Source organism: Ideonella flava, from assembly GCF_051857595.1.
Lineage (GTDB): Bacteria > Pseudomonadota > Gammaproteobacteria > Burkholderiales > Burkholderiaceae_C > Ideonella.
Genome location: NZ_JBPZHD010000012.1, coordinates 113700 through 284069, shown reverse-complemented (window position 1 = coordinate 284069; position 170370 = coordinate 113700). Strand labels below are relative to the sequence as shown.

General features: G+C 69.1%; 154 protein-coding genes and 3 pseudogenes (1 of these 157 cut by a window edge). 98 read left to right on the top strand and 59 right to left on the bottom strand.

Translation table 11 applies throughout. The annotated features are described in order from the left end of the window. Positions 1-269 precede the first annotated feature (269 nt). Positions 270-1838, bottom strand: coding sequence for a methyl-accepting chemotaxis protein (locus tag ACS5PM_RS25675; protein ID WP_439390653.1), 1569 nt, complete (start codon positions 1836-1838; stop codon positions 270-272). Positions 1839-2134: 296 nt separating this feature from the next. On the opposite strand from ACS5PM_RS25675, the gene ACS5PM_RS25670 reads away from it, so the two are divergent. Together ACS5PM_RS25670 and ACS5PM_RS25665 are read left to right on the top strand one after the other, a co-directional pair. After that, a complete protein-coding gene (locus ACS5PM_RS25670; protein WP_439390652.1) occupies positions 2135-2581 on the top strand; it encodes a response regulator in 447 nt (148 codons plus the stop codon). A gap of 32 nt (positions 2582-2613) precedes the next feature. Continuing rightward, positions 2614-3810 (top strand): sensor histidine kinase, encoded by a 1197-nt coding sequence (locus ACS5PM_RS25665; RefSeq protein ID WP_439390651.1) that lies wholly within the window; start codon positions 2614-2616, stop codon positions 3808-3810. Between the two features lie 63 nt (positions 3811-3873). Here the strand turns inward: ACS5PM_RS25665 and ACS5PM_RS25660 are convergent, their stop codons facing one another. After that, a complete protein-coding gene (locus ACS5PM_RS25660) occupies positions 3874-4356 on the bottom strand; it encodes a cupin domain-containing protein (protein ID WP_439390650.1) in 483 nt (160 codons plus the stop codon). A 134-nt stretch (positions 4357-4490) separates the two neighbouring features. Here ACS5PM_RS25660 and ACS5PM_RS25655 point away from each other — a divergent pair, with 134 nt between their 5' ends. After that, on the top strand, positions 4491-6410 hold the full coding sequence (locus ACS5PM_RS25655) for a calcium-binding protein (protein WP_439390649.1): 1920 nt from the start codon (positions 4491-4493) through the stop codon (positions 6408-6410). A 6-nt stretch (positions 6411-6416) separates the two neighbouring features. Here ACS5PM_RS25655 and ACS5PM_RS25650 read toward each other — a convergent pair whose 3' ends face one another. After that, positions 6417-6653, bottom strand: coding sequence for a hypothetical protein (locus ACS5PM_RS25650; RefSeq protein ID WP_439390647.1), 237 nt, complete (start codon positions 6651-6653; stop codon positions 6417-6419). Positions 6654-6796: 143 nt separating this feature from the next. On the opposite strand from ACS5PM_RS25650, the gene ACS5PM_RS25645 reads away from it, so the two are divergent. Then, a complete protein-coding gene (locus ACS5PM_RS25645) occupies positions 6797-7252 on the top strand; it encodes a cupin domain-containing protein (RefSeq protein WP_439390646.1) in 456 nt (151 codons plus the stop codon). Positions 7253-7255: 3 nt separating this feature from the next. Here the strand turns inward: ACS5PM_RS25645 and ACS5PM_RS25640 are convergent, their stop codons facing one another. From ACS5PM_RS25640 to ACS5PM_RS25610, 7 genes are all read right to left on the bottom strand, one after another. Next, positions 7256-9109, bottom strand: coding sequence for a S8/S53 family peptidase (locus ACS5PM_RS25640; protein WP_439390645.1), 1854 nt, complete (start codon positions 9107-9109; stop codon positions 7256-7258). Positions 9110-9119: 10 nt separating this feature from the next. After that, positions 9120-10199, bottom strand: coding sequence for a phosphatase PAP2 family protein (locus ACS5PM_RS25635; RefSeq protein ID WP_439390643.1), 1080 nt, complete (start codon positions 10197-10199; stop codon positions 9120-9122). 153 nt (positions 10200-10352) lie between these two features. Beyond that, the gene (locus tag ACS5PM_RS25630) at positions 10353-12149 is read right to left on the bottom strand and encodes an adenylate/guanylate cyclase domain-containing protein (RefSeq protein ID WP_439390642.1); all 1797 of its coding nucleotides are present in this window, start codon (positions 12147-12149) and stop codon (positions 10353-10355) included. Between the two features lie 142 nt (positions 12150-12291). Then, positions 12292-13281, bottom strand: a complete 990-nt coding sequence (locus tag ACS5PM_RS25625; RefSeq protein ID WP_439390641.1) for a tripartite tricarboxylate transporter substrate binding protein — start codon at positions 13279-13281, stop codon at positions 12292-12294. A gap of 59 nt (positions 13282-13340) precedes the next feature. After that, positions 13341-14759, bottom strand: a complete 1419-nt coding sequence (gene pyk / locus ACS5PM_RS25620; protein WP_439390640.1) for a pyruvate kinase — start codon at positions 14757-14759, stop codon at positions 13341-13343. Positions 14760-14761: 2 nt separating this feature from the next. Next, positions 14762-16045, bottom strand: coding sequence for a glycerate kinase type-2 family protein (locus ACS5PM_RS25615; RefSeq protein ID WP_439390639.1), 1284 nt, complete (start codon positions 16043-16045; stop codon positions 14762-14764). A 38-nt stretch (positions 16046-16083) separates the two neighbouring features. Then, a complete protein-coding gene (locus ACS5PM_RS25610) occupies positions 16084-17151 on the bottom strand; it encodes a tartrate dehydrogenase (protein ID WP_439390638.1) in 1068 nt (355 codons plus the stop codon). 110 nt (positions 17152-17261) lie between these two features. On the opposite strand from ACS5PM_RS25610, the gene ACS5PM_RS25605 reads away from it, so the two are divergent. Further along, the gene (locus ACS5PM_RS25605; RefSeq protein WP_439390636.1) at positions 17262-18206 is read left to right on the top strand and encodes a LysR family transcriptional regulator; all 945 of its coding nucleotides are present in this window, start codon (positions 17262-17264) and stop codon (positions 18204-18206) included. Positions 18207-18214: 8 nt separating this feature from the next. Here the strand turns inward: ACS5PM_RS25605 and ACS5PM_RS25600 are convergent, their stop codons facing one another. Further along, positions 18215-21127, bottom strand: coding sequence for an ATP-binding protein (locus tag ACS5PM_RS25600; RefSeq protein WP_439390662.1), 2913 nt, complete (start codon positions 21125-21127; stop codon positions 18215-18217). Positions 21128-22083: 956 nt separating this feature from the next. Beyond that, entirely contained in the window at positions 22084-23517 is a 1434-nt protein-coding gene (locus ACS5PM_RS25595; RefSeq protein WP_439390635.1) for an exo-alpha-sialidase, read from the bottom strand. A gap of 103 nt (positions 23518-23620) precedes the next feature. Between ACS5PM_RS25595 and ACS5PM_RS25590 the strand changes: the two genes are divergently transcribed. Beyond that, a complete protein-coding gene (locus ACS5PM_RS25590) occupies positions 23621-24496 on the top strand; it encodes a DMT family transporter (RefSeq protein WP_439390633.1) in 876 nt (291 codons plus the stop codon). A gap of 9 nt (positions 24497-24505) precedes the next feature. On the opposite strand, the gene ACS5PM_RS25585 is transcribed toward ACS5PM_RS25590, so the two are convergent. From ACS5PM_RS25585 to ACS5PM_RS25575, 3 genes are all read right to left on the bottom strand, one after another. Next, the gene (locus tag ACS5PM_RS25585) at positions 24506-25498 is read right to left on the bottom strand and encodes a sensor domain-containing diguanylate cyclase (protein WP_439390632.1); all 993 of its coding nucleotides are present in this window, start codon (positions 25496-25498) and stop codon (positions 24506-24508) included. Between the two features lie 91 nt (positions 25499-25589). Beyond that, the gene (locus ACS5PM_RS25580) at positions 25590-26192 is read right to left on the bottom strand and encodes a DJ-1/PfpI family protein (RefSeq protein WP_439390631.1); all 603 of its coding nucleotides are present in this window, start codon (positions 26190-26192) and stop codon (positions 25590-25592) included. A gap of 17 nt (positions 26193-26209) precedes the next feature. Next, positions 26210-27007, bottom strand: a complete 798-nt coding sequence (locus ACS5PM_RS25575) for a sulfite exporter TauE/SafE family protein (RefSeq protein WP_439390629.1) — start codon at positions 27005-27007, stop codon at positions 26210-26212. A 68-nt stretch (positions 27008-27075) separates the two neighbouring features. Between ACS5PM_RS25575 and ACS5PM_RS25570 the strand changes: the two genes are divergently transcribed. From ACS5PM_RS25570 to ACS5PM_RS25545, 6 genes are all read left to right on the top strand, one after another. Then, positions 27076-27996: an aldo/keto reductase gene (locus ACS5PM_RS25570; RefSeq protein WP_439390627.1), complete on the top strand. Its 921-nt coding sequence runs from the start codon at positions 27076-27078 to the stop codon at positions 27994-27996. 3 nt (positions 27997-27999) lie between these two features. After that, the gene (locus ACS5PM_RS25565) at positions 28000-28677 is read left to right on the top strand and encodes a hypothetical protein (protein WP_439390626.1); all 678 of its coding nucleotides are present in this window, start codon (positions 28000-28002) and stop codon (positions 28675-28677) included. A gap of 175 nt (positions 28678-28852) precedes the next feature. Continuing rightward, positions 28853-30058, top strand: a complete 1206-nt coding sequence (locus ACS5PM_RS25560; RefSeq protein ID WP_439390624.1) for an efflux RND transporter periplasmic adaptor subunit — start codon at positions 28853-28855, stop codon at positions 30056-30058. A 58-nt stretch (positions 30059-30116) separates the two neighbouring features. After that, positions 30117-30812 (top strand): ABC transporter ATP-binding protein, encoded by a 696-nt coding sequence (locus ACS5PM_RS25555; RefSeq protein WP_439390623.1) that lies wholly within the window; start codon positions 30117-30119, stop codon positions 30810-30812. 11 nt (positions 30813-30823) lie between these two features. Further along, on the top strand, positions 30824-31993 hold the full coding sequence (locus ACS5PM_RS25550) for an ABC transporter permease (protein WP_439390622.1): 1170 nt from the start codon (positions 30824-30826) through the stop codon (positions 31991-31993). Next, positions 31994-33310 (top strand): ABC transporter permease, encoded by a 1317-nt coding sequence (locus ACS5PM_RS25545; protein ID WP_439390620.1) that lies wholly within the window; start codon positions 31994-31996, stop codon positions 33308-33310. A 36-nt stretch (positions 33311-33346) separates the two neighbouring features. Here the strand turns inward: ACS5PM_RS25545 and ACS5PM_RS25540 are convergent, their stop codons facing one another. Continuing rightward, positions 33347-34108 (bottom strand): LamG domain-containing protein, encoded by a 762-nt coding sequence (locus ACS5PM_RS25540; RefSeq protein ID WP_439390619.1) that lies wholly within the window; start codon positions 34106-34108, stop codon positions 33347-33349. A gap of 160 nt (positions 34109-34268) precedes the next feature. On the opposite strand from ACS5PM_RS25540, the gene ACS5PM_RS25535 reads away from it, so the two are divergent. From ACS5PM_RS25535 to ACS5PM_RS25510, 6 genes are all read left to right on the top strand, one after another. Beyond that, entirely contained in the window at positions 34269-34691 is a 423-nt protein-coding gene (locus tag ACS5PM_RS25535; RefSeq protein WP_439390618.1) for a ribbon-helix-helix domain-containing protein, read from the top strand. Between the two features lie 28 nt (positions 34692-34719). Continuing rightward, positions 34720-35772: an extracellular catalytic domain type 1 short-chain-length polyhydroxyalkanoate depolymerase gene (locus tag ACS5PM_RS25530; protein ID WP_439390616.1), complete on the top strand. Its 1053-nt coding sequence runs from the start codon at positions 34720-34722 to the stop codon at positions 35770-35772. 208 nt (positions 35773-35980) lie between these two features. Continuing rightward, entirely contained in the window at positions 35981-37687 is a 1707-nt protein-coding gene (locus tag ACS5PM_RS25525) for an amino acid adenylation domain-containing protein (protein WP_439390615.1), read from the top strand. After that, positions 37684-39048 (top strand): FNR domain-containing protein, encoded by a 1365-nt coding sequence (locus ACS5PM_RS25520; protein WP_439390614.1) that lies wholly within the window; start codon positions 37684-37686, stop codon positions 39046-39048. Before ACS5PM_RS25525 ends, ACS5PM_RS25520 begins: the two co-directional genes overlap by 4 nt. Positions 39049-39114: 66 nt before the next feature. Then, positions 39115-39882 carry an enoyl-CoA hydratase-related protein gene (locus tag ACS5PM_RS25515; RefSeq protein ID WP_439390612.1) on the top strand — a complete coding sequence of 256 codons (768 nt, stop codon included), beginning with the start codon at positions 39115-39117 and terminating at the stop codon, positions 39880-39882. Between the two features lie 155 nt (positions 39883-40037). After that, the gene (locus tag ACS5PM_RS25510; RefSeq protein ID WP_439390611.1) at positions 40038-41771 is read left to right on the top strand and encodes a hypothetical protein; all 1734 of its coding nucleotides are present in this window, start codon (positions 40038-40040) and stop codon (positions 41769-41771) included. A gap of 147 nt (positions 41772-41918) precedes the next feature. Here ACS5PM_RS25510 and ACS5PM_RS25505 read toward each other — a convergent pair whose 3' ends face one another. Both ACS5PM_RS25505 and ACS5PM_RS25500 read right to left on the bottom strand, forming a co-directional pair. After that, positions 41919-43346: a Crp/Fnr family transcriptional regulator gene (locus tag ACS5PM_RS25505; protein WP_439390610.1), complete on the bottom strand. Its 1428-nt coding sequence runs from the start codon at positions 43344-43346 to the stop codon at positions 41919-41921. A 438-nt stretch (positions 43347-43784) separates the two neighbouring features. Next, entirely contained in the window at positions 43785-44684 is a 900-nt protein-coding gene (locus ACS5PM_RS25500; RefSeq protein ID WP_439390608.1) for a LysR substrate-binding domain-containing protein, read from the bottom strand. A 131-nt stretch (positions 44685-44815) separates the two neighbouring features. Here ACS5PM_RS25500 and ACS5PM_RS25495 point away from each other — a divergent pair, with 131 nt between their 5' ends. From ACS5PM_RS25495 to ACS5PM_RS25445, 11 genes and pseudogenes are all read left to right on the top strand, one after another. Then, positions 44816-45784, top strand: a complete 969-nt coding sequence (locus ACS5PM_RS25495; protein ID WP_439390607.1) for a Bug family tripartite tricarboxylate transporter substrate binding protein — start codon at positions 44816-44818, stop codon at positions 45782-45784. A gap of 92 nt (positions 45785-45876) precedes the next feature. Continuing rightward, positions 45877-46575: an RraA family protein gene (locus tag ACS5PM_RS25490; RefSeq protein WP_439390605.1), complete on the top strand. Its 699-nt coding sequence runs from the start codon at positions 45877-45879 to the stop codon at positions 46573-46575. Then, entirely contained in the window at positions 46572-47495 is a 924-nt protein-coding gene (locus ACS5PM_RS25485) for an NAD(P)-dependent oxidoreductase (protein ID WP_439390603.1), read from the top strand. The genes ACS5PM_RS25490 and ACS5PM_RS25485 overlap by 4 nt, the downstream gene beginning before the upstream one ends. A 91-nt stretch (positions 47496-47586) precedes the next feature. Continuing rightward, positions 47587-48555: a Bug family tripartite tricarboxylate transporter substrate binding protein gene (locus ACS5PM_RS25480; protein WP_439390602.1), complete on the top strand. Its 969-nt coding sequence runs from the start codon at positions 47587-47589 to the stop codon at positions 48553-48555. A 21-nt stretch (positions 48556-48576) separates the two neighbouring features. Continuing rightward, positions 48577-49578 carry an SMP-30/gluconolactonase/LRE family protein gene (locus tag ACS5PM_RS25475; RefSeq protein WP_439390601.1) on the top strand — a complete coding sequence of 334 codons (1002 nt, stop codon included), beginning with the start codon at positions 48577-48579 and terminating at the stop codon, positions 49576-49578. Next, positions 49575-51242, top strand: coding sequence for an acetolactate synthase large subunit (locus ACS5PM_RS25470; protein ID WP_439390600.1), 1668 nt, complete (start codon positions 49575-49577; stop codon positions 51240-51242). The genes ACS5PM_RS25475 and ACS5PM_RS25470 overlap by 4 nt, the downstream gene beginning before the upstream one ends. Then, a pseudogene (locus ACS5PM_RS25465) lies at positions 51239-52368 on the top strand (zinc-dependent alcohol dehydrogenase family protein). Before ACS5PM_RS25470 ends, ACS5PM_RS25465 begins: the two are co-directional and overlap by 4 nt. Then, the gene (locus ACS5PM_RS25460) at positions 52365-53192 is read left to right on the top strand and encodes a poly(R)-hydroxyalkanoic acid synthase subunit PhaE (RefSeq protein WP_439390599.1); all 828 of its coding nucleotides are present in this window, start codon (positions 52365-52367) and stop codon (positions 53190-53192) included. Before ACS5PM_RS25465 ends, ACS5PM_RS25460 begins: the two are co-directional and overlap by 4 nt. 11 nt (positions 53193-53203) lie before the next feature. Next, positions 53204-54307 (top strand): class III poly(R)-hydroxyalkanoic acid synthase subunit PhaC, encoded by a 1104-nt coding sequence (gene phaC / locus ACS5PM_RS25455; RefSeq protein WP_439390598.1) that lies wholly within the window; start codon positions 53204-53206, stop codon positions 54305-54307. Between the two features lie 2 nt (positions 54308-54309). Next, positions 54310-55188, top strand: coding sequence for an alpha/beta fold hydrolase (locus ACS5PM_RS25450; protein WP_439390597.1), 879 nt, complete (start codon positions 54310-54312; stop codon positions 55186-55188). Continuing rightward, positions 55188-57140 (top strand): acyl CoA:acetate/3-ketoacid CoA transferase, encoded by a 1953-nt coding sequence (locus tag ACS5PM_RS25445; protein WP_439390661.1) that lies wholly within the window; start codon positions 55188-55190, stop codon positions 57138-57140. The genes ACS5PM_RS25450 and ACS5PM_RS25445 overlap by 1 nt, the downstream gene beginning before the upstream one ends. Positions 57141-57459: 319 nt before the next feature. Here ACS5PM_RS25445 and ACS5PM_RS25440 read toward each other — a convergent pair whose 3' ends face one another. Next, the gene (locus ACS5PM_RS25440; protein WP_439390596.1) at positions 57460-58179 is read right to left on the bottom strand and encodes a CPBP family intramembrane glutamic endopeptidase; all 720 of its coding nucleotides are present in this window, start codon (positions 58177-58179) and stop codon (positions 57460-57462) included. Positions 58180-58432: 253 nt separating this feature from the next. Here ACS5PM_RS25440 and ACS5PM_RS25435 point away from each other — a divergent pair, with 253 nt between their 5' ends. The 3 genes and pseudogenes from ACS5PM_RS25435 (at position 58433) to ACS5PM_RS25425 (ending at position 61213) form a co-directional block, all read left to right on the top strand. Further along, positions 58433-59617 (top strand): choice-of-anchor tandem repeat GloVer-containing protein, encoded by a 1185-nt coding sequence (locus tag ACS5PM_RS25435; protein WP_439390595.1) that lies wholly within the window; start codon positions 58433-58435, stop codon positions 59615-59617. Between the two features lie 218 nt (positions 59618-59835). After that, positions 59836-60005: pseudogene (locus ACS5PM_RS25430) on the top strand (integrase); the annotation flags it as partial. Between the two features lie 224 nt (positions 60006-60229). Further along, positions 60230-61213, top strand: a complete 984-nt coding sequence (locus ACS5PM_RS25425; protein ID WP_439390594.1) for a hypothetical protein — start codon at positions 60230-60232, stop codon at positions 61211-61213. A gap of 211 nt (positions 61214-61424) precedes the next feature. Here ACS5PM_RS25425 and ACS5PM_RS25420 read toward each other — a convergent pair whose 3' ends face one another. Then, positions 61425-61607: a hypothetical protein gene (locus ACS5PM_RS25420; RefSeq protein WP_439390593.1), complete on the bottom strand. Its 183-nt coding sequence runs from the start codon at positions 61605-61607 to the stop codon at positions 61425-61427. A 400-nt stretch (positions 61608-62007) separates the two neighbouring features. Further along, on the bottom strand, positions 62008-62982 hold the full coding sequence (locus tag ACS5PM_RS25415) for a LysR family transcriptional regulator (protein WP_439390592.1): 975 nt from the start codon (positions 62980-62982) through the stop codon (positions 62008-62010). Between the two features lie 70 nt (positions 62983-63052). Here ACS5PM_RS25415 and ACS5PM_RS25410 point away from each other — a divergent pair, with 70 nt between their 5' ends. After that, positions 63053-64021 (top strand): agmatinase, encoded by a 969-nt coding sequence (locus ACS5PM_RS25410; RefSeq protein WP_439390591.1) that lies wholly within the window; start codon positions 63053-63055, stop codon positions 64019-64021. Here the strand turns inward: ACS5PM_RS25410 and ACS5PM_RS25405 are convergent. Continuing rightward, positions 63999-64700: a type 1 glutamine amidotransferase domain-containing protein gene (locus ACS5PM_RS25405; protein ID WP_439390589.1), complete on the bottom strand. Its 702-nt coding sequence runs from the start codon at positions 64698-64700 to the stop codon at positions 63999-64001. The genes ACS5PM_RS25410 and ACS5PM_RS25405 overlap by 23 nt on opposite strands. Positions 64701-64780: 80 nt before the next feature. Further along, positions 64781-65797: a LacI family DNA-binding transcriptional regulator gene (locus ACS5PM_RS25400; protein ID WP_439390588.1), complete on the bottom strand. Its 1017-nt coding sequence runs from the start codon at positions 65795-65797 to the stop codon at positions 64781-64783. 184 nt (positions 65798-65981) lie between these two features. On the opposite strand from ACS5PM_RS25400, the gene ACS5PM_RS25395 reads away from it, so the two are divergent. The 8 genes from ACS5PM_RS25395 to ACS5PM_RS25360 all read left to right on the top strand — a co-directional run bounded on the left by ACS5PM_RS25395 (position 65982) and on the right by ACS5PM_RS25360 (position 75057). Further along, positions 65982-67127 carry an L-talarate/galactarate dehydratase gene (locus ACS5PM_RS25395; protein WP_439390587.1) on the top strand — a complete coding sequence of 382 codons (1146 nt, stop codon included), beginning with the start codon at positions 65982-65984 and terminating at the stop codon, positions 67125-67127. A 47-nt stretch (positions 67128-67174) separates the two neighbouring features. Then, entirely contained in the window at positions 67175-68137 is a 963-nt protein-coding gene (locus tag ACS5PM_RS25390) for a Bug family tripartite tricarboxylate transporter substrate binding protein (protein ID WP_439390586.1), read from the top strand. Positions 68138-68256: 119 nt separating this feature from the next. Next, positions 68257-69846, top strand: a complete 1590-nt coding sequence (gene garD / locus ACS5PM_RS25385; protein ID WP_439390585.1) for a galactarate dehydratase — start codon at positions 68257-68259, stop codon at positions 69844-69846. Positions 69847-69882: 36 nt separating this feature from the next. Then, on the top strand, positions 69883-70851 hold the full coding sequence (locus ACS5PM_RS25380) for a Bug family tripartite tricarboxylate transporter substrate binding protein (RefSeq protein WP_439390584.1): 969 nt from the start codon (positions 69883-69885) through the stop codon (positions 70849-70851). Beyond that, positions 70851-71813 (top strand): 2-hydroxyacid dehydrogenase, encoded by a 963-nt coding sequence (locus tag ACS5PM_RS25375; RefSeq protein ID WP_439390582.1) that lies wholly within the window; start codon positions 70851-70853, stop codon positions 71811-71813. The genes ACS5PM_RS25380 and ACS5PM_RS25375 overlap by 1 nt, the downstream gene beginning before the upstream one ends. Positions 71814-71827: 14 nt before the next feature. Beyond that, the gene (locus ACS5PM_RS25370; protein ID WP_439390580.1) at positions 71828-72616 is read left to right on the top strand and encodes an HpcH/HpaI aldolase family protein; all 789 of its coding nucleotides are present in this window, start codon (positions 71828-71830) and stop codon (positions 72614-72616) included. A gap of 25 nt (positions 72617-72641) precedes the next feature. After that, positions 72642-73529: a 2-hydroxy-3-oxopropionate reductase gene (gene glxR, locus ACS5PM_RS25365; RefSeq protein ID WP_439390579.1), complete on the top strand. Its 888-nt coding sequence runs from the start codon at positions 72642-72644 to the stop codon at positions 73527-73529. Positions 73530-73791: 262 nt separating this feature from the next. Then, complete coding sequence (locus tag ACS5PM_RS25360) at positions 73792-75057, top strand: glycerate kinase type-2 family protein (RefSeq protein WP_439390577.1); 1266 nt, start codon at positions 73792-73794, stop codon at positions 75055-75057. 763 nt (positions 75058-75820) lie between these two features. Here the strand turns inward: ACS5PM_RS25360 and ACS5PM_RS25355 are convergent. After that, a complete protein-coding gene (locus tag ACS5PM_RS25355; RefSeq protein WP_439390576.1) occupies positions 75821-77326 on the bottom strand; it encodes a peptide MFS transporter in 1506 nt (501 codons plus the stop codon). A gap of 96 nt (positions 77327-77422) precedes the next feature. Further along, positions 77423-78271, bottom strand: a complete 849-nt coding sequence (locus ACS5PM_RS25350; protein ID WP_500684349.1) for a dioxygenase family protein — start codon at positions 78269-78271, stop codon at positions 77423-77425. Between the two features lie 93 nt (positions 78272-78364). On the opposite strand from ACS5PM_RS25350, the gene ACS5PM_RS25345 reads away from it, so the two are divergent. Both ACS5PM_RS25345 and ACS5PM_RS25340 read left to right on the top strand, forming a co-directional pair. Next, the gene (locus ACS5PM_RS25345) at positions 78365-80929 is read left to right on the top strand and encodes an ABC transporter permease (RefSeq protein ID WP_439390574.1); all 2565 of its coding nucleotides are present in this window, start codon (positions 78365-78367) and stop codon (positions 80927-80929) included. A gap of 95 nt (positions 80930-81024) precedes the next feature. After that, complete coding sequence (locus tag ACS5PM_RS25340; protein ID WP_439390573.1) at positions 81025-81426, top strand: SRPBCC family protein; 402 nt, start codon at positions 81025-81027, stop codon at positions 81424-81426. 146 nt (positions 81427-81572) lie between these two features. Here ACS5PM_RS25340 and hemP read toward each other — a convergent pair whose 3' ends face one another. The 3 genes from hemP to ACS5PM_RS25325 all read right to left on the bottom strand — a co-directional run bounded on the left by hemP (position 81573) and on the right by ACS5PM_RS25325 (position 82644). After that, entirely contained in the window at positions 81573-81776 is a 204-nt protein-coding gene (gene hemP / locus ACS5PM_RS25335; protein WP_439390572.1) for a hemin uptake protein HemP, read from the bottom strand. A gap of 90 nt (positions 81777-81866) precedes the next feature. Continuing rightward, entirely contained in the window at positions 81867-82205 is a 339-nt protein-coding gene (locus tag ACS5PM_RS25330; protein WP_439390570.1) for a hypothetical protein, read from the bottom strand. Positions 82206-82254: 49 nt separating this feature from the next. Continuing rightward, a complete protein-coding gene (locus tag ACS5PM_RS25325; protein ID WP_439390569.1) occupies positions 82255-82644 on the bottom strand; it encodes a VOC family protein in 390 nt (129 codons plus the stop codon). A gap of 175 nt (positions 82645-82819) precedes the next feature. Here ACS5PM_RS25325 and ACS5PM_RS25320 point away from each other — a divergent pair, with 175 nt between their 5' ends. Both ACS5PM_RS25320 and ACS5PM_RS25315 read left to right on the top strand, forming a co-directional pair. Continuing rightward, positions 82820-83938 (top strand): S41 family peptidase, encoded by a 1119-nt coding sequence (locus ACS5PM_RS25320; protein WP_439390567.1) that lies wholly within the window; start codon positions 82820-82822, stop codon positions 83936-83938. Positions 83939-84100: 162 nt separating this feature from the next. Next, entirely contained in the window at positions 84101-86230 is a 2130-nt protein-coding gene (locus ACS5PM_RS25315) for a beta propeller repeat protein (RefSeq protein ID WP_439390566.1), read from the top strand. Between the two features lie 46 nt (positions 86231-86276). On the opposite strand, the gene ACS5PM_RS25310 is transcribed toward ACS5PM_RS25315, so the two are convergent. From ACS5PM_RS25310 to ACS5PM_RS25265, 10 genes are all read right to left on the bottom strand, one after another. Further along, positions 86277-86816: a chemotaxis protein CheW gene (locus ACS5PM_RS25310; RefSeq protein WP_439390565.1), complete on the bottom strand. Its 540-nt coding sequence runs from the start codon at positions 86814-86816 to the stop codon at positions 86277-86279. A gap of 119 nt (positions 86817-86935) precedes the next feature. Further along, entirely contained in the window at positions 86936-88630 is a 1695-nt protein-coding gene (locus ACS5PM_RS25305; RefSeq protein ID WP_439390563.1) for a methyl-accepting chemotaxis protein, read from the bottom strand. Positions 88631-88757: 127 nt separating this feature from the next. Continuing rightward, entirely contained in the window at positions 88758-90323 is a 1566-nt protein-coding gene (locus tag ACS5PM_RS25300) for a methyl-accepting chemotaxis protein (protein WP_439390561.1), read from the bottom strand. 60 nt (positions 90324-90383) lie between these two features. Beyond that, the gene (locus ACS5PM_RS25295; protein WP_439390560.1) at positions 90384-90836 is read right to left on the bottom strand and encodes a cache domain-containing protein; all 453 of its coding nucleotides are present in this window, start codon (positions 90834-90836) and stop codon (positions 90384-90386) included. A gap of 126 nt (positions 90837-90962) precedes the next feature. Continuing rightward, on the bottom strand, positions 90963-92726 hold the full coding sequence (locus ACS5PM_RS25290) for a methyl-accepting chemotaxis protein (RefSeq protein WP_439390558.1): 1764 nt from the start codon (positions 92724-92726) through the stop codon (positions 90963-90965). 31 nt (positions 92727-92757) lie between these two features. After that, complete coding sequence (locus ACS5PM_RS25285; RefSeq protein WP_439390557.1) at positions 92758-94326, bottom strand: methyl-accepting chemotaxis protein; 1569 nt, start codon at positions 94324-94326, stop codon at positions 92758-92760. Between the two features lie 28 nt (positions 94327-94354). Next, the gene (locus ACS5PM_RS25280; RefSeq protein ID WP_439390556.1) at positions 94355-95671 is read right to left on the bottom strand and encodes a methyl-accepting chemotaxis protein; all 1317 of its coding nucleotides are present in this window, start codon (positions 95669-95671) and stop codon (positions 94355-94357) included. A 32-nt stretch (positions 95672-95703) separates the two neighbouring features. After that, the gene (locus ACS5PM_RS25275; protein WP_439390555.1) at positions 95704-97857 is read right to left on the bottom strand and encodes a chemotaxis protein CheA; all 2154 of its coding nucleotides are present in this window, start codon (positions 97855-97857) and stop codon (positions 95704-95706) included. 58 nt (positions 97858-97915) lie between these two features. Further along, a complete protein-coding gene (locus tag ACS5PM_RS25270) occupies positions 97916-98278 on the bottom strand; it encodes a response regulator (protein WP_439390554.1) in 363 nt (120 codons plus the stop codon). A 63-nt stretch (positions 98279-98341) separates the two neighbouring features. Continuing rightward, a complete protein-coding gene (locus ACS5PM_RS25265; protein ID WP_439390553.1) occupies positions 98342-98806 on the bottom strand; it encodes a hypothetical protein in 465 nt (154 codons plus the stop codon). Positions 98807-98984: 178 nt separating this feature from the next. On the opposite strand from ACS5PM_RS25265, the gene ACS5PM_RS25260 reads away from it, so the two are divergent. From ACS5PM_RS25260 to ACS5PM_RS25230, 7 genes are all read left to right on the top strand, one after another. Further along, positions 98985-100145, top strand: a complete 1161-nt coding sequence (locus ACS5PM_RS25260) for a sensor histidine kinase (RefSeq protein WP_439390552.1) — start codon at positions 98985-98987, stop codon at positions 100143-100145. After that, entirely contained in the window at positions 100145-100783 is a 639-nt protein-coding gene (locus ACS5PM_RS25255; RefSeq protein ID WP_439390551.1) for a response regulator, read from the top strand. The genes ACS5PM_RS25260 and ACS5PM_RS25255 overlap by 1 nt, the downstream gene beginning before the upstream one ends. Before the next feature lie 185 nt (positions 100784-100968). Further along, positions 100969-101544, top strand: coding sequence for a heme NO-binding domain-containing protein (locus ACS5PM_RS25250; RefSeq protein WP_439390550.1), 576 nt, complete (start codon positions 100969-100971; stop codon positions 101542-101544). Next, positions 101541-103184 carry an ATP-binding protein gene (locus ACS5PM_RS25245; protein ID WP_439390549.1) on the top strand — a complete coding sequence of 548 codons (1644 nt, stop codon included), beginning with the start codon at positions 101541-101543 and terminating at the stop codon, positions 103182-103184. Before ACS5PM_RS25250 ends, ACS5PM_RS25245 begins: the two co-directional genes overlap by 4 nt. A gap of 46 nt (positions 103185-103230) precedes the next feature. Continuing rightward, entirely contained in the window at positions 103231-103989 is a 759-nt protein-coding gene (locus ACS5PM_RS25240; protein ID WP_439390548.1) for a class I SAM-dependent methyltransferase, read from the top strand. Between the two features lie 15 nt (positions 103990-104004). Continuing rightward, a complete protein-coding gene (locus tag ACS5PM_RS25235; protein WP_439390547.1) occupies positions 104005-104742 on the top strand; it encodes an iron-containing redox enzyme family protein in 738 nt (245 codons plus the stop codon). Positions 104743-104749: 7 nt separating this feature from the next. Beyond that, a complete protein-coding gene (locus ACS5PM_RS25230; protein ID WP_439390546.1) occupies positions 104750-105586 on the top strand; it encodes a dihydrodipicolinate synthase family protein in 837 nt (278 codons plus the stop codon). Here the strand turns inward: ACS5PM_RS25230 and ACS5PM_RS25225 are convergent. After that, positions 105576-106325 (bottom strand): class I SAM-dependent methyltransferase, encoded by a 750-nt coding sequence (locus tag ACS5PM_RS25225; protein ID WP_439390545.1) that lies wholly within the window; start codon positions 106323-106325, stop codon positions 105576-105578. The genes ACS5PM_RS25230 and ACS5PM_RS25225 overlap by 11 nt on opposite strands. Positions 106326-106490: 165 nt before the next feature. Here ACS5PM_RS25225 and ACS5PM_RS25220 point away from each other — a divergent pair, with 165 nt between their 5' ends. Continuing rightward, complete coding sequence (locus ACS5PM_RS25220; RefSeq protein WP_439390544.1) at positions 106491-108782, top strand: TonB-dependent receptor; 2292 nt, start codon at positions 106491-106493, stop codon at positions 108780-108782. Here ACS5PM_RS25220 and add read toward each other — a convergent pair. Continuing rightward, positions 108779-109846 carry an adenosine deaminase gene (gene add, locus ACS5PM_RS25215; protein ID WP_439390543.1) on the bottom strand — a complete coding sequence of 356 codons (1068 nt, stop codon included), beginning with the start codon at positions 109844-109846 and terminating at the stop codon, positions 108779-108781. The genes ACS5PM_RS25220 and add overlap by 4 nt on opposite strands. Positions 109847-109904: 58 nt before the next feature. On the opposite strand from add, the gene ACS5PM_RS25210 reads away from it, so the two are divergent. Genes ACS5PM_RS25210 through deoA form a run of 9 tightly spaced genes read left to right on the top strand, consistent with a single transcriptional unit; the run spans position 109905 to position 119519 of the window. Next, the gene (locus ACS5PM_RS25210) at positions 109905-110876 is read left to right on the top strand and encodes a BMP family lipoprotein (protein ID WP_439390542.1); all 972 of its coding nucleotides are present in this window, start codon (positions 109905-109907) and stop codon (positions 110874-110876) included. Continuing rightward, entirely contained in the window at positions 110873-112411 is a 1539-nt protein-coding gene (locus tag ACS5PM_RS25205; protein ID WP_439390541.1) for an ABC transporter ATP-binding protein, read from the top strand. The genes ACS5PM_RS25210 and ACS5PM_RS25205 overlap by 4 nt, the downstream gene beginning before the upstream one ends. After that, a complete protein-coding gene (locus tag ACS5PM_RS25200) occupies positions 112408-113514 on the top strand; it encodes an ABC transporter permease (protein WP_439390540.1) in 1107 nt (368 codons plus the stop codon). Before ACS5PM_RS25205 ends, ACS5PM_RS25200 begins: the two co-directional genes overlap by 4 nt. Further along, on the top strand, positions 113507-114448 hold the full coding sequence (locus ACS5PM_RS25195; RefSeq protein WP_439390539.1) for an ABC transporter permease: 942 nt from the start codon (positions 113507-113509) through the stop codon (positions 114446-114448). The genes ACS5PM_RS25200 and ACS5PM_RS25195 overlap by 8 nt, the downstream gene beginning before the upstream one ends. 3 nt (positions 114449-114451) lie before the next feature. Then, a complete protein-coding gene (locus ACS5PM_RS25190) occupies positions 114452-114895 on the top strand; it encodes a cytidine deaminase (RefSeq protein WP_439390538.1) in 444 nt (147 codons plus the stop codon). Continuing rightward, on the top strand, positions 114885-115712 hold the full coding sequence (locus ACS5PM_RS25185; protein ID WP_439390537.1) for a purine-nucleoside phosphorylase: 828 nt from the start codon (positions 114885-114887) through the stop codon (positions 115710-115712). Before ACS5PM_RS25190 ends, ACS5PM_RS25185 begins: the two co-directional genes overlap by 11 nt. A 14-nt stretch (positions 115713-115726) precedes the next feature. After that, positions 115727-116506, top strand: coding sequence for a deoxyribose-phosphate aldolase (gene deoC / locus ACS5PM_RS25180; RefSeq protein ID WP_439390536.1), 780 nt, complete (start codon positions 115727-115729; stop codon positions 116504-116506). A 5-nt stretch (positions 116507-116511) separates the two neighbouring features. Beyond that, on the top strand, positions 116512-118179 hold the full coding sequence (locus tag ACS5PM_RS25175; RefSeq protein WP_439390535.1) for a bifunctional metallophosphatase/5'-nucleotidase: 1668 nt from the start codon (positions 116512-116514) through the stop codon (positions 118177-118179). After that, positions 118176-119519: a thymidine phosphorylase gene (deoA, locus tag ACS5PM_RS25170; RefSeq protein ID WP_439390534.1), complete on the top strand. Its 1344-nt coding sequence runs from the start codon at positions 118176-118178 to the stop codon at positions 119517-119519. Before ACS5PM_RS25175 ends, deoA begins: the two co-directional genes overlap by 4 nt. A 198-nt stretch (positions 119520-119717) precedes the next feature. On the opposite strand, the gene ACS5PM_RS25165 is transcribed toward deoA, so the two are convergent. The 8 genes from ACS5PM_RS25165 to flhD form a co-directional block, all read right to left on the bottom strand. After that, positions 119718-120389 carry a phytanoyl-CoA dioxygenase family protein gene (locus tag ACS5PM_RS25165; RefSeq protein WP_439390532.1) on the bottom strand — a complete coding sequence of 224 codons (672 nt, stop codon included), beginning with the start codon at positions 120387-120389 and terminating at the stop codon, positions 119718-119720. Between the two features lie 12 nt (positions 120390-120401). After that, positions 120402-121049, bottom strand: coding sequence for an energy transducer TonB (locus ACS5PM_RS25160; protein WP_439390531.1), 648 nt, complete (start codon positions 121047-121049; stop codon positions 120402-120404). An 89-nt stretch (positions 121050-121138) separates the two neighbouring features. Beyond that, positions 121139-121771 carry a protein phosphatase CheZ gene (locus tag ACS5PM_RS25155; protein WP_439390530.1) on the bottom strand — a complete coding sequence of 211 codons (633 nt, stop codon included), beginning with the start codon at positions 121769-121771 and terminating at the stop codon, positions 121139-121141. An 18-nt stretch (positions 121772-121789) separates the two neighbouring features. Then, positions 121790-122185 carry a chemotaxis response regulator CheY gene (gene cheY / locus ACS5PM_RS25150; RefSeq protein WP_439390529.1) on the bottom strand — a complete coding sequence of 132 codons (396 nt, stop codon included), beginning with the start codon at positions 122183-122185 and terminating at the stop codon, positions 121790-121792. A gap of 38 nt (positions 122186-122223) precedes the next feature. Continuing rightward, the gene (gene motB / locus ACS5PM_RS25145; protein ID WP_439390528.1) at positions 122224-123150 is read right to left on the bottom strand and encodes a flagellar motor protein MotB; all 927 of its coding nucleotides are present in this window, start codon (positions 123148-123150) and stop codon (positions 122224-122226) included. A gap of 3 nt (positions 123151-123153) precedes the next feature. After that, positions 123154-124011, bottom strand: a complete 858-nt coding sequence (gene motA / locus ACS5PM_RS25140; protein ID WP_439390527.1) for a flagellar motor stator protein MotA — start codon at positions 124009-124011, stop codon at positions 123154-123156. Between the two features lie 340 nt (positions 124012-124351). Further along, a complete protein-coding gene (gene flhC, locus ACS5PM_RS25135) occupies positions 124352-124930 on the bottom strand; it encodes a flagellar transcriptional regulator FlhC (RefSeq protein WP_439390526.1) in 579 nt (192 codons plus the stop codon). A 123-nt stretch (positions 124931-125053) separates the two neighbouring features. After that, positions 125054-125377, bottom strand: a complete 324-nt coding sequence (gene flhD, locus ACS5PM_RS25130) for a flagellar transcriptional regulator FlhD (RefSeq protein WP_324156001.1) — start codon at positions 125375-125377, stop codon at positions 125054-125056. Positions 125378-125719: 342 nt separating this feature from the next. Here flhD and ACS5PM_RS25125 point away from each other — a divergent pair, with 342 nt between their 5' ends. The 4 genes and pseudogenes from ACS5PM_RS25125 to ACS5PM_RS25110 all read left to right on the top strand — a co-directional run bounded on the left by ACS5PM_RS25125 (position 125720) and on the right by ACS5PM_RS25110 (position 130213). After that, positions 125720-127150, top strand: a complete 1431-nt coding sequence (locus ACS5PM_RS25125; RefSeq protein WP_439390524.1) for a class I SAM-dependent methyltransferase — start codon at positions 125720-125722, stop codon at positions 127148-127150. After that, complete coding sequence (locus ACS5PM_RS25120) at positions 127147-128166, top strand: hypothetical protein (protein ID WP_439390523.1); 1020 nt, start codon at positions 127147-127149, stop codon at positions 128164-128166. Before ACS5PM_RS25125 ends, ACS5PM_RS25120 begins: the two co-directional genes overlap by 4 nt. 13 nt (positions 128167-128179) lie before the next feature. Continuing rightward, positions 128180-129283 (top strand): annotated as a pseudogene (locus tag ACS5PM_RS25115) (DegT/DnrJ/EryC1/StrS family aminotransferase); the annotation flags it as partial. 150 nt (positions 129284-129433) lie between these two features. Beyond that, entirely contained in the window at positions 129434-130213 is a 780-nt protein-coding gene (locus tag ACS5PM_RS25110; RefSeq protein WP_439390522.1) for a sulfotransferase, read from the top strand. Between the two features lie 536 nt (positions 130214-130749). On the opposite strand, the gene ACS5PM_RS25105 is transcribed toward ACS5PM_RS25110, so the two are convergent. Next, complete coding sequence (locus tag ACS5PM_RS25105) at positions 130750-131721, bottom strand: Bug family tripartite tricarboxylate transporter substrate binding protein (RefSeq protein WP_439390521.1); 972 nt, start codon at positions 131719-131721, stop codon at positions 130750-130752. Between the two features lie 159 nt (positions 131722-131880). Between ACS5PM_RS25105 and ACS5PM_RS25100 the strand changes: the two genes are divergently transcribed. The 4 genes from ACS5PM_RS25100 (at position 131881) to ACS5PM_RS25085 (ending at position 137121) form a co-directional block, all read left to right on the top strand. Continuing rightward, on the top strand, positions 131881-133470 hold the full coding sequence (locus tag ACS5PM_RS25100) for a DUF3500 domain-containing protein (protein ID WP_439390520.1): 1590 nt from the start codon (positions 131881-131883) through the stop codon (positions 133468-133470). Positions 133471-133570: 100 nt separating this feature from the next. Then, positions 133571-134620, top strand: coding sequence for a HupE/UreJ family protein (locus ACS5PM_RS25095; RefSeq protein WP_439390519.1), 1050 nt, complete (start codon positions 133571-133573; stop codon positions 134618-134620). Positions 134621-134788: 168 nt separating this feature from the next. Then, positions 134789-135112 carry an outer membrane protein assembly factor BamE domain-containing protein gene (gene bamE, locus ACS5PM_RS25090; protein WP_439390518.1) on the top strand — a complete coding sequence of 108 codons (324 nt, stop codon included), beginning with the start codon at positions 134789-134791 and terminating at the stop codon, positions 135110-135112. Positions 135113-135195: 83 nt separating this feature from the next. Continuing rightward, positions 135196-137121, top strand: coding sequence for a GGDEF domain-containing protein (locus ACS5PM_RS25085; protein ID WP_439390517.1), 1926 nt, complete (start codon positions 135196-135198; stop codon positions 137119-137121). 15 nt (positions 137122-137136) lie between these two features. Here the strand turns inward: ACS5PM_RS25085 and ACS5PM_RS25080 are convergent, their stop codons facing one another. Further along, entirely contained in the window at positions 137137-137628 is a 492-nt protein-coding gene (locus ACS5PM_RS25080; RefSeq protein WP_439390516.1) for a septal ring lytic transglycosylase RlpA family protein, read from the bottom strand. A 147-nt stretch (positions 137629-137775) separates the two neighbouring features. Here ACS5PM_RS25080 and ACS5PM_RS25075 point away from each other — a divergent pair, with 147 nt between their 5' ends. Further along, positions 137776-137964 carry a hypothetical protein gene (locus ACS5PM_RS25075; protein WP_439390514.1) on the top strand — a complete coding sequence of 63 codons (189 nt, stop codon included), beginning with the start codon at positions 137776-137778 and terminating at the stop codon, positions 137962-137964. Positions 137965-137973: 9 nt separating this feature from the next. Beyond that, positions 137974-140061: a TSUP family transporter gene (locus ACS5PM_RS25070; protein ID WP_439390513.1), complete on the top strand. Its 2088-nt coding sequence runs from the start codon at positions 137974-137976 to the stop codon at positions 140059-140061. On the opposite strand, the gene ACS5PM_RS25065 is transcribed toward ACS5PM_RS25070, so the two are convergent. From ACS5PM_RS25065 to ACS5PM_RS25055, 3 genes are all read right to left on the bottom strand, one after another. After that, on the bottom strand, positions 140051-140971 hold the full coding sequence (locus tag ACS5PM_RS25065; RefSeq protein ID WP_439390511.1) for a LysR family transcriptional regulator: 921 nt from the start codon (positions 140969-140971) through the stop codon (positions 140051-140053). The genes ACS5PM_RS25070 and ACS5PM_RS25065 overlap by 11 nt on opposite strands. A gap of 980 nt (positions 140972-141951) precedes the next feature. Continuing rightward, positions 141952-142674, bottom strand: coding sequence for a WbqC family protein (locus tag ACS5PM_RS25060; RefSeq protein WP_439390509.1), 723 nt, complete (start codon positions 142672-142674; stop codon positions 141952-141954). A 4-nt stretch (positions 142675-142678) separates the two neighbouring features. Continuing rightward, on the bottom strand, positions 142679-144208 hold the full coding sequence (locus ACS5PM_RS25055) for a methyltransferase domain-containing protein (RefSeq protein ID WP_439390507.1): 1530 nt from the start codon (positions 144206-144208) through the stop codon (positions 142679-142681). A 219-nt stretch (positions 144209-144427) separates the two neighbouring features. Between ACS5PM_RS25055 and ACS5PM_RS25050 the strand changes: the two genes are divergently transcribed. The 3 genes from ACS5PM_RS25050 to ACS5PM_RS25040 are packed head-to-tail and all read left to right on the top strand — an operon-like array spanning position 144428 to position 145411. Beyond that, on the top strand, positions 144428-144766 hold the full coding sequence (locus ACS5PM_RS25050) for a hypothetical protein (RefSeq protein ID WP_439390505.1): 339 nt from the start codon (positions 144428-144430) through the stop codon (positions 144764-144766). Positions 144767-144797: 31 nt separating this feature from the next. Beyond that, entirely contained in the window at positions 144798-145073 is a 276-nt protein-coding gene (locus ACS5PM_RS25045; RefSeq protein ID WP_439390503.1) for a DUF2277 domain-containing protein, read from the top strand. Between the two features lie 38 nt (positions 145074-145111). After that, positions 145112-145411, top strand: a complete 300-nt coding sequence (locus ACS5PM_RS25040; protein ID WP_439390502.1) for a hypothetical protein — start codon at positions 145112-145114, stop codon at positions 145409-145411. On the opposite strand, the gene ACS5PM_RS25035 is transcribed toward ACS5PM_RS25040, so the two are convergent. From ACS5PM_RS25035 to ACS5PM_RS25020, 4 genes are all read right to left on the bottom strand, one after another. Continuing rightward, positions 145408-146043, bottom strand: coding sequence for a hypothetical protein (locus ACS5PM_RS25035; protein WP_439390501.1), 636 nt, complete (start codon positions 146041-146043; stop codon positions 145408-145410). The genes ACS5PM_RS25040 and ACS5PM_RS25035 overlap by 4 nt on opposite strands. 248 nt (positions 146044-146291) lie before the next feature. Continuing rightward, positions 146292-146480, bottom strand: coding sequence for a hypothetical protein (locus ACS5PM_RS25030; RefSeq protein WP_439390499.1), 189 nt, complete (start codon positions 146478-146480; stop codon positions 146292-146294). Between the two features lie 98 nt (positions 146481-146578). Continuing rightward, positions 146579-148477 carry an O-linked N-acetylglucosamine transferase, SPINDLY family protein gene (locus tag ACS5PM_RS25025; protein WP_439390497.1) on the bottom strand — a complete coding sequence of 633 codons (1899 nt, stop codon included), beginning with the start codon at positions 148475-148477 and terminating at the stop codon, positions 146579-146581. A gap of 1 nt (position 148478) precedes the next feature. Next, positions 148479-149561: a glycosyltransferase family 2 protein gene (locus tag ACS5PM_RS25020; protein ID WP_439390496.1), complete on the bottom strand. Its 1083-nt coding sequence runs from the start codon at positions 149559-149561 to the stop codon at positions 148479-148481. 273 nt (positions 149562-149834) lie between these two features. Here ACS5PM_RS25020 and ACS5PM_RS25015 point away from each other — a divergent pair, with 273 nt between their 5' ends. The 8 genes from ACS5PM_RS25015 to ACS5PM_RS24980 all read left to right on the top strand — a co-directional run bounded on the left by ACS5PM_RS25015 (position 149835) and on the right by ACS5PM_RS24980 (position 156808). Then, positions 149835-150680 (top strand): flagellin domain-containing protein, encoded by an 846-nt coding sequence (locus ACS5PM_RS25015; RefSeq protein ID WP_439390495.1) that lies wholly within the window; start codon positions 149835-149837, stop codon positions 150678-150680. A 301-nt stretch (positions 150681-150981) separates the two neighbouring features. Beyond that, positions 150982-151827, top strand: a complete 846-nt coding sequence (locus tag ACS5PM_RS25010; protein ID WP_439390493.1) for a flagellin N-terminal helical domain-containing protein — start codon at positions 150982-150984, stop codon at positions 151825-151827. 187 nt (positions 151828-152014) lie between these two features. Next, positions 152015-152863: a flagellin domain-containing protein gene (locus ACS5PM_RS25005; RefSeq protein WP_439390491.1), complete on the top strand. Its 849-nt coding sequence runs from the start codon at positions 152015-152017 to the stop codon at positions 152861-152863. A 242-nt stretch (positions 152864-153105) separates the two neighbouring features. Further along, on the top strand, positions 153106-154527 hold the full coding sequence (gene fliD, locus ACS5PM_RS25000; protein WP_439390490.1) for a flagellar filament capping protein FliD: 1422 nt from the start codon (positions 153106-153108) through the stop codon (positions 154525-154527). 205 nt (positions 154528-154732) lie between these two features. Continuing rightward, positions 154733-155161: a flagellar export chaperone FliS gene (gene fliS, locus ACS5PM_RS24995; protein WP_439390489.1), complete on the top strand. Its 429-nt coding sequence runs from the start codon at positions 154733-154735 to the stop codon at positions 155159-155161. 52 nt (positions 155162-155213) lie between these two features. Further along, on the top strand, positions 155214-155513 hold the full coding sequence (locus tag ACS5PM_RS24990; protein ID WP_439390488.1) for a flagellar protein FliT: 300 nt from the start codon (positions 155214-155216) through the stop codon (positions 155511-155513). Positions 155514-155533: 20 nt separating this feature from the next. After that, positions 155534-156295 carry a flagellar brake protein gene (locus tag ACS5PM_RS24985; RefSeq protein ID WP_439390487.1) on the top strand — a complete coding sequence of 254 codons (762 nt, stop codon included), beginning with the start codon at positions 155534-155536 and terminating at the stop codon, positions 156293-156295. 60 nt (positions 156296-156355) lie between these two features. Continuing rightward, complete coding sequence (locus tag ACS5PM_RS24980; protein ID WP_439390486.1) at positions 156356-156808, top strand: DUF2846 domain-containing protein; 453 nt, start codon at positions 156356-156358, stop codon at positions 156806-156808. Positions 156809-156892: 84 nt separating this feature from the next. On the opposite strand, the gene ACS5PM_RS24975 is transcribed toward ACS5PM_RS24980, so the two are convergent. Together ACS5PM_RS24975 and fliE are read right to left on the bottom strand one after the other, a co-directional pair. After that, positions 156893-157522 (bottom strand): sulfotransferase, encoded by a 630-nt coding sequence (locus ACS5PM_RS24975; RefSeq protein WP_439390484.1) that lies wholly within the window; start codon positions 157520-157522, stop codon positions 156893-156895. A gap of 135 nt (positions 157523-157657) precedes the next feature. After that, complete coding sequence (gene fliE / locus ACS5PM_RS24970) at positions 157658-157990, bottom strand: flagellar hook-basal body complex protein FliE (RefSeq protein WP_439390482.1); 333 nt, start codon at positions 157988-157990, stop codon at positions 157658-157660. A 185-nt stretch (positions 157991-158175) separates the two neighbouring features. Between fliE and fliF the strand changes: the two genes are divergently transcribed. The 15 genes from fliF to ACS5PM_RS24895 form a co-directional block, all read left to right on the top strand. Further along, positions 158176-159846 (top strand): flagellar basal-body MS-ring/collar protein FliF, encoded by a 1671-nt coding sequence (gene fliF, locus ACS5PM_RS24965; protein ID WP_439390481.1) that lies wholly within the window; start codon positions 158176-158178, stop codon positions 159844-159846. Positions 159847-159865: 19 nt separating this feature from the next. After that, on the top strand, positions 159866-160876 hold the full coding sequence (gene fliG / locus ACS5PM_RS24960; RefSeq protein WP_439390480.1) for a flagellar motor switch protein FliG: 1011 nt from the start codon (positions 159866-159868) through the stop codon (positions 160874-160876). Continuing rightward, positions 160863-161651, top strand: coding sequence for a FliH/SctL family protein (locus tag ACS5PM_RS24955; RefSeq protein ID WP_439390479.1), 789 nt, complete (start codon positions 160863-160865; stop codon positions 161649-161651). Before fliG ends, ACS5PM_RS24955 begins: the two co-directional genes overlap by 14 nt. Further along, complete coding sequence (gene fliI, locus ACS5PM_RS24950; protein ID WP_439390478.1) at positions 161648-163054, top strand: flagellar protein export ATPase FliI; 1407 nt, start codon at positions 161648-161650, stop codon at positions 163052-163054. Before ACS5PM_RS24955 ends, fliI begins: the two co-directional genes overlap by 4 nt. 25 nt (positions 163055-163079) lie before the next feature. After that, the gene (gene fliJ / locus ACS5PM_RS24945; protein ID WP_439390477.1) at positions 163080-163538 is read left to right on the top strand and encodes a flagellar export protein FliJ; all 459 of its coding nucleotides are present in this window, start codon (positions 163080-163082) and stop codon (positions 163536-163538) included. A gap of 40 nt (positions 163539-163578) precedes the next feature. Then, complete coding sequence (locus ACS5PM_RS24940) at positions 163579-164676, top strand: flagellar hook-length control protein FliK (RefSeq protein WP_439390476.1); 1098 nt, start codon at positions 163579-163581, stop codon at positions 164674-164676. Positions 164677-165013: 337 nt separating this feature from the next. Next, a complete protein-coding gene (locus ACS5PM_RS24935; RefSeq protein WP_439390475.1) occupies positions 165014-165640 on the top strand; it encodes a flagellar basal body-associated FliL family protein in 627 nt (208 codons plus the stop codon). A gap of 38 nt (positions 165641-165678) precedes the next feature. Beyond that, a complete protein-coding gene (gene fliM / locus ACS5PM_RS24930) occupies positions 165679-166683 on the top strand; it encodes a flagellar motor switch protein FliM (protein ID WP_439390474.1) in 1005 nt (334 codons plus the stop codon). Between the two features lie 11 nt (positions 166684-166694). Then, positions 166695-167129 carry a flagellar motor switch protein FliN gene (gene fliN / locus ACS5PM_RS24925; RefSeq protein WP_439390473.1) on the top strand — a complete coding sequence of 145 codons (435 nt, stop codon included), beginning with the start codon at positions 166695-166697 and terminating at the stop codon, positions 167127-167129. 40 nt (positions 167130-167169) lie between these two features. Then, positions 167170-167538, top strand: coding sequence for a flagellar biosynthetic protein FliO (gene fliO / locus ACS5PM_RS24920; protein WP_439390472.1), 369 nt, complete (start codon positions 167170-167172; stop codon positions 167536-167538). Positions 167539-167626: 88 nt separating this feature from the next. After that, positions 167627-168358 carry a flagellar type III secretion system pore protein FliP gene (gene fliP / locus ACS5PM_RS24915; RefSeq protein ID WP_439390659.1) on the top strand — a complete coding sequence of 244 codons (732 nt, stop codon included), beginning with the start codon at positions 167627-167629 and terminating at the stop codon, positions 168356-168358. A 92-nt stretch (positions 168359-168450) separates the two neighbouring features. Next, positions 168451-168720: a flagellar biosynthesis protein FliQ gene (gene fliQ / locus ACS5PM_RS24910; RefSeq protein WP_439390471.1), complete on the top strand. Its 270-nt coding sequence runs from the start codon at positions 168451-168453 to the stop codon at positions 168718-168720. Positions 168721-168727: 7 nt separating this feature from the next. Continuing rightward, the gene (gene fliR / locus ACS5PM_RS24905; RefSeq protein ID WP_439390470.1) at positions 168728-169489 is read left to right on the top strand and encodes a flagellar biosynthetic protein FliR; all 762 of its coding nucleotides are present in this window, start codon (positions 168728-168730) and stop codon (positions 169487-169489) included. 104 nt (positions 169490-169593) lie between these two features. After that, positions 169594-170085, top strand: coding sequence for a Cache 3/Cache 2 fusion domain-containing protein (locus ACS5PM_RS24900; RefSeq protein WP_439390468.1), 492 nt, complete (start codon positions 169594-169596; stop codon positions 170083-170085). A gap of 81 nt (positions 170086-170166) precedes the next feature. Beyond that, a protein-coding gene (locus tag ACS5PM_RS24895) for a methyl-accepting chemotaxis protein (RefSeq protein WP_439390467.1) crosses the window boundary here: on the top strand, positions 170167-170370 show its beginning. The gene runs 1392 nt beyond the window's last position; the window shows 204 of its 1596 coding nt (coding positions 1-204); its start codon is at positions 170167-170169; its stop codon lies off the right edge, out of view.

The window sequence follows — 170370 nt, the reverse complement described above, 5'->3', positions numbered from 1 at the left end:
TCGGCTCCCCCGAGCCCCCTCCAGGAGGGTGGCTCCAGCAAGAGCAACGGCACCTCCCAGCCCTCCTCCGGGAGGAGGGCACCAGCAAGACCGACGAGGGGCACCGCCGGCCGCCAGGCCGGCTCGTCCAGACATGCTGGAGCCTCCCTCATGGAGGGAGGCTTGGTGGGAGCCGACGAACTGACGGGAGCCCACTCTCGGGGGGGGCTCGGGGGAGCCGAACGTTCGTCCCGTGCGGCGGGGCCTGAGCGGCTCTGCCGCGCAGGCCCCTACGCGTCGGCGATGCGGAACGCAGCGACGACCTGCGTCAGTCCGCGGGCCTGCTGGCTCAGGCTCTCGGCAGCGGCCGCGCTTTCTTCCACCAGGGCGGCGTTCTGCTGGGTGCCCTGGTCGATCGAGGTGACGGCCTGGTTGACCTGGGTGATGCCGGTGGATTGCTCGATGGTCGAGGCGCTGATCTCGGCGATCAGGTCGTTGACGCGGCGCACCTGCCGCACGATGTCCGCCATCGTCGCGCCGGCCTGTCCGACGAGCTCGCTGCCGGCGTCGACCTTGGCCATCGATTCGCCGATGAGCTGCTTGATCTCGCGCGCGGCGCTCGCGCTGCGCTGGGCCAGGCTGCGCACCTCGCCGGCGACCACCGCGAAGCCACGTCCCTGTTCGCCGGCGCGCGCGGCCTCGACGGCGGCATTGAGCGCCAGGATGTTGGTCTGGAAGGCGATGCCGTCGATCACGGCGATGATGTCGCCAATGCGCTGGCTCGAGGCGCTGATGCCCTGCATCGTGTCCACCACGCGTTGAACGACCTCGCCGCCCTGGCTGGCCACCTCGGCGGCCGCGCTGGCGAGCTGGTTGGCCTGCTGGGCACTTTCCGCGTTGGTGCGAACGGTGCTGGTCATCTCCTGCATGGTCGCGGCCGTCTGCTGCAGGGCGCTGGCCTGTTGCTCGGTGCGGCCCGACAGGTCGGCGTTGCCGGTGGCGATCTGGGCCGACGCGGTGGCGATGCTGTCGGAGCTGGCGCGGACCTGGCCGATCAGGCTGACGAGTTGGCGTCGCATGTGGGCCATGGCGGCCAGCACGCTGCGCTCCGGCGCCGCGTCGGCGCCCTGGATCGGCCCGAGGTCGCCGTCGGCCACGCGCAAGGCGACCTCGTTCAAGGCGGCCGGCTCCGCGCCCAGTGCCGCGAGCAGCCGGCGGGTGATCCACCAGCCCAGGGCGGTGGCCGCCGCGACGGCCGCCAGGCTCAGTCCGATCAGCAACAGGCGCTGGGCGGCGTAGGACGCGGCGCTGTCCTCCACGAGTTCCTTCGTCTGCTTCTGGCTGCGCGCTACGAAATCGCCCGTCGCCGCGCGCAGGGCATCCAGCAGAGGCCGGCACTCCTTGTTCATCTTCGCGATGGCCTCGTCGCGCTGGCCCGCCGTCACCAGGCGGGCGATCCCGGCGGCCACCGGCTCGTAGGCTTTCTCGATGTCCTCGATCCGGGCCATGAGCTCCTGGTCCTTGGGATCGGGCACCACCTCGCGTGCCAGCGATGCCTGCAACGCCCTGAGCGCCGCGTTCAGGTCCTCGGTCGCCCGGTTGATCGCGGCCATTTCCTTCTCGCGTTCGGCGGGATCGGACAGCAGGACGAGGTTGCGCACGGCCAGGGCCCGCTTGTTGGCGGCGGAGCGCACTTCGATGGCCTGGTGTTCCTGGTCTCCGGCCTGGCTGACGATGTACGAGAAGGTCTCGTTGAGCTGTCGCAGGTCATACAGCGACAGCAGGGACACGCCCAGCACCAGGGCGGCCAGGGTGGCGAAGGCCAGCGTCAGTTGCATCCTGACGGTGAGGTTCTGCATGGTGAGTACTCCTGATTCCTGTTGGCTGTGACCTGCCAACCCGGTGCCCGGCATTCCGGCCAGACGTGCAAATTGTCAGTTGACTCAGTTCTGATCAGAATCTAGAATTACTGATCAATAGTCCGGCAATTCACGTGAGGCCATGATCACCATGATCGATTCCCGCCGCCCGGTCCGTCTGAGAGAGCGCCTTGGTTCCCGCCCGGTGTCGGGATTGCCACGTCTGGGCAGCGCAGCGCCACGCCACTACAGTCGGACGGACAACGCCGGCCAGTGGTGTTCTCAGGAAGGTGGCGATGGACGGTTCTTCACCCCGGGCGATCGAAATCCTCATGGTCGAGGACAACCCGGGCGACGTGCGCCTGACCCGCGAGGCGCTCAAGGGCGCCAAGATGTGGGCGCAGGTGCATGTGGTGGAGGATGGCGTGGCGGCGCTCGACTACCTCTACCGCCGGCCGCCCTACGAATCGGCGCTGCGTCCCGACCTGATCCTGCTCGACCTGAACCTGCCCCTGATGGATGGCCGCGAGGTGCTGGCCATCGTCAAGGGCGATCCCACGCTCAAGCTGATCCCGATCGTCGTGCTCACCACCTCGCAAGCCGAGGAGGACGTGTTGCGCGCCTATCACCTCAACGCCAACTGCTACGTGACCAAGCCGGTCGACCTGCACCAGTTCAACCGCATCGTGCAGGCGATCGAGCAGTTCTGGTTGACCGTCGTCACCTTGCCTCCCTCCACGTGAACGCCCCCATGCGGGGCTGAAGGGGCCCCGACATGGACTCACAGCAGACCGTCCTGTTGATCGAGGACGACCCGGCCGACGCGCGGCTGATCCGCGAGATGCTGGCCACCGCTCCGGTCGACGGCCACGCCTACCGGCTCGAATGGATCACCACCCTGAGCGCCGGCATCGAGCGGCTGCAGGCCGGCGGGGTCGACGTGGTGCTGCTGGATCTGGGCCTGCCGGGCAGCTGGGGCATGGACACGGTGCGCGACCTGTTCGCCCGTTCCCCGCGCACGCCCACGCTGATCGTGCTCAGCGGACTGAGCGACGAGGACGTGGCCGTGCAAGCCCTGCAGGCCGGCGCGCAGGATTACCTCATCAAGGGCCAGGTGGACGGCGCAGGGCTGGCGCGGGCCATCCGCTACGCCCGCGGCCGCGCCCAGGCCGACGATGCGCTGCGCGAGGCCGGCCAGCTGCTGGAAGCTGCCCGGTTGAGGGCCGAGCTCGCGAGCCAGGCCAAGAGCCGCTTCCTGGCCACCATCAGCCATGACCTGCGCACCCCGCTGGCCGGCATCCTCGGCTTCGCCCAGCTGCTGCAGGCCGATCCCGGGCTGACCGGGCTGCAGCGGCGCGGCGTGGACACCATCCGCCACAGCGGCGAGCACCTGCTGGCGCTGATCAACGACATCCTCGACCTGGCCAAGATCGAGTCCGGCCGCTTCGAGCTGTGCCCCAACGAGTTCCGCCTGCGCGACTCGGTGGACGTGGTGCTGGACATCATCGGCGTGCGCGCGCAACTCAAGCCCGAGCTGCGCCTGCGCAGCGAGGTCGCGCCCGAGGTGCCGGCCACCATCCTGGCCGACGAGCTGCGCCTGCGCCAGGTGTTGCTGAACCTGCTCGACAACGCAGTGAAGTTCACGGCCCGCGGCGAGGTGGTGCTGCGGGTCTGGGCGCCGTCGCCCGGCCAACTGGCCTTCGAGGTGGCCGACACCGGCGAGTCGCTCAGCGAGGCCCAGATCGGCCGCCTGTTCCGTCCGTTCGAGCAGGTGGGCGATGCCGCCCGGCGCCGTCAGGGGACGGGGCTGGGGCTGGTCATCTGCCGCCAGCTGGTGCGCCTGATGGGAGGCGACATCCAGGCCCGCGCCGAAGCGGGCTCGGGCAACCGCTTCCGCTTCGAGATCGCCTACGGCTGCGCCCGGGCCGAAGCCGACATGCACGGCGCGACCGCCGAGCTGCTCGCCGCGTGAAAGCGCCCACACGCCGCCGCTGCGCGTCGTCCGCCCCGCCAGGAGGGGCGTCCGGCCTGCTGCTCAGGACTTCTCTCGGTCGTAGTAGTCCACCCCGGTCTCGGCGCGGAACATCTCCCGCAGCACCCGGGCGCCTCGGGGGCCGGCCACCACTATCACCTTCTGCGAATCGGGGTACTCGCAGGCCTCGACTTCGACCAGCGTAGACAGCGCCAGGTAACGCATCGTCGTGCGGCCGGTGTTGATGATCTGGTGCGCCACCTCGGGCCCGCCGGGCGGGCAGGCGATCACGTCGTGCGGGCGCAGCGCAAAGCGCTGGTCGCCGAAGCGCAGCTCGCCTTCGCCCTCGAGGATGAAGAACATCTCTTCCTCGCCGTGGTGGCAGTGGAAGGGGCATTGCGCCTTGCCCGGCGGCAGCACGGTCAGGTTGTAGCCCAGCCTCTTCGCGCCGATGTGATCGCTGATCTGGCCGCGGCTGGAGGTGTAGTAGCCGTTCTCCTCGACGTCGTCGAACTCGACCTGGTCGAGATTCATGATGGGCTTCATCGCAGTCTCCTGGCAGGGCTGCCGAGTGTCGCGGCGCGGCCATGCACCCCCGCGGATGAGGGGTAACAGGATGTTGTCGGGAGGCCGCCGATCCGTTCCAATCCCTGCGCCACAACAACACCGGGGAGGAAGGCATGTCAACTCACGCGTCCTGGCGCTGGACCGCCTCGGCCGTCTTGCCGGAAGAGCGGCACCCGTGGGACAACCGGCCTGCACTGCTGGCGTCCCTGCGCGTCGAAGACCTGATCAAGGGCACCCCGGGCGATGACAGTCTCGTGGGCACCGCAGGCGACGACACCCTCAACGGCCGGGAGGGGGCCGACACGATGCTCGGCGGCGCGGGCAACGACTTCTACGTGGTCGACAACGCCGGTGACGTGGTCACCGAGCTGGCGGACGAAGGCATCGATACCGTCAAGTCCAGCGTCAGCTTCACGCTGGGCGCCTACGTCGAGAACCTGCGACTTGCCGGCTCGGCCTCGCTGCAAGGCACCGGCAACGAGCTGGACAACCGCCTGGACGGCAACGCGGGCGACAACCTGCTCGGCGGCCTCGGCGGCAGCGACCGCCTCTACGGCCACGGCGGCAACGACTCGCTCGACGGGGGGCTGGGCGCCGACCTGATGGCCGGCGGCGACGGCGACGACAGCTACTTCGTCGACGACCTGGCCGACGTGGTGAAGGAAAAGGCCGGCGCCGGGCTGGACACCGTCTACAGCAGCGTGGACTGGACCTTGTCCAAGGGCGTCGAGAACCTCGACCTGACCGCCGACCTGGTCGATGTGGACGGCTACGGCAACGCGCTCGACAACCTGATCAGCGACAGCTACAGCGACAACTACATCGATGCCGGTGCCGGCGACGACACGATCCTCGGCGGCCATCACATCAGCTTCGGCTCCGACACGCTCGTCGGCGGCGCGGGCAACGACTCCATCCAGGGCGGCGGCGACCGGGCCAGCGACTTCCTCTACGGCGGGCTGGGCAACGACACGCTGGCCAGCACCACGGCGACGATGTACGGCGACGAGGGCGACGACGTGTTGAACGGAGGCATGGGCTACGGCCACCATGCCTCGGGCAACACCCTCTACGGCGGCACCGGCAACGACACGCTCAGGAGCGGTGGCTACGTCGATGGCGGCGACGGCGATGACGTGTTCGAGACCGAGATCACCTCGGTGGCCATCGGCGGGACGGGCAACGACACCTTCACCGGCAGCGGCGGGCACGGCTACTCCAGCTTCCTCATCGATGCCGGCGAGGGCGACGACTACATCGCCGAGACGGGCTACAACAACTTCACCGTGTCGGCCGGGCAGGGCAGCGACTTCATCTCCGTCTACTCGATCATGGGGATGACGGTCGATGCCGGCTCGGGCGACGACTGGGTCAGCGCCAGCTCCGGGGGCGGCGCCAACTGCAACGTGCAGGGCGGCGAAGGCAACGACACGATCAGCGCCGGGGGCTATCACAACACCGTCTCGGGCGGCGCCGGTGACGACTGGTTGAGTGGCGGGCGGCCGGGGGGCGACGGCACGGTCCAGGGTGACGAGGGCAACGACACGCTGGTGGCGACGGCCGGCTTCGACAGCCTGATCGGCGGCAGCGACGCCGACACCTTCGTGCTCGGCGTGCTGCAGGCGAACTACACGAACTACACCACGGTGTCCGACTTCGGCACCGGCGCCGACCTGATCGGCATCGACCAATCTCTGCTGGCCGTGGGCAACGGCGACCTGGTGATCGACGGCGCCACCGTCATTGCCGGGCCGGGCGGCTTCGACGCCGGCGCCGAGCTGGTGATCGTCTCGCAGGACGTGTCCGGCAATCTCAGCTTTGCCGCCGCGGCGGCGGCCATCGGCAGCGCCAATCAGGCCTACACGACGGGGCAGACGGCGGTGTTCGCGGTGGGCAACGGCAGCGAGACCTGGCTGCTGTACTTCCGCTCCTCGGGCGACGACGCAGCCGTCAGCGCCGGTGAACTCGACGTGCTGGCCCACCTGACGAACGGCGCCGAGCCACAGGTCGACGATTTCTTCTGGGGGCCTTGAAGCGATTCAGGCCCTGCCCGAGCGCCGGCTGCGCGGCTGCAGCTTGTCGAGTTCGGCGAACTGCTGCTTGAGCAGGATCAGAAGGGTGCGGGCGTGTTCGACGGACAGGCTCAGGCTGCTGGCCGAGGCCTGTTCGTCCCGCGCCGGGCGCGGCTGCACCAGCACGTCGACGCCCAGCTCGATGAGCCCCTTGTCGTGCCGGACGGACTTCAGGCGCTGCACTTCGATGTCGTAGGTCTTCACTCGTTTTCTCCGGCCGATGGGGCCCTGGCGATGGCGAATTGTCGGTCGCCCGTCTGGCTCCATCTGAATGCCGGAAAGTGGCTCCTGCAGAGATCCAGTCCAGGCCTATCCTGACGACCTGGACTGCCGCATTGGAGACTCGCATGAACCGGACGAAGCAGAACCTGATTCCCGCCGCCGCGCTGGGAGACGAGGGCCCGTGGATCGCCGAAGGGCCGGGCAAGTGGTCGCGCCCCTTGCGCTTTCTTTCGGACGGCCGGGGCTGGGTGGAACTGATGCGCCTGGACCCCGGCGCGAAGCTGGGCTGGCACCGCCACACGGGGGAAGTGCATGCCTACAACCTGCAGGGCCAGCGCCGCCTGTGCACGGGTGAAACCGTGGGGCCCGGCGACTACGTCCACGAGTCGGCGGGCAACGTCGACTGGTGGGAGGCGACAGGCGACCAGCCGCTCATCATCTACGTCGTCGTCATGGGCGCCGTCGAATACCTGGATGACCGCGGCGGCGTGCTTCGCCGCATCACCACGGCCGATCGCATCGCCGACTGGCGCCGCTGGTGCGAGGCCGGCGGGGTCGATTCCGAGGCCTTGATCGAGTAGGGATCAGTCCGGCCGGATCAGCTTCTCGCCCAGTCGCCGCTTCCGCCTGGCCGGCGGCGTTTCGCGGTTGACCACCCCGTTGACCAAGGCGCGAGCGAACAAGGGGGCGGCGAAGCTGGTGCCCACCATTCGCAGCACCTCGCCGCCCAGTCTTCCACGCATCGAAAGGCCGCGCAGCGCCCGGCTGGCATCGCCGGGCGCGCTGCGCTGGGGAAGGTCGCCGCCATCGGGGCCGTCGGCGCTGTAGGGGCTCGGTTGGTCGGGCGTGACGGCGAACACGCTGCCGACGACCCAGATGCGGTCCTCGTGGCCCTGGGCCGCCGTGGCCAGGCCCGAGGCGGCGCCGTGTCGACTGATCCCGTCGCCGGCACTGCCGTTGTCGTCCTCGTCGTAGCGCAGCCAGGCGTGCGGCTGGTGCCGGCGCCCGGTGTCGATGAAATCGGACTGGCGGCCGCGCGGCAGCGCGCCGGGGTTGCGCTGGTTGCGGCTGATCCAGAACCGGACGGGTTCGAGGAGCGTCACGCCGGGTGGCACCACCAGCTCGATGCGCCAGCGGCCGCTGGGCGCCACGGGCACCCCGCTGTCGAACGACGCCGTCGGGCAGAAGGCCAGCAGCGAGCGAGCCGGCTTGCCGTCCGCGGGCTTTGGAGACACGACGCCGGCGCACGGGCCGTTCCTGCCCATGAGGCCGAAGGCCTCGCCCGGCTTCACCTCCTGAGGAGCTCCACCGGGCGGGGTGACGCGCAGGCTGACGCCGGACTGGCCCGCGGGCCAGCGCACGGTCACATACTGTGGTGACTCGCACGCCGGAGGGATGAACAGCGTGAGGGCGCGGCCCGCCTCGCGCAGACGCGCATGCCGCTGCTCCATGTTGCCGTTGCCGGCGGGCAGCACGATGTGCAGCTCGATCCCCCGCCGACCGGCCGCCTGCACCGCCCGCCGCAACGCGCGCTCGATGATCGAGCTCCCGTCATGGTTGGTGCGGCTGGTGCCGGTGCTGATGTTGACGACGACCCGCTGGCCCGCGACCGCATGGCCGAGGATGAACCGCAGGCCGTCGACGATGTAGCGGGCGAGGGCGGCACTGCTGGCGTCCTGCAGGGCGGTGCGCGGGATGTCCACGAAGACGAGGTCCGCCTGGTCGATCGCCAGCGGGCCGGTCTGATCGGGTCGGTCCCAACGTGGCGGGCGACCGGGCCGGCGCTGCAGTGACCCGCCGTGCAACGAACGGCCGAACAGCTGCCCGACGACGGCGGGACCGTGGCTCTCCCGGAACCTCAGGCTCGAGCAGCCCGCCAGGCCATAGCAGCGGGCTTCGTCCAGCCGGCCGTTCGGCGCGGCCAGTCCCATGAGCGCATTCAGTTCGGCCCGGCCGATCGCCCGGCCGTAGCGAACGCCTTCGGGCCGGAAACCACCGGCGGCGAAGGCCGGGGCGTCATCCTGATCCCACAGGCCGAGGACCCGCGTGCCGCCATTCCCGTCGCGCAGCATCGGCGACGCGAAGGGGCAGCCGCTGTCGATGATGCCGACCAGGACCTTGGACTGGTCGCTCGGGGTGTAGTCGCCCGCCGGGACCGGGTCCGACGGTGCCTGCCGCAAGCGCATGCGCTGCGGCAGCACGGGCATGGCGAGCTCGGCCGCCGTGAAGTCCTGCAGGCTGCCGGGATGGTGGAGTTCGCAATCGAAGCCGTTGTCTCGCTCGACGACGAGCCACAGCTCCGCAGGCCCGGCCGCGGGCAAGCCGCCCACATCTCGGTAGCCGGTGGAGTCGCACCAGATCCACATCGGATCGGCATCGACCTGCCCCGCGTGCCGGCCGAAGGGACCGGGCGTCAAGCTTTCCCATGGCATGACCATGCCGCGCCTCCTAGAACGCCAGCTGCAGCCGCTTCAGCTCCTCGAGGGCGCTTTGCCACAGCACGGTGAGCACCGAGGCGGCGGGCAGGGTGTCGGGAAACTGTTCTCCCTTGTCGAACCCGTAGACCTGGCCGTCCACCTTCAGGTCCTGGTCGGCGTCGCGCGGGTCGAACTCGATCCCGGCCGGACACTTGTCGCCCTTGAACAGGCGGGGCCGCCCGATGAAGTCGGAGCCCTTGGCCGACGTGCCGCGGCAGCAGAACACGAAGTAGCGCCCCAGGGTCGTGCCGAGGAGCCGGCCCGCGACGTTGTCGACCGGGAAGTGCAGGCCGGCGATGACGCGGTTGGTGGAGATGCGCTCGGCCGTCCTGTCGAACTGTTCCTGCAGGCGCTTCTTCTCGTCGCTCGCAGGCAGATCGTTCAGGCCCAGCAAGCCCTCGAGGACCTCCTTGATGACATAGGCCTCCACGCAATGTCCGCTGGGCAGGCTGCCGTGGCCCGGCGTCGTCACGAGGGGCTGCACCTGGGGCGAGTAGTCGGCGGGCCGCCAGCAGGCCAGTTCGTGCTTGAAGCGCATCTCCACGAACATGGCGAGTTGCACGGCGGCGTCCAGCACCTCGCGGGTGTATCGCAGGCGCTCCGTGTGCAGCGGGATGAGCGCCCCCCAGAAGGCATAGGTGTTGCCGATCTGGGTCAGGATCTCGGGGATCCGCTCCTCTCGCAGATCGGCCCAGTCCAGCACCTTCCTGGCCTGCTCCTTGAACAGGGCATCCGGCGGCCGCACCAGGGTGACCAGGTCCTGGCGCGATCCGGCAGGGGTGAGGGTGTGCAGGGTCACCGACAGGGGAGTCTTGCCCACCAAGGCTTGCTCAGGCTCGACGCGGAAGTCGAGATGGCTGATGAGCGTCTGGGCGCACAGGTAGCTGCGAACCCAGGGCTCCCAGCGGTGGACGTGGTCATGCGTGGCGGGATCCTTCCGCTCAGGCAGGTTGCGGCTGCCCATCTCGTCGGGCTGCATGCAGGCCCCGCGATGGCGGTTCATCGCATCGAGGAACAGGGTCGACGCGAAGCCGTCGCCCAGGCCGTTCACGCTGACGCCGGCTCCGCCGCCAGCGCCCCCTCCGGCCCCGCCACCAGCGCCGCCACCAGCGCCGCCACCAGCGCCGCCACCAGCGCCACCCCCGGCGCCACCCCCCAGCATTCCACCCTCCATCGCCATATCGACCCCCCTTGGTCCGGACCGTCAAGTCATGGGCACGCCTGCTTCCTTCAATGCCGATGCATACCGCTGCCGCGGCGTCTCGCCGCCCCGGGGCGTGCGCTCCAGGTAGCGGCTGATGGTGAAGGTCGGCTCGATCTCGAGCACGCGTCGCACCGTCGCGCGGGCGCCGTCGAAATCGCCATGCTCGGCCTGCGCGATGGCCAGCGTGCGCAGGGTGGGCAGGTGATGCCGGTTCGCACGCAGCGATCGCGTGGCGAGTTCGATGGCGCGCTCGAGCCGGCCGGCGGACAGCGCGGCGGTGCTGGCCAGAGCGTCGTAGTAGTGACGCATGGGATCCAGCGGCGACAGGCTCACGGCGTGCTCGCCGCAGGCCATGGCCTCTTCGCCGAGGCCGCGGAAGGACTTCACCGCACAGCGGAAGATCCAGGCCAGCGGGTCACTGGGGTTCACTCGCAGGGCTTCGTCCAGGCGCCGGTCGGCGGTGTCGAGATCGCGCCGCATGTGGCAGTGGACGAAGCCTTCGGCGGCCAGCGCCATCGAGCAGTCGGGCGATTCGTCGAGCGCATGGCGGATGTGGTCGAGCGCCAGGCTGGCTTCGTGGTCCATGTCGCGCACGACACCGCGGGAGACCCGCAGCACGTACCACTTGGCCATCCACGCCCGCGGCTCGGCCGCGCGCGGGAAGCGCTCCATCAGGTGTTCGAGCAGCTCGCCGGCGCGCTCGAAATCGGCTGCCGAGGCGCGGTGCATCAGCATCATCGCGCCCAGCAGCATCGAAAAGCCCTCGAGCGACGGGATGGGCAAGGCGCGCACGCGCCGCATCTCGCCCGCCGACACGGCATCCGCCACCTGCCGGGCCAGCTCGTTCGCGGCAGGTGACTCGGGTTGCAGCATCTCGGCGGCATCGCAGGCATGCTCGCGAACCCACACCACTTCATCGGTGCGCGCATCGGCCAGCTCGGCGCGCAGCCGCAGCCTTTGGCCCTCCAGCGCGAAGGTGCCGCTCAGCACATAGGCGACATGCAGCAGCTGGCCGATCTCGACCACGCTCTTGGCCCGCGCCCGCATGACCGCTGTCGACAGGCGCGAGATGACGCGCAGGCGGCTGTTGGCCGACAGGCGCACGATCACGCTGTCCGCGATCGCATCGCCGAGCGTCGACTCCAGGGCGGAGACCGCGCATCCCGAGAAAGGCACCACCGCGATGCGCGGCAGCAGCGACTCCTCCAGCATGGGCGGCATGCGGGCCGGCTGGACGGCCTCGCCCGCGCGCCTGAGGCGGAAGGCATGCACCGGCTCGCGAAGATGCTTGAGGTGGCATGCCCCCATGTCCTCGATGTCGGCATCCAGCCCCGGCACCAGCCGGTCCGCCACCGCAGCCGAGACCACGATGTCGTCCGGCCGGGCGAGGGTCGTGAGCCGCTGCGCGATGTTGACGTCCTGACCATAGATGTCGAGCTCGTCGCTGACCACCTCGCCCACGTGGACGCCGGTGCGCAGGCGGATCCATGCCTGAGGCGCGTGGCCTGCGTTGACCCGCGCGGTGCAGTCACTCAGGGCCAACGCTGCCGACACGGCACTGTCCACGGCCTCGAACTCGATCAGCATGCCGTCGCCCAGACTCTTGACCAAGCGCCCGCCGTGCGCCGGCAGCAGGTGCTGGCGCACGTCGTTGACCAGGCAGCGCCAGCGCTGAATCACATCGGCCTCATCGGCCTGCATGAGTCGCACGGACTCCACCACGTCTGCCACGACGAGGGCTCGCCGGGTTCGGTGCAACGCCGGCCAGCACGGGTGATCCGCGACAGTGGAGGCCATGGTGGGACGGCTGGGGGTGGGGGTCATCCTCATTGTGAGCGATGTCCGTGCGACGACATCAGCTCAGACGCTCTCGCCAATGCGGTGGCGCCTCCTCTGAACTAGGGGGGCAGCTCCGCGTGCGGTGCCGCGGAGCTGCCCTTCACTCGATCGTCACCTTGGCGTCCTTCACCAGCCGGGCGAACTTTTCGGTCTCGCCGTGGATCTGCGCGGCCATCTGCTCGCTGGTGTTGCCGATCGGCTCGGCGCCGATCTCGTCCATGCGCTTCTTGAAGTCGGGCGACTGGATGACCTTCACCATCTCGGCGTTGAGCCTGGCCACGATGTCCTTGGGCGTGGCCACCGGGGCGAGCACGCCGAACCAGGTGCCGATGTTCAGACCCTTGACGCCGGCCTCCTCCAGCGTCGGCACGTCGGGCAGGGCGGTCGCGCGCTTGCCGGTGGTGACGGCCAGCGCGCGCAGCTTGCCGCTCTTGATGTGCTGCAGCACCGGCGTGACGGTGTCGAACGACATGGTCACCTGGTTGCCCAGCAGGTCGGTCACCAGCGGGCCGCTGCCCTTGTAGGGGATGTGGACGAGGTCGGTGCCGGTGAGGTTCTCGAACTGCGTGCCGATGAGGTGCTGCGCCGTGCCATTGCCGTTGGAGCCGTAGTTCAGCTTGCCGGGCTGGGCCTTGGCCTGGGCGACCAGCTCGGCGACCGTCTTGGCCGGGTTGGCGGCGTTGACGACCAGCACGTTGGGCACCAGGGCGATGGTGGTGACGGGCGCGAAATCCTTCTGGAAGTCGTACGCCAGCTTCTTGTAGACGCTGGACGCGATGGTGTGGTGCACCGCGCCCACCAGCAGCGTGTAGCCGTCGGCCTTGGACTTGGCGACGTAGTCGGCGCCAAGCGTCGCCCCGGCGCCCGGCTTGCTTTCCACGATGACGGGCTGCCCCAGGCTCTGCTGCAGCTTGTCGGCCAGCGCGCGGGCCAGCACGTCGGTCGTGCCGCCGGCGGGGAAAGGCACGATCAGGGTGATCGGCTTGGCGGGCCAGGCCTCGGCGAAGGCCGTGCCAGCGGCGGACATCGCGGCGGCGAGGGCGAGGGCTTGCAGCGCGAGGCGGCGGTTGGCGTGGAATGGGGTGGTCATCGGTGTCTCCTGATGGCGCCGGGGGCGCTTGATGTGGATGGTGGCCATGGCGAATAAGCTCAGCTGAGCTGCGCGATGCGCAGCAGGTTGGTCGAACCGGGGGAGCCGAAGGGCAGGCCGGCGGCGATGACGATGGTCTGGCCGGGCGCCGCGAAGCCGAGATCGCCGGCCGTCTTCAGCGCGATCTCGGTCATCTCCTCGCCGTTCTCGACTTCGCGGCTGACGACCGGGCTCACGCCCCAGACGAGCGTGAGGCGCCGGGCCGTGCCGCGGCTGGGCGTGATGCCGATGATGGGCGCGCGGGGCCGCTCCCGCGCCATGCGCAGGGCCGAGGCGCCCGAGCTCGTGTAGGCGACCATCGCCGCCACGTCCAGCAGGCCGGCGACCGATCGCGCGGCCCAGCCGACGGCATCGGCGATGTTGGCGGCCGGCTGCGTGTGCGAGGCGTCGAGCGCCTCGCGGCAATAAGGGTCGGCCTCGGTGCGGGCGATGATGCGGTCCATCATCGCCACCGACTCGACCGGAAACCTGCCCGAGGCCGATTCGGCGGACAGCATCACCGCGTCGGCGCCGTCATAGATGGCGGTGGCCACGTCCGAGGCCTCGGCGCGCGTCGGCACGGGCGCGCTGATCATCGACTCCAGCATCTGCGTCGCCACGATCACCGGCTTGCCCAGGCGGCGGCAGGCCCGCACGATGCGCTTCTGGATCGCCGGCACCTGCTCGGCGGGCAGCTCCACGCCGAGGTCGCCGCGCGCCACCATCACCGCATCGGTCTCCGCCAGGATCGCGTCCAGGGCGTCGATGGCGGCGGGCTTCTCCAGCTTGGCGACGATGCCGGCGCGGCCTTGCACCAGGGCACGCACTTCGGTGATGTCCTCGGCGCGTTGCACGAAGGACAGGGCCACCCAGTCGACGCCGAGCGACAGCCCGAAGTCGAGGTCGGCCCGGTCCTTGGCCGTCAGCGCCGACAGCGGCAGCACCACGCCGGGCACGTTCACGCCCTTGCGGTCGGACAGCCAGCCGCCGGCCACGACTCGCGTGAGGGCGTGGTCGGGTGCAGCCGTTTCGACCGTTAGGCGAAGCTTGCCGTCGTCGAGCAGGAGGTCGGCGCCGGGCTTCAGCGCCGCGAAGATTTCCGGGTGCGGCAGGGCGACGCGGCTGCCGTCGCCCGGGCGTTCGCGGTCCAGGTCGAGGCGGAAGATTTCGCCTTCGGCCAGCCGGACCTTGCCTTCGGCGAAGGTGCCGATGCGCAGCTTGGGGCCTTGCAAGTCGAGCAAGACGCCGATCGGGCGGCCGAGGCTGGCCTCGATGTCGCGGATGGTGTCCAGGCGCTTGCGGTGGTCCGCATGGGTGCCGTGGCTGAAGTTCAGGCGGAACACGTCGGCGCCGGCGCGCGCCAGGGCCTCGATGGTGGCGCGGTCGGCGCTGGCGGGTCCCAGCGTCGCGACGATCTTGGCGTTGCAGGGCAGGCGCATGGTCAGTCTCCTGGGGCCGCGCCGTCGATGACGATGGCCCGAAAGTCGTTCACGTTGGTCAAGGTGGGCCCGGTCACCAGCGAGTCGCCTAGCGCCTCGAAGAAGCCGTGGCCATCGTTGTCGTCCAGCCGGTCGCGGGCCTTCAGGCCGTGTGCCCAGGCGCGTTCCAGCGTGTCCGGGCCCATGAAGGCGCCGGCGATCTCCTCCTGGCCGTCGACGCCGTCGGTGTCGCCGGCCAGGGCGTGTACGCCGCGCTCGCCGTCGAGCGCGATGGCCAGCGAGAGCAGGAACTCCACGTTGCGCCCGCCGCGGCCTCGGCCACGCAGCGTGACCGTGGTCTCGCCGCCGGACAGCAGCACGCACGGCGCCTCGAAGGGCTGTCCGCGACGCGCCACCTGGCGGGTGATGCCGGCCAGCGTGCGGGCCACGTCGCGCGATTCGCCTTCGATCGCATCGCCCAGGATGTGGGCCGCGTAGCCCGCCTCGCGCGCCACGCGGGCGGCGGCCTCCAGCGCCATCTGCGGCGTGGCGACGAAGTGGGTCTCGATGGCCGGCAGCCGCGGGTCGCCGGGCTTGAGCGTTTCACCTTCTCCCGATTCGAGCAGCTCACGGGCGCGCGGCGGCACCTCGATCGCATGCCGGCGCAGGATGGCCAGGGCGTCGGCGCAGGTGGTGGGATCCGGCACGGTCGGGCCCGAGGCGATGTCGATGGGGTCGTCCCCGGGCACGTCGGACAGCAGCAGGTTCACTACGCGCGCCGGATGGCAGGCGGCGGCCAGGCGTCCGCCCTTGATGGCCGACAAATGCCGGCGCACGCAGTTCATCTCGGTGATGGACGCACCGCTGGCCAGCAGGGCGCGGTTGAGTACCTGCTTGTCGGCCAGCGTCAGGCCGGGCAGGGCCAGCGGCATCAAGGATGAGCCGCCGCCCGAGATCAGGCACAGCACCAGGTCGTCCGGGACCAGGCCTTGCACCCGCTCCAGCATGCGATGCGCCGCCGCTTCGCCCGCCGCATCCGGCACCGGATGGGCGGCCTCGACGATCTCGATGCGCTCGCAGGGCACGGCGTGGCCGTAGCGCGTGACGACCAGGCCGGACACCGGCCCGGGCCAGTGCCGCTCGACGGCCTGGGCCATCGCGGCCGAAGCCTTGCCGGCGCCGATCACCACCAGCCGGCCCTTGGGCGCAGGCGGCAGGAAACGCGGGACACAGGCCGAGGGAGCCGCCGACGCGACAGCCGCGTCGAACAGGGCACGCAGCAGGGAGCGGTGGTCGTGGGCGAGCATGGTGCACCGGGCGGAAGAAGCGAACGAGAAGAAGGAGCTCAGGCCTTCAGGAACTCGCACACCGCGCGGGTGACGTCGGCGGTGGTCGCCTGGCCACCCAGGTCACGCGTATGCAACGACTTGTCGGCCGTCACCTTCTCGATCGCTGCCATCACGCGGCGGGCGGCTTCGGCCTCGCCCAGGTGCTCCAGCAGCATGACCACCGACCAGAAGGTGCCCACCGGGTTGGCGAGGCCCTTGCCCATGATGTCGAAGGCCGAGCCGTGGATGGGCTCGAACATCGAGGGGTAGCGGCGCTCGGGATCGATGTTGCCGGTGGGCGCGATGCCCAGGCTGCCGGCCAGCGCGGCGGCCAGGTCGCTCAGGATGTCGGCATGCAGGTTGGTCGCGACGATGGTGTCCAGCGTGGCGGGCTTGTTCACCATGCGCGCCGTCATCGCGTCGACGAGCTCCTTGTCCCAGCGCACATCCGGGAAGTCGGCCGCCACTTCGCTGGCGATCTGGTCCCACATCACCATGGCGTGGCGCTGCGCGTTGCTCTTGGTGACGACGGTCAGCTGCTTGCGCGGCCTCGATTGCGCCAGCTTGAAGGCGAAGCGCAGGATGCGCTCGACGCCGACGCGGGTCATGATGGACACGTCAGTCGCGGCTTCGATCGGGTGGCCCTGGTGGACACGGCCGCCGACGCCCGAGTATTCGCCCTCGGAGTTCTCGCGCACGATGATCCAGTTCAGGTCATCGGGGCCGCAGCGCTTGAGCGGGCCATCGATGCCGGGCAGGATGCGCGTGGGCCGCACGTTGGCGTACTGGTCGAAGCCCTGGCAGATCTTCAGGCGCAGTCCCCACAGCGTGATGTGGTCGGGGATGTGCGGGTCGCCGGCCGAGCCGAACAGGATCGCGTCCTTGCCCTTCAGCGCCTGCAGGCCGTCCTCCGGCATCATCACGCCATGGCTGCGGTAGTAGTCGCCACCCCAGTCGAAATTCTCGAACTCGAAGCGGAAGGCACCGCCGGATGCGGCCAGGGCCTCCAGCACCTTCTGGCCGGCAGGAACGACTTCCTTGCCGATGCCGTCGCCGGGAATGGTTGCGATCGAGTAGGTCTTCACAGGCTGTCTCCGTCAAATGGGGTGGGCGGTGACGGCACTGTAGGAACTGGACCGCCCTCGTGAGCGGGGCTAGAGTGAAGGCATCGTTAACCTGAAGCTAACGATCCCCCATGGCCTCCAACGCATCTCCCAGCGGCATCCAGCCCGCCGACCTGGGCTTCTTCTCGGCGCTGGCGCGCGCCGGCAGCCTGAGCGCCGCGGGCCGCGAGCTGGGCATCAGCACGGCCGCGGTGAGCAAGCACCTGGCCCTGATGGAGGCCCGCATCGGCGTGGCGCTGGTGAACCGCAGCACGCGCCGCATGAGCCTCACGCCCGAGGGCGAGCTGTACCTGGAGCAGGCACGCCGCATCCTCGCCAGCATCGACGACCTGGAGCAGCAGCTCGGGGTGTCCAAGGGCATGCCGCAGGGCCTGCTGCGGGTCAACGCCACGCTCGGCTTCGGACGCAGTCACATCGCTCCGCTGATCTCGGCCTTCGTGCGCAAGCACCCGGCGGTGGAGGTGCAACTGCAGCTCTCGGTCAACCCGCCCGCGCTGACCGAGGATGCGTTCGACGTCTGCATCCGCTTCGGCGCACCGCCGGATTCGCGCGTGATCGCGAGAAACCTCGCGCCCAACCGGCGGCTGCTGTGCGCCTCGCCGAGCTACCTGGCCAAGCGCGGCGTGCCCAAGACGCCGTCGGATCTCGCCAGGCACAACTGCATCGGCATCCGCCAGGGCGAAGAGGCCTACGGCGTCTGGCGCCTTACCAGCGGCCGCGGCCGCCAGGCCACGAGCCAGGCCGTGAAGGTGCGCGGCAACCTCACCACCAACGACGGAGGCATCGCGGTGAACTGGGCGCTCGACGGCCACGGCATCCTGATGCGAGCGGAGTGGGACATCGAGCGCTACCTCAAGAGCGGCCGCCTGGTGCAGGTGCTGCCGCAGTACTCCACGCCCGACGCCGACGTCTACGCGGTGTTCCCGCAGCGCCACCAGCTCTCGGCGCGCGTGCGGGCCTTCGTGGATTTCCTGGCGAGGTCGTTCGCGCAGCAAGGTCCCGCCAAGGACGCCTGACGGCCGCTTCAGGACCTGCCGCGTGGCGTTCCCCGGCCCAGCAGGGCCAGCAGTTCCTCCAGCGCGGCGGGCTTGACCAGGTGGTGGTCGAAGCCCGCCTGCACGGCCCTCTCCCGGTCGGACGGCTGCCCGTAGCCCGTCAGGGCCACCAGCCGACTGGGGCGCAGCGAGTCGAGCTGCCGCAGCCGCCGCGCGACTTCGTAGCCGTCCATGCCTGGCAGTCCGATGTCGAGCAGGATCAGGTCCGGCACCAGCGCCGGCGCGGCGGCCAGGGCCTCTTCCGCGCCGAACACGGCGTGCACCTCATGCCCCTCCGCTTCGAGCAGCATGCCCAGCGATTGGGCGGCATCGCGGTTGTCGTCGACCACCAGCACCCGCCGGCGCGGGCCGCCGCGCTCCAGCGCAGGAGCGGGCCGCGGTACGGCCTGGTCGGCCAGCGGGAGCCTGACCTCGAAGCAGGATCCGAGCTCGGGCCCGGCACTTGCTGCCGTCACGCTGCCGCCATGCATCTCGACCAGCCGGCGCACGACGGACAGGCCGATGCCGAGGCCGCCCTGGGCGCGGTCCAGCGTGCGGTCGCTCTGCACGAAGAGGTCGAACACGCGCGGCAGCAGCGCCGCCGGGATGCCGGCGCCGTTGTCCGAGACGCGGACGACGCATTGGCTGCCCTCGCGCAGCAGCTGCAGCTCGATTCGTCCGCCCGCGTCGGTGTACTTGGCGGCGTTGGCGAGCAGGTTCACCAGGCACTGCTGCAGGCGGGCGCCGTCACCGATCACCGTCAGGGGCAGGCCCGATTGCACCCGCAGCTCGTGTCGCCGCTCGCGGATCAGCGGCTCGACCGCCTCGACGGCGGCCGACGCGACCGTGGACATGTCCACCGGCCATCGCTCCAGCTCGATCCGGCCGCTCGTGATCCGCGACACGTCCAGCAGGTCGTCGACCATGCGGCCGAGCTGCCGGGCCTGCCGGTCCACGATGTCGATCGCGCAGCGCAGGCGCTCATCGGGCGGGGCGAGCAGGTGCATCAGCTCGACGGCGTTGCGGATCGGCGCCATCGGGTTGCGCAGCTCGTGCGCCAGCATCGCCAGGAACTCGTCCTTGCGGCGATCGAGATCGCGCAGCGCCTGCTCCATCGATTTGCGCTCGGTGACGTCGAACGACAGGCCGCTCAGCCGGATCGGCGTGCCGTCCTCGTCGCACAGCACACGGCCGCGCACCTCGATCCACCGGATGTCGCCGGTGTCCGCGCGGACGATGCGCACCTCGTCGTCGAACGGCCCCCTGGACGCCAGCGCCTGCCGCATCCGCTCGCGGGCGCGCTGCTCGTCCTCGGGATGCAGCACCGTCCTCGCCTGGTCCAGGTCAGACAGGCGCGCGCCGAGCACGGCCGCCGCGTTGTCGGATGTGGTGACCTTGGACGTCACCAGGTCCACGTCCCAGGTGAACATGCTGGCGCCGGCCAGGAACACCCTGAGCTGCTCCTCGCCGATGCGCCGCGCCCTGTCGAGCTCGATCGCCGTGGCGACACGAACGAGCAGCTCGCGCGCCGAGAAGGGCTTGACCAGATAGTCGTCGGCGCCGGCGCGCAGGCCTTCGACCCGCGCTTCGTCGCCGGCCCGGGCCGACAGCAGGATCACGGGCAGCGAGCGTGTGCGCGGGCCGCTGCGCAGCGCCGCCAGCAGGCCGAAGCCGTCTAGCCGCGGCATCATCACGTCGGAAAGCACCAGGGCCGGCTGCGAGCGCTGGATGGTCTCCAGCGCCTGTGCCCCGTCGGCGACCGCGGTGACGCGGAAGTAGGGCTTGAGCAGCCGTTCGAGATACTGCCGCATGTCGGCGTTGTCGTCGGCCACCAGCACGTGCGTGCCCCAGCTGGACCGGTAGCGCTCGCCCAGCAGCGCCGTGCCCGCCGTGGTCTCGCGTGCGGAGGCATCCTCCTCCACCGCGTCGTGCGGCAGCCACCTCATGGCCTCCTGCACGAAGGCCTCGGCCTGCCCGCCCGCGGCGGTGGGCGTGTTGCCCGCCACGATTCGCCGCGCATCGAGATGGGCCGTGCCATAGGGCAGGCGCACCGTGAAGGTCGTGCCCTCGCCGAGCCAGCTGCGAGCGCTCACCGACCCGCCGTGCAGGCGCACCAGCTCTTCGACCAGGGCCAGGCCGATGCCGCTGCCCTCGTGCGTGCGGCCCTCGGTACCCTGGACCCGGTGAAAGCGTTCGAACAGCCGCGGCACCTCGTCCGGCGGCACGCCGACGCCGGTGTCCTGGACCTGCAGCACCGCCGCGTCCCCGCCATCGCGCAGGCGAACCGTCACGGCGCCTTCGAAGGTGAACTTCAGCGCGTTGGACAGCAGGTTGAGCACCACCCGTTCCCATTGGTCGCGGTCCACGAACACCGGCTGCGGCAGGGCGGGACAGTCCACCACGAACTCGAGTCCGGCGCGCTCGGTCGCCGAGCGGAACACGCTGGCCAGATCCGAGGTGATCTGCGCCAGGTCGGTGGCCTGGTAGCGCGACTCGTGGCGGCCGGCCTCGATGCGCGAGAACTCCAGCAGCGTGTTGACCAGCTTGGACAGGCGCAACGCATTGCGCTGGACCATGCCCAGCTGGTCACGCGCCCCCGTAGGCAGGTCCGGCGCGGCCAGCAGGTCCGCGACCGGGCCGAGCATCAGCGCCAGCGGCGTGCGGAACTCGTGGCTGACGTTGGAGAAGAACACCGTCTTGGCCCGGTCCAGCTCGGCAAGCTCCTCGGCGCGGCGGCGTTCGCGCTCGTACGCCTGCGCGTTCGACACCGCGCTGTCGACCTGCCGCGCGACGAGCACGAGGAAGTCCTGGTAGAAGTCGTCGGGCAGGCGGAAGGGGTTCAGGCCCAGCACCAGCAGGCCCTCCAGCCCGGTGTCCCCGGAAGGCGAGATGGGCAGGACCATCGCGCGGCGCGTCGGCGTGGTCCAGCGCCCGCCGGGCCAGGGCAGGGCATCGGGCAGCGCGACGATGCGGGGCTCGCCGGTGCGCAGCACCTCGTCGCCGCCCCAGAGCGCGGGATCGAGTGTCAGCGGCGTGTCGCCGAGGTTGCCCGTGTCGCCGGACGGACGCATCGCTGCCTCGCCGCGGGTGCGCAGGTAGACGAGGCCGAAGGTCAGGTCGCGTCCGCCGGCCTTCATCGATCGAAGGCAGGAGGACAGCGCGTCGGGTACGGTCCGGGCATCGGCCGAGGACGCCGCCATGTCGCGAAGCAGGGCCAGCTGCCGCTCGCCGATCACGCGGCGCGTCTCGTCCGAGTTGGCGCAGATGATCCCTGCCGGGCGTCCATCGTCGCCCGGGATCGGGCTGTAGGAGAAGGTGTAGTAGGTCTCTTCCGGGTACCCGTTGCGCTCCATGATGAGCAGCTGGCTCTCGACGAAGGTTCCGTCGCCGTTCATGGCCGAATCCAGCAGCGGCTGGATGTCGCTCCAGATCTCGCTCCAGACGACCGAGGTGGGCTGCCCCAGCGCCCGCGGATGCTTGCCGCCGATGATGGCGAGGTACGGATCGTTGTAGAGGTAGTGCAGCTCGGCGCCCCACCCGATCCAGATGGGCTGGCGCGAGGTGAGCATGATCCGCACGACCGTCTTCAGGCTGCGCGGCCAGTCGCGAGCCGGGCCCAGCGGGGTCGCCGACCAGTCGCGCGCGCGCATGAGCGCACCGAGCTCGCCGCCCCCGGCCAGGAAACCCAAGTCGGCGCCGGCTTCGTTGCCGGCTCCGAGGTGTGGCTCGGCCGATGGAAGACGACCTTCCCTCGCCAGCCCTGCGTTCGACGACATGGGCAGGCGCGTGGCAATCGACGTACCTGGCCACGCGGCGGCGGGGCCGCCATCGGCCCGGCCGGCTGGACCCTGAGGGTCTGTCAGGGGATCACCAGCTCGCCGGTGCGGACGCGCCGGTCGCCCTGCGCCGAGAGCACCGGGTCCTTCGTGACCGCGAGCGGGTAGCTCTGCGCGGCAGTCACCGGCACCATCGTGGAGAACATGGATTCCCGGAAGGCGCCGTCCTTCTTCGGCCGCGCGACCGCGTACACCGGCACGGCGTTGTCGCCCGAGAAGGAGGTCGAGATGTAGTCGCCCACCATGAGGCCCTGGCTGGTGTTGGCCAGGTCGCTCAGGGCCATGGGGCCGGCGAGGGTCTGCGGGGCGCTCCAGTGCGCGCCGCCATCGATGGAGGACACGAAGCCCACCGACAGCTGGCAGGTGCTCAGGCTGCAGTTGGCGTCCGGATAGAAGTAGTAGGTCAGCGCGAGGCGGGCGGAATCGCCCGAAGTGGTTCGGTCCACCGCGAGGCCCGGGATGAAGTGATCGACTTTGCTGGAGACCGGGTCGATGGGGATGCGCACCGGAGCCGTCCACGTCTTGCCGTCCTTGGACGTGCTCATCACGATGTCGTTGGACGCACAGCCGGCGCGGAACCGGCAGTCCTGCCACACCGTGTAGACCTTGCCGGCGCCGTCGATCTCGGCCGAGGGCAGGGGCTCGGTGCGCAGGTTGCCGGCCACGCCGTGGTCGCTGATGCCGGACACGAGCACCGAGGCCTGCCAGGTCTTGCCGCCGTTGATCGACCGGTAGGAGAGGATCGCATCGGCGAAGGCGCTGAGGGTCGGAACGATGACCTCGCCGGTCGGCTGGACCAGCGGCTGGCCGCCCAGGCCGGTGGCGGCGTCCTTGGTGGTCTTCTCCGGCCCCCAGGTCTTGCCCCCGTCCGAGGAGGTGCTGCTCAGCAGCAGGTCGCCGCTGAAGGCCTCGTCCCAGGTGACGTAGCACTGGCCGTAGTAGGTGCTGGTGGAGGTGTTGTCGCAGGCGACCCAGGTCTTGTCGTAGAAGGCGTTCGTGGTCGAGACGGTGACCGGCGCGCCCCAGCTCAGGCCGCCATCGGTCGAGCGGCTGATCAGCACGGCCAGGCCGGTGCCACCGTTCAACGCGAGCGAGGCGATCAGCCAGGTGTCGTGCCTTTCGTCGTAGGCCACGGCGGGGTCGGAGATGCGCTGGTACGGCCCCGGCGGAACGCTGTTGACCGTCGTCGAAGGCAGGAAGCCGTGGACCCAGCTGGCCCCGCCGTCCTGCGAGGTCGCCCAGCCGATGTCGGATGAGCCCCCGTCGAAGAAGCGCCCGGTCTGGAAGGCCGAGACCACCGTCGAGCCATGAGCGAAGGTGTCCGGCTCGACCTGCGTGGCGTGCTGGCTGTCCGCGTTGGTGAAGGGATCCTTGCTGATCCGCCCCGCGGCGCCGGCCGTGCCGGCGGCTGCCAGCCCGCAAGCGAACAGGATCCACAGGTTCGTCATGGGGCGCATCGCGATCTCCTGGCCGTCGGGTAAGGGATGCGGACACTAGTCCCCAGGGCGCACAGCGTCAACGAAGCGCGGCCGTCAATTTAGGTGGGGCATCATCGGCGTCATGCCGGCGAATCCCGTGGCGTCGCGAGCGCTGCCCCTTGCCTTCGTGCTGTTGTGGTCCACGGGGTTCATAGGCGCGAGGCTCGGATTGCCGCATGCGGGTGCGCTGACCTTTCTCGCCCTGCGCTTCCTGCTGGTGCTCGTGCTGATGCTCGGTCTCGCGCTCGCGGCGCGCGCGCCGTGGCCCGCAGGCTGGCGCGCGTGGGTGCACATCGGCGTGTCGGGCCTGCTGGTGCATGGCGTGTACCTCGGCGGCGTGTTCCTCGCCATCGGCCGCGGCCTGCCGGCGGGCATCACCAGCATCGTCGTCGGACTGCAGCCCCTGCTGACGGCGCTCGCGGTGGGCGCGCTGTTCGGCGAGCGGATAGGGCCGCGCCGGTGGCTGGGACTGGCGATGGGCTTCTCGGGCGTGGCGTTGGTGGTCCTGGGCCGCGGAACGGGCGGCCTGGGCAGCGACTTCGCGCTGGATGCCCTCATCCCGGCCGTGACCGCGCTGCTGGGCATCACGGCCGGCATGCTCTACCAGAAGCGCTGGTGCCCGCGCTTCGACTGGCGCACGGGCGCGGTGGCGCAGTTCCTGCCGACGATGATCGCGACCGGCGCGGCGGCCGCGCTCACCGAGTCGATGCAGGTCGAGTGGACGCCCGAGTTCTGGATCGCCCTGGGCTGGCTGGTGCTGGTGCTCTCGCTGGGCGCGGTGAGCCTGCTCAACCTGCTGATCGCGCGCGGCTCGGCGGTGGACACGGCGAGCCTTTTCTACCTGGTGCCGCCGTGCACCGCGCTGTTCGCGCACCTGCTGTTCGGCGAGACCTTGCCGGCGATGGCGCTCGTGGGCATGGCCTTGGCGGCCTGGGGCGTCTTTCTCGCTCGCCGTTGAGCCCGCGCCTCACGGCTCTTCCGGCTCCGGCTCGCCCGCGGTGGCGCGGCGCTTCTCCTGCTTGCGGCGGTACATCAGCGTGTCGGAATCGTGCAGCCATTCGTCGACGCTGCGATGGATGGCGGGATCGATCTTGACCGTGCCCACCGAGAAGCGGATCGCCTGGTCCGCGGGCAGGCTGGCGTTGCGTTCGTCCACTGCCTCCTGCAGGCGCCGCTGGATGGGCGCCACGGCTTCGGAGCAGTAGGTCATCAGCACCACGAACTCGTCGCCGCCGAGCCGGGCGATCACATCCGAATCCCTGAAGGCGTGCACCAGCACGTTGGCGAAACGGCAGATGAGCTCATCGCCAGCCGCGTGCCCGAAGCGGTCGTTCACCGTCTTCAGGCCGTCCAGGTCGAAGAACGACAGGCAGGCCGTCTGCTTCACGCGCCGGCACATCGCCAGCGCCTGCTGCGCCAGGGCGATGAAGCCGCGGCGGTTCGACAGGCCGGTGAGGTCGTCGGTCGTGGCCAGGCGCAGGGCCGCGAATTCCTGCTCGGTCATCTCGGCGAGGTCGCGCAGCAGCGCGTGATCCTCCGGACTCAGGGTCCGCGGGGTCCGGTCCATCAGGCACAGGGTGCCTATCTTGCTGCCGTCCGGCGCGTGCAGCGGGCAGCCCGCGTAGAAGCGCACATGCGGCTCGCCGGTCACCAGGGGGTTGTCGTGGAAGCGCGCGTCCGCCGCGGCATCGCTCACCTCCATGATCTGGTCGCCGAGGATGGCGTGGCCGCAGAAGGAGACTTCGCGCGGCGTCTCGCTCATCTCCAGGCCCTGGTGCGACTTGAACCACTGGCGGTCCTCGTCGACCAGCGAGATGCTGGCCATGGGCACGTCGAACAGGCGCCGCGCCAGGCGCGTGATGCGCTCGAACCGCTCTTCGCTCGGCGTGTCGAGCAACGCCAGGCCACGCAGCGCGGCCAGGCGGGCCGGCTCGTCGATGGGCAAGGGGGCGGCTTTCATGCTCGGCCGATCGTGGCACTCGCGCCGGCCGGCCGCCAGTGCGGGACGAGGGATTCCCCTTTTGACCCAGGTGGCATGGAACTCGCCGGGCTCAGCCAGGAAGGAACGGGGTGATGTTGCCGATGGCCTGGGCCACGTAGGCGTCCTTCTCGCCCACCGGGGCGACGTAGTGCAGCGCTGCCGCGGCTGCTTCGCGCCCTTGACTTCGGGCGATGACCCACGCGGCCAGGTACGCCGAGGCGAGGCACCCGCCGGCCGTGGCGACATCGCCTCGCGCGAAGAACGGCTGGTTCAGCACCTCCACGCCGGCTTCCTGCACCCAGGGCTTGGTGGTCAGGTCGGTGCAGGCGGGCACGTCGCCCAACAGGCCGAGCCGCGCCAGCACGAGCGTGCCCGAGCATTGCGCGCCGATGAGCTGGCGCCCCGGCTGCAGGGCCACGCGTGCCATGAGCTCGGGGTCGCGGACGATCTCCCGCGTCTTCATGCCGCTGCCCACGATGACCGCATCGGCCGACGAGGCTTCTTCGAGGGTCGACTGGGCCCGCACGGTGACGCCGTTCATCGAGGTGACCTCGGGCGCCGGGCAGCACAGGCTGACGCGCCAGTCCGGCTTCTTCACGCGGTTCAGGATGCCGAGCGCGATGAACGAATCCAGCTCGTTGAAGCCTTCGAAGGTGAGGATGGCGATGTGCATCGAAAGTCCCCGTGGGGTCAGAGATAGGTCCAGAGCATCTTGGTCGCCAGCACGTACAGAAGGGCGGCGAAGATGCGACGCAGCACGGGCACCGGCAGCCGGTGCGCGGCACGTGCGCCCAGCGGCGCGGTGAGCACGCTGCCGGCGACTATGCCCAGCAGCGCCGGCACGTAGACGAAGCCCAGCGACATCGCTGGCAGGTCCGCCACCTGCCAGCCGCTGAACACGTAGCCGGCCGTGCCCACCACGGCCACCGGCATGCCCAGCGCGGCGCCGGTGCCGATGGCGGTGGTCATGGCCACGCCGCAGAAGAGCATGAAGGGCACGGTCATGAACGCCCCGCCGGCCGAGACGAGCCCGCACACCACGCCGATCAGCACGCCGATCGCCAGCAGCGCGCCCGGCCTCGGCAGGGTGCGCCCGGCGGAGGGCTTGCGGCCGAGCAGGATCTGCGTCGCGCCCGCGTACACGACGGCCGCGAAGGCCAGCGCGAGGGCGCGCTGGGGCACCCAGCCCGACAGTGCCGTGGCCAGCAAGGTGCCGACGACCATGCCCGGCCCCATGCGACGCACCAGCGCCCAGTCGACCCCGCCGAGCTGATGGTGCGCGCGCACGCTGGCGGTGGACGTGAACATGATCGAGGCCATGCCGGTGCCCAGCGCCAGGTGCACGGTGTGGCTGGGCGCGAACTGCTGTGCGGTGAACATGGCGGCCAGCATCGGCACCATCGTCATGCCGCCGCCTATGCCCAGCAGGCCGGCGAGAAAGCCGACGAAGGCGCCGGTGGCGACGTAGGCGAGCAGCCAGGCAGTCATCGGGCCAGTATCGCCGCCAATGCCCATCACGCCGAGGTGTGATCGGCCGGCTCGCTAGGCTTGCCGCCATGCCGCACGACCCGATGCCGCGCCGCCGATTCATCGCCGCCCTGGCTGTGGGCACGGCAGCGCCGGAGCTGGCCGGGCAGTCGGTCGAATCACCGGTGACGACTCGCCTCATCCCGACGTCGCGGCAGGCCCTCCCGATCGTGGGCCTGGGCAGCTGGATCACCTTCAATGTCGGCCGCGACGCGCAGCTGCGCGAGGAGTGCACGCGGGTCGTCCAAGCCTTTCTCCAAGGCGGCGGCCGGGTGATCGATTCGTCGCCGATGTATGGCTCGTCGCAGGAGGTCATCGGCCAGGCGCTGCGCACGCTGAACTCGGCCTCGCAGGTGTTCGCCGCCGACAAGGTGTGGACGAGCGAAGGCGCCGAGGGCGCTGCCCAGGCCGAGAACTCGCGCAGGCTCTGGGGCGTGCCGCGGTTTGCCCTGCTGCAGGTCCACAACCTGCTGAACTGGCAGGCCCATCTGCCGATGCTGCTGCGCATGAAGGCCGAGGGCCGCGTCGGGCACGTCGGCATCACGACTTCCGAAGGCCGTCGGCATGAAGAGATGGAGCAGCTGATGCGCACGCAGCCGCTGGACTTCGTTCAGTTCACCTACAACCCGCTCGATCGCGAAGCCGAGCAGCGCCTGCTCCCGCTGGCCGCCGATCGCGGCATCGCGGTGATCGTCAACCGCCCGTTCCGGCAGGGCGAGCTGACTCGGCGACTGCAGCGGCGGCCCTTGCCGGCGTGGGCGGCCGAGGCGGGGGCGAGAAGCTGGGCGCAGCTGCTGCTGAAGTTCATCCTCGGTCATCCGGCGGTGACCTGCGTGATCCCGGCGACGACGCAGGTCGCGCATGTTCGAGAGAACCTCGCCACCGCGCGGGGCCCGCTGCCCGACGAGGCCCTGCGCCGGCGCATCGCGGCGCACCTGCAGGCGTTGTGAGCGATGCCCCAGTGGTGGACGTACGAGCTCGCCGATGCGCAGATCTTTTCCGCGCGGGCCCATGACCGGCTCGTCGAGCGCTGCATGCGCGAGGCCTGGCCGGCGCAGCCGATGCTGCTGGCGCTGGGGTTGTTGGTGCTGGTGCTGCTCTGGAAGAGGCCCGGGCTCGGTGCGCGCGCTGTTGCCATCGCGGCGGCGCTGGCGTGCGCCTCGGTGGCCGCGTGGTGGCTGCCGCAGTGCTATGCCGAACTGCACTGGGCGGCGGGCTGGATGGCCGGCGGCTTCGCGCTGCAGGCGCTGCTGCTGGCCGTCGCCGGTGCATGGCCGGGCGCACTGCGTCGCGTCACGTCCAAGGGCGTCCGCATCTGCGCCCTCGCGCTGTTCGCCTTCGCGCTGCTGGTGATCCCCTGGTTGTCCATCTCCGAGGGCGGCAGACCCTGGCGGGCGGAGGTCATCGGCCTGATGCCTGCACCGGCGATCGCGGCGAGCCTCGCCGTCGTTCCGCTGGCCACGTTTCGCTGGCGGCTGGTGCTGCTGCCACTGCCGCTCGCCGGCACGCTGCTGGAGGCCCTGACGACGGCCTCCACCGGGCGAGGCCAGTGGATGCTGCTGCCGCTCGAGGTGACGGTGCTGGCCGTGATGCTGCTGGCCGGGCGAGGGCGCGGCGAGACGGCGGGCTGACCCCGCGTTCATGGGGATGAAAGGCCGGTGCATCCGGTCTGACCCCTGCTACGATCCGCCCGCTCCGGCATGACCACCCTTGCCGGACTTTGCCCGCGAGAAGGCGCCGACCCGGCCTGGTTCTCGAGGCCTCGTTAGCAGGGAGCCCAACATCGACACCGGACTGCTGAAGGAGTTGCGCATCGACGGTGCGCAGCGCGAGGATCACGACGGCGGGCCGCCGAAATGGCTCTGGGGCCTGCTGGCCGGCCTGGTCGCCCTGGCCCTGCTGGGCGCCGCGGCCTGGTGGACCCTGGCGGGCAACAGGCCCGTCGCCGTGCAGACCGTGACCGTGCGTGCCAACGGCCAGGGCCCTTCCGCCGATGCGGTGCTGCAGGCCACGGGTTATGTGACGGCGCGCCGTTCGGCCACGGTCTCGGCCCAGATCACCGGCACGCTGACCGAGGTGCTGATCGACGAGGGCTTCCGCGTCAAGAAGGGCCAGGTGCTGGCCCGCCTGGAGGACAGCGGGCTCAAGGCCGGGCTGGCGGCGGCCGAAGCGCAGGCGCGCAGCGCCCAGGCCACGGTGAGCCAGTTGCGCGCGCAGCTGGCCCAGGCCGAGGCCGACGCCCGCCGCCAGGCCGAGCTGGCCGCCCAGGGCATGACCACGCGCCAGACCCAGGAGCAGACGGCGACGGCGGTGAGGACCACCGCCGCCCAGCTCGAAGCCGGGCAGCGCCAGGCCGAGGCCGTGCAGGCCCAGCTCGTGCAGGCGAGGGTGAACTTCGACTACGCCACCGTGCGCGCCCCCTTCGACGGCGTCGTCACGGCGCGTGCCGCGCAGGTAGGCGAGATCATTTCTCCGTTCTCGGCCGGCGGCGGCTTCACCCGCTCCGGCGTGGGCACCATCGTCGACATGGATTCGCTGGAGGTCGGAGTCGATGTCAACGAGGCCTACATCGCCCAGGTCAAGGCCGACATGCCCTGCGAGGCGGTGCTCGACGCCTATCCCGACTGGAAGATCCCCGCCCACGTGGTGGCCGTGATCCCCAGCGCCGACCGCGGCAAGGCCACCGTCAAGGTCCGCGTGGCCCTGGACCAGAAGGACGAGCGTGTCGTGCCCGACATGGGCGTGCGCGTGAGCTTCCTGTCGGCCAAGCCCAAGACACAGGCCGCGCCAGTGCCTGGCGTGCTGCTGCCGCCCGAGGCGCTGGTGCAGCGCGAGGGTGGCAACGCGGTCTTCGTGGTGAGCGAGGGCCGGGCGCAGCAGCGTGCGGTCACGCTGGGCGCCGATGTCGGCAAGTTCCGTCTGGTCACCCAGGGCCTGAAGGCGGGCGAGACCGTCGTCGTCTCGCCGCCGGCCGAGCTGAAGAACGGTTCCAACGTCGTGAGCAAGGAATGAATTCGCCGACGGGCCGACCCCGGGGCGAACACCGCAACGCGAAGCATGGAGTGATGCAATGACCCGTCTGATCGAGATCCGTGACCTGTCCAAGACCTACACCCGCGGCAAGCAGAAGGTCGAGGTGCTGCACCACATCGACCTCGACGTTGGCCAGGGCGACTTCCTCGCGCTGATGGGCCCCTCGGGCTCGGGCAAGACCACCTTGCTCAACCTGATCGGCGGGCTGGATGCGCCCAGTGGCGGCTCCATCGACATCGCCGGCGAGCGCATCGACCGGTTCAGCGGCGCCCAGCTTTCCAAGTGGCGCGCGGCCAAGGTCGGCTTCGTGTTCCAGTTCTACAACCTGATGCCCACGCTGTCGGCGCAGAAGAACGTGGAGCTGCCGCTGCTGCTGACCAGGCTCTCGGCCGCCGAGCGCAAGAAGCGCGCGGCCATCGCGCTGCAACTGGTGGGCCTGGGCGACCGCACGACGCACAAGCCGACGGAGCTGTCGGGCGGCCAGCAGCAGCGCGTGTCCATCGCCAGGGCCATCGTCTCCGACCCCACGCTGCTGGTCTGCGACGAGCCCACGGGCGACCTCGACCGCCAGTCGGCCGAGGATGTGCTGACCCTGCTGCAGGTGCTCAACCGCGAGCACGGCAAGACCATCGTGATGGTGACCCACGACCCCAAGGCCGCCAGCCGGGCCAGCCACACGCTGCACCTCGACAAGGGCACCCTCGTCGAGCAGGCCGAGACCATCGCGGCCTGAAGGGGAGCGCCATGAAATATCTGCATCTCGTGTGGGCGGCGCTGTTCAGGCGCAAGCTGCGCACCTTCCTGACCCTGGTCTCCATCATCACGGCCTTCCTGCTCTTCGGGCTGCTGGATGCCGTGCGCGTCGGCTTCGACCAGGCGGGCCAGAGCGCCAACGGCGCCACGCGGCTGCAGACCGGCTCCAAGCTCAGCTTCATCCAGCTGCTGCCCATGTCGCTGGGCTCGCGCATCGCGCAGGTCGATGGCGTCAAGGACACCACCTACGCCAACTGGTTCGGCGGCGCCTACCAGGATCCGCACAACCAGGTCTTCAGTTTCGCGGTGGCGCCCAACTACCTCGACATCTACCCCGAGATGGAGGTCTCGGCCGAAGGGCGCAAGGCCTTTGCCGAGACCAAGATGGGCGTGCTCGTCGGCGACGTGCTGGCGAAGCGCTTCGGCTGGAAGGTCGGCGACCAGATCCCGATGCAGTCCACCATCTTCCCGGACAAGTCCGGCAGCCTGAACTGGCCCTTCAAGGTGGTCGGCCTGATCCACGTGTCGGACACCAAGTCGGCCGGCTGGTTCAGCCAGATCCTGCTGCTGCGCTGGGACTACTTCGACGAGACCACGCCCTGGAACCGCGGCCAGGCCGGCTGGTACGTGACGCGCGTGAAGGACGTGAACCAGGCCGACCGCGTGGCCAAGGCCATAGACGCGATCTCGGCCAACTCCGACCACGAGACCCGCACGCTGACAGAGCAGGCCGCCACGGCCGCCTGGATGAAGCAGCTGGCCGACATCAACCTCATCGTCACGTCCATCATGGGAGCGGTGTTCTTCACGCTGCTGCTGCTGTCGGGCAACACGATGATGCAGGCGGTGCGCGAGCGCACCAACGAGATCGCCGTGCTCAAGACGCTGGGCTTCTCGGGCCAGAGCGTGCTGGCGATGGTGCTCGCCGAGTCCATGCTGCTGCTGTTGCTGGGCGGCTGCATCGGCCTCGGGCTGGCCAGCGCCATCGGGCCCGCCGTCGGCCAGGCCAGCGGCGGCGCGCTCATCCTGCCCGCTGCGGGCCTCGCGAGCTGGGCCATGGGCGTGGGGCTGATGCTGTTGTTCGGCATCGTCGTGGGCGCGCTGCCGGCCTTCAATGCCATGCGCCTGAACATCACCGACGCGCTCGCCGGGAGAGCTTGAATGAAGTTCCTCAAAAACCTCGGACTCTTCCTGCTGACCGTCGTCGCCCTGGTCGCCTGGGTGCTGCTGCCCTGGCAGGGCGCCTTGGCGCTGCTGCTGATCCTCGCGCTGTGGCTGTTCGTCTTTCGCGGCGGCGCGCAGGCCCGCTCGGTGGCCGCGGTGGGCATCAGCACGCTGAGCCAGCGCCTGGGCTCGTCGGCGGTGATCGTCGTCGGCATCGCCGGCGTGGTGGGGGTGCTCGTCGCGCTGCTGGCGATGGCCGAGGGCTATGCGCAGACGCTGCGCAACTCGGGCGGGCTGGACACGGCCATCGTGCTGCGCGGGGGCTCGGCGGCCGAAGTGGCCTCCGGCCTGGGCCGCGAGGAAGTGGTCCAGATCTCGCAGGCCGCCGGCGTTGCCCGCGGCGAGAAGGGCGAGCCGATCGCCTCGGGCGAGACGGTGGTCGCGGCCAACCTGCCGGTCAAGGGCACCAAGACCGACGAGGAGGGCAGTGCCCAGGTGCGCGGCGTCGGCGAAGAGGCCTTTGCCGTGCGGCCGCACCTCAAGATCGTCGAGGGCAGGCGCTTCCAGCCGGGGCTGCGCGAGCTGATCGTCGGCAAGGGCGCGGTACGCCAGTTCGAGGGCCTGAACGTCGGCGCCACCATCAAGCTCGGCAACCAGCCGTGGACGGTGGTGGGCCTCTTCGCCTCGGGCGATGCGATGGAGTCGGAGCTGTGGGGCGATGCCACCGTGGTCAACGACGCCTATGGGCGCGGCAGCGGCCGCAACTCGGTCACCGTGAAGCTCACGAGCCCGGCGGCCTTCAAGGAGTTCAAGGACGCGCTGGCGGCCAACCCGCAGCTCAGGGTCGACGCCAGCACCACGCTGGACTTCTTCGCCAAGCAATCCGAGAAGATGACCCAGATGCTGCGCATCATCGGCATCACGGTAGGCGCCATCATGGCCGTGGGCGCGGTGTTCGGTGCGCTCAACACCATGTTCGCGGCGGTCGCTTCGCGCGCCCGCGAGATCGCCACGCTGCGCGCCATCGGCTTCCGCGGCCTGCCAGTGGTGGTGGCGGTGATGCTGGAGACGATGTTGCTGGCCTTGATAGGCGGTGCCATCGGCGGCCTCGCGGCCTGGGCGCTGTTCAACGGCTTCGAGGCCTCCACCATGGCCGCCGGCTCGGTGGGCAAGCTGAGCTTCAACCTGAGCGTCTCGCCCGGCCTGCTGTGGGAGGGCCTCAAGTGGGCCCTGGCCATCGGCTTCATCGGCGGCCTGTTCCCGGCCACGCGCGCCGCCAGCCTGCCGGTGACGGCGGCGTTGCGGGAGCTGTGAGCGAAGCGCGGCTCGCGGCCGCGCGGTGCCCGCTGTTCAGGGCGGCGGCAGGAAGTCCGACGGGTCGAGCGCCACGTCGGAGATGCGCAGGCCGTCCAGGCTGCCGAAGAGGTAGGTGTCGGGGTCGTTGACGTTCCCGCTGCCGCCTATGCTCAGCCCCGGGCGTAGCCCTTTCTGCAGTTTGGCGAAGGGTCGGATCGTCGTGAACTTGGAGGCCACCAGCTCCCCGTTGATGTAGAGGGACTGCAAGCCGGTGGCGTCGTCCAGCGTCCCGGCCACGTGGACCCACTGTCTCACGGGCAGCGCGGCAGGGGAGAAGACCTGCGAGGCCGTGGCATCCTCGTTCTCGATGGTGAACTCCACCACGCCGCCCTGCAGGAAGTTCACGATGATGTAGTAGGGATCGTAGGCGTAGCGGTCATCGCCCCGGCCGATGATCGATCCCACGATGCCGGTGTTGCGGCCCCTGAGATAGACATAGGCCTCCAGGGTGAGGCTGTGCGTCAGCGCCAGCAGGGGGCTGTCCGGGACGTGGACGTGCGCGGTGCTGCCGTTGAGATGAAGGGCCAGCGTGCTGTCGGGATTGCTGACCGCGCGGTATCGGGGCCGGCCCAGGGGCGTGCCGTTCAGGCCGTTGCCGGAACTGTCCAGGATGCTCCCCTTGCCACGGGCCACCTCGCCGGACGCGCCGTTCTCGAAGGTGTAGTAGGCAATGGTCGCCGCATCGGCGGCCATGGTGGCCACAGCGCCGGCCAAAGCGATGACGAGGGTGGCGAGATGCCGTCCAGTTGGGGCCATTTGATTGCTCCCGGAGACACGGAGGACCGTTCACTCTAGGCCGCGTGCGAGAGGCTGGCTTGCGTTGGATCAGTCCAAGGCGAGCAGGGAACAGCCTTCGCCGCGTCGACGTTCACGGTTAATGATCCATCCACTTGGATGGAAAGTGTATGATGGCCTCATGCCAGCCCGAAACGCGGTCCGCGCCGCCTCCGCCCCGAACACCGACGAGAAGATCACCACCAACCTGGGTTGCGTAGACCTGGGGCAGGTGGACCTGCTGGTGCAGGAGGGCTTCTATGCCAACCGCAGCGACTTCATCCGCACCGCCATCCGCAACCAGCTGGCGGTCCATTCCGAGGTGGTTCGCTCCGCGGCCTCCCGCAGGACGCTGGTGCTCGGCATCCAGCACTACAGCGCCGCCGACCTGAAGGCGGTGAAGGACGCCGGGCAGGTGCTGGAGATACGTGTCCTGGGGCTGGCCTCCTTCGATGCCGACGTCACGCCCGCCCTGGCCCTGGCGACGATCAAGTCGATCACCGTGCTGGGAGCGCTGCATGCCAGTGCTGCCGTCAAGGCGGCCTTGCTGCAGCGCCTGCGATGAGCCGATCCACTTTCTACAAGGACACCCTTTGAACTCCACGCTTCGAGACTTGATGCTGGATGCCACGCGCTTGACGCAGCAGGGCGACCTTCAAGCCGCCACGCGGGCCATCCAGGCGGCGCTGGCGCTGACCCCGGTGGACGCCGAAGGCGAGGTCATCGACGTGGTCGCACGGACCCTCGACGAACCGCCGCCGCGGCCGGCCGCCCCCCGCCCGACCGCCCCTGTCTTCGACGATGTTCCCGGCAGCTTCGGCGCCGGCACGCACTCCTGCGCGGCCGGACAGCGCGACTTCAAGCTGTACGTGCCGCCACAGGCCGGCGAGCGGCCCTTGCCGCTGGTGGTGATGCTGCACGGCTGCACCCAGAACCCGGACGACTTCGCCGCCGGCACGGCGATGAACGAAGTGGCCCGCCGGGAAGGCTTCTACGTCCTGTATGCGGAGCAATCGCAGCAGACCAATCCGCAGCGCTGCTGGAACTGGTTCAAGCACACCCACCAGGAACGCGACCGCGGCGAGCCGGCGATCCTGGCTTCGATGACGAGGCGGGTCGTGGACACGCACCGGGTCGACCCGACCCGCGTCTACGTGGCCGGCCTGTCGGCCGGTGGCGCGATGGCAGCCATCCTCGGGCAGACCCACCCGGATCTCTTCGCGGCCGTCGGCGTGCACTCGGGCCTGGCGGCCGGCGTGGCCAAGGACCTGCCCTCGGCCCTCGCGGCGATGAACAGCGGCCCCAGCGGCCCGCCTCGCGGCAGCAAAGGGCCGCCGACCATCATCTTCCACGGCGATGCCGACACCACCGTGCATCCGTCCAACGCCCAGGCGATGGAGCAGGCCCTGAGGGGCGGCACCCACGGGAGCGCCGCCAAGATCGACCAGCCGGGCAAGCGACCCACGACGCGCCACGTCCATCACCTGCCGGACGGCCGCACCCGCCTCGAGTATTGGCAGGTGCATGGCGCTGGACATGCGTGGTCCGGTGGCACGCCGAAAGGCTCGTACACGGACCCGCGAGGGCCCGATGCCAGCGCCGAGATGGTCCGCTTCTTCTTCCAGCACCGCACCGGCTCGCACTGATCGAACGCATGTCGTGACCCCCTCGCCGCGAGCACGGACGAGGGGGTGCTAACCCCTAGGTTCCAGGCAACCGCTCGGCGCCTGAGCTGAACCTACCGCAAGACCACGACTCGGGTCGCCGTGCGTGATGCATGGACGGCACGCGTGGTCGGACGTGGGCCTGCGCGTGAAGCGCCGGCCCGTGGATCAACACGCGTAGGGGAAGATCATGAGAACGGCATCGGACGAAAGCGCAGCACGCGCAAGCGGCATCTGGTCGGGCGTCGCGTCGGCGAGGCGACTTCCAGCGCTCGACGTGGCGGCGGCATCGGAGGGCCGGCAAGAGACGCCGGCCGCGAGGCGTTTCTCTCGCACCGCGATGGCGTCGCTGTCGCTGGCCGACCAGCAGCGCTTCGAGAGCTTTGGCCAGGGGCCTAACGCGGCGCTGCCGCACCGCTGCATCCACCACGCGATCGAGGCGCAGGTCGATGCCCGGCCCGAGGCCATCGCCATCGAGCACATGGGCGAGCACCTCAGCTATGCGGCGCTCGACGCGCAGGCCGATCGACTCGCCCATCTGCTGTCCTCGCATGGCGTGATCGCCGGTGATCGCGTGGCCCTTTTCGTCCACCGTTCGATCGCCATGGTGGTGGGGATCCTGGCCGTGTTGAAGGTGGGTGCTTCGTATGTGCCGCAACACGTCGGGCATGCCAAGGAGCCCCAGCTCCGGCACGTGATGAAGGTGGCGGACACGCGCGTCGTCCTCACCTTGAGCCACCTGCGCGAGCAGGTGCCCCTGCCGCCCGGGGGCGTGTGCATCGCAATCGACGAGGTGATGGCCGGGGCGATGGCCCCACCGCAGCGCTTCAGGCCGCACCGTGCGCTCACCGGCGCCGATGGCTGCTTCACGCTGTTCACCTCCGGCACCACCGGCATGCCCAACGGCGTGCAGGTCACGCACCGGAACGTGTGCAACATCCTGCTCACCGAGCCGGGCAGCCTCGGCATGCGGCCGGGCCTGAAGGTCTCGCACATCCTGGCCATCGCCTTCGACATGGCGGCGTGGGAGATCCTCGGCTGCCTCGCCCACGGGGCGACGCTGGTGATGCGCGGCGCCAGCATCGCCGAGGCGGTGCAGCAGGCCGACATCGTGATCGCCACGCCCACCATCCTCAGCGCCCTGCAGGCCGATGCGTGCCGCAACGTGCGCACGGTGGCCGTGGCCGGGGAGCCTTGCCCCCAGGCGCTCGCGGACCAGTGGGGCAGCTTCTGCACCTTCTACAACTCCTGTGGCCCGACCGAGACGACCATCGTCAACACCATGCAGCGCTACGAGCCGCGGCAGCGTCGGCTGACGATAGGCGCGCCCACGCCGAACAACACCGTCTACGTGCTCGACGAGCAGAAGCGCCCTTGCGCCATCGGCGAGATCGGCGAGATGTGGGCCGGCGGTGCGTGCGTGTCCGAGGGCTATCTGCACAACGATGCGCTCAACGCAGAGCGCTATGCGCCAGACCCCTTCCTCGGCGGTGGCCATCGGATGTTCCGCACCCGCGACCTCGGCCGCTGGACCGAGGACGGAGAGCTGGAGCATTTCGGCCGGGTCGACGACCAGGTCAAGGTGCGCGGCTTCCGCGTCGAGCTCGATTCGGTGGCGAGCGTGCTCGAGAGCGCGCCCCACTGCCAGCGAGCCGCCGCGCTGAAGTTCGACGACCGCGGCCTGGTGGCCTTCGTCTCGCCGCTGGAGGTGGACGCCGAGGCGGCGCGCGATCTGGTCGCGGCCACCTTGCCCTACTACTGCGTGCCTATGGCCGTGTTCGCGCTCGATCGCCTGCCCATGACCGACCGCGGAAAGATCGACAAGCGTGCGCTGATGGAGCTGGCGCGCGTGTCGCCGCTGCTCGCCGTGGATCGCGCCAAAGAGGTGGCGGCATGACGGACCCACAGACCCAGGCCCAGGCGTTGGGCGCGCCGCTGCAGGGCCGGCCTCCCCGCCTTTCCGGCGCCTTCAGGCGGATCGCCTCTCACCCCTGGCTGATCCAGTACCACCGCCTCGTGGCCCTGGTGATCGGGCTCAACCTCTGGCTGCTCGGCACGGGCCTGGCCGAGGACGGATGGTGGTGGGATGCCACGCACCGGCTGCAAAGCCTGAGCCATCTGGTGCTGGCCCACTTTGCCGTCGCGGTCCTCGTGCGCCAGCAGTACGTGGTCAACCTGCTGTTCTGGCTGGCCACGCGGGCGCCGACGAGCTGGCCGCTGGCCGTGCGATGGCAACTGGCCAAGGTGTTCCATTTCGGCGGCCTGCACAGCGGCTGCGCGACCGTAGCCACCGCGTGGTTCGCGTTGTTCACGGGAACGGTCCTCGTCCACGCGTGGCGCGGCCTGCCGGGCGTGTCGGGGGCACTCGCCGGCGTGAGCGTCGTGTTGGTGGCGTTGCTGATCGGCATCGTCGTGATGGCCCTGCCGAAGATTCGGGCCCGCCTGCACAACCAGTTCGAGCTGGTGCACCGCTTCGGCGGCTGGACGGCGCTGGCGCTGTTCTGGGTCCATGCCTTTCTCTTCGTCGATGCACAGCGAGGCGCCACGGGCTTCACCGAAGCCTTGTGGGCCTCGCCTGCGCCGTGGTTGTTGATCGCCATCTGCTTCAGCATCGCCCTGCCGTGGCTGCGGCTCAAGCGTGTGCGTGTCGAGACGGTCAAGCCGTCATCGCATGCGGTGGTGGTGCGCTTCAACCACGGCGAAACGCCTTTCCCGGGCTCGTCGACCGCCATCAGCCGCCACCCGCTGATCGAGTGGCATTCGTTCGCCAACATCCCCACGCCCGGCGAAGAGGGCTTTCGGCTCATCATCTCGCGGGCCGGGGACTGGACCGGGCGCTTCATCGACGAGACACCGCGGCACGTCTGGGTCAAGGGCATCACGACGGCAGGCGTGGCGAACATCGAGACGCTGTTCAGGAAGGTCGTCTACGTGGCCACCGGCAGCGGCATCGGGCCGGTGTTGCCGCACCTGCTCGCGCAGCGCGTGCCGATGAAGCTGATCTGGTCGACGCGCAGCCCGCGCAAGACCTACGGCGAGGCGCTGGTCGAAGAGATCCTGGCCGCGCAGCCCGACGCGCTGATCTGGGACACCGATGCGCGCGGCAAGCCCGACCTCGTTCGCCTGGCACTGGCGGCGCTGCGCGAGTCGGGCGCCGAGGCGGTGATCTGCATCGCGAACCAGAAGCTGACGCGAGACGTGATCCAGCAGATGGAGCTCCGCGGCATCCCGGCCTATGGCGCGATCTGGGATTCGTGAGCTCGCGCGCCGACTTGCACCCGAATACATCGCCGCCCAGGCGAGCCACTTCTGAAAGGATCCCAAATGGACAACGTCCTCATCGAACGCCACGGCGGCGTGGTCTTGGCCCGCCTGAACCGGCCGAAATCCTTGAACGCACTGAGCACCGACCTGATGCACGAGCTGGTCGAAGGCCTCACGCACCACGACCGTGACCGCAGCGTGGGCTGCTTCGTGGTGACGGGCTCGGACACCGTCTTCGCCGCCGGCGCCGACATCAAGGAGATGCGCGACCAGTCGTACATGGACATGTTCCACGCGGACTTCTTCGCCGGCTGGGAGGCCTTCACTTCATTGCGCACCCCCAAGATCGCCGCCGTGGCCGGGCACGCGCTGGGCGGCGGCTGCGAGCTGGCGGTGATGTGCGACCTGATCTTCGCGGCCGACAACGCCCGCTTCGGCCAGCCAGAGATCAAGCTCGGCGTGATCCCGGGCATGGGCGGCTCCCAGCGCCTGACGCGGCTGGTGGGCAAGTCCATGGCGATGGACTTGGTGCTCACCGGCCGCGCTCTCGGTGCCGAGGAGGCACTGCGCTCAGGCCTGGTCTCTCGCGTCGTCCCGGTGGCGCAACTGATGGACGAGGCCATGGCGGCGGCGCAGCTGATCGCGAGCCACGGCAAGGTGGCCGTGATGGTGGCGCGCGAGGCGGTCGAACGCGCGCTGGAGGTGAGCCTGCGCGAAGGCCTGCTGTTCGAGCGGCGCACCTTCCACGCCCTGTTCGCGACCGAGGATCAAAAGGAGGGCATGAGCGCCTTCACCGGCAAGCGAACGGCGAGGTTCAGCGGCCGCTGAGCCGGCCTGGTCAAACGTCAACAACGCTCAACGCCGCTTCGGACCGCACTGGCCGGATCGCGGCTGCGGAGGGAAGCTGGCGGTCGCATCCGTTCGCTGCGGTCGTCATGCCGGCCGCGGACCGGCCTTCTGGACTCACCACGGAGAACCTCCGAATGAACGATCGCCTGCACTGCCCGCGCGCGCCTCGCGCAGCCGTGGGCCTCCTGGTCGCTGTCGCGATGGGTCTGGCGATGGCACAGGCTCCCGGCTCGGCCGCAGGGCCCGGCCACGATCCGCAAGCGGCGGCCGAGCTGCTCGCGGGGCTGCCGCCGGTGCCGGCAGCGCTGGCGCCGCCCGTGGAAGGTCCGGTCGCACCGCTGCATGAGCAGGCCGAGAAGGGGCTCGCCCGGACGTACGCCGGCATGCGCACCGACGTCACGACCTACCACTACGACAACTTCCGCACCGGCTGGAATCCGACCGAGACCGAGCTCACGCCGGCCAAGGTCGGCGGGCCGGCCTTCGGCCTGCTGAAGACGCTGAACGTGGACGGCAGCGTGTTCGCCCAGCCGCTGCTGGTCTCCAGGTTCAAGTTCCCGGATGGCAGCATGCACGACGTGCTGCTCGTCGCCACGGCGCACAACTCCGTCTACGCCTTCGATGCGCAGAGCTACGAGGTGCTCTGGCAGGTGAACCTCGGCCCTTCGCAGGCCACCACCGACATCGGCTGCTTCGACGTGCATCCGGAGTACGGCGTGATGGCCACGCCGGTGATCCGCCGCACCGCCGGCGGCCAGGCGACGGTCTACCTCGTCGCCGCCACCAAGTCCGCCAAGGGCGTTTTCCACACGCGCCTGCACGCGCTGGACCTGGCCACTGGCGCGGACGTGACCCGGCCGGTGGAGATAGCGCCCTCGGCGACGCTCAGCGACGGCTCCCTGCTGAGCTTCGACGCCAGGGCCCAGTGGGTGCGCGCCGGCCTGACCTTGACGCCGGACGGCATCTACCTGGCCGTCGGCTCGCACTGCGACCAGAACGCCGGCCAGATCAGCGGCTGGATGCTGCGCTACGGCCCGGACCTGGCGCTCAGGGGCGCGTTCAACACGATCGAGACGCCCGCCGGCCTGGAGCTGGCGAGCTTCTGGAGCAGCGGCTTCGCGCCTGCGGCCGACACCGACGGCACGCTGTTCGCCATCACCGGCAACGGCAACTTCGACAAGGGCGGCAAGGACTGGGGCGAAAGCGTGCTGCACCTGTCGGCCAACGTGAAGAAGGTGCAGGACTTCTTCACCCCCGCCGCCTACAACGGGCTGAACAACGCCGACCTCGATTTCGGCTCCGGCGGCGTGATGCTGCTGCCCCTGCAGGCGGGGCAGATCGCGCCCCCACTGGCCGTGGCCATGGGCAAGGATGCCGTGCTGTACCTGCTGGACCGAACCAACCTGGGCCACATGCGCCCAGGCGACAAGGGCGCGCTGCTGGCCCAGCGGCTGGCGGGCAGCGGCGGCGGCGTCTGGGGCGGTCCCGCGTCCTACACCGGGCCCTCGGGCCAGGTCGTCTTCTACCAGTTGAACGGCGGCCCGATGCGTGCCTTCTCGGTCGACGCGGGCCACAAGCCGAAGCTGACCCAGGTGGCCCAGGGCACGACCACTTCGAGCCAGGGCGGCTCCACCCCCATCGTCTCTTCCAACGGCGTGCTGCCCGGTACCGCCATCGTGTGGACGATCCGCCGCGGCAACCCCATGACGCTGGAGGCCTACGACGCCGCCACGCTGGGCGCCCCGATCTTCTCGGCCGCCGCGGGTGCGTGGACGGCGGGGCGGCCGTTCCAGACGGCAATGCAGGCCAATGGGCGGGTGTATGTGCCGGGCTCGGGGACGGTGACGGTGTTTGGGTTGACGAACTGAAGGGGCTCTAACGCCGAGAGCGTACGGGTAGGTTTCTCAGGCCCTCACTGCGATTGGCTCTTCCATGAGATAGGCCCCTTTGGGGCCGCCTACGGCCGCTGCACGCCGGGCTACTCGCGGGCCATCTCCGGCGCCTTCTGGAGCAAGTCAGACAGGCGGCATGCGGGGCAGGAGATCCGGGTTCAAAAGCGAGAGTTGTGCACTCGTGCGGCGGATCACCTCCTGCTGCTCCAGCAGCCTGAACTGGCGCGAGACGGCCTGGCGGGTCGTCCCCAGCCACTGCGCGATGTCTTCCAAGGTGAAGCGCGCGGCGAGGCCGGGTCCCGGCCCGCCAGTCAAGTCGAAGTGGTGGTGCATCTGCCAAAGCCACACTCCGACCCGCGTCTCGATAGGCCAATCGAAGGAGACGGCCTGCTGCGTAGCCCGGATCTGCTGCTTCGCGAGCAGTCGCACGAGCATCAGCCGCAGGTCCAGGCATCGGTCGAACAGGGCGCGGAAGTCGTTCGCCGGCAGACCGATCAGCGTGCTGGGAACGAAGGCAAGGGCATTGAACAGGCTTGGGGAGCCATAGATGAGGTCCTGGTGGCCATACCAGCTGCCGGGTGGCAGCATGGCCACCGGACAACGCGTCCCGGGATCCGTGCCGCTGTCCAGCAGGATCGCGCCATCGACGAGCAGCCAGCAGGCCACGGGCCGTTCTGCGGCGGACATCAGACTCTCGCCGGCCGCCATGCGCTTGACGACGCTTCGCTCGAGGATGTCCTGCCGCAGCGGGGCGGGAAGATCCGCCAACCAGCGGCCGGCCAAGACGCTGGCAAGCTCGGAGGCCCGCAGCGCCAGCGCCGCGCTGTGGCCGGCGGGAATCACCGCCTGTTCTTCGGGAGGGCGGTGGTCGGCATAGGGCGCCTCGACGGCGCGGACCTCGGCCGTCATGGCCGCCTCCAGCTTGTCGATGTCGGGCACCAGCAGACCCTTTGCGAGGCGCCGGATCAGGCCCTCCTGCTCCAGCGTCTTCAAACCCTCGGACCAGGCCTGGGTGCTGACGCCGTGGGCCTGCGCCAGCGCAACCTGGCTGAAGCGTTTCGGCAGCAACAGGTGGCCGTCGACGTACTGCGGGGTGACGTGGCGGACGATCTCGATCAGCCACAGCAACTGGCGCTGCCGGAGCGTGGCGTGCTGAGAGGCGGCGACAGCCTGCATCGCACGCCTGAGGTTCAGTGCGTTGGCAATGGCCAACTGGCGGGTGAACTCGGGAAACCGCGTGCAAAGGACGGTCAGGTCATCGGCGTGCACTGCGGCGATGGTGGTTTCGCCCTCGGCACGAACCTCCACTTCGCTGCGCCGGACCGCGAGAGGGTTGTAGAGGTTGATCCAGACGCCCGCGGCCACCCAGTTCGTGCATTGCAAGTCGGCCGCGCCAGGCCGTCGCATGAAAACCTGGGCGCCGCCGCTGGCGATGCCGATCCAATGGTCCACGTCCTGGCCCAGCCGAAGGATCCGCTCACCAGGCGGGACGCGCCGCACGCGTAGGCGGGCCAGGATGGCGTCGGCCAGCGGCGCCGGCAGGCGGGACATGAAGCTGCCGCGGGCCAGCTGATCGCGCTCTTGCGCACTGAGCGGCCCGTCGTGGCCGCTGGGGAGCGAGACAGGAGATTGTGGAGCAGGGGACTCTGACATGGCTTGCGCCATGCTAGCGTCCTCGGCTCACAGCGGTTCAGTGCTCAGGCGATGCTCTGTGAGCTCCGTCGGCGTGACGCCCGGGTGGGTTGCGAAAGGCCAGCTGCAGCGCGCGCTCGGTCACGCCGAGGCGGCCAGCCGCCAGGGCCGTGAACCTGGCGCGCCGCCGTCTCTCGGACAGTGGCCATCGCCTCGTGCCCTCACGTGACAGCCGGGCTTACCAGCGGCCGCTTTGGGCCACGTCTGCGAACTGAACCGCAAAGCGGTCACCTGATCGCTCCCGCTGAACCGCGAGGAGCGAGCGTGCGGTGCGGCAGGAGAAGGTGTCTCGAAGGGCTACGTCGGCTCGCGGTCCTGTACTGCGGCGAACAGTTCGATGAGCCGCGACGCCGCAGGCGACAGGTAGCCCTTTTCGCGGTAGGTGACAACGAGCCGCCTGCGCATGACTGCGTCCTTGACGGGTACCTCTTTCAGTATCGCCTTGCCGACATGCCCGGAGAGGTGCTGTCGAGAGATGAAGCTCAGCAGTCCCGTTCGTGCGATCAACGGCGGAAGCAGCAGCAGCATCGTCGCCTCGACCTGCACTTGCGGGCGGGGTAGGTGCTTGCGATCGAAGGTGTGATCGAGCCAATCGCGAGTGGGTGCGCCGGGTGGTTGCAGCGCCCAGCGGTACCGCGTCAGGTCCCTCAACGTCGGCCTGCTGCCGCTGAACAGTTCGTGGTTGGCACTCGCAGCAACGACGATGGCGTCCTCGGCGAGGACTTTCGAGACATAGCCAGCCTCGGCCGGGCCCTCTGTGCCGACCATCAAGTCGAGCTCGCCTGCTCGCAACTGCGGTTTCAGCGTGTCGATGAGCCCGACGACCGTCGTCAACGTCACCTCGGGCGCCTCATGCAACAGCTGTCGCGCCACCTCGGGCAAGATGAACTGCGCCGCCGTCGGCACGATGCCGATGCGCACATGTCCCGTCAGTCCCTTGCCGATCGAATGCAGCTCGCGCCGGGCGTCCTCGACGTCGAAGCGCATCCGCCGCGCCCACTTCAGCAGGACCTTTCCCCCCGCGGTCAGCCGGATCCCGCGTCCCGCCCTCTCGAACAAGGGCACTCCGTAGTCTTCTTCAAGGCGCCGGATGCTGCCCGTGAGTGCGGGCTGAGACCGATGCAGTTGCACGGATGCACGACCGACATGCTGCAGCTCAGCGATGGTCTCGAAATAGCGCAGGTCTCGCAAGTCCATGTCAAAAGTCCCGTTGATGAATAGCAAAGAACAATCGATTGGACTGTAGGCCATCCGAGGTCAATACTGAAGCCCATCAAGACGCGCCCAGAGACTCCACGAGGCGCCCGACCCCTAACCGGAGACAAACGATGCAAGCTTCCCGCCGCCTTTTGTTCGCGCTCGCCGCCAGCACCCTCACCACCAGCGCGTTCGCGCAAGCGTGGCCCGCCAAGCCGATCCGACTCGTCGTGCCCTTCCCGCCGGGCGGAGGCACGGACATCATTGCCCGCGAGACCAGCCAGAAGGTCGCGGCAGCCACCGGCTGGACCATCGTCATCGACAACAAGCCGGGAGCCGGCGGCAACCTCGGCGTCGATGCCGCGGCCAAAGCCGCGCCAGACGGCTACACCATCGTCATCGGACAGTCGAGCAACTTGGCGATCAACCCGACGCTGTACGCCAAGATGCCCTATGACTCGCAGAAGGACCTTACGCCCATCATCCTGCTCGCCAATGCCCCGCTGGTCATGGTCACGGGGACGAACTCGCCCTACAAGACCCTGGCCGACGCGGTGAACGCGGCGAAGGCCAAGCCCGGGAGCGTCAACTTCGCGTCGCCCGGCAACGGCACCGTCGCCCACCTGACGAGCGAGATGTTCCAGAAGGCCGCCGGCATCCAGACCCAGCACGTGCCCTACAAGGGCGCCAACCAGGCGCTGACCGATGTGATCAGCGGCAACGTCGAGCTCTACATGTCCTCGGTGCCTACCCTGATCGGTCAGATCAAGCAAGGCAAGCTTCGGGCGCTGGCCGTGACTTCAGCCAAGCGCGTGGACGACATCCCCAACGTGCCGACGATCAACGAGTCGGGCTACAAGGGGTTCGACGCCGTCACATGGTTTGGCCTGCTCGCGCCCGCCGGAACTCCGAAGGACGTGATTGCAAGGCTGAATGCCGAGTACAACAAGGCGCTGAAGCTGCCTGACCTCAGCAAGCGACTGAGCGATGAAGGGGCGGACCCCGCCGGCGGAACGCCCGAGCAGTTCGCGACGCTGATCAAGGACGAGATTCCCCGCTGGGGCAAGGTCGTCAAGGAATCCGGCGCGAAGGTCGACTGAGCAAATCGACCGACGCCAGGGCCTTTGCCCAGGCCTGCCGGGGCCATTGTTCAGTTCGCCGGCAACCACCCTCTCACCGATTGGAGATTCACATGAGTCAAGCCGCTGCATTGCCCGACGTGATCCGAGACTTCGAGCGCATCGATAGCGCCTTGGTCGACCAGGCCGCGCAGTTCCCTTCGTCGATCCTCGCCGACGTAGCCGGCCGGCGTGGCGCGCTGAGCGGACGCATCGCGCCGCTCGATCCGACGATGAAGTTCGCAGGCCCGGCGCTCACCGTGGAAGTGCGCCCTGGCGACAACTTGATGATCCACGCGGCCCTGGCCATCGCCAAGCCGGGCGACGTCATCATCGTCGACGGCAAGGGTGATCTCTCCAGCGCCCTGATGGGCGAGATCATGTGCCAGCAATGCGTCGCCCTCGGCGTTGCCGCGGTCGTCATCGACGGCGCGGTCCGCGACAGCGTGGCCATCCGGGAGCTGGGCTTTCCGATGTATGCGGCGGGTCTCAACCCCAACGGCCCGACGAAGTTCGTGCCCGGCCGGCTGAACCACCCGATCTCGATCGGCGGCGTGAGCATCAAGCCCGGCGACCTGGTGGTGGGCGACGCCGACGGCGTGACCGTCATCGAGCGCGAGAAGGCGGCCGCGATGCTGCCGCTGGCGGTCAAGAAGGTCGCCGACGAGACGCAGCGCATCGCCGACATCAAGGCCCGCAAGGCATTGCGGCCGAAGTGGCTCGACGGCGCGCTGCGCGCCGCCGGCGTCATCCAGGAAGGGGAGTCGCTGTGAGCGCCGAGAAGCCCGTTTTCCTGGTCACCGGCGCCGACCTGGCGAGCGACGCGCTCGCGCTGCTCCGCGACTATCAGGTGGTGTTCGCCGGCAAGACGCCGACCGAGGATGAAATCGTCGCGCTGTGCAAGCAGCACGACCCGGTGGCAATCATCGTGCGCTACAGCAAGGTGGGCGCTGCTGCGATGGATGCGGCGCCGAGCCTCAAGGTCATCTCCAAGCACGGCAGCGGCACCGACACGATCGACAAGGTCGCGGCGACGGCGCGGGGCATCAAGGTCGTCGCGGCGGTCGGCGCGAATGCAGCAGCAGTTGCCGAGCAGGCGCTGGCGCTGCTGCTGGCCTGCGCCAAGTCGGTAGTCACGCTCGACCAGCGCATGCACGCCGGCCACTGGGACAAGGCGACGCACAAGAGCGTGGAGCTCGAGGGCCGCACGGTCGGCGTGGTCGGACTCGGCGCGATCGGTCAGCGCTTTGCCCGAATGGCAGACGCAATGGGCATGCGCGTACTTGGCTTCGATCCGTATGCCACGGAGCTGCCGGCCTATATCCAGAGCGCTGACCTAGAGACCATCTGGCGCGAGTCCGACGCGATCTCGTTGCACTGCCCGCTGACGGCCGACAACGCCAAGCTGGTGAACGCGAAGACCCTGGCAGCCTGCAAGAAGGGCGTGATCATCGTCAACACCGCGCGCGGCGGGTTGATCGACGAGGCCGCTCTGCTCGAGGCGGTGCAATCGGAGCAGGTGGCCAGCGCCGGCCTCGACAGCTTCGCGGTCGAGCCGATGACGGCACCACACCCTTTCCACGGCGAAAAGCGCATCACGCTGAGCCCGCACATCGGCGGGGTCACCGCCGACGCCTACGTGAAGATGGGCGTCGCCGCTGCGAGAAACGCGCTCGCCGTCCTGAACGGCTGAACGGCTGAAGGGTGAGCGGACCATGGCGTCGGCGGCGGCATTGCCATCGCGCGTTGAATTTCTCGAAACGCATCACAACGGAGACAGCGAGTTGAAAACATTCTTCGTCAAGCTGGCCCTCGCGGCCGCGACCTTGGCCTGCAGTGCGCTCGCGTACGCGCAGGCCTGGCCTGCCAAACCGGTCAAGATCGTCGTGCCCTACCCGCCGGGTGGGGCCGTGGATGTCGTCACGCGCAAGATCGCGGCCAAGCTCCAGGAACAGACCGGCCAGACCTTCTTCGTCGAGAACAAGGCCGGGGCCACCGGCACCATCGGCCTGGCGTCCGTTGCGCAGGCGCCGGCCGATGGCTACACGCTCGCCGCCAACGACACCACGCACGCGCTGCTGCCGCACATCTTCAAGAAGCTGCCCTTCGACTATGAGAAGGACCTGCTGCCGGTCAGCGGCTTCGTCTTTGCCCCGATGGCCGTAGTGGTCAAGGCGGACTCGAAATACAAGACGCTGGCCGACCTGATCGGCGCCGCCAAGACCGAGGCGAACAAGGTCACCTATGGCACGGGTGGCGCGGGGACGACGCCGCACTTCGTGAGCGAGGCCCTCGGCATCGCCGCCGGCGTCAACTTCATGCACATCCCGTTCAAGGGCGCCGGCGAGGCAATGCTCGGCATGCTGTCGGGCACGATCGACTTCCAGGTTGCGTCGACGCCGGGCGTCATGGGCAACGTCAAGGGTGGCAAGGCAAGACTGCTCGCCGTCAGCGGCAACAAGCGCGTGTCGGCGCTGCCCGATGTCCCGACCTTCTCGGAGGCGGGTCTCAAGAACTTCGGCCTCATCAACTTCACCGGCTTGTGGGCACCCAAGGGTACGCCGCAGGCGGTGCTCGATCGCCTGCAAAAGGAGATCGCTGTGGCGATGAACACCGCCGACATGAAGGCATTCGCCGAGGGCATCGCGTCCGAGCCGGGTTATTGGGACGCTGCCTTGTTCTCCAAGGAGCTGGCGGAACGCACCGCGTATTGGGGCAAGGTCGCTGCGAACACCGCGTTCGAGCGGCAGTAGCGCGTCACGGCGGGCCTGGCCATGATGCTCCTCACACCCCCCGACGTGCGTGGGACCGAAGTGTTCACGCGCATGCCCGACCACTTTCGCCGCACCGGCATACGCTCGGACTGGGCGGACGCCAACCGCGGCGGACAGCCCACCGACTCCTTCCTCGAGGGTCCGGTGTTCGACGCGGCGGGAAACCTGTTCGTCACGGACATTCCCTTCGGCCGCATCTTCCGCATCGATCCCAAGGGTGAATGGGAGCAGATAGCCGAGTGGGCCGGCGAGCCCAACGGCATGAAGTTCCTGAACGACCGCGAACTGCTGGTCACCGACTACCGAAACGGCCTCATGGCCTGCGACATCGCGAGCGGCGTGGTTCGCCCTTACCTCGAGCGGCGCAACAGCGAGCGATTCAAGGGCGTCAACGACCTCACGTTCGACAGCCGCGGCAACCTGTACTTCACCGACCAGGGACAGACCGGCCTTCACGACCCCACCGGTCGCCTGTATCGGCTACGCCCGGATGGCCAACTCGACATGTTGCTCGGCAATGTGCCGAGCCCGAACGGCGTCGCGCTTTCACCGGACGAGCGCGTTCTCTACCTGGGTGTGACGCGAGGCAACCAGGTCTGGCGCGTTCCGCTCCTGGACGATGGAAGCGTTGCCAAAGTCAGCGCCTTCTTCACCTCGCATGGTCCCAGCGGTCCCGACGGGCTGGCGGTCGATTGCACCGGCCGCGTGATCGTCGCCAACCCCGGCCTCGGCGTGGCCTGGGTGCTGAATCACCTGGCCGAACCCGAGGTCGTGTTGCGCAGCTGCTCGGGGGCGTCGCTGACCAACGTGGCCTTCGGTGGCGCCGACCGCAGGACGCTGTACTGCACGGAGTCCGTCAGCGGCTCCGTGCTGCGGGCAACCCTGGAGGAGCCCGGAATGCCGATTCACCGCGCCGCCCGTAGTCGAGAGGCCAGCCGCAGCGCCGTCCATGGCGCACCCGCACCGGCCCAGAGCCCTTCCATTGACGGAGACAACCCATGAAAGCTTCCGACCTGTTCGTGAAGGCCCTCGAAAACGAGGGAGTCGACCGAATCTTCGCCGTGCCCGGCGAGGAGAACCTCGATCTCGTCGAATCGTTGCGCACCTCGAGCATCGAACTCGTCCTTGTGAGGCACGAGCAGTCGGCAGCCTTCATGGCGGCGACACACGGCCGGCTCACCGGCCGCCCCGGCGTATGCATGGCCACGCTCGGCCCGGGCGCGCTCAATCTCGTGACCGGCGCGGCCTACGGCCACCTGGGCGCGATGCCGATGGTCCTGATCACCGGCCAGAAGGCCATCATGAGCGCACGCCAGGCGCGCTTCCAGATCGTCGACATCGTGGCCACGATGAAGCCGCTGACCAAGGCCTCGCGCCAGATCGTCAGCGCGACCAGCATTCCTACCGTCGTCCGCGATGCGTTCCGGCTCGCGTCCGAAGAGCGGCCCGGCCCCGTTCATCTCGAACTTCCCGAGGACATCGCCGGCGAGCAACTGGACTCCGACGTGCCAATCATTCGCGTGCACCCGGTCGAGATTCCCGTCGCGCATCCCGACGCGCTCGACCGCGCCGCTCAACTGCTCATGCGCGCCGAGCGGCCGCTGGTGATGTTCGGTGCGGCCTGCAACCGCCCGCGCCTGGCCGGACAGCTGACGGAGTTCGTCCGCCGCGTCGGCATCCCCTTCTTCAACACGCAGATGGGCAAGGGAACGGTGGCCGGCGTCGGCACCGCCGAAGGCGGCACTGAGTTGTGGATGGGCACGGCAGCCCTGACCGAGCGCGACTACGTGCACGAGGCGATCGACCAAGCGGACGTCATTCTCTCGATCGGCCACGACACGATCGAGAAGCCGCCGTTCATCATGGGCCCGAAGGGACCGAAGGTCATTCACGTCAGCTACTCGCCGGCCAACGTGGAGCAGGTCTACTTCCCGGATGCCGAAGTCATCGGCGACGTGGGGCCGAGTCTGGCACTGCTGGCCGACCGCGTCGAGGGCAAGCTGCCGAATGCCGCGGCCCTGGTGCCACTGCGAGCCGGCATCATCGAGCGCACGCTTGCCCGCTCGGACGAGTCACGCTTTCCGCTGACGCCGCAGCGCATCGTGAGCGACGTGCGCAAGGTGATGCCCGCCGATGGCATCGTGGCGCTCGACAACGGCATGTACAAGATCTGGTTCGCGCGCTGCTATCGCACGCGCAACGCGAACGCGCTGCTGCTCGACAACGCGCTGGCGACAATGGGTGCCGGGCTGCCGTCGGCCATGATGGCCGCCATGCTGAACCCCGGCAAGCGCGTGCTGTCGGTGTGCGGCGACGGCGGGTTCATGATGAACTCGCAGGAGCTGGAAACGGCGGTGCGGCTCAAGCTCGACCTCGTCGTGCTGATCATCCAGGACGATGCCTACGGGATGATTCGATGGAAGCAGGCCATCGACAACTTCGCCGACTGGGGCCTCGCGTTCGGCAACCCCGACTTCGTCAAGTACGCCGAAGCCTATGGCGCCAGGGGCCGTCGCGTCGAGTCGGCCGACTCGCTGGCCGAGACGCTCGAAGCCGCATTTGAAGAGGGTGGCGTCCAGCTCGTCATCGTGCCGGTGGACTACAGCGAGAACAGCCGAGTCCTGGTCGACGAGCTGCGCAACCGCGTGCGCGAGGTGGCGGTATGAAGACCCGTGCCGCGGTGCTGCGCCAGATCGGCCTGCCGCATCCCTACCGCGAATCGAAGCCGCTGGTCATCGAGGAGGTGGACCTCGCCCCGCCGGGGCGCGACGAGGTGCTGGTGCGCATTCGTGCCGCCGGCCTCTGCCACTCCGATCTGTCGGTGATCAACGGCGACCGGCCGCGGCCGATGCCGATGGCGCTCGGCCACGAGGCCGCGGGCGAAGTCATGGAGTGGGGTGAAGGCGTCACCGACCTCGCCGTCGGCGACCATGTGGGCTCGTCTTCGTGCCGAGCTGCGGCCACTGCATGCCTTGCAGCGAAGGCCGGCCGGCGCTGTGCGAGCCCGGCGCGGCAGCCAACGGCGCCGGCACGCTGCTGTCGGGCGCACGCCGCTTGAGCCAGCCGGACGGCGCGCCGATTCATCATCACCTCGGCTGCTCGGCGTTCGCCGAGCACGCCGTCGTCTCGCGGCGCTCGCTCGTCAAGCTCGACCCCGCGCTGCCATTCGACGAGGCGGCGCTGTTCGGCTGCGCCGTCCTCACCGGCGTGGGCGCCGTGGTGAACACCGCGCAACTGCGCGCCGGCCAGAGCGTGGCCGTCATCGGCCTGGGCGGCGTCGGCTTGGCGGCCGTGCTCGGCGCGGTGGCCGCCGGCGCGCGAGAGATCGTCGCGATCGACCTTGCGGCTGACAAGCGCGAGGCGGCGCTCGCGATGGGCGCGACGCTGGCGTTCGACGGCGCTGACCCGGAGTGCGTCGACAAGGTCAAGGCCGCCACGCAGGGCGGGCTCGATCACGTGTTCGAATTCGCCGGCTCGGTGCGCGCCTTCGAGACCGCGTACCGCATCACGCGCCGCGGCGGCACCACCGTCACCGCCGGCCTGCCGCCGCCGAGCGCCACCTTCGCGCTGCCGGTGGTGAACCTGGTGGCCGAGGAGCGCACCATCAAGGGCAGCTACATCGGCACCTGCGTGCCCACGCGCGACCTGCCGCGCTACGTTTCGCTCTACCGCGGCGGGCGCATGCCGGTCGATCGCCTGATGAGCGGGCGCCTCACGCTCGACGAGATCAACGAAGGCTTCGACCGCCTGCACGAGGGCAAGGCCATTCGACAAGTGGTGGTGTTTCCATGAAAGAGATCGCCAAGAACTGGGGCGACCAGTGGGTCGCAGCCCAGCAAGCCATGTGGAAGGCGTTCGTTCCCCAGGCGCCGGCGCAGACGGGCAGCGGGAGGCCTGCGCCCGGGGCCAACGCGATGGAGGAGCAGTTCAACGAGCTGCGCGACATCTGGCAGACGTCGTCCGCCAAGTGGAGCGATTTCGCGAAGAACGCTGCGCAGGGCGAGGTGCCAAGCCCCGACAAGCTGCGCGAGATGTTCACCCCCTCATCGTGGACCGGCCCGGGCTCCGGCGTGCTTGACGCCGGACTCCAGAGGATGCTCGAAGGTCCCCGATATGCGACGCTGTGGGACTTGGACCGCAAGCTGCTCGAGCTGCAGCAACTGACCCTCGCGCGCGACAAGGACGTCGGCGCATACCAGGCGGTGGTGCAGAAGGCCTGGAACCTGGCCTTCGTGCGCTTCACGAAGGCGGTCGCAGCGGAGCCGTCCGGTCCATTGGCCTGGCGCACACTCACCGACAAGTGGCTCGCCGTGGCGAACGACACGCTGATCGAGGTGCATCGCTCGGACGAGTTTGTCGAAGCCCAGCGCCGCATGCTGAGATCAGCCTCCGACCGCCACCTGCAGGAGCGCAAGATCGCCGAGGCCTGGTGCGAAGCGGCGCACGTGCCGACGCGCACCGAGGTCGACGAGCTGCAGCGTCTTGTGGTCGAGCTGCGACGCGACGTGCGACGACTGCGCCGCGCCGCGTCGCCCATGCCGAGCATCGAGCCTGCCCCGGCCAGGCCAGCGCGCAAGACCGCGAGCCGACCCCGCTCAGCCGCCAGGAAGGCGTGAAGGACATCTCGATGACCAAGACCCACAAGTCTCCGGCCGCACAAGCCTTCGCCGAGATGGACGACCTCAACCACAAGCTCGCGCGCGGCCAGCAGATGCTGCATCGCCTGAAGGACGAGCAGGTGCAGATCGCCACCGCTGACAAGGAAGTGGTGTTCCGCGAGGACAAGACCACGCTCTATCGCTACAAGAGCACCGCGAAGAAGACCATCGGCGTGCCGGTGCTCGTGGCCTACGGCCAGATCGGCCGCTACACGATGACCGACCTGCAGGAAGACCGCTCGATGCTACGCAACCTGCTCGCGCTGGGCGTTGACGTCTACGCGGTCGACTGGGGCAGCCCGACGCGCGGCGACCGCTGGCTCACGTTCGAGGACTATGTCGACGTCTACCTCGCCGACTGCATCGAGCACATCTGCCGCACGCACGACATTCCAGCGCTCAACCTGCTCGGTATCTGCGAAGGCGGCGTGTTCTCGCTGTGCTACGCGGCGCTGTATCCGGAGCGCGTGAAAAATCTCATCCTCACCATCACGCCGGTCGACTTCCATCAGGACCAGGCCGAGGGCCGCTTGAACCACGGCTTCATCAACCTGTGGACGAGGAGTCTCGGCGACGAGGACATCGAGCGCCTGATCGAGGCCAACGGCAACCTGCCCGGCGAACTGATGAGCCATGTGTTCTCGCAGATGACGCCCGGCGCGACGCTGAGCAAGTACAACGTTGGCCTGCTCGACACATTCGACGATGAGAAGAAGCTGCTCAACTTCCTGCGCATGGAGAAGTGGCTTGCCGACCGGCCGCACCACCCAGGCGAGGCGGCGAAGCAGTTGCTGATCAACCTGTACAAGAACAATGAGCTGGTGCGCGGCGAGTTCAAGCTCGACGGTCGTACGGTCGACCTCGCTCGCATCAGCGCGCCGGTGCTCAACGTCTACGCGAAGGACGACCACATCATTCCGCCGAAGACGACGCAGGCGCTGCGCGGCGTGGTCGGCACTTCCGACTACACCGAGATCGGGCTGGACGGCGGGCACGTGGGCGTGTTCGTCAGTGGCAAGTCGCAGGGCGTGCTGGGCAAGGGCATCGTCGACTGGCTGCGCCAGCGGGACTAGCTGTGAAGCCGCGCCTGCGCGACGTGTCCGTGATCGGGCGCGGAGGCTTTCGCCGCCTGGCCTACGTGGAGTGGGGCTCGCCGAAGGCCGAGCGCACCGTGGTGTGCGTGCACGGAGTGACGCGCAACGGGCGCGACTTCGATGCCCTGGCAGGCGACCTCGCCGAGCACGGCATGCGCGTCGTCGCACCCGACCTGCCGGGCCGGGGGCGCAGCGACTGGCTCGAGTCGCCGCTGCACTACACCGACCGCTGCTACACGCACGCCATGTCGACTTTGATCGCGCGCCTGGACGTCGAGCATGTCGACTGGGTTGGCACCTCGCTCGGGGGCCACATCGGCATGCTGATGGCTGCCGAGCAGCGCTCGCCGCTGCGCCGGCTGGTGCTCAACGACTTCGGCGCCCGCGTTGCCGCCGGCGCACTGCGCCGCATCGGCGGCTACCTGCGCCAGGACTGGCGCTTCGACACGCCGCAGGCCGCCGAGGCGCACCTGCGCGAGGCGCTCGCGCCGTTCGGCGCCCTGAGCGACAGGCAGTGGCGCCACCTCGCCGAGCACAGCACCGCGGCCGGCGACGACGGCCGCCTGCGCTTTCGCCACGACCCTGCCATCGGGCTGCGCTTCGCGGTGCCGATCATGATCGACGTCGTGCTGTGGTCGCTGTGGGAGACGGTGAGCTGCCCGGTGCTGGTGTTGCGCGGCGAGGCGTCAGACCTGCTGACGCGAGCCACCGTCGACGAGATGCAGCGCCGCGGCACCGCGGCGCGCGCCGGCCTCGTGCAGGCGATCGAGTTCGCCGGCTGCGGCCATGCACCGGCATTGATGGAAGACGGCCAGATAGCCGTCGTGCGCAAATTCCTGCTCGAAGGTAACTCGCCATGATGCGCGACAAGATCACCACCGCCGACGAGGCCATCGCGCTGATCCGCGACCGTGACGTAGTCAGCTGCTCGGGCTTCGTTGGCATTGGCACGCCCGAGGCGCTGATCGCCGCGCTCGAGCGACGCTTCGTGCAGACCGCGACGCCGCGCGACCTCGGCCTGGTGTTCGCCGCCGCGCCCGGCGACGGCCAGGAGCGCGGCCTCAACCGGCTGGCGCACGAGGGGTTGATCAAGCGTGCGGTCGGCGGGCACTGGGCCCTGGTGCCGAAGCTCGCGGCGCTGGCCACCGCCAACCGCATCGAGGCCTACAACTTGCCGCTTGGCATCATCTCCAACCTGTATCGCGACGCCGCCGCGCATCGCGCCGGCACACTCAGCAAGGTGGGGCTCGGCACCTTCGTCGACCCGTGCCACGGCGGTGGTCGCATCAACGACGCGACCACCGAGCCGCTGGTGCGGCTGATGCAGATCGACGGCGAGGAGTGGCTGTTCTACAAGGCGCCGTTGATCAACGTGGCGCTGATCCGTGGCACCACTGCTGACCCGGCAGGCAACGTCACGATGGAACGCGAGGCACTGTTGCTCGACGCCCAGGCGGCCGCCATGGCGGCGCGCAATGCCAATGGCCTGGTGATCGTGCAGGTGGAGCGTATCGCCGCCGCGGGCTCGCTCGACCCGCGCCAGGTCGTCGTGCCTGGCGTGCTGGTCGACTGCGTCGTGCTCGCGCCGCCCGAGGCGCACCAGCAGACCTACGCCACCGCATACAACGCCGCCTTCTCGGGGGAGGTGAGAGTGCCGGTCGACCGCCTCGCGCCGGCATCGCTCGACGAGCGCAAGCTGATCGCGCGACGCTGCGCGTTCGAGCTGCCGCTCGGGGGCGTGATCAACCTGGGAATCGGCGTGCCCGAGGTGGTGGCCGCGGTCGCCGCCGAGGAGCGCGTTCTCGACCACCTGACGCTGACCGCCGAACCCGGCGTCATCGGCGGCATGCCGCAAGGCGGGCTCGACTTCGGCGCCGCCGTCAACACGCAGGCGCTGCTGCACCAGAACCAGCAGTTCGACTTCTACGACGGTGGCGGGCTCGACCTCGCGTGCCTGGGCATGGCCGAAGTCGATCGCCTCGGCAACGTCAACGTCAGCCGCTTCGGCAGCCGCCTCGCCGGCGCCGGCGGCTTCATCAACATCAGCCAGAACGCGCGCAGACTGGTCTTTGCCGGCACCATGACCGCCGGCGGACTGGAGATGGCGATCGACGCCGACGGCCGCGTCCGCATCACGGCCGAGGGGCGGCAGCGCAAGTTCGTGCCGGCGGTGCAGCAGGTGACATTCAGCGGCGAGCAGGCGGCGCGCCGGGGTCAGCCGGTGCTGTACGTGACCGAGCGCTGCGTCTTCGCGCTCGAGCCTGGCGGCCTCACGCTCACCGAGGTGGCACCCGGCATTGACGTCGAGCGCGACATCCTGGCCCAGATGGACTTCGTGCCTCGCATCGGCGAGCTGAAAACGATGGACGCGCGCATCGCGCGGCCCAGGCCGATGCAGTTGCTGGCTGCGCTGCTCGACCTGCAGATGGCCGACCGGCTGAGCTACGACGCGGAGCGCAAGACGCTGTTCGCCAACTTCGAAGGGCTGTCGATCCGCAGCGCGGAGGACGTAAACAGCGTGCGCCGCGTCTTCGAGGCGCTGTGCCAGCGCATCGGCGAGAGGGTGGCGCTGGTCGTCAACTACGACGGCTTCAAGCTCGACGAGGCGCAGGCCGACGCCTACTTCGAGATGGTGAGCGAGCTGCAGGCCCGCTACTACAGCACTGCGGTGCGCTACACCACGAGCGCGTTCATGCGTGCCAAGCTCGGCGCCGAGCTGTCGGCGCGGCGCGCGGCCGCGCACGTGTTCGAGACGCACAGCGAAGCGGCCGACTTCGCGGCGCGTCACAGCGCCTTTCGGTTGGACGCTTGAAACACCGAGAGTCTGCTGTGCTGGGCGCCGAACAGCCGCTATGGGTCGAGTCCACCCGGTCGCGACCGACTGCTTCCTGGCCGCCCGTCTTCAACAACTGCTCTGCGGCGGCGATCTCCGCGAGCTGTCAGTCGTGTGCCGACCCAAACCGGAAACAGGTGGCCCTCACCCCCATGCTCGAATGCGGACCTTTGGGCCGCTGCGCTTCAACGGTGGGGCCTCGGTGACCACGGCCACTCCAATGGCGAAACGCGCACTTCCGGGAAGTCCTGATGCATCAGCTGAATGAACGTGGCGCGGGTTCATGAAGAAACGTCCCTCACTCCTCGCGTAGTCGACCGTAGAAGATGTTCATGTTGGCGTTGGCGGAGCCATGGAACAGCATCGCCGGTAAGACGCTGTGCCTCGAGTGATTGAAGATCCACGTCACCAAGACGGACATGCCGACTGCCCCGACGGACGCGATGGCAATCAAGAGGATCGCCTTGGCCACGGAGCCCGTCGCGGCCCAGGCGCCGAAGAACCAGATGGGGTAGTGCCAGACCGTCGACAACAACCCGACGATGAGCGAAGCACTTAGCCAGCTCCGCCCCTCCTGCACGCGCGGCAGCATGAATCCCCGCCACCCAAGCTCCTCACCCACGCTGAACAGACCGCCGAAGATACTGATCTGTACCCAGCGAGAGAGCCACACCGTCCACGGGGTCAGATCCAGATCCATGCCATCTACGGCCGACCAGGTGCCGATGCCCAGCCACTGGGGAATGGTCGGGATGACGAGCGCGACGAGATACCAGACCAACGGCACTCGCCAAGCAAATACTCGGCGCGACAACGCGACAACGCCCGGCGTGCGCCGATTGACGAAGGTCGCGATCAGCGCCGCGAGCATTGGCCCGAAGGCGAAAAACAGTCCCACTTGGCCGTAAGCATCGCGCGCCGATTTGTATGGCGGCCCACCTCCCCGCGCCTCGGCTGCTGGTCGAAGAGCCGAAGAGCCGAAGAGCGGGAGTTGAGCGCGCCTGAACCGCAGCGTCATGAGCACCCGCTACTGGCCGCGACCCGCCCACCGCGAACGGCTCGACCCTGCCCGGCGGGAGGCCGCGGCCTGCATTCCGAGGCCGAAAGCTGACGCTTGAAACGTGGCTGTTGCCTGCCCCCTATACGCCTGCATTGACGCGCTGGCCAGCGGCTGCTCAGAATGCTGCCGCCGTCGGCGCGTGCGTGCCGCCCCGCGGCTGCGCCGAGCACGCGTTTGGGGCGATGACGTGAGATTCAGCTTGGCGTCGAGCATGGGGGCGTGGCTGGCCACGTGGGCGGTGGCTGCTGCGCTGGCGGCTCCCCTCACAACCGCGAGCGCCGCGGAAGATGATTTCACCTACAGCGTTGTCCACCACTTCAGCAAGAAGGCGGACGGCAAGAACTTCCCGAGAGCGCTTTATAGCGGCGTGATGCTCGCGAGCGACGGTTCGCTGTATGGCTTGTCCACCTATGGTGGTCATCATGACCTGGGCGCCGCCTTCCGCATCTCGCCGCAGACGGGTGAAACCGCCGTGCTGCATGCCTTCGGCAAGACGGGCAAGGATGGCCGGTACCCGTCGGACCGGTTGATCGAACTGGAAGACGGGCACTTCATCGGCGTCGCCCCCGGCGGAGGGGAGTTCGACTGTGGAATGGTCTACCGCATGCACCCCGAGGGCCACATTCGGCCGCTGCACGACTTCTCGTGCGGAAAAGACGGTGGCCAATACCCTGGGGCGCCACCCATCCTGGCCGCCGACGGCTGGCGCTATGGCGTCACAGGCGGCGGCGGCGCGCGCGATGCCGGAACCGTCTACCGCCTGGGCTCGAATGGTGAGTTCGAGCTCTTGTACTCGTTTGACGGGCGCTACCGCGGCGATGGCGAGTCGCCCATCGGGCCCCTGGTCCTGGCGCCGGACGGATGGTTCTACGGTGTAACCGCCGAAGGAGGTTCGAACGGACGGGGCGTGTTGTTCCGCATCGCGTCCGATGGCCGCTACGAGCGGCTGCACGACTTCAACAACGGCCAGGGTGGCTCTAAGCCAGGCAGGCCGCTGATGCTTGCGAGCGACGGGCGCATGTATGGGTCCACTCGCTACGGCGGCGACCACGGCTGGGGCACGATCTTCCGCGTCAGGCCGGACGGACGCCCCGAGGCACTGCATGCGATCGACTCAGACAAGGACGGCCTGCGCGTCACCGGAGCGCTCACCGAAGGGCCCGACGGCTACCTCTACTTCATGCTCGCTTGGGGAGCGGGAACCGAAGCCAACCGGCAAGCCCCCCTGATGCGGCTCAACCGCGAGACCGGCGCCACGGAGATCGTCGGCCGGCTTTCGCCCGACCGAATCGGCACCGAGGTGTACGGCACGCTGGCGGCCGCGCCGGACGGCAGTCTGTACGGCACCACGCTGCTGCCCGACGGCGGCGTTGTTTTCCGCTTTGCGCCGAAGTGACTGTCGCATGGCCGGCCACAACGGCGCCGCCCGCGGCAGGCTTCGTCCATGCCGTCTTGTTCGCCCGCGACGGGTCATTGGCGAATGCCCCCTCATGGCCGGGTCTGTGAGTCCGGCCGGCTACCCGAAACCTGACTTGCGCGGCGGGCCGATCCTGCATGGCCCTCAACTCGATGGGAGACCATCATGGCTACCGCAGGCAACGCCACTCATCGCCGGCCGCCAGGGAGGCCGTTCAAGCGTGGATCAAGCTTGCCGGGCTGAAGCCGGAAGACTTCCTGTTTCCCAGCCGGCTCCACGCGGGCACTGCAAGCTTGAGTCGACCGTGAGGTACCTCGGCATCGAGGTCGATGATGCCGTCGAGCTCTCTGAGCAGACGGAAATCTGAAGTCGGCGACGGCGGCCGCGCCGGGTTGTGTCGACGCAGGCCGTCTTCAATGTCGGCTGTGTGGGGCCGCGCCGAAGTGGAAGTCCCGGCCACAAGCAGACGTCGAATCGCGCTTCCGAGAGCAGTCATCGACAGCGCTGGCGGATTGCGTTTCTCGGGAGTGCGTCGGGCTGTTCGCTCGCATAGAGTCTGCCCGGAGACTCATTGAAACCCAGGAGGCTCCCATGTCGAGGATGAAGCTGGTTGCTCGCGGCCTGGCGATGGCCGCGCTTGCGTTTGCCGCACAGATGGCAAACGCACAGACCATGTACCGGGTGGTGCGGCTGGCGTTGGTGGGAAGTACCCCGCTCGCAATCGATTCGAAGGGTAAGGTATTGCTATGGAGCTCCAATGGCTCGTACTACGTCTGTGACACGACCGCCTGCCGACTTCTCCCCCGGGTGCGCGATCGCACAACGCATTGGAACGACTTCAACGACCAAGGCATGCTGACTGGCGACGCCTCGAAGCCCACCGGAGGCACATGGGTCATCCGTAAGGATCCTCAGAAGGGAGGCGGGGCGCATTTTCTTACGCCCGGCGTTAGCGCGGCCATCGCAGCGGATGGAGCTGTGGTCGGGAGGACACTTGACTACGACGCCTTTCTCTACACGGACCACCGTATTGGATTGAGTGGGCTCGCCGGCCCGTTTCCGGAGCCAACGGATATCAATGCCGACCACGTGATCGTCGGAAGAAGCAGGGGCTTCGACAACTTGGACCATGCCACGATGTGGGTCGGTGGGGACCCGCCGGTTGATCTCGGGATGGCCCCTGGGCACAGCGGGTCATGGGCCTACAAGATCAACGACGCCGGCATAGCTGTCGGTTACTCCAACGACCCACGGTACGGTCGGCAGCCGGCGCGCTTCGCGGGCGGTGGCGTGCAGGTCCTCCTGCTGCCAGACGTCGACGACCACGGCATGGCGACGGGCATCAATTTCGCCGGCACGATCGTCGGCCAGTTCTACAACGGCAGCGAATACAGAGCGGGCGTCGTAGAAGGCAACCGCATGGTCGACCTGAATACCCGGCTGCGCCCGGAGGACGCTCTTCTCTACAACCTCTCATCGGCCGACGCGATCAATGACGCTGGGCAGATTGCAGCAACGCACGTCGATCCGCAAACGCACTTCCCGAGGGTTGTGCGTCTTGAGCCGATCAACTGAACGGTCTGCCGGGGCCCAACTGGCGGACTAGAGCCGCACTGCCCGGAAAGTTTGCGACGGCGCGGCCTTGACGGTCTCCGTCCCCGCTTGCAGCTGGAGCTGAACGCCATCGAGCCACGCGTGGACTTTGGGAAATTGCTTGCGGAGCGGATCGCTTCGTCAAGAATCCAAGACCTCCATCTGGACAGAGGAAGCGTCGCTCCGCCCGGCCTCAGTCGGCGAACGGGTCCGTCGTAGGGCCGGTTGCCGCGACTTGCGCTTGAGCGGCCCACTGCCCCGATCCGGTCAATTGGCAGACGATCCCGTCCATGACGGCGAGCCCTTGCCATTCCTCGTTGTTTCCTACCTTGGCGCGGAGGTCGTCGAGGCCTGATTGGTGATCCCGTTGATCCATGACTTAGCTCCTTACCCGCGTAGTGCCTGCCGGCTGATGCCGTCGTGCCATCGCAGAAAGCGGTCGATCGGAAGGCCCGCGACTTGCGGCGCCTGCGTTCACCACTATCGGCGCCAAACTGCCGATGCTTGAGGAGGACCCGCGAATAGCAAGTCTCGAATGACGGCTTCCGCGAAGAGCAGATGTCTGCTTTGGGTCGACACCGCAAGTTCGAGCTGAAGAGATTCGGTCGCCGGCATAAGCAGAACCGCCTTGCGGGTTCTACGTCGGCTGTACCTCCTGCAGCGGGTGCTCAGGCCAGCGTGTCTCCCCGGCCGAACGTCAGCAAGGTGCCAGGCACCGTGCATACAACCGGCGGGGGCCACAGACGGCAACCGCTGCAGACCCGACAGCCGCCCCACTACCTGCCGATCAACACCAACTCCCGCATCAACACCCGCAGCGTCGCATCCGCATTCCCCCGCCGGCTGCTGAGCACGATGTCCTGGGTGTAGCTGAACAGCGTCGGATTCACGCTGCGCAGCTTCGAAAGCGGCGCCGTCGCGGCCACCAGGTGGTCGGGCAGGAAGGCGGCGAAGCGGCCGGTCGAGGCGAGCAGGGCGGCGCCTTCGATGCTGTCGGCGCGGGTGTGGCCGCCGCGCAGGGCCGCGGCGCGCAGGGGTGGCGGCAGGTCGATCGAGAAGGGGTCGACGACGCAGGCGATGTGCTCCAACTCGGCGAGCGTGAGTTCGTCGTCGGGGCGATGGAACCAGGGGTGGCCGGGGGCGACGTACAGGCCGCTGGCTTCGGCGAAGAGGCGCTGGTGCTGAAGGCCCGCCGGCGGTGCGTGGGCGGCGAGGATGCCGGCGTCCAGCTCGCCTGCGAGGAGGCGGCGCTCGATCTCGATCGGCCGCAGCGTGACGAGTTGCAGCGAAAGGCCCGGCACGCCATCGACGCAGGCCGCCAGCGCTCGGGGCAGGCCGCCGTCTTCGATCGCGCTGCTGGCCGTGAGCAACGCATCGACGATGCCGAGCCGCAGGGTGGCGCCGCCCCGCTGCGCCAGCTCCGCCACGTCGTCGCGAAAGGCCTGCAGCGAGGCCAGCAGTTGCAGCGCAGCCTGGTGGAAGTGCTCGCCCGCGGGCGTGAGTGCGAAGCCGCCGCGGCCGCGTTGCGCGAGGCGCGTGCCCACTCGGGCCTCCAGCTCCTTGAACTGGCGGCTGACGGTGGACAGGTCCGACTGCAACTCCACCGTGGCCGGCGAGAACCCGCCGGCGGCCACTACCACGCAGAACACGCGCAGCTGGCGCAGCTCCGCGTCGCTGACGGCCGCGAGATGGCGCGCGGCGTCGCCGGCAAACAGGGCGCGGGAGTCAAGTGAACTGGCGCGTTGGGTCATTCCGGCGCGGGCGTGGCGAGGGTAGTGTGCGGGCCATGTTGCCAGAGCGCGCCCCCCGCGGCACGAGCCCATGACCGACTTCGCCTACCTCGCCACCTCCACCTTCCTCAAGGCCACGCCGCCGGCGCTGCGCGGTGCCGATGCCGCTCCCCGGCCGTTCGGGCTGGCCGGCCTGGCCTGGGATGGTTCGACGACCAACCGCTCCGGCGCACGCATGGGCCCGCGTGCCATCCGCGAGGCGAGCCACATGCTGTGCGACGGCATCCATCCGCTGTTCGACACCAGCCCGGCCCAGGCGCTGGACGATCTCGGCGACCTGGCGCTGCCCAATACCAGCCTCGAGGGCATGCGTGCCGCCTTCGCGGCGCAATTGCCAGCGCTGCTGGCCTCGCGCCACATGGTCTGGCTGGGCGGCGACCATTCGGTGACGCTGCCCATCCTGCGCGCCCAGCGCGAACGTTGGGGCCGGCCGCTGGCGGTGATCCACTTCGACGCGCACTGCGACACCTGGCAGGACCATTTCGGCGAGCCGAGCGGCCACGGCACCTGGGTCTACGAGGCGATGCAGGAGGGGCTGGTGGTCAACGAGTGCTTCACCCAGCTCGGCATCCGCTCCCCCGGCGAGCGCGCCGCACGCGAGTACGTGCGCGACCAGGGAGGCCTGATCTTCACCGCCCGGGAGCTGCGCGGGCGGGAAGGCAGCGCCCAGCTCGCCGAGGTGGCCGGCGCCATCCGCGAGCGGCTGGCCGCGCACGGCCGGCCTCCGGTCTATCTCAGCCTGGACATCGACTGCCTGGACCCGGCCTTCGCCCCCGGCACCGGCACGCCCGAGCCGGGCGGCATGACGACCAACCAGGTGCTCACGCTGCTGGAGGACCTGGCCGACCTCGATCTCGTCGGCATGGACTGCGTGGAGGTGGCACCGCCCTACGACCATGCGGACCTGACGTCCTACGCCGCGGCCACCTTCGTGTGGACCTATCTCGCCGGGCGGATGGCCGCGCCGGCGAAGCAGCTCAGCCCTGCAGCGCCTCGATGACCAGCTCGGCCACGCGGCGGGAGGAGCGCGGGTTCTGCCCGGTGACGAGCTGACCGTCGCGCACCGCGTGAGGCTGCCAGTCCGGCCCGCCCTCGAACTGCGCGCCCAGGCTGCGCAGCCGTGATTCGAGCAGGAAGGGCACCACCTCGGCCAGGCCGGCGGCCCGCTCCTCGGAGTCGGTGAAGCTGTTCACGCGTCTCCCGGCGACCAGCGGCTGGCCGTCCGTTCGTAGCGCGGTGACCAGGCCCGCCGCGCCATGGCAGACGGACGCGATCACCTTGCCTTGGGCAGCCGCCTCTTCGACGACGCGTCGCACGCCTTCGCTCTTGGGCAGGTCCCACATGGTGCCGTGGCCGCCTGGGAAGAAGACCGCGTCGAAGTCGGCCATCGACAGCTCGTCGACGCGATGGGTGTGGGTGATGCCGCGCTGCAGGGCCTCGTCCTGCAGCATGCGGTCCACCGCCGGCTCGTTGTCGCCCGGGGGCTTCATGCTGCCGGGGTCGATGGGCACCGGCCCTCCCGCGGTGGACGCCAGCGTCACCTCGGCGCCGGCATCGGTGAGGGTGTAGAAGGGCTCGGCCAGCTCTTCGGCCCACAGGCCGGTGGGCCGGTCGGTCGGGTGCATCCGGTCGTTCGAGGTGAGCACCATCAGGATGCGCTTGGGGTGTCGGGTGGTCATGGCTTGGCTCCTGTCCTGCGCCGGCGCGGGCCGGCCTCGTCCAGGGGCGGCAAGTGAGGGGCCTGCCTGGCGTGCTGCATTCAGCCCATCGCCAGCGCGGTGCCCGTCGACTCGCGCTCGACGATGCGAAACCCCACGTCGATGATGTGCTCGTCCACCGGCTGGCCCTGGCAGCGGGCCAGGATGAGGCGCGCCGCTTCACGGCCTATGCCGGCGCCGTCGATGTGGACGGTGGTGAGGCTGGGCAGCAGCTGGGCAGCGAAGTCGGCATCGCCGAAGCCGACGACCGCCAGCTCGCGCGGCACGTCGATGTTGCGGGCCCTGGCTTCGGTGAGCACGCCCTGCGCCAGGGCATCGGAGCTGCAGAACACCGCGCGGATCCGCGGATCGCGCTCCAGCAGCTCGCGCAGCGCGCCCCGGCCCGAGGCCATGTTGCTCGGCGCCTTGACGTAGGCCGTCGGCACCTCGTGCCCCAGGGTGGCCAGGAAGCCCTCGCGGCGGGCGAGCGCCCGCTGGTCGTCGGCCGTGGCCACGGCCACGTGGCGCCAGCCCTTGGCGAGGAAGAACCCGGCCACCGCGCCCCCGACCTTCAGGTGCGAGAAGCCGACCAGCATGTCCAGCGGCCGGTCGCTCAGGTCCCAGGTCTCGACGACCGGCACGCCCAGCTGCCGCAGCCGATCGGAGGCGGGGCTGGGCTGCAGGAGGCCGGCCACCACGATGCCATCGACGCGCCGCCCGACCATGGTGTCGAGCAGGGCCGCCTCTCGCGCGTGGTCGTAGCCGGTCTGGCCCAGGATGAGCTGGTAGCCGGCGGCATCCAGGGCTTCGGTCAGTTGCTGCACCGTCGGCAGGAATTGGGGCACCGCCACCACCGGCAGCAGCGCGCCTATCGCCATGCTGCGCCTGGATTTCAGGCCGCCGGCGAGCAGGTTGGGGATGTAGCCGGTGGCCAGCACGGCCTGCTGCACCTTCTCCAGGGTGGCCTTGGACACCAGCTCCGGCGTCTTCAGCGCCCGCGAGGCCGTCATCAGCGACACGCCCGCGGCCTCGGCCACGTCGTGCAGCGTCACGGACTTGGAGCGGGTCGGCAGACTCATCGGCGATCAGGCGGGGCAGGCAAGGTCCGGCATTGTCGACCCCGCCGCAGGGCTGATTGACGACCTGTGGCTGCTAACGTTATCATTTTCACCGAACGATTGTTCATCAGCGAGTTCTCTCTCTTTGAAGCGCCACCTCAGCGCTTTCTTTTTGGTCTTCACTGTTAACGTTAACATCTCATTGATGATCGCTGCAACCCTGGCTTCCGACACGATCCGCTGGCTGCGCGTGTCCACCTGCACGCTGCCCCTGGCCACGCCGATCAGCGACGCCAAGGTGCTCACCGGCCGGCAGAAGCCGATGACCGAGATCGCGCTGCTCTTCGTCGAGGTGCAGACGAAGGACGGCCGCGAGGGCCTGGGCTTCAGCTACGCCAAGCGCGCCGGCGGCCCGGGGCAGTTCGCACACGCCAAGGAGATCGCGCCGGCGCTGCTGGGCGAGGATCCGAGCGACATCGCCCGCCTGTGGAACAAGCTCTGCTGGGCCGGCGCCTCGGTGGGCCGCAGCGGCCTGGCGACCCAGGCGCTGGGCGCCTTCGACGTGGCGCTGTGGGATCTGAAGGCCCGCCGCGCCGGCCTGCCCCTGGCCAAGCTGCTGGGTGCCTGGCGCGATTCGGTGGCCTGCTACAACACCTCCGGCGGCTTCCTGCACACGCCGCTGGAGCAGCTGCTCGTCAACGCCGCTGCCTCTATCGAGCGCGGCATCGGCGGCATCAAGCTCAAGGTCGGCCAGCCGGACCGGACGCTGGACTTGAAGCGCGTCGAGGCCGTGCGCAAGCACCTGGGCGATGACGCGCCGCTGATGGTCGACGCCAACCAGCAATGGGACAGGCCCACCGCCCAGCGCATGTGCCGCACCTTCGAGGACTTCAACCTCGTCTGGATCGAGGAGCCGCTGGACGCCTACGACCACGAGGGCCACGCCGCCTTGGCCGCGCGCTTCGACACGCCCATCGCCACCGGCGAGATGTTGACCAGCGTGGCCGAGCACGGCGACCTCATCCGCCACCGTGCGGCCGACTACCTGATGCCCGATGCGCCGCGCGTCGGCGGCGTCACGCCCTTCCTGAAGATCGCCTCGCAGGCCGAGGCCGCGGGCCTGATGCTGGCGCCGCACTTCGCGATGGAGCTGCACGTGCACCTGGCCGCCGCCTATCCCACCGAGACCTGGGTCGAGCACTTCGACTGGCTGGAGCCGCTGTTCAACGAACGGCTCGAACTCCAGGCCGGCCGAATGCTGGTGCCCAAACGGCCCGGGCTGGGCTTGAGCCTGAGCGGGCAGGCCCGCGCCTGGACCCGCGAGCAGGCCGAGTTCGGCGAGCGGGCCTGAAGACGACCCTTCCTCGCGCACCCCACACATCAGACAGGAGACAAGACATGCGCCAACTCATCGCCACCTTCGCCCTCGGCCTGGCCGCGGCCAGCGGCGCCTTTGCGCAGGCCTGGCCCGCCAAGCCGGTGACGCTGCTGGTGCCGTTCCCGCCCGGCGGTTCCACCGACATGATTGCCCGCACCGTGGGCGCGAAGCTGCAGGAAAAGCTCGGCACCACCTTCGTCGTCGACAACAAGGGCGGCGCGGGCGGCACGCTCGGCGCGGCGCAGGTCAAGCGCTCGCCGGCCGACGGCTACACCATCCTGGTCTCTTCGCTGGGCCCCTTCGTGATCGGCCCGCACCTGATCAAGAACACCGGCTACGACCCGCTCACCGACTTCGACTACATCACCGTCGCGGTGCAGGCGCCCAACGTGCTCACCGTGCCGGCCAGCTCGCCGCACAAGACCTTTGCCGACCTGCTGAAGTTCATCAAGGCCAACCCGGAGAAGATGACCTTCGCCTCGGCCGGCAACGGCACGTCCGATCACCTGACGGCGGAGCTGTTCTGGCAGGAGACCGGCACCAAGGCGGTCCACGTTCCCTACAAGGGTGGCGCGCCGGCGATGTCCGATCTGCTCGGCGGCCAGGTCGACGCGACCTTCATGAACATCAACACCGGCCTGCCCAACATCAAGGCCGGCAAGCTGCGCCCGCTGGCGATCACCAGCGCCAAGCGCTCGCCGCTGCTGCCCGACGTGCCCACCATGGACGAGCTGGGCTTCAAGGGCGTCACCGTTTACTCGTGGCAGGCCTTCGCCGCGCCCAAGGGCCTGCCCGCCGACATCAAGGCCAAGCTGCACGAAGGCATCGTCGCCGCGCTGAACGACCCGGCCGTCAAGCCCAAGTTGCTGGAGCTGGGCTTCGAGATCGTGGGCAACACGCCGGAGCAGTTCACCACCTTCCAGGCAACGGAATTCGCGAGGTGGAAGAAGGTGATCGAAACCGGAAAGATCACTGCCGATTGACCCCCACGCCCCCTTCCGGGGGCTGCCCCCCGAGGGGGCTCGCGCAGCGGACCGGCAGAGCCGGATCCGCGCACGCCCTGGAATGCTGCGGCCGCTGGCGCAGCGCACGAAATGCCGAAATGCCAACTGGACCGTTGACCATTCGAATGCACGAGCGCGACAACGTCGCGATCGTGGCCAATGACGGCGGCCTGCCGGCCGGCACCGTCTTCCCCGACGGGCTGACCTTGGTGGAGCGCGTGCCGCAAGGCCACAAGGTGGCGCTGGTCGACATCGGCGAAGGCGAGGCGGTGCGGCGCTACGACGTCGTCATCGGCCGTGCGCTGCGGGCCATCCCACGGGGCAGCTGGGTGCATGAGCGCCTGTTGGAGATGCCCGAGGCCCGCTCGCTGGAGGGCCTGCCGGTGGCCACCGTCCCGCCGCCCGTCCTGCCGCCGCTGGAGGGCTACACCTTCGAGGGCTACCGCAATGCCGATGGCTCGGTGGGCTCGCGCAACATCCTGGCCATCACGACCACGGTGCAGTGCGTGGCCGGCGTGGTCGGCTTCGCGGTGCAGCGCATCAAGCAGGAGCTGCTGCCGCGCTTTCCGAATGTCGACGACGTGGTCTCGCTGGAGCACACCTACGGCTGCGGCGTGGCGATCGATGCGCCCGACGCGATCGTGCCCATCCGCACGCTGCGCAACATCACGCTCAACCCCAACTTCGGCAACGAGGTGATGGTGGTGAGCCTCGGCTGCGAGAAGCTGCAGCCCGAGCGTCTGCTGCCGCCGGGCAGCCTGGCGATCGTCGACGAGCGCAACGTGGCGGACGTGGGCGCGACCGAGGAGGCCACGTTCGACGTGGTCTGCCTGCAGGACGAGGCTCACGTCGGCTTCATGTCGATGATCGACTCCATCATGGCCACCGCCGAGGAGCACCTGGAGCGGCTGAACGCCCGCCGGCGCGAGACGGTGCCGGCCAGTGCGCTGGTGGTGGGCGTGCAGTGCGGCGGCAGCGATGCCTTCAGCGGTGTCACCGCCAACCCGGCGGTGGGCTTTTGCAGCGACCTGCTGGTGCGCGCCGGCGCCACGGTGATGTTCTCGGAAGTGACCGAGGTGCGCGACGGCATCGCCCAGCTCACCTCGCGCGCCACCACGCCGGAGGTGGCCGAGGCCATGATCCGCGAGATGGCCTGGTACGACGCCTACCTCGGCCGGGGCCGCGTCGACCGCAGTGCCAACACCACGCCCGGCAACAAGAAGGGCGGGCTCTCGAACATCGTCGAGAAGGCCATGGGCTCCATCGTCAAGAGCGGCAGCGCGCCCATCAGCGGCGTGCTCTCGCCCGGCGAGAAGCTGCGCGACCGCGGCATCGAGCGCGGACTGGTCTACGCGGCCACGCCCGCCAGCGACTTCATCTGCGGCACGCTGCAGGTGGCCGCCGGCGTCAACCTGCACGTCTTCACCACCGGCCGCGGCACGCCCTACGGCCTGGCCGAGGTACCGGTGATCAAGGTGGCCACGCGCAGCGACCTGGCCCGGCGCTGGCACGACCTGATGGACATCAACGCCGGCCGCATCGCTGATGGCGAGGCCTCGATCGAGGAGGTCGGCTGGGAGCTGTTCCGCTTCATGCTCGAGGTGGCCAGCGGCCGCAAGAAGACCTGGGCCGAACACTGGAAGCTGCACAACGCGCTGGTGCTGTTCAACCCTGCACCGGTGACCTGATCCATTCCGTTTTCAGAAGTGAAGGAGACGCATCCGATGAACCGCATCCGCATCCGATTGGTCGCAGCGGCCGCGCTGCTCGCGTTGGCGCCGCTGGCGCAAGCCCAGGCCCAGGCGTGGCCGACCAAGCCCGTGCGCATCGTCGTGCCGTACCCGCCGGGGGGCTCGTCGGACATCATTGCCCGCGCCATCAGCCAGCCGCTGTCGGAGGCGCTGAAGCAACCGGTGGTCGTGGAGAACAAGCCCGGCGCCAACGGCAACATGGGCACCGACGCGGTGGCCAAGGCCAACGACGGCCACACGCTGCTGCTGTGTGACGTGGGCGCACTGGCGATCAGCCCATCGGTCTACGCGAAGCTGGCCTTCGACCCCTCGAAGGACCTGCGCGGCGTGACCATGCTGGCCTACTCGCCGCACCTGCTCGTCGTGCATCCTTCGGTGCCGGCGAACAACCTGCCCGAGCTGGTGGCCCTGTCGAAGAAGCAGAAGATCGACTTCGCGGTGACGGCCATCGGCAGCGCGCCGCACCTGGCCGGCGTGGCGGTCGAGAAGGCGACGCAGGCCAAGTGGGAGTACATCCCCTACAAGGGCGGCTCGCAGGCCATCAGCGACACCATTGCCGGCCAGACCCAGGTGCTGATGAACGGCATGCTGGCCACGCTGCCCTTCGTCCAATCCGGCAAGCTCAAGGTGATAGGCGTCTCCAAGGCCACGCGCGTGCCGCTGCTGGCCAATGTGCCGACGCTGCAGGAGCAGGGCGTGAAGGGCTTCGAATCGGGCACCTGGCAGGGGGTGCTGGTGCCCGTGGGGACGCCGCCGGCGGTGCAGGCCCGGCTCAACGCCGAACTGACGCGGATCATCCGCCTGCCCGAGGTGCGCGAGCGCCTGGTCTCGCAGGGCGCCGAGGTCTACACCATGACCCCGAACGAGTTCGCCACCTTCTTCGAGCGCGAGCGCAAGAACTGGGCTGGCGTGGTGGCGCAAGGCGGCGTGAAGCTCGATTGATGGCCACCGCCCAACCCACCCTGCTGTTGAACGGCAAGCCTCCGCAAGCCGGGCTGGAGCTGCGCCTGGCCGAGTCCTACACGCTGCACCGCCTGCACGAGAAACCGGATGCCAACGCCTTCCTCAGCGCCCATGGAGCGGAGATCGACGGCATCGTCGCGCCCGCACCCGTCGGCGCCAGCGCCGCACTGATCGAGGCCTTGCCGAACCTGCGGGTCATTGCCGGCTTCGGCGTCGGCTTCGACCAGGTCGACCAGAGCGCCGCGTTGCGCCGCGGCGTGAAGGTGAGCAACACGCCCGACGTGCTCAACGAATGCGTGGCCGACCATGCCTTCGCCCTGCTGCTCGACGTGGCCCGGGGCGTGGCCGCCAGCGACCGTTTCGTGCGCCGGGGCGACTGGCTCAAGGGCCGCTTCCCGCTCGGCATGCGGGTCAGCGGCAAGAAGCTGGGCGTGCTCGGCCTCGGGCGCATCGGCCGCGCGGTGGCGCAGCGCGCGTCGGGTTTCGGCATGGAGGTGGGCTACTGCAACCGTCGGCCTGCCGATGATGTGCCCTACGCCTGGCACGGGACGCCGGTGGAGCTGGCACGCTGGTGCGACTTCGTCGTCATCACGGCCGCGGGCGGCGACTCCACCCGGCACCTGGTCGGCCGCGAGGCGATCGACGCGCTGGGGCCGCGGGGCGTGCTGGTCAACGTCGCGCGCGGCAGCGTCGTCGACGAGGTGGCACTGATCGAAGCGCTGCAGGAGCGGCGAATCGCCGGCGCCGGGCTGGACGTCTACGAACGCGAGCCTCACGTCGCCGCGGGGCTGCGGGTGCTGGACAACGTCGTGCTCACGCCGCACATTGCCAGCGGCACGGAAGAAACCCGCGCGGCCATGGCCGACCTGGTGGTCGACAACCTGAGCAGCTTTTTCACCAGCGGCCGGCTGATCACGCCGGTGCCCTGGTCACCGGCCTGAAGAGGAGACAAGCGATGAGACCCAACGGATTGCGGACCCTGTGGCAACAAGGCGGGGCGGCCGCCAACGGCTGGCTGGCCATCCCCAACGGCTTCTCGGCCGAGGTCATGGCCCACCAGGGCTGGGATTCGCTGACCATCGACATGCAGCACGGTGTAGTCGACTACCAGGCCATGGTGAGCATGCTGCAGGCCATCTCCACCACGCCCACGGTGCCCGTGGTGCGCGTGCCGTGGCTGGAGCCCGGCATCCTGATGAAGACCCTGGACGCCGGCGCCTACGCGGTCATCTGCCCCATGGTCAACACCCGCGAGGATGCGCAGAAGCTGGTGGCGTGGACGAACTACGCGCCGCGCGGCACCCGCAGCTTCGGGCCGGTGCGGGCGACGCTGTACGGCGGCGCCGACTACCCGCAGCACGCCAATGACACGGTAGTGCGCTTCGCGATGATCGAGACCCGCCAGGCGCTGGACAACCTGGACGACATCCTGTCGGTCGAAGGGCTGGACGCCGTCTACATCGGCCCGTCGGACCTGTCGCTCTCGCTCGGCTGCCGGCCGGTCTTCGACGACCTGGACCCGGACGCCGCACAGGCGGTCGACCACATCCTGGGCCGGGCCAAGGCGCACGGCGTGGTGGCGGGCATCCACAACGGCACGCCCGAGTCCGCGCTCGCGCGCATCGCCAAGGGCTTCCAGTTCGTCACCATCAGCTCGGACGCGCGCCTGATCGCCGCCGGGGCGCAGCAGGTCATCTCGAAGATGCGCGCGGCCCCTGCACCCAAGGCCTCGGGCGCGTACTGACAGAACCTCGATTGAAGGAGCAAGCATGAAAGTCGGATTCATAGGCTTGGGCATCATGGGCACGCCCATGGCGCTGCACCTGAAGGACGCGGGACATGAGCTGTTCGTCCACACCCGCGGCCAGCTGCCCGAGGCGGCCAGCGCCCCCGGCATCACGGCCTGCGAGAACGCGGCCGAAGTGACGCGAAAGGCCGAGGTGGTCTTCCTGATGGTGCCGGACACGCCGGACGTCGAGGCGGTGCTGTTCGCGGAGAACGGCGTCGCCGCCGCGCTGCCGGGTTCGTCGCGCAAGGTGGTGGTCGACATGAGCTCGATCTCGCCGATGGCCACCAAGGCCTTCGCCCGGCGCATCAACGAACTCGGGGCCGACTACATCGACGCGCCGGTCTCCGGCGGCGAGGTGGGGGCCAAGGCGGCATCGCTCACCATCATGTGCGGCGGTGACGAGGCGGTGTTCGAGCGCGTGAAGCCGCTGCTCGAGAAGATGGGCAAGAACATCACGCTCGTCGGCGGCAACGGCGACGGGCAGACAACCAAGGTGGCCAACCAGATCATCGTCGCGCTCAACATCGCGGCGGTGGGCGAGGCGCTGGTCTTCGCGAGCAAGGCCGGCGCCGATCCGGCCAAGGTGCGGCAGGCGCTGATGGGCGGCTTCGCCTCGTCGCGCATCCTCGAGGTGCACGGCGAGCGGATGATCAAGCGGACCTTCCAGCCGGGCTTTCGCATCAAGCTGCACCAGAAGGACCTGAACCTCGCGCTGCAGGGCGCCCGCGAGCTGGGCGTGGCCCTGCCGCAGACGGCCAGTGCCGCGCAGCTCATGCAGGCCTGCGCCGCCAACGGCATGGCCGACCTCGACCACTCGGCCCTGGTGCGGGCGCTGGAGCTGCTGGCCGACCACGACGTGGCATCCTAGTGCCCCCGAGGCCTGGGCTGCGCCCAGCCCGCCCCCCGAGGGGGTTCAAGCAAAGTGGCAGAGCCACATTTGCTTCAGACTGCCCCCACGTCTGGGCTGCGCCCAGCCCGCCCCCCCGAGGGGGTTCAAGCAAAGTGGCAGAGCCACATTTGCTTGAGACTGCCCCCACGTCTGGGCTGCGCCCAGCCCGCCCCCCGAGGGGGTTCAAGCAAAGTGGCAGAGCCACATTTGCTTGAGATTCCCCATCACTTCGGAGATGACCATGGACCGACGGCTGCTGATGCGCCGCATGTTCGACGCGGCGGTCGCCGCGGCCCAGCCCTCTGTCTGCCTGCCGCCGCACCTGCCGCCCCCACCGAAGGGCCGCACCATCGTCATCGGCGCGGGCAAGGCCTCCGCCGCGATGGCGCGCGCGCTGGAGGATCACTGGAAGGGCCCGCTCGAGGGGCTGGTCGTCACCCGCTACGGCTACGAGGTGCCCTGCGAGCGGATCGAGATCGTGCAGGCGGCGCATCCGGTGCCCGACGAGGCCGGCCTGCGCGCGACCGAACGCATCCGCGCGCTCGTGCAGGGGCTGACGAAGGACGACCTGGTCATCGCGCTGGTTTCCGGTGGCGGTTCTTCGCTGCTGGTGGCGCCCGCGCCCGGCCTGACGCTGGCCGACAAGCAGGCGGTCAACAAGGCGTTGCTGGCCAGCGGCGCGACCATCTCGGAGATGAACTGCGTGCGCCGGCATCTCTCGGCGATCAAGGGTGGGCGGCTGGCTGCGACCTGTCATCCGGCGCGGGTGCTGACGCTGCTGATCTCCGACGTGCCGGGGGACCATCCGGCGGACATTGCCTCGGGCCCGACGGTGGCCGATGCGAGCACGCGCGCCGAAGCGCTGGCCATCGTCGAGCGCTACCGCATCGAGCTGGCGCCGGCCGTGCGTGCATGGCTTGCGGGTGAAGACAGCGAGACCCTCAAGCCCGGTGACCCGCGCCTGGCCGGCCACGAGGTGCGCATGATCACCTCGCCGCAGATCGCGCTGGAAGCGGCGGCCGGGGTGGCGCGCGAGGCAGGCCTCACGCCTTGCATCCTCGGAGACAGCCTCGAAGGCGAGGCGCGCGACGTCGGCAAGGTGCTCGCCGGCATCACCCGCCAGGTGGCCTTGCGCGGCCAGCCCGTGCAAGCGCCGTGCGTGCTGCTGTCGGGCGGCGAGACGACGGTGACGATCCGCGGCCAGGGCCGCGGCGGGCGCAACGTCGAGTTCCTGCTCTCCCTGGCCATCCACCTCGATGGCGTGCCGGGCGTCCATGCGATGGCCGGTGACACCGACGGCGTCGACGGCGCCGAGGAGATCGCCGGCGCGGTCATCACACCCGACACCTTGGCCCGCGCATGGCAACTCGGCATCTCGCCGCGCCAGAGCCTGGACAACAACGATGGCCATGGCTTCTTCCAGGCGCTGGGCGATTCGATCGTCACCGGGCCGACGCTGACCAACGTGAATGACTTCCGGGCGATCGTGATCGACCGGTTGAGTTGACGCGGCATCGCGTTCAGATGACAGACCACCCCAGCCCGCTCGGGCTGAGCCTGTCGAAGCCTCGCGCGTGCGGGCCCTTCGACAAGCTCAGGGAGAACGGATGGGGAAAGTTCAGCCTGACCGTCCCATGCCGTTCGGGCTGAGCCTGTCGAAGCCTCGCGCGTGCTGGCCCTTCGACAGGCTCGGGGTGAACGGATAGGGGAAAGTTCAGCCTGACACCCCATCCCGTTCGGGCTGAGCCTGTCGAAGCCTCGCGCGCGCGGGCCCTTCGACAGGCTCAGGGCGAACGGGTGGGGGAGGTTCACCTTGGCCACCCCACCTGGTTCGGGCTGAGCCTGTCGAAGCCCCACGCGTGCGGGCCCTTCGACAAGCTCAGGGCGAACGGATAGGGGGAAGTTCAGCCCTGGCCGACCCACCCCGTTCGGGCTGAGCCTGTCGAAGCCCCACGCATGCGGCCCCTTCGACAAGCTCAGGGCGAACGGATGGGGGAAGTTCAGCCCTGGCCACCCCACCCCGTTCGGGCTGAGCCTGTCGAAGCCACGCGCGTGCGGGCCCTTCGACAAGCTCAGGGCGAACGGGTGGGGGAGGTTCAGCTTGGCCACCCCACCCCGTTCGGGCTGAGCCTGTCGAAGCCCCACGCATGCGTACAGGCTCAGGGAGAACGGATGGGGAATGTTCAACTTGGCCACCCCACCCCGTTCGGGCTGAGCCCGTCGAAGCCCCACTCATGCGGCCACGGGTTGAGCGGGATGCTGCCTCGCCCTCAGCGCGGCGCCACCGCCGGCTGCAGTTCCTCCACCTCCGGCACATCCTTGTCCCGGATGAGCCGGCGAAGCACCGGGATCAGCAGCGCCAGCGCCACGCCGACCGCCACGCTGCCCCAACCCAGTTCGGCGAAGAGGCTTGCATAAACAGGGTTCGTCGCCGCCGGCGTGCTGCCCACCGGCTCGGGGAGCATGCCCGAGAAGTCACCGGCGAAAAGCGAGGCCAGTCCGGTGACCAGCATCCAGGCCCCCATCATCACGCCCTGGTGCTGCCGCGGCGCGAGCTTGCCGATCATGGCGTAGCCGACGGGCGAGATGAGCAGTTCGCCTATGGCCTGCAGCACGTAGCTCCAGAAGAACCAGCCGAAGGCCACCAGGCCGCGCTCGTCGGCCAGCGCGATGCCGGCGGGCAGCAGCAGGAAGCCCAGGCCCATCAGCAGCAGCGACACCGCGAACTGCTGGGGCACGTCGATGCGCCAGCCCTGGGCACGCAGGCGGGTGAACAGCCACGACATCAGCGGCCCGCCGAACACGATCACCACCGTGTTGATGTTCTGGATCCACTGCGGAGCGACTTCGATGCCCCAGACGATGCGGTCGACGTTGTTGTCGGAAAAGGTCTGCAGCCCGCTGGGCGCCATCTGGTAGAGCGCCCAGAACACCAGCGAGCCGATCGACAGGATCAGGTAGGCCCACATGTTGTTGCGTTCGCGGCCGTCGGGATGCTTGACCGTCAGCCAGACCAGCGCGATCGCCACGGCGGCGCAGATGAGCTTGACCAGCGTCTCCGTCGGCCCCGGATGCTGCAGCAGGAACCACACGAGCGGCACCAGGCCCAGGAGGATGGCGATGCCGGCGGCGAAGCGAGCCTTGAAGGCGGCGGCCGTGGCCTGCAACAGCGGCGTGTGGCGGTCGGCCAGCGTCTTCCAGTTCACCAGCGCCAGCGCGATCGCGGCGACGTTGCCGACCGTGGCGAAGAGGAAGAGCGAGGTGTAGTTTTCCGTCAGCTGGTAGTGGCCGGCCACGGTGAAGCCGACGAAGAAGCCGACGTTCATGCCGGCGTAGTTCCACAGGAAGGCGCCTTCTCGACGGATGTCGTCCGGCGCGAAGCGCTGGGTCAGCATCATGTTCAGGCAGGTGACATTCAGCCCGCTGCCGGTGAGGAAGAGTGCCAGCCCCCAGTACAGCCCGGGCACGGTGCCGGTGGCGATCGCGGCGCAGCCGAAGACCTGCAGCACCATGCCGCCCACGAACAGGTTTCGATTGCTGAGGAAGCGCCCGCCGAGGTAGCCGCCGAACAGGTGCAGGCCGTAGTTGAAGGCGCCGAACACGCCCATGATGGTCGAGGCGTCCTTCATCGCGAAGTGCAGGTGCTTGGTGGCATAGAGCACCAGCGTCGAATACAGCACCGCGAAGCCCAGCGTCGAGAACATCTGGACGAAGAACAGCGCGGCGGCGCCTTCGGGCACCTGCGCGAGGCGAGCTTGGAGCGAAGACGTGGACAAGCGGCCTCCTGTGGCCGGGCACGCCCGGCTCGCAGCGACGGCGTGGGGCCGGGGCCCGGTGGCGCGGATGATGCCTGCGCCGCCCGGGCCGTCCGGTCAGTGTTTGCCCAGTGCCGTGGCCAGCCTGTCGGTGCCGGGCCCGAAGGCATAGGTATCCATGCCCAGGTGCCCGTAGGTCACGCTGTCGTGCAGGCGCTGGCCGGGCGTGCCGCCGCCCGCGCCGGCGGCCACGTAGAACGGGCGCCAGTGCTCGTCGGTCGGGTGCATGTGTGCCGCATGCGGAGCCTGCGCGCGGTAGTCGAACAGGGCCGGCCAGTCGGCAGCTGCGGCGTGCTCGTTGACCCAGCCGCGGAAGGCGGCGCTCTCGGGGTATTCCGGCGCATCCACTGCGCCGCGGCCGCCGGCGAACAATCGCAGGTTGTGGGTGATCGCGCCGCTGCCCATCACCAGCACGCCTTCAGCGGCCAGCGGCGCCAGGGCCTGCCCGAGTGCAAACAGGCGTTCGGCAGGCCACATCGGCGGCCAGGCGAGCGGCAGCACGGGGATGTCGGCGTCGGGGAACATCGAGCGCAGCGGCGTCCAGATGCCGTGGTCCATGCCGCCTTCAGCCTGCACGTGCACGGGGATGCCGGCGGCCTTCAGCACCGCGGCCACGCGCTCGGCCAACGCCGGAGCGCCGGGGGCGTCGTAGCGCAGCTGGTAGAGCTCGTCGGGGAAGCCCGAGAAGTCGTAGACCGCCTCGTGGCGCGGCGCGGCGAGCAGCACCGGCTCGCGCGTCAGCGAGTGGGCCGACACGGCCAGGATGGCCTTCGGCCGACCGAAGGCCTCGGTGATCGCCGGGCCCAGGCGGCGCCAGAAGGCGCCGGCCTCGCCGGCGTCCAGCGCCGTCATGGGCGAGCCGTGGGAGATGTACAGCGAGGGCAGGGGGGCGGTGGAGGTGTCCATGTCGATCATTGAAGCACCGGGGGCCGTCCCGGGGCTTCGAGCCGACTGCATGCTGCATTCAATGCCAGGGGGCTTTCGGTGTACCGTGCGCCGATGACGACGAACGGTGAATCCCCGGTCCGGCAGCCGTCGGTCTGGCGCCTGGCGGCACAGCAGGCGCTGCGTGACTTCCGGGCCGGCGAGCTGCGGCTGGTGCTGGTGGCGGTGCTGCTGGCCGTGACGGCGCTGACGGCCGTGGGCTTCTTCGCCGATCGGCTGCAAAAGGGCCTGACACGGGATGCGGCGCAACTGCTGGGCGGCGACACCGTGATCAGCAGCGACCATGCCTTGCCGCCGGTCTTCGAGGCCGAGGCGCGGGCCAAAGGGCTGGCCGTCGCGCGCACGGCAGCCTTCCCGAGCATGGCGCGGGCGCCCGACGATCGCGGGGGCGCGAGCCGCCTGGTGGCCGTCAAGTCGGTCAGCGCGGGCTATCCCTTGCGCGGCAAGTTGACGGTCGACGCCGGCCAGGGCGAGCAGGCGGTGCTGGACAGGCCCGAGCCCGGCGAGGCCTGGGCCGACGCGGCGGTGCTCGAAGGCCTGGGGCTGAAGCTCGGCGATCCGCTGCTGCTGGGTGATGCGTCCCTGAAGCTCAGCCGCATCATCGTGATCGAGCCCGACCGCGGCGCGGGCTTCCTCAATTTCGCGCCGCGTGTGATGCTCAACGAGGCGGACCTGCCCGCCACCGGCCTGGTGCAGCCGGCCAGCCGGGTGACCTACCGGCTGGCCGTGGCCGCCCCCACGGGGCGCGAATTCGCCGCCCGCGCCTTCGCCCAGTGGGCCGGCAGCACGATCAAGGCCGAGGGCCATCGCGGCATGCGCGTCGAGTCGCTCGAATCCGGCCGGCCCGAGATGCGCCAGACGCTGGACCGGGCCGAGAAATTCCTGAACCTGGTGGCGCTGCTGGCCGCCCTGCTGGCCGCCGTGGCGGTCGCCATCGCCGCACGCGACTTCGCGCAGCGCCACCTCGATGACTGCGCGATGCTGCGCGTGCTGGGCCTGTCGCAACGTCGTATCGCCGGCGCCTTCGCGATCGAGTTCGTCGGACTGGGCCTGGCCGCGAGCGGCGTCGGCGTGGTGGCCGGGCTGGCGATGCACCTCGCCTTCGTGCAGATGCTGGGCGCGCTGGTGCCGGCCTCGCTGCCCACGCCGGGGGCCTGGCCGGCGTTGTTCGGCTTCGGCGTGGGCCTGACGCTGCTGCTGGGCTTCGGCCTGCCGCCGGTGCTGCAGCTGGCCAAGGTGCCGCCGCTGCGGGTGATCCGGCGCGACGTGGGGCAGCTGAGGCCGGCCTCGATCGGCGTGCTGCTGGCCGGCGCCGCGAGCTTCGCCGCCCTGCTGCTCGCGGTGGCGCGCGACCCGATGCTCGGCGCCATCGCGGTGGGCGGGTTTGCGGGCGCGCTGCTGCTGTTCGCGCTGCTGGCCTGGTGTGCGGTGTGGCTGCTGCGCCGCGCGGTGCCCGAGGCCCGGGCGCCCCGCTGGCTCGTGCTGGCCACGCGCCAGATCGCGGCGCGGCCGGCCTTCAGCGTGCTGCAGGTCTCGTCGCTGGCGGTGGGCCTGATGGCGCTGGCGCTGCTGGTGCTGCTGCGCACCGACCTGATAGACACCTGGCGCGCCAGCACGCCCAAGGACGCGCCCAACCGCTTCGTGATCAACGTGCAGCCTGACCAGGCGAAGGAGTTCCGCGCCGCGCTGGCCCAGGGCGGCGTGGCCCCCGGCTACGACTGGTTCCCGATGATCCGCGGACGCCTGGTGGCCATCAACGGCGAGCCACTCAACGGCCGCTATGCGGACGACGAGCGCGCCCGCCGCCTCGTCGAGCGAGAGTTCAACCTCAGCCACAGCGACCAGATGCCGCCGCACAACCTGCTGGTCGAGGGCCAGTGGCGTGCCGGCGAGGCAGGCGGCCTGAGCATCGAGCAGGGCATCGCCGAGACCCTGGGCGTGAAGCTGGGCGATAGCCTGCGCTTCGACATCGCCGGCATCCAGCAGGAAGGGCGCATCAGCACCATCCGCAAGGTCGACTGGGGCTCGATGCGGGCGAACTTCTTCGTGATGTACCCGATGGCCGAGATGCCGGAGCTGCCCGCGACCTTCATGGCTGCCTTCCGCGTGCCCGAGGGGCCGGGCGCGGCGGCCTTCGACAACGGGCTGACCAAGGCCTTCCCCAACATCACGCTGATCGACGTCTCGGCCTCGGTGCGCCAGCTGCAGCAGGTGCTCGACCAGGTGATCCGCGCGGTCGAGTTCCTCTTCGCGTTCACGCTGGCCACTGGCTTGGCGGTGCTCTTCGCCGCGGTGAGCGCCACGCGCGAGTCGAGGGCGCGCGAGTATGCGGTCATGCGGGCCTGCGGCGCGAGCGCCCGGCTGCTGGGCCAGGTGCAACGCGCCGAGCTGCTCGGCGTGGGCGCGCTGGCCGGCCTGCTGGCCACGCTGGCCGCAGCGGCGGTGGGTTGGGCGCTGGCGCGCTACGCCTTCGAGTTCACCTGGACCGCCCGGGCCTGGGTGCCGCTGGCCGGCGCGGTGGCCGGCGCCTGGCTGGCCCTGGCGGCGGGCTGGTGGAGCCTGCGCGGGCTGCTGCACCGGCCGGTGCTGGAGACGCTGCGTCGGGCCGGCGAGACGTAGACGCAGCCTCGCCGGATGCAGGTGTCCGAATCCGGCCTGCGGCGCGGCCGGGTTCTTCCTATGCTGAGCTTCGAATCATCGGCAAGGAGTGACCCATGGCATCCATCCACCAGGACATCCGCATCAACGTGCCCGTGGACGAAGTGTGGGACGCCATGCGCGACCTCGGCGCCCTGCACACCCGCCTGGTCGTTGGCTTCGTGCTCGAGTGCCAGCTCGAAGGCGAAGTGCGCCACCTGCGTTTCGCCAACGGTTTGCAGGCCAGCGAGCGCATCGTCAGCGTGGACCCCGAGCGCCGCCGCGTCGCCTGGTCTGCCACCGGCGCCCGCCTCACCCACCACAACGCCAGCGCGCAGGTCTTCGACGAGGGTGACGGCGCCTGCCGCGTCGTCTGGATCGCCGACCTCCTCCCGCACGACATGGCCCCCGCCGTCGCCACCATGATCGGCGAAGGCCTCAAGGCCATGAAGCGGACGCTGGAAGCCCTCCCTCAGTAAGGCACTCGGTAACGTCTCAGGGCAAGCGCTTCGCACGAGCCTGCCCCTACCAGGGCGTGCGCGGATCCGGCTCTGCCGGTCCGCTGCGCGAGCCCCCCGGGGGGGCAGGCCCCGGCAGGGGCCGTGGGGGCCTTATTCCTGGGGCCCTATTTCGTCAATATCAGCTTGCCGGTGAGAGTGCGGCGCAGGCGGTAGACATCGCCGCGGTGGACGATGTGGGCCTCGTCGCCGGCGCCCAGCAGCTCGTCGCTGGTCCATTGGGGCCGGGGCGGCTCGGGCAGGTCGTTGGTCGAGGTGAGGCAGGCCTGGTCGACCGCGATGAGTTCGGGTTCGGGATGGGTATGCAGCATGTCCGGTTCAATCCGAAAGCGTGGGTCGCGCATGAGGGCCAAGGGTGGCCGGCGCGAGAGGCGACGCGAGGACGCATCGCCGCCGAAAGGTCAGGCGGCCGGCAGGCGTGCCGGAGGCTTCGGAACCGGGGGAACGTAAGACTTGAAGGGCGGGGCTTCGTCGAACGGCGCGGGCAGTTCGGCGGAGCCGACGAAGCGGGGCATGGTGGGCAGCGCGGCCTGCCAGTCGGCGGCCTGGCACAGCGAACATTCCTCGCCTTGCTCGCTCGCCGGATCGCTGGCTTCGGTTTCGACGCTCGAGTCGAGCACCGCGGCATGGGCGGGATGCCCGGACGTTGCCGGCGCGTGACCGCACAAGGTCACCGTCGCCGCCCAGCTCCAGTGCAGGGGCAGCCACAGCAGCAGGAAGACGAGGGCCAGGCGGCGCATCGGGCCAGTGTAGTGCGGACGGGGTGGCGTCGGATTCCCCGGGGGGCCGTCAGCGCGGCTGGCGGGCGTAGCTGACCGTGAGGATCTCCCACATGTGATCGTCGGGCACCTGCCAGTACAGGTTGCGGCCGCCCCATTGGGTGCCGACCTTCATGTCCATGGGCCCGCGCACTTCGCTGCGGTAGGGAATCCGCGCCGCCTGCAGCCGGCCGAGGATGGCATCGAACTCCTCCTCGCTGACGCGGAAGCAGTAGTGCTGGATGGGGAAGTCCTCGTCGGTGTCGATGAAGTCCAGCGTGAGGCCTGGGTTGACGTACACCGCGGTGAACGGCCCGACGGGCGCCTGCCCCCACGGCACGCCGAGCAACTCGGCCAGTTGCCGGGCCGATTCGGTCCTGTGGCGCGAAGAGACGATGGAGTGGTCGAGTTCGATGGTCATGCTGCGCTCCCGGCGATCGGCCGCAGGTTACTCCTGCAGCCTGTCGGGCGAAACGGCGGTTCGTCGCATCGGTCCGCGGATCGACGAGGCCGTCATTAGCATGCGCCCGACTTCGGACACGACCTGAGCAGGACGCGCCCGAGCATCCCGAACCACTCAAAGAAGGAGACCCTGCGTGCCCTCTGCCCTGTTTCGCCTCGCCAGCCTCGCCGCCGCGCTGTTCACCGCCATCGGCCCGATGCAGGCGCAGGCCGCCCCCGAGCCCTTGCAGCCGGACACCGTCTTGTCGGCGGCGGACCGACGGGACGTCGTCGACACGCTGGCGCGGCAACTGCGCGCACGCTACGTGTTCCCGGATCGCGCCGAGAAGCTGGCCACCCGCCTGGTGGGCCGGGCCCGGCAGGGGGACTACGAGGGCGCGAAGACGATCGAGGCCTTCGCCGAGGCCCTGAGCAAGGACCTGCGCGAGTTCGGCGACGACGGCCACTTCCGCGTCGATTTCGATCCCGAGTTCGACCCGGTGCGCGAAAGCGAAGACCATGTGCCGACCGCGGAAGAGGCGGCGCAGCGGCGCGCCGAGATGGCCCAGTGGGGCTACGGCATCAGCCGCACGCAGCGGCTGCCCGGCAACATCGGCTACCTGGACCTGCGTGGCTTCGGCCCGACCGAAATCGTCGGCGCTGCCTACGACGCCGCGATCACCCTGCTCGCCGGCACCGATGCGCTGGTGCTCGACCTGCGAAGCAATGGCGGCGGCGAGCCGGAGTCGGTCAGCTACCTGCTGAGCCACTTCTTCGCCGAAGGCGATCGGCGGCACCTGAACGACCTCTACCTCCGCCCGAGCAACAAGACCCGCGAGTACTGGACGACGTCGTTCGTGCCGGTGCGCTACCTCAAGCCGATCACGGTGCTGACCTCGAAGTTCACCTTCTCGGGCGGCGAGGAATGCGCCTACGACTTGCAGACGCAAAAGCGCGCCACGCTGATCGGCGAGACCACCGGTGGCGGAGCCCACCCGGGCGAGGGCGTGGCGCTGGGCCACGGCCTGGTGGCCTTCGTGCCGAACGGCCGCGCGATCAACCCGATCACCCACACCGACTGGGAGAAGGTCGGCGTGAAGCCGGATGTCGCGCTGCCGGCCGCGGACGCGATGAAGGCCGCCTACCTCGCACTGCTGGAGGACCGTTTGAAAGCCGCAAAGGACCCGCAGGAGCAGGGCGCCCTGCAGGATGTGCTCAAGCGCGCCCGGGCCGGCGAGATCGAGCTGCCGGGCTACATGCCGCCGCGGCACTGAAATGCGCACGGATCGTGAAGCGCCGGGCAGGCGCTCGCCTGCTCAACAAACTGTTGAGGTCGGTGGTCAGACGTCGGGCGGGCGCTGCGATGCCCGCCCATAAACTATGAACTGGACGAGCCACCGCCATCCAAGCGGGGCCTGAAGGGGAGGGAGCCCGAGATGTTCGAGATGGCGAGCGCACGCACGGCGGCGCGTCGCAGGCTTTGGTGTGCCAGCCGGACGGCGGCCATGATGTTGATGGTGGCGCTGTCGGCGTGCGGCGGCGGTGGCAGCAGCAGCGACCCGGCGCCGCCGCCTGCCCCACCACCGCCGCAGCCGGTCACCATGGACGTCACAGCGTCCTCTGACAGCGCATTGGCCGGAAGCGGCGCCATCACCTTGCACGCCCAGGTCGGCGGGTCGAGCGATGTTCCTGCCTGGACCCTGGAAGGGCCCGGCACTCTGTCAGCGACCAGTGGCAACGACGTCCAGTACGTGCCGCCCGACACAGAGCACCTCGATGACCCGGCCACCGCCACGGTGACGGCCGTGCTTAGTGGCAGTTTGCAGCGACATGTGCAGATCGCACTGTCCCCGGTGGAGGTGCCGGGTCACCATTGGACGACTGTGCGTCCATCGGCGCCGTACTTCAGCAGCGTCGCCTACGGCAATGGTCGTTACGTGGCCACGACCTACAGCAACGCCATGTGGAGCAGCGCCGACGGCAAGGCGTGGACGCAGACCACTCTCATCGGTGACTCGTCCGCGCAATACAACGATGCGGTGTGGGGTGACAAGGGCTGGGTGGCGGTCGCCACCGATGGCAGCGTCGCCACCAGCGCCGACGGCTTGGCTTGGGCAGCGCAATCAGAGAAGCTATCGCCCGGCGTCTACCGGCTGGTAGTCGGCAACCAGACATACGTTGCCTACGCTGACGTTGCGAATGCCATGGCGTCCTCTGACGGGCGCCATTGGGTCGATACGGGCAAGGTCTGGAGCGATCTGGCGTTCGGCAACGGTGTGTTCATGGGGGTTGCAGATCGGGAGGTTCCCTATCGGAGCTCCGACGCCCATCATTGGACGGCGGTGACCGACCCGGGCACCTTTTACGGTCTGGCGTTCGCCAATGGCGGGTTCTCCACCGATCAAGGCAACTTCCATGTGCAGAGCCCTGACGGCACCACATGGATCTCGACGGCGCAGTCGAACCTCGACGGTGTCATCGCCGGGGCGGGCACGACGCTCTTCGAACTTGACGACCGCGATATGGGCGTGCAACTGGCCGGCCAGTTCTGGCAGCGGGTGGCCTTGGATGTCCCGTTCGCGCAGCCGCGCGCCGTCGCGTATGGCCAGGCCGGCTACGTGGGCGTATCCACACTCGGCTGGATCAGTTCGAGCGCCAATGCGCTGGAATGGATCACGAGGGTGGAAGGCTCCTACGGAACCTTGCAAGCCGTCGTCGACTTCAACGGCCAGTACATCGCTGCCTCCAGGCTGGGCTGGATTTTGCGTAGCACCGACGCGCAGCAGTGGGTAGCCGCGCGACTGCCGGTGACCGACGATGAAAGGAGTGTCTCCGTGGACGCCATGGCCCACGGGCAAGGTGTGCTTGTCGCCACCGGTTGCATCTCAAGGGAAGGCTGCGGCGTGGTCGGAGGTACCAATCCTGGGATGTGGATGCGCAGCACGGACGGGGTGACATGGTCGTTCGCAGTCACGCCCGCCCCGAACGAGACGATTGGCGGCGTCGTTCACGACGGGCAGCGTTTCGTCGCGGTTGGCGCTGCGGGCAACGTCTACGCCAGTACAGACGGCAACCTGTGGGCCCGCACTGCCAGTCTGGCCGGTGCGCCGCCCCTGAAGGGCATTGCCTACGGCGGCGGAAAGTACGTCGTCATCGGCCCGCTTGGCGATATCGCCTACAGCTCGAACGGCACCAGCTGGACGAACTCGCCAGGGATTCCCGGCGTCGATGGCCAGGGGCGGGCGATCTTGCGTCCATTGGCGGGCCTCGCTTGGGATGGGCGCCAGTTCGTCGGCGTAGGAGACGGAGGCTTGAAGGCCACCAGCCCGGATGGGCGGGTTTGGACGGTCTCGACAGAAGCGAACCAAGGTGGCGGCTGGGCCGTCGCTGCCTGCAATGGCCAGATCGTGAGCGTCGGCCCGCAAGTCGCGGAATCCAGTCTCGACGGGTTGAGCTGGCGCTCACGCCAGACGGCCAGCAGTCCCCAACTCAATGCCGTGACTTGCGGCCGGGGACGATTCGTGGCGGTGGGCTGGGAAAGCAGTATTGCCGTGTCCGACCACTGACGACAAAGCCCCGCACCGCGGGGCTTTCGTCATCGTGGCCGGGAGATCAGGCGGCAGCTTGTTCCACCAGGCCCATGTCCGCGGAGCTCATCAAGGCGGTGATGTCCATCAGGATCAGCATGCGCTCGCCGACGTTGGCGATGCCGGTGATGAAGCTCATGTCGACGGCGGAGTTCATGCCGGGCGCCTCCTTGACCTGCTCGGTCGACAGCTCCAGCACGTCGGACACCGAATCCACCACGGCGCCGACCACGCGGCCCATGATGTTCAGCACGATGACGACGGTGAAGGCGTTGAAGTCGGCGTTGGCGCAGCCCAGCTTCACCCGCAGGTCGATGATCGGCACGATCACGCCGCGCAGGTTGACGACGCCCTTGAGGAAGGCGGGCGAGTTGGCGATGCGCGTCGGCTGCTCGTAGGAGCGGATCTCCTGCACGCGCAGGATGTCGATGCCGTACTCCTCGCCGCCGAGGCGGAAGGTGAGGTATTCGCCGTGGGTCGCCGCCGCGGCAGCGCCCTTGGCGCCCTTGGCCGCCCGAGCGGCCTCGTGCCGGGCCACCTGCTTGGCGTCGGAGATCATGTCCATGTGTCGGGTCCTTTGCGTGGGGGGCGGGCTGGAAGCTGCCGCTTGCTCGTCGGGTTATCGGCCGCTGCGCGCCGATCTGTAGGGGTCCGTTGCAGTTCAGGGTGGGCCGGGGGCTGGCTTCAGAAGCTTTCCCAGTCGCTGTCGGCCGGTGGCGGGCTCGCCGGGGCGGCCGCAGGTGCGGGCTTGCTGCGCGGTGCCGGCTTGGCGGCCACGGCCTGGATGACCTTGCGGGCAGCGGTCTCGTGGGCCGCCGGCGGCGCGGCCAGGAGCGCGGGCGGCGCGGTGTCGTGGCCCAGGCGGAAGGTCGACACCAGCTCGGAAAGCCGGCCGGCCTGGTGCTTCATGCTGTCGGCCGCGGCAGCGCTTTCTTCCACCAGCGCGGCGTTCTGTTGCGTCATCTGGTCGAGCTGACCGACGGCCAGGTTGACCTGGTCGATGCCGTCCCGCTGCTCGGCGGCGCCGGCGGTGATCTCGCCGATGATGTCGCTCACCCGGCGCACCGAGCCGACGAGCTCGCCCATGGTCTGGCCGGCGTCCTGCACCAGCTTCGCGCCGTGCTCGACCTTCTCGACCGAGGCGCCGATCAGGCCCTTGATCTCCTTGGCGGCTTCGGCCGAGCGCTGGGCCAGCAGGCGCACCTCGCCGGCCACCACCGCGAAGCCGCGGCCCTGTTCACCGGCCCGGGCGGCTTCCACGGCCGCATTCAGCGCCAGGATGTTGGTCTGGAAGGCGATGCCGTCGATCACGCCGATGATGTCGCCGATCTTGCGGCTGGAGGCGGAGATCTCGTTCATGTTGTTGACGACCTCGCCCACCACCGTGCCGCCTCGCTGGGCCGCCGTGGCGGCCGAGGAGGCGAGCTGGTTGGCCTGCGCGGCGGCGTCGGCGCTCTGGCGCACGGCGCTGGTCAGCTGCTCCATCGAGCTGGCCGTCTGCTGCAGGTTGCTGGCGGTTTCCTCGGTCCGGGTCGACAGGTCGGCGCTGCCCACCGCGACCTCGGCACTGGCCTGCTGGATGGTGGTGGCTCCGCTGCGCACCTCCGCGATCACGCGGCGCAGCGACTCGGTCATGTGTTGCAGGCCGCGCATCATGTCGCCGAGCTCGTCGTGGCGGCCGGTGTCGACGCTGGCGGTGAGGTCGCCGCGGGCGATGCTCTCGGTGGCCGAGACCGCCTGCTTCAGCGGCCGCACGATGGAGCGGGCCGTGATCCAGCCGGAGACCACCAGCAGCGTGCTCAAGCCGAGCAGCACGCCGGCGATCGTCCAGACGCTGCGGATGCGCTCGGTGCGGAAGTCGTCCGCGGCCTGGTCGGAGCGCTGCTTCATCAAGGCGACGAAGGCCTGCTGGCGCTCGTCGTAGGCCTTGATCGCGGCCTTGAGCTGCCCCAGCGCATCCGGCGGCAGCGGGCCGCTGGCATGGGCGGTGGTCTGCGCCTTGCGCAGCTCGATGTACGCGGCGCGCGCCTTGGCGACCTGCTCCAGCAGCGCCTTCTCCTCGCCGTCGGCCAGCGAATCCAGGCGCTTCTGCAGCTCGCTGATGCGCGCCGAGGTGGCTTCCATGTCGGGCTTGAGCAGCTTGCCCAGTCCGGCATCGCTGCTCGACAGGATCGCGAACGCCTGGCCCGCATTGGCCTGCGTCAGGCCGCGCCACTGCGCGGAGATTTCGGACTTCTCGCGTTGCTCCGCCTGCTCGGCCTGCACGGCATCGACGGAGCGTATCGTTCTCACGGCCGTGAAGGCCGCCATGACGGCGATCAACGCGGCCGTGACGACCGCGGGCAACCAGATCTTTGCACCAAGAGACAGCTTGTTCATACGGTTGGTGTCGGACTCGCGGACGCTCTTCTGCAGGGGCTTCGCGCCGTTCCGGTGCGTCCGGTCGGGAAAGGCGTGAAATGGTGCGCGCTGCGGTGCCTCCTGGTGCACCGCGATTTGCGCGAGGTCAAACCGTGGTGGAGGAGGTCGTCGTACGGCCGTCGAGGCGGAAGCCCGCGACCAGCGCCATCAGCCGCTGCGCCTGGTCCTTCAGGCTCTCGGCGGCGGCGGCGGATTGCTCGACGAGCGCCGCGTTCTGCTGCGTCATCTGGTCGAGCTGGCCTACGGCGGTGTTGACGTGGCCTATGCCATGGCTCTGCTTGCTCGCCGCGGAGGTGATCTCGCCGATGATGTCGTTGACCTGGCGCACCGAGCTGACTATCTCGCTCATGGTCGAGCCGGCTTCCTGCACCTGGCGCGCGCCGTTCTCCACCCTTTCGACCGAAGAGCCGATCAGGCCCTTGATCTGCCGGGCGGCCTCGGCCGAGCGCTGGGCGAGCGTGCGCACTTCGCCGGCGACCACCGCGAAGCCGCGGCCTTGCTCACCGGCACGCGCGGCTTCGACCGCGGCGTTCAGCGCCAGGATGTTGGTCTGGAACGCGATGCCGTCGATCACGCCGGTGATGTCGGCGATCTGGCGCGAGCTGGCATTGATCTCGTCCATGGTCTGCACGACCTGGGCGACCACGCGGCCGCCGCGCTCGGCGACCTCGCTGGCCGAAGAGGCGAGGCCGGCGGCCTGTGTCGCGGCGTCCGCGCTGTGGCCGACGTTGCCGGTGAGCTCGTGCAGCGAGCCGGCGGCCTGCTGCAGGTTGCTCGCCGTCACCTCGGTGCGCTGGCTGAGGTCGAGGTTGCCGGTGGCGATCTCGCCACTGGCATGGGCGACGTTGCTGGCCGCCTGCCGCACGGTGTTCATGGAGTCGTTGAGCCGCTCGACCATGCGCGCGAGGTCGCGCTGCAAAGCCCCGATCTCGTCGTTGCGGGCCGTCGCGGGCGAGGCGGTGAGGTCACCGGCCGCCACCGCTGCCGCCAGGGCAGAGGCCTGCTTCAGCGCCTGCACCTGCCGGCGCAGCATGCGCGCCGAAGCGAGCACCACGACGAGCGTGAGCACCATGCTGAGCAAGCCCAGCCCGATGGAGGTGCGAAGGCCGCGTGCGGCCGAGGCGGCCTGCGCCTGCTCGCCGGCATGCTTGACCGCATCGATCAGCATGACCATGGCCTGGCTGGCCTGCTTGAAGCTGGCGTCGGCGTTCTGCATGGCGGCCACGCCGGTGTTGGGGTCGACGGAGGCCAGGTCCAGCGCCTGGTCGGCCTGCTTCACGTAGGCGGCCAGTTGCGTGGCGACCTGGGCGGCGCCGTCATGCAATGCGGTGTCGCCCTCGTGTCCGGCGCTGACGGCCGCGGCCGCGCCGGCGATGCCGCGCAACTGGGCGGGCATGTCGTCGCGAACCTGCTTGACGGCCTTGTCGTCGAGCGAGGCGATCAGCGCCAGCGTGCGGTAGACGCCGGCGTGCAGCCGGCCCATCTGTTCCTGCGCGCTGGTGATGCTGCGCAACTGGTCCAGGGATTCGCCGAAGACGGCGGCGGTGCGGCCGGCTTCGCGTTGCATCGCGATGCCGCCGGCGGCCGCACCCGCCAGCGCGACCAGCGCGGTGACGAGGGTGGGCAGCAGCAGCTGGGTGGCGAGTTTCATGGTCGGGCCTCCGGCCGGGCAGGCACGCCGCGATCGGCGTGCGGGGTGCTGTTCACCGGCTTACTTGTAGATGCCACCGCAGACGACGGTCTCGTCCAGCCGCTCGCAGTACATCGCCTTGGGCTCGATCTTCTTGGTCTCGGGGTTGGTGAACTTGTAGTCCTGCCAGAACGAGGCCTTGGCCTTGCCCATCTCGACGCGCTCGCGCACGAAGGCCTTGCCGTCCACGTCCTTGAGGTCGATCAGGTTCTTGCCGATCATCTTCTCGTTGGCACCATGGGCCAGCACCGTGCCGTCCAGGCCGTAGACCACGAGGTACAGGTCCTGGTACTTGAACTGGCCCGTCTTGTTGCTGATCTCCGCGTAGCCCTTGTCCTTGCCGTTGGCCTTGATGAAGCCCACGCCCTTCTTGACCATGGAGGTGGCATCCGACTCGGTCGCGCCTCCCTCGGCGGCCTGCACGGCCAGGGGAAGGAGCAAGGCGGTGACGAGCGCGACGGCAACAGAACGCATGAGAGGTCTCCACTGAGGTTGGTTGGAAGATCGGGCGATCAGCCCGACTTCGACATCTTCGTGTCGGAACTGAAATGAAAAACGCCCGTGAACCGGGCGTCTCGTGGGCTTGTTTGGTGCTTCGTCTCAGAAGCTGGTCCAGTCCCCGTCGTCCGCGGCGGCCGCCACCGGGGCCGCAGGGGCCGGTGCCGCAGCGACGCGGGCCGGGGTGCGAGTCGAAGCCGCCGGCGTGGCGAGCTTGGGTGCGGAGACTGGCGCAGGCCGGCCGACAGGCCTGGCCGCTACGGGCGCCGGCGCGGCCGGGGGCGACGGCATCGTCGCGGGCTTCGCCGCCATGGCATGGCCATCGAGCCGGAAGGTGGCCACCAGCTGGATCAGCCGATGAGCCTGGCCCTTCAGGCTCTCTGCGGCGGCGGCGGACTCTTCGACCAGGGCCGCGTTCTGCTGCGTCATCTGGTCGAGCTGGGCGACGGCGGTGTTGACCTGGCCGATGCCCTGGCTCTGCTCGCTGGCGGCGGCGGTGATCTCGCCGATGATGTCGTTGACCCGGCGCACCGAGCCCACGATCTCGGTCATGGTGGAGCCGGCTTCCTGCACCTGGCGGGCGCCGTTCTCGACCCGGTCCACCGAGGACCCGATCAGGCTCTTGATTTCCTTGGCGGCTTCGGCCGAGCGCTGCGCGAGCGTGCGCACTTCGCCGGCGACCACCGCGAAGCCGCGGCCTTGTTCACCGGCGCGCGCGGCCTCGACCGCGGCGTTCAGCGCCAGGATGTTGGTCTGGAACGCGATGCCATCGATCACGCCGGTGATGTCGGCGATCTTGCGCGAGCTGGCATTGATCTCGTCCATCGTCTGCACCACCTGGGCGACCACGCGGCCGCCGCGCTCGGCGACCTGGCTGGCCGAAGAGGCGAGCTGGGTGGCCTGGGCGGCCGAGTCGGCGCTCTGGCGGACGTTGGTGGTGAGCTGCTGCAGCGACGCGGCCGTTTCCTGCAGGTTGCTCGCCGTGTGTTCCGTGCGCTGCGAAAGATCGAGGTTGCCGGTGGCCACCTCGGTCGAGGCGGTGGAGATGCTGTCGGCGCTGCCGCGCACCTGGCCCACGATCTCGCGCAGCGAGTGCTGCATGTCAGCCAGCGCCCGCACGAAGGCCGAGACCTCGTCGCGGCCGGTGTCGTGGATGTTCTCCGACAGGTCGCCGCGGGCAATGCGCTGGGCGCAGGACGTGGCCTGGTCGAGCGGGCGGGCAATGGAGCGGGAGACCGTCCACATCAGGCCGAAGCCCACGCCCAGCACCAGCAGGGCGGCGACCAGGCGCACGTTGGACTGGATGGTGCCGGTGCGCTTGGCCTCGGCGCGCTCGGTGGCGATGTGCGCTTCAGTCTCCTTGACCAGGGCGGCGAAGGTGGTGCGCGCCTTCTCCAGGTCGGGCAGCGCCCGCTGCGCATAGGCGTAGCCGGCCGTGCTGTCGATCTTGGCTTCGACCACCTGCTGCAGCACCGGCCCGACTTCCTTGGCATAGGCCGCGAGGCCGGCCGCGCCTTCGGCGAGGTGCTTGGCGCGCTCGGCGTCGGCGGTCCTGGCGGTCAGCAGGGCGGTGGTGGAAGCGACTTCCTTGTCCCAGCGCGCCTTGTGCTCGGCGGCTTCGTTGGCGTTGTTGCCGTTGAGCAGCACGGACTGCTCGTAGCGCTGCACGCGTTCGAGCGCGGCCATCACCGCGCTGGTGTCGCGCGCGACCGAGGTCTGCGCGTCCAGGAGTTCATCGGCCTGCGCCTGCAGGCTGCGGTAGCTGAAGGTGGCCCAGACGCCCAGCGCCAGGATCAACAGCGTGACGGCGGCCATGCCGCCCAGCAGTCGGCGGCGGATCGAAATACTGCGCAGGAAAGTTTCCATGGATCGCCCTCCGGGATGGTTGTTGGTGTGCTCAGTGCGTTGCGCCGCCGGCCAGGTGGAAGCGCGCGACCAGGTCATGCAGGGAGCTGGCCTGGTCCTTCAGGCTCTCGGCCGCGGCCGCCGACTGCTCGACCAGCGCGGCGTTCTGCTGCGTCATCTGGTCGAGCGAGTTGACGGCGGAGTTGACCTGCCCGATGCCCTGGCTCTGCTCGGACGAGGCCGCGGTGATCTCGTGGATGATGTCGGCCACCCGGCGGACGGAGGCGACGATCTCGTTCATGGTCGCGCCGGCGTCCTTCACCTGGCGGCTGCCGGAGTCGACCTTCTCGACCGACGCGGCGATGAGCGACTTGATCTCGCGCGCGGCTTCGGCCGAGCGGCCGGCCAGCGAGCGCACCTCGCCGGCGACCACCGCGAAGCCGCGGCCCTGCTCGCCGGCCCGCGCGGCCTCGACCGCGGCGTTCAGCGCCAGGATGTTGGTCTGGAAGGCGATGCCGTCGATCACGCCGATGATGTCGCCGATCTTGCGCGAGGCCTGGTTGATCTCGTCCATGGTCGCGACGACCTGGTTCACCGCCTCGCCGCCGCGCTGGGCCACGCTCGAGGCCGAGCCGGCCATCTGGCTGGCCTGGTGGGCCGCCTCGGCGCTCTGCTTGACGTTGCCGGTCAGCTGCTCCATCGAGCTGGCCGTCTGCTGCAGGCTGCTGGCCGCCTGCTCCGTGCGGTGCGAGAGATCGGTGTTGCCCGAGGCGACCTCGTTGGAGGCGGTGTGGATGTTGTCCGAAGCGTGGCGGACCTGGCCCACCAACGATGCGAGCGACTGCTGCATGTGCGCCAGGGCGCGCAGCAGGTCGGCCGTCTCGTCGCGGCCGTCGGCGTCGATGCGGCCGGTGAGGTCGCCCTGGGCGATGGCCATCGCCACCTCGCGGGCATGGTCGATGGGCCGGGTGATCGCCACCGAGTTCATCAGCGTCAGCGGCACGACGACCAGCACCGTCAGGCCGAGCACGGCGATGAAGACCAGGAAGGTCATGCGCATCGAGGCAGTGAACTCGGCCTGCGTGGTGCGGGCCTCGTGGTCGACGACCTTCTCGATCGCCTCCACGTTCTGCTCGACCTTGGTCACGTGCTCCTTGGCACGCGCCAGCATCTTGTCGGCGGTGCGCGCGTTGTCGTAGGCGCCGTTCTGGATCTGCTCCAGCACGCGCTGCGTGTCGGCCGCGTAGCCGTCCAGCTCCTTCACGGCGGCGCGGGCGAGCACGTTGTCCTCGTCCTCTTCGCCCTCGAGCAGGGAGGTGAAGCCTTTCTTGACGTCCTCCAGCGACTTCGCCCACTTCTCGCGGTGCTTGAGGACGGCGACGCCGTCCTCGTAGTCGATGACCATGTTCTTCTCGTGCTGGCGCACATCGCCCAGCGCGGTGCGGATGGCACCGACCGCACGCACCTCATGGACCGACTTGCTCATGAACTCGTCGTTCAGGCGGGCCATGTGGCGGCCGCCGAGCAGGCCGGTCACGCCGACGAGCGCGAACAGGGCCAACACCATGCCGATCGCGCCGCGCATGCGCAGGCGGATCGAGAAGCTCCTCATCCAGTTCATGTCAGGCTCTCCCTGGCTGACGACTCGTTCAGAAGGTTTCCCAGTCGCCGTTGTCGGCAGCGGGCGCTGCGGCCGCCGGCAAGGGGCGGGCAGCGCGGACGGGGGCGGCGGCCTTCGCGGCCGGCTGGGGGGCGGGCCTGGAGGCGGGCTTGTTCACCGGCTTGTTCGCCGGTTTCATGGCCGGCCTGGCGGTGGCTGCCTTGACGGCGGCCTGCGCGGCCACGGGCCTGGCGGCGGGGGCCGCTCGCGAGGGCGCGTTCTCGCCGCCGAAACGGAAGCCGGACACCGCGCCCGCCAGGCGCGCGGCCTGTTCCTTCAGGCTCTCGGCCGCCGCGGCGGACTGCTCCACCAGCGCGGCGTTCTGCTGGGTCATCTGGTCCAGCTGCACCACCGCGCCGTTGACCTGGCCGATGCCCTGACTCTGCTCGCTGGCCGCGGCGCTGATCTCGCCGATGATGTCGGTCACCCGCTGCACCGAGGCGACGATCTCGCCCATGGTGCTGCCGGCGTCCTGCACCAGCCGCGTGCCGGCCTCGACCTTCTCGACGCTGGTGCCGATCAGGCTCTTGATCTCTCGCGCGGCCTCGGCCGAGCGGCCGGCCAGCGAGCGGACTTCACCGGCGACCACCGCGAAGCCACGGCCCTGCTCGCCGGCCCGCGCGGCTTCGACCGCGGCGTTCAGCGCCAGGATGTTGGTCTGGAAGGCGATGCCGTCGATCACGCCGATGATGTCGGCGATCTTCTTGGAGCTGTTGTTGATCTCGTCCATGGTCGAGACGACCTGGGACACCACCTCGCCGCCCCGGCGGGCGACCTGGGTGGCCGAGCTGGCCAGCTGGTTGGCCTGGGCCGCCGCATCGGCGCTCTGGCGCACCGTGCCGTTGAGCTGGCTCATGGAGCTGGCGGTCTGCTGCAGGTTGCTGGCGGTCTGCTCCGTGCGCTGGGACAAGTCCGCGTTGCCGGTGGCGATCTCGCGGGCGGCGTTCGTGATGCCGTCGGCGCCACTGCGGATGGCGCCAATCGACTGGCGCAGCTCGGCTTGCAGTTTGCTCAGTGCGCCGAGGGCCGCGCGGACATCGCCGTTGCCGGCGACCTCGATATGGCCGGAAAGGTCGTTCTGGCTCATCTGGGTCGCGTGCTGGGCGATGGCCCGCACAGCGCCGGTGGCGGCGCGCGCGCCGCCGATGTAAGTCAAGGCACAAAAGGCCGAGGCGCCACCGGTCAGCGCGAACAGCAGGGCGGGCGACCAGCCCGTGAGGACGCCCAGGACGATCATGGACTGGTTGACGCCCAAGGTCAGGAGAACCAGGGCGATCCGCTGCTTGGCGGAAAGGAACTTGAGCATGGTGCTTTTTCTTCGGGAAGCTGCGGTGAGACTCAGTGGCGGCTGTGGCGCACGAGGGCACCGACATCGAGGATCAGCGCCACGCGGCCGTCGCCCATGATGGTGGCGCCCGACACGTCCTGCACCTTGCGGTAGTTGGCTTCGAGGTTCTTCACCACCACCTGCTGCTGGCCGAGCAGTTCGTCGACGAGCAGGGCCACGCGGCCGCCTTCGGCCTCGACCACGACCATGATGTTGGAGACGTTCTCGAAGTCGAAGCGAGGCACCTCGAAGACCTTCTCCAGGTCGATCACCGGCATGAACTCGTCGCGCACTTCGACCACGCGGCCGGAGCCGCCGATCGTCTTGATCATCGACTGGTCGACCTGGAAGGACTCGACCACCGACGACAGCGGCAGGATGTAGCACTCGTCGCCCACGCCGATGGACATGCCGTCCATGATGGCCAGGGTCAGCGGCAGGCGCACCTTGACGCTCATGCCGTAGCCCTCGGCGGAGTCGATCTCGACCGTGCCGCCCAGCTGGGTGATGTTCTTCTTCACCACGTCCATGCCGACACCGCGGCCGGATACGTCGGTGACCTGCTCGGCGGTGGAGAAGCCGGGCGCGAAAATGAGGTTGTAGACCTCGTTGTCGGTCATCGAATCGGGGGCGTCGATGCCGCGCTCGCGGGCCTTGTTGATCAGCTTCTGCCGGTTCAGGCCGCGGCCGTCGTCGCGCACCTCGATCACGATCGAGCCACCCTGGTGGGAGGCGACGAGCGTGATGGTGCCGTGCTCGGGCTTGCCCTTGGCGGCGCGGTCGGCCGGCAGCTCGATGCCGTGGTCGCAGCTGTTGCGCACCAGGTGGGTCAGCGGGTCGGTGATCTTCTCGACCAGGCCCTTGTCGAGCTCGGTGGCCTCGCCCTGCGTGACCAGCTCGACCTTCTTGCCGAGCTTGGCGGCCAGGTCGCGCAGCATGCGCGGGAAGCGGTTGAAGACCATCGACATCGGAATCATCCGGATCGACATCACCGCTTCCTGCAGGTCGCGGGTGTTGCGCTCCAGGTCGGCCAGGCCGGACAGGAGCTGCTGGTTCAGCGCGGCGTCGACGTTCTTGCTGTTCTGCGCCAGCATGGCCTGGGTGATGACGAGCTCGCCCACCAGGTTGATCAGCTGGTCGACCTTTTCCACCGAGACGCGCAGGGTGGCCGATTCGGAGCTGGTGGCCGCGGCCGCACGCGCATCGGCGCGGCCGGCCGGCTTGGCGGCCGGAGTGGAAGGCGCGGCGGGCGCGGCGGCCGGCGCGGCCGCACTGCCGTCAGTCGCGGATGCGGCCGCCGAGGCGTTTTCGGCCGTGCCGGGTGCTCCTGGCGCTTCGTCGAAGAAGCCGTAGCCGAGGTCGGGCGGCACCTGCTCCGGCGGTGCGCCCGGGTTTTCGTTGAAGAAGCCGTAGCCGGCGTCCAGAGGCGCGAGCTGCATGTGCTCGCGGGCGATGTGGAAGGTGAACAGGTCCAGCAGGTCGCTGTCGGTCGAGGTGGTGACGATCTTGAAGCGGCGCATGCCCTCGGCGCTGCTGTTGGCCAGCGGCTCGATGGTGCCGAGGTTGGTCACTTCCTTGAACAGGTCGAACAGGCCGTCGGCGACCGAGGCGTCTTCGTTCGGCCCGACCGTCAGGCACAGGGCGCGGGCCACCACGCCACCCTTGGGCAACGCGGGTGCGGCCGGTGCGGCGGCTGGCGCCGGGGCGGCCGCCGATTTGGGCGCGGCCACGGCCGCCGGCACTTCGCCGTCGGCCAGGGCGCGGATGTGGGCCACCAGCTCGCGCGTGTCGACCGCGTCGCCGCCGGTGCCCTGGTGGCGGGCCAGGAGGGCCTTGAGCGCATCGCCCGAGGCCAGCAGCACGTCCACCATCTGTGAATTGGGTTGCAGCTCATGGCGGCGCAGCTTGTCCAGCAGCGTCTCCATGTGGTGCGTCAGCTCGGCCACGTCCGAGAAGCCGAAGGTCGCCGCGCCGCCCTTGACCGAGTGCGCGCAACGGAAGATCGCGTTCATCTCCTCGTCGTCGGCGGCGTCCACGTCCAGCTCGAGCAGCTTCTGCTCCATCTGCTCGAGGTTCTCGCCCGCTTCCTCGAAGAAGACCTGGTAGAACTGGCTCAGGTCGATGCTGTCGCCCAGGCTTTGGTTGTCGCTCGTCGTGTCGGCCATGTCCGGCTCCTCGCTCGTGTCTCGTGTTTGCCTCGTTGCCCTTCGCCGTCTTCCGCGCTCAGCGGATGACCTTGCCGATCACCTCGATCAGCTTGGCGGGATCGAAGGGCTTGACCAGCCAGCCGGTGGCACCGGCGGCGCGGCCGGCCTGCTTCATCTGGTCGCTGGACTCGGTGGTCAGGATCAGGATGGGCGTGGCCTTGAACTTGGGGTTCTCGCGCAGCTTCTTGGTCAGGCTGATGCCATCCATGCGCGGCATGTTCTGGTCCGTCAGCACCAGGTTGAAGTCGCGGCTGCCCGCCTTCTCCCAGGCGTCCTGGCCGTCCACGGCCTCGACGACGTTGAAGCCGGCGTTCTTCAGCGTGAAGGACACCATCTGGCGCATCGAGGGCGAATCGTCCACGGCAAGAATCGAGTGCATCGCTTTTTCTCCGAAAGGTCTGGGTAGGGGCTACGGGGCTGGGCTCGAAAGGGGGATGGGCGCTCAGAACAGATCGATGGAACCGGCGTCCATCTCGTCCTGCGTCACCGGGTTGGGGCGGCCGGGGCCGTCCTCGACGATGGCGGCTCCGTCTTCATCGTCTTCACCCATCGCATCCCGGGCGATCCGGTCGGCGCACGAGCGCAGCCGCTTCTGGGTGTGGGCGATCAGCTGGATCGCCATGTCGTGGAACTGCAGCGCGGTGATCGCGCCGGTGAGGTTCTGCATCGCGCTGTGCATGGCGCCGTGGTCGACCTCGGGCATCGCGGCGGCCACGCGCAGCACCTCGTTGATCCGGGCCGAAGCGCCGTAGAAATGGCCCGACAGCGTCTCGCTCGCGTCGTCCAGCAGCCTTTGCAGGCGCTCCAGGTCGTTGCTGGCCACCATCAGGTGGTCCTGCAGGTCGGCCGCCACCATCAGGGGCAGGCCGGGGTGGGATTCCGGTACGGGGCTTTCTGGATTCGGCATCGGTGCTCCGCGACTACTTGGTCGTCCTTTTAGGCGGCCTGGAGGATTCTTCGACAGCCTGTAACCGGCCGTTGAGCCGATCACGGCCCTAAACCGGCCTCTATTCCGCCTCAAGCCAGGTCACTCCCAGGCTGCGGGCCGTCCATCGACAGCCGGGCGGCTGCGCGATACTCGGCCCATGAGTGGCGATATCGGCAGCCACGCGCCAAGCCGTAGGCTGCGGGTGCTGCACATCGAAGATTCGGAACTCGATCACGAGTTGGCGATGGCCCACTTGCGCCGTGGCGGGGCGGATATCCAGGCCCACCGGGTCGATACCGAGCCGGCGTTCCGCGCCGCGCTGGGCGCGCACTGGGACGTGATCATTTCCGACTACAACGTGCCCGGCTTCTCGGGCCTGCACGCCCTGGACATCCTGCGCGAGAGCGGCCTGCGCGTGCCCTTCATCCTGGTGTCGGGCGAGATCGGCGAGGACGTGGCGGTGGCCGCCATGCGCAACGGGGCCGCCGACTACCTGCTCAAGAGCAACCTGTCCCGCCTGGCGCCGGCCACCGAGCACGCGATAGACGCCTACCAGACCCTGCGGGCGCGGGAAAAGTCGGATCGCGCCCTCGCGGCGTCGCGCCAGCGGCTGTCGGAGCTGGCCCAGCACCTGCAGACCAGCGTCGAGATGGAGCGCGCGGCCATCGCGCGCGAGATCCACGACGACGTCGGCGGCTCGCTGTCGGCCCTGAAGTTCGACCTGGCCTGGATGGCCCGCCACGCGACCACGCCCGAGCTCAAGGCCCGGCTCGACAGCGCGATGGAGACGGTGACCCACGCGCTGGAGGCGAGCCAGCGCATCATGCACAACCTGCGCCCGGCCATCCTCGAGCAAGGCCTGGTCGCCGCGCTGCAGTGGCTGGCCAACCGGTTCGAGCGCCGCACCGGCGTGGTCTGCAGCTTCCGCACCAGCCACGACAACCCGCAGCTGCCGCCGGGCGTGCCGCTGGTGGCCTACCGCGCCGCGCAGGAGGCGCTGACCAACATCAGCAAGCACGCCCAGGCGAGCCGGGTCGGCATCGACCTGTCGCTGGCGCAGGGCGTGCTGTCGCTGGAAGTGAGCGACAACGGCCGCGGGCTGTCGCAGGAAGATCTCGCCAAGGCGCGCAGCTTCGGCATCCGCGGCCTGCATGAAAGGGCGTCGACCGTCGGCGGCTGGGTCGACCTGTCCAGCAGTGCCGCCGGCACGACGCTGATCCTGTCCATCCCGCTGGACGAGAAAGCCGCCCGCCCGCCTTTCGGCGAAGATCCGGCAAACGACGGCGAGCATGATCCGTCGGCCTGGGGAGAACTCTGATGTCCACACGCGTCATCGTCTGCGACGACCACGCCCTGATCCGCCGCGGCATCCGGGACACCCTTTCCGACGCCCCCGATATAGAGGTCGTCGGCGAGGCGGGCGACTACGGCGAGCTGCGCACCCTGCTGCGCAAGGACAGCTGCGACGTCCTGGTGCTGGACATCAACATGCCTGGCCGCAGCGGCCTGGACGTGCTGCACGTGCTCAAGGACGAGGGCTCGCCGGTCAAGGTGCTGGTGGTCAGCATGTACCCGGAGGACCAGTACGCCATCCGGGCCCTCAAGGCCGGCGCCTTCGGCTACGTGAACAAGGGCGGCGACCCGCACGTGCTGGTGCAGGCGGTGCGCACGGTCGCCCAGGGGCGCAAGTACGTCACCCCCGAGATCGCCCAGATGCTCGTCGAGAGCCTGACCACGCCCGAGACCGCCAACGCCCACGAGAAGCTGTCGGACCGCGAGCTGCAGACGCTGGTGATGATCGCCTCCGGCAAGCGCCTGGCGGACATCGCCAACGAGCTGACGCTGTCGCCCAAGACGGTGAGCGTCTACCGCGCCCGGGTGCTCGAGAAGCTCGGCCTGACCAACAACTCCGAGCTGACCGTCTACGCCATCCGCAACGGGCTGGTGGGCGAGTAGCCGTCCGGCGCCCGTGCGCCGGCGTTCTCGCCGCTGCCGCCCTGTCAGCGTGAACGTATCCCCCACGTCGGGCGAGGGATCGCCCCGCGCCCCCAGGGAAGCACTGGACTTCCCCGGTGAATCGGCGTAGATATGCTTGGGCTGCCGCGACACGGTCTTCGCGAGCACCAGGGAGGAACCAATCTATGTACGGGCTGATCAGTCAGGCCCTCGAGGACTACGTTCGCCGAGGCTTTGGCGAGCGGGCCTGGAACGAGGTCCGAGGACGCGCGGGGTTCGGCGAAGAAGACCTGTTCGTCTCGATGGAGAGTTACCCGGACGAGCTCACGTTTCGCCTGGTCCAGGCGGCGACGGAGGTCCTGCACCAGAGCGCGGCGCAAGTGCTCGAGGCCTTCGGTGAGCATTGGGTGCTCTACACCGCGCAAGAAGGCTACGGCGAGATGCTGTCGATGTTCGGCACGAGCCTGCAGGAATTCCTCGTCAACCTGGACAACCTGCACAGCCACGTGGCGTTGACCTTCCCGGACCTGCGGCCGCCGTCGTTCGAGGTGGAACGGATCCCTGGCGCGGCCCAAAGCCTGTTGTTGCACTACCGCAGCGAGCGCACCGGCCTGGCCCCCATGGTCGTCGGGCTGCTTCGGGGGCTGGGCAAGCGTTTCTCACAGGAGATTCGGGTGCAGCGCCTGGAGCGCGGCGCCGCCGACGACCACGATGTGTTCCGCATCGACATCATCGAGACGACCGGAGCACCCCGAGGATGACGCACGAGCCGTCCCTGAACCTTTCACCGCAGCAGTTCGCCGCTGCCTTCCCCTTCCATGTCGTGCTCGACGGCCAGTTGCGTGTCCTGCAATTGGGATCCGCGCTGCGCCGACTGTGCCCCGGCATGGTCGAGGGAGAGTTCTTCGCAGACCACTTTCGTGTCCAGCGCCCGGCCATGGCGCGGATGGACGTCGACGCGCTCCGCCACCACGCCGCATCGCTGTTCGTCCTGCAGCATCTGCATGCTCCGCTGCGGCTTCGCGGCGAGATGGTTCCGCAGCCGGAAGGCTCGCTGTTCTTCCTGGGATCGCCCTGGGTGACCGACATGGCCGAGGTCAGCCGCCTCGGGCTGGGCTTGAGCGACTTCGCCGTGCACGACCCGGTCAGCGACCTGCTGTTCCTGCTGCAGACCAAGAACAAGGCCCTGGCCGATGCGCAGGAGTTGTCCAGGCGACTCAGGCAGCAACAGGACAGCCTGCGCGAGGCCACCCGCGCCGCCGAGGCGGCGGAACAGGCCAGTCGCATGAAGAGCGAGTTCCTGGCGGTGATGAGCCATGAGATCCGCACGCCGCTCAACGGCGTGCTGGGCATGCTGAACTACCTGCTCGCGGGCCGGCTCTCGCACCAGCAGCGCGACTGCGCCAGCACCGCCTTGAAGAGCGGCAAGACGCTGCTGGGCATCATCAACGGCATCCTCGACTTCTCCAAGGTCGAGGCGGGCAAGCTGGAGCTGGAACACGTCGACTTCAGCCTGCGCAGGGTGGTGGGCGATGCGGTCGAGATGGTGGCCTTCCAGGCGAGCGACAAAGGCCTGGCGATCGACTTCGACATGGCCGCCGAAGCGCCGGACGTGCTGCGAGGCGACCCGACTCGCATCCGGCAGGTGCTGGTCAACTACCTGGCCAACGCGGTCAAGTTCACCAGTGCCGGCAAGGTGAGCATCCGCATCTCGACGCTCGACGAGACCGACTCCGAGGTGACGATGAGGCTCGAGGTGCACGACACCGGCATCGGTATTCCCTTGCACAAGCAGCGCACCTTGTTCGAGCCTTTCTCCCAAGCCGACGCCTCGACGACGCGGAGGTACGGCGGGACGGGTCTCGGCCTGGCCATCTGCAAGAAGCTGGCCGGCCTGATGGGCGGCGAGGTGGGCGTGCGCAGCGAGCCGGGGCAGGGCAGTGTCTTCTGGCTCGCGGTGCGGCTGGACAAGGGAAGGCTCAGCCCCCTGCCGCGGCCGGCGAGCGACCGGACATTGCAGCGCTTCGAAGGCCGCGTGCTGCTGTGCGACGACGAACCGGTCAATCAATTGGTCGCGCAGCTGCATCTCGAAGCCCTCGGCGCGTCCGTCGACGTCGTCGACCACGGCGAGGCCGCCATCGAGTCGGTGCGAAGAACCCGCTATGACCTCGTGCTGCTCGACATGCAGATGCCGGACATGGATGGCATCCAGGCCTGCCAGCTGATCCGTTCAGAGCGCGGCGTGCATGCCTCGCCCCCCATCGTCATCTGGACGGCCAGCATGCTGGCCATGGATCCGACGCATTTCAAGGCAGCGGGGGCCGACGACGTGCTCGCCAAGCCTTTCGAGCCGGAGGAGCTGAAACAGCTGCTTTCGAAGTTCCTGGCAAAGGCGTGCTGAGCACGCCGAAAGGCGGGGCACACCAATCAGTGCAGGGAGCACCGCGATGACACCAGTCTCTGACGCCCACGCGCTCTACCAGCGCACGGCGGACCACTGGGCCCGGCAGGCGCCGAGTTCGTTGTCCGACTACACGGCCCGGCCGCGCGTGCTGGCCCTTTGCGAGCCGGTGCAGGGCCGGCGCGTGCTCGACCTCGGCTGCGGCGAAGGCTACTGCAGCCGCATCCTGCAGCAGCGCGGCGCGCAGGTGCTCGGCATCGACGTGTCCGAACGAATGATCGGCCTGGCCCGGCAGGCCGAGGAGCGCGAGCCCCTGGGCATCCGCTACGAGGTGGCCGACGCGGCCTCGGCCGACCTGGGCGAGGAACGCTTCGACCTCGTGCTGGCGGTCTTCCTCTTCAACTACCTGGGCGTCGAGCCGATGCGGCAGACGATGGTCAAGGTCCACCGCACGCTGAGGCCCGGCGGCCACTTCGTCTTCGCCGTCCCTCATCCGGCGTTCCCGTTCATGCGCGAGGCGGCGCCACCGTTCGGCTTCGAAGTGGGCGAGTCGGGCTACTTCAGCGCCCGCGACGCCCAGTTCGCCGGGCGCATCTGGAAGCGCGACGGCAGCGCGCTGGACGTGCGGCTCGTGCACAAGACGCTGGCCGACTATTTCGATGCCCTGCGCCTGGCGGGCTTCAGCACCATGCCGACGGTGAGCGAGCTGGGCGTCACGAGCGAAATGCTCGAGCTGGACGAGGCCTTCTTCGGCCCTCTTTCCGACGTTCCCCTGCACCTGGCCGTCAAGGTCGCGCGCTCCTGACACGCGAGGTGACCCATGACCATCGTTCGCAACACCCCCTGCCTGCTGGCTCCGGCATCCCGTTTCAGGCAACTGGCCCAGGCGCATGCCTTGTGGAGCCACCCCTTCGTCGAGCGCTGCCGCGCGGGGCGCCTGACGGTGCAGCAGGTGCGCGTGCTCGGCTGCCAGATGTACCAGTTCAGCCGCGAGTTCACGCGCTTCCTGGCCAAGGCCCTGGCGGTGTGCCCGCACGAGTCGGCGCGCATGGTGATCGCCGAGAACCTGTGGGAGGAGCTGGGCGAAGGCGACCCGGAGCGCGCGCATGCGGCCCTGTTCCGCCGCTTCACCCGGGCGCTCGGCATCTCCGACATCCAGCTGGCCGACATCGCGCCGGAGCCCGAGACGAAGGCCCTGATCGACACCTACCTCGGCCTGAGCGATCGCCACGGCATGCTCGGCATCCTCGGCGCGCTCTGCTATGCCTCCGAAGGCATCGTGGGCGCGCTGTATTCGCAGATCGAGGCGGGGCTGCTCCAGGCCGTCGCGTTCGAAAGACAGGACCTCGTCTTCTTCGAAGAGCACATCCACGTCGACGGCGGGCACGCCGACAAGCTCGAGTCGGTGCTGCTGCCTTGCCTGGGCCGCGGCCACGACATCGAAACCGTCGAAACCGCGATCCGCGAGGCCCTCGACGCCCGCTGCCGCTTCTTCGACGGCGTGCTGCGGGCCGCGCAGCGTGAAGGCGAGCCGGCCCTGGCGCCGATGGCCGGTTGAGCGGCCCATGCTCGCGCCCCCTGCCTGGCTGAAAGGCCTCTTCGCCGTCCTGCCGACGCCGATGGTGGCCGGGGGCGGCCTGGACCTCGACAGCCTGGACCGCGTGGTCGACTACTACCTCGAAGGCGGGGCGGCCGGCCTGGTGCCGGTCAGCGTGGCCGGCGAGGGCGACCTGCTGGACGAGACCGAGCGCCGGCACGTGATGGAGCGGGTCGTGCTGCGGGCGCGTGCCCGGGTGCCGGTGATCGCGGGGATCCTGGCGGATGGCACCGAAGCGGCCCTGGCGCAGGTGGATGAAGCGGCGCAATGCGGCGTCGACGGCCTGCTCGTCAAGCCCTCGGGCGACGGACCGCCAGCCATCGTCGAGCACTTCAGGGCGATCGGGCGGTCGGCCGGGCTGCCGATCGTGCTGCTGGACTACCCTCCCGCCACGCCGCCCCTGCCGGTGGAACTGATCGCCCTGCTGGCCGAGTGCGTTCCAGAGGTCGCCGGCATCAAGCTCGAGGACCAGCCGACCGACGCCAAGATGGCCCGACTGCGCGCCGTCGTCGGTCAGCGCGTGAGGATCTTCGGCGGCTTGAGCGGAGCGCATGCCCTGCGGGAGCTGGAGCACGGCGCGGACGGGTTCTTCACCGGCTGCCCGCAGCCCGAGCTGCTCGTGCAGACGATGGCCCGTTTCCGGGACGGGGATATAGCCGGCGCGTTGGCTGCCTTCGAGTCATTGCGTGAGGTCATTGCACGCGAGCGCCAGCGCCCCGCGGCCATGATTGCCCAGCGCAAGGCGATCCTGCGTGAACTGGGCGTGCTGCGCGACGACGCGACACGGTCTCGGCTCAGCGCCTGAAAGGCGCGCGGTAAAGCCAGACCGGCTTGGCGCCGGGCGCGCCCAGGCGAACTGCCGGCCGCCAGCCGGCAGCCTCGAACTCCAGGCTGGCCAGCCAGGCGCCGGGGCGCAGTTCGCGCCCGGCTTTCTCCATCGCCCGAGCCATGCTCTCGGGCCGCTGGAAAAGATAGACCAGGTCGTAGCCGGACCAGTCGGCGGCCCAGATGTCGCCCCTTCGGACCTGTGCCTTGAGGGCCCCCAGCCGGCACCTCCAGGCGCAGGCCAGCGCCAGCGGCCAGCTCCATTCGAGTCCCTCCAGCCGGGCTTGCGGGTACTCGGCGCGCAGGGCGCGCAGCCCGGCGCCGAGGCCGCAACCCGCGTCCAGCACACGGGCGCCGGCCGGCAGCGGCGCCGCGGCGGCCAGGCCGGCCAGGGCACCGGCCGGGGTGGGGAAGACCGGCGCATCGCGCCAGGCCTGGATCGGATACACCGCCAGCAGCAGGATCAGCGGCAGCAGCCAGGCCCAGGCCGGCAGGGCGCCCGCGGCGCTGCCGGCGGCCACCACCGACAGCGGAAAGCCCGCCACCAGGATCATCCTGCGCCAGGCTGGTGCGCCCAGGCGCCAGGCGACGAGCGCCACCAGCCCCATGGCGGCGACGAAGCCGGCCAGCGGCGCGATGCCCGCGCGCGGGGCGAGCAGGAACAGCGCCCAGGCCGCCGCCCAGGTGATCAGGGCGGGCAGGGGCCAGGGGAGCTTCATGGGCGCCGATGCTAGCCGCAGCCCCCGAGGTGCGGCCGCGCAACAGGGCGGGTTGCATGCGATGGATGGGCGGCACGCCCCTGACTAGGATCCTCGCTCTGGAGGCCTAACCCGTGCTGTGCATGCCGCTTGCTTGGGATCGCCTCCAACCACCGAGGAGAGTCCATGCGTCACCACCGACCCGCCCTTCGTCCTCTGGCTGCGGCGCTGGCCCTGATCGGGCTCGCACAGGCGGCCCACGCCCAGGCCCCCGCCGGCACCGAGACAGGCGCCGAGCCCGGCAAGCTGCAGACCATCACGGTGACTGCCGAGCGCCGCAGCGAGAACATCCTCGACGTGCCCAGCTCCATCAGCACGATCAGCCCCGAGATGCTGGACGTGCTGGCCACGAGCGGGCAGGACATCCGCGTGCTCTCCGGGCGCGTGCCCAGCCTGAACATCGAGTCGTCCTACGGTCGCGCCTTCCCCCGCTTCTACATCCGCGGCTACGGCAACACCGATTTCCGCCTCAACGCCTCGCAGCCCGTCTCGCTGGTCTATGACGACGTGGTGCAGGAGAACCCCATCCTCAAGGGCTTCCCGGTGTTCGACCTGGACCGGGTCGAGGTGCTGCGCGGCCCGCAGGGCACGCTCTTCGGGCGCAACACCCCGGGCGGCGTGGTCAAGTTCGATTCGGCCCGCCCGAGCCGCAAGTTCGAGGGCTACGGCAGCCTCACCCTGGGCACCTTCTCGACCGTCAATGCCGAAGGCGCCATCAATGTGCCGACCTCGGAGGGCTCGGCGCTGCGCGTCTCGCTGCTCAGCCAGAACCGCGACGACTGGGTCGAGAACACCAACGACGCCGGGCCGACGCAGAAGATGGAGGGCTACAGCGACAACGCCGTGCGCCTGCAGTGGATGGTCCAGCCCAGCCGCGATTTCAGCGCGCTGTTCAACCTGCACGGCCGCGACTTCGACGGCTCGGCGCGGGTCTTCCGCGCCAACATCATCAAGCCCGGCACCAACGACCTGGTCGACGACTTCGACATCAAGAAGGTCTCGACCGACGGCATCAACCGCTCTGAGCTGCAGAACTACGGCGCCAGCGCCCGGCTGCGCTGGGACATGGGCCAGGGCCTGACCCTGCACTCGATCACCGGCTGGGAACAGGTGCATGCCCTCAGCCGGGGCGACATCGACGGCGGCTATGGCGCGGTGTTCGCGCCGCCCTCGGGGCCGGGCACGATCCCGTTCTCGTCCGAGACGGCCGACGGCATGCCCGAGCACCGGCAGCTGAGCCAGGAGTTCCGCATCGAGTCGGCCAGCTCAGGCCCGCTGGCCTGGCAGGCCGGCCTGTACCTCTTCAGCGAGGACTACAAGATCGAGAGCTTCAGCTACGACTCGCTGACGACCGGCAACCCGGAGAACGGCTACGAGCGCGTGCGGCAGAAGAACACGGCCTACGCGGTCTTCGGCAACCTCAACTACGCGGTGACGCCGCAGTTCAAGCTGCGCGGCGGCCTGCGCTACACCCGCGACAAGAAGGACTTCGCGGTCGAGGACTACTACAGCAACGTCTTCGGCACGGTGCCGACCTTCGCCGAACTGCAGGCCGCCGGCCCGACCACCGCCGCGCCGTCGGACAGCAAGCTGAACTGGGACCTCTCCGGCACCTACGCGGTGGCCAAGGACGTGAACCTCTTCGCCCGCGCCGCCACCGGCTACCGCGGCTCCAGCGTGCAGGGCGCCGGCGCCTTCAACAACCAGTCCATCGCCGGGCCGGAGAACAACACCTCCTTCGAGGCCGGCGTGAAGGCCGAACTCTTCGACCGCCGCGCGCGGCTGTCCTTCGGCGTCTTCAGCTACACGGTCAAGGACCTGCAGCTCACGGCGGTCGGCGGGGCCTCGAACTCCAACGTCCTGCTCAATGCCGACAAGGCCACCGGCCGCGGCTTCGAGCTGGACCTGCAGGCCTACCTGACCGAGCAACTGCTGGCCACGCTGGGGGTGGGCTACAACGACACCCGCATCAAGGACAAGGCCCTGGCCGTGTCGGTGTGCGGCAACGGCATGAATCCGCCGGCCAACAACTGCACCGTGACCGACCCGCTGAACGCCGATGGCAAGGCCCTGATCGACGGCAACCCGCTGCCTCAGGCGCCCAAGACCACCGTGAACTTCACGCTGAAGTACATGCAGCCGGTGGGCAGCGGCGACTTCTACGTGCTGACCGACTGGACGTACCGCAGCAAGGTCAACTTTTTCCTCTACGAGTCGAAGGAGTTCACCGGCAAGTCGCTCACCGAGGGCGGCCTGCGCGCCGGCTACATCTGGGGCGACGGCAAGTACGAGCTGGCCGCCTTCGGCCGCAACATCACCAACCAGGTCCGGGTCGTCGGCGGCATCGACTTCAACAACCTGACCGGCTTCGTCAACGAGCCGCGCACCTGGGGGGTGAACTTCCGGGCGATGTTCTAGTGCGCGGCGGCTTCGTTGCCCAGGCGCGCGAGCGCCTGGGCCCGCACCGCGCCGGGCAGGAAGGAATGCTTCGCGGCTTCTCGCGCCATGGCCAGCAGGTCGGCATGGCCGAGGCCCTGCTGCTCGACCAGCACGGCGGCTTCGCCGGTCATCGTGGTGCACGACATCAGCGGGTTGTCGGTGTGGTACGACAGGCTGATGCCGGCGCGCCAGAGGGCACCGATCGGGTGCTCGGCGAGCGAGGGCACGGCGCCGGTGTGCACGTTGCTCGTCGGGCACATCTCGAAGTGCAGGCCGCGCTCGCGCACTTCGGCCAGTCGCTCGCGCCCCTCGGCCGTGGGCAGCCAGTCCGCCATGCGCACGCCGTGGCCGATGCGGGTGGCGCCGAGCGTGGCCGCTTCGAGCACGCGTTCGGCCACGTCCGCCTCGCCCGCGTGCAGGGTGATCGGCAGGCCGGCTTCACGGGCGATCGCGAGTGCGCCCGCGTGGTCAGCCGGAGGATGTCCGAACTCGGCGCCCGCGAGGTCGAAGCCGACGACGCCCTGGCTCCGGTAGCGCAGGGCCAGGCGCACCACGCGCTCGCTGCGCAGCGGCGGTTCGTGGCGCATGGCGCAGAGGATGAGGCCCGAGGGCAGCTCGCTGCGGGCGAGGCCGGCGAGCAGGGCCTCGATGGCCGCCTCGGCCGCGACCCCATCGCTTTCCAGCAGCAACGGCGCCATGCGGAACTCGGCGAGAAGGCAGCCTTGCCTGCGGGCCTCTTCGGCCGCCTCGAAGGCCACTTCCGTCATGGCCTCGGGCTCGGCCATCGCGGCCACCGTCAAGCCGAATCCCTTGAGGTACTCGACGAGGCTGCCCGCGTGCGCCCGATCGGCGAAACAACGAGCCAGCCCTTCTTCATCCGGGGCCGGCGCCGGGATGCCGCGCGCATGCAGCAGGCGCAGCAGCGTCCGGTGGCTCAGGCCGCCATCCAGGTGCTCGTGCAGCAAGACCTTCGGCAGGCGGCGCAGCGACTCGACTTCGCGGCCAGGCAACGAATGGCCGCTCCCGTTCTCATGCTCGTTCATGCGCCATCCTAAGCCTGACAATCGGCATCTCCTGCTGCCCTCGCCCTGCGGAATTTTCATGATTTCACGTTGTTCGATCGTCGCCGCGGCCCTGTCCGCGCTCTGTGCCTCGGCCTGGGCCGACCCGGCCATCGTCTACGACATGGGCGGCAAGTTCGACAAGTCCTTCAACGAGGCGGCCTACCGCGGCGCCGAGCGCTGGAAGAAGGACACCGGCAAGGGCTACCTCGACTTCGAGATCGCCAACGAGGCCCAGCGCGAACAGGCGATGCGCCGCATGGCCGAGCGCGGCGCGAACCCGGTGATGGGCATCGGCTTCTCCCAGGCCTCGAGCATCGAGAAGGTGGCCAAGGCCTTCCCCAAGACGCAGTTCGTGCTGGTGGACTCGGTGGTCAAGCTGCCCAACGTCGAGTCCATCGTCTTCAAGGAGCACGAGGGCAGCTTCCTCGCCGGAATCATGGCCGCCATGGCCAGCAAGAGCGGCAAGATCGGCTTCGTCGGCGGCATGGACATCCCGCTGATCCGCAAGTTCCAGTGCGGCTACGAGCAAGGGGCGCGCTACGCCAATCCCAAGATAGAGATCAGCAACGCGATGACGGGCACCACGCCTGCGGCCTGGAGCGACCCCTCCCGTGCCGGCGAGCTCGCCAAGGCGCAGATCGCCAAGGGGGCGGACGTGATCTTCGCCGCGGCCGGCGGCTCCAGCGTCGGCGTTTTCCAGGCCGCCAAGGATGCCGGCAAGCTGGCGATCGGGGTGGACAGCAACCAGAACCACCTGCACCCCGGCACCATGCTGACGTCGATGGTCAAGAAGGTCGACGTGGCCGTCTACAACGCGGCCAACAAGGCCACCCCGGGCCTGACGGTGCTGGGCCTGAAGGAGGCAGGGGTGGACGTCGCGCTCGATGAGCACAACGCCAAGCTCGTCACGCCCGCGATGAAGGCCAAGGTGGATGCCGCCCGCGCGGACATCATCGCCGGCCGGATCAAGGTCACCGACTACATGGCCGCCAACGCCTGCACGCCTTGAGCGAAGACCCTGCCGTGGCGATGAGCCACATCTGCAAGCGCTTCGGCGAGCTGCAGGCGAACGACGAGGTGAGCCTGCGCGTGGCGCGCGGCACGGTGCACGGCATCGTCGGCGAGAACGGCGCCGGCAAGAGCACGCTGATGTCCATCCTGTACGGCTTCTACCAGGCCGACAGCGGCGAGATCGCGATCGACGGCCAGCCGGTGCGCATCCGGCATTCGAAGGACGCGATCGCGCTGGGCATCGGCATGGTCCACCAGCACTTCATGCTGGTCGAGACCTTCACCGCGCTGGACAACGTGCTGCTCGGTGCCGAGCCCGGTTGGCGGCTCAAGCCCGCGCGCGACAAGGTGCGCGGCGAGCTGCAGGCGCTGATGCGCGAGACCGGCCTGGCGGTGCGCCTGGATTCAGTGGTCGAGGAGCTGCCGGTGGGCGAACGGCAGCGACTGGAGATCCTCAAGGCGCTCTACCGCGGCGCGCGCATCCTGATCCTGGACGAGCCGACGGCGGTGCTGACGCCGGCCGAGACCGAGTCGCTGTTCGCCACGCTGGCCGCGCTGCGACAGCGCGGCACGACCCTCCTGCTCATCACGCACAAGCTGAAGGAAGTGGCCGCCCTGTGCGACCGCGTCACCGTGATGCGCGGCGGCCGCGTGGTGCTGGACAAGGCGATGGCCGAGACCTCGCTCGACGGCCTGGCGGAGGCGATGGTCGGCCGGCGCGTGCAACTGGGTCGGGGGGAGGGGCCCTCCCCGGTCGCGCCGGAAGAGGCCGACGCGCCGCTGCTGGCCGGGCGCGACCTGCGCTGCCGCGACGAGCACGGCACGGAGCGCCTGGGCGGCGTTTCGCTGGTGCTCAGGCCGGGCGAGATCGTCGGCATCGCCGGCGTGTCGGGCAACGGCCAGAGCGAGCTGCTGGACGTGCTGGCGGGCCTCACGACGCCCGTGGCCGGCCGGCTGGAGCTCGGCGGCCAGCGCTTCGAGCCGGGCCGCTGGCTGGACCCGCGGCGCGCCCGCTGGCTGGGCCTGGCCCACGTGCCGGAAGACCGCCACCGCCGGGGGCTGGTGCTGGGCCTGCCGGCCTGGGAATCCGCGGTGCTGGGCTACCACCGGCTGGCGCGTTATGCCCGCGGTGGCCTGCTGCGTCGGCGGAGGATGCGATCGGACACTGAACGCATGATGGCCGACTACGACGTGCGGCCGCGAGCGCCCGACCTGAAGAGTGCCAAGTTCTCGGGCGGCAACCAGCAGAAGCTCGTGCTCGCGCGCGAGGCCCTGCACCGCCCCACGGTGCTGCTGGTGGGCCAGCCCACCCGCGGCGTGGACATAGGCGCCATCGAGTTCATCCACGGCCGGCTGCGGGCCATGCGCGATGCCGGTGGCGCGGTGCTCATCGTGTCGTCCGAGCTCGACGAGATCCTGGCCCTGGCCGACCGGGTGATCGTGATGTCCGGCGGCCGCATTGCCGGCGAGCTGCCGATCGCGGCCTGCAATGAGGCGACGCTCGGCAGGCTGATGGCAGGGGTGCGCGATTGAGCTCGGGTCAGACGCTGCCACGCTGGGTGGACCTGGGCCTGCTGCCGGTGTTCAACCTGGCCCTGGCCTTCCTGGTGAGCGGCGCGGTCGTCGCCGTGGCCGGGCAGGACCCGGCGCAGGCGCTGAAGCTGCTGCTGCGCGGCGCCTTCGGCAGCTGGCTCGGCTTCAGCTACACGCTCTACTACGCCACCACATTCGTCTTCACCGGGCTCGCGGTGGCGGTGGCCTACCACGCGGGCCTGTTCAACATCGGCGGCGAAGGCCAGGCGATGCTGGGCGGCATGGGCACCGCGCTGGTCGCGTTGTGGCTCGGCGACAGCCAGCCGGCCTGGCTGGTGCTGCCGGCGATGGTGCTCGCCGCCATGGCTTTCGGGATGGCCTGGGGCGCGATCCCGGGCGTGCTGCAAGCCTGGCGCGGCAGCCACGTCGTCATCACCACCATCATGTTCAACTTCCTCGCATCGGCCTTGCTGTCGTGGCTGCTGGTCGAGGTGCTGAAGGAGCCTGGCAACATGACCGTCGAGAGCCGTTCCTTCGGCCCGTCGGCGCAGGTGCCGCCGGTGCACGCGGTGCTGGGCGCGCTGGGCATCGAGTGGCCGAGTTCGCCGCTGAACCTGTCGGTGCTGCTGGCGGTCGCGGCGGTGGTCGTGGTGTGGCTGTGGCTGTGGCGGGGCCGTTCGGGCTATGCGATCCGGGTGGTCGGATTCGCGCCCGCCGCGGCCCGGTACGCCGGCATCCGGCCGGGGCGGCAGGTGGTGTTGGCGATGGCGGTGTCCGGCGCGCTCGCGGGCCTCGTAGGCATCAATGAAGTGGCCGGCGTGCACGGCCGGCTGCTGCTGGACTACGTGGTGGGCGCGGGCTTCGCCGGCATCGCGGTCTCGCTCATAGGCCGCAACCATCCGGTCGGCGTGGTGCTCGCGGCCATCCTGTTCGGCGCGCTGTACCAGGGCGGGGCCGAGCTGTCCTTCGAGATGCCCACCATCAGCCGCGACATGGTGTTCACGCTGCAGGGCCTGATCGTGCTTTTCTGCGGTGCGCTGGGCCAGGCGGCGGCGCCGTTGTTCGCACGGCTGCTGGCGCGGCGGGAGCGAGCGCATGGATGAGATCGGCTTCGCGACGCTCGTCGCTACCACCCTGCGCGTGGCCACGCCGCTCATCCTTTGCGCGCTGGCGGCCACGCTGTCCGAACGGGCCGGCGTGATCGACCTGGGCCTGGAAGGGAAGATGCTCGCGACCGCCTTCGCGGCGGGTGCGGCGGCCTCGGCGAGCGGCTCGCTGCCGGTGGCCTTCGCCGCGGCGCTGGCCGTGGGCGTGGCGCTGTCGATGGTGCATGGCCTGGCCTGCGTCACCTTCCGCGGCGACCAGGTCGTGGCCGGCATGGCGATCACCATGACCTGCGCCGGGCTGACGGTGGCCCTCGGCGTGGCGTGGTTCCACCTCGGCGGCCAGACGCCGGCGCTGCCGGACGAGTTGCGCCTGTCGCGCTGGTTCGGCGGGCCCGGCGGCGAGACGCCGATGCTGGGGTTGCTGGGCCACAACGGGCTGGTCTATGCGGCGCTGGTCCTCGTGCCGGTGGTGGCCTGGCTGCTGGATCACACCCGCTTCGGCCTGCGCCTGCAGGCCACCGGCGAGAACCCGGCGATGGTGGACGCGGCCGGCGTCTCGGTGGCCGGGCTGCGCTATTCGGCTCTGGCCCTCAACGGCATGCTGTGCGCGTTGGCCGGGGCCTATCTCGTGCTGGCGCAGAGCCCGCAGTTCGTGCCGAACATGACGGCAGGTCGGGGCTACATGGCGATGGCGGCGATGATCTTCGGCCACTGGCGGCCGCTGGGGGCTTTCGGTGCCTGCCTGCTGTTCGGCTTTCTCGATGCCCTGGCGATCCGCTTGCAGGGCACGCCCCTGCCGGGCCTGGGGGCGGTGCCGGTGCAGGCCATCCAGGCGCTGCCTTATGCCTTGACGGTGATCCTTCTGGCGGGTTTCATTGGCCGTGCCCGGGCCCCCCGGGCGTTGGGCCAGCCCTACGTGAAGGAGCGTTGAAGCATGACCGCGACGCAGGACAGATGGAGCGCGCTGCTCGAAGCCGCGCGCCAGGCCAGGGAAAAAGCCTACGCACCGTACTCGCGGTATCTCGTCGGCGCCGCGCTGCTCGACGACCAGGGCCGCATCCACGCCGGCTGCAATGTCGAGAACGCCGCCTATCCCGAGGGGGTGTGCGCCGAGGCCGGTGCCATCTCGCACATGGTGTTGAACGGCGGCCGTCGCATCGTGGCCGCGGTGGTGGTGGGCGAGGGCGCCGAGGCCATCACGCCTTGCGGGGGCTGCCGGCAGAAGCTGCGCGAGTTCGGCGCTGACTCGCTGGTGGTCCGCTCGGCGGATGCGCAGGGCCAGTGGCGCGGCGAGCACACCCTGGGGCAGTTGCTGCCATCGAGCTTCGGCCCGGCGCACCTGGCCGGGAAGAAGGAGGATGAGGACGATGAAGCCTGAAGAACTCGAGGGTGCGGTCGAAGCCTCGCTGCGGCGCCTGCGCCAGGCGGCGGGCGAGGCGCTGCCCGAGGTGGCGGTGCTGCTCGGCTCAGGCTGGGGCGGCCTGGCCTCGCGGGTGGACGGCGCGGTGCCGGTCGACTATGCCGAGTTGCCGGCCTTTCCGGCGATAGGCGTCGGCGGCCACGCGGGCCGCGTGCTGATCGGCCGCATCGAGGGCACGCCGGTGCTGGTGCTGTCGGGCCGGCAGCACGCCTACGAGCATGGCGATGCCGGTGCGATGAAGGGTGCGGTGCGCACGCTCGCCGCCGCCGGGGTGCACACGCTGGTGCAGACCAACGCGGCCGGCAGCCTGCACACCTCGCTGCCGCCCGGCGCGCTGATGCTGGTGGCGGATCACCTGAACCTGGTGCAGCGCTCGCCCCTGGTCGGCGAAGCCGGCAACCGCCGCTTCGTCGACATGGCCGAGGCCTACGACCCGGGCCTGCGCCACCGGGCGCTGGCCGTGGCGCAGCGCCTGGGCCGGCCGCTGCGCGAGGGCATCTATGCCTGGCAACTGGGCCCGCAGTTCGAGACGCCCGCCGAGATCCGCATGCTGCAACGCCTCGGCGCCGATGCGGTGGGCATGAGCACCGTGCCCGAGACCATCCTGGCGCGCCACACCGGCCTGAAGGTGCTGGCCTTGTCGCTCATCACCAACCTCGGCTGCGGCCTGGCCGCCGAGGCCCTGAGCCACGAGCAGACGCTGGCCGTGGCGGCGCAGGCCGGCGAAGCGGCGGTGGAACTGCTGGCGGCCATCCTGGCCGCGCTGCGTGAATGAGCACAATCGGCCCCATGAAGGACGAACCGACTTTCGACCCCCGTGCCGTCGCCACGCAGGCACTGGCCAGCCTGGACCTGACGAGCCTGAACGAGGGCGACACCGAGGCCGACGTCGCAGCCCTTTGCGCGCGGGCCGAGAGCCGCTTCGGGCCCGTGGCCGCGGTGTGCGTCTGGCCACGCCTGGCCGCCTTCGCGCGAAGGCAGTTGCCCGCCGCCATCCGCGTCGCGGCCGTGGCCAACTTCCCCCAGGGCGACCCGAATCCGGAACGTGCGCAACGCGACGCCGGCCTCATCGCCGACGCCGGCGCACAGGAGGTGGACGTGGTGCTCCCGTGGCGCGCGATGCGGGAGGGCGACTCGTCCGCCTGCCGGCGCGTGCTGGCTGCCGCAAGGCGTGCCAGCGAAGGCCTGACGCTCAAGGTCATCCTCGAAACCGGCGAGCTGAAGTCGCCCGATCTCATCGCCGAAGCCAGCCGCATCGCCCTGGGCGAGGGCGCCGACTTCCTCAAGACCAGCACCGGCAAGACCGCCACCGGCGCCACGCCGGAGGCCGCACAGGTCATGCTGGCGGCGATCGCGGCGGATCGCGCCCACATTGCGGGCTTCAAGGCCTCCGGCGGCGTGCGCACCGTGGCCGATGCGGCGCGCTACCTCGCGCTCGTGCGTGAGACCTTGGGCGATGGCGCCTGCACGCCGCAGCGCTTTCGCATAGGCGCGAGCGGGCTGCTCGACGCCATCGAAGCCGTGCTGGGTGGCACGGCGCCTGCGACATCCTCTGCCACGGGTTACTGAACGTGATGACCTGGCGCCGGATCGTCAGCGCCGCGGCGCTGGCGCTCAGCGGGTTCGCAGCTTGCGCCGCCGCGCCCGCGCCCCCCACCGTCGACCTCAAGATCCTCGCGATCAACGATTTCCACGGGCACCTCAAGCCGCCGCCCGGCGGCTTCCGCACCGCGGATGCCTCGAGCCCGAGCCGGACCATCGCCCTGCCGGCGGGTGGTGCCGAGTACATGGCCACGGCGGTGAAGGCGCTGCGGTCGTCGTCGCCGAACGTGGTGATGGTCGCCGCCGGCGACCTGGTCGGCGCGAGCCCGCTGCTGTCGGCCCTGTTCCACGACGAGCCCACCATCCAGTCGATGGACCTGATGGGACTGGACCTCGCGGCGGTGGGCAACCACGAGTTCGACGAAGGTGCGGCCGAGCTGCTGCGGCTGCAGCGCGGCGGTTGCCATCCGAAGGACGGCTGCAAGGGCCCGGAGCCTTTCACCGGCGCGCGCTTCCAGTACCTGGCTGCGAGCACCATCGACACGGCCAGCGGCAAGACGCTGCTTCCGCCCTATGCCATCAAGCGCTTCGGCGGCGTGCCCGTGGGCTTCATCGGCCTGACGCTGAAGGCCACGCCGCGCATCGTCGCGCCGGCGGGCGTCGCGGGCCTCGCGTTCAAGGACGAGGCCGAGACGATCAACGCGCTGGTGCCCGAGCTCAAGCGCCAGGGTGTCGCGACCGTCGTGGTGCTGATCCACGAGGGGGGCGAGCCGACCGGTGGCCACGACGAATGCCCCGGCATCTCGGGCCCCATCGTCGATATCGTCCACAAGCTGGATCCCGCGGTGGGCGTCGTCGTCAGCGGCCACACCCACCAGGCCTACGTCTGTCGCATCGACGGGAGGCTGGTCACCAGTGCCCACCGATTCGGCACGCTGCTCACCGAGATCGACCTCCGGCTCGACGCCCGCAGCGGCGCGCTGCTGGCCTCGCAGGCCACCAACCACATCGTGCGGCACGACCGCTACGCCAGGGATGCGGCCCAGACGGGGCTCATCGCCCGCTACGAGAAGCTGTCGGCGCCCCTGGCCCAGCGCGTGGTGGGGCGGCTGTCGCAGGCCTACACCGCGGCGCCCGACGAAGCAGGCGAGTCGATGCTCGGCCGCCTGGTCGCCGATGCGCAGCTCGCCGCCACCGCGGCCGCCGACCGGGGCGGGGCTCGCATCGCCCTCACCAACCCCGGCGGCCTGCGCGCGCCGCTGCAGCCCGGGCCGGGCGGCGTGGTGCGCTACGAGGACGTCTTTGCCAGCCAGCCCTTCTCGAACGAGCTGGTGACCCTGACGCTGACCGGTGCCGAACTCAAGACCCTGCTGGAGCGCCAGTTCGGCGAGAACGTGCCCTCCGAGCCGCGCCTGCTGCAGGTCTCGCGCGGCTTCAGCTACGCCTGGGATGCTCGCCGTGCCCGCGGTGACCGGGTGGTGCCGGGCAGCCTGAAGCTGGAGGGCCGCCCCATCGCGCCCGGCGAATCGCTGCGCATCACCGTCAACAGCTACCTCGCCGGCGGTGGCGATGGCCATCGCGGCTTCACCGAGGGCCGCGACAGCCTGGTCGGCGAGAAGGACGTCGACGCACTGGCCCGCTACGTCAACGCCGGGCCCGCGCCGGTCGACGCGCCGCGTATCACCCGCGTCTCGCCATGAGTGTCGATCGCCCGCTGGCCCAGGAGCTGATCCGCAGCAAGCGTGACGGTCGTGCGCTCTCGCCGGCCGAGGTGAGGGCCTTCGCCACCGGCCTGGCCGACGGCAGCTGGAGCGATGCCCAGGCCGGCGCGATGGCCATGGCGGTCCTGCTGCGGGGCATGGACGAGGCCGAGATGGTGGCACTGACCCAGGCCTTCGCCGACAGCGGCCGGCGCCTGGACTGGTCTTGCGCGCACTTGCCCGGGCCGGTGCTGGACAAGCATTCCACCGGTGGCGTGGGCGACAAGGTGAGCCTCATGCTCGCGCCCATCGTCGCCGCGTGCGGTGGGGTGGTCCCGATGATCTCCGGCCGCGGCCTCGGCCACACCGGCGGCACGCTGGACAAGCTCGCCAGCTGGCCGGGCTACCGGCTCACGCCCGACCGCGCCACGCTGGAGCGCGTGCTGCGCGAGGTCGGCTGCGCCATCGTCGGCGCCAGCCAGGAGTTCGCGCCGGCCGACAAGCGGCTCTATGCGATCCGCGACGTGACGGCAACAGTGGAGTCGCTGCCGCTGATCGTCGCCAGCATCCTGTCGAAGAAGCTCGCCGCGGGCCTGCAAGGCCTGGTGCTCGACGTGAAGGTCGGCAACGGCGCGTTCTGCCGCGGATTCGGCGAGGCGCAGGCGCTGGCCGAAGCGCTTGTGCGCGTCTCGCGCGGCGCCGGCCTGCCCGCCCGGGCGCTGGTGACCGACATGAACCAGGTGCTGGGCCGCCACGCCGGCAATGCGCTCGAGGTGCGCGAGGCGATCGAGTTCCTGACCGCGCATTCGCGCGAGCCGCGGCTGCTGGCGGTCACGCTCGCTCTCGCTTCCGAGCTGCTGCACCTGGGTGGCATCGCGGACAGCGCCGTGGATGGAGAAAAACGCGCTCGGGAGGCGCTGGCCAGCGGCCGTGCGGCGGAGGCCTTCGAGCGCATGGTGGCCGGGCTGGGGGGGCCGTCGAACGTGCTGGCGGCGGGCACCCATGGCCTGCCGCAGGCGCCGGTGACGCGTTCCTTGTTGGCGCCCTTCGATGGCCACGTGGCCGCAGTCGACACGCGCGTCCTCGGCCTGGTGGTGCTCGAACTCGGGGGTGGACGCCGCCGCGCGGAAGACTCGATCGACCCGCGCGTGGGATTGGCCGACGTTCTTCCGCCGGGGCAACTCGTTCACCGCGGCCAGCCGCTGCTCACTGTGCATGCGGCCAGCGAAGTCGATGCTGAGGCCGCGCTGGCTCGACTGGGCGCGCTGGTGACCGTCGAGGCGCCTTCGGAATCCCAGCCCGTCGAGCCCGGGCCCGTCGTCTGCGCCGTGGTGGGGTGACCCCGGCCGAGCCTCGGGTGGACGCGGCGACGGTCTTCCTCTCGACCTAGACGAGCTCAGCCTCCCGAACGCACTTCTTGCCATCCTCGATCGAGCAGGCGTCGATGGTGAACTCCAACTTCGGGTCGTGCTCGGGCGATTTGGCAACGACTGTGTGCTTGCCGGGAGCCTGCGGTCCAGCGGATCGCAGGGATGTCGTCACATGGCCGCGGGCCACTCGAGACCGAAAGGCAGTTCGCGCGGCCCGAAGAGGAAGTGCAGAACCCGCCGGCGACCCGGCCCGGTCGATTTGGAAGAAGCGTGCAATGTCAGCGGCCGCATCGCGAGCACGCTGCCCCGGGTCGCGGGGCAGACCACCTCGCCGCTCGATGCGCGCTCCGCCAGGGCCGACGCGGGATCGAAGATGCCCTTGCGATGCGAGCCGGGGACGAATCGCAGCGGACCGTCGGCGTCGCCGCACGGGTCGACGTGCAGGCGAAGGGCGATCAGCTCTTCGAGGACGGCGCGCGGCGGCTGCACGAACAGCTCGCCTTGCTTCTCGGACCAGCCTTTCAGTTCCGGCGCTTCGACCCGTCTCGCCACCGGGATGCTCAGGTCCTGGTGGATGCCGACCAGCCAGTTGCGTGCCGCGCACTTCTCGAAGTAGGTGCACTGGACAGCGACGTGGCTCGCCGGCATCAGCGGCCGTATGGCGGGATGAGCCTGCAGCCGGCGCGCCAGGCGGGCGCACCAGGCCAGCGACAGCAGGCCACGCGAGCCGCCGACGGAGCCTTCAGGCAACGGCACGGGTTCGATGTTCGAACACTCGCTTGCATCGAGAACGTCCGGCAGGAGCGCGAAGCCGAGCTCGTCGAAGGCGGCCGCAATCACTGCGATCAGGCCCTAGCCGGCTTCCTTCACCAGCCGGGTGAAGGTCTGGATATAACCCGCCTCCGGCTCCTTGGCACAAGCCTCGGCGAGGCCCTTGGCGGCGGACTCGACACGCTTCATGTAGGCGACCGCCTTGTCCTGCGCCAGCCCCACGATCCCGTATGAAACATAGGAGCCGATGGTCATGTTCACCACCGGCATCTGCCGCGTCTCGAGCTCCGGGAAGGTGGTCTTGAAGTAGGCCAGGTCCACGTTGAACTCGCGGCAGGTCTTCTGGGGCAAGGTGGTGAGCGAGTCGCGCACGAACTCGATCGGCACCACGACCTGCCTCACCGGGTTCGCCGGATCCTTGCTCTTGAACGTCAGGCCCTTGGCGACGGCGATCGCGGCCTGGTCCAGTGCCGCTGAACGCGAGCTCGACTGCACGACGATCTCCTTCGGGCTGCCATCGGAAGCCAGCGTCAGCAGGAGCTCGGCCGTTCCCTGGACTCCCTTGGCGACCAGCTCGGGCGGGTAGCCCTCATCGGACGGTCGAAGCGAGACCTCGCGCACCTTGACCGGCATGACCGTGGCGGCCGGTGGCGTGGGGGCTGTGGGCTCCTCGGCCGCCACCAGGGCGGGAGCGAGGCAGAGGGCGGTGAGCAGGGCGGTGATGCGCATGGAGGAGGGCGATTGTCTCCTGGCCCGCAAACGAGAAAAGCGCCCGAGGGCGCCTTGTCGATGGTCCGGGAGTCGAGGCTCTTCGGCCTTCAGAACCCCAGACTCGCCAGCAGGTCGTCCACCTCGCCCTGGTTGGCCACCACGTCGGTGCGGCCCTCGTGGCTCACCACCGGGCCTTGCAGCACCGTGGGGTCGACCTTCTCGCGCTGCTCGGGCGGGACCACCTGCACCAGCAGCTTGACGAGGCTGTCTTCCAGGTCGTTGGCCAGGGTCACGACCTTGGCCACCACCTGGCCGGTCAGGTCGTGGAAGTCCTGGGCCATCATGATGTCGGTCAGGTGGCCGTCGATGCGCGTGGTGCGGGCCTCGACGTCCTTGACGAAGTTCATCACCGCGCCGCTGGCCACGGTGCGCACCGGGTCGGCGACCAGGGCCTGGCCCAGGGCGCGGGTCGCATCGGTGATGTGGGCGTGCTCGGCCTTGGCCTGGTCGACCGAGTTCAGCACCTTGTTGGCGGCGTCGGCGGTCTTGTTGGCGATGTAGGTCAGGCGGCTGCGGGCGTCGGGCAGGCCGTCGGTGGCGACCTGCAGCTTGGGCATCACGCCCAGCTGCTGCATCGTGTCGTGCAGCACGCGGGTGATGTTGCCGAGCTGCTGGAACACCTCGGGCGAGACCATCAAGGGCTCGACCGGCGCGAGCTTGGAAAGATCTTCCATCTTCATGTCGGACTTCCTTGAGGGTCAGGCCGTGGCGGCCAGCTTTTGCATGATCTTCTGGACTTTTTCTTCCAGCGTGGCCTTGGTGAAAGGCTTGACGATGTAGCCCGAGGCGCCGCTTTGGGCCGCCAGCACGATGTCTTCCTTGCGCGCCTCGGCCGTCACCATCAGCACCGGCAGGTGCTTCAGGGAGTCGTCGGCCTTGATGGCCTTGAGCAGCTCGAAGCCGTTCATGTTGGGCATGTTGATGTCGCTGACCACGAAGTCGAACTTGGCGGCCTTGAGCATGCCCAGCGCGACGGCGCCGTCCTCGGCCTCCTCGCAGTTGTTGCAGCCCATTTCCTTGAGCAGCCCGCGCACGATGCGGCGCATGGTCGAGAAGTCGTCGACGACAAGGAATTTGAGGTCACTCTGGTTCATGGGGCGGTCCTTTGGGCTTGACGCGAGGTATGGGGGCGTTATCGGTGGGTGGCGGTGGGACTTGAGGCGCCGTCTTCGGCCGGCTCGGGTTCCATCTCGGTGCGGAAGACGCGGTCTTCGGCATCGCGGTTCATCACGATGATGCTGATGCGGCGGTTGGCCGGGCTGGTGGCATCGGCGCGGTCGAAGGGCTGGCTGGAGGCGAGGCCCTGCACCCGCAGCACGCGGTTCTCGGCCAGTCCGCCGGCCATCAGCTCGCGGCGCGAGGCGTTGGCCCGGTCGGCCGAGAGCTCCCAGTTGCTGTAGCCGCGCTCGCCGCCCTGGAAGGGGTTGGCATCGGTGTGGCCTTCGAGCGTGAGCAGGTTGGGCACCTCGGTGAGGATGGAGCCTATGGCCTGCAGCAGCTCGCGCATGTAGGGCTGCACGACGGCGCTGCCGGAGGCGAACATCGGCCGGTTCTGCTCGTCGACGATCTGGATGCGCAGGCCGTCGCGCGTCATGTCCAGCCGCAGCTGCGAGGACAGTGCGCGCAGGCGCTCGCTGGCCTGGATCTTCTGCTCGATGGTGTTCTTGATCTCGGTCAGCCGGGCCACCTCGGCGCGGCGCTGCTCGGCCTTCAGGGCCGCCAGGTTGATCGCCTTCTTCGGCGCATCGACGTCGCCGCGCTTGATCTGGCCGTTGGATCGGGTGAGGTCCTCGCCGCCGCCCTTGACGACGTGCGAGGCGTCGCCCGAACCGGCACCGCCGGCCAGCGCCACCTTCATGGGCGAGGCGAAGTAGTCCGCGATGCCCTTCTTGTCGCCCTCGGTGGTCGAGCCCAGCAGCCACATCAGCAGGAAGAAGGCCATCATCGCCGTCACGAAGTCGGCATACGCGATCTTCCACGCACCGCCGTGGGCGGCATGGCCGCCCTTTTTGATGCGCTTGACGATGATCGGCTGGAGCTTTTTAGCGTCGCCCGCCATGGCTCACTTCTTTTTCACGTGCGTTTCGAGCTCGCCGAAGGTCGGGCGCTCGGTGGAGTACAGGACCTTGCGGCCGAACTCGATGGCGACCTGCGGCGCGTAGCCCTGCATCGAGGCCAGCAGCGTGGTCTTGATGCACTGCAGCTCCTTGCCGTCCTCGTCGATCTTCTGTTCCATCAGGCCGGCCAGTGGCTCGGCAAAGCCGTAGGCCAGCAGGATGCCGAGGAAGGTGCCGACCAGGGCCGAGCCGATCATTCCGCCCAGCACCGCCGGCGGCTGGCCGACCGAACCCATGGTGTTCACCACGCCCAGCACCGCGGCCACGATGCCGAAGGCGGGCAGGGCGCCGGCCAGGCGGGCGACGGCGGCCGATGCGGCATGCGCCTCGGCATGGTGCGTCTCGACCTCGCTGTCCATCAGCGACTCGATCTCGTGGGCGTTGAGGTTGCCCGAGACCATCATGCGCAGGTAGTCGGTGATGAACTCGACGACATGGTGGTCGTGGCCGACGGTCGGGAACTTCTGGAACAGCGGCGAGTTGTGGGGATCCTCGACGTCCTTCTCGATCGACATCAGGCCCTCCTTGCGGGCCTTCTGCAGGATGTCGTAGAGCAGGGCGAGCAGCTCCATGGCGCGCGCCTTGGAGTACTTCGAGCCCTTGAAGCAAGCGCCCAGGCCCTTGGCCGTGGCCTTGAGCACCTTGGGCTGGTTGTTGGCCACGAAGGCGCCGAGCGCACCGCCGAAGATGGTGATCAGCTCGAACGGCAGGGCATGCAGGACGACGCCGATGTTGCCTCCGTGCGCGATGAACACGCCGAAGATGCAACCGATGGCGACCAGCCAGCCGACGATGACGAACATGGTGGTGAGGAGCGTTTGTCGTTGGAAGGGGGCCGCGTGCGCAGCCCTTGGCCTGAATATCGGCCCGGTCCCCGCCGAGCTTGAGCGCCTGAAGCGCTGAACTGGCCGATGGGATGCCGCTCAAGCGGGCATCAGGGGCCGGATGGCCACCGACAAGAAAAAAGGCGGGCTCACTCGTCAGAGGAGACCGCCTGAAAGCACAGGGGTTGTGCTAGGAGGAGACAAGCATGAACAGAATCAAGCTGACGTTGGGAATCGGCCTATCGGTTCGGGAATCAAGCGCGGCGGCGTCAGCTCGGCCGCGGATTCGGTAAAAGTTCGCAACCGAGCTGGCCGCCGTTCACTCGGCTTCGTTCGTGGCCAGCTGGCGGCTTCCGGCGCTGGGCAGCTGCAGCGCGCCGGCCTGGCGGCCCTTGCCGGCGCGGGCGGGCGGGTTGCACAGGCCGCAGACGAAGTGCTTCGCGATCTCGTGCGGATGGCTGACGTAGTGGCCGCCGCACTTGGTGCACTTGGTCATCGTCAGCATGCCGTTGTCGACGAACTTGACCAGGCGCCAGGCGCGGGTGACCGACAACATGGGTTCCAGGCCCTGGGCCGACGTCTGCTCCATGTAGAGCTGGTAGGCCTTGATGACGGTGTCGATCTCCTCGAGCTCCGAAGTCTTGTTCAGGTACTCGTGGATGTTGAGGAACAGGCTGGCATGGATGTTGGGCTGCCAGGTCATGAACCAGTCGGTCGAGAAGGGCAGCTGGCCCTTGGAAGGCGACTTGCCGGAGACCTCCTTGTACAGCCGCAGGAGGCGCTCGTAGGACAGGTCGGTTTCGGACTCCAGGACCTGCAGGCGGGCGCCCAGCTTGATCAGCGTCACCGCGCGCTCGATCTGCCGGGCTTCAGTCAGGATGCTCTTGGTGCGGGCCATGGTGTCCTCTCCTACGTGATTCGGGTCGTCGTGGTTATCGAGCCGGCGCCGGGCCGCTCCCAAGGCGGCTCGGCGACCCCTCGGGGGTGGGCTTGCGTAGTCGCAAGACCGGAGCCGACAGGTCTAGGCGGCCTCTTGATGGCGGCCGGCCATCAGGATGGACGCATGCAGGCGGCTGACGCTGTCGTTGGCGGCCGACTTGCCGTGGCTGGTGAGCAGGCCCCAGACCAGGTCGTCGTCCATGCGGAAGCGGCACAGCAGCGTGTTGCCGGTGGCAATCTTCATCATCTGGGCCGGGGTCAGGGTGGCGATCAGGTTGGCGGTCTCTTCCGAGACGCCCAGGCGGAACAGGGCCTGCTCGCGGTCGGCGCGGATCAGGCTCTGGGCCAGCATCAGGTACGACAGGTTGGCTTCGCGGATCTCGGCAAGGATCTGGTTCGTGTCCATCGGTCTGTTCCTTCAGTCGGCTGGCTGTTTCAGGTGTTAGAGACTTGTGTCTCGGCTTGGGTTGAACTGTAAGGACCGAAACAAGGCGGAAACATCAGTTCACTTCCGCGGCTTGAGTCCGGCTTCTTCCGTCGGGCCTGTCAGGCAAATTCCTACAGACGCTCTGTCTCACATGCCGTGGCGTGAAGCGTGTCACGGCTGGCGGCCTCGCAGGCAAAGCCGGGGACAGTGAAGGGGACATCGCGACGGGTCGCCAGCCGCTGGAGATGTATCTGCATTAGGCGGGCAATACCGGCCTTCATCCCCGCAACGACGGCACCGGGCCGCAGGGATCATGGGCTCATGAACCAAGCTGCCCCGACTGTGACCGCGCCCCCGGCGCTGGTGGTGATTGCCGGTGGTGCCGGCGACGCCGGCTGGCCCGCCGCGGCCGCCTCGCCGGACGTGAAGTTGCTCAAGGCCTTGCCGCCTGCCCAGCGCGTGCTGGAGGTCGGCCCGGGCAGCCCCGCGCTGGCCCGTGCCTACAAACAGCGCCAGCCCGGCGCCGAATGGGCCGTCGCCACGCTGTCGGGCCCCCCGAAACCGACCAGCCGCGAGGCCGTGGACCGGTGGTGTCCGCTGGCTGGCCTGGCCGACCTGCCGGCCGGCGGCCATGACCTGCTGGTCGTCAACGAGATCCTGCCCTGGCTGCCCGACCCGCTGGCCACGCTGCGTGCGCTGGCCCGGCTGGCCGCCCCCGGCGCCCGCCTGATGCTGAGCGTGGAGAACCACGCCAGCCTGGCGACCCTGGAGCGCCTGCTGGACGCCGACCTGAGCGCCGAGCTGCGCCAGTCCCCGGCCGACGGCCAGCCGCGCCTGATGTCGCCGGCCATCGTCTACAAGCTGTTGATGGACGCCGGCTGGATGCCCACCCTGGCCGACGGCCACGCGGAGCCGGTGGCGGCCGGCAGCACCCGCGACGCACTGAAGACCTTGGCCCGGTCATCGGGACTGGCCGGCGGATGCCCCGAGCGCGTGCACCTGCTGGACCGCCTGGTGATCGAGGCCCGCCAGACCTTTGCCGACGCCCCGCGCCAGCCCGGCCCCGCCCGCTTCACCGTGCTCGTGCCGACGACCAACGAGCGCCAGCTGCGCGTCAACGTCGAGCAATCGCCGGGGCTGAAGGAGGTCGGCGCGCGCATCGTCTCCTACCGCGGCGCGAAAAGTCCTGCCCAGGCCTTCGAGCAGGGGCTGGCGCACGTGGATGCCGACTGGGTGCTGCTGTGCCACCAGGACGTGTACTTTCCCGCCGGCTTCGGCGAGCAGCTCAACGCCATCCTGGCGGGCATCCCGGCGGAGGATCGGCCGCGCACGCTGCTGGGCTTCATCGGCCTGGGCGCGCAGCCGCAAGGCCAGGGCGCAGCCGCCTGCGGCTTCGTCATCGACCGCCTGAACCGCGCCGACCATCCCGGCTCCGACCAGGCCATCTCGATCGACGAGGTGGCGCTGGTGATGTCGCGCGACACCGTCCACCGCATCGACCCGGCGCAGGGCTGGCACCTGTGGGCCACCGACCTGTGCCTGCAGTCGATCTGCCAGCACCAGACCTTCCCGCGGCTGGTCCGCGCGCCGCTGTTCCACAACTCGCGCACCGGCTGGACGCTGCCCGCCGGTTTCGCCGACGGCGCGCACCGGCTGGCCGCCAAGTGGGGCGAAGGCTTCGGCCCCATCCCGACCCTGTGCGGCGTCATCGACTCGGCCTTCCTCGCCAAGCATCCCAGGACCACCCCATGACAAGAATCACCACGCTCATCCCGGCTTACAAGCCCGACTACCTGGGCGAGATGTTCCTGGGCCTGAAGCGCCAGAGCGTCAAGGACTTCCGCGTCATCCTGTCCGACGACAGCGAGGGCGGGGCGATCACCGACATGATCCGCGACGGCCGCTTCGGCCCGCTGCAGCAGGAGCTGAACCTCACCGTGGTGCCGGGCCCGCGCAATGCGCGTCGCAACCACCAGCACCTGATCGACCTGTACCAGGCGGGCGCCGAGCGCAGCCCCTTCGTGCACTTCATGCTGGACGACGACGTCGTCTTCCCCGACTTCTACAAGACGCACCTCGAAGCCCATGCCGGCGGCAAGTACGCCGTCTCGGTCAGCGCGCGCTGGCTGAGCCAGGGCGACAGCCGGCCGGCCTGGTCGCTGCCGCTGCCGAAGTTCGTCACCACGAGCCCGATGCGCGCGGTGCCGGTCAATGCCAAGCAGCTGTTCACCAGCGTGGTGGCGCCGTGCGAAAACTGGCTGGGCGAGCTGACCAACATGGTGTGGAGCGCCTCGGGCATCCGCCACTATCCCAAGCCGCCGGCCTCGGGGCTTTCCTACTACGGCTTGCTCGACATCTCGGCCGTGCTCGAAGCCGGCAAGCACCAGCCGCTGGTCTTCGTGCGCGATCACCTGAGCGTGTTCCGCCAGCATGCCGAGCAGACCACCCGCGGCGTGAAATCGCACGGCCATCGCGTGACCATGCTGGTGTGGGCCGCCTGCGCCCTGCACGCCTGGAAGGAAAAGCGCCTCACCGACCAGGAGGCCGCGCAGGCCATCGGCATCACCGTGCAGCGCTGCCTGAAGCTCTACGGCGAGGCCGACGAGGTGATGAACCAGTTCTACACCATCGTGCAGCACCAGGGCACCTCGCTCGCGCGCCTGCACGAGGCCTTCACCGCCTGGTGGCTGCCGCTGCTGGCGAGCCACCACAGCACGGCGCCAGCGACGTATGCCGCTGCGCGTGTGGAAGAAGCCGTCGCCACCTGATATCGAAGCCGCCATGGACAAGCCGATCTACGTCACCCAACCGGATTTGCCCCCGCTGGAGCAGTTCCTGCCCTACCTGGAGCAGATCTGGCAGAACAAGGTGCTGACCAACGGCGGCCCCTTCCACAAGCGCTTCGAGGCCGAGCTGGCCGAGTTCCTGGGCGTGCCGCACATCAGCCTGTTCACCAACGCGACCATCGCGCTGGTGACGGCGCTGCAGGCACTTCGCATCACCGGCGAGGTCATCACCACGCCCTACAGCTTCGTGGCGACCGCGCACTCGCTGCTGTGGAACGGCATCAAGCCGGTCTTCGTCGACATTGATCCGGACACCCTCAACCTCGACCCGGCGAAGGTCGAGGCCGCCATCACCCCGGAGACCACGGCCATCCTGCCGGTGCATTGCTACGGGCGGCCCTGCGAGGTCGAAGCCATCCAGCGCATCGCCGACGACTACAACCTCAAGGTCATCTACGACGCGGCGCACGCCTTCGGCATCCGGCGCGCCGGCACGAGCGTGCTCACGCATGGCGACCTGTCGGTGCTGAGCTTCCATGCGACCAAGGTTTTCAACACCTTCGAGGGCGGCGCCATCGTCAGCCCGGATGCCAAGACCAAGCAGCGCATAGACCACCTGAAGAACTTCGGCTTCGTCAACGAGACGACGGTCGTGGCCACCGGCATCAACGGCAAGATGAGCGAGTTCAACGCCGCGCTCGGCCTGCTGCAGCTGCAGCACGTGGGTCGGGCGATCGAGCGGCGTGGCGAGATCGCCGCGCGCTACCGCGAACTGCTCGACGGCCTGCCGGGCGTGCGCCTGATGGACCCGCCGGCCGACGCGAGCGCCAACCACTCCTACTTCCCGCTGCTCGTCGGCGCCAGCTTCCCCATGGGCCGCGACGAGCTCTACCAGAAGCTCAAGGACCAGGGCATCCACGCCCGTCGCTACTTCCATCCGCTGATCTCCGATTTCCCGATGTACCGCGGCCTGCCGTCGGCCGACCCGGCGAAGCTGCCGGTGGCTCGCGCGGCCTCGGCGCAGGTGCTGTGCCTGCCGATCTACCCGGCCCTGACCGACGAGGATGTGCAGCGAGTGGCCGGCATCGTGCGGGAGGCTGCGCTCGCGCCGGTGGCGGCGCCGGCGCCTGTCACGTCCGCATCGCCGAACCTCCTGGCACTCGCCGCATGAGCCGACTCCCAGGCTGTCTTCACTCGCGAGGCTTCGCCGCTGGGCGTGAGGCCCTGCCGGCGGGCGGTCTGCCCTGACATGCACACCGTCGCGATCTTCGGCTGCCCGCGCAGTGGCACCAGCTGGCTGGGCCAGTTGTTCAATGCGCACGAGGCGGTGCTCTACCGCTACCAGCCGCTGTTCGCCTACGAATTCAAGGACTGGTTCGGGCGCCGCGGGCTGACCGAACGCACGCTGGGCGACTTCCACTCCGCGCTGATCGATGCGCGCAGCGACTTCGTGCTGACCGAGCTGCGCCCGCCCAAGATCGCCGCCCCCACCCACCTCGTGTGGAAGGAAGTGCGCTTCCACAAGCTGATGGCGCCGCTGATGGACCTGCACGGCCTGGACCGGCTGCTGTACCTGTACCGCCGGCCGGAAGACGTGCTCAACAGCTGGTACCAGGCACCCAAGGAGTTTCGCGCCGGCCAGGACATCTTCGTCGAGTACCTGCATGCGCCGTCGAAGAACATCGACGCCAGCGAGTTCAACGGCTTCGCGAAGTGGAAGGAGTCGCTGCAGCTCGCCCTTGCGCTGCACCAGCGCTATCCCGATCGCGTGCGGCTCATCAGCTACGAACGCCTTTGCGACGAGCCGCTCGCGCAACTCGAACGCCTGTTCGCCACGACCGACCTGGCCATGACGCCGCAGGTGCGCGACTTCGTCAAGCAATCGACCTCGCGGCAGGACGAGGATGCCTACAGCGTCTTCAAGTCCGAGCGCACGCCCATGCGCCTGCCGGCGGCGATCGCCGACGAGGTGGCGCACGACCCCGAGGCGCTGGCCCTGCTCGCGAAGGCGGATTCGCTGGCGGTGTGAACCTCCACCGCTGTCCACGGGCAGCGGGCGCTGGGCTTCGACTGGCTCAGCCCGAACGGCCAAGTGGGCGACCCCACCCCCGTTCACCCTGAGCCTGTCGAAGGGCCCTGTTGCGCGAGGCTTCGACAAGCTCAGCCCGAGAACGGGGAAAGGGTGGCGGATGCTCGGTCCGAACCACTCCACCCCGTTCACCCTGAGCCTGTCGAAGGGCCCTGTTGCGCGAGGCTTCGACAAGGTCAGCCCGAACGGGGAAAGGGTGGCGGATGCTCGGTCCGAACCACTCCACCCCGTTCGCCCTGAGCCTGTCGAAGGGCCCCGTTGCGCGAGGCTTCGACAAGCTCAGCCCGAACGGAGAAAGGGTGGCGGATGCTCGGTCCGAACCACTCCACCCCGTTCGCCCTGAGCCTGTCGAAGGGCCTCATCACACGAGGCTTCGACTGGCTCAGCCCGAACGGGGAGGTGGAGTCGAGGGCCCCAGCGCGTGAGGCTTCGGCAAGCTCAGAGCAGTTGCCGGCCGCCGCCTGACCCGCGCGTGTTCAGTCCGGCTTGACGTTGCCCGCCTTCACCACCTCGGCCCAGCGCGGGATCTCGCGCCTGATCAGCTCACCGAAGGCCTGGGGTGTGGAGGGCATGGGCGTCGCGCCTTCCGTGGCCAGCTGCTGAGCGACCTCTGGCAGCGCGAGCGCCTTGTTCACCTCGGCGTTGACCTTCGCGACCCAAGCGGCGGGCGTGCCGGCCGGGGCGACGAGGCCATACCACTGGTCGGCTTCGAAGCCGGGGTAGCCGCTCTCGGAGACCGTAGGCACATCGGGCAGGGCGGCCAGCCTCTGGGGACTCGACACCGCCAGTGCCCGCAGGCGGCCGCTCTTCACGTGCGGGATCACGGCCGGCGCACCGGTGAAGGTGCAATCCACCTGGCCGGCGATCACGTCGGTCACCGAGGGTGCCGTGCCACGGTACGGGATGTGCAGCATGAAGAGCTTCGCCCGCAGCTTGAGCGATTCGAAGGTGATGTGCGCTGCGCTGCCGTTGCCGCCGGATGAATAGGTGAGCTGCCCCGGCCGGGCCTGCGCGGCCGCCACCAGGTCCTTCAGCGTGCGGAGGGGCGACGAGGCGTTGACCACCAGCACGTTCGGCACCCGGGCCACGTAGGCCACCGGCACGAAGCTCTTCAGCGGGTCGTAGGCCAGCCGCGGATACATCGAGGGGTTGACCGCCAACGTGCCGATGTGCCCCATCAGCAGCGTGCTGCCGTCGGGCTCTGCCTTGGCCGCCTCGGCCGCGCCCAGCGAGCCGCCCGCGCCGGGCTTGTTGTCGATCACCACGCTCGTCCCCAGCGTCTGCGCCAGCCTGGGCGCGAGGGCGCGGGCCAGGATGTCGGTGCTGCCGCCCGGAGTGAACGGCACGATGAGGCGGATGTTCTTGCCGGCCTGCGCGCGGGCCAGCCATGGCGCCGCGAGAAGGGTGGCGATCAGGGTGCGGCGATGGAGCAGTGGGCAGTGCGGCATGGCGATCGGCGGGTGGAAGCAGGCCAGCCTAGCACCGCTGAACAGCCGTCAGATAACCGGCGGTGATCGCGCCCGCGCACAGGTGATCGCCGCCGCAAATCGACAGAAATGATCTGCAACGATCCTTCCCGCTCATCAAACCGGAGAAGGAGAGTTCCCATGATCACGCGTTGGATGGCCGCCTTGCTGCTGGCCGCCATGGCCCTGGTCGCCGGCTGCGGCGGCAGCAGCTCGGACAGCAGCGACACCACGACGGCCCCCACCATCACCACCCAGCCCTCGTCGCAATCCGTGAGCGAGGGGGCGACGGCGAGCTTCTCGGTGGTGGCCACCGGCTCGGGCACCTTGTCCTACCAATGGCGCAAGGACAGCAACGCGATCAGCGGTGCCACCTCCTCGAGCTACAGCATCGCCTCGGCCGCTTCGAGTGACGCGGGCAGCTATGACGTCGTCGTCAGCAACAGCGCCGGCAGCGTGACCAGCTCCGCCGCAACGCTGACGGTCAGCTCCTCCAGCGCGCCCACCATCACCACGCAGCCGACCTCGCAATCGGTGGCCGTGGGCGGGAGTGCAAGCTTCACCGTCGCGGCCACCGGATCCGGCACGCTGAGCTACCAGTGGCGCAAGGGCGGCACGGCGATCAGCGGCGCGACCTCCACCACCTTCACCATCGACTCGGTCGCCAGCTCGGATGCCGGCAGCTACGACGTCGTGGTGTCGAACTCCTACGGCTCGACCGACAGCTCCACCGCCACGCTGACGGTGACGACCACCACCAGCGGCACGCTGAGCGCCGAGGTCACCAGCGCCGCCGAGTCGTTCCTGAGCACGCTGAGCTCTTCGCAGAAGTCGACGGTGCAGCTGTCGTGGAGCCTGGACACCGCGCGCCACTGGTCCAACCTGCCCGCGCAACTGGTCTCGCGCAACGGCATCACCTGGGGCAGCCTGAGCACCGCCCAGAAGACGGCGGCGCGCACGCTCATCGGCACCGCGCTGAGCTCCACCGGCCAGACGCTGTGGGAGGGGATGCAGGCCGCCGACAACTACCTCGCCGACAACGGCGGCGGCAGCAGCTATGGTGAAGGCAACTACTACATCGCCTTCCTCGGCACCCCTTCGGCCAGCAGCTTCTGGATGCTCCAGCTGACCGGCCACCACCTGACCTACAACATCGCCTTCAACGGAGGCTACAAGTCGCCCACGCCGCTGTTCCTGGGCATAGAGCCCAAGGGCGAGTTCACGCAGGACGGCAGCACCTACGACCCGATGCAGGCCCAGCGCGAGGCCATGTCCGAACTGGGTTCGGCGCTCACCTCCTACTCCGGCGCCAAGCTCAGCGGCACCTACAGCGACCTGCTGTTCGGCGCCAACGGCTCCGGCAACATCGACGGCACCTGCCCGCGCAGCTACTCCAGCGTCACCGAGCACGGCCTGCTCTACAGCAGCCTGTCGTCGGCCGACCAGGCGCTGGCACAGGCGGTGATCAAGGCCTACGTCGCGACCCAGGCCACCGAGTACTCGGAAGACCTGCTGCACACCTACCTCAGCAGCACGGCGCTGGCCTCGACCTACGTGGCCTATTCCGGATCGGGCACGGTGAGCACCAAGGGCAACTACTTCCGCATCGAAGGCCCGCGCGTGTGGATCGAGTTCTCGGTGCAGAGCGGCGTGATCTTCAACACCGACATCCACTACCACACGATCTGGCGTGACAAGACGGGGGACTACGGTGGCGCCTGCACGAGCTGATGCGTGGCTGAGGCGGCTGGCCCTCGCTCTGGCCGCCTGGTGCTGCGCCTGGTGGGTCCCGCTCGCCGCGGCCCACCCGATGCCTGAAAGCCGGGTGTGGATGGACACGACACCGGGCGGTCTGAGGCTCACGCTGCAACTGCCGCTGAACCGGCTGGAATACGGCTTCGGCCAGCCCCTGGCGGACGAACCGGACCAGGTGATGGCCCGGCACGCCGATGCGCTCGCGAGCTACCTGCTGATGCACGTGGGCGCGCGCAGCGGCAACATCGGTTGGCAGGCGACGCGGCCGCAGCTTCAGGTCGTCGGCCATGATGCCTCCGCCGAGCTGAACGCAGTCATGGAATTGCGCGCACCGCCCGCCGCCGACACGCGCACTCCGACCTTGCTGTTCGACGCCGTCATCCACGAGGTGCGCACGCACAAGGTGCAGGTGTTCCTGCGCAACGACTGGGCCGCAGGCTTCGCCGGCCAGCCGCCGTTGCTGCTCGGCGAGCTGAGCCACGGCAAGTCGACGCTGCCGATCTCGCTCGGGCGGCCGCACACCGGGTCCAGCCTGTGGGAGCTGTTCAAGGCCGGCGCGCTGCACATCGCCGAAGGCACCGACCACCAGCTGTTCCTGCTGCTGCTCGTGATCGTGGCGCCGGTCTGCGTGAGCGGCGGGCGCTGGGGCGCCGTGCGGCCGGCGGGCACGGCGCTGCGGCAGCTTGCGCTCGTGGCCACATCCTTCACCATCGGCCACTCGATCACCCTGTCCGTGGGCAGCACGGGCGTGCTGGTGCTGCCTTCTCAGCCGGTGGAGGTGGCCGTGGCCGCCACCATCTTCGTGGCCGCGCTGCACGCCTTGCGACCGCTGTTTGCCAACGGCGAGGTGGCCATGGCGCTGGGCTTCGGCCTCGTCCATGGGTTCGCGTTTTCGGCCAGCCTGTCGGGCGCGGGCCTGACGGCGTGTCAGCACGGCCTGGCACTGCTGGCCTTCAACCTCGGCGTAGAGGCCATGCAGCTGTCGCTGCTCGCCATCGTGATGCCGATTCTGCTGTGGCTGAGCCGGCAGGGGCCGTCGCTCTATGGAAAGGTGCGCCAGTGCATTTCGGCGGCGGGCGGCGCGATGGCCGTCGTGTGGGTGGTGCAGCGAATCGGCGCGGCCTGAGGTGGCGGCGCGGCAGCGTGTACTTCTGTTGCCAGGATCAATTCATTCGAAATCCGCACCGCGCTGCCTCGTCATGAGCCTGTCGAGGCGAGCGCCGATGCTCCTGGCACAGGCTGCAGCTTCACGGTGGAGCTGACGAGCGGCCTGCAGAACCTGAAAGGAAACATCATGCGAAGCCTTTCCCAGCCGCTTCTTCCAGGCGTCATCCTGGGCGCCGGCCTCATGCTGTCGACGGTCGTCGCGCACGCCGCCATGGGCTACGAAGTCACCCCGGCGCAGGAGCGCCAGGTTCATGAAGGCATGACCACCTCGGAGGTCCGCCAGACGCTCGGCCATGCCGAGCGCTCGATCCACTATCTCCACGATCCGGGCGCGACCTGGACTTACCAGGTGACCCGCGGGCCGGGGGCCAACCAGACCCTCTTCGACGTCAAGTTCAACGCCGACGGCACGGTCGCCTCGGCCACGGAGCGTTTCGCCGAAGCCGACTGACGATTCGCCAGGCGGCATGCGCCAGGTGGCCGGGCCGGGGCACCACGTCCTCAAGTCCGACGGAGCAGGGCCGATGACGCCGCATGAACCTGCGTCGATCACTCCTCGCCCTGGCCTTGTGCTGCTTCGCCTGCCAGGCGCCGGCGTCGGTCCCCGACCGGGTGCTGGAAGTGGAGCGCGAACTTTCCGACGACCCGGCGCGGGCCCTGAAGCAGTCCGAGGCGCAGTTCCCGGCCGCGATCGATGAGCGCGCCCGCCTGGACGTGCTGGTGCGGCTGGTCGGGGCGGCGGGCACGCTGGAGCAACTCGACGACCTGGCCAGGCACCTGCCCCAGGCCCAGCGCCTGGCCGACGCCCTCGGCGCGCAGGAAGCCTGGTGCGTCATCGCCGCCGAAGCGCCGGCCTGGCGCACCCGCGAAGCCGGGTTCGAAACCGCGCTGGCGGAGGCCGACGCAGCCCGCGAGCGCGCCCGCTCGCTCAAGCTCGACTGGTGCCTCGCGCGCCTGGAGCATGCACGGGGTCGCCTGCTGGTGAACGAGGGCCGGCTGGCCGACGGCGCGTCGGCCCTTTTGGCGGCACTGCGCCATTACGAGTCAGCTCCGGGGGAGGACCTGCGGGCCGCCGCCGCCTACAGCGAGCTGGCCTGGCTGGCCCATCGCGAAGGCGGCGAGGCCAGCGAGCGCCTGGCGATCGAGCGCGGCAGGTCGGCCCTCTCCCACCTGCCCACGCCGGCCCCCCGCCAACTGGCGGCGACGGTCCATCACAACCTGGCCGGCGCGCTCATGGCGGTCGGCGACTACCCGGCCGCGAGGACCGAGCTCGAACAAGCCCTGGCGCTGGCGCGGGAGATCGGCGACGACATCGGCAGCGGCTACATCGGCCGGCTGCTTGCCCGCCTGGAGCTGCGCGAGCGGCATCCCAAGGCAGCCCTGGACTGGCTGGCGACGGCGCAGCCCATCTTCGAGCGCGCCGGGCTGGTCGAGATGCAGCACGTGGTCGCCACGCTGCGGGCGGAGGCCTTGCTGCAGCAGGGCCGGTACCAGGACGCTGCCGACGTGCTCGCCGCGGCCGAATCGTTGCGCAAGAAGGTCGACGGGGCGCAGTACGACATCGACCACTGGCAACTCGCCCTGAAGGCTCATGCGCGGCTCGGCCATGCCCAGGCGACCGCGGACGCGGCCGATGCCCTGGTGCAGGCGCTGAGCCGGCGGGAGAACGAGTCGCGGCAACGCTTGCTGGCCGAGACCAACGCCCGCTTCCAGGTCGAACGGCGCGATGCCGAGAACCGCCTCCTGCGCGAATTGCAGCAAGGCGCCGTGGCGCGCCAGTTCTGGCTCGTCGTCTCGCTGAGCCTGCTTTCGCTGCTGCTGGCCGGGCTGCTGTGGCATGCCTTGCAGCAGCGCAGGGTGAGGCAGCGGCTCAAGACACTTGCCGAGGTGGACGAGCTCACGCAGCTGCCGAACCGACGCGCCGTCGTGGCTTGCCTCAAGCAGGAGTCGGACGCCGCTCGCCAGGCGGGCAGCCGGCTCGCCGTCGCCTTGTGCGACATCGACCACTTCAAGCGCGTCAACGACCGGTTCGGGCACGACGTGGGCGACGAGGCGCTGCGCTGCTTCGCCCGCGTGGGACGCCAGGTGATCCGCCGGGGCGACCTGCTGGGGCGTTTCGGTGGCGAGGAGTTCCTGCTCGTCCTCCCGGGGGCCACGCCGGCGGCCGCCCAGCTGCTGTTCGATCGGCTGCTGGGCGCCCTGCGCGCGACGCAGGTCACGGGCCTGCCCGAGGGCGAGACGCTGAGCTTCAGCATGGGCGTGGCGGCGTGGCGGGCGGACGTGTCCGAGGAGCAGCTTCTGCGCGAGGCCGACGAAGCCCTCTATCGGGCCAAGGCCCGCGGGCGGGCGCGGATGGAAGCGGCGTCCGAGGCGGGTGGCCGACCGGTCGAAGCCCCGGGCCCTGCGAGCGGAGAGCCGGGATCTGACACCGGACGGGAGCGCCTGGCCGAGGTGCCGTAGGCGCGCGATCGCGCTTCAGGGACGGGGCGCGAGTCCGGCCCCCGGGGTGACGCTGCCATCGGCCTGTGGCACCAGGATGGGGGCCACGGCCACCTTCGCGACGCCGTCCTCGTGTCCTATGCCCAGCTGGCGGGCCGTCGCGGGCGAGACATCCAGGATGCGACCCGGGACGTACGGCCCGCGGTCCTGGATGGTCACCACCGCCTTCTGCCCGTTCTCCAGGTTGGTGACCAGGGCTGTCGTGCCGAGCGGCAGCGTCTTGCTCGCCGCGTTGTCGTCGTTCGGGTCCATCCTCGTGCCGTCGGCCATGCGCTTGCCGGTGAAGGAGCGGGCGTAGAAGGATGCCTTGCCGACTCTGGCGCGGCCCGAGCGGTCGAGCTTGTGAGGCGCGGGCTGGGAGGCGGCGGCGCGGGGTGACGAGGCCGCGGCTGGCGGCTGAGGGGGCGCCGCGTTGACCAGGCCGGACAAGCCCAGCAGGAGCATCGCGAGAACATGACGGTGATTCATTCCCCCAGCCTAGTCGGCACGGGGACCGTGCGACATCGGACGCCGCCGCCTTGAGTTGTCAGCCATCGCCGCAAGGCTGCAGCACGCAGAACCGCGCGACAAGCCCTGTGCTTCAATCCGCCTGCCGCCACGCTGGAGACCTGATTCATGCTCGCCTGGTTCATCCAATGGACAACGCAACTCAACCAGACCGACCATGTCGCCTTTGCCGCCGTCACCGTGCTGACGATGGCGACCATAGGCGTGGGCATCGCCGTGGTGGCTGAAGTGCTCCTCAAGCGGCTTTCCGCCGGCAAACCCGGTGCGCCCCAACCCCACCACCCGCCGGGTCACTGAGGAGCCTTCATGTTCGACTGGGTGGTCTATCTGCCGATCTCGGGCACCGAGGTCAATGGTTTCGCGCTGATCCTGCTGGGCTTCACCGTCGGCGTCATCGGCGGCTTCTTCGGCGTGGGCGGCGCCTTCATGGTCACGCCGGCGCTCAACGTCTTCGGCTTCCCGATGGCGTATGCCATCGGCACCGACATGGCGCACATCGCCGGCAAGTCGATCGTCTCCACGTTCAAGCACCGCAGGTTCGGCAACGTCGACATGAAGCTCGCGCTGCTGATGATCATCGGCACCGTGGTCGGCATCGAACTCGGCGCCACGCTCATCCTGTGGCTGGAGAAGATCGGCCGCATCGGGCCGATCGTGCGGGTGACCTACATGTGCCTGCTGTTCGGGCTGGGCGCCTACATGCTGTACGAGTACATGACCGCCACGCGCCGCGCCGTCAAGCCGGCGGCGGACGATACCCATGCCGATGCGGGCAAGTCGAAGCTGGCGCTCTGGATGCAGGGCATCAAGCTGCGGCCGGTGGTTTATCTCAAGGTCTCGGGTTTCCGCATCTCGGTCTGGGTGATCATCGGGATGGGGCTGTTCACCGGCTTCCTGGCCGGCTTCCTCGGGGTCGGCGGGGGCTTCATCCGCATGCCGGCGCTGATGTACATCATCGGCGCGCCGACCAAGGTGGCGGTGGGCACCGACCTGTTCGAGGTGATGGTCACCGGTGCCTACGGTGCGTTCAGCTACGCGCTGAAGGGGCGCGTCGAGCTGCTGGCGGCGATGATCATGCTGATCGGCGCCGCGATGGGCGCGCAGCTGGGCGCGACGGCCACGCTCTACGCGCGCGGCACCATCATCCGCCTGTACTTCGCCATCACCATGGTCGCCGGCGGTGTGTCGGTCGTCTTCAAGCACTTTGCCGAAGGCCACAAGGACACCTACCGTGCTGCGCTGAACGAGTGGGCACGCACCACCTCGGGCACCGCCGACCGGATCGAGCTGGGCCTCTGGCTGCAGAACAACAAGGCGGCGGTGAAGTCGTGGTTCGCCGGTCAACCGGAGGTCCTGCAGCAGGCCCTGGCGGCGGAGAAGATGTGGTCGACGTATTCCGGCTTCCTGATGCTCGGCTCGGCCTGTTGCCTGAGCGCGGTGATCGTCTTCTGGCTGGTGCGCGGAGTCTTGCGCGAGCGTGCCGAAGCGACATCGGCGCAAGCCGCGGCCCCTGTGGGCCAGATGCAGCCACAGGTCGCGCAGGTCCCGCAGGTCCCGCAGGTGGCGCTGGCGGGGCAGGCGAACAGCGGACTCATGATCGTCGCCAGCGGTACGCCGACCGACCTGCCCGCCGTGCGCATGGGAGGGCAGATCGCGGCGGGCCTGAAGCAGCCTGCGACCTTGCTGGTCTGCCAGGAAGCCAGCATGAGCGAATCGACGGTGCAGGAGAGCCGCCAGACCCTCGAACGCCTGGGCTTGCCGCCCACGGTGGTTTTCACGGCGGGCAAGCCCGACGAAGAGGTGCTGCGGCGTTCCGCCGGCTCGCACCTGTTGGTGATCGGCGCTCGTCCGCTGACCTCGCTCGATCCGACGTGGCACCTCGGCGACGCCGCCACCCGGATGGTGCGACACATGACCACGTCCACGCTGGTGGTGCGCGGACGCGAGCAGGTGCGCAGGATCCTGCTCAGCACCGACCTGCCCGCCAGCCCGCCGACGGTGAAGATGGCACAGGAGGTGGCCTTGGCCACGGGGGCGAGCGTCGAGGTGCTCTACACCGTGCCCCTGCCCACCATGTACAGGGCCGGAAAGCCTTCGAAAGCGACGGATGTGGCCGAGGATGCGCAGCGCCTGGGCGTCAAGCCCGACCAGTTCGACCAGCTCCTGGCGATCCGTGCCAGCCTGTCCGACGCCGGCGTTTCGCAGGCGACGATCAAGCTGCGCCAGGGCATCGTCGAGGAAGAGATCCTCAAGGAGTCGGTCGAAGGCGATTTCGACCTGATCGTGCTCAAGGAGGGCTACTTGAGAACGCCGTTCGGCCTGCTGCTCGGACGCTTGTCGACCAATCTCGCGACCCGGTCGCCGCAGGCCTCGGTGCTGATCGTCAAGCGTTGATGACTGCTGGCGGCAGGCTGCTCAAGTGATGGGCTGCCCGGTGCAGGTGCGCCATGAAGTGCCGCACCGCGGGCTTGAGCGCTGCATCGCTGCGCGCCAGGGCGCCGAGGGTCAGCTTCAACGGACCCTCGGCCACCGGCACGATGTCGAGGTGGCGCGTCGCGAAGGGATGCACGGCGATCTGGTACGGCAAGAGCCCGACGCAGTTGCCGCTGCTGATGATGGACAACAGGCCTAGGGTGGAGTTGACGAGGGCGCCGGCAGGTGGCGGCTTCATGCCGTGCCGTTCGTACAGCGTCTTCGCGTAGCCTGAATCGGGCGTCGCGCCGGTGTAGACCCACCGGGCGTTGGCCAGGTCGGCCAGGCGGCGCGCCTGGCCCAGGGGGTTGCCCTTGCGCACCACGATCACCATGGCGATGGGCATGAGGGTCTCGACGGCGAATTCGCCCGGCGGCAGTTGCTCGGGCAAAGGGCCGAGCGCGATGTCGACCTCGCCCTTGCGCAGCCGCGTGAGCTGGGCGATGTAGAGCTCCTCGATGATGCGCAGCTGGATCTCGGGGAACTCGCCGCCGAAGGTGCGCAAGGTCTCGGGCACCAGCAGCATCACGGCCAGCGGCACCGCGCCTATGGTGAGCGAGCCCGTCATGCGGCCGCCCAGCTGCTGGATCTGCTCCACCGCTTGGGCGAGCTCGCGGTCGGCTGCGATGGCGCGCTCGTACAGCACCATGCCTTGCGCCGTGGCGAGCACGCCGGTGGTGGAGCGCAGCAGCAGCGTCGTCGACAACTCGCGCTCCAGCTCCCGAATCAGCTTGGTCAGGGCCGGTTGCGAGACCCCCAGCCGGCGCGCGGCCGAACGCAGGCTGCCTTCCTCGATGGCTGCGACCAGCGCGCGCAGGCTCGTGAGCTTCATGGGAGGCATGTTAACGAGGCGTTCCCGCTGACCTGTCCCTCTTCAGGCTTGGCTTGCCGGAATGAGGCGTGCGGGGGCTGAGCCCGTTGGAGCCAGCGATATGCCAACGGCCCTTCGACAAGCTCAGGGTGAACGGAAAGGGTGAACGCCGGCTCCACCCCATCCCGTTCGGGCTGAGCCTGTCGAAGCCGGCGATTGCCACCGGCCTATCGACAAGCCCAGGATGATCGGATCCTTCGACAAGCTCAGGGTGAACGGAGAAGATGACGCTCGGCTGACCCCCACCCCCGTTCGGGCTGAGCTTGTCGAAGCCAGCGATGTGTCACCGGCCCTTTTCGACAAGTTCAGGGTGAACGGAGAGGGTGAACGCCAGCTCCACCCCATCCCGTTTGGGCTGAGCCTGTCGAAGCCAGCGATGTGCCACTGGCCTTTTCGACAAGCTCAGGGTGAACGGAGAGGGTGAACGCTGGCTCCATCCCCATCCCGTTCGGGCTGAGCCTGTCGAAGCCAGCGATGTGCCACCGGCCTGTCGATAAGCCCAGGCCCTTCGACAAGCTCAGGGTGAACGGAGAAGATGACGCCCGGCTGACCCCCACCCCCGTTCGGGCTGAGCTTGTCGAAGCCAGCGATGTGTCACCGGCCTTTTCGACAAGTTCAGGGTGAACGGAGAGGGTGAACGCCAGCTCCACCCCAACCCGTTCGGGCTGAGCCTGTCGAAGCCAGCGATTGCCACCGGCCTATCGACAAGCCCAGGATGATCTGGCCCTTCGACAAGCTCAGGGTGAACGGAGAAGATGACGCCCGGCTGACCCCCACCCCCGTTCGGGCTGAGCTTGTCGAAGCCAGGGATGTGTCACCGGCCCTTTTCGACAAGCTCAGGGTGAACGGAGAGGGCGAACGCCGGCTCCACCCCCACCCCCGTTCGGGCTGAGCCTGTCGAAGCCAGCGATGTGCTCGCCCCCCTCGAAGGCAAAGACCGGTCAAGTCTCCAGACTGAACTGCAGCAGTTGCTCGCGCACCGCGCCCGGCTCGCAGTGCATCAAGACATCGATCATCGACAGGTTCGGCACGAAGCACTCGCGGCCCTGTTCGTAGGGATGAGCCTCGCTCGCCAGGAAGCGCAGCTCGATGCCGGCCGCCGCAAAGGCAGCGGGCTCGTAGAGCTCGCGGCCACCCGCGGCATTCACGTACATCGTGGCGCCTTCGCGTTCGCACAACGCGAGGATGCGCTGCTGAGCACGAAGCTCCGCCGGCAACGCATGCCGCGACGCGAGCGACCAGTCGCGTTGCAGGCCGAGGTACTCGAACACCCTCATGAACGCCAGCGCGTTCTTGCGCGCCACGTTCTCGTCCGGGTCCTGGGCCACCGCTTCGACCAGCGGATAGACCGCATCGAACATCGGCGCGCGGCGGTACAGCTGGCGCAGCGTGGCGAGCCAGGGCTTCCATTCGCCGGCATATACGTGCTGGCCGATGGCGCGGTTCTGGCTCGCGTCCTTCACCGGGATGGTGAAGGGCTGCGGCCCGTCGGGCCCCAGCAAGGCATTGCGATGGATGTAGCCCTTCTTGATGAAGGCCACGTCGTCGAAGAAGACGAACGCATCCACCGCCTGGGCCAGCTGGAAGGTGCCCAGGTAGGGGAAGAAGTAGGGCTGCATCACGGCCACGCGCCGCGGCGTGCGCCCGGTGGCCGTGGGGCTCATCTCGTCAGATCGAGGCCGCCTCGGACGGCGCCACCTCGTCCGCCGGGATGTCTTCGCCCCAGAAGTCGTCGGACTCGATGCCGCCGAAGTCGGCCCGCATCGTGCGCGCCAGCGTGCGCTCGCGCAGCGTGGTGGGGATCTTGCGCAGGCTGAGCTTCATGAAGGCGGCCTGTTCCTTGGCGCAGGGCTTGAGCTGGAGGTCCAGCCACTTGAATTCGGCGATCTCGAAGCGGTGGTCGAACCAGCCGAGGTACCAGAACCAGTCGGTGTAGTAGAGCCACGAGTTCTCGTTGAGCGCGCGCAGGTGGGTCGGGTCCTGCCAGGCGGTGGGGGAGTGCTCGTAGGGCACTTCGATCATGAACTGGCCGCCTTCCTTCAGGAGCGCCAGCACGTTGGTCATCAGCAGCGGCAGGTCGGGCACGTGCTCCAGCACGTTGTTGGCGTAGACCAGCTCCAGCGAGCCGGCCTCCAGCCGGACATGGCCACCACGGCAGGTCGGTGCGTCCAGAGGCAGGGGCACCGGCTGGCCGAGGTCCAGCACCAGGTCGGGCTCGGCGCGCTCCAGGATGTCGATGTTGAGCCAGCCCGGCTTGTAGTCCTTGCCCGAGCCCAGGTTGACGCGCGCGGGGCGCCACGGTTCGGTGCCGCGGGTCTTGCCGTGGGCCTGGTGGAAGCCGGCGGCGAAGGCCAGCAGGTCGGCGTAGGCCTCGATCGGGTCGTATCGTGTGAAAGCCGCCAGCTTGCCGCGCGCGGCGTCGAAGAAGGCCGGGGTGTTGAACTGCTGGCGGAAGAAGGCGGCCGGGTCCTTGGTGTCGAGCCAGAAGACGGCGTCCTCGAAGGCCGGGCCGGGGCGGGTGCGCTCCGTGCGCTCCGAGATCACCGGCGTGCCCAGCGAAAGGCATTGGAAGGCGCGCGCCTGCTCGAAGCGGCTGGTCTCGTAGAAGTGGCAGTTGACGACGGCCTTGGCCTGGCGGATGAAGGCGTCGCGCTCGGCGCCATAGACGGGGCTGTCGAAGGCCGAGACGCTGAAGCCGGCGGCCTCGACCTGGTCCAGGAAGGCGCGACGCCGCGGGTTCATGCTGCCGAAGAAGAGCAGGTCGATCGGGCGGCTCTCCAGCGGCGCCGAGGTCTCGCCCTGCAGGTACGGCGCATGGGCAAAAGGCACCAGCGGGATGTCGGCCGCGTCGCCGGCCGGATCGAGGTAGGCCGGGATGTTGTCGGCGTCGTAGTCGCACACCGCATTGCGGCGCAGCAGGTTCAGGTAGTCCGCACTCACCTTGGCGCCGCCGTGGCCCAGCTGCTCCAGGTTCACGAACACGCAGGCATGCCGTCGCGTCCATTCGGCGGGGAAGCCGAGGTGGGCGCCGAACACGAAGTTCACCGCATCCTCGCGCAGCCGGTTCTTCGAGATCGTGACCGTCGCGCCCATGCGGCGGAACTGGTAGCGGAAGTAGCGCGCCTGGTCCAGGAAACCCAGCGAATGCACATAGCCCGCGGGCTGCATGATGGCGATGTGGACGGGCGGCAGGTTCATGGCGGCGTGGGTCAAGCACCGGCCAAATGCCGGTGCTTGCCACTCTAGTCACGTTGCCCGCGCACCATGGCAGGAAAAGGACCGGGATGCAGGTGCAGCTTCGCACTTTCGCCGCGAGCCCCGTCTAGACTGGCACGATGGCGCAGGCGGGCGGCTCGATGGATGGGATGTCTGCACGCGTTCGGCACTGGACCCCCTCGGACGAATCCTTTCCCATCCATGCGAGATCGACTTTCCTACGCCTGCATCGGGCTCGTGCTGGGGCTTCTGGTGGCGACCCTGCTGTGGTGGCTGCATGGCTCTGGCCTGCATGTCCGGGTGCGTCCGGTGGGCACGTGGCGCTCGGAGCTCCTGCCTTGGCTCAAGTTCGGCGGTGGCGGTGGCGCCGTCGCCGGCTTCATCCTGAAGGAGCGCATCGGCGACCTGATGGGCGGTGCGATCCAGGGAGCCTACGACGTCGAGACGTCCGGAAGACGCGAGTGCGATGTTCCGCGCTGGCTGGTCTTCATCGTCCTGGCGTGCGCCGTCCTGTCGGTCTGGTATTTCGTGAAGCGCTAGTGTCCTTCGATGCCTCGGGAGTCGCTCGATCATGTGCCGCAACATCAAGACCCTGTTCAATTTCGACCCACCCGCGACCGAGCTCGAAATCCGGGATGCCTCGCTGCAGTTCGTGCGCAAGCTCAGCGGCTTCAACGTGCCGTCCAGGGCCAACGAAGAGGCCTTCGATCGCGCGGTGGAAGAAGTCGCGGCAGCGGCCAGGAGCCTGATCAAGTCGCTCGTCACGTCGGCCGAGCCGCGCAACCGCGAGGTGGAGGCTGAAAAGGCGAAGGCGCGGTCGGCTTTGCGCTTCGGTGGCCCCCAGTGAACCGGGCACGTCGGCCTGCGCGTCGAACGATCTGCGCAATGCGCCGCTGGTGGCGCCTGTGGCTGCCGGCCTCGGCGCTCGCCCTGCAGGCCTGCGTCTTCGTCCCCCGCACCACCGAGGTCTATGACTTCGACTGCCGGATGGTCTCGAGGCAGATGGAGCTGCAGCCGGTCGAGATCGGCGGCTTCGGCCGCTGCCGGGACCGCGATTGCGCGGTCATCCTGGTCGCGGCCGGCGCCACGGCCGCCGCGAGCGCCATCGTCTCGGGCAGCATCGTCGTGGCCGGGAACGTCGTCTACTGGTTCGAGAAGCAGGGGCGCTGTCAGCGCGAAAGTTAGCGCTCCGGGCCGAGCCGCTTCAGCATCCGCTCGGGCAGGCGTCGTTTCACGAAGAGATCGCTCACCTCGGCCACGCTGAGGTAGCGGCCGGCCTGGCCGGGCTTGCCCATCACCTGGAGCAGGATCGGCCATTCGCCATCCATCAGCTTCCTGTCGATCAGGCGCCGGCGTCCGGCCGCGCGTTCGAAGTTGGCGTTCATCATCCGCTCGAGATCGTCGCGATCCAGTCCCCGCTCTGTCCGGCCGCCGGCATCGAGCTTGTCGCCGGCGAACTCGTCGAGGCGATCCAGCTGGGCCTGATCGATCTTCGCCTGCTGATCGAGGATGCCCGAGCCTGCGCCTTTCTTGTCCAGGGGACCGCCTCGGAGCTCATCGAGCCGCAGGCCGCCCAGGCCGTTGCGGGCCAGTTGCAAGGGACCGAGGCCGTTGGCGATCAGCGCGATGGCCCGGATCGCGCTTGCAGGCAAGTCCGGCTCGCCCTCGCCCGCCCTCGCGACGCCCACGATGGTCTTCGTCACCTCCGCGATGGAAGCCTGGTGGTCCGGCAACAGGCCTTGGGCGACCAGGGCCCTGAGGAACGGGCACGGGTTGTTCGCAGAGACCTCGCTGGGCGCCTGGGGTGTTTTCGGCATTCGGCCTCCGCCTGTGTGAATGACCGGCATCGTAGCCAGCTTCGTCCGCTACCTGGAATGGGGCTCGCGCCTGGCCGTCCTTCATTCTTCGCCCGGTGCCCAGGTGGATCCCGATGCGCCCATGCCGCGCCGGGGCTGGGGAGAAGTGAAGGGGCCGTTTCGCGGCGGCCGACGCCTGCCGTTGCCGTGCCTCGAATGAAAGCGGGCCATCGAATCGATGGCCCGCCGGGGTGATCAGTGCTCGATGATCAGCGCTTGGTCGTGCGCTTGCGGTCAGGCAGCGCGGCATCCGTCGGCCAGCCGCACGTCGGGATCAGGATCGTGCGGAATGCGGCCTTCTCGGGCGCTGCCTGGGGTTTGGCTTCGGGTGGGCGCCCGGTCTTGCGGGGAGCGGCGCGCTTGGTGGCGATGGGGGCGGAGGCAGCGGGAGTGTTCAAGTCGTTATGTCGCAAGCGTAGAAGGGGCGGGATTTTAAGGGTATGCCCCGACACGGCTGTACAGCGGGCTCTCGGGTGCCCGCACGGGGCGCTGATCCTCAGGCCGGCAGGTGCTCTGGAGGCAGGCCGTTGGCCGCCCGCTCGAACATCCGCACCAGCAGCGCCTCGTAGTCGCGAACGTAGGCATCGCTGTCGAACAAGGGCAGCGACATCCGCTGCGACTCAAGGTGCTCCTTCAGCCCCGAAAGCGTCGCCGGCTCGTTGGCGAGAGCCGCGGCGATCGCGACATAGCTGGCTTCGTCCGGTGCGGCGAGGTCGGGCAGCCCGCAGGCCGAGACCAGGCTCGCCGCCACGCGCGAGGCGAAGGTGGCGCCAGGCACGGTGAGCACCGGCACGCCGGCCCACAGCGCTTCGCTGGCGGTGGTGTGGGCGTTGCAGGGCCAGGTGTCGAGGAAGAGATCCGCCGCGCGCAGCCGCGCGATGTGGTGCGCCAGGTTCTGCTTCGGCGCCCAGAAGACCCGCTCCGGGCCGATGCCGCGGGCCTGCAGCTCGCGCGTCAGGTTGGCCTGGGCGTGCGGGTTCCAGGCCAGCATCCACAGCACGGCCTTGGGGGCCTGCTTCAGGATCCGAGCCCACAGGTCCAGCATGTGGGGCGAGAACTTGTACACCTGGTTGAAGCAGCACAGGACGACCGCGTCCTCGGGCAGGCCGAGCTTGGCGCGCGGGGGCGCCGGTGGCAGGGCGCGATGGCGGTCATTGGGCTGGTAGCTGTGCGGCAGCTGGGCGATGCGTTCGCTGTAGTGGGCCGCATGGGCCAGCGGCGTGACGACCGGGTCGCCGATCATGTAGTCGATGAAGTCGGCGCCGGTGGTGGCCGGGTAGCCGAGGTAGGCGGCCTGCACCCGCGCCGGCCGGTAGGCCAGCAGCTCGAAGCGGCTGCCCCGGGTGTGGCCCTTCAGGTCGATCGCGATGTCGATGTCGTCGGCGCGAATGCGGCGCGCGACTTCGGCGTTCGACCAGTGGTTCACGTCGACGAAATGCTCGCAGGCCGCCCGCACCCGCTGGCCGATGGCGCTGCCGTCGTCCGGGCTGTGCGAGTAGAGGAAGACCTCGAAGCGGCTGCTGTCGCGCCGCTCCAGCAGCTCGGTCATCAGCACCGAGGTGGCGTGCTGGTGGAAGTCGCAGGACAGGTAGCCGATGCGGATCGGGCCGGGCTTGCGCCTGGGCGGCGCGGGCAGCGGCTTGATGCCCGAGGTGAGTCCCTTGACCCGCAGGCTGCCGATGCGGCGCTGCTGCGCCGGCGTGGCGTCCACCGCCAGCAGGGCGAAGGGCGACAGCAGCTGGCCGGTGGAGTCGTCGGTGGCATCCAGCGCCGCGAGCAGCTGCGAAGTGTCCTGGTCGACCAGCGACCAGTCGCAGGTCTGCCGGCCCTCGAAGACCAGCAGCGAAAGCGCCAGCGCGCGGATCTGCCCGTCATCCAGCGAGACGGCGGTGCGGAAGCACTCGGTCGCCTCCCTGGTCATGGCCAGGTCCTTGAAGGTCAGGCCGAGGCGGTAGTGGACGATGGCGGCGTCGATCTTCAGCGACAGCGCCTGGAAGAACACGCCCACCGCGTCCTGCAGCCGCTTGCACTGGAACAGCGCGTTGCCATGGGCGTTGTGGAAGTCGAAGTCGCGCGGTGCCTCCGGCGGATAGGCATCGAACACGGCCGCGGCCTCTTCGAAGCGGTTCTCCTGCCCCAGGTACTCCACCAGCACCCGGCAGGCCAGCGGGCTGGCCGGATCGAGCCTCACGGCCTCGCGCGCCGCCTCGATGGCCGGGCCGCTGTGGCCGGCGCGGGCGTGGGCCCGGGCCAGGTTCAGGCGCATCAGCGCGTCCTGCGGGGCCAGGCGCGTGGCGCGCTCGAACTCGGCCACGGCGGCCGTCCATTGGCTGGCCTGCAGGGCCTTGAGGCCGGCCTGGCGGTGTTGTTCGGCGCGGTGGCGGTCGTTCTTCATGTCAGGTAAGTGCGGGAGCCAGCAGAGGGCGGTAGGGCTCGGCCAGCGCGGGTTGCCCGAGCTGCTCGTAGAGCATCACCAAGTTGGCGGCGGCGAGGTGGCTGCCGCGGCCGGCGACGGCGCCTTCGAGCTCCGGCCGCTCGCCCAGTGCCAGGCAGCGCTGCCAGGCGCTTTCGATCAGCGGCAGCAGCTCGCCGGCGCGCTGCGGCTCGTCGGCCGCCCAGTCCAGCAGCAGGTCGCCGAGGGCAAAGAAGAAGTCGGGCGATTCGCCCCAGCGGGACAGCTCGAGCTCGGCGCGCTGCAGGCCCTCGGCATGTCGGCCGCAACGCTTGAGCGCATGCAGGCGCCGCACGGCAAGGTCGTGGCACCAGGTGGTGACCCGGCCGTTCAACAGGGCTTCGGCATGGGCGAAGCACGCGAGCGCCTCGGCATAGCGCTCGTAGACGTCGTGGTCCTTGCCGAGCTGGTAATGCAGATAGGCCTCGTGCGGCGCGGCCTGCACCGCGGCCTCGAGCAGGGCACGGTTGCGCCCGGCCTTGGCGGCGCGCTGGGGGCCGAGGTAGCCGTCGTGCCCGAAGCGGACCTGCATCCGCTGAACGGGCAGCGTGTGCTGCGGTTGCTCATGCACCCGTCCCTCATACCGCACCGTGCCCGGCAGCACGCGGCTGATCCAGCTGCTGGTGTGCGTGGCGTGCGGCGAAGCATCGTCATCGCTGTCCACCCGCACGCTGCCCACGAAAGACGGTGACTGGCGGCGCAGGGCCGCGATGGCCTCGCCGCCGTCGGCCAGCCACTCGTCGGCATCGGCGATCACGTGCCAGTCTGCACCGGCGATCTCCAGCGCGGCGTTGCGGGCCGCTGCGAAATCGTCGATCCATGAAAAGTGACACACCCGTGCGCCTGCGCGCCTCGCGCGCGAGACGGTGTCGTCGCCTGAACCGGTGTCGAGCACCACGCACTCGTCGACGAAGGGGGCAAAGCTCGCCAGGGCACGCTCGATTCGCGGCGCCTCGTCGCGGGCGATCATCACCAGCGCCACGCGGTAGGCGGCGGGCGGGGCTATGGGGGGGGCGATGGCGGACATCGCACGAACTTTAGGGTTGGGTCCGGCCGGTGAAGCGCCGATAAGACGGGGGCGCCACGCCCAAAACGTGTGCTGCCGCGGCCGCGTCGGGGCGACGCCGCCGCCCCGGCCGGATACACGCCAAAACCGATCCAACGAACAGCGCCGAAAAAAAGGCTCAAGTCAGGCGATCGAGGATCCGAAAACCAGTCTACGGCCCCACCCACTTTCGATCGGGGGCGCAACCGCAGGACCCGGGTGGGTCTGTCTTACACCCCGTGAAGGAGCTTCCAGATGGCATCCGTTATCAACACCAACGTCGCGTCGCTGACAGCCCAGCGCAACCTGACGAACTCGCAGTCGGCCCTGTCCACCTCGATGCAGCGCCTGTCCTCGGGCCTGCGCATCAACTCGGCCAAGGACGACGCGGCCGGCCTGGCGATCGCCGAGCGCATGAACGCCCAGGTGCGTGGCATGAACGTCGCGATCCGCAACGCCAACGACGGCATCTCGATGTCGCAGACGGCCGAAGGCGCGCTGAGCAAGGTCGGCGATGCCCTGCAACGCATGCGTGAACTGGCCGTCCAGTCCCGCAACGCGACGAACTCCAGCTCCGACAAGGATTCGCTGAACAAGGAATTCTCCCAGCTGCAGAGCGAAATCAGCCGCGTGCTGGGCGGCACCAGCTTCAACGGCAAGAAGATCCTGGGCGCGGACGCCACCGCGATGACCTTCCAGATCGGCGCCAACACGACGACCGACGACGAAGTCTCGATCACGACCGAGAACATGACCGTCAACACCGACATCACCGCGGTGACGGGCAGCACGACGGTGATCGACGCCTCGGCCACCTCGGGCGACATCGCGACCGTGATCGACAACATCGACACCGCGATCGACACGATCAACGACCAGCGCGCCACCTTCGGTGCCAGCCAGGGCCGCTTCGACGCGATCATCTCGAACCTGCAGTCCTCGGTGGAGGCGCAGAGTGCGGCCCGCAGCCGGATCATGGACACCGACTTCGCCGCGGAAACCGCCAACCTGAGCCGGGCGCAGATCCTGCAGCAGGCGGGCACGGCGATGGTCGCCCAGGCCAACCAGCTGCCGCAGAACGTCCTGTCTCTTCTTCGATGACGGCGGGGCGGCCGCCGAAGATGTAGCCGCCTGACTTCACTGCGTTCCAAGACCTGCTGGCACCTTCCGGGGTGCCGCAGGCATGAGGCAAGAAGAAAGTTCTCAAGGTTTCCCTACGCAGTTCCGATACACCAGCCACCAGGGGACGCATCACGCGGAACCTGCGGTCCGGTGAGACGACCGAGGGCCAGGCGGTACCCGCATTCCAGGGACGCCCGACCGGAGGAGCCCCGGCATTTGCGTGCAACGTGACGCCGGTGCTTTAACCGGAACTAAACGGCAACCTTGAAGGAGTTTCGACATGCCCCAGACCATCAACACCAACATCTCTTCGCTCAACGCCCAGCGCAACCTGAACTCGTCCCAGGCCTCGCTGGCGGTGTCGATGCAGCGCCTGTCCTCGGGCCTGCGCATCAACTCGGCCAAGGACGACGCGGCCGGCCTGGCCATCGCCGAGCGCATGAATGCCCAGGTGCGTGGCATGAACGTCGCGGTGCGCAACGCCAACGACGGCATCTCGATGTCGCAGACGGCCGAAGGCGCCCTGAGCAAGGTCGGCGACGCCCTGCAGCGCATGCGTGAGCTGGCGGTGCAGGCGCGCAACGCCACCAACTCCAGCTCCGACAAGGACTCGCTGAACAAGGAGTTCTCCGAGCTGCAGAGCGAAATCAGCCGCGTGCTGGGCGGCACGAGCTTCAACGGCAAGAAGATCCTGGGCTCGGACGCCACGGCGATGACCTTCCAGATCGGCGCCAACACGACGAGCGACGACACGATCACCATGACCACCGAGGACATGACGGCCAACACCGACATCACCGCGGTGACGGTCTCGACCGCGGTCATCGACGCCTCGGCCACCTCGGGCGACATCGCCACCGTGATCGACAACATCGACACCGCGATCGACACCATCAACGACCAGCGGGCGACCTTCGGTGCCACGCAGGGCCGCTTCGACGCGATCATCGCCAACCTGCAGCAGTCGGTGGAGGCGCAGAGTGCCGCGCGCAGCCGGATCATGGACACCGACTTCGCGGCGGAGACGGCCAACATGAGCCGGGCGCAGATCCTGCAGCAAGCGGGCACGGCGATGGTCGCCCAGGCCAACCAGCTGCCGCAGGGCGTGCTGAGCCTGCTGCGCTGACGCCGGTTCCGCCTGCCTCGAAAGCCCCCGGTCGCCCGCCGGGGGCTTTTTCATTGATGAGGCGGAAATTGGGGGTTTGACCGGGTTCATTTCGGCGCTTTGGCGAAGGCCCGGGCTCTTCAGAATTCGTCCAACGCTTCCACAGACCTGGGGGCGTTGCCCGACAGGTTACTGAAGAGGTGCCCCCATGCCGCAGACCATCAACACCAACATCGCGTCGCTCAATGCCCAGCGCAACCTGAACGCTTCGCAGAGCTCGCTGACCACCGCGATGCAGCGTCTGTCGTCCGGCATGCGGGTCAACTCCGCCAAGGACGATGCGGCCGGCCTGGCGATCGCCGAGCGCATGAACGCCCAGGTACGCGGCATGAACGTCGCGATCCGCAACGCCAACGACGGCATCTCGCTGGCCCAGACGGCCGAAGGCGCGCTGTCCAAGGTGGGCGATGCCCTGCAGCGGATGCGCGAACTGGCCATCCAGGCCCGCAACTGGACCAACTCCAGCTCGGACAAGGATTCGCTGAACAAGGAATTCTCCGAACTGCAAAGTGAAATCACCCGCGTGCTGGGCGGCACCACCTTCAACGGCAAGGCCATCCTGGGCGCGGATGCGACGACGATGGACTTCCAGATCGGCGCGAACACCTCGACCGACGACCTGATCAGCATCGCCACCAGCAACATGACCACCGCCACCGACATCGCGGCGGTGACCGTGAGCACGGCGGTGATCGACGCCAGCGCCTCGGTTGGTGCGATCGGCACGATCATCGACGGCATCGATCTCGCGCTGGACCTGGTGAACAACACCCGCGCCACTTTCGGCGCCACCCAGAGCCGCTTCGACGCCATCATCTCCAACCTGCAGCAGTCGGTGGAGAACCAGTCCGCCGCCCGCAGCCGGATCATGGACGCCGACTTCGCCGCGGAGACCGCCGCCATGAGCCGCGGTCAGATCCTGCAGCAGGCCGGCACGGCGATGGTCGCCCAGGCCAACCAGCTGCCGCAGCAGGTGCTGCGATTGCTCCAGGGCTAGTCATGGGACACCCGGCGCCGGGGGACCGGCGCCACCCTCCGCGAGGGTGCGCGGCCGCCGGGGAGCGGCCCGGCGCCGGCCGCGAGGAATGTCAGTTTTGATGCGCGCCGCAGGCGCCCGAGGGATGCACCGATAGCGCCCCGGGATCTTGCGGCGCGTTTTCATTGGCCTGGAAGAAGAACCGGCCTCAAGTTTCCGCCGCCGCCTGCCGAAAAGGCGGATAGCGAAGAAAGGACTCCTGCGTGACGACCATCAGCTCTCTCGGTGTCGGCAGCGGCATCGACGCCGAATCGATCATCTCCGCCCTGATGTCGGCCGAGAGCAGGCCGCTGAACCTGCTCAAGACCGAGGCCGGCGACATCTCGTCCAAGATCTCGATCTGGGGCAACGTCTCGAGCTACGTCTCGACCTTGCAGGACGCCGTGCGCACGCTCTCCTCGGTCAGCATCTGGAACGGCATGAAGGCCTCGTCGTCGAACGACAGCGCGGTCGGCGTGGCCTCCGACAGCGCCGCCACCCCGGGTTCGCACACGGTCAACGTCACTGCGCTGGCCGCCGGGCAGAACCTGGCCAGCGCGGCCTTCTCGGGCAGCGACGCCACCCTGAGCGCCGGCAGCCTCACGATCCAGCTGGGCACGTGGTCCGGCTCGAGCTTCACGGCGAAGTCGGGCTCCAACCCCGTGAGCGTCACCGTGGACGCCGACGACACGCTGGCCGACATCCGGGACAAGATCAACAGCGCCGGCGCCGGCGTGAGCGCCTCCATCGTGACCGACGCCGGCGGCGCACGGCTGGTGATGCGCTCGGATGACACCGGAGCCGAGAACGGCTTCATGGTGACCGCCACCGAAGACAGCGACGACGGCAACGCGGCCACCGGCCTGTCCGCGCTCGGCTACACCACCAATGACGGCAGCTCGCCGATGACTGCGCCGCAGGCCGCCCGCAACGCGGCGCTCACGGTCGACGGCATCCCGATCAGCTCCGCCAGCAACACCGTGACCGGCGCCCTCGACGGCGTGACGCTCAGCCTGAAGGCGGTCACGACCTCAGCCGCGACGGTGGAGGTCTCGACCGATACCGCCGAGATCTCGACGGCGATCGACTCTTTCGTGAGCTCGTTCAACACCCTCATGGGCTACCTGAAGGCGCAGACGAAGTACGACGAGGCCGCCAAGAAGGGCGCTCCGCTGCAGGGCGATGCGGCGGCCGTCGGCATGATCTCGCAGCTGCGCGGCGTGATGAACACCGACTTCACCGGCAGCAGCGTCTATTCGAGGCTGTCCGACATCGGCATCACCATGAACAAGGACGGCACGCTGGCCAAGTCGACCAGCGGCATCGAGGACGCGTTGGGCAACCTCGGCGAACTGAAGAAGCTCTTCGCCGACGATGGCACCGGCACGACCGAGTCCACCGGCATCATGCAGCGCTTCTACAACTGGACCAACGAGGTGCTGGGCTCGGACGGTTCGCTCGAATCCAAGACCGACGGGCTGCAATCCACGCTCGAGCGCAACGAAGATCGCCAGGACTCCATGCAGACCCGGCTCGACCAGATGGAAAAGCGCCTGCGCGCCCAGTACGAGGCACTGGACACGCAGATGGCCGCTCTGCAGGGCACCAGCAGCTACGTGACGCAGATGATCAATTCGCTGTCCTGACGGGCGGCGTCGCCGCGCGAGCGCGGCCGACGGACAGAGCAAGGGGCGTGCGCCGCAGGTGCACGCCCCTTTTGCTTTGGGGGCGGGAAGGGCAGCGGGAACTGGAGGGGAAAGTGGGCGGGCTTAGGGCCTCAGTCCATCCTCAAGATTGCGCTTGCAGGTTCCGATATGTAAACCAGACGCCAACGCATTGCATACCCAGCCGATGTTCTACGCCCAGACCTCCAGCCCCTTCGGCCGCTCCGGCGGCATGGCCAACGCCTACCGCCAGGTCGGTGTCGAGACGAGCGTGCATTCCGCTTCGCCGCACCGGCTCATCGCCATGCTGTTCGATGGCTACATGGACGCGCTGACGGCCGCTCGCGGCGCCATGCGCCAAGGCCAGATCGAGGCGAAGGGCAAGGCCATCACCCGAGCCGCCCGCATCGTCGACGAAGGCCTGAAGGCCAGCCTGAACGTGAGCGAAGGCGGTCAGCTGGCCGAGGACCTGCGCTCGCTGTACGAATACCTGAGCCTGCGCCTGACGCAAGCCAACATCCGCAACGACGAGTCGATCCTCGACGAGTGCGTCAACCTGGTCGAGCCGCTGCGCGCCGCCTGGCGCGAGATCGGCGACAAGGTCGCCGCGAACTGAGAAGACCATCCGTCCCTTCCGCCCCAACGCTGTCATCGTTGAAGAACTCCCCATGAGCCACACGCTGCTGAACTACTACGAAGCCATCGAACGCGCCAGCGCGGACATGCTGGACGCGGCGCGAAACGGCCAATGGGACGAGGTGGTCAAGCTCGAGGGCGCCTGCGCCGTGCTGATTTCACAACTCAAGCACGCGGCGAAGGAGAAGAATCTCCAGGCCGAGGAATCCAAGCTCAAATCGCGGATCATGCAGCGCATCCTGCTCAACGACGCCGAGATCCGCCACCTGGCCGAGCCCTGGCTGGAGGACCTCGACAACATGCTGGCGGGCCGGTCTAAGACGCTGCACTGAGCAGACCCGCCCCTGACCCGATGTACTCCGACACCCGACCTGCTTCGCTGGACGCCCTGGGCTCTCCCGAGGCGCTGGACGCCTTCCGCGTCGACGATGCGGCCGAGGTGAAGTCGCTGCTGAAGTCGCTGATGGACCGCAGCGTGACGGTCAATCTCAACGGCTCCGACGGTTCGTCCTACGCCACCACGCTGTGGACGATAGACACGGCGCATGCCAAGCTCGCGTTCACGGCCGACCTGATGGCCCCGGCGGTGCACCGCCTGGTCGAGGCAGACGAAGCGGTGGCCGTGGGCTACCTGGACCAGATCAAGCTGCAGTTCGAGGTCAACGACCGCATGCTGGTGCACGGGCACCAGCACTGCGTGTTGCAGGCGGCCCTGCCGCGCGAACTCTTTCGCTTCCAGCGCCGCAACGGCTACCGCGTCCGCACCCTGGAACGCAGTTCCCCGACCGCGCGCCTGCGCCACCCGGCCATCCCCGAGATGATGCTGGAGCTGCGCGTGATCGACGTGAGCGTTGGCGGCTGCGCCTTGTTCATGCCGTCGGACGTGCCCATGGTGGAGCCCGGCGTGCAGATCAACGACTGCACCCTGGAGCTCGACGCCGGCACCCTGCTGCGCTGCTCCCTCACGGTGCATCACGTCACCTCCATCCAGCCCGATTCACGCGGCGTGCGCCTCGGCTGCGAGCTGCTGAACCTCGATCCCGAGGCGGTGCGCTCCCTGCAGCGCTACATCGATGTGACGCAGAAGCGCCGGCGAATGATGTCGCTGGATTGAGCACGGTGGCGGTCCAGCTGCCGGCGCACCGCCGCGATCCCAAATTCCTCGAGACCTTGCATGCGTTCCTTGATCCTTGTCGTGTCCGCCGTCCTGGCGACCCTGCTCACGGCCTGCACGGCCAGTGGCCCGATCTATAGCCAGGCTGCGGCCCCGGTCGGGGACCAGGCACTCGTCTACCTGTACCGGGTCCGCACGCCGTTCGGCGCCTGGGTGCCCATGAAGGTCGAGGTCAACGGCAAGGAGATCGGCATCCTGGCCAACGACTCCTACACCACGGTCTACGTACCGGCCGGAGACGTGAGTCTTTCCGCCACCCGCTGGCAGGACTTCCACTACCCCGACTCGAAGCGCGTGTCCGTTTCGGGCCGCGTGGCGGGAGGCGAAACCTACTACCTGCGTATTTCGCAGAGCAGCAGCGGCAGCATGATCACGACCAACCTGGAGCGAGTCTCCGCCGTGGTCGGCGAATCCGAGTTGAAGGTGCTCAAGCGCGCCGAGCCGGTCAAATGAGATCTCGCGACGGGTCACTCGACGGTGTGCCCGGCCAGGAGCCGAGCCACCCATACGAGGGCGCTCGCTGACCGCGCAAGCGCGTCACATGCTGCGGTTCAGGTGCGGCATGCCCTGGCCGCCGAACTCGATGCCCAGGAAGCCGCAAAGTTGCTGCATGGCCTCGGGGTCGGAAAGGTTCAGCACCAGCAACTGACCGGGCCGGAAGCGGAAGTACTCCGTGACGTTGTAGGCATGGACCGCGTAGTGGCGCATGTAGATATCGGGGTCGTACAGGTGCTCGTCGTCGACGCCGTAGACGGCGCACTGGGCGCGGTACAGCCAGCCGGGGCTGAGGTAGTTGAGCTTCTTCAGGTCGGCGGCGCCGGGGCGGCGCTCGCCCGTCTTCATCAGCTGCGAATGGAAGCGCACGAGGGAGTCGTACCACTGCTCGGGGCTGTCGCGCAGGGTCAGGATGAACTTCGAGCCCGGGAAGGCCTCGTCCAGCGCCTGGTAGGTGTACGGCAGGGAGTAAGGGATGTCCTGGCCGGCGTCGGCCCCGCGGGCCAGCTCGACGATGCGGCGGAAGTCACGCCGGATCCAGTCGTCCAGCAGCCTCTCGCCCTGGTTCTGCACGCTGAAGCGGTAGCCCAGCGAGCCTAGCGCCTGCTCGATGGAGGTGGTGCCGGTCTTGTTGCGTCCGACGCAGAAGACCTTTCCCGTGTGCTTTGCCATATCAGTCCTGCTCCCTCAAGTGGCATCAACGATTGCACGCCAACCAGAACCCAGGGCGTGCGCGTATCCGGCTCTGCCGGTCCGCTGCGCGAGCCCCCTCGGGGGGCAGCCCCCTGGCAGGGGGGCGTGGGGGCCCTACACCTGCATGTTCATGACGTCCGTATACGCCTGGACGAAGCGATTTCGAACCGTCAAGGCCGCCTGGAACCCGATCTGCGACTTCTGCATCGCGATCATGGTGTCCTCCAGGCTGACGTTCGGGTTGCCCAGCTGGAACTCCTGCTGCAGCTTCTCGGCATGCAGCTGCTGCTGGCTCACCGCCTTCAGTGCGTCGGTCATGGCGTTGGAGAAGCTCGCCTTGTCCACGCTCTCGGTGCCGCGCGTCTTGGCCAGCGGCAGGCCATCGCGCGTCAGGCCGGCGCGGGCGACGGCTTGCGAGAAATCGAACGGCTTGAGTTTCATGTCCATGGCGGGTCCCTTTCGCACGCCGCCGTGACGACGGTCTGACGACGAGCTTGCTGGGACCGAATGCTAAGCACGGGGCTCGGCCACGATGGTCGGAACTGAAGGGCGTTTTTCAGCCTTCTCCCGCCTTGGCGCGAAGGGTCCTTGCCGAACAATGGGCCTGTCACATCGACAAACATAACCATTCCATGGACGCCTCCGCCACCGTGCCCGTTGCCCTGGTCCCCGAAGCCCCTGCCGGGCTGATCGGTCGCCTTGCGGCGTTGCCGGCGGCCACGAAGATGAAGGCGTGCATCGGCATCGCGGCCCTGGCCGCCACGCTGATCGCCATCGCCATGTGGGCCAGCCAGGGCGACTGGCGCGTGCTTTATGCCGGCCTGCCCGACAAGGAAGCCGGCGCCATCGTCGCCGAGCTGGGCACCATGGGCATCCCCTACCGCTACGCCGACGGCGGAGGCGCCATCAAGGTGCCGGCCGATCGCCTGTACGACGTCAAGATGAAGCTGGCCGCCAAGGGCATGCCCAAGGCCAGCGTCGTCGGCAACGAGCTGCTGGATGTCAACCGCTTCGGCCAGACCGACCGCCAGGAGCGGGCCAACATGCAGCGTGCCCTCGAAGGCGAGCTGGTGCGCACCATCCTCAAGGTCGACGGCGTCGACGACGCCCGCGTGCACCTGGCCCTGCCCAACCAGAACGGCTTCTTCCGCGAGCAGCAGAAGCCCAGCGCCAGCGTCATGCTGACCCTGCGCTCCGGCTTTGCGCTGGACCGCGCCCAGGCCGCCGGCATCGTGCACCTGGTGTCTTCCAGCGTGCCCGAGCTGAACCCCAAGGCGGTCAGCGTGGTCGACCAGCGCGGCGCGCTGCTGGCCGGCGCCGAGGACGACAACGGCAAGTCGCTCAACGAGCAGCAGCTGCAGTACATCGCCCAGGTCGAGAAGACCTACCTGGCCCGCGTCAACGATCTGCTCGAGCCCATCGTGGGCCGGGACAACCTGCGCGCCACCGTGGCCGCCGACATCGATTTCACCCAGGTCGAATCGACCAGCGAGCAGTTCCGCCCCAATCAGGGCAGCGAGCCGGCGGCGGTGCGCAGCCAGTCGACCAACGAATCTTCGACCGCCGGCAGCAGCGTGCCCTCGGGCGTGCCGGGTGCCGCCAGCAACCAGCCGCCGGTGCCGGCGACCGCGCCGATCAACGGCGCCTCGGCCCCGCTGCAGGCCGCCAATGCCCAGCTGAACGGCGGCGCCGGCCGGCGCGAGGCGACCACCAACTACGAAGTCGACAAGACGGTGCAGATGAAGCGCAACGCGGTCGGCGTGATCCGCCGCCTGAACGCCGCCGTTGTCGTCAACCACCGCAGCAACACCGATGCCAAGGGCAAGACGACCAGCACCCCGCTGTCGCCCGAAGAGCTGGACAAGCTGACCGCCCTGGTGCAGGAGGCGGTGGGCTACAGCAAGGAGCGCGGCGACTCGGTGCGAGTCATCAACGCGCCCTTCAAGGCCGAGCCGGTCGACAAGCTCGCCGAGCTGCCCCTGTGGAAGCAGCCCTGGCTGCTGGACCTGGTGCGTGCCGGCGCGGTGCCCGGTGCCCTGGCGCTCGTCGCGCTGGGCCTGATCTTCGGCGTCATCCGGCCGGCCCTGAAGCCGCCGGTGGTGGTCGAGGCGGACAAGCGCGGCCAGCAGCTCGATGCGGTGGTCGACGACGAGGCGGCGCTGCCGGGTGCCCCTCAGCTGCCCACGCTCGAGGCCCCGCGCGGGAATCTCAAGCTCGAGACCGCCCGCCAGCTGGCCAAGGAGAACCCCGCCGCGGTGGCCAACATCATGCGCGAGTGGGTCAACGGCGAAGTCGCGGCCTGACTCCCAACATCAAGAACAAATGCCTGCCAACAACAGCTCCGACGATGGCGTGGAAAGCGCCGCCATCCTGCTCATGTCCCTTGGCGAGGAGGAGGCGGCGCAGGTGTTCAAGCACCTCGGCCCCAAGGAAGTTCAAAAGCTCGGCGAGACCATCGCCAAGCTCAAGGTCATCCCGCGCGAGCGGGTGGAGGCCGTGCTGGACCGCTTCGCCGTCACGGCGGAGAAGCAGCACATCCTCGTGCCCGACACCGACGAATACGTCAAGGCGGTCCTGAAGAAGGCGCTGGGCGAGGACAAGGCCAACCTGCTGATCGACCGCATCCTGCAGGGCTCGGATGTCTCCGGCATCGAGAGCCTGAAGTGGATGGACCCGGGCTCGGTGGCCGAGCTGCTGCGCAACGAGCATCCGCAGATCGTGGCCGCCATCCTGGTGCACCTGGACCATGACCAGAGCTCCTCGGTGCTCAAGTGTTTCACCGAACGCCAGCGCAACGAGGTGCTGGTGCGCATCGCCACGCTGGACGGCATCCAGCCCGCCGCACTGAAGGACCTCAACGAGGTGCTTTCCAAGGTGCTGGCCGGCGGCGACAAATTGAAGAAGGCGTCGTTGGGCGGCGTCAAGGCAGCAGCAGAGATCATCAACCTGCTGGGCAGCTCGATCGAGACCGCTGCGCTCGATTACATCCGCGAGGCCGACGGCGATCTGGCCCAGCGGATCATGGACAACATGTTCACCTTCGAGGACATGAACAAGCTCGACGACAAGGGCTTCCAGTCGGTGCTGAAGGAAGTGCAGAGCGAGTCGCTGGTCATCGCGCTCAAGGGCGCCACGCCCGAGCTGCGCGAGAAGGTGTTCCGCAACATGTCGACCCGTGCGGCCGAGACGCTGCGCGAGGACCTGGAGTCGCGCGGCCCGGTGCGCGTGTCCGAGGTCGAGTCCGAGCAGAAGGAAATGCTGAAGATCGTCCGCCGCCTGGTGGACGAAGGCCAGATCGTCCTGGCCTCGGGAGGCGCGGATGACTTCCTCTAAGCCGGGCGGCTTCCGCCAGGTGCCGCCGCCGGCCGGCGGCAAGGAACGCCCCGCCAACGCCTACGCCCGCTTCATCCCGCGCGAGGAGCTGGCCGATTTCGCGGCCTGGACGCCGGGAGCGTTCGGCGAAGGGGCCGACCCTTTCGGCACGAGCACCAAGGCGCAGCCGCGCGCCGCGCAGCGGCCCGAACCCGCACCGGCTCCGGCGGCACCGCCCGAGCCCACGGCCGAACAATGGCAGGCCCGCATCGAAGAAGCGCGTGCCCAGGGCTACGGCCAAGGCTACCGCGACGGGTTGGAGGCGCTCGACGCCGCCAAGCGCCAGTACGCGCAGCAGACGAGCGCGCAAGTCGCGCAGGTGCTGGCAGCCTTCGATCAACAGACCCAGGCGCTGGACGTGCGCCTGGCCGACACGCTGGTGCACTCGGCGGTGCTCCTGGCACGCCAGGTGGTGCGCAGCGAAGTCGCCCAGCGCCCGGAGCTGATCGTGCAGGTCGCGCAGGATGCGATCGGCGCGGTGATCCTCTCGGCGCGTCATCTGCGCCTTCGCCTGCACCCGCAGGATCTGGCGCTGGTCGAGGCGGGCGCCGCGGATCTGCTCGCCGCCCGCTCGGTGCTGCTGCAGGCCGACGCCACGCTCTCGCCCGGCGGCTGCATCGTCGAATCGGATCTCGGACAGGTCGATGCGCGCATCGAGCAGCGCTGGGCCCAGGCCGTGGCCGTGTTCGGCCGAGACGAGCCGCTGGTCGACGGCAGCTCCGAGGTGGACCTGTGAGCGCCAGCCGCGACCAGAAGTGGGATCGCTTCCTCGGCGACATCAGGAACTACGCCACCTTGCCGCAGCCGCTGGAGATGCAGGGCTCGCTGGTGCGCGTGACCGGCCTGGTGCTGGAGGCCGCCGGCGTACGCGCGCCCGTGGGCGCCGTGTGTGCCGTGGGCACGCCGGGCGAGCAGCCGGTGACCGCCGAGGTCGTCGGCTTCAACGGCGACCGCGCCTACCTCATGCCCACCGGCGAACTGCATGGCCTGGCCAGCGGCGCGCGGGTGGTGCCCCTGCCCGTGCCGCAGATTCCTCCGCGCTTCGGCGTCGAGAACCACCCCTGGCGCCGCAGCGAGGACCGGGGCCTGCACCTGCCCATGGGTGACGGCCTGCTGGGCCGCGTGGTCGACGCCCACGGCCAGCCCATGGACCGTCGCGGCCCGATCGCCGACACGCACAACGAACCCATGGTGCGCCGGCCCATCAACGCGATGGACCGCGACCCGGTGCGCCAGCCGCTGGACACCGGCGTGCGCGCCATCAACGCCATGCTCACCGTGGGCCGCGGCCAGCGCATCGGCCTGTTCGCCGGCACCGGCGTCGGCAAGTCGGTGCTGCTGGGCATGATGGCCCGCTACACCAAGGCCGACGTGATCGTGGTCGGCCTGATCGGCGAGCGCGGCCGCGAAGTCAAGGAGTTCATCGAGGACATCCTCGGCGACGAAGGCCTGGCCCGCGCCGTGGTGGTGGCCGCTCCTGCCGATGCACCGCCGCTGGTGCGCATGCAGGGCGCGAGCTACGCGACCGCCATCGCCGAGCACTTCCGCGACCGCGGGCAGCACGTGCTGCTGCTGATGGATTCGCTCACCCGCTACGCCATGGCGCAGCGCGAGATCGCCCTGGCCATCGGCGAGCCGCCGGCCACCAAGGGCTATCCGCCCAGCTGCTTCGCCAAGCTGCCGCAGCTGGTGGAGCGCTCGGGCAACGGCCTGAACGGCGTCGGCTCGATCACCGCCTTCTATACCGTGCTGACCGAAGGCGACGACCCGCAGGACCCGATCGCCGACGCGGCACGGGGGATCCTCGACGGCCACATCGTGCTGTCGCGCGAGCTCGCCGAAAGCGGCCACTTCCCGGCCATCGACGTGGAGAAATCGATCTCGCGCGTGATGACCTCGGTGGCTCCTCGCGAGCACCTCGAGGGCGCCCGTCGCGCCCGCCAGTGGCTGGCCCGCTTCAACAAGGCGCGCGACCTCATCCAGCTCGGCGCCTACACCCCGGGTGCCGATGCCGAGCTCGACGCGGCCGTCAGGATCCAGCCCCGGCTGCTGGCGCTGTTGCAGCAGGGCATGCACGAGGCCGCGCCCTTGCCGCTGGCGGTCAAGCAGCTGCTCGCGCTGAATCCCGCCACCGCCTGATCCATTGCAGAAAGAACGCTGATTCATGGAACGCCTGGACCTGCTGAACACCCTGCTGCAACGCGAGAAGGAAAAGCGCGATGCCGCCCTGGTCGAATGGCGCGAGGCCGAGCGACAGGCCCAGGCGACGCGCGAACAGGCACAGGCCCTGGTGAACTACCGGGGCGAGTACCGACAGCGCTGGAGCGCCCAGTTCGCCCAGCGCGCGCCCATCGAGATCCTTCGCTGCTACCAGGGCTTCGTCGAAAGGCTGGAGCAGGCGATAGGTGCGCAAGAGGGCGCCGCCGACCAGGCCGCGGCCCGCGTGCAGGCCGCCCAGGCGCGGCTGCGCCATCGGGAGACCAAGGTCGCGACGGTGCAGCGCCTGATCGAGCGCCGCCTGCAGGCCGGCGCCGTGCGCGAGCAACGCCGCGAACAGAAGGCCGTCGACGAGGCCGCCCAGCGTCTTTCATGGGCCCGCGTCGGCGTCTTCTCCGCCGCCTGAACACTTCACATCGACGACGCCACATCCAGGACGCCATCGCATGACCCCGACTGCCGCTCCCACCGCCAGCTCGCACGCGACCGCCTCTCACGCGGCCAGCCAGGCGGCCGCCCGTTCACGCCCCGCGCAGGGCGGCCAGGGCGCATCGCCCTTCGCGCAACTGCTGCAAGGCATGGCCGACGAAGGCGAGGGCACCCCCCCGCCGGCGGCCGAGCCGGACGAATCGACCACGCAAGAAGCCGATGAACGGCCCACCGAACACGGCAAGGCCCAGGAGGCGCGGCGCGATCGGGATCCGGCCGACGACGCGACGGCGCAGGCCACTCCCGAAGTCGCCAGGATGGACCTGACCGACACGGCGCGCCAGGCCTCCACGCTCGCGGCCGCGCGCGCCAAGGCGGCGGCCGGCATCGATGCCGCACGCAACCACCGCGCCGCGATGGGGCTGGACGGGAGCCCCGCCGAGGCCCACGGCAACGCCGGCGCCAGCCTGGCCCATGCGGGGGCCCGCGACGCGCAGAACGCCGCCTCCAATGGCCTGGACCTGGCCGGCTGGCAAGCCACCCTGGACGCCACGCCGGTGAACCTGGCGCCGGCCGAATCGAGCACGGGCGCCGCGGCGGCTGCCGACTTCTCGCTGCCCAGCCTCGGCGCCACGGCACCCGCACCGGCGCCCGCCGCGGAGCCCCCGGCCGCCGCCCAGGCCACCCTCGCCCCGCCGCCCGGCAGCCCCGCGTTCGGTGCGGCGCTGGGCGCTCAGCTGAGCACCTGGCTCAAGGATGGAGTGCAATACGCCACCCTGGAGCTGAACCCGCAGGACATGGGCCCGATCGACGTGCGCATCGCCCTGCGCGATGGCCGCACCGAAGTCCAGCTCGGCGCCGACGTGGCGGCCACCCGCGCCGCCCTGACCGAAGCCCTGCCCGGCCTGACCGAAGCCCTGGGCGACGTCGGCCTGACGCTCACCGGCGGCAGCGTGTCCGACCAGACCGGCCAGCACGCGCGCCAGGGCGAGGGCCAGGCTCAGCGCGGCTTCACGCTGCCCTCGTGGCTGGCACCCGCGCGCGACGACGCAGTGGCGGCGGCCGAATCCAGCCGCCGTCCGGCCCAGCGCGGCCTGATCGACCTGGTGGCTTAGGAGTTGACAGCGGCAAGGAGCCGCTGACAACTCCTGGGCGCGGCCGAAATCTGGATCCCACTCGCCCCTCCTGGAAGGCTCCAGTCTTGTTTGTCGAGCCGGACCGACGGCAGGCAGTGCCTCTCGTCATTCCTGCTGGAGCCCCTTCCTGGAGGGGGCGGGGGGAGCAATGTTCAAACCCGCCGACGGCTTCGCCGGAGGACGGATTTCACCCGCTATTTGCGCCTTCTGGCGAACCCCTTGCTTTCAATAATGGCCAGCAATGCGGTCTTCCCGCCTGCCGGCCCTCGCGGCATGGCGGGATTGACCGCCACGAACCAAGCCAGGAGCCGCCCCCATGTCCGCTGCCGCAGCCGTCGATGCCGCTGAAGTCGTGCCCAAGAAGGGCAAGAAGAAGCTGATCATCCTGATCGCCGCGGTCGTCGTGCTGCTGCTCGTGGCCGGCGGCGGCGCGGCCTTCTACCTCAAGCACAAGGCCGCGGCCGAAGCGGCGGCCGCCGAAGCCGAGGACGAGGACGGCGACGTTGCCGACACCGGCCGCAAGCATGCCGCCAAGGCCGGCCACAAGAAGGACGAGAAGCGCGTGCCGCCGGTGTTCGTGCCGCTGGATCCCTTCGTCGTCAACCTCGCCGACCGCGAGGCCGACCGCTTCGCCCAGGTCGGCATCACGCTGGAAGTGGCCGACGCCCACGTCGGCGACGAGATCAAGGCCTACATGCCGGCCATCCGCAACAACATCCTGCTGCTGCTGGCCCACAAGACGTCGGCCGAGCTGATGGACCACGAAGGCAAGGAACAGCTGGCCAGGGAAGTGCGCCGCGAGGCGCTTCGTCCCATGGGCTTCGACCTGCCGGACGAGGACGCCGACACGGGCACGAAGAAGAAAAAGAAGAAGGCCAAGGCGGAGGAGGCGGAAGAGCTTCCGATCAAGTCGGTGCAGTTCTCCTCCTTCATCATCCAGTGATGTCTGCCCCTTCCGTCTTCGACGGCCGCTGACCTGCCATGAACCAGCAGATCCTTTCCCAAGACGAGGTCGATGCCCTTCTGCAGGGCATCACCGGCGAGAGCCAGAAGCTCGAGCAGGAGGAGATCCCCGAGGGCGGGGTCCGCATCTACGACATCGCGAGCCAGGAGCGCATCGTCCGCGGCCGCATGCCGACGATGGAGATCATCGGCGAGCGGTTCGCACGCAACATCCGCATCGGGCTGTTCAACTTCATCCGCAAGAGCCCGGAAGTCTCGATCAACGGCATCAAGGTCCAGAAGTACTCGGCCTTCCTGCGCGAGATCGTGGTGCCGACCAACTTCAACATCGTCTCGGTGCGGCCGCTGCGCGGCTCCGGGCTGATCGTGTGCGACCCGAGCATCGTCTTCGCGGTGATCGATTCGCTGTTCGGCGGCGTGGGCAAGTTCCACACCCGCATCGAGGGGCGCGACTTCTCGGCCACCGAGCAGCGCGTGATCGAGCGACTGGTCGAATGCATCATCACCGAGTACCGCAACGCGTGGAAAGGCATCTACCCGCTGGAGCTCGATTACCAGCGCTCGGAGATGCAGCCGCAGTTCGCCAACATCGCCACGCCCAGCGAGATCGTCGTCTCCTCCTCGTTCACGCTGGAGATCGGCGAGACCTCGGGCACGATCCACTTCTGCATCCCCTACTCGACGCTGGAGCCTATCCGCGACGTGCTCTATTCGTCCATCCAGGGCGACTCCACCGAGCCCGACCGCCGCTGGGTCAACCTGCTGAAGGAGCAGATCAAGTCCGCCGAGGTGGACCTGATCGCCGAGCTGGGCACGGCCCAGGCCACCGTCGAGCAACTGCTGTCCTTCAAGCCGGGTGACTTCATCGAGGTGGACCTGCTGCCCATGATCCAGGCCAAGGTGGATGGCGTGCCGGTGTTCGACTGCCACTACGGCACTTCGGACGGGCACTACGCCATCAAGATCGACAAGCTCCTGACCAGCTCGAATCTCGGCTGGCTGGGCGACACCAACGCAAGCTGAAGGAGGCCTCGATGGCAGCCAGTGACCAAGACGACATGGCCGACGCCTGGGCCGCAGCCCTGGCCGAATCCAAGGGCTCCGGCGGCAACGACGTCGCGAGCGAACTCGCCGCGCCGGCCGACTCGGTCGCCCCGGCCGCGTTCACCAACTTCACGCCCACCGGCACGGCGGGCGGCGCGGGCAACGACCTGAACATGATCCTGGACATCCCCGTCCAGCTGACCGTGGAACTCGGCCGCACCCGCATCCCGATCAAGAACATCCTGCAGCTGGCGCAAGGCTCGGTGGTCGAACTCGAAACGCTGGCCGGCGAGCCGATGGACGTGCTGGTCAACGGCTTCCTCATCGCCCAGGGCGAGGTGGTGGTGGTGAACGACAAGTTCGGCATCCGCCTGACCGACATCGTGACCCCGAGCGAGCGCATGCGCCGCCTGAGCAGGACGTAGGATCCCAAGCTGCCTTCCGGTCGCCGCTCACCTCCATCCCATGAACAGTTCCACCTTCACCCCCTTGCTGGCCTTCATCGGCGTCGTCGCCCTGATTCCCCTCGCGCTGTGGCTGATGCGCCGCAGCGGCTATGCGGGCGCGGGCCAGGATGGGCTGATGCGCACCGTGTCCAGCCTGTCGCTGTCGCCCTCGCAACGCGTGGTCGTCGTCGAGATGGGGCAGGGCGCCACGGCGCGCTGGCTGGTGCTGGGCGTCACCAACGAGAACATCAACCTGTTGACGCAGATGGACGCGCCGGCCGAGGTTCCGCCCGGCCTGCGCGCACCTCAGGCCCAGACCGTGAACCAGCTGATCGCCAAGTGGCGCTCGGGCCACGGCCCTTCGCGCGGGAGCGGCTCGCATGAATGAGCAGAAGTCCCGCCAGCGCGTGTTGCGCACCCGCGGGGCGGGCCGGGTCAGAGGCCCGGCCCTGGGGGTTCTCTACTCGCTGGGGCTGATGCTGGTCGGCGCACTGCTGCTGCCCGACACCGCCCAGGCGCAGGCCCAGTCGGCCGGCCCCAACCTGCCCCTGGTCATCGGCCAGGGCGCGGGCGGCACCAGCTACTCGGTGCCCATCCAGACGCTGCTGTTCTTCACCGCGCTGTCCTTCCTGCCGGCGGTGCTGCTGCTGATGACGGGCTTCACCCGCATCGTCATCGTGCTGGGCCTGCTGCGCCAGGCGCTGGGCACCCAGGCCGCGCCACCCAACCAGGTGATCGTGGGCCTGTCGCTGTTTTTGACCTTCTTCGTCATGTCGCCGACGATAGACAAGGTCTACGCCAACGCCTGGGTGCCGTACTCGGCCAACCAGATCGCCTTCGATGAAGCGCTCAAGCGCGGCGAGGTGCCGATGCGCGAGTTCATGCTCAAGCAGACCCGCCAGGCCGACGTGCAGCTGTTCGCCAAGCTGGCCCGGCTCGACTCGTCGGTCAAGGGCGAGGACGTGCCCTTCAAGGTGCTGGTGCCGGCCTTCGTGACCAGCGAGCTCAAGAGCGCGTTCCAGATCGGCTTCCTGATCTTCGTGCCCTTTCTCATCATCGACATGATCGTGGCCAGCGTGCTGATGTCGCTGGGCATGATGATGTTGTCGCCGGTGCTGGTGGCACTGCCCTTCAAGCTGATGCTGTTCGTGCTCGCGGACGGCTGGAACCTTCTTCTCGGCTCTCTTGCCGCCAGCTTCGCGACCTAGAGCCCCTACGTCGCCTTCGGCCCCGGTCCCCCGAGGGGATCAGGCCCCTAGGGAGCGGCCCGTCGGGGCCTGAGTCACAAAGGTCAATCGTCATGGATTCAGCACAAGTCTTCACCGTCGGCCAGCAGGGCCTGATGATGCTGCTCACCGTCTCGGCGCCCATGCTGATCGTGATCCTCATCGTCGGCGTGCTGGTGAGCATCTTCCAGGCCGCCACCCAGATCAACGAGGCCACGCTGAGCTTCGTGCCCAAGCTGCTCGCCGCGGTCGCGGTGTGCGCGGTGGCCGGGCCGTGGATGATGAGTTCGCTGGTCGATTACCTGCGCAACATGCTCTTGTCGATCCCCGGCGCGGCAGGCTGACCGTTCTGTGATCACCCTCACCGAGGCTCAGCTGCTGGCGTGGGTGACGCCGGTGCTGTGGCCCTTCCTGCGAGTGCTGGCGCTGTTCCAGGCGATGCCGGTGATGGGCCAGCGGCTGGTGCCCATGCGGGTGCGGGTCGCGCTGGCCTTTCTCGTGGCCGTCTGCGCCAGCGGCGTCGCGCCGCCCATCCCGGCCGTGCCGCTGGATTCGTCGGCCGCCGTGCTGCTGGTCGTGCAGCAACTGCTGATCGGCCTTTCGCTGGGCTTCGCGGTGCGCATCGTCTTTGCCACCGTCGAGTTCGCGGGCGAGATCGCCGGCCTGCAGATGGGCATGAACTTCGCCGGCTTCTTCGACCCGCTCACGGCGACGCAATCGACTGCGGTGAGCCGCTTCTTCGGCACCCTCGTCGCGTTCCTGTTCATCGTGATCAACGGGCACCTCACGGTCATCGCCGCGGTGGTGCAGAGCCTGGTCGTCTTCCCGGTCGGCCCCGAGCCCTTTGCCTTCCTGACCCAGACGATGCCGCAGCAGTGGGGCGCCGAGGTGTTCAAGATGGGCCTGTGGATCGCCCTGCCGTTGATCGCGATCATGATGTTCGTCAATGTCGTGCTGGGCGTGATCTCGCGCGTGGCGCCACAGACCCACATCTTCTCGATCGGCTTCCCCATCACCATGGGCATAGGCCTGACCAGCCTGGTGTTCATGCTGCCGCTGATGGAGACCCCCTTCATCGCGACCCTGGAGCGCATGCTGTCCCACTTCCAGTGATCGCCTCCTGACAGCGAGCTCGTTCAGCCCACTGAACGAATCAGCTCAAGCGTGTGAGAAAGGTGACGATGAAAGGGCTTCCACAAATCACAAGGAGCCCCATCTTGAAGACCTTCACGCAAGCCCTCGCGGGCGTCGCCTTCCTCGCGGTGTCCGTGGCCAGCCAGGCCTACGACCCCAAGGCCACGATCGCCGACCTCGACGCTCGGCTGGCCAAGATCGGCGCTCCTCGCATCGAAGGCACTGACCAGGCGGGCGACAAGACGGTCGGCGCCATCTACTTCGGCAGCCGCAAGGTCAACAACAACTACGACGTCGTCGATGCGATCCGCAAGGCCCATGGCGCCACGGCGACGATCTTCGTGAGGGATGGCGACGAGTTCGTGCGCGTGAGCACCAACGTGCTGACGCCCGAGGGCAAGCGAGGCGTGGGCACCCAGCTGGCGCGCAATGCGGCCTATGCGGCGCTGAACAAGGGCGAGCAGTTCTGCGGCCCCATCGACGTGCTGGGCACGGCCTTCGACGCTTGCTACAACCCGATCAAGGATGCCAAGGGCCAGGTGCTCGGCGCGACCTACATCGGCCACAAGAAGTAGGCCCTGGCTGCCTCATTCGTCGATTGCGGCCCCCGGTGCGCGCCGCAACCCATCCCTTCTGGATCGTCTGCGGAGTTGCCCATGGGCTTCATTGCTCAGCTGAAATCACGACTGGCCGCTGCCTGCAGCCGCGCTTCAACAAGAACCCAGTTGCTGGGGGCGTTCTGCGCCGTGCTGGCGATGACGCTGGCGCTCGGCGTCGTCGGCCTGACGGGGCTGCAACGCGTCCAGACTGAAGCGCACGAGCTGTCGGGCAAGTGGCTGCCCGGCGTCGGCGAACTGGCC

What these genes read in the sequence shown, in the direction of transcription:
- ACS5PM_RS25475 (WP_439390601.1), top strand. Translation starts at nt 48,577, where the DNA reads ATGATGCTCCTCACACCCCCCGACGTGCGTGGGACCGAAGTGTTCACG.
- ACS5PM_RS25415 (WP_439390592.1), bottom strand. Translation starts at nt 62,982, where the DNA reads ATGACCCAACGCGCCAGTTCACTTGACTCCCGCGCCCTGTTTGCCGGC.
- ACS5PM_RS25510 (WP_439390611.1), top strand. Translation starts at nt 40,038, where the DNA reads ATGAACGATCGCCTGCACTGCCCGCGCGCGCCTCGCGCAGCCGTGGGC.
- ACS5PM_RS25295 (WP_439390560.1), bottom strand. Translation starts at nt 90,836, where the DNA reads ATGCGTTCTGTTGCCGTCGCGCTCGTCACCGCCTTGCTCCTTCCCCTG.
- ACS5PM_RS25085 (WP_439390517.1), top strand. Translation starts at nt 135,196, where the DNA reads ATGAACCTGCGTCGATCACTCCTCGCCCTGGCCTTGTGCTGCTTCGCC.
- ACS5PM_RS25360 (WP_439390577.1), top strand. Translation starts at nt 73,792, where the DNA reads ATGGACCGACGGCTGCTGATGCGCCGCATGTTCGACGCGGCGGTCGCC.
- ACS5PM_RS25010 (WP_439390493.1), top strand. Translation starts at nt 150,982, where the DNA reads ATGCCCCAGACCATCAACACCAACATCTCTTCGCTCAACGCCCAGCGC.
- ACS5PM_RS25545 (WP_439390620.1), top strand. Translation starts at nt 31,994, where the DNA reads ATGAAGTTCCTCAAAAACCTCGGACTCTTCCTGCTGACCGTCGTCGCC.
- ACS5PM_RS25490 (WP_439390605.1), top strand. Translation starts at nt 45,877, where the DNA reads ATGAGTCAAGCCGCTGCATTGCCCGACGTGATCCGAGACTTCGAGCGC.
- ACS5PM_RS25020 (WP_439390496.1), bottom strand. Translation starts at nt 149,561, where the DNA reads ATGTCCGCCATCGCCCCCCCCATAGCCCCGCCCGCCGCCTACCGCGTG.
- ACS5PM_RS25060 (WP_439390509.1), bottom strand. Translation starts at nt 142,674, where the DNA reads ATGAGCCCCACGGCCACCGGGCGCACGCCGCGGCGCGTGGCCGTGATG.
- ACS5PM_RS25110 (WP_439390522.1), top strand. Translation starts at nt 129,434, where the DNA reads ATGCACACCGTCGCGATCTTCGGCTGCCCGCGCAGTGGCACCAGCTGG.
- ACS5PM_RS25040 (WP_439390502.1), top strand. Translation starts at nt 145,112, where the DNA reads ATGCGCCGCTGGTGGCGCCTGTGGCTGCCGGCCTCGGCGCTCGCCCTG.
- garD (WP_439390585.1), top strand. Translation starts at nt 68,257, where the DNA reads ATGCCAACTGGACCGTTGACCATTCGAATGCACGAGCGCGACAACGTC.
- motB (WP_439390528.1), bottom strand. Translation starts at nt 123,150, where the DNA reads ATGGCGGGCGACGCTAAAAAGCTCCAGCCGATCATCGTCAAGCGCATC.
- ACS5PM_RS25460 (WP_439390599.1), top strand. Translation starts at nt 52,365, where the DNA reads ATGAAAGAGATCGCCAAGAACTGGGGCGACCAGTGGGTCGCAGCCCAG.
- ACS5PM_RS25370 (WP_439390580.1), top strand. Translation starts at nt 71,828, where the DNA reads ATGAGACCCAACGGATTGCGGACCCTGTGGCAACAAGGCGGGGCGGCC.
- ACS5PM_RS25345 (WP_439390574.1), top strand. Translation starts at nt 78,365, where the DNA reads ATGACGACGAACGGTGAATCCCCGGTCCGGCAGCCGTCGGTCTGGCGC.
- ACS5PM_RS25055 (WP_439390507.1), bottom strand. Translation starts at nt 144,208, where the DNA reads ATGAACCTGCCGCCCGTCCACATCGCCATCATGCAGCCCGCGGGCTAT.
- ACS5PM_RS25565 (WP_439390626.1), top strand. Translation starts at nt 28,000, where the DNA reads ATGCCCCAGTGGTGGACGTACGAGCTCGCCGATGCGCAGATCTTTTCC.
- ACS5PM_RS24990 (WP_439390488.1), top strand. Translation starts at nt 155,214, where the DNA reads ATGAGCCACACGCTGCTGAACTACTACGAAGCCATCGAACGCGCCAGC.
- ACS5PM_RS25550 (WP_439390622.1), top strand. Translation starts at nt 30,824, where the DNA reads ATGAAATATCTGCATCTCGTGTGGGCGGCGCTGTTCAGGCGCAAGCTG.
- fliO (WP_439390472.1), top strand. Translation starts at nt 167,170, where the DNA reads ATGAACAGTTCCACCTTCACCCCCTTGCTGGCCTTCATCGGCGTCGTC.
- ACS5PM_RS25080 (WP_439390516.1), bottom strand. Translation starts at nt 137,628, where the DNA reads ATGAATCACCGTCATGTTCTCGCGATGCTCCTGCTGGGCTTGTCCGGC.
- ACS5PM_RS25340 (WP_439390573.1), top strand. Translation starts at nt 81,025, where the DNA reads ATGGCATCCATCCACCAGGACATCCGCATCAACGTGCCCGTGGACGAA.
- ACS5PM_RS25120 (WP_439390523.1), top strand. Translation starts at nt 127,147, where the DNA reads ATGACAAGAATCACCACGCTCATCCCGGCTTACAAGCCCGACTACCTG.
- ACS5PM_RS25670 (WP_439390652.1), top strand. Translation starts at nt 2,135, where the DNA reads ATGGACGGTTCTTCACCCCGGGCGATCGAAATCCTCATGGTCGAGGAC.
- ACS5PM_RS25325 (WP_439390569.1), bottom strand. Translation starts at nt 82,644, where the DNA reads ATGACCATCGAACTCGACCACTCCATCGTCTCTTCGCGCCACAGGACC.
- fliP (WP_439390659.1), top strand. Translation starts at nt 167,627, where the DNA reads ATGCTGGTCGGCGCACTGCTGCTGCCCGACACCGCCCAGGCGCAGGCC.
- ACS5PM_RS25275 (WP_439390555.1), bottom strand. Translation starts at nt 97,857, where the DNA reads ATGGCCGACACGACGAGCGACAACCAAAGCCTGGGCGACAGCATCGAC.
- fliJ (WP_439390477.1), top strand. Translation starts at nt 163,080, where the DNA reads ATGGAACGCCTGGACCTGCTGAACACCCTGCTGCAACGCGAGAAGGAA.
- ACS5PM_RS25220 (WP_439390544.1), top strand. Translation starts at nt 106,491, where the DNA reads ATGCGTCACCACCGACCCGCCCTTCGTCCTCTGGCTGCGGCGCTGGCC.
- ACS5PM_RS25195 (WP_439390539.1), top strand. Translation starts at nt 113,507, where the DNA reads ATGGATGAGATCGGCTTCGCGACGCTCGTCGCTACCACCCTGCGCGTG.
- fliQ (WP_439390471.1), top strand. Translation starts at nt 168,451, where the DNA reads ATGGATTCAGCACAAGTCTTCACCGTCGGCCAGCAGGGCCTGATGATG.
- ACS5PM_RS25375 (WP_439390582.1), top strand. Translation starts at nt 70,851, where the DNA reads ATGGCCACCGCCCAACCCACCCTGCTGTTGAACGGCAAGCCTCCGCAA.
- ACS5PM_RS25330 (WP_439390570.1), bottom strand. Translation starts at nt 82,205, where the DNA reads ATGCGCCGCCTGGCCCTCGTCTTCCTGCTGCTGTGGCTGCCCCTGCAC.
- ACS5PM_RS25005 (WP_439390491.1), top strand. Translation starts at nt 152,015, where the DNA reads ATGCCGCAGACCATCAACACCAACATCGCGTCGCTCAATGCCCAGCGC.
- fliE (WP_439390482.1), bottom strand. Translation starts at nt 157,990, where the DNA reads ATGGACATGAAACTCAAGCCGTTCGATTTCTCGCAAGCCGTCGCCCGC.
- ACS5PM_RS24940 (WP_439390476.1), top strand. Translation starts at nt 163,579, where the DNA reads ATGACCCCGACTGCCGCTCCCACCGCCAGCTCGCACGCGACCGCCTCT.
- ACS5PM_RS25290 (WP_439390558.1), bottom strand. Translation starts at nt 92,726, where the DNA reads ATGGAAACTTTCCTGCGCAGTATTTCGATCCGCCGCCGACTGCTGGGC.
- ACS5PM_RS25640 (WP_439390645.1), bottom strand. Translation starts at nt 9,109, where the DNA reads ATGGTCATGCCATGGGAAAGCTTGACGCCCGGTCCCTTCGGCCGGCAC.
- ACS5PM_RS25605 (WP_439390636.1), top strand. Translation starts at nt 17,262, where the DNA reads ATGGCCTCCAACGCATCTCCCAGCGGCATCCAGCCCGCCGACCTGGGC.
- flhD (WP_324156001.1), bottom strand. Translation starts at nt 125,377, where the DNA reads ATGGACACGAACCAGATCCTTGCCGAGATCCGCGAAGCCAACCTGTCG.
- ACS5PM_RS25155 (WP_439390530.1), bottom strand. Translation starts at nt 121,771, where the DNA reads ATGAAGATGGAAGATCTTTCCAAGCTCGCGCCGGTCGAGCCCTTGATG.
- ACS5PM_RS25540 (WP_439390619.1), bottom strand. Translation starts at nt 34,108, where the DNA reads ATGGCCCCAACTGGACGGCATCTCGCCACCCTCGTCATCGCTTTGGCC.
- ACS5PM_RS25235 (WP_439390547.1), top strand. Translation starts at nt 104,005, where the DNA reads ATGACCATCGTTCGCAACACCCCCTGCCTGCTGGCTCCGGCATCCCGT.
- ACS5PM_RS25065 (WP_439390511.1), bottom strand. Translation starts at nt 140,971, where the DNA reads ATGAAGCTCACGAGCCTGCGCGCGCTGGTCGCAGCCATCGAGGAAGGC.
- fliN (WP_439390473.1), top strand. Translation starts at nt 166,695, where the DNA reads ATGGCAGCCAGTGACCAAGACGACATGGCCGACGCCTGGGCCGCAGCC.
- ACS5PM_RS25350 (WP_500684349.1), bottom strand. Translation starts at nt 78,271, where the DNA reads ATGGACACCTCCACCGCCCCCCTGCCCTCGCTGTACATCTCCCACGGC.
- ACS5PM_RS25260 (WP_439390552.1), top strand. Translation starts at nt 98,985, where the DNA reads ATGAGTGGCGATATCGGCAGCCACGCGCCAAGCCGTAGGCTGCGGGTG.
- ACS5PM_RS25655 (WP_439390649.1), top strand. Translation starts at nt 4,491, where the DNA reads ATGTCAACTCACGCGTCCTGGCGCTGGACCGCCTCGGCCGTCTTGCCG.
- ACS5PM_RS25070 (WP_439390513.1), top strand. Translation starts at nt 137,974, where the DNA reads ATGTTCGACTGGGTGGTCTATCTGCCGATCTCGGGCACCGAGGTCAAT.
- ACS5PM_RS25025 (WP_439390497.1), bottom strand. Translation starts at nt 148,477, where the DNA reads ATGAAGAACGACCGCCACCGCGCCGAACAACACCGCCAGGCCGGCCTC.
- ACS5PM_RS25230 (WP_439390546.1), top strand. Translation starts at nt 104,750, where the DNA reads ATGCTCGCGCCCCCTGCCTGGCTGAAAGGCCTCTTCGCCGTCCTGCCG.
- deoC (WP_439390536.1), top strand. Translation starts at nt 115,727, where the DNA reads ATGAAGGACGAACCGACTTTCGACCCCCGTGCCGTCGCCACGCAGGCA.
- deoA (WP_439390534.1), top strand. Translation starts at nt 118,176, where the DNA reads ATGAGTGTCGATCGCCCGCTGGCCCAGGAGCTGATCCGCAGCAAGCGT.
- ACS5PM_RS25015 (WP_439390495.1), top strand. Translation starts at nt 149,835, where the DNA reads ATGGCATCCGTTATCAACACCAACGTCGCGTCGCTGACAGCCCAGCGC.
- ACS5PM_RS25075 (WP_439390514.1), top strand. Translation starts at nt 137,776, where the DNA reads ATGCTCGCCTGGTTCATCCAATGGACAACGCAACTCAACCAGACCGAC.
- ACS5PM_RS25255 (WP_439390551.1), top strand. Translation starts at nt 100,145, where the DNA reads ATGTCCACACGCGTCATCGTCTGCGACGACCACGCCCTGATCCGCCGC.
- flhC (WP_439390526.1), bottom strand. Translation starts at nt 124,930, where the DNA reads ATGGCCCGCACCAAGAGCATCCTGACTGAAGCCCGGCAGATCGAGCGC.
- ACS5PM_RS25185 (WP_439390537.1), top strand. Translation starts at nt 114,885, where the DNA reads ATGAAGCCTGAAGAACTCGAGGGTGCGGTCGAAGCCTCGCTGCGGCGC.
- ACS5PM_RS25495 (WP_439390607.1), top strand. Translation starts at nt 44,816, where the DNA reads ATGCAAGCTTCCCGCCGCCTTTTGTTCGCGCTCGCCGCCAGCACCCTC.
- ACS5PM_RS25590 (WP_439390633.1), top strand. Translation starts at nt 23,621, where the DNA reads ATGCCGGCGAATCCCGTGGCGTCGCGAGCGCTGCCCCTTGCCTTCGTG.
- ACS5PM_RS25505 (WP_439390610.1), bottom strand. Translation starts at nt 43,346, where the DNA reads ATGTCCCGCCTGCCGGCGCCGCTGGCCGACGCCATCCTGGCCCGCCTA.
- cheY (WP_439390529.1), bottom strand. Translation starts at nt 122,185, where the DNA reads ATGAACCAGAGTGACCTCAAATTCCTTGTCGTCGACGACTTCTCGACC.
- ACS5PM_RS25435 (WP_439390595.1), top strand. Translation starts at nt 58,433, where the DNA reads ATGGGGGCGTGGCTGGCCACGTGGGCGGTGGCTGCTGCGCTGGCGGCT.
- ACS5PM_RS25395 (WP_439390587.1), top strand. Translation starts at nt 65,982, where the DNA reads ATGATCGCTGCAACCCTGGCTTCCGACACGATCCGCTGGCTGCGCGTG.
- ACS5PM_RS25410 (WP_439390591.1), top strand. Translation starts at nt 63,053, where the DNA reads ATGACCGACTTCGCCTACCTCGCCACCTCCACCTTCCTCAAGGCCACG.
- ACS5PM_RS25270 (WP_439390554.1), bottom strand. Translation starts at nt 98,278, where the DNA reads ATGCACTCGATTCTTGCCGTGGACGATTCGCCCTCGATGCGCCAGATG.
- ACS5PM_RS25630 (WP_439390642.1), bottom strand. Translation starts at nt 12,149, where the DNA reads ATGGCCTCCACTGTCGCGGATCACCCGTGCTGGCCGGCGTTGCACCGA.
- ACS5PM_RS25425 (WP_439390594.1), top strand. Translation starts at nt 60,230, where the DNA reads ATGTCGAGGATGAAGCTGGTTGCTCGCGGCCTGGCGATGGCCGCGCTT.
- ACS5PM_RS24985 (WP_439390487.1), top strand. Translation starts at nt 155,534, where the DNA reads ATGTACTCCGACACCCGACCTGCTTCGCTGGACGCCCTGGGCTCTCCC.
- ACS5PM_RS25555 (WP_439390623.1), top strand. Translation starts at nt 30,117, where the DNA reads ATGACCCGTCTGATCGAGATCCGTGACCTGTCCAAGACCTACACCCGC.
- ACS5PM_RS25225 (WP_439390545.1), bottom strand. Translation starts at nt 106,325, where the DNA reads ATGAAGCTCCCCTGGCCCCTGCCCGCCCTGATCACCTGGGCGGCGGCC.
- ACS5PM_RS24975 (WP_439390484.1), bottom strand. Translation starts at nt 157,522, where the DNA reads ATGGCAAAGCACACGGGAAAGGTCTTCTGCGTCGGACGCAACAAGACC.
- ACS5PM_RS25585 (WP_439390632.1), bottom strand. Translation starts at nt 25,498, where the DNA reads ATGAAAGCCGCCCCCTTGCCCATCGACGAGCCGGCCCGCCTGGCCGCG.
- ACS5PM_RS25675 (WP_439390653.1), bottom strand. Translation starts at nt 1,838, where the DNA reads ATGCAGAACCTCACCGTCAGGATGCAACTGACGCTGGCCTTCGCCACC.
- ACS5PM_RS25470 (WP_439390600.1), top strand. Translation starts at nt 49,575, where the DNA reads ATGAAAGCTTCCGACCTGTTCGTGAAGGCCCTCGAAAACGAGGGAGTC.
- ACS5PM_RS25240 (WP_439390548.1), top strand. Translation starts at nt 103,231, where the DNA reads ATGACACCAGTCTCTGACGCCCACGCGCTCTACCAGCGCACGGCGGAC.
- ACS5PM_RS25315 (WP_439390566.1), top strand. Translation starts at nt 84,101, where the DNA reads ATGTTCGAGATGGCGAGCGCACGCACGGCGGCGCGTCGCAGGCTTTGG.
- ACS5PM_RS25645 (WP_439390646.1), top strand. Translation starts at nt 6,797, where the DNA reads ATGAACCGGACGAAGCAGAACCTGATTCCCGCCGCCGCGCTGGGAGAC.
- ACS5PM_RS25300 (WP_439390561.1), bottom strand. Translation starts at nt 90,323, where the DNA reads ATGAAACTCGCCACCCAGCTGCTGCTGCCCACCCTCGTCACCGCGCTG.
- ACS5PM_RS25125 (WP_439390524.1), top strand. Translation starts at nt 125,720, where the DNA reads ATGAACCAAGCTGCCCCGACTGTGACCGCGCCCCCGGCGCTGGTGGTG.
- ACS5PM_RS25515 (WP_439390612.1), top strand. Translation starts at nt 39,115, where the DNA reads ATGGACAACGTCCTCATCGAACGCCACGGCGGCGTGGTCTTGGCCCGC.
- ACS5PM_RS25580 (WP_439390631.1), bottom strand. Translation starts at nt 26,192, where the DNA reads ATGCACATCGCCATCCTCACCTTCGAAGGCTTCAACGAGCTGGATTCG.
- ACS5PM_RS25280 (WP_439390556.1), bottom strand. Translation starts at nt 95,671, where the DNA reads ATGCTCAAGTTCCTTTCCGCCAAGCAGCGGATCGCCCTGGTTCTCCTG.
- add (WP_439390543.1), bottom strand. Translation starts at nt 109,846, where the DNA reads ATGAACGAGCATGAGAACGGGAGCGGCCATTCGTTGCCTGGCCGCGAA.
- ACS5PM_RS25190 (WP_439390538.1), top strand. Translation starts at nt 114,452, where the DNA reads ATGACCGCGACGCAGGACAGATGGAGCGCGCTGCTCGAAGCCGCGCGC.
- ACS5PM_RS24955 (WP_439390479.1), top strand. Translation starts at nt 160,863, where the DNA reads ATGACTTCCTCTAAGCCGGGCGGCTTCCGCCAGGTGCCGCCGCCGGCC.
- ACS5PM_RS25615 (WP_439390639.1), bottom strand. Translation starts at nt 16,045, where the DNA reads ATGCTCGCCCACGACCACCGCTCCCTGCTGCGTGCCCTGTTCGACGCG.
- ACS5PM_RS25445 (WP_439390661.1), top strand. Translation starts at nt 55,188, where the DNA reads ATGCGCGACAAGATCACCACCGCCGACGAGGCCATCGCGCTGATCCGC.
- bamE (WP_439390518.1), top strand. Translation starts at nt 134,789, where the DNA reads ATGCGAAGCCTTTCCCAGCCGCTTCTTCCAGGCGTCATCCTGGGCGCC.
- ACS5PM_RS25250 (WP_439390550.1), top strand. Translation starts at nt 100,969, where the DNA reads ATGTACGGGCTGATCAGTCAGGCCCTCGAGGACTACGTTCGCCGAGGC.
- phaC (WP_439390598.1), top strand. Translation starts at nt 53,204, where the DNA reads ATGACCAAGACCCACAAGTCTCCGGCCGCACAAGCCTTCGCCGAGATG.
- ACS5PM_RS25400 (WP_439390588.1), bottom strand. Translation starts at nt 65,797, where the DNA reads ATGAGTCTGCCGACCCGCTCCAAGTCCGTGACGCTGCACGACGTGGCC.
- ACS5PM_RS25210 (WP_439390542.1), top strand. Translation starts at nt 109,905, where the DNA reads ATGATTTCACGTTGTTCGATCGTCGCCGCGGCCCTGTCCGCGCTCTGT.
- ACS5PM_RS25390 (WP_439390586.1), top strand. Translation starts at nt 67,175, where the DNA reads ATGCGCCAACTCATCGCCACCTTCGCCCTCGGCCTGGCCGCGGCCAGC.
- ACS5PM_RS25420 (WP_439390593.1), bottom strand. Translation starts at nt 61,607, where the DNA reads ATGGATCAACGGGATCACCAATCAGGCCTCGACGACCTCCGCGCCAAG.
- ACS5PM_RS25575 (WP_439390629.1), bottom strand. Translation starts at nt 27,007, where the DNA reads ATGACTGCCTGGCTGCTCGCCTACGTCGCCACCGGCGCCTTCGTCGGC.
- ACS5PM_RS24935 (WP_439390475.1), top strand. Translation starts at nt 165,014, where the DNA reads ATGTCCGCTGCCGCAGCCGTCGATGCCGCTGAAGTCGTGCCCAAGAAG.
- ACS5PM_RS25595 (WP_439390635.1), bottom strand. Translation starts at nt 23,517, where the DNA reads ATGCGCCCCATGACGAACCTGTGGATCCTGTTCGCTTGCGGGCTGGCA.
- fliF (WP_439390481.1), top strand. Translation starts at nt 158,176, where the DNA reads ATGGACGCCTCCGCCACCGTGCCCGTTGCCCTGGTCCCCGAAGCCCCT.
- ACS5PM_RS25175 (WP_439390535.1), top strand. Translation starts at nt 116,512, where the DNA reads ATGACCTGGCGCCGGATCGTCAGCGCCGCGGCGCTGGCGCTCAGCGGG.
- ACS5PM_RS25265 (WP_439390553.1), bottom strand. Translation starts at nt 98,806, where the DNA reads ATGCCGAATCCAGAAAGCCCCGTACCGGAATCCCACCCCGGCCTGCCC.
- ACS5PM_RS25245 (WP_439390549.1), top strand. Translation starts at nt 101,541, where the DNA reads ATGACGCACGAGCCGTCCCTGAACCTTTCACCGCAGCAGTTCGCCGCT.
- hemP (WP_439390572.1), bottom strand. Translation starts at nt 81,776, where the DNA reads ATGCTGCATACCCATCCCGAACCCGAACTCATCGCGGTCGACCAGGCC.
- ACS5PM_RS25050 (WP_439390505.1), top strand. Translation starts at nt 144,428, where the DNA reads ATGCGAGATCGACTTTCCTACGCCTGCATCGGGCTCGTGCTGGGGCTT.
- ACS5PM_RS25625 (WP_439390641.1), bottom strand. Translation starts at nt 13,281, where the DNA reads ATGACCACCCCATTCCACGCCAACCGCCGCCTCGCGCTGCAAGCCCTC.
- ACS5PM_RS25520 (WP_439390614.1), top strand. Translation starts at nt 37,684, where the DNA reads ATGACGGACCCACAGACCCAGGCCCAGGCGTTGGGCGCGCCGCTGCAG.
- fliM (WP_439390474.1), top strand. Translation starts at nt 165,679, where the DNA reads ATGAACCAGCAGATCCTTTCCCAAGACGAGGTCGATGCCCTTCTGCAG.
- ACS5PM_RS25535 (WP_439390618.1), top strand. Translation starts at nt 34,269, where the DNA reads ATGCCAGCCCGAAACGCGGTCCGCGCCGCCTCCGCCCCGAACACCGAC.
- ACS5PM_RS25665 (WP_439390651.1), top strand. Translation starts at nt 2,614, where the DNA reads ATGGACTCACAGCAGACCGTCCTGTTGATCGAGGACGACCCGGCCGAC.
- fliS (WP_439390489.1), top strand. Translation starts at nt 154,733, where the DNA reads ATGTTCTACGCCCAGACCTCCAGCCCCTTCGGCCGCTCCGGCGGCATG.
- ACS5PM_RS25035 (WP_439390501.1), bottom strand. Translation starts at nt 146,043, where the DNA reads ATGCCGAAAACACCCCAGGCGCCCAGCGAGGTCTCTGCGAACAACCCG.
- glxR (WP_439390579.1), top strand. Translation starts at nt 72,642, where the DNA reads ATGAAAGTCGGATTCATAGGCTTGGGCATCATGGGCACGCCCATGGCG.
- ACS5PM_RS25660 (WP_439390650.1), bottom strand. Translation starts at nt 4,356, where the DNA reads ATGAAGCCCATCATGAATCTCGACCAGGTCGAGTTCGACGACGTCGAG.
- ACS5PM_RS24980 (WP_439390486.1), top strand. Translation starts at nt 156,356, where the DNA reads ATGCGTTCCTTGATCCTTGTCGTGTCCGCCGTCCTGGCGACCCTGCTC.
- ACS5PM_RS25570 (WP_439390627.1), top strand. Translation starts at nt 27,076, where the DNA reads ATGCCGCACGACCCGATGCCGCGCCGCCGATTCATCGCCGCCCTGGCT.
- ACS5PM_RS25405 (WP_439390589.1), bottom strand. Translation starts at nt 64,700, where the DNA reads ATGACCACCCGACACCCCAAGCGCATCCTGATGGTGCTCACCTCGAAC.
- ACS5PM_RS25095 (WP_439390519.1), top strand. Translation starts at nt 133,571, where the DNA reads ATGGACACGACACCGGGCGGTCTGAGGCTCACGCTGCAACTGCCGCTG.
- ACS5PM_RS25500 (WP_439390608.1), bottom strand. Translation starts at nt 44,684, where the DNA reads ATGGACTTGCGAGACCTGCGCTATTTCGAGACCATCGCTGAGCTGCAG.
- ACS5PM_RS25285 (WP_439390557.1), bottom strand. Translation starts at nt 94,326, where the DNA reads ATGAACTGGATGAGGAGCTTCTCGATCCGCCTGCGCATGCGCGGCGCG.
- ACS5PM_RS25045 (WP_439390503.1), top strand. Translation starts at nt 144,798, where the DNA reads ATGTGCCGCAACATCAAGACCCTGTTCAATTTCGACCCACCCGCGACC.
- fliG (WP_439390480.1), top strand. Translation starts at nt 159,866, where the DNA reads ATGCCTGCCAACAACAGCTCCGACGATGGCGTGGAAAGCGCCGCCATC.
- ACS5PM_RS25100 (WP_439390520.1), top strand. Translation starts at nt 131,881, where the DNA reads ATGATCACGCGTTGGATGGCCGCCTTGCTGCTGGCCGCCATGGCCCTG.
- ACS5PM_RS25160 (WP_439390531.1), bottom strand. Translation starts at nt 121,049, where the DNA reads ATGCGCATCACCGCCCTGCTCACCGCCCTCTGCCTCGCTCCCGCCCTG.
- ACS5PM_RS25105 (WP_439390521.1), bottom strand. Translation starts at nt 131,721, where the DNA reads ATGCCGCACTGCCCACTGCTCCATCGCCGCACCCTGATCGCCACCCTT.
- ACS5PM_RS25525 (WP_439390615.1), top strand. Translation starts at nt 35,981, where the DNA reads ATGAGAACGGCATCGGACGAAAGCGCAGCACGCGCAAGCGGCATCTGG.
- ACS5PM_RS25305 (WP_439390563.1), bottom strand. Translation starts at nt 88,630, where the DNA reads ATGAACAAGCTGTCTCTTGGTGCAAAGATCTGGTTGCCCGCGGTCGTC.
- pyk (WP_439390640.1), bottom strand. Translation starts at nt 14,759, where the DNA reads ATGCGCCTGCCCTGCAACGCCAAGATCGTCGCGACGCTGGGACCCGCC.
- ACS5PM_RS25380 (WP_439390584.1), top strand. Translation starts at nt 69,883, where the DNA reads ATGAACCGCATCCGCATCCGATTGGTCGCAGCGGCCGCGCTGCTCGCG.
- ACS5PM_RS25440 (WP_439390596.1), bottom strand. Translation starts at nt 58,179, where the DNA reads ATGACGCTGCGGTTCAGGCGCGCTCAACTCCCGCTCTTCGGCTCTTCG.
- motA (WP_439390527.1), bottom strand. Translation starts at nt 124,011, where the DNA reads ATGTTCGTCATCGTCGGCTGGCTGGTCGCCATCGGTTGCATCTTCGGC.
- ACS5PM_RS25310 (WP_439390565.1), bottom strand. Translation starts at nt 86,816, where the DNA reads ATGGACATGATCTCCGACGCCAAGCAGGTGGCCCGGCACGAGGCCGCT.
- ACS5PM_RS25600 (WP_439390662.1), bottom strand. Translation starts at nt 21,127, where the DNA reads ATGGTCCTGCCCATCTCGCCTTCCGGGGACACCGGGCTGGAGGGCCTG.